Origin of the sequence: Actinorhabdospora filicis (genome assembly GCF_030269765.1) — a bacterium.
Lineage (GTDB): Bacteria > Actinomycetota > Actinomycetes > Mycobacteriales > Micromonosporaceae > Actinorhabdospora > Actinorhabdospora filicis.
Genome location: NZ_BSTX01000004.1, coordinates 368,887 through 592,562 on the forward strand (window position 1 = coordinate 368,887; position 223,676 = coordinate 592,562).

The following is a 223,676-nucleotide window of genomic DNA, read 5'->3' on the forward strand; positions in this document are numbered from 1 at the left end:
AGAGGTGGGTCACGATGGCGAAGGCGGGCGATGAGCGGCGCGCGGTCCTGGCGGACGCGGCCATCGAGGTCCTGGCGGACAAGGGCGCGCGGGGGCTGACCCACCGCGCCGTCGACGAGCGGGCCGGGCTGCCGCAGGGCTCGGCGTCCTATCACTTCCGCACCCGCGAGGCCCTGCTCAAGGCCGCCCTCGACCGCCTCGCCGAGCGCACCCAGGCCGACCTGGCGGTGACCGGCGGCGGCGATCTGGCCACCGACCTGCACACCGTGCTCACCCGCTGGCTGAGCACCGAGCGCAACCGGCACCTGGCCCGCTACGAGCTGACCCTGGAGTCGGCGCGGCGGCCGGAGCTGCGCGAGATCCTGGTCGCCCAGCACCTCGGCTTCGTCGCCGTGCTGACGGCGATGCTGGCGGAGGCGGGCGTGCCGGAGGCCGAGCGGCGGGCGGCGCTACTGGTGGAGTGGATCGACGGCGTCCTGTTCACGCGCCTGGTCGGCGGTCAGACGGTCGCCCCGGCCGACACCGCCGACATGATCGCCGGGGTACTGGGTCTTCAATAAGTGCCGGGTCTTCGATAAGCGCCGGGTCTTCAGTGGTCAGGGCTTGAGCACGTTGTCCGGGAACTGGCCCTCGACGTTGCCGCGCGGCGCGTAGAGCACGATCGCCAGATAACCCCCGTCGGGCTTGGCCGCGTAACCGGCGCCCGCCGAGCCGCTGGCCGCCCACACCACCTGCGTGAACGCGCCGGTCTCGGGGGCGAAGCCGGGCCGGTCGTAGTCGTAGGCGGGCGCCTGCGAGTACCAGGCCTCCACCACCGCGCCGCCGTCGAGGGCGCCGCCGTTGGTCCAGGCGAGGTTGACCCCGAAGTCCCCGGCGGCGTCGCGCACCGCGTCCGGGGTGAGCTCGCCGGACGCCGCCAGCCGCGCCGCGGCGTCGCGCGCCCGCGCCGACAGCGAGCGGTCCTCGCCCAGCGGCGGGGCGTGGTGGTCGGCGCGGTGGGTGTTGTGGCGCTGGATGACCTGGACGGTGAAGTCCCGCTGGCTCACCGTCTCCTCCGCCCGCGCCGGTTCCGCGCCGGCGAACAGCGCCGAGGCCGCCAGTCCGGCGGCGAGGGCCATCGCGATCAGCCGTGTCCGGGCGCACCCGCTCATGTACCGCTCCCTTCTCGCGTCCGTTCCCTCCTTCGTACCGGGCGGACGGGCGATTCGGGGCGATTCGGGATGATCAGGTCACGGTGAGCGTCAGGGCGGCCGGGAGGGCGGCGAAGGCGGCGCGGACGTCCTGAGCGAGGCGGGGGAGTCCGCCGTCCTCGTCGGGCCAGTCGTGGACGGCGGCGTTCCAGGCGGCCAGCATGAGGTCCACCGCCAGCCGCAGCGGCAGGCCGCCGGGGTCGGCGCCGGTGCGCCCGGCCAGGCCCGTCACCACCTCGGCGGTGGCGTCGGCGCAGAAGCGCAGGCTCTTGGCGTTCAGCGCGGGCGTGGCCTCGGCGAGGCGGCGGCTGGCGCGGAACTGGACGGTCCACTCCGGCGGCATGGCCGCGATGTTGGCCAGCAGGACGCCCTCCAGGACGCCCAGCAGCGGCCCGTCCAGCGGCGCCTCGCGCAGCGCGGCGGCGAAGGAGCGCCAGAAGTGCCGCTCGGGGTCGAGGGCGACGTCCTCCTTCGAGGCGAACATCCGGAAGAACGTGCGCTGGGAGACCTCGACCTCCCCCACCAGGCGGTCGAGGGTCACCGCGTCGAAGCCGTGCGCGGTGAACAGCTCGATGGCGGTGTCCACGAGCTGCCGTCGGGTGCGCTGCTTCTTGCGCTCGCGGAGGGTCGTCACGGGCCGAGTCTAGCCCCCCACTGGCGAACGCTGATCATACGCGTTAGCGTGTGACACGCTTTTGCCAGTCACCGGCACTTTGTGAAGGAGCACCCCCATGCGCGCACTCGTCGTCGACGGCACCACCCTCGCCTTCGCCGAGGTCCCCGAGCCCGAGCCCGCCCCCAACGAGGCGCTCATCGAGGTCCGGGCGATCTCGCTGAACCCCGGCGAGCTCGACCACCTCCTGCCCGCCATGCCCGACGGGACCGTCCTGGGCTGGGACGCCGCCGGTGTGGTCGTGCGGGCCGCCGCCGACGGCTCCGGCCCCGCCGTGGGCACGCCGGTGACCTCGCTGAAGTGGACCGGCGGCTGGGCGCGGCTGCGGACGGCCGAGACCCGCTGGATCGGCGCCGCGCCCGAGGGCGCCGACTTCGGCGCGCTGGCCACCGTCCCCGTCGCGGCCGGTTCGGCGCTGCGGGCCCTGCGGCGGATGGGTTCGCTGGTGGGCCGCCGCGTCATGGTCACCGGCGCCACGGGCGCGGTCGGCCGCCACGCCGTGCGGCTGGCCCGGCGCGCGGGCGCGCACGTCATCGCCGTGACCCGCGATCCCTCGGCCGGTCTCGGCGCGCACGAGACGGTGTCCTCGCCGTTGGAGGTGGACGGTTTCGTGCACGGCGTCGTCGACACCGTCGGCGGGCCGGGGCTGGTGGAGGGCTTCGGGCGGCTGGCCACCGGCGGCACGCTGATCGTGCTCGGCGCGGCCTCCGGGGCGCCCGCGCACTTCGAGCACGGCTCGATGATCGCCACCCCCGAGGCCTACGACCGGCGGATCGAGGGCTTCTTCCTGCTCGGCGAGCACGACCTGGCCGCAGACCTCACCTGGCTGGCGCACGAGGTCGCCGCCGGGCGGCTGCCGTCCACGGTGGACGCGCGCGCCGACTGGTCGCGCGCGCCGGAGTTCGCCGCCGCCCACGCGCGCGGCGAGCGGATCGGCAAGGTCGTGCTGGACCTCTAGGGCCCGCCCCGCGCGTCGGCACTCGGGAAACCCGGTGCCCCTCGCGGCCGCGTACGACCGGTACGGGGCGTGCGACCGGCTCGCGAGACGAGCCCTAGCCGGTCAGCTTCACCAGGGCCCGCAGTCCCGCCAGGACCTCCTCGCCGGTGGGCGGGGCGTCCGGGCGGGACAGCGCCTGGATCGCCACGCCCGACATCAGCGCCATCTGGACCATGCCCAGCCCGCGCTCGTCGCCCTCGGCCACCTCGTCCTCGGCGCGGCCCAGCAGGATCGCGGCCAGGCCCCGGCGGCCCTCGCCCATCGCCGCCGCCAGGCCCTCGCGCAGCTCGGGGTTGCGCATGGCCTGCATGAACAGGTCCATCGAGACCAGCCACATGCGCGGGTGCTCGCGGACCTGTTCGAGGTTCTTCTCCCACATGCGCACGTAGGCCCGCTCGGGGGTGAGGTCCTCGCCGTCGGGGATCAGCGCGCGCCCGGAGATGTCGCCCCACTCGTCCAGGATCTCGGTGACCGCCAGCAGGAGCAGCTTCTCCCGCGAGCCGAAGTGGTAGCCGATGGCGGCCATCGAGACCCCCGCCGCGGTGGCGATGTCGCGGACCGACGTGCGGTCGAAGCCCTTGTCCAGCAGGCAGCTCTTCGCGCCCTCGATGAGCGCCTCGCGGTTTCCCATGCGCGGAGGGTAGCACGAACGTGTTATGCGATCGCCTTAGGCGATCGTCTTGCGCGATCGCCCAAAGATGGTCTATGGTCATCCCACACACCCCCACCACCCCGGGAGAACGCGATGCCCACCCCCAAACGGCTCCTGGCCGCCCTCGCCCTCGGCGCCCTCGCGATCGGGCTCGTCCCCGCCGCCGCCGAGGCCCACGACCCGAGCGTCGTGCGCACCTCCAACGGCTACGTCCGCGGCGCCGAGACCGGCGGCCTGCGCACCTTCTCCGCCGTCCCCTACGCTGCCCCGCCGGAGCGGTGGAAGTCGCCGAAGCCCGCCGCGTCCTGGAAGGGCGTCCGGGACGCCACCAAGCCCGCCCCGCCCTGCGCGCAGCCCGGCGGCCTGCCCGTCGCGATCCCCAACACCAACGAGGACTGCCTTTACCTGAACGTCACCGCCCCCGCCGACGCCGACGGCGACACCCCCGTGATCGTGTGGATCCACGGCGGCAGCCTGCGGGTCGGCTCCGGCGACTACTACGGCGCCTCGCGACTGGCGAAGGACGCCGTGGTCGTCTCGGTCAACTACCGCCTCGGTGTCATGTCCTTCCTGAGCGATCCCGCGCTGAACAACTCCGGTTCGCTGGCCATCGAGGACCAGCAGGCCGCGCTGCGCTGGGTCCGCGCCAACATCGGCGCCTTCGGCGGCGACGGCGAAAACGTCACGATCATGGGCCAGAGCGGCGGCGGCTACGCGGTCTGCTCGCACCTGGCCTCACCCGCCTCACGCGGGCTGTTCGACCGCGCGATCATCGAGAGCGCCCCCTGCGCGGGCCCCGAGGCCACCGACACCCGGGCCGAGGCCGACGCCTACGGCCTCGGGGTCGTCAAAGCCGTCGGCTGCGACACCGCCGCCGACCGCGCCGCCTGCCTGCGCTCGCGTCCCGTCGACGCGCTGCTGGCCGCCTTCGGCCAGTACGCCGAACCGCGCCCCATCGCCGGGACGCCCCTGCTGCCCCTGTCGCCCGCCGAGGCCTTCCGCACCGGCCGCTTCAACCGCGTCCCCGTCCTGCTCGGCGTCAACCACGACGAGATGAACGGCCAGTACGCGGGCATGGAACTCGGCGGCGGACCGCTCCCCGCGTCGCAGTACCGCCCCACCCTCGACCAGATCTACGGCGATGACGCCGCCGCCGTCGAGGCCGCCTACCCGCTCTCGGCCCACCAGGGCTCGGCCTACTGGGCTCTCGCCGCCGGGCGCACCGCGAACGAGTGGGTCCGGCCCACCATGGACACCGCCCGCCTGCTGGCCCGCCACACCCGCCTGCACGTCTTCGAGCTCACCGAGACCGACAATCCCTGGTACGCCGGAACCCCCACGGTGAGCTTCCCCGCCGGCGCGCAGCACATGTCCGAGCTGACCTACCTCTTCGACATGCCGATCTTCGCCGCCCGCACCCCGAAGCAGGACGCGCTCGCCGAGCGCATGATCACCGCCTGGACCGGCTTCGCCGCCGAGGGCGACCCGGGCTGGGCGCGGTTCCGGACCGGCCACGAGCGCGTCCAGGCCATCTCCTCGGGCACCTGGGGCCCGATCGACCCGGAGCAGGAGCACCACCTGGGATTCTGGCGCGGCCTGTAGTCAAGCCACGAGGGCCCGGCGTTCGCGCCGGGCCCTCGGCGTGCCCCGGGACATATCGACGCCGGCCGTCCTATCCTCGCCCGATGTTCGACCACTACCTCCTGCCCGTCCGCACCGCCGTGCTGCTGTTCCCCACGGTCGCGCTGGCGATCGTCATCCCCGCCGCGGTGATCGCCTACCGCGGGCGCGGGCGGGCCGGGGGCTGGACGACGGTCGTCTTCTACACCTTCGTCTTCTACCTGCTGGCCGCGTTCATGCAGACGGTCATCCCGCTGCCCGCCGACCCGCAGGAGGTCTGCCGCACCAGCACCTACGCCGCCCACCCCCAGCTGCGGCCCTTCTACTTCCTCGACGACATCGCCGCCCAGGGCACCGCCGCGCTGTGGCCGACCCTGCTGAACGTCGCCCTCCTCTTCCCTCTCGGCGTCTACCTGCGCTACCTGTGGAAACGCGGCCTCGCCGCCACCACCCTCATCGCGCTGGGGACCTCGCTGTTCTTCGAGACCACCCAGCTCACCGGCCTGTGGTTCGTCTACCCCTGCCCCTACCGGCAGTTCAATGTGGACGACCTCATGTGCAACACCGCCGGGGCCGTGCTCGGCTGGCTCATCGCCGGTCCCGTCATCCGGATCCTGCCGCGCATCGACCGGCAGGGGGAGCGCGCCCGCTGGGCCGGGCGGGTCACTTTCACCCGCCGCGCGCTGGCCTACGTCACCGACCTCATCGGCTGGGCGATCGCGGTGACGCTGACCCTGGGCGTCCTGGTCCTGGTACACGTCGCCGTCCCCGACGGGCTGCTCGTGGCCGTCGGCGCGGGCGTCGGCCTGCTCTGGTTCTGGATCGTGCCCGCCCTGACCGGCGCGACCGTGGGCAAGCACCTGGTGCTGCTCACCCTCGTCGGCACCGGCGGACGCCGCGCCGGGGCGGGCGCGCTGCTGCTGCGGTACGCGATCCTGCTGTCGCCGCTGTGGCTGACGTGGCTGGGCTTCCTCGGCGGCGGCGGGGAGACCCTCCAGTGGCTGCTGCTGGCCGCGGTCATCGTGGCGTGGGTGTGGTCGCCGCTGGCCGCGCTCGTCCGCAAGGACCACCTCGCGCCCTACGAGCGCCTCACGGCCACGCGCAACGAGGCCCGGATCACAAGCGCGGGGCCGCTACCGTAGCGGCCATGATGCGGCTGCTGCTCTTCCTCGCGATCGGTTTCGTGACCGGCGGCGTCCTGTTCGTCTCGGTCACCGGCGACGTCGACGAACTCGGCTGGTACCTCGGCCTGGGCATCCCGGTGATCGGCATCCTGGGCTCGCTCCTGCCCATCGCCGCCATGATGCGCAAACTCCCGCAGAGCAGCCGCCTGGACATCCCCGCCGCGCTCGCCGACGGGCGCGGCGCCCTGGCCCGCGTCACGAGCTTCCGCCGCACCGGCACCTCCATCAACGACGTCCCGCTGTGCGAGGTGACCCTCGTCGTCCAGCCGCGCGAACGGGCGGCCTACTCCACCACCTACCGCGAGCTGATGAACTCCGAGCTGCGCGCCCGCCGCCAGCCGGGGCAGGTCGTGGTCGTCGCCCGGCACGCCCTCGACCGGCCCGAGCTGGTCATCGCCGACCAGCCGGACGCGAGCTGGGCGGCCACCCTGGAGGAATCGCACGGCTCGGTGCCGGACGCCGCGCCGGTCTGGAAGGCCCCCGACACGCCCCTGCCCGGCCAGCGCAAGCCCATCATCGGGCGGGGGGAACGCGGCCGGCCCGCGCGCATGGTCGCCTACGTCGCCCTGGCCGCCATCGGCGCCGGGATCACCCTGGTCCCCAACTGGAGCCAGTTCCGCACCGAGGCCGCGGCGGTCTTCACCGAGCACGGCGACGACTTCACCCGCAACGACCGGCAGCGGGAGGCCGTCGAGGCGATCATCGCGGTGATGGGCCACTCCACGGTCACCCACGTCGGCTTCTACGACGGCTACGTCCTGGTCACCGGTCTCTCCGCGCCGGGCGCGGTCACCCTCGACGACTACCAGTTCCGCTACGGCGAGGCCACCCGCGAGGGCCCGACGCTGATCCAGTCCGACGACCTGTCCGGGGATACCTTCGACCTGCGCTCGGTCGACGTCTCCCGCATCCCCGAGTACGTCGCCGCCGCCATCACCGCCACCGGCATCGAGCCCGCCGAGACGCCCTATGTCGGCATCGACCGCTTCAGCGGCCCGCCCGCCATCGACGTCACCGTCCGCGACGAGTACTTCGACGGCACCTACCGCGTCGACATCTCGGGCAAGCTCGTCTACATGGACGGCGGACGCCCCGGCTCGGCCTCCGACAAGTGGGAGAAGGAGCACAAGTAGCGCCGCCGGGCGCACCCGGCGGCGTCATGCGCTCGAAGGGGCTAGTGCCCGCCCGCGTAGGACTCGGTCCGGGTGGGAACCGGCGGCGAGTAGGTCCAGTTCAGGGACTCCACCGGCAGCGGGAACTGCACGTCGTCGCCGAAGGGCGAGCTGGAGGCGGCGAACGGCGAGGCCAGCTCGGTGACCGCCAGGTGCCCGGCCTTGACCGGCTTGACGCGGGACTTCTTCACGACAGAGGACGCCATGGGGTCAGTCTCCCACGGGGGTGCCGCCGGTGACCGCGAAGGTGGCGATCATCCCGTGAACGGCCAGACCACGCCCATCGTGTCCGCCAGCGCGTCCAGGACCACCGCGCGATGCGGCACCCGCGGCACCTCGCCGCCCGCCCCCATCGGCCCCCGGTCCACCGTCACGTAGACGCCCCGCAGGGTCCGCATCGCGTTCGACACCACCGGCATCGGGCGGATCCGCTCCCGCCCGGCGAACAACGCCGCCACCGGCGCCAGCCACGCCGTGGCCTGCGCCTCGGAGAGCTCCGGGCGCACCAGCGCGCGCGTCAGCGCCAGCGAGAGGCGCTCGTCCTCCATGTCACGCCACACGAACTCCGTCGGCGCCACCAGCCGGGCCGCGCCCAGCTCCAGCATCGCCACCGGATCCCCCTCCGGATGCCCGGCGATCGTGCCCAGCAGGTCGGCGCCGTGCGCCACCGCGTGCAGCCAGCCCAGCTCGGGGTCCTTGCCGCGCAGGTCCTCCTCGGCGGCGAACCACGCGGCGAAAGCCGCCGTCCACTCCGGGCGCAGCACCCCCTGGGACACCACGCAGTCCAGGATCAGCGGCGCGAAGGTCCGCGCCTGGATCTCCGGATCAGCGAAGCGGCCCGCCATCTCATCGCCCAGCGCGGCCATCGCGGGCGCGTCCAGCACGCCCCGCCCGATCCACGTCGCCAGGACCGCGTAGGCCTTCCCGTCCCGCAGCCCCGGGTCGGGCGAGCGCAGGTCCGCGCTCATCGCCGCCACCGCGCCCGGCAGGTCATCCGGGACGGCGTAGCCGGCGTTCATGATCGTCTCGTAGTCGTATGTCACCGCCGCACCATAGGTCGCCCGGGTGACTCCCGACAGCGAATAACCGCCCCCGGACGCGTCACTCCCGGTCACCCTCCGCCCCGGCGTACCTTTGACGGGATGTCCGCACCCGTCCAGCCGGGCGACCAGCTCGCGACCCGGTTGCGCCGCATGTCCGACGAAGCGCTCGCCGGCCTGCTCCGCGACCGTCCCGACCTCGCCGTACCCGAGCCCGCCGATTTCACCGCGCTCGCCGCGCGCGCCGCCGCACGCGCCTCGGTCGCCCGTGCCCTCGACGGGCTCGACCGCCACGCGCTGCAGATCCTCGACGGCCTCCGCTACGTCGCCGGAGCGGACGGCACCGCCGACCTCGACGCGCTCCTCAAACTCGCCCCCGGCACCGAGGACGTGCTGGCCGCTGTGGACCGCCTGCGCGGCCTGGCGCTGGTGTGGGGCAACGACGACGCCATCCACATCGCGCCCGCCGTCGCCGACCTCGCCGGGCCCTACGTCGCCGGGCTCGGGCGTCCCGCGCTCGACCTCGGCGAGGACGTCGCCGCCGTGGTCGCCGACCCCGCGACGCTGCGCCGCACCATCCTCACCGCGCCCCCCGCCGCGCGCGCCGTCCTCGAACGCCTCGCCGCCGACGGGCCCATCGGCTCGGTCAGCACCGGATCCCTGCGCGACGAGGCGGGCGACACCCCGCTGCGCTGGCTCGTCCGGCACAAGCTCCTCGCCCTCATCGGCGACGACACCGTCGAACTCCCGCGCGAGATCGGCGTCCTCCTGCGCCGCGACACCGGGCCCCTCGGCGCGCTGCACCCCGCGCCGCCCGCGCCCGAGGTCCCCGTCATCGCCGACCGGGCCGTGGACAACGCCGGGGCCGGGGCGGTCCTGGAGACCGTCCGCCTCGTCGAGGCCCTGCTCACCGAGCTCGCCGACCTGCCCGCGCCCGCCCTCAAGGGCGGCGGCATGGGCGTGCGCGATCTGCGCCGCCTGGGCATGGCCGCCGCCACCGAGCAGGCCGCGCTGCTGCTGGAGATCGCCTACTCCGCCGGGCTCCTCGGTGCCCATGAAGAGGAGTGGCTGCCCTCGCCCGCCTACGACGTGTGGCGCACCCAGCCCCTCGCCAACCGGTGGGTCCGGCTGGCCCGCGCCTGGCTGGCGATGCCCCGCGAGGCGGCCCTGGTCGGCGGCAAGGACGACAAGGGCAAGATCTACAACGCGCTCGCGCCCGAACTGAGCCGCACCATCGTCCCGCGCCGCCGCGCCGAGGCCCTCAAGCTCATCGCCGACCTGCCCGCCGGGAGCGCGCCCGGCACCGAGGACGTCCTCGCGCTCATCGCCTGGCACCACCCGCGCTCCCGCGACCTCGACCGCTCCCGCGCGGTCCTGCGCGAGGCCGCCGCGCTCGGCGTCCTGGCCCGCGGCGCGCTCACCACCTACGGGCGGATGCTGCTGGCGGAGCGCGGACCCGACGACGATCCCCTCGGCATCAGCGCGCCCGAGATCGACCCGGTGGTGGAGAAGCTCGACGAGCTGCTGCCCCCGCCCGTCGACGAGGTCGTCGTGCAGACCGACCTCACCATCGTCGTCCCCGGACCGCCCTCGGCGACCCTGGCCGCCGAGCTCTCGGCCATCGCCGAACGCGAATCGGCGACCGTCTACCGCGTCACCCCCGCCGCGCTGCGCCGCGCGCTGGACGCCGGGTACACCGCCGAGGACCTGCACGCCCTCGTCGCCCGCCGCTCGCGCACCGACGTCCCGCAGGCCCTCACCTACCTCATCGACGACACCTCCCGCCGCCACGGCGGCCTGCGCGTCGGCACCGGCGGCTGCTACCTGCGCGGCGAGGACCCCGCGCTGCTCGCCGAGGTCTACGCCGACCGCCGCCTGGCGCGCTTCGCGTTCCGGCGGCTGGCGCCCACCGTGCTGATCACCCGCGCGCCCATCACCGACGTCCTGGACGCCCTGCGCGAGTACGGCTACGCGCCCGTCCCCGAGGACGCCGCCGGGGCGGCCGTGCTGACCCGCCCCACCGCCCGCCGCGCCGCGCACGCCGCCCGCCTCCCGCACGCCACCGACGCCGTCCCCCGCGTCGACGGCATCCCCTTGATCGCGCTCATCGAGCGCCTGCGCCGCCAGGACGCCCACGCCCGCAGCCGCCCGGCGGTCTCGGTGGTCGGCGACTCCTCGGCGGCCGTGGCGGTCCTCCAGCAGGCCCTGCGCGACAAGCAGCCGGTGTGGGTGGGCTACCTCGACGGGCACGGCGCGCAGGTCACCCGCAGGCTCCTGCCGGTGTCGCTGGGCGCGGGCTACCTGCGCGCCGAGGACCAGCGCACCGACACGCTGCACACGGTGGCGCTGCACCGGATCACGATGGCGACCATGGAGGACCCGGGCGCTTCCTAGGGGCAGCGGGAGAGCGGCCGGCGGCCCTAACCTGACCGCATGAGCACCGGGACGTTCAAGGTCGACCTCGGCGGGATGGGTCTCCTCGCCGCGCGCACGGGCCATTTAGCCAGGCTCACCGACGACATCGCCACGCGCGTGCGCAAGTACGCGCTGCCCGGCATCACCTCCGCCGGGACCGGCTTCTACATCGAGAGCATGAATCCCGGCCTCAAGCACCTGTGGGGCCAGGCGGAGAGCTTCGGGCGGCAGAGCGGGCGGGTGGTCGACATCCTGTCCCAGCTGATCTCCGGTGCCCGCGCCAAGTACGAGCGCAAGGACGCCGACGCCGGGGCGAGCTTCGACGCGCTCATCGACGACCTCGGCGCGCCCAACGCGCAGGCCTTCGGCGGCCGCCCCAAGCCCGCCGGGACCTCCACCGACCTCGGCTGCACCTGGCCCGAGGACCCCTACATCCGCGACGGCGCGCCCGCCGCCAACGACAAGTACAAGTTCGAGTTCAATGTGTCCACAGGGGACCTGTTCAGCGTGTCGGCCTGGGTGAGCCAGCTCTGCGAGGCCGTCTTCGACGGCGATCCCGTGGAACTGTTCATGAAGCCCTTCATCGGCGACTGGGACGCCCTGTGGGCCTCGGGGGTGGAGTTCGAGCGCTACGGGAAGTCCCTGCTGGCCATCGGGCACGACATGCAGTGGCTCTCCGACCAGATCCCCCGGGTCTGGGACGGCAACGCCGCCGCCAACTGCCGCGAGCAGATGCTGGACCTGGGCGGCAAGCTCGCCGCCTGCGCGCCGTCCTTCACCGCCAGCGGCAAGGCCTTCAAGGACGCCGCCGAGGACGCCTGGAACGCCTACGACTTCACCTCCGCCTGGGCCCGCGACGCCATCGACATGCTGATCCCCATCGCCGGCGCGGCCAAGAAGGTCAACTTCGTGGTCGGCAAGCTGCCCGCCGAGGCCCAGATCGGGCTGCGCGAGGTCCGCAAGCTCTACGACCGGATGTCGGGCAAGGCCGACATGATCGACCGGGCCGTCAAGGGCTACAACGCGATCCCGCAGGGCGTGAACGCCCCGGAGCTGAAGATCCCCGGCTACAGCGTCACCCTGGGCGGCTGGTTCCACTCGTCCAAGCAGGGCCCCTACTCGGCCGGGAAGTGACATGACCGAATCCGCCGAGGCGATCGTGGTCCGCGTCGCGCGCGAACGCGTCCTGGACGACCTCATCGAGAACCATCCCGACGAGCTGATCCGCGAGGTCGCCCTTGAGGTGCGCAAGGGCACCCTGACCTGGTTCGACGCGATGAACAGCCCCACCTACGGCGCGGCCGTCGACGCGATGGCCGCCGCCGGGACCGAGGCGATCGCGTCGATCCCCGAACCGCTCGCCGAGGCCGAGGAGACCGCCCGCCGCATGATCGCCGAGGTCTCGGCCCACGGCGAGATCGCGCTCCGGCCCGGCTGGGAGCGGCCCACCTGAGAGCGCCTTCAGGTTCCCAGCCGAATCCCAGGTTCGTCCCAGGACGGTCTCAGAACCCGCGGCCAGTATTCGATGTACGCCTCGCGGCGACACTGAATCGGGGCGGGCGGCAGGTGAGTCGGAGGACTCCCAGCGATGGGAGTGCTTTCGTCAATGATCGACGAGGGGCGATGGGCGAGAGACCGACGACCTCCCTACACCTGCCGTCCGTCCCAACCCATGTGACGGGTCGGCCCTAGCGGTACTTCTCCGGCTCCGGCAGCAGCTCGTTCATCGCGCCCGAGCGGAATCCGCGCTCGTCCACCGTGACCCGCGCCCATCCGTCCACATGCGACAGGATCTCCGGGCTCAGCTCCGCCACCAACTCCGCGTCGATCTCCACCTTCGCGCTCTCGCCCAGGTCCCGGACGCGCAGGTCGCGCACCGGAACCCCCTTCGCCGCCAGCGCCGCCCGCAGCGCGGCCTCGGCCCGCTCCACGCGCGCCAGGCGCGCCGGGGTGATGGCGATGCCGTAGGCGACGCGGCTGGACAGGCACGCGGCGGCGGGCTTGTCCCAGGTGGACAGTCCCCACTCCCGTGACAGCGCGCGGATCTGGCGCTTGGTGAGCCCGGCGTCCTTGAGCGGCGTGGCCGCCCCCCGCTCGTGGGCGGCGCGGATGCCGGGGCGGAAACCGGCGACGGCGTCATCGGCGTTGGTGCCGGTCGCCACCGTCGCGTCCTTCTCGCCCGCGATGGGCCCCAGCACGTCCAGGAGCTCGGCCTTGCAGAAGTAGCAGCGGTCCCCGGCGTTGGCGCGGTAGCCGTCGCGGGCCATCTCGTCGGTGGCGGGGGTGACGTGCTCGACGCCGAGGGACGCGGCGAACTCGCGCGCGCGGTCCAGCTCCGCGGCGGGCAGGCTCGCCGAGACGGCGGTGGCGGCGGTGACGCGGTCCGGGCCGAGGAAGCGCGCGGCGGCGGCCAGCAGGAACGCCGAATCGGCGCCGCCGGAGAAGGCCACCACGAGGTGGTCGTACCGGGCGAGGGCCTCCTCCAGCCGCGCCAGGCGCGTCCGGGTGAGGTGCTCCTCCAGCCACGCGGGGAATCCGCTCAGGTCGGCCATGGTGACCTCGGCCGACAGCTCCTCGGCGGTGTTGTTGCCGGTGAGGACGCCGATCGCGACCGCTCCCGCCGAGCGCCCGGCGGCCACGTCGGCCGGGTGGTCTCCGATGTAGACGGACACGCCGTGCTCGCGCATCGCCTCGGCCTTCTCCTCGGCCCACACCCAGCCGATGACCTCGTCGGCCTCCAGCCCGGCGTGCTTGAGATGCCGCTCGGCGTCCGGGGCGTTCTTGCCGGTGATGACCAGGATCCGCCCGTGGTTGGCGCGGATCGCCGCGAAGGCCTCCCGCACGCCAGGCAGCAGCGGCGAGGCCGGGACTCCGTGGTCGCGGTAGATCTCGCGGTACCGCTTGACGGCGGCGTCGATCTCCTCCGCCGGGACGAACGGGGCGATCAGGTCCTCGATCGGCGGCCCGAGGTGGCCGACGATCCACTCCCCGTCGATGGCGTGTCCGGTCTCTTCGGCGACCACGGCCCACGTGGCGGCGATGCCGGGCCGGGTGTCGAAGAGGGTGAGGTCGAGATCGAAGCCGACGGCGGGTTCCTTCACGGAACCGAGGGTACGTGTAGGCCGGAGCCGGGGGCGGGCGATGTGGTGCGGGCTACTCGTCCCGCTGAGCCGCGGCCTCGTCGTGGGCCTTGACGAGGCGCTTGGGCGCCTTCATTCGCCACGCGTCCTCCAGCAGCTCGCGCATCTCCCCGGCGCCGACGGCGTCCAGGGTCACCCGGACCCAGTGGTAGACGCTGTCGTGGTTGGTCATGGAGAACTTGCCCGGCTCGGCGCTGATCAGGACCGAGCGCTCGTCGCGGTCGACGGCCACCCCGACGGTCTCGGGACGCTCCGGGTCGAAGGAGGTGAAGATCTTGTCCCGGACGCGGTAGCAGGTCATGCCCCAGGCGGGGCGTTCGGTCACTTCGGGCAGGGCTTCGGCGATGGCCGCCCATTCGTCCACGCTCACCATGTCACCGAGCATCGCACCGCCCTGCGACAAGACCCGCTGGAATGGAGCGGGTCCGTTGAAATAGAGCAGGCCCGGACGAAGCGCGCACTCCGTCCGTGCCCGAAACCTACGCTATCGGGCGGGTACGACATACCCGCCCGGGGGCGGCGCCTAGACCTCCAGCTCGCGCGCGACGGCGTGCACGACCTCGGCGATCTTGGCGGTGGCCTTGCGGTCGGGGTGGCGGCCCCGGCGCAGCGAGGGCAGCACCTTCATCTCCAGGACCTTGATCATGTCCTCGATGAGGCTGTTCAGCTCTTCGGGGCTGCGGCGCTGGGCGGCGGCGACCGACGGCGGCGCTTCGAGGATCTTCACGGTCATCGCCTGGACGCCGCGGCGGGTGTCCATGACGCCGAAGTCGAGGCGCTGGCCGGGGGTGAGTGCTTCCACGCCCTCGGGCAGGGCGGCCTTGTGCACGAAGACATCGCCCGTGCCGTCATCGCGGGAGATGAATCCGAAACCTTTTTCGGTGTCGTACCACTTCACTCGACCCGTGGGCACCGCTGACCTCAGCTCGTAGTCGCAACATGTACCCGCCTAGGCTAGCTGCATCTCCGGCAGGTGCTCCACCCGTAGCTTGAGGTCCGGATTGGCCGTGGAGAAGGCGGCCAGCTCGGCGGCGAGGGTCTTGTCGGCGACGATCACCCGCAGCGGTCGCCCGAAGACGCGGATGGCGCCTTCGAGGGTGTTCAGGGAGTCGCGGGAGGCGCCGGTGATGACCCCGTTGGAGTCGAGCGCGGGGCGGCCGAGCCAGTCGAGGACGTTGACCACCTCCATCGGCTCGGTCACGGTGCCGGTGTCGCGGTCGAGGATCCCGGCGAACATGGTGACGTGCCGGTTGAGGTGCCCGTCGTCGGAGTAGATGACCAGGGTCGGCGAGCCGTCCAGGAGCCCCGACTTCAGCAGCGCCCGGGTCGGGACGACGAAGGGCGAGAGGATCTTCTTGGCCGTCCAGCCGCGCGCCCACGTGGTGTTGGGACCGGCGTGGAAGTTCGGGCTGGCGGTGAAGATGACCGGCCCCAGCGGGATGAGCCCGGCGCCGATGACCATGACCATGACCGCCGCGATGGACAGCGCGCCCTCGTCGGCGCGGCGCGAGATCGCCAGCCGCCGCCACGGCTTCAGGAACAGCCCCAGCGCGCCGAACCCAGCCAGCGCGAGCACGTACACGACGTGGACGAGCTTCTCCAGGTAGTAGCGGGTCTCGCCGAAGGTGGCCAGCTGCTGGACGGCGAAGGCCAGCAGGATCGCCAGCCCGACCGCCACGGTCACCGCCGCGATCGGCCACACCGCGATCCGGCGCCCGGTGCGGGTCAGGACGGCGGCCAGCACCAGCAGCGACAGCCCCACCACCGAGGGCCGGTCGAAGGGCACGATCCCGCCGACCTCGTTGGTGTGGGACGGCCCGAGCCCGACCATCAGCTGCTGCCAGAACACGAAGGACGCGGCCAGTCCCGACAGGGCCACCGCGGCCACGGTGAACTTCCAGATCGGCGCGAGCCGTTTGCGGTAGAGCCACACCGCCGCGACCGCTGCGGCGGGCAGGAACAGCACGAACAGGTTGTAGGTGATCACGGTGGCCGCCGCCATCAGCGCCACCAGGGTGATCCACTCCCGGGCCGAGGCGGCCGGGCGCAGCAGGACCGCGAAGGTCACCGCCAGCAGCGCCAGTCCGACGATCTCGGAGTCGTAGCCCTGCCAGAAGAGCGTGGTCAGCGGCCCGGAGACCACCAGCACCGCCACGACCGACATGATCGCCGTCCGGCGCCAGCCGGCCAGCGAGGGACCGGCGACCCAGCGCGCGGCCCACACGATCGCCGCGCACAGGACGCCGAAGCCGATCGCGGTGTAGCCGTAGTAGTGCCACAGCTGCGTCTCGGCGTCCCCCGGCGCGGTGCTGCTGCGCGCGAACACGTCCAGCACGGCGTACAGGAAGTGCGCGCCGGGCGGGTAGACGTCCATGTCGGCGGTCATGCGCTGCACTTCGGGCTCATTGAACAGCGGGTAGCCCCCGAAGTTCACGATCGCGTCGAAGAGCGAGAAGTGCCGGAAGAAGTCCTCGCGGGCCGAGGTGAACACCAGGGACGGCATCAGCGAGGGCTTGCCCAGGACCGGCCAGCGCGCCCACAGCCCGCCCACGACCAGCGCGGCCAGCACCAGGACGTCGGTGCCGAGCAGCCGCGTGGGGATGCTCGGCCGCCGTCCGGTGAGCACCGCGATGACGGTGAGCCCGCTGAACCAGGTACCGGCGATCGCGATCGGGCTGAGCCCCCACGGCCACGCCGAGTAGACCAGCCCGAACACGATGATCCCGGCGGCGGTGACGAAGACCGACACCATGATCCGGTCGAGGAGGGAGCGCCCGGTCCGCAGGACCGACGCCACCGCCAGCACCATCAGCGGCGGCAGCAGCCAGTCCACCCCGATCAGGTGCGTCAGGCAGGGGACCGCCCAGCTCGCCGCCAGCACCCCGGCCGCGGGCAACGAACGTCGTAGCGTGGTCGTCACTGGCCCACCTCTCCTCCAGCCGACCAGGTTACGTGCCCTACCCGGTCCCGGCGAGTCAGGCTCACGCCGCGCGGGTCACCTCGACCGGCGGCACCAGGCCCGCCTCGGCGGCGCGTCCCAGCAGTTCGCGGACGGCGGCGTAGCCTTCGTCCCCGAGCCGCTCGGTGAAGCCGTTCACGTAGAGCCCGATGTGCTGGTCGACGACGTCGTCCGACATCTCCTGGGCGTGCGCGAGCACGTACTCGCGGGACGCCGAAGGGTCCTGCCAGGCGTGCCGGACGGAGGCGCGCACGGTTTCGGCGATCGCGGCGGCGTCCAGGCCCTTGCGGACCAGGATCGCGCCCAGCGGGATCGGGTTCCCGGTCTCGGTCTCCCACCACTCGCCGAGGTCGGCCAGCGCGGTCAGCCCGAAGTTCTGGTAGGTGAAGCGGGCCTCGTGGATGACCAGCCCGGCGTCGAAGCGCCCGTCGCGCACGCCCGGCATGATCTCGTGGAAGGGCACGACCTCGATGCGGCCGGGCTCCACGCCCTGGAGCCACAGCCGGAACAGCAGGTAGGCGGTGGTGCGCTCACCGGGGACGGCGATGGTCGCCCCGTTCAGGTCGGTACGGCCCGCCGAGAGCACCAGCGGCCCGCAGCCGCGCCCGAGGGCGCCCCCGCAGTCCAGCAGCGTGTACCGGTCCAGCAGCCAGGGCAGGGCCGCGTAGGACACCTTCACCACGTCGAACTCGCCGCGCTCGGCGGCGTGGTTGGTGACGTCGACGTCGGCGAAGGTCACGTTCACCTCGGGCCCCTCGACCAGGCCGTGGGCCCAGGCGTGGAAGACGAAGGTGTCGTTGGGGCAGGGGGAGTAGGCCAGCTCAAGCAAGGCCGCCGACCGCCTTGGTCAGGGCCGCGAAGGCTTCCTGGAGCTTCCAGCCGTCCTTGTCGCGGGGGCCGACGATGTTGGAGATGGTGCGGATCTCGGCGAAGGGGATGCCGACCAGCTTCGCGGCGGTCGCCACGCCGAAGCCCTCCATCGCCTCGGCGGTGCCGTCGGGGTAGCGCCCGGCGAGCTCCTCGGCGGTCTCCTTGGTCCCGGTGACCGTGGCGAGGGTCAGGACGGCCCCGCGCTGGCCCTCGACGTCCTTGGTGAGGTTCACGTCGCAGCTGATGGAGCTGACGCCCCCGAAGCCGAGGGAGACCACGGGCAGCCAGCCGCGCGGCGACTGCGCGCCCAGGTCGGCGGCGATGGCCCGGGTGGCGATGACGGTGTCGCCGATCTCGGCGCGGCCGGCGAAGGCTCCGGCGATACCGGCGGAGATGACCCCCGTGTAGTTGCCCTTGGCCAGCAGGAGCGCGGTCGCGGCGGCGGCCTGCGCGGGCCCGAGGCCGATGGTCTGTACGGAGATGTCGGCGTTGTCTTTGAGCCCGGCGCGAACCGCGTCGCGTTCGGCGTCGACCGCCGTGACGATGAGGAGAGTCACGGCACCGACATTAGTCCTGTGCTCTGGACCTCTTCCCGGGTCGGTACAGGTGGTAGCCGGGCGGAGCCCCGTCCTCCCCGGGGGTGTCCGGCGGTTCCTCCGCGTCACCACTCGGCGTACCCGTGAGCGGGTCGGGGACGCGGGCGGCCAGCGCGGTGCGGACGGTCGCGGCCAGCAGCAGGGCGCCGATCCCGGCCAGGCCGAGGGCCCCGGTGACGGGGACGAGGCCGAGCGCGCCACCGGCGACCCAGGCGAGGATGAGCAGGGTCTCGGAGTGAGCGAAGGCGCTGGCGCGGACCTCGGGCGGCACGCGTTCCTGGATGACGGCGTCCACCGCGAGCTTGGCGGCGCCGGAGGCGAAGGCGGCGGTGAAGCACAGGACGGCGACCGTCGCCAGGTTGTACACGGCCACGGTGGCCGCCGCGACGGTGACGGTGGCGGCCAGCGCGGCGGTCTGCACGAGCAGGGGCCGCTTGATGGCGAGCTTGGTGAACACGGCGGTGGCGATGAACGTCCCCAGGCCCAGGCTCGCGGCGACCACGCCCACGGCGGTCTGCGCGGGCAGTTTCGCCGCGAAGGGGAAGTCGCCTTCGCGGGCGCGGAAGATCAGGAAGAGGGCGAGGAAGCCGTAGCAGGCGCGCAGCGCGCCCGAGCCGAGCAGCGTCCCCCACACCAGCCGCCCGGTCAGCACCCGGCGGCCTTTGCCGAACAGGCGCGGGACGGTCTCCGGCGGCTGGGAGTCGGTGCGCGGCGGCAGCCGCAGCGCGACCACCATGCCCGCCACGAACACCACCGCCGCCAGCCGCAGCACCCACTGCGGCCCGGCCAGCGAGGCGAGGATCCCCAGCGGCAGCACGACCGCGCCCGCGACCGTCCCGTACAGCGACGCGCGCGCCCCGGCCTCCACGAGCGAGAGGCTGGACGGCAGGAGCCGCGGCAGCGCCGCCGAGCGCGCCACCCCGTAGGAGCGGCTGAGCAGCAGGATCCCGAACGCGGCCGGGTACAGCGCCAGGGAGCGCAGGTTGTCGGCGGCCACCCACACCAGGAACGCGCGCCCGAGCATGGTGGCGGCCAGCGCGTAGCGGCGGCCGTGCCGGACGCGGTCCAGCACCGGCCCGACCAGCGGCGCCAGCAGCGCGAAGGGCGCCATGGTGACCAGCAGGTACAGGGCGACCTGGCCGCGCGCCTGGTCGGTGGGGACGCTGAAGAAGATCGTCCCGGCCAGGCCCACGGCCACGAGGGTGTCCCCGGCGCAGGAGGCGGCGTGCAGGTCGAGCAGGCGCATCATGCCCTGCTCCCCGCCGCCGCCTTTTTCGCGCGCGGAGCCCACCTGACGGCGGGCGAAACCGCTCAGGGCGCGCAGAGCCCCGAACGCGCCTCGGGCGATGCTCCGGAGGGCGCGGAACAGCGTGACGATGAGTCGGCGCACAGCCCTATCATCCCCGTTCCCGGCGACCACGAACCGTGAGCAACAATAGGCCCGTGACCACTACTACCGTCGCCCGCCGCGCCCGACTTGACCGCACTTGTGCCGATGCGGTCGACGTCGCACGTGAGGCCCTCGCCGACAGTGACGCCGACGGCGTCGGCGAGTACTTGGAGGCGGTCAACGAGGGCGAGCGCCTCGTCACCCACCTGTTCGACTGCGACCTGCCCGGTTACCGGGGCTGGCAGTGGGCCGTGGTCGTGACCCGCGCGCCCCGCGCGCGCAAGGTCACCGTCTGCGAGGTCGCGCTGCTGCCCGGCCACGACGCGATCAGCGCGCCGGTGTGGGTCCCGTGGTCGGAGCGCCTGGCGCCCGGCGACGTCGGCGTCGGCGACCTCCTGCCGACCGCGCCCGACGACGACCGGCTCATGCCCGCCTACGTCCTCTCCGACGACGACGGCGTGGAGGACATCGCCGTCGAGCTCGGCGTGGGCCGCAAGCGCGTGATGAACCGCGAGGGCCGCCTGGAGACCGCCGCCCGCTGGTACGAGGGCGACTCCGGCCCGACCGCCGAGATCTCCACCAGCGCCCCCGCCGACGCCCGCTGCGGCACCTGCGGCTTCTACCTCCAGCTCGCCGGCTCCCTCCGCCAGGCCTTCGGCGTCTGCGGCAACCTCTACGCCGCCGACGACGCCCGCGTGGTCTCCGCCGACCACGGCTGCGGCGCCCACTCCGAGGTCCTCACCGAAGAGGAGACCGCCCTGGAGGCTCTGGAGACCGTCTACGACGACGGCGCCGTCGAGGACCTGGACGACTGACGTGGCCGGTCCCCTCGCCGAACACGTCTTCCTGGAGTCCCTGCGCGGCGACGAGTACTACCCCGCGCACCTGCTGGACAAGGGCCGCGACATCTTCGTGCGCCTCTGCGCCCGCCTCGACGCCGAACCCCCCGCCGACCTGGCCGGGCTCTACGTCCTGACGCACGCCGCCACCGAGGAGTTCAATGAGCTCCAGGAGGAGTTCTGGGACGCCGACAGCGAGATCGAGACGGTCGCCCGCGAGGCCATCGCGGAGGACATGGAGACCGTCGCGACGGCCTACGGCTTCGCCGAGGCCGACCTGGAGGAGCTGGTCGCGCCGCGGGACTGGTGAGTCCGGGCTGGTCGTGATCGCTGCCGTCGGCCCACGGGGCGTGTGCGTGGGTCCCACCACGTCTGCGCGATCCCTCTGATCCCTCGCCTCTGCCGATGCGCCCGGCGGCGGTTGGGCGGAGGCGCGCCGCCGTAGCAGTATTGGGCCCGCGTAGCCGTCCGTGCCCGTGCCCCGTGAGGTCTCGTCGTCCCATGATCCGCGCCGCCGTCCTCGGTCCCGTCCGTCTTCTCGCCGCCGGCACCCCCGTCGAACTGAGCGGCCGCCCCGCCGCCGTGCTCGCCGTGCTCGCGCTGGACGCCGGTCGCCCGGTGGCCCGCGACGCGGTCATCGAGGCCGTGTGGGGCGAAGACGCGCCCAAGACCGTGGCGAACCAGCTTCAGATCGCCGTCCACCGCCTGCGCGCGGCGCTCACCGCCGCCGGAGCCGAGGCGCACGCCGTCCTGCGCCTGGAGCCCGCCGGCTACCTGCTCGACCTGCCCACGGACCTGGCCGAGTTCCGCGAGCTCGCCGAGTCCGCCGCGACCGCCGCCCGCGGCGGCGAATGGGCGAGGGCGCGCGACCTGTTCGGGCGCGCCGAAGGGCTGTGGCGCGGGCCCGTGCCCGAGCTCCCAGGCTTCGCCGCGCTGGACGAGGAACGCCTCACCGTCGCCGAGAACGGGCTGATCGCCGCCCTGCTGGCCGGCGACCACGCCGAGGCCGTCGCCGGCGCACGCGCCCTGCTCGCCCAGGGACCTCCCCGCGAGCGGCCCGCGCACGTGGAGGTCCTCGCGCTGGCGCTCTCCGGGGACCTCCCGGCCGCCCGCGCCGCCCACGCCCGCGCCGCCGAGGCCATCACCACCGCCACCGGCCTCGACCCCGGGCGCGCCTTCGGTGAGCTCGGCGGGCGGCTGGGCGGCGACCTGGGACCCGCGCTCGCGCTGGTCCGGGGCTGGCTGGCCGGGCCGGAACGGCGCACGCGGCCGATGGAGCTGCCCGCCGAGATCCGCGACTTCGTCGGCCGCCGGGCCGAGGAGGAACTGCTGGCCGCCGCGCTGCGCGACGGCGGCGTCGCGACCGTGGTCGGGCTGGGCGGGATCGGCAAGACCGCGCTGGCCGTCCGCGTGGCCCGGGCCGTCGAGGCGCACCACCCAGACGGCTGCCTGTTCATCGACCTCCGCGGCGCCGACCCCGAGCCGCGCGCGGCCGGAGCCGTCCTGGACGTCTTCCTGCGCTCGCTGGGGGTGTCCAGCGACGCGATCCCGGCGGGCGTGCCCGAGCGGGCGGCCCTCTACCGGGCACTGCTGGCCGAGCGGCGGGTCCTGGTGGTCCTGGACAACGCCCTGGACGCCGCCCAGATCCGCGACCTCCTCCCCGGCCCCGGCGGCGCGGCCCTGGTGACCAGCCGCAACGCGCTCCCCGGCCTCGGCACCACCGACGTCCCCCTCGGCGTCCTCACCGACGCCGAGGCCGCCGACCTGGTGACGCGCCTGTCCGGGCACGAGGCCGGTACCGGTGAGGTCGGCGCCCTCGTCGACCTCACCGGGCGGCTGCCCCTGGCCGTCCGCATCGTGGCCGCCCGCATGTCCCGCCGCCGGGACCTGGGCTACGGGCGCATGCTCACCCGCCTGGCCACCGAGGAGCGGCGGCTCGACGAGCTCGCCGACGGGGACCGCCGGGTGCGCTCCTGCATCGACATCGGGTACCGGCGCCTGTCGGAGGCGGCCCGCACGATGCTGGTACTGGCGGCGTGGCTGCCGGTGAGCGAGTTCTCGCTGGGCACGCTGACCGGTTTCACCGGCCTGGACGCGGCCGGGGCGGAGACCGTGGCGAGGGAGCTGGAAGAGGCGCAGTTCCTGTTCCGCTCCACCGACGCCGAAGGCGCGGCGCGCCGGTTCACCCTGCACGACCTGGTGCGCCTCTTCGCCCGCGAGGACGCCGCCGACGGGGCCGACCTGCGCCGGGGATACCGGGCGCTGCTGGCGGCGGCGATCCGGGCCGACGAGGCCCAGCCGTTCCTGCGCTACCTCTCGCCCGACGCCCCGGACGGCCTGCCCGCCCTCGACCCCGCGGTCGCCGCGCTGACGGCCGATGATCCGCGCTCGTGGTTCCAGGCGCAGCGAGAGCTCCTGCTGTCGGCGCCCACGGAGGCCGGGCGCGCCGGGGACCCCGACATCGCCTGGCGGCTGTTCGGGGCGACCTCGACCTTCCTCGTGCACGACTTCCGCGGCGAGGACTACCGGGCGATGCTGGACGGCGCGTGGGCGTACCGCGACCGGCTCGGGGGCGAGGCCCACGCCTATCTCGGCATCGCCCAGGCCGTCCTGCTCCGGCTGGAGTTCGATCTCGCGGGGTCCAGGGCGTACGCGCGGCGGGCCCGCGTCGCGTACCGGCGCAGCGGGGACCTCGTCCGCGCGGTGGCGGTGTGCTTCGACCTCAGCTCGATCCACCGGGCCCTCGGGGACTTCCGGCTGGCCAGGGCCGTCACCGCCTGGGGCGAGAACGCCCTCGAAGGGCTCGGGGACGGTCCGCTGGTGCTGGGGCTGCGCGGCTGGATGAACATCTCGGCGGCCAACAACCGATCCGACCGGACCGAGGAGGCCCTCGCCCACTCGGCCCTGGCCCTGGAGTTGTTCGAGCGGGTCGGGGACGGGGCCGGCATCGCCAACGCGACCGGCATCTGCGGTCAGATGCTGGGGCTACTGGGCCGGCCCGGCGAAGCGGTGGCGAACCTGCACCGATCCGCGGCGCTGTACGCGGCATTCGGGCAGATCAACGCCGGCATCGGCTGCCGGATCTACATCGCCGAAGTGCACGTCGGCGAGGGTGACTTCGATGAGGCCGAGAGGCTGCTCGACACGGTGCTGGCGGATGCGAACGGCCCCGCCCTGCTGGCCTCGCGGGCCGGGGCGCTGCGGGTCCGGGCGCTGCTCGAACTTCGGCGCGGAGATCTCCGGCGCGCCCGGGAATTGGCCGATGAGAGCCTGGAGGCGTGCCGCGCCATCGGCGTGCCGCGCGTGCTCACCAAGTCGCTGCACATCCGTGCCGAGGTCGCGCTGGCGGAGGGCGACCCGGTCACGGCACGCGCCCATGCCGAAGAGGCGCTCACCGCGTTGTCACCGGACAGCCCGCTCACCGCGCCGCTGGAGGAATTGCTGGCCAAGGCGGGCGGGGCCCCGGCCGCGCGGGATTGCTGACCGCCTCCACCCGCCAGCTCCCCCGAAACCCCTGCTCGCCCCCGTCTTCACCCACCCCACCCCGCCCCCATGGGGTAGTGTCCTCAAGCGAACATCCGTTCGAACGAAGGGCCCTCGCATGACCGACTGGCCCGGCGGCCTCGCCGCCGTCACCCTCTTCGTGGAGGACCTCGCCGCGGCGAAGCGCTTCTACGCCGAGGTGTTCGAGGTGCCGGTGCACTTCGAGGACGCCGAATCGACCTGCTTCATGTTCGGCTCGACCATGGTCAACCTCCTCGCGGTGTCCGCCGCCCCCGAGCTCATCGCCCCCGGCGCCGTCGCGGCGGCCGAGTCGGGCAACCGCTTCCAGATCACCCTGTTCGTCGAGGACGTGGACGCGGTCTGCGCGCGGCTGAAGGACAAGGGCGTGGCCTTGCTGAACGGCCCGGTGGACCGGCCGTGGGGGATCCGCACCGCGTCGTTCCGCGACCCGGGCGGCCACATCTGGGAGATCGCCAAGTAGAAAAGGGGCCCGGCGTGAGCCGGGCCCCTTTTCGCTCAGAGCAGTCCGCTCGCGGCCAGTCCGGCCCGCGCGCCGGGCGCCTCGCCCGCCCAGGCGATGTAGGCGTCGGGCCGCACCAGCAGTGCCGGGGTGTCTTCGGTCGCGCGGACCACCAGCGCGCGCCCGGCGTCGGCGGGCGCGGGCGCGTCCGGCCCGAGGACCAGGACGTGCCGTCCCTCGCGCAGGGCCTCGTACAGGCGTCCCTCGGTCAGCGTCAGGTCCGGGGCGCGGGTGCCGGTGAGTTTGTGGGACCCGGCGGGGGCGCCGTAGGCGATCGCGAGGCCGCTGACGCGGCCGGTGGCGCGTGCGGCGACCGGTCGGATGCCGGTGGCCAGGGAGCCGACGGTGTCGCGCAGGGTGCGGGCGCCGCGGGTCTTGAGGGTGGCCATGCGCAGCAGGGCGCCGCTGGTGCGCAGGACGGCCTTGCCGACGGGGTGGCGCTCGGCGTGGTAGGTGTCGAGCAGGCCCTCGGGGGCGTGGCCGTGGACGGCGGCGGCGAGCTTCCAGCCGAGGTTGGCCGCGTCCTGTATCCCGGTGTTCATGCCCTGCCCGCCGGCGGGGGAGTGGACGTGCGCGGCGTCCCCGGCCAGGAACACGCGGCCGACGCGGTAGTCGGTGACCTGCCGCTCGTCGCTGTGGAAGCGGGAGGTCCAGCGCGGGTCGTGCAGGCCCAGGTCGGTGCCCATGACGCGGGTCATGAGGTCCTTGAGCTCGGCGACGTCGACCGGCGCGCTGTCGGGCAGCTGAGTGGCGCGGTCCCAGGCGATGACGCGCCAGTAGCCGTCGCCGAAGGGCGCCATGAAGACCAGGCCCTGGTCGTTGGCGCGGGCGAAGAGCGCCTCGCCGGGGTTCTCGGTGAAGCGCACGTCGGCGAGCATCACGGAGCTGATCGCCGAGCCGCCGGGGAAGTCCAGGCCGAGGGCCTGCCGGACCGAGCTGCGGACGCCGTCGGTGCCGACGACGTAGGACGCGCGGCGGCGGGTGACGCGGTCGCCGGTGACGACCTCCAGGTCGACGCCGTCGGCGTCCTGCCGCAGGCCGATGAGGCGGGCGCCCTTCTCGATGACGGCGCCGTTGGCCAGCGCGTACTTCTCCAGCACACGCTCCACCTCGTACTGCGGGGTGACCTGGAGGTAGGGGAAGCGCGAGTCGAGCCTGGACAGGTCGACGCGGACGCCGCCGAACAGGCGCAGCGCCGACAGGCGCGTGCCGGTGGCGAGCAGCTCGTCGGCGAGGCCGCGCGCGTCCAGCTCCTCCAGGGTGCGGGCGTGGACGGCGAAGGCGCGCGTCAGGTTGGAGTCGGTCTCGCGGCGCTCGATGAGGGTGACGCCCACTCCGGCGCGGGCGAGGTCCCCGGCCAGCATCAACCCGGTCGGCCCGGCTCCGACGACGATGACGTCCGTGGCGGCTGCCCCATTGTGTGCCATGACCCCTCCAAAGGCTTGGTCAACATCTGTTGGCCAACGACTGTTGACTACAGTGAACGCCTCCTCCCCGGTTTTGTCAACACCTGTTGATGTACGTGGTTCTCCTTGTCCCGCAACGGGAACGGCCCGCCCGGTCAGACCGGGCGGGCCGTTACCTCAGGCGTGCGTTACAGGCCGGAGCACTGTCCCGCGAAGACGCCGGTGACGCGGTTGGCCGCGCCGCCGTTGGTGGGCGGCGGGTTGTTGCCCGAGCAGGTCAGCGCGCCGGTGAAGGCGTTGCCGCCGACCGTCACGCCGCCGGTGTTGCCCGACAGCGAGACCGAGCCGGTGATGGTGTTCGGCGCGCAGTTGCCGCCGCCGAGCAGGACCGGGCCGGCCGAGCCGGACACCGAGACCGAACCGGTCACCTTCGAGCCGCAGACCTGGAACCAGGCCGCGCCGGTGGACTTGACCGAGCCGATGAGCTGGCCGCCGTCCACGATCAGGGCTGCGCCGGGCGCGATGGTCAGCGCGCCGATCTGCCGCCCGCCCTTGATGCACAGGACGCCCGAGGTCACCTTGAGGGCGCCGACGTGGTCGCCGGTCAGGGTCTGCGTGCAGTAGGGGGTCTTGTCGGGACGCAGCCGCACGACCTGCGGGTCGTGGTCGCTGGTCTGGAAGGCGAACTCGGCGTTGATGTGCACCACGTCGTACTCGAAGGACGACAGGGGCTTGCTGATCAGGATGTGGTCGAGGACCTGCGACAGGCCGTTGTACACGTAGGAGTAGCGCTCGTTCTCCGGCAGCGTGTTGATCAGGTCGGTCAGGATCTCGCCGTTCGAGGTCAGCGTGGCCAGCGCCGGGCTGTACTGGTAGTCGTTGATGTCGCCGGCCACCACGATGTTGGCGCGGGCGTCGACGGCCAGCACGTCCTTCAGGAACGCGTTCAGCACCGTGGCCTGCTTGACCCGCTGGATCTCCGAGGAGCGGTTCGGCGGCTGGTAGCGGCCGTCGGCGTTCTGGTCGCCGCCCTTGGAGTTGAAGTGGTTGGCGACGACGATGACCTTCTGGCCCTGGAAGCGGAACTCGCCCGCGAGGGGCTTGCGGCTGCTCTGCCAGGCCTCGTTGGCCGGGTCGACGCGGCCGGGGGAGGCCGAGAGGGCGGCGGTGCCGTCGGCGTCGGCGGCCACGCTCACCGCGGTGGTGGAGTCGCCACCGGCGCGGTCCACGAAGGACACCCGGGCCGGGTTGAACAGGAAGGCCACCCGGATGTTGCCGCCGGGCTGGCCGCCGTCCCTGCCGTTCTCGGGGTTGATCTGGCGCCACTCGTAGGCGGGGCCGCCGGCGGCGGTGATGGCCGCGACGAACTTGTCCAGGGTCTGCGAGGCGTCGACGACGCCGTCGTTGGTGCTGCCGTTGTTGTCCTGGATCTCTTCGAGTACCACGACGTCCGGGGACGCCAGGTGCTCCACGACGCCCGCGGCCAGCTCGGTGAACTTCGAGGCCGGGTCCTTCGGGGAGAGGTTCTCCACGTTGTAGGTGGCCACGGCGAGCTGGTCGGCGGCCTGCGGGGTGGCCGACTCGCGCACGAGGTTGCTCGGGGCGGCCGAGCCGACGGTGGTCGCGGCGATGCCGTAACCGCCGAAGAGCGAGTAGTCCACGGGACCGCTGGTGGCGCCGTTGAGGACCGAGCCGACGTCGACGCGCGGGACCGAGCCCGAGACCGGCTGGACGACGATGCGCCCGGTCGGGGTCTTGTCGTAGCCGAGGTTGACGGTGCCGCCGCGCGGGGTGGCGTACTCGCCGGGCTTGGCGGTGATGTAGATCTCGCCGTACTGGTTTCCGGCGCCGATCACGCGGGCGTCGTCGACCTCGACGAGCATGCCCTCGCGGCTCTCCCAGAAGTCGAGGACCGAGCGGGCCGGGTCGACCGTCACCAGGCTCTCGACGTTGCCGGTGGGCGAGGTGGGCGCGTACACGCCCGGCAGGGTCGTGGGCGCGATGACCTCGGCCGCGGGGAGGGCGTTGCCGCTGGAGCAGACCTTCACCGTCGGGTTGGTGATCTCGGTGGTGGACAGGGACGAGACGTTCGGGAAGGTCTCGCCGCTGGGCACCGGGTAGTAGTCGGAGACCTTGCCGGAGACCATGACGGCGTCGCCGGGCTTGACGCTGAGGTCGCCCTGGGAGCCGAGGAAGACCAGGACGGCCTCGCTGGTGGCCGGGTCGGCGTCCGGGGCGGGGTCCTGGATCCAGAAGCCGCGGGTGCCGGAGCCGCGCACGGCGGTGACGATCCCGGGGACGTCGGTGACGGTCTTGCCGTTCTGCGGCGAGATCCACCCGTTGCCCTGGACGTCGCGGATCTTCAGCGCGCCGGGCGTGGCGGGGCAGGCCGGGCCGGGGGTGTCGCCGCCGTTGGACGCCTTGGGCGTCGGGGTGGCGGCGGTGAAGTCGGCGGAGTTGTCGTCGCTGTCGGCGGCGGTGGTGCGCTGCACGGACTGCGTGCTGCTCGCGCCGGGGATCGGCTGGCCCTCGCGGATGGTGGCGGTGCCGTAGCCGAGCAGGTCGACGATCGAGGCCTCGCCGCCGCAGGTGGCGTCGGTGCAGGTCAGCGCGGTGGTCCCGTGGACGAGCGCGACGGTGCCGTCGGTGCCGGACATGGGGATGGTGCCGGTGGCGTCGGGCGTGGGGAGCGGCTGCGTGCCGCCGGTGCCCTTGGCCTCCTGGACGAGGTAGTACGCGCCGGGCGCCAGCGTCCCGGTCAGCTGCGTGAGCTGCCAGGAGCCGGTGCCGCTGCGGGAGTGGTACTGCACCGACCAGCCGCTCAGGTCGATCGGCGCCGTGCTCCGGTTGGCGAGCTCGATGAAGTCGTGGGTGAGGGTCGCGCCGGAGTTGCCCCCGCCGCCGAAGACCTCATTGATGACGAGACCGCCGGACGGGGCGGCCGACGCGGGGGTGGGGAGGGCGGCGGCGAGCAGCGCGAAGGCCGCCGCGGCTCCCACCGCGTGGATCTTGCGGAGGGGCACGTATCGCTCCTGAAGGGAGAAGACGAGAGGGGTGAAGTGTGCCGGGCGAAGTTACCAGTCAGTGGGAAGCGAAGGGAAACTTCAGGTGACGATGCCACCTCTCCGTGAGCGGCTTCTTCGCTTTTCGCACCGGGTTTCCCTCATCGTCTCCCAGGCGGGCGGGGGCCCTTCGCCCTTCGAGACGGGCCGCGAGTGCCCTTTCGGGTGCGCGGAGGGGCCGTGGCGCGGCTCGCCTTGGCCACGTCGTACAAGGCCCCGAAGGCCACGAAACAGCCCGGCAGCCAGAACGCGCCGAAGCACATCAGCCCGAAGCTCGGCCGGGTCAGCGTCAGGGTGAGCAGCAGTGCGAAGACGGCGATCCAGCCGAGGCTGATCAGCACCGTGGTCCGGGGTGTGAACCGGCGGTGCATCCAGGCGCGGAGGGGGCGGGTATCGAACTGCGTCACCACGTGCGGGACGGTAACCGGCCGCTAACCGGATCCGTGTCCGCACCGCTCGTGGGGTGCCTCACCCCACCCCCGCCGCCTCCACGTCCCCCTTCTCCTCCTCGGCCTCCGCCGGGTTCGAGCAAGCCGTCACGCAAGCCCGCACCTCCTCCTCATCCGCGAACAGCCGCACCGGCCCCGACCCCAGTTCCCCGAGGCTGTCGTAGGGGTTCGCGAGCTTGCAGTGCTGCAGTGACAAGCACCCGCACCCGATGCACCCGGCGAGGGTGTCGCGCATCCGCGCCATCTCCGCCATCCGCTGGTCCAGGACGCCGCGCCAGGCCCGCGCCAGCCGCACCCAGTCGCCCTGTGTGGGCGTGCGGCCCTCGGGCAGCATCGCCAGGGCCTCCTTGATGGTGGACAGGGGGATGCCCAGGCGCTGGGAGGCGCGGATGAAGGCGACCCGGCGCAGCACGTCGCGGCGGTAGCGGCGCTGGTTGCCGTTGGTGCGGCGGGACTCCACGAGGCCCTTGCGCTCGTAGAAGTGGAGGGCCGACACCGCCAGTCCGGCGCGTTCGGCGACTTCGCCGACGGTCAGTTCCTGTTGCTCCAGGGGGATGCGCATGGAGCGAACCTTAACTTAAGTTCGGGTGAGCGCCTTGTCGTAGGTACCGGATAATTTCCGGACATGGAGATCTGGAACAACCCGTCCTGCTCGAAGTGCGCCGCCGCCCGGGATCGCCTCGACCTCGCCGGGGTGCCCTACCGGGTCCGTTCCTACCTCACCGACCCGCCGACCGCCGCCGAGTTCGCCGCCGTCCTCGACCGGCTCGGCGCGCAGCCCTGGGACGTGTGCCGCGCCAGCGAATCCGCCGCCGCCGAACTCGGCCTGGACGGCTGGCCCCGGGACGCGGCGAACCGCGAGCGCTGGATCGCCGCCATGGTCGCCCACCCGGCCCTCATCCAGCGCCCGATCCTGCTGTGGGACGACGGCCGCGCCGCCGTCGCGCGCACCCCCGAGGCGCTCGACCAGATCTGATGCCCGCACCCTTCCTGGACGGCGTCCCCGTCCAGCGCGCCCCCGAGGGCACCGGATACGCCGTGGTCGACGTGGAGACCACCGGCCTCACCAACCGCGACCGGATCGTCGAGGTCGCCGTCGTCCACACCGACGCCCACGGCGAGGTCACCGGCGAGTGGCACACCCTCGTCAACCCCCGCCGCGACCTGGGCCGCCAGGACCTGCACGGCGTCCGCGCCGCCGACGCCCGCGAGGCGCCGCTGTTCGCCGAGATCGCCGGAGAGGTCGCCGCCCGCATGCAGGGGCGCATCCCCGTCGCCCACAACATCAACTTCGACCACCGGCTGCTCTCCGGCGAGTTCGCCCGCCTCGGCGTCGCGATCCCGCACCTGCCCGCCATGGGCGTGTGCACCATGACCTGGGCACCCCACTTCCTCCCCGGGCGGGGACGCTCGCTGGCCGCCTGCCGCGAGTTCTTCGGCATCCTCGCCGACCGCCCCCACGAGGCCCTCTCCGACGCCCTCGACACCGCCGGGGTCCTGCGCGCCTACCTCGCGGCCGGCGAACCGCCCTGGCACGCGCTGCCCGCCGAATGGCCCCACCTGCCGCACGAGAACACCCCGGTGCGCCTGCGCAACACCGTGCGGGAGTCCACCGTGGAGGTCTCGCTCCACCCCGGCGACACCATCGTCCTCACCGGCGCCTTCCCCGAGGGCAAGGACCACTGGAGCGACCTCGCCCGCGCCGCCGGGCTGCGCGTCGCCGGGCACGTCGCCAAGAACACCGCCGCCGTCATCGCCGCCGACCCCGACACCATGTCCGGCAAGGCCGAGACCGCCCGCCGCCACGGCGTCCCCGTCACCGGCGCCCACGTCCTCACCGAGGCCGCCCTAGAGGGGCTCCAGGACCCCGCCGCCCAGCCCGTCCTCCAGGGTCCGCCGCAGGGTCCGGCCCGTGGCGGCGACGGCCTCGGCGGCCTCCTCGAACTCCTGTAGCGCCTTGAACGCCCGGCCCAGCTCCCGCTGCCGCGCGCGATCGGCGGCGGGCACCGTCAGCCGCCGCACCACCGCCGCCGTCAGCGCCGGGCCCCGGTCCAGCAGCGCCTGATTCGCCGGGCCCGACAGATAGCCCGCCAGGAACCACGGATCCAGCCGCCCCGCCGCCGGGCGCAGCACGTACCGGGAACCGGCGGCCTCGGCGTTGTCGCCGGTGATCACCGTGGGCACCCGGCGCTCGCCCACGCCGCGCAGGACCACGTCGCCGACCTGCGGGACCTCCGCGCGCAGGATCGCCACGTCCCCAGCGCGCACCAGGTCGTCCACGGTGGACGAGCCGTCCGGCGCGTCGTCGGCGGGCAGGAAGCTCAGCCGCGCGGCCAGCCTGCGGACCGCCTTGAGCCTGAGATCCAGCTCGCCGCGCAGGCCCTCGGTCATCGAGGCGAGCACCCCGGCGTCCAGGTCGCGCGCCGAGACGTGCAGGGACGGCGTCAGGTCGACCTCGCCGTCCAGCAGCGCCGCCGCGGGCACCGCCCGCCGGTGCTCGTCGGGGACGACGGTGCCCAGCTCGCTCACCTCCCGCCAGGCCGACAGGACCAGCCGGGACAGGCGCGGCCAGTCCACCCCGCGCCCGTCGGCGCAGGAGGAGCCGTCGGCGAACAGCACCCGCCGCGGCCCGGGCACCGGCGGGTTGGTCAGCACCCACACGTGCAGCCCGAGGTGCGCGGGCGCGGCCGCGCCCGGCGGCAGGGCGATGACGGCCCGCAGCGCGCCCCGCGCGGCCAGCTCGGCCCGGATCGCCCGGCCCGTGGGCCGCGCCGCCACCGCCGGTGGCAGCAGCAGGACCACCCGGCCGCCGGGCGCGGTCCGGGACAGGCAGTGCTGGAGCCACATCAGCTCCGACTCGGTGCGCGGCGGCGACCCGTACGTCCACCGTGGATCGCCGGGTTCGGGGCGCACGCCCTGTTCCTTGAACGGCGGACGGCACACGACCGCGTCGACCGCCTCACTCTCTTCGGGTGAGCAGATCGCCGGGACGGCCCGGACCTCGCTGATCCCGCCGCCCAGGGCCAGCCGCACCGCCGTCACCGCGGCCAGGGCCGCGTGCTTCTCCTCCCCGTACAGCGCCCGCGCGCCCCGCTCCCGGGCGGCCACGAGCAGCGTCCCGGTGGCGCAGGCGGGGTCCAGCACCGTCCCGCGCGGCCCGAGCAGGCCCGCCATCAGCGCCGCGAGGGGTGCCGGGACCTTGTCGGCGCCCGGCGCGACCGCGGCGACCATGCGCGCGTGCAGGTCCTGGAACAGCCGCACCGGGCCGTGCGCGGCCGCCGCGAGGGTGATCGCCCGGCCGGCCGGGTCGTCCGGCGCGGGCTCGCCGCGGGCCAGCCGCAGCAACGTCTCGGCCAGGCCCGGCACGGCGTGGGCTTCGGGACGCAGCGCCAGCCACAGTGCCTCGGCCTGGCCGCGCGCGGGCAGCCGCCGCTGCGTCCGCAGCCACTCCTCGACCTTCGCGCGCTCGTAGGCGGGGCTGGCCGAGGTGCCCCCGGTCGGCGCGGGGAAGTCGGGATGCCTGCGCCGCCAATGGCTCACCGTCGCCCTGGTGACACCGGCCAGCCGGGCGATGTCGGCGGCGGTCAGCATGGTCGCGTCGGGCATCGAGGCTCCTCTCGCGGTAAGGCGCAGGCCACGGTACAGGCCGTTTCTCGATCTCCCAAAGGGCGATTTGACATCGCTGACACGATGACATCTCCGGCCCCGTGGCCGTTCCCCCGGCGGACGCCCCGTGCTAATTTGTCCGTCCACAAGCGACCGGTGGGGCCTTGTGGAGCCCGCCCGTCACACGAAAGGTCGCCACATGTCCATGTCCACAGGGGAACCCCTCCCCTGGCTGCGCAAGGTGGTCAGCGGTGGAGGTCCCCTGAAGGTCTTCGAGCCCCACGGCCGCGCCTTGCGCCACCGCCTCGCCGGGATCCCCGGCCGCAGAAGGGACCGGGCCCGCCCGGTCGCCGAACGCGTCCGGCGGCAGAGACCGGCCGAGCCCGGTGATCTCGCCTCCCGCCTCGTCGCCAGACTGCGCGGCTGCGGCCCGGAGTTCTTCCTGGACGCCGTGATGCGCCTGCTGGCCCGCGACGGCAACCAGGGCGCGCAGGGACACCGGATGCTCCTGGACGCCGACGGCCACACCGTCGTGCAGGGCGTGATGTGGCGCGACCCGTCCGACCCGGATCCGCTGTTCGTGGTCGCCCGCCGCCTCGGCGAGGACCGCGCGGTCGGCTCGGCGCTGCTGGCCGAGCTGGTCACCGCGATGGCGGCCCAGCCCACCGCGCGCGGCTGCGTGGTCACCACCGGCCGCTTCAGCGATGAGGCCCGCGCCTACGCCGCCGGGGTGTCGGGAGTGGACCTGCGCCTGATCGGGCAGCGCGAACTGGGCGAGCTCATGGTCGCCCACCGCTTCGGCGTCGCGCTGACCCTCGACGTGGACGAGAGCTTCTTCGAAATCGGGTGACCCCTCGGGGGCGAGGGAACGGCCGGTCCCGGCGCCCGCGGGCACGGGACCGGCCGAGACGTCCTACCAGGCCCAGGCCTCGGGGCCGGGGCCGCCGTTGCCGACGGGCGGGAACAGCTCGTCGATGGCGGCCAGGGTCTTCTCGTCGAGGGTGATCTCCAGCGCGCCGAGCGCGCCGTCGAGCTGCTCGATGGTGCGCGGCCCGATGATCGGCGCGGTCACCCCCGGCCGCGACAGCAGCCAGGCGAGGGCGGCGTTGGCCGGGTCGTGGCCGAGTTCGGCGCAGAGGTTCTCCCACGCCTGGATCTGCTCGCGGTGGCTCTCCACGTACTCGCCGCCGCGCCCGTCGGCGGAGCGCTGCGCCGTCCCGTCGGCGATCTTGCGGAGCGCGCCCGACAGCGCGCCGCCGTGCAGCGGCGACCACGGGATGATGCCGATCCCGTAGTGTCGCGCGGCCGGGACGACCTCCAGCTCGACGTGCCGGGTGAAGAGGTTGTAGATGCACTGCTCGCTGACCAGGCCCAGCGAGTTCCGCTTCGCGGCGGCCTCGTTGGCCGCGGCCAGGTGCCAGCCGGCGAAGTTGGAGGAGCCGACGTAGAGCACCTTGCCCTGCGCCACGAGCAGGTCCATCGCCTGCCACAGCTCCTCCCACGGGACGTCCCGGTCCACGTGGTGCATCTGGTACAGGTCGATGTAGTCGGTGTTCATGCGCCTGAGGGAGTCCTCGCAGGCGCGCACGATGTGCCGGGCGGACAGGCCGCGGTCATTGACGCCCTCGCCCATCTTCCCGTAGACCTTGGTGGCCAGCACGACCTGATCGCGCCGGCCGGCGTCCCCGGCGAACCAGGTGCCCAGGATCTTCTCGGTGATGCCCTCGCCGGTCTGCCAGCCGTAGACGTCGGCGGTGTCGAAGAAGTTGAGGCCCACCTCCAGGGCCCGGTCCATGATCGCGTGCGAGTCGGGCTCGGTGGTCTTCGGCCCGAAGTTCATGGTGCCGAGGCAGAGGCGCGAGACTTGCAGGCCGGTGCGGCCGAGGCTGGTGTATTCCATGGGGGGAAGCCTGCCACTTTCCCGGTGCGGTGGCATCCCGTGCGACCGGCCCGCCTCGCGGTGTCGGTGGGTGGGTCTAGCCTCTCCGCATGACCGCCGACCTTCCCCTCGGGCCGCCCGGGCCGATGCGCGACCGGCTGGCCGCCGCCATCGTCTCCGGGGCCAAGACCGCCGGAACCCTGCTGCGCGCCGAGATCGAGGCCGGTACGCCGCGCCCGGTGCCCGGTGAGCGGCTGTTCGTCCGCGACTCCACCGGAGCGGTCCTCGCCGTCGCCGAGACCGTCTCGGTGCGCGAGGCGGCCCTGGCCGATGTGGACCTCGCGCACGCCGTCGCCGAAGGGCTCGGTCACACCGGGCTGGAGAAGTGGACCGAGGACCACATCGCGTATTGGCGGCGGCTGCCGTGCGCGCCCGCCGTCATCGACTCCGCCACGCCGATACTGATGTGGAGATATCGCGTTCACTCTTCCGGGTGAACACGCAGTCGCGTAACCCACTCCCGAGATCGTCTTCCGGGGCGGCACAATGAACCCGGGCCGGTGACCAGCGCCGTCCCGTACGTACACCCGGCGGATACGGCCGACCGTCCATTTCGGTGAGACCGATGTACAGAAGACATTAGTGATCTTCTTGCTATCACGGCGGCGCGGCATGGACCTTTGCCGGTACGGTTGGGCGTACTGTGGGCTGAAGCGATCTGAATGGTGGGAGGAGGAGCGCGATGCGGCCGGTGCGTTTTGTCGCCCTCTCCGAGGACGGGCAGGCCCTCGTCCTCGCCGACGAAGTGGGACGCCTTCTGACCTTGCCGCTCGATGAGCGGATCGCCGTCGCCGTGCGCCATGAACGCGAGTCCGGAAAGGACGGCGAGGAGTCCACCACTCCGGCGCCCGCCCTGATGGCCAGCGTCACCTTGTCCCCGCGCGACATCCAGTCCCGCATCCGCGCCGGTGAGTCCGCCGACGACGTGGCCCGCCACGCCGGCGTCCCCGTGACGCGGGTCCTGCGCTACGCCGGGCCGGTCCTGCAGGAACGCGCGATGCTGGCGCAGCACGCCCGCCGCGCCCGCCTGCGCACCTCCGACCGCGGCGCCCGCCTCGCCGACATCGTCGACGGCAAGCTCGGCCAGCACGGCGTGGACTCCGACAAGGTGTCCTGGGACGCCTACCGCCGCGAGGACGGCACCTGGCGCGTCACCGCGACCTGGCCCTCCGGCAAGGCGACCGCCCAGGCCGTGTGGGAGCTCGACAAGGCCCGCCAGACCGTCGGTCCCGATGACGAGATGGCGCAGTTCCTCTCCACCGAGGGACCCGCCATGTCGCCGACCCTCGGCGGCCCCGCCGCGCAGACCATGACCGCGCCGGTGACCCGGCCGTCCCGCGACCCCCTCCACGGCGCCGGACGCCCCGCCACCCGCGAACCGGCGCGCGACCCGCTGCGCCGCGACGCCCTGCGAGCGGTACTGGAACGCCCCATGGGCGCCCCCAGCCGCCCCGAACCCGCCGCCGGCGGCCTCGGCCTGCCCGGCTCGGAGCCCCTGGACTCCCGCGACACGCCCAGCGTGCCCTCCCTGGCCGTCCTCCGCCCCCGCCGCACCGAGATCGAACCGGACGGCGAGGAGGGCACGAAGCCGCGCAACCGGCTCCCGGCCTGGGACGACGTGCTCTTCGGCAGCGACAGCTCGCCGCGGTCGAGCACGAGATTAGATTCGCGGTTCGACCGGCGGTAGAGGCCGGATGGACGCGGGACCGAGACGACGAAAAGCCCCCGGGAGACCGGGGGCTTTTTCGCGGGTGCGGGACCGCGGCGCATCGGCCGCGGGACCGTTGGGGCGGGGTGAGACGGGCTCTTTCGGAGGGCGCGGCCGGGGTTCGCCGGAGGCGTTGATGAGGCGGACGGTGCCGGGGGCGTGATGTGGACGGGCTGCTCCCGTGGTGGGAGGTTGGCCTGATGGCCCGGTGCTCCGGTGCTCCTGTGGCCGAGGCGGCGAGGAGGGCTCGCGGAGCCGAGGGCGGTGGCCGGGCCGGTGGGCCTGGCCTGGGGAGGGTGGTGACCCGGCTGGTCGGTGTGGCGAGGGCGGTGGCCGGGGCGGTGGGCCTGGCGAGGGCGGTGACCGGGCTGGTCGGCATGGCGAACGGATGATCGGGCTGGTGGGCAGCGTGAAGGCGGTGACCGGGGCGGTGGGCAGGCAGTGCGAAGCCGTAGGCGCCTCGCGCCTCGGCATCGTCTTTCAGGTCGACTACTTCTTTGGTGGGGCCCAGAGCCCGCCCCGCTGGGGCGAACGTAACCGGGGCGTACGCGTGGTCCACCAAACGGCCCATCGCGGAACCTGTGGATAACGACCCCAATGTGGATAACTTAACCCATCGGGGGTATCGCGGACCGGGCCGGGGAGGCCGGGTCGATGCTCGTGTGGCGGTGTGGCGGTGTGGCGGTGTGGCGGTGTGGCGGTGTGGCGGTGTGGCGGTCGATCCCCGCGCCCACCTCACGCCCTGCCGTCACGTCGCCGTCGCCGCCCTGGGCACTCGGCACTCGGCCTGGCGCTGAGCCGGGGCCCGATCGGCGGCCACCTCAGTGCCCGCGTCCGGTCCCCGAGCCCGTGCCGCGCCCGGTCCCGACGCCCGCCCACCCCGGCCCAGGCCGCCCGTCCCCCCGCCCTAAACCTCCTCGATCGCCAGGCTCTCCACGAACCGCCCGATCCGCTTCGCCTCGCCGGGCGTCAGGTCGCCCGGCAGCCGGAACGTCACCCGCAGGTCCGGCCGCAGCTGGAGCGGGTAGTCGATCATCTTGTCGTCTACCTTCACCAGCGGTTCCCCGGCGGCCCAGGCCCGGGCGTCCTTGATGGTGCGGCGGAGGCGGCCGACGTAGGCCTCGGCGGTGGCCGGAGAGATGTCGAGGTCTTCGAGCTGCTCCTTCACCATGTTCACGTCGACGTCGTCGAGGACGGTGTCGATGGTGACGTCGGTGGCGTCGAGGACGCGGCGGAGCGTGGAGCGTGCGAGGTCGATGGAGTTCTTCTTGAGGCGTCCGGTCGCCTTGACCGCCTCAAGGTAGGCGAAGAGATCTTCGAATCGGGGTGCCTTGTCCATGCGCCTGAGGCTATCCCATATTTATCCGGGATAGCCTCAGGATACTCTCAGAAAAGACGCCAAGCTTCGCGGAGCGTGTGCCGGGCGACCTTCTTCCCCAGCACGATGCCCTGCTCGTCGGCCGAGCGGGTGTGGATGCCCGACCACACGCGGGCGTCGACGTTCTCCCGCGAGGGCGTGGCCCAGTCGGTGTAGGTGCGGGTCGTGCCCGAGGACGGGCTCACCACCGTGTAGGGCGCGGTGCGGGCGCCGACCAGGTCGGTCAGGACGCCCTCGGCCGCGCCGGAGTAGATGTTGTGGCCCGACACGTAATCGGGGTGCGACGGCGTCACGTGGAAGGGCTGCCAGCCGGTCCCGGCGAGCGCGGTCACCGGCCGCCACCAGTGGTAGTGGTACTTGGTGTCGGAGGTGGCGATCTGGGTGTCCACGAGCGCGATGTGGAACAGCGCGACGAGGGTGGTGCGCCAGACCAGGGACCGGTGCGATCCGGCCAGCGCGGCCCGCAGGACCGGGTTGTAGAGCACCTGCGACGAGCCGTACCAGAACAGCGCGGTGTCGGCCTGCGCCTGGGTGCGGACGGTGGAGTTCAGCCCGCCGTAGAGGCGCACCTCCTCCAGGTCGGCGATGTTGCGCGCCGAACCCAGCGCGGGCGGGGGACCGGGCCGGAACGCGTCGGCGGTGGGCAGCAGGAACGGGCGCGCGAACCGCGTCCCCGACTGCTGGCCGGGGGTGTAGGACGGCGGGGTGGGCTGCCAGACGCCGGGCGCGGCGGGTCCGGCGTCGTAGGGCGGGTTGACCGAGGCGGGGTCGAGGCCGTCGCCGGCGCGCTCGCCGAGGAGCGCCTGGGCCTCTTCGCGCCCGGCGGTCACGCCCCGGTGCTTGCCGGGACGGTTGCGCAGGCGGCTGAGGGTGGTGGTCAGGGCGGCGTCGAGGACGGTGGCGCGCGCCGGCACCTGCGCGCTGAGGACACTGTGGATGGCCGAGGCCAGCGCGGCCTGCCGGAACTCCGGCGCGGTCTCGCGCTGCTGGGCGCGCGCGGCGGCCAGCCAGGCGATCGCCCAGGTGCGGGAGTTGGTGACCTGCGCGGGCGATCCGGCCTCGGTGATCGTGGTGACGGTGAGGTCGTACCACTCCAGCGCGGTGTCCACTGTGGACGCGCTGGCGCTCTCGGCGGTGAGCGACCCGGCGGCGATGGCCACGGGTGTGAGCGCCGCGGCGGTGAGCAGGTTGCGGCGGGTGGGCTTGATGGACAAGGGGGCTCCTTCATGGTGTCGGGACGGTGCTAGACGCGGTCGAAGAGGTTGGCGGGGCGCGGCAGGCCGTAGTGCTCGCGCAGGGTCGTGCCGGTGTAGCCCTCGCGGTGCAGGCCGCGCGCCCGCAGGATCGGGACGACGTGGTCGACGAAGGCCTCCAGCCCGGAGGGCAGGACGGCGGGCATGATGTTGAAGCCGTCGGCGGCGCCGGCGCTCGCCCATTCCTGGATGGCGTCGGCGACCTGCTCGGGGGTGCCGCTGAAAGTGCGGTGCCCGCGCCCGCCGCCGAGGCGGCCGATGAGCTGCCGGACGGTGAGCCGCTCGCGGCGGGCGAGTTCGACGATGAGCGTGAAGCGGCTCTTGGCGCCCTCGATCTCGTCCTCGGTGGGCAGGTCGGCGGGCAGTTCGGCGTCGAGGGGCAGGTCCTCGGGCCGCAGTTTCAGTTGCTGCGCGAGGGAATCGCGGGCGTACTCGGCGACGATGAGCCGGTCGAGTTCGTCCTCCAGGGCCTTGGCCTCGGCCTCGGTGGAGCCGATGACGGGGACGATGCCCGGCAGGATCTTCACCAGGTCCGGGTCGCGTCCGGCCGCGGCGGCCCGGCGCTTGACGTCGGCGTAGAAGGCCTGCGCGTCGGCGAGGGTCTGCTGGGCGGTGAAGACGGCCTCGGCGTGGCGGGCGGCGAAGTCGCGGCCGTCCTCACTGGACCCGGCCTGCACCAGGACGGGGTATGCCTGCGGGGAGCGGGGGACGTTCAGGGCGCCGCCGACCTTGAAGTGGCGTCCACTGTGCTCGATGCGGCGGACGAGCTTGTTGTCGCCCCACACGCCGCTGTCCTTGTCGGGGCTCGGGGCCTCGTCGTCCCAGCTGTCCCACAACTTCTTGGCGACCTCCACGAACTCCGCGGCCCGCTGGTAGCGCTCGGCGTGGGCGGGCTGGTCGTCGAGGCCGAAGTTGCGCGCGGCCTCCGGTCCGGCGGTGGTGACGATGTTCCAGCCCGCGCGGCCGCCGGAGATGTGGTCGAGGGAGGCGAAGCGGCGCGCCAGGTTGTAGGGGTCGTTATAGGTGGTGGACGCGGTCGCGATGAGTCCGATGTGGGTGGTCACGGCGGCCAGCGCGGTCAGCACCACCGTCGGTTCCAGCGAGCCCGACGGGCGCCGCCCGATGTCGCCCCACAGCGCGGGGGAGTCGGCGAAGAACACCGAGTCCAGCGCGCCCCGCTCGGCGGTGCGGGCCAGGTTCTGGTAGTGGGCGATGGTGGTCGTGGCGTGCGCGTCGCTCTCCGGGAGCCGCCAGGAGGCCTCGTGGTGCCCGGTGCTCATGAGGAAGGCGTTGAAGTGGAGGGGAGTGGTGCTCATGCGGTGTCTCCGTCGAGTGCGGTCAGCAGGCGCGCGCGGATCTCGGCGCGGCGGGCGGGGGTGATGTCGGCGTCGACGGTCTGCTCGACCGCGACGTGTCCCTTGTGGAGGACGAGGATCCGGTCGGCGAGGGTGATGGCCTCGTCCACGTCGTGGGTGACCAGCAGGACGGCCGGGTGGTGCGCCTCGCACAGGTTGCGCAGCAGGACGTGCATCTTGGCGCGCGTGAGGGCGTCCAGCGCGCCGAAGGGCTCGTCGGCCAGCAGCAGCTCGGGTTCGCGGACGAGGGAGCGCGCCAGCGCCACCCGCTGCTGCTCGCCGCCGGAGAGCTCGTTGGGCCAGGCCTTCTCGCGCCCGGCCAGGCCGACCTCGGCCAGCGCCCGCGTGCCGTGCGCACGGGCGTCGCGGAGGCCCAGCACGACGTTGTCCAGCACCCGCAGCCACGGCAGCAGCCGGGCGTCCTGGAACACCACCGAGAGCTTGCCGGGGACCTCGATGCCGCCTTCGCCGGTGACGTCGTGGTCGAGCCCGGCCAGGGCCCGCAGCAGCGTGGACTTGCCCGATCCGCTCTGCCCCAGCAGGGCCACGAACTCGCCGCGCCCGATGGTGAGGTTCAGTCCACTCAGGACGCTCCGCTCGCCGAAGCGGCGGTCCAGGTCCCGGACCCGGACGGCCGGCTCGGTATCGATCAGCCCGGTGTTTACGAGCCCAGTGTGCGGCGCCATGACAGGGCCCTCCTCTGGATCAGGCGGACCAGGCCGTCGGAGAGCAGTCCCAGCAGTCCGTAGAGGACCAGGCCGACGATGATCACGTCGGTCTGCCCGTAGGTGCGGGCCAGCTCCATCATGTAGCCGATGCCGCTGGTGGCGTTGATCTGCTCGACCACGACGAGCGACAGCCACGCGGCGGTCACCGCGAAACGCAGCCCGAGCAGGAATCCCGGCAGCGCGCCGGGCAGGACGACCTTCCGCACGAACCCGGCGTGCCCGAGCCCGACGGTCTCGGCGAGCTCGGCGTAGCGCGAGTCGATGCCGCGCAGGCCGTTGTGGAGGTGGATGTAGACGGGCACGAACACGCCGAGGGCGATGGTGATGACCTTCATCTCCTCGTCGATGCCCAGCCACAGGATGAGCAGCGGAAGCAGCGCCAGCGCGGGGATCGAGCGCTTGATCTGGACGGGCCCGTCCAGCAGCGCCTCGCCCCAGCGGCTGAGCCCGGCGATGAGGGCGAGGACGGTCCCGGCGACCACGCCGAGCACCAGCCCGTAGGCGAAGCGCTCGGTGGAGGTGAGCAGGTTCTCCTGGAGCCGCCCGTTGTCCCACAGGGTCCCGGCGGTGGTGAACACCGTCCAGGGCGCCGACAGGACGCGCGGGTCGAGCGCGCCGGTGGCCGAGCCGATCGTCCAGGCGGCGAGCAGGATGAGCGGGCCGAGCAGCCCGGCGCCGCGGATCTTGCGGCCGGGGCCGAGGCGGCGCCTGCGGCGGGTCCGCGTGATGCCCTCGGGTCGCGGGACCGGTGGCGGCTGGTGGACGGGGTCCTCGGTGCCGATCGGCCCGGCGGGCGCGGTGATGGTCATGCCGTGCTCCCGGCGTACCCCTCGGCGCCGATCTTCTCGAAGCGGCGGTCGAAGAGGTTCTCGGACTTGAAGACGGGGTTGCCGGTGTGCGCGGCGAGCAGGTCGATGGTCTCCTGGTGCCGGGCGATCACGTCCGACCAGTCGGCGGGCACGTCGGGCTGACCGGCGTTCTGCACGAGGTACTCACCGTCCTCTTTGGAGATGTGCTGGTCGGCGACGTAGTAGCCCTGGATCCACTCCTGCGGGTGCTCGTAGACCCACTTGGTGGCCCGGCCCCACGCCTTGACGTACTCGGCGATCGCGGCGGCCTTGCCCGGGTCCTCCAGGGTCTCGGTGCGCACGTACAGGTGGCTGGGGTCGTCGCGCAGGCCGTGGTCGATGGCGGTGGCGCCGTCCTTGCCGTACTTGGCCAGGTAGCGCGGCACCGCCACGCCGCCGATCGGGGCGACGTCGACCTGCTTGGCGGCCAGCGCGTTGGGGTAGACGTCCCCTGTGGAGGGAAGCTCGATGAGCTGCACGTCGTCCTTGGTCAGGCCCGCCTTCTTCAGCACCCGCAGGATCAGCGCGCCCTGCGCCTGCCCCGGGCTGAAGGCGATCTTCTTGCCGCGCAGATCGGCCAGTGTGGACACCGTGACGCCGGGCGCGACGCCCAGGCGGTACACCGGGTGCGCCAGCGGGTCCTGGCGGAACTTGGACGCCACGATCTTCACCGGCAGGTTCGTCCAGGTCGCGTGGATCGCCGGGATCTCGGCGACCGCGCCGATGTCGAGGGCGTCGGCGCGGAACGCCTCCAGGGTCTGCGGGCCGCCGGAGATGTTGGCCCACTCGATCGGGAACGAGAACTTGTCCAGTTCGCCCGACAGCTGGAGCGCGATCTTGGTGGCGGGATCGCCGATGACGAGCTTGGTGCCCTCGGTGACCGAGGCGGGCAGCGGCGCGTCCAGGGCGAGCGTCGGCCCTTCGTTCTTCTGCGCGGCGCAACCGGCGAGGGCGGTGACGGCGAGCGCGAGGCCGAGGAGTCTTCGGAAGCGGGACATGGTTTAGGTGCCTTTCAGGTAATCGACGCGTAGGCGCCGTCGTGGTAGAGCAGCGGCGAGTGCGGCCGCCGCACGTCGGCGCTGGTGAGGCGCGCGACGACGATGTGGTGGTCACCGGCGCGGAAGCGGTGCTCGACGGTTCCGCGCAGCCGGACCGGCGGGTCGTCCAGGACCGGTTCCCCGGTGGACAGCCGCGACCAGGCCACGCCGTCGAAGCGGTCGATGCCGCTGGTGGCGAAGCGGCGGGCGAGTTCGTGCTGCTCCTCGCCGAGCAGGTGCACCGCGAGGCTGGTGGCGACGGCGATCGTCGGCCACGACGAGGCCGAAGTGGACAGTGCGAAGGAGACCAGCGGCGGCGTCAGGGAGACGCTGACCAGGGACGTCGCGGTGAAGCCCGCCGGTCCGCGTCCCGCGTCGGCGGTGATGACCGCGACCGAGGCGGCATGCGCCCGGAACACCTGGCGGTAGGAGCCCGGGTCGAGGTCGGCGCGGACGGCGGTGGCGCTCACGCGACCCTCCCGCCGTGCCGCTTCACCCACGAGGCCGTCACGTCGGCGATCGCGGGCAGCTCCCGCTCCTCGACCAGCAGCGACGGCGCCGGGAGCGCCGCCCCCAGCTCGGCCAGGACGATGCGCAGCTGGAGATCGGCCAGCGCCAGGTGCGCCGGCGCGGCCCCGATCAGGACCGGCACCGCGACGGCGCCGTCGAGCCCGCCGGGCGGGAAGCGGTCCAGGAACAGCTTCAGCAGTCCGGTGAAGGAGGCCTTGTAGACGGGCGTGGCGACCAGCAGCAGCCGTGCCCCGGCGGCGTCCTGGACCGCCTGGGAGACGGCGGGGGTGGCCTCGGTGGCGCCGATCGCGCCCGGTCCCAGCGCGGCCAGGTCGAGGACGCGCGGCGGATCGGCGGACAGGTCGGCGGCCAGCTGTTCGGCGGCGACCCGCGTCCGCGATGCGGTCCGTGGGTTGCCGACGACGATGACGAGGGACATGGGGGTCCTCCGGTGTCGTTCGTGAGGGGAGTCGTGATGAGGGGATGGCGTCAGCGGACGGCGCGCGAGGGCCGTCGGCGGATGTGGTGAAGCGGCCCGAGGGCGGGCGGCGGGAGAGCGGTCGGGCGGGAACGGCGTGAGGGGACGCCCGGGAGGCGCGGCGGGCGCGTGCCGGGGGCTAGTGGGCCGTTGGGACCTTTGCTAACAACAGGTGCCGACGGCGGCGTCGCGCGTCGCGTGCTGTGTCATGGTGCCGACCAAGGTCATGGGAGTGACTATTCCCTAACTCCTATCGGATAACTAGGGATTCCCAAATGATGGGACGGCGGGGGTGGTTTCGGTGCGGGATGATGGATACGTCCATCGGTGCGAGGGGGTCGGGATGAGCCTGCCGGACGTGACCGGCTCGCGCGCGGTACTGATCGGCGTCGGCGACTACCTCGCGTTGGCGAAGCTGCCGACGGTCCCCGCCGGGGTCGCGGCGCTGCGGGACGCGCTCACCGACCCCCGGGTGTGGGGCCTGCGCGCGAAGAACTGCGCGACGGTCACCGGGCCCGCCGAGATGCGCGAGGTGATGCGGCCCGTCCGCGAGGCCGCCGCGGCCGCGACCGACACCCTGCTCATCTACTACGCCGGGCACGGCCTGGTCGGCGCCTCCCACGAGTTCCTCCTGGCGCTGCGGGACAGCTCGCCCGGTGAGCCGGAGACCGCGCTCCCGTACGGCTACCTGCGGCAGGCCGTGGTCGCCTCGCCCGCCGTCCGCAAGATCGTCATCCTGGACTGCTGCTTCTCCGGCCGCGCCATGGTCGGCGGCATGAGCGCCGGTGACGATCTCGCCGACAGCACGCCGATCGAGGGCACCTACCTGCTGACCTCCTCGGCGGAGACGCAGCGGTCGCTGGCGCCGGTCGGCGAGCCGTACACCGCGTTCACCGGCGAGCTCCTGCGCGCCCTGACCGAGGGCGTGCCGGGCAAGGGCGAGCTGCTGGCGATGGAGGACCTCTTCGAGCGGGTCCGGCACGAGCTGCGGGCGAAGTCGCGCCCGGAGCCGCAGCGGCGCAACGGCAATGACGGCGGGCGGATCCACATCGCGCTCAACCGCGCCCACGGCGGCGGGGACGGGGAGGAGGCCCGGCTGCGGCGCCGGGCCGCCAAGGGCGACGCCGATGCGATGAACCGGCTGGGCCTGCTCCTGGAGGAGCGCGGCGACCTCGCCGGAGCCGAGGCGCGCTACCGCGAGTCCATCGGCGCCGGCGGCGACAACGCGGCCACGGCCATGTACAACCTCGCCGACCTGCTGGAGAAGCGCCGGAGGTTCTCCGAGGCCGAGGTCTGGTACCGGAGGTCGGCCGACCTGGGCGACACCGACGCGATGTACGGCCTGGCCGATCTCCTCGAAGACCGGGACGACATCGCCCAGGCCGAGACCTGGTTGCGCAAGGCGGCCGATCTCGGCGACACCGACGCGATGGCCAGACTCGCCGACCTGCTCCGGCGCCGTGACGAGCAGGCCGATGCCGAGGCCCTCTACCTCCGGGTCATCGAAGATCGCGGCGACGAGGATCCCGGCGCCATGGCCGGTCTCGGGCATCTGCTGGAGAAGCGCGGGGACCTCGCCGGGGCCGAAGCCTGGTTCCGCCGCTCCGCCGGGCTCGGCTACATCTACGGCATCATGGGCCTGGCCGACCTGCTGGAGGCCCGCGGCGAGACCGCCGAGGCGGAGTCCTGGTGCCTGCGGGCCGCGACCGGAGGCGACACCGAGGCGATGGGCGGGCTCGCCGAACTGCTGGAGCGGCGCGGCGATCTCGCCGGGGCGGAGTCCTGGTACCGCCGGGCCGCCGCCGGGGACGACACCGGCGCGATGAACAACCTCGGGCTGCTGCTGGAGAACGCGGGCGATCTCGCCGAGGCCGAGGAGTGGTACCGGCGCGCCATCGACGCCGGTGCCGACGACGTCGAGGTCGCCACGACGATGGACAACCTGGGCATGCTGCTGGAGGACCGCGGCGACCTCGCCGGAGCCGAGCACTGGTACCGCCGGGCCGCCGCCGCGGGGGAGACCGACGCCATGTACCACCTGGGCGACCTCCTCGAAAAGCGCGCGGACCTCACCGGGGCGGAGGACTGGTACAAGCGCGCCGCCGCCAAGGGCCACGCCCAGGCGCGGGAGAGCCTGGACGCCCTGCCGAAGCGGGGGTGACCCGGCCCCGGCCGTCCACGCGGGCCGAAACCCGCTTGCGGCCGCAGGTAAGACTGCCCCCATGGAGTTCCTCTGCTACCACCGCGACCGCGTCGGCTCCCTCGGCCTGCGGCAGAAGCTGCTCGAAGCGCACTGGTCCTACATGGACGGTTTCGCCGCCGAGCTCATCGCGCGCGGCCCCACCTTCGCCCCCGACGAGACGCCCTCCGGCAGCGTCCACATCGCCGCGCTGCCCGACGTCGACGCCGCGCGCGCCTTCGCCTTCGAGGAGCCCGGCTACCAGGCCGGTATGTACCGCGACATCCTCATCCGGCGCTACGAGAACCTCCTGGGCCGCACCATGTGGGAGTTCCCCGGCGACCTCGACGGTGAGGACCGCCACTTCGTCCTCGGGCTCGGCGAGGGCGAACCCGCCGACACCGAACTCCCGGTGAACGGCGATGACCTGCTCGCCTACGGCTCCCTGTACTCCGACGACGGGACGCAGTGGCTGGGCACCGCCGCTCTGGTGCGCGCGCCGGACGCCGAGGCCGCCCGCGCGATTCTCACCGCCGAGCGCTACGCGTCCATCGAGGTGCACCCGTGGACGCGCGGGGGACGCCGCTGACCTCGCGGCAACGCCACCGAGCTCGTGCCGCCGTCCGCCCACCCGCCACCACGGTGGGCGGACCGGCCAGTCCGGCCGCCCATTGGACTTCCCCACCGCCGCGAAGATCCCTACCCTGACCCCGAGCGGCCCGAACGCGGCCGCGAGGAGGTCCTCGCATGTCTCCGAACATCGACACCGTCGCCGTCCACGGGGGCGAGGTCCGCCCCGGCCCCGAGGGATCGGTCGTCCACCCGATCTACCAGGGCACGGTCTTCGCCGTCCCGGCCGGCACCGACTACCACGACATCAAGTACCTGCGGCTGTCCTCCACACCCACTCAGAACTACCTGCACGGCAAGCTCGCCGCGCTGGAGGGCGCCGAGGCGGCGCTGGCCACCGCGTCCGGCATGGCCGCCATCAGCGCCACCCTCCTGACGTTCCTCAAGACCGGCGACCACATCATCGTCGGCGACACCCTCTACGGCGGGACGCAGGACTTCCTCGACCACCACGCCCCCGAACTCGGCTGGACCGTCACCGCCGTCGACCCCGCCAAGCCGGAGACCTGGGCCGACGCCCTGACGCCCACCACCCGGGCCTTCTACGTCGAGACCATCACCAACCCGCTCATGCGCGTCGGCCGCATCCCCGAGGTCGCCGCCTTCGCCCGCGAGCACGGCCTGGTGTCCATCGTGGACAACACCTTCGCCAGCCCGGTCAACTTCCGGCCCCTGGAGGCCGGATGCGACATCGTGCTGCACTCGGCGACCAAATACCTCAACGGCCACTCCGACCTGGTCGCCGGGGTCGTCGCCGGATCCGCCGAACTCGTCGCGCGCGTCCGGCACAGCCTCAACCACTACGGAGGCAGCCTCGACGCGCACGCCGCCTACCTGCTGGCGCGCGGCGTCAAGACCCTCGCGCTGCGCGTGGAACGGCAGAACGCCAATGCCGCCGCGCTCGCCGAGTTCCTCGCCGGGCACGAGTCGGTGACCACGGTCAACTACGCCGGGCAGTCCTGGCATCCCGACCACGAGCACGCCCGGACGTTCCTGAGCGGCTTCGGCGGGATGCTGTCGCTGCGGCTGGCCGGTGGCGTCCCCGCCGCCGAGCGGCTCATCGAGGGCCTGGAGCTGCCCTACGGCGCGCCGAGCCTGGGCGGGGTGGAGTCGCTGATCACCCGCCCGGCGCTGACCTCGCACGCGGGCATGACGCGCGAGGCGCGGGAGGCGGTCGGCATCACCGACGACCTGATCCGGGTGAGCTGCGGGATCGAGTCGGCCGAGGACCTGATCGCCGACTTCGCACGGGCCCTGAAGTAACCGCGCACAGAGAAGCCCCGGCCATCGGGCCGGGGCTTTCCTCGGAGCGGACGACGAGACTCGAACTCGCGACCCTCACCTTGGCAAGGTGATGCGCTACCAACTGCGCTACGTCCGCATACCGGTCGGACCGGTGAAGAACACTCTAGCAAGCGTCCGCGCGGCGTTTCCAGCGGGTTATCCGGGCACAGCGGCCAGCAGCGTGTCGGCGGCAGCGGTGCGCAGGTTCAGGACCTTGTGGCCCGCCCGGTGCGGGGTCACCAGACCGGCGTCACGCAGGACTTTCAGATGCTGCGAGACCCCCGCCGCCGAGACGCCGACGCGCTTGGCGAGCTCGGTCGTGGACGCCGGGGCGTCCAGCTCGACGAGCAGTTGCGCGCGCGTGCGTCCCAGGACCGCCGCGAGGGCGTCGGGGGCCTCGTGGGGGGCCTCCCACAGCGTCGCCACCCCGCGCGGCGGATAGGCGATCTGCGGGTTGACGCCCGAGGCGACGGTGCGCACCGCCGGCCACACGAACACCGCCGGCACCAGCAGCACCCCCGAGCCCGCCGCGATGTCGGCCGACAGGCACCACTCGCGGGCCACCGACAGGGTCTCGTCGCGCCAGCCGATCCACTCGTGCAGGCCGTTCAGGAGACCCTCGGCGCCCTCCTCGGTGAAGCGGCGCGCGCGGTGGAAGACCTCGGCGTCCAGGACGGCCTTCATGCGCGGCCACTCCGGGGCGAGGAAGGTGTCCCACAGCAGCGTCATCTCCCGCGCGAAGCGCCGCAGCCCGGCGTCCGGGTCGTCGTACATCGCCTGCACGGCGGGCGTGCGCGGGACGGTCAGCAGCTCGATCTCGGCGCGCACCTGCTCGTGCGGGGTGGCCAGGACGCGGGTGAGCTCCTCGCGGATGTCGGGGTTGAGCGTGAACGACGGCGGCGTCAGGAAGTCCGGGGTGTACCTCGGGCCGGACGGGATCAGCCCCGCCAGCAGGCTGCCCTCGCCCAGCATCGCGCGCATCGCCGGGCCGTTGCGGCGGATCCACGGCAGCAGCGCGGTGTGCCCGTCGGGTCCCTGGACCACGTGGAACGCGCTCATCGCCTCCCACAGGCACGACAGTGCGAAGCGGATGCGGGCGACATCGCCGGCGGAGAACTCGATGGTGAGCACGGCCACCTCCTGTGTCCGCGCGCACACCAGGACGGTGGGGGTGGTGTTCGCGCAGGTCAAGGATGACATTCAGGCAGCGCTTAAACAATGCCGAGATCGTTTCGGTGGCCCGATGCTCTTCTCATGCAGCTCGACACCGCCCCCACCGCCGCTCCCACCCCGAACCCCGCCCGCACCTCCGCCGTCCAGCGCCTCTTCGGCGGACTGCCCCGCCAGTTCTGGATCGTCGCCCTCGGCACCCTCGTCAACCGCATGGGCGGGGTGGTCGTCCCGTTCCTCGTCTTCTTCCTCGGCTCGCGCGGTGTCAGCGAGGACGCCACCGGCTACATCGTCGCCGCCCTCGGCGTCGGCGGCCTGGCCGGATCCGTCGTCGGCGGCTGGCTCGCCGACCGCGTCGGGGCCCGCTCGGCGCTGATCTTCGGGCTGCTGGCCGTGCCCGCCGCCCTCGGCGTCCTGTACGTCATGCCCTCGGCGATCCTGCTGGGCGTGGCGGCGATCCTCGTCGGGCTCGCCGGACGCCTGTTCCCGCCCGCCGCCGGTGCCCTGGTGGCCCGCTCGGTCAGCGGCGAGCGCCGGACCCGCGCGTTCATGCTCGTCCACTGGGCCGTCAACATCGGCGTCGCGCTCGGCGCGGGCTTCGCCGGGTTCTTCGCCGCCCGCGGCTACTGGCTGCTGTTCGTCATCGACGGCGCCAGCAGTGTCGTCTTCGCCGTCATCATCGCGCTGGGCATCAAGCGCGAGACCGTGCGGACCGCCGTCCCCACCGGCAAGACCGGCGGCTACGGCGTCGTCCTGCGCGACAAGCTGATGCTGGCCTACATCGGGCTGGCCTTCGCCGCCGAGACCGTCTACGCCCTCTCCGAGTACGCCCTGCCCCTCGCCATCCGCGTCGACGGCCTCTCGCCCGCCGTCTACGGCGTCACCGCGGTGGTCAACGCCGTCCTGGTCGTGGTCCTCCAGCCGGTCATCTACCCCCTGACCGTCAAGTTCGGCCGCCTGCGCACCCTGGGCCTGTCCTACGTCCTCGTCGGTGTCGGGGTGGCCGCCACCGGCCTGGCCTCCTCGGCCTGGACCTACGCGGCCACCGTCGCCGTCTGGACCGTCGGCGAGGTCTTCGGCGGCATCGTCGCCGGTGGCATCGCCGCCGACATGGCCCCCGCCGAGGCCCAGGGCCGCTACCAGGGCGCGATGCAGTGGGTCAGCTCCCTGACCCGCCTGGCGGCGCCGCTGCTGGCCACCGCCCTCTTCGGCCCGGCGCTGTGGTGGCTGACCGCCGCCGCGGGCATCGGCGGCGCGCTGGTCCTGGCGCGGCTGGGCGGCAAGTTCAAGGCGCGCCTCGCGGCGGCCTGATCCCCCACACGCGCCGCTCCCCTCACCGGGGGCGGCGCGTCGGCGTCCCCGGCACACCGGTCGGCGGACAGTGACGATCTTCGCTGCCCCACCGCTGTACGCTGACTGCGTGCCGGACCCACGACCCACCGACGGCGGCCTCCGCCTCGCGCCCCCGCCCCCCGACATGCCGATGACCCCGATCGCGGTCACCGGCACCGCCCTGTGGGGCATCGCGGGCCTGGTGATGTGGATCTTCCGCGACTCCCTGGAGTCCGCCGGGCACGGCTGGTGGATCGACACCTGCTGGGCCGGGGTCGGGCTGGGGCTGTTCGGGACGTTCTGGATGGTGCTGCACGACCGGCGCAGGCCGAAGGACGCCGAGTAGCGTCCCCCGGCCGCGGCCGTCAAGTCACGGTCCGACGATCACACCGGTGCAGGCGCACTCGATGAACTGCCGGTGCAGCACACAGTCGCCGCCCCGCCAGTAGCGGACGAGGCTTCCCTCCGCGCAGTAGAGCGTGGTGCAGAGCACGTGCTCCTCATACGGGCATCCGGCGCGCGCCCCCACCTTCGGGGCGAATCTGGACAGCATGGCGTCACTGAGCTTCGTGAACAGCTTCACGGGATCCCTCTCATCGGGATTGACAGGCACGCTTCCCCGATGCGGGCGGGGCTATTGATACCCGTCACCGGAAGAGGCCCCGCGATCCTATGTGGAAGATCGCACACCGGTCAACGCGCCTTTTCGAGGCGGCCTAACCCCACACCTCGCGCAGCTCCGCCCGCCCGCGCCGCACCACGTCCACCACCGGCGCCAGGTCCGAGCCCGGCGGCCACGGGGCGTCCCGCAGCTCGTCCTCACCGGGGTCGGGCGCGTCCAGCCACTCCCGCAGCACCTCGCCCGAGGGCGTCTGGCGGTACCGCGTCGCGTCCCCACCCGCCGCGAGCAACCCCGCGTGCCGCACGGCGCACGGCGCGCACGTGCCGCAGTGCCGCGCCTCGCCGTCCCCGGGCACCGCGCACGAAACCGTGTCGGCCAGCTCGACACCCGACTCGCGCGCCAGCTCGCCTTTCGTCAGATACGCCCACGGATTCACCACCCGATGCGGCATGGCCGTATGCCGCAGCATCCGGTTCACCAGCGCCAGCGTCACCGGATTCGCCGGCCGCGGCACCCCACCCGGCGGATGCGCCGCGATCAGGCCGTTCTCCGGGACCCGCAGGTTCCGCACCCGGTGACTGGAGCACACCAGCAACCCCGCCGCCACCGCCAGCAACCCCCACGTCGCGTCACCCCCACGCGTCCCCCGCGTGGTCAGCGCCGCCGTCCGCGTCACCGGCACCCCCAACCGCGCCGCACCCGGCGTCGCCACCCGCCTCCGCCGCCGCTCGACCAGCACCATCGGCCGGTCCCGCAACGTCACCGCGTGCGCGAACGCGTCCAAACCCCCACCGAACATCACCACCGCGTCCGCCCGCCTGCCCCACCCCGGAATCTCCGGCGACCAGTACGACGACGCCTCCCGCAACTCCAGCTCCCACTCACGGCCCGTGAGATGCCGCGTCAGCTTCACCCACAACGGCAGCACCCGCCGCCACCGCTCCGCCTCGACGACCGGAACACTCACCGCGCTCGCCTCGACCTTGTCCGCGGCATGCACCGCCGCCGCGATCAGGAAGAGATCCACCGCCGCCTGCCCCGGCGGCCCGTGCAACGCCCCCGTCAACCGCCGCACCCCGACCCCACCCCGCACCGGCAGCGGAACATGCGTCCAGCCCGGCGGCGCGGAGGTCGGCGCGCCGGCGAAGTGGAGTCTCATCCCGTCACGCTCCTCCGTCTGGTCGCCCCGGGAAAGTCTGCCGGACGGGGGTGAGGATGGCACGGGGAGAGGCGGGGTTTCGGGGGGTGGATGGGACGGTGGCCCCAAGCCGGTGCGTCCAGCCGAGGGCCCCTCGGAGGGTGGCGATCAGCTCGCGGCACGGCCACGTCCGGCCGCGGCACAGGCAGCGTGGGACCAGCACGGGGGGTGGGGAATCCGGCGAAGCGGATGATGCGGAGCCGGCGTCGGCCCGGGCGGTGCCCGGTGAAGGCCCGGGAGGCGAGGAGCTGTGCGCGGAGTTGGGCGTGGAGGGTTCTCATGTCAGGCCCTCCGGGAACTCCGGGTGGGTCGGCTGATCTGGATTGTCAGGTGCGGGCGGGTTCGTGCGCTGGGTCTTCAGCCGGCGCCCGTAGATGATCGCGCCGGAGGCCCAGAGCAGCCCGAGGGGCCCGAAGACGAGGAGCAGGACGAAGTCGCGCAGCTTCATCGAAACCGTTGCGAAGGATCTCGAATGAAACCCCTCATCTGGCGGAAGAGCGGCTACAGCGACAGCAATGCCGGTCAGTGCGTCGAAGTCGCAGCCCACGACGGTGGCATTGTTGTCCGGGACAGCAAGAACCCCGAGGGGCCGGTGCTCGTGCTCCCCCGGGGTGAGTGGCGCGGTTTCCTCGCCGAGCTGCGCTAGTCCTCGTTGGCAAGGTCGTAGACCTCGCGGATGAACTCCTCTTTCGCCGCGTCATCGAGGTTCGCCCGCGTCATCAGGTCGAAGGTCACGAGGTGCGCGGCCGCGAGGGTGTCCTCGTAGGTGAGCGGCTTGAGCAGCTCCTCTTCACCCAGGCCGCCACGGATGATCGCCTCCACGACCTCGGCCTTGAGTTCGCCGCGTGCCTTCGGGAACCGCTCGTACAGCTCCTCGATGTAGCCGCGAATCTGATCGGGCGTGGTCTCGGGGGCGAAGCTCTGCTCGATCGCCGCGAACATGGCCGCGCTCAGGAGGATGTAGGTACGTCGGTTGCCGAGCCGCTCGATCTGATCCAGCGGCGCCTTCGTGCCCTCGGTGATGGTGGCGATTAGCAGAGTTCGCTCGTCTTCGTTCACTGGTTCCTCCATCGGTCGTGGACGCGGGTCGCGATGTCCTTGGCCTTCACTGATGTAACCACGGCGACCGTGGTCAGGATGACGACGGACATCGCGCCCTGGGCGTAATCCGCCTTCGGAGTGTCCGGCGCACGCATGACGGGTCCCCGCGTTCCCGTCTCCGTGATCACGTACGGCGGGGGCGTGGGCAGATCCGGGTGCGAGATCTCTAGGATCTTGCGGCTCGGGGTGATGTTCTTGACGGCATCGTCGACTTGATCGGCCTTCTCGATGAACGAGCGCACCGAGTTGCGTGTGCGTGAGCTGCTCCGTCGCCGCTTGAGCAGCTCCTCCCCGGTCGGTTTGGCGATCGCGGTGCTCTTCGTGCCGCTGCCGGGGCTCAGGACCTCCAGGTAGTCGGCCAGGGCGTCATCGGCCGCAGCCAGCTTCTGGAGGGTGAAACCTCCCTCGGTCTCTCCCCGCCGCCACAGGCTCAGACCCTCCTCGGCCAGCTCGTGCGCCGCCCCCTGAAGCGCGGTTTCCGCCTTCCCGAGCGCCTCCGTCGCCTCAGAACCGGCGTCCGCGAGTAAACCCATCGCGGTCTGGATGGCGCCCCGCACCGCCACGAGCTGCGCGACGACCTCCCCGAGCGCCATCACGTCACCGTCAGGTATTCGTCGAGCTTGGCCGAGCCGTCCCGGAACATCTGGACCATCTCCGTACAAGCCTCCACGGCCTGCCCGAGATCGACTTCCACCGTGGCGGCCTTCGGATGCGTCGCCCCTGTCAGAGCCTCCATGAGAGCGGGACGCACCTGCTCGATCTCCTTCGTGGCCCCCTCCAAGGCCGCGATGGCGGCCTGTGCGGAGTCCTGCGCGTCCCGAATCCCGTCGCGTACGTCATCGATCGCCACGCCCGGACCCTACCGGGCGGGCGCTCGCGGTTCAGCGAACGGATGAGCCGCCTCACATCACGATCGGTCGCATCGGTGGGACGCTTCGAAATGTGGCCAGTTGAGAACTGTCCACAAACGACCAGGTGGGGACTTTCGATCGCGTATCGCCACCATTCTCGAACCGTCAGTGAACAATTTCGCACTGCCGTCGATCTCGCACGGCGACGTTGTGTGAACCCTCCGTGCTGTGGCCCGATCGTTATCCATGCGGCGGTATCCTCGCAGGTCCAGGGGCACTCTTCAGAGTCGTACCGCCTCGGTCCGGGGATGCGCTGAGTATCGGCAAGATCGGTGAACTCATAGCGGATCGGTTGATGCAACATCAACCGGAAGAGGGGCGTGTGGGTCGTGTAGGCCGTTACTCGGCATCGACGAAGTTCGTTACTTGAACATGGTGGGGTTTGTGGACGCGACAGTTCTTCCGCCGCAGCTGCCGGCGGTGTTGGTGCGTATGCAGGGTCGGTCGGCGATGGTCTACGCCGAGATCGAGACGGACGAGGCCCTGCGGCGCGACGGTGGCGGGGGCCTGGACGACTGGGAGCTCCTCGACGTCCTGATGTCGCTGCCGCTGGGGGAGCCGGTGCCGGTGCGGGTGCTGACGCCGGAGCAGCGGCGGGCGCTCGACCGGGCGCCGGAGTGGGCGGTGACGCGGGCTGGGGGCGAGGCGGTGCGGTGGTGCCGGACGCCGGTGAAGCCGGTGCTGGCGGTCTCGTTCAGCAGGCGGTGGGACCCGGGCCTGCGGACCGCGCACGTCTTCTCGTCGGTGTGCGCGCAGGCGGTCGTCCTGCCGTCGGAGCCGGGGGATCCGCTGGTGGCCATCGAGGCCGACCAGTACGGGGTGGGTCTCGGTGTCGGGCAGCCGGGTGGGCCGGTGCGGGTGATCGTGCCGCCGGAGCCGTTCCGGGGGCGGCGGCATTCGCTGGCGCGGTGGTGGTTCGCCGAGCACGTCTACGCTCAGCTGTCGGCCCAGAAGCGCAATGCGGTCGAGGCGGAGAGCGCGGCGGTGGAGCGCCAGCGCCTGAACCAGCGGCTGTAGCCCAGAACGGCGTCGTGGCAGCGGTTGCGCCACCAGTCGGGGCGGCGCGGCGCGTCCACGTAACGCAGTTGGGCGTGCAGAGTGGACAGTCCTTCGAGCATGTGGGCGTCGGCTTCGGAGCGGGATTCGTCGGTGACGAACCGGTCCAGCCGGCGCCCTCGGCATGTCGCGCAATGGCAGGCGGGCGCGGCGGTGTCGGCGAACATGAGGGCCAGATCGCGGCCGTCGCGGCGGGCCAGGAGATCGTCGATCCACACGCCGCCGCGCGCTTCGACCGAGGCGAACGGCGAACCCCTTGCCATGGCGTCGAAGGCGCTCAGATCCGTCCGCATGAGACACAGGCCGGGGAAGCGCTCGACGAGATCGCGCAGGACCGCCGGACCGGCCCGGGTGACCAGCGCGATCGGGATCGGGAAGTCGTGGAGCGCCTGCCTTAAGAGCGCGTCGAAGGGCGGCCGCAGCCAGCCCGGCGCCAGGGGCAGCAGGCAGAGTACGTCCTCACGCCGACATCTCGCGGTGGCCCGCAGGACGGCGACCAGCGATCCGGCGTCACCCGCGCGGATCAGCAGGGTGGGGGTGACGGCGACGGCGGCGCCCGCTTCGCGCTGCCCGTCGAGAAGGTCGTCGAGGGGGACGGGGTGCAGGCCGTCGCCGTGGGTGAAGGGCGTGCGCCAGGTCGCGGCCTGGCGTTCGTAGCCCGCGGGATCGCGCAGGAGGTGCTGCGTTCGTGCCCCACCGCTTCCGGTGAGGACGAGGCCGCCGTTGGGGCCCAGATGCGGTGCGAGGGCCTCGATGCGGCGGGTGTCGCGGGCGCGGACGTGGGTGAGCAGGCGGCCCTCCAGGGCGCGCAGGGGCGAGTCCGCGGCGGGACGCCACCACGGACCGGGGCGGAGGGGACCGGCCACGCGCTCCTCCCTGGTGGGGGAGTTCAAGCTTGCGCTGGTGGGAGGCGGTGCGCCAAGTGGTGTCGGGGATCGGTCACTTAGAGTTCGCCCGGCGGCCCACCGCCAGTAGCAGCGCGCCCACCACGGCGGCGAGGATCCCGGCGATGGAGAGCGCGAAAGCGGTGCCGGGGCCGCCGATCGAGGGCCCGGTGACGTCGATGATGCGGTGCAGCGAGTAGGCCACGCCGAGCCCGCAGCCCACCGCGATCAGCAGCAGCCCGAGCCGGGCGGCGCCGGTGGTGGCGCGACGATGCCGCAGGCAGCCCTCGCCGACGTAGGCCAGGCACAGGCCGAGGAACCCGGTGTAGGCCGCCAGGTAGACGGTGACGCCCGGGACGTCGGCGTGGTCAGGTCCCAGCAGCAGGAGCGGGTCGACGTCGGCGGGACGGACGGCGATCGCGCGCTCCGCCGACCACGTGAGCACCGCGAAGGCGACGGCCAGTCCGGCGGTCCAGGCCGCGATGACGCGGGTGCCGCCGCGGCCGGTGGCGTGGGCGGTGAAGACGGCCATCGCCGCCACGGTCGCCATCGCGGCGGCGTGCTGCGCCAGGCGCAGCCGCACCAGGCCGGGCCCGGCCGCGACGGCGTCCATCAGCGGCGGCCAGCCCAGCAGCAGGGCGAGCCCGGAGAGCCCGATGGCGGTGGTGAGCCACCCGGCCGCGGCGTCGCGGCGGACGCGGAGGAACCGCACGGCGGCGACGGCGAGGGCGAGCGCGGCGACGGTGAGTTGCGCGAGATCCGTTGAAACCAAGGGCTCACGCTAGAGCAGCCGGGGCGCGCGCGTCACGGTCGCATGCCGCGCAGCACCGTCGCGATCGCCTCCTCGGGCGCGAAGAAGCCCTCCGGCGCGGCCATGCGGTTCGTCATCAGTCCATCCAGGACGGCCAGGAGCGTCCAGAGGTCTTCGCGCGGCCGGGCCGAGCCCAGCGCGCTCACCCAGGGCAGCGCCCAGGTCTCCAGTTCCTCGCGGGTGGCGGCGATCTTGCGTTCGCGCCAGGTCCGCGTCTCCAGTTCCAGCAGGCGGTCGAGGACGCCCTCCACCAGTGCGTCCCGGGTGCGGAACACGTTCGAGGCCGAGCCCTGCGGGAGGCCGGCCTGGGCGTCCACCGTGCGGTGGGTCAGGTGCCGGGGTCCCCGGGTGCCCAGGATCGGCGGGCTGGCCGCCGCCGTGGGTTTGCAGGAGCGCGGCTGGGACGTGACGGTGCTGGAGCGGTCGGCGGCGCTGCCGGAGACCGGGACGGCGCTGGGGATCTGGCCGCAGGCGCTGGGCGCGCTGGACGGGCTGGGGCTCGGCGACGCCGTCCGCGCGGCGGGCCGCGCGCAGGAGGACGGCGTGGTGCTGCGGCCGGACGGGTCGCGGATCGGGACGCTGAGGGTGGGCCGGATGCGGGAGCCGGTCCGGCTGATCATGCGGCCGGTGCTGCTGGGCCTGCTGTACGGGCGGCTGGCGCCCGGCACCGTCCGGTTCGGGCACTCGGCCGAGGACGTGCCCGAGGCGGACGTCGTGATCGCCGCCGACGGGATCCGTTCGCGCATCAGGGAACGGCTGCTCGGTGAGCGGTACGCGCTGCGGCCCGCCGGAGGTCACGTGTGGCGGGGGACGTCCTCGGCGTCGATCGCCACCGGCGGTGAGGTGTGGGGCCGGGGACGCAAGTTCGGCTTCACGCCGCAGGCCGACGGCCTGACCAACTTCTACGCGGTGCGATACGCCCCGATGCCCGAGACGGCCGACATCGGCGAGCTGCGGGAGGCCTTCGGGGGCTGGTGCGATCCGGTCACGGCGGTGCTGGACGGCGTCCGGCCCGGCGGGCCGGACGGCTGACCGCGCGGCGGCACACGGGCCTGCGGGACACCGTCGCGCGGGCCCTGCCGGCCCTCGGCTAGATCGACGCGCCCAGCGAGCGGGCCAGGTCCGGGTCGCAGACGTGCAGGTCCTTGTCGGGCGCGCGGTCGCCGAGGCGGTCGGTGAGCATGACGGTCCGCATGGCGGGCAGGACGCCGGAGGCGGTGAGCTTCTCCGCGTCGTACCCGGCGGTGCACAGCACGAGGGCCCGGCGGGCGGTGAGGCGGACGGGTTTGTAGGCGTCGCCGACGGTCCAGACGCGGTCGAACCAGCCCTTGAGGATCGCCGGGCAGTCGGCCCACCAGACGGGGTAGACGAAGGCCCAGACCTCGGCGGCGGCCAGCAGCGCGTGCTCGGCGGCCACGTCTTCGGGGACGGGCGCGCCGGGCGCGCGGCCGCTCTCGCGGGCGAGCTCGGCCGCGCTCAGCTCGGGCCGGAATCCCTTGGCGTACAGGTCGGACAGGGTGTGGGCGTGACCGGCGGCGGTGAGTCCGGCGACGAAGGCGTCGAGGACCGCGCGGGTCTGCCCGGGGCCGCCGGGGTGTGCGTAGACGATGTGGACGAGGCTCATCCGGCGAAGAAGGTCTCGGCGGCGGCGAGGGCCTTGGCGTCCTGTTCCATGTCGCCGGGACGGTTGGCGTAGCCCAGTAGCGCGCCCTTCCAGGTCATGCCCATGTACTCGCCGGAGATGCGCAGGGTCTCCTCCAGCGGCTTGGCGAAGACCGGGTCCTCCTCGCTGATCGCCGAGACGGCCCAGATGTTGCGGCCGGCCATGTTCTGCCGGAAGTCGGCGCCGGGCACGCGCAGCCAGGCCGACCAGTAGTCGAGGTACTTCTTGACCGGCGCCGAGACCGAGTACCAGTACAGCGGGGAGGCGATGACGAGGTCGGTGGCGGCGAGGGTGGCGTCCAGCAGCGTCTTCTCGTTGCCGGTCGGGACGGTGTACTCGCGGGTGCCGTCGTGGCGGATGTCCTCGAAGTCGGGCAGGGAGAGCTCACGGAGGTCGAGCCACGTCTGCGCCACATCCCCCGGGAGCGCGGCGGCGGCGCGGCGGGTGAGGAACTCGGTGTTGCCTCCGGGGCGCGAGCTGCCGAGGATGAAGACGAAATGGCGGGACATGGCCGCTCCAAACTTGATCGAGCAAATGATGTACGCGCATATAATCTGCCGGGGGCGGGTGACATGTCAAGTGCCAAGTGGGTGAGCGGGCTCTCCGCCGGCGAACCGCTCGCTCAGCCGGACGGCGACAGGTAGTAGTGCAGCACCGCAGGACGCCCGTCCGGCGCGATCCACTCCGCCGTCGCGGTGTGCACCCGCGTCCAGCCCTCGCCCTCGTAGAGCGCGATCGCCTTGGCCGCGCCCGATTCCACGTCCAGGACCGCCCGGCGGCCCAGGGCACCGGCGCCCGCCACCGCGTCCCGCAGCAGCGCCCGCGCCAGGCCGCCGCGACGCGCGGACGGCGCGACGAACAGCCGCGACACCCAGGCCACGTCCTCGCGACGCAGGCCCAGCGCGGCGGGCGGCTCGCCGTCGACGAGGCCGACGTGCCCGTCCACGTCACCCGAGACGCGGGCGAGCAGGAGCCCCTGGGGCGTCAGCCATCCGGCCGGATCGGCGGGCCAGGCCGCCGGGTAGCGGTCGGCCTCGAAGACCGCGCGCAGGGCCGACACGCAGCCCGGCAGGTCCACAGTGGAGCGGTCGCGGATCACGATGCCATGACTCCCAGCATGTCGAGGGCGTTCCTGGTCGGCGAGCCCGAGGGCGCGTTGTACAGGATCACCCGCTGGCCCGACTCGTCCGGCAGCAGCATGTTCTCGAAGGACAGCTCCAGGTCCCCCGCGACCGGGTGGGCGAGGCGCTTGACGCCGAAGGTGCAGGTGCGTACCGGGTGCTTCGCCCAGATCGCGGTGAACTCCGGGCTCTTCACCGACAGTTCGCCGATCAGCTCGGCCAGCCGCCGGTCGTCGGGATGCGCGGCGGCGACCATCCGCAGGGAGGCCACCGCCAGCCGGGCCTCCTCGTCCCACTCGGTGTACATGGCGCGGGCGCGCTCGTCCAGGAACAGCAGGCGCAGCAGGTTCGGGCGCTCCTCGAAGGGGACGTGACCGGCGACGACCGCGTGGCCCAGCCGGTTCCAGGCGAGCACGTCGTTGCGGCGGTCCAGGATCACCGCCGGGACGGCGTCCATCGCCTCGATGAGCTGCCGCGCGGCCGGGCGGACGGGCTCGGCGCGCGCCGGGCGGCGGGGCCTGGCCGGGCGGGCCAGGTTGCGCAGGTGCGCGCGCTCGTCCTCGCCCAGGCGCAGGGCGCGGGCGATGGCGTCCAGGACCGCGTCCGAGGCGTTCTGGCTCTGCCCCTGCTCCAGCCGCGTGTAGTAGGCCGCGCTGACGCCCGCCAGCTGCGCCAGCTCCTCCCGGCGCAGGCCCGGGACGCGGCGGCGCGCGCCGTAGGAGGTCAGGCCCACCTCGTCGGGGGACAGCAGGGCGCGGCGGGAGCGCAGGAAATCGCCGAGTTCGCTCATGGCTCCAGTCTGCGCGCAAGATCAGCGCGCGGCCAGCGGTGAGGGTGTCCCTGCCGGGGCTAGGAAAACCAGGTGTCTGGCTGGGGTCTTGGGGCGGCGGCAACCTGATCACGACTCATGGAGACCACATCGGGAGAAGCCATGTTGATGGAGAAGACCCGCCCCGCCGCGATGACCGGGCGGCAGCGCCTCGTCCTCGTCGTCCTGCTCACCGCGCAGTTCATGCTCGCCGTCGACTTCAGCATCCTGGGCGTCGCACTCCCGGTGATCGGTGAGGGACTCGGCTTCGGGCTCGGCGCGCTCCAGTGGATCGCGACCGGGTTCGCGCTGGCGGCGGCGGGGTTCACGCTGCTGTCGGGACGCGTCGCCGACCTGTTCGGGCGGCGCCGGCTGTTCCTGGGCGGCATGGCGGTGCTGGGCCTGTCGTCGCTGGCCGGCGGGCTGGCGCAGACGCCGGAGGTGCTGCTCTCGGCGCGCGTCGTCCAGGGCCTGGCCACCGCCGTGGTCACCCCGGCGGGACTGGCGCTGCTGACCACGGCCTTCCAGGGGCCGCTGCGGGCGAAGGCGCTCGGCCTCAACGGCGCGCTCATGTCGGCCGGGTTCACCGCCGGGTCCATCCTCGGCGGGCTGCTGACCGACCTGCTCAGCTGGCGGTGGGCGTTCTTCATCAACGTGCCGGTGGCGCTGTTCGTGCTGATCGCCGCGCCGATGCTGCTGACGGAGAGCCGCCCGGCGACCCGCGAGAAGCTGGACGTGCCCGGCGCGGTCACCGTCACCGGCGGCCTGCTGGCGCTGGTCTACGCGCTGACCCGGGCCGGTGAGCACGGCTTCGCCGACCCGGTGGCGCTCGGCGGCTTCGCGCTGGGCGCGGTCCTGCTGGCCGCGTTCTGGGCGATCGAGAAGCGCCAGGCGAACCCGCTGGTCCCGGTGCGGATCCTCAAGCGCCGCACGGTGGTGTGGGGCAACCTGGCCGGGCTGATCGCCTTCGCCACCGAGACGTCCCTGGTGTTCCTGCTGACCCTCTACCTCCAGAAGGTCCTGGGCTACTCGGCGCTGGCCACCGGCCTGTCCTTCGGCGTCCTGGGCGCCGGGACGGTCATCGGCGGGGTCTTCGCGCCGAAGGTGATCGCCCGCCTCGGGACGCGGGCCGCGCTGGTGGCGGGACTGGCGGTGCAGGCCGCGTCCACGGTCCCGCTGTTCTTCCTGGGGACGGGATCCGGCTGGCTGCCGGTGCTGCTGGTGGCGACCTTCGCCGGGGGCGTGGGCAACATGGTCGCGATCGTCGGGTTCATGGTGACGGCGACCTCGGGCCTGCCCGACGCCGAGCAGGGCCTGGCGACCGGGCTGGCCACGATGACGCAGCAGGTCGGGATCACCCTGGGGATCCCGGTGATGAGCGCGGTGGTGGCCGCCCACCCGGAGTCGGTCCTCAATGGAGTGACGATCGCGGTGGCGGTGAACGCGGCCCTGGTGGTCCTCGGGCTGGTCACCAGCCGGGCATTCCTCCGGAAGCACGGGTAGAGCCCGCGGAAGGCGGGGACCACGACGGTCCCCGCCTTCTCGCTACTTGTCGCGGGTGAGCGCGAAGCCGGTCATGAACGGCCGCTGCAACGCCAGGAACACCAGGATCGGCGGGACCGAGGCGAGCAGCGCGCCCATCAGCAGCGGCCCGTAGGACTGCCCCTCACCGGCCTGCTGGAGCGTGGCCAGCCCGACCTGGACGACCTGCTGGTCGCGGTCGGACACCGACAGCAGCGGCCACAGGTACATGTTCCAGCCGTAGAGGAACTGGATCACGAACAGCGCGCCGATCACGTTCCACGACATCGGGATCAGCACCCGGACCAGGAACTGGAGCGGGTTGGCGCCGTCCAGCTGCGCCGCCTCCGACAGGTTCGCCGGGAGGTTGGCGAAGTGCTGCCGGAACAGGAACGCCGCCGTGGCCGAGGCCAGGAACGGGACGGTTAGCCCGGCCAGTGAGTCTGACATGCCGAGGTCGTCGACGATGCGGAACAGCGCCAGGATCGACACCTCGGTCGGCATCATCAGCGTCACCAGCACCAGCACGAAGACCACCGAGCGGCCCGGGAACCGGAAGTACACGAAGGCCAGGCCCGCCAGGATGCCGGTGACCGCCTTGCCGGTGGCGATCAGCGCCGACATGACCGTGGAGTTGAGCATGTAGCGCCACAGGTCCCGGTCGTTCCAGACGGTGGAGAAGTTGTCCAGAAAGGACTCGCCCGGGGTGAGCCGGAAGTTGACCAGCTGCGAGTTGTTCTGCGAGGACCCCAGCAGTGCGTACACGACCGGCGCGCACAGCAGCGCACAGATCACGATGAGCGCCAGGTGGGTGAACGGCCGCCGCTTCTTCCTACTGGCCATAGTGGACCCTCCTGCCGGTGACGCGGAACTGCCAGGCGGTCACCGCCAGGACCATCGCGAACAGGATCAGCGAGCGCGCCGCCCCGTCCCCGGTCCATTCCTGCGCCAGGACCACCGAGGTCATCGCGTCCACCGTGGCGCCGGACGGGCCGCCCTTGGTGAGGTAGTCGATGGTCCCGAAGATCTCGAAGAAGGCGTAGGTCACGTTGGTGACGACGAGGAAGAACGTGATGGGGGTGAGCGCCGGGAGGATGAAGTGGCGCAGCCGCTGCCAGGCGTTGGCGCCGTCCAGCCGGGCCGCCTCCAGCATGTTCTTCGAGACGTTCTGCAGACCGGCGATGTAGAAGAGGATGGTGAAGCCGAGGGTCTTCCACACGCTGGCCACGATCACCAGGCCGCGCGCCAGCACCGGATCGGTGCGGTAGTTGGGCATCTGCCAGGGCGTCAGGGCCTCGAACAGGTGCCCGGCGATGCCGGTGAGCGGGTCGAACATGACGAAGAACAGGATCCCGGCGATCGGCGGGCTGATCGCGAAGGGCCAGATCAGCAGCGTCCGGTACACCGCGCGGCCCTTGATGGGCTGCGAGACCAGCAGCGCGATGCCGAGCCCGGCGGCGAGTCCGATGAGGACGGTGCCGCCCGACAGGATCATCGTGGTGGTGAAGACCGAGCGGTAGGTCGCGCCGAACAGCGAGGCCGCCCCGGTGACGAGGACGGCGCCCAGCAGCCAGCCGCGCACCCGCCGCGTCAGCCGCAGCCGGGAGAGGTCGCCGTTGCGCAGCATCCAGGCCACCGCGGCCACCACGACCAGCGCCACCAGCGGGACCACGAACCACCACTCCAGGCTCGGGCCGAGCAGGGCGGTGTAGTTGTCGACGCAGATGAAGCGCTCGATGGGGTTGCCGCGCCGGGTGCGCTGCGCCGACAGCCGCAGCGTCTCGGCGAGCGGCCAGTACAGGAAGACCGCGAGAACCACCAGCGTGGGCAGCAGGAGCAGCAGCGATACCGGGGCGCCGCCGCGGAAGGTGCTGGCGTCGGCCCGGTCGTCGAGGTTGGCCGCGCCGCCGGGCATGGACAGCGCGCGGCCGATCCAGGCCGCCGCGGCGACCAGGACGGCCGAGCCGGCGCAGAAGGCGACCACGCCGACGCCGACGTCCAGGCCGGTGCGGCCGGGCTCGAAGGTGCACGAGCCGAGCGGCACCATCGTCAGCAGCGGGCCCAGGAGGGCGGCCGGGGCGACGACGAACGCGCCGCGCCGGCCGGGCAGTCCGGCGTTGCGCCAGACCGCCCAGCCGACGAGGGCGCCGATGAGGGTGACCGCCGCGAACAGCGGCGGCATCAGCGGATAGATCGGCACGTGTGCGTCAGCCGCCGTACAGCGAGTTGTAGTCGTCGAGGAGCTTCTGGGCGGCCAGTTGCGCCTCGGCGAACCGCTTGTCGGGATCGGCGCCGGAGACCAGGACGTCCTCGATGGCCTGGGTGACCACCGCCCGGATGCTCACGAAGCTGCCGAGCAGGACGCCGGTGGCGGCGGGGGACCCGTTGGTCAGCGCGAGCTGCTCGGTGGCGACCTTGGCGTAGGGGTGGTCCTTGTACCAGCCCTCGGTCTCCAGCTGCGCGCCCGCGGCCTTGGTGATCGGGACGTAGCCGGTGGTCTTGTGCCAGCTGGCGGCGTTGGTGGGGTTGTTCAGGAACTGCATGAACGCCAGGGAGGCGTCCTCCTTGCCCTTCTCCTGACCGGCGGTCAGCCACAGCGTCGCGCCGCCGATGAGGTTCCCGGCGTAGGGGACGTCGCCGTTGTAGGGCATGCGGGCCACGTCGACGCCGAAACCGCCGGTCTGGCCGTCCTTCACGATCGCGGTGGCGTCACCGGCGGAGGTCATCAGGAACGCGACCTCCTGGGCGGCGAAGGCGTTCTTCGGGCCGTCCCAGTCGTTCTGCTTGCCCGAGTAGTAGTAGTCGCCGGAATCGTAGAGGCCCTTTTGGAACTTGACGAAGTTCAGCAGTTCCGGCGAGGTCAGGTTCAGCTTCTTCGCCCGCGCGCTGCGGCCATTGTCATTGTCGGCGATGAGCCCGCCCTGCTCGGCGACCGCCTGCTCGGGGAACCAGCCGTGGTTGGGCCAGCTCACGCAGTGCTTGGGGTGGTCGGCCAGTTTCATGATCTTGCCGCAGGCCTCCTTGATCTCCGCCCAGGTCTGCGGGACCTTGTCGACCTTCGCCTTGGTGGCCAGATTCTTGTTGGCGTAGAACAACGTGGTGGAGGTGTTCCACGGCATCGAGGTGAATTCGCCGTTCACCGTGTAGTAGTTGCGGGCGGCGTCGACGACGTCGTTGAGGACGACGGGCTCGCCGAGCACGTCGGCGCGGCCGTTGATGGCCTTCTCGACGGACACGAAGAGCGGCTGGCCGTCCTTGTCGACCGCGTCACGGGCGTCCTGCGTGGCGGCCTCGAAGTACTGCACGATCGAGGGCGGGCTGCCCTTCTGGACGGCGCCGGTGACGGCGTCGAAGAGCACCTCGTAGGAGTCGTATCCCTGGATGTTGACGGTGTACTTGGGATGCTTCTGGTGGAATTCGTCGGCGCGCTGCTTCGCCCAGTCCAGGCGGTAATCGGTGAAGGCGATCCAGACGTCGATCTGCCCGTCGCCTTTGGCGTCGTCGGACTTCGAACAGGCGACCGACGTGGCGAGAAGGGAAAGTGCGACCGCGGCCGCGGTCACGGTGCGCTTAAGGCGCATGAGGGGTGCTCCAATGATCTTGGTGGGGGCCTTGAATCTGGAGTTTCCGCAGAGCTTTCACACGATGCCGGAATCCGTGCGAAAGGCCATGTTAGGTGAATGTGACTCGCGGGTAAAGCTTCGAATCCGCCCATCTCTCCCGGCACGCCGTCCGCTTCTACGCCCTGTCGAGGACCGGCGTAGGCTGCCCGCGTGAGCTCAGAGCGAATCGTGCGGATCGGTACCCGTTCCTCGCCGATGGCGGTGGCGCAGGCGGAGAAGGTGGCCCGCGCGCTGCGGGCGCAGGGTGTGCGGACCGAGCTGGTGAAGATCTCCACCAGCGGTGACAAGTGGACCGGTTCCCTGGCCGCCCTCGGCGGCAAGGGCGCGTTCACCCGCGAACTGGACGCCATGCAGGTCGAGGGCGAGTTCGAGATCGGCGTGCACTGCCTGAAGGACGTGCCCGGCGACGTGGACCTCCCGGCGGGCCTGGAGATCGGCGCGTACTGCGCGCGCGAGGACGCCCGCGACGCGGTGATCTCGCTGAACGGGCGCGATCTGGACGACCTGCGGGCGGGCTCGGTGATCGGGACCAGCTCGGTGCGGCGCACCGCGCAGCTCTCCCGCTTCTGGCCGGGCTTGAAGGTGACCCCGATCCGGGGCAACGCCAACTCGCGGCTGTCCAAACTGGACGGCGGCGGCTTCGACGCGCTGATCCTGGCCGTGGCCGGGCTGGAGCGCATCGGGCTGGAGCACCGGCTGACCGGCGTCATCGACCCCGGCCGGATGATCCCGGCGGTCGGCGCGGGCGTCATCGTGCTGACCATCCGCACCCACGACGCCGGCTCGCGCGAGCTGATCGCCGGGCTGGACGACGCGGCGACCCGCGCGGCGGCCACCGCCGAGCGCGCGATGCTGCGCGAGCTGGGCGGCCACTGCCACAGCCCGATCGCCGGGCACGCGTCCATGGTGGACGGCGCGATCTCGCTGACCGGTGCGGTGTACAGCCTCGACGGCGCGGAGATGATGACCGCCTCGGCGACGGGCGCGGACGCGGCGCCGGTGGGCCGCGAGGTCGCGGCGGCGCTGCTGGAGCAGGGCGCGGGGAAGGTCATCGCCGACTCGGCGCAGTAGGCGCGGCCTGTTCTTCGGGAAATCGAATCGGGGCCTTCTGTGTCCATTCAGAAGGCCCCGCCGAGTCATCCGGGTCTACGGACGGGATCTCGGTTGATCATCAGTCTGGCAACTAACGGCACCGCACGCCACTCCCGGCCGTCCGTTCGGACGGCCGTTTCCATCGATGCCCGCTGACCTGGGCGGACGCCGCGCCACTCACGTGCTGTCCGGAATCATGGTGCATTGGTGCCGGACGTATTTCACCGGTTCGCTTAATGCGTCGGGAATCGCGCCGTTCGCGGATTGGTCCTGTGTAGACGGTTGGGCATATGCTGATTCGCGCCCCTTCGGCCATTGTCCATCCGGTTCTCCGGCGGCCGGGGCGTTCGCACATCCGGGTCTACGGCCGGGTCCTCGTCAGGGATCCCGCCGAGCCGCATCGAAAGGAATCCCTTTGACCCTCGTCCGGGTGGACACTCCTCCTTCTCCTAAGCCGCCTCCCCCTGAGCCGCTGCCGCCCCGCTGGCGTGGCGTTCTGGCGCTGCTGGCGCTGATCGCGGCCATGATGTTCTTCCTCCAGCTGCTCGATCGCGGCTACGGCATCGCGCTGTCCCTGCGCGTCACCGCGGCCTTCGTCGTCGTGTGGCTGATCTGCGCCGGCATGAGCCCCATGGTGCGGGGCCTGAAACGGGCACTCGGCAGGATCTAGCCGTGTCACGCCGGGAATCCGCCATTCCGGTGGGCTCCGGCGCGGTGGCGCAGTTCGCGCAGTCGCTGCGCGCGCTGCGCCACCGCGCGGGCTCTCCCACCTACCGGGTGATGGCGAAGGCCTGCCACTACAGCCACACGGCGCTCTCCCGCGCGGCCATGGGGAAACGGCTCCCGACCTGGGAGGTGACCTCGGCGTTCGTGGCGGCCTGCGGTGGGGACCCCGCGGGCTGGCGGTCGCGCTACGACCGGGCCGTGCGCATGGTCGCGGCGCATCCCGGGCGGCCCGGCCCGGCGCCGGACGAGGAGGAGGCGGCGCTGCGTCCCGTCTACGCGGGCCTTCAGGTGCTGGCCACCGATCTCATGATGGGCCGGGAACGCTGGAGCGGGCCCGGGCGGCTGGCCATGGAGCTGCGCCGCCTCAAGGAGGCCTCCGGCCTCTCGATCCGCGCCATCGCGCGGCTCACCGGGATCATGTCGCCCGGAAACTCCGTCCCGGTCAGCACCGTGGGGGACCTGCTGGACCACCGGCGCGGCTCCTGGCCGCGCCCGGCGGTCGTCGGCGCGTTCCTGACGGCGCTGGAGGTGCCGACCGAGGTGAAGGACCGCGTGGTCATGGCCGTGCGGATGGTCCACGGCGGTCCGTCGCTGATCCCTTCGGGGCTGTCCGAACGCGTGCGGAAGGTGCTCGGGCAGGCCGAGACGCGCTGCCTGACCGTGCGGGACGTCGACGAGTTCGGCATCGACAAGCTGGTGGTGGAGCTGGAGGCGCTCGTCCAGCCGATCGATCCCAGGCTGGTGAGCGGCCTCATCGTCCAGCTGCGGCGGCTGGCGCGTTACGCGGTCGATCCCCGGGACACCCTCGATGAGCAGCTCGACTGCGCCCACCGCCAGGGCCGCATCGGCGCGCAGCGCGCCATTCTCATCGACCTGCTGGGGCCCCCGCGCCGTTGATCCATCCTATATAGACTCACCGGCATGGCCTGCCGCATCAGTGAACTCATCCTCGACTGCGCCGACCCCGAGCCGCTGGCCCGGTTCTGGGCCGAGGTACTGGGCTATGTGGAACTCCTGCGCGAGGAGGACGGGAGCATCGAGATCGGCCCGCCGGAGGGCTCCGGCCGACGGGATCTGCACATCGTCTTGAGCGTCAGCGCCGATCCGAAGCCCGCGAAGCTGCCGCTGCACATCGACGTCAACCCCACCGACCGCGATCAGGACGCCGAGCTGGAGCGGCTGCTGGCGCTCGGCGCGCGTCCGGCCGACATCGGCCAGGACGGGACCGAGAGCTGGCACGTCCTCCAGGACCCCGAGGGGAACGTGTTCTGCCTGCTGCGCGGCCGGATCCCGGCCTAGGGCGCGGGACGTCAGTACCGCGGCAGCCAGTCCTCGACGGTGGCGACCAGCTCGTCCAGGTCGGTGGTGGTGATGTCGGCGGCGATGGAGTCCCAGTCGGGATCCAGGATCACCGCGCGGAAGGTGTCGCGGTACCAGCCGATGTCGAGCCCGACCTTGCGGTGGGCGGCCTTCTTCTCCCCGGTGAGCCAGGAGGGCGGCAGCCGCTCGGCCCACAGCAGGTCCTCGGAGTCGTTGACCTCGATGAGCCCGGAGGGCAGGCGGCGGACGTGCAGGGTGTTCCACTGCACGGTCCAGCCCGTCGGGATCCGCAGCGGCAGCAGCCGCCACTCGGCGGTGATCGCCGCCGCCAGAGGGGAATCCGGCGGCAGCCTCAGCTCGTCACTGTCCATAAGGGAGCAGGCTAGGCCCCCGGCACCGCGCATCCGTCGTCGCCGCACTCGTCGGCCGCGCCGCCGAGGGTGACCAGCGACGGGCGGGACGCCGCCCACGCCGTCTCCAGGGCCTTGGTGAAGGTCTCGGCGGGCTGCGCGCCGGAGAGCCCGTAGGCGCGGTCGATGACGAAGAACGGGACGCCGGACGCGCCAAGGGACGCCGCCTCGCGCTCGTCGGCGCGCACGTCCTCGGCGTAGGCGTCCGGGTCGGCCAGGACCGCGCGGACCTCGGCCTCGTCCAGACCGGCCTGCACGGCCGCCGCGACGGTGCCCTCGATGTCGTTGACCGGGACGGCCTCGGCGAAGTTGGCGCGGTAGAAGGCGTCGACGGCCTCGGACTGGCGGCCGCGCGCCTTGGCCAGGTGCAGCAGCCGGTGCTGGTCGAAGGTGTTCCCGGTCACCCGGTCGGTGGTGTACTCCAGGCCTTCGCCCCGGGCGGCCTCGGCGACACCGTTCTCGGCCTCGCGGGCGCGGGGGAGCGGCATCCCGTACTTCGCGGAGAGCATCTCGGCGATCGGCACACCGGAGCCCGAGGGCTCGGCGTGTGCGTCCAGCTCGAAGGAACGGTGCACCACTTCGACCTCGTCGCGGTGGGCGAAACCGGACAGGGCCTGCTCGAAGCGGGCCTTGCCGATGTAGCACCAGGGACAGACGATGTCGGACCAGATTTCGACGCGCATGACACTGATCAACGCCCGCGTCCGGGGCACCATTCCGTTACAGGCTGTGACCTAGGCTATGGCCTCGGCGAGGGCCCGGACGGTGGCGGTGATGGCGTCCTCGGTCGAGCCGCCGAAGCCCAGGACGAGCGCGGCGGGCCCCTCGTGGACGAGCCGGTAGTCGCCGCCGCCGTCGACGGGCAGCCCGGCGGCGTGCGCGCGGGCCAGCACGTCGGCCTCATCGCGGCCGGGCAGTTCGACGTAGAGGTGCTGGCCGGCCGAGACGCCGCGCACCCTGGCCTCGGGCAGCCACGCGGCCAGCGCGGTGACGAGCGCGTCGCGCCGGGCCCGGTAGCGCAGCCGCATGGCGCGCACGTGCCGGTCGTACTCGCCGGTCTCGATGAGCCGGGCCAGGGTGAGCTGCTCCAGGACGGGCGAGCCGAGGTCGCTCTCCGAGCGCAGCTCGGCCAGGCGCGCGATGAGCCGCGGCGGCGCGGCCACCCAGCCCAGCCGCAGCGCCGGAGCCAGTGTCTTCGAGACCGAGCCTATGTGGACCGTCCTATCTGGACGAAGGCCCTGGAGGCAGCCGACGGGGTCGCGGTCGTAGCGGAACTCCGCGTCGTAGTCGTCCTCCACGGCCAGCCGGTCGCCGGTGAGCCACTCCTGAAGCAGCGCGCGCCTTTCCGGCGAGAGGACCACGCCCGTCGGGTACTGGTGCGCGGGTGTCAGCAGGGCGGCCTCGGCGTCCGGGAGGCGGCCGGTGTCCATGCCCTCCTCGTCGACGGGCACCGGCAGCAGCGTCGCCCCGGCGCCGCGCAGGAGGGGCAGCTGGCGCGGGCTCGTGGGGTCCTCGATCGCCAGCCGCAATGGCCCCAGGGCGCGGAACACCAGGCTCAAACCGTGCGCGACACCGCCGACGACGGTGATCGAGCCGGGCGTCACCGAGGCCGCGCGGACCCGGTTCAGGTGCGCGGCCAGGGCCTCCCGCAGCGCGGGCGCGCCCAGCGGCTCGGGATAGCCCAGTTCCCGGTGCGGGACGGTGTTCAGCACGTGCCGGGTCGCCGCCAGCCACGCCTTGCGCGGGAACGAGGTGAGATCGGGCGTCCCCAGGCGCATCACACTGCGCTCCACAGTGGACGTGGGCGTGGGCTCGCCCGGCACGACCTTCGCGACCCTGGTTCCCGCGCCCTGCCTGGCGATCAGGAAGCCCTCGGCGGTCAGCTGCGCGTACGCCTCCACGACGACGCCCCGCGAGACGCCCAGGTCGGCGGCCAGTTCCCGGCTGGGCGGCAGGCGCGTCCCCGATTCCAGCCGCCCGGCGCGGATCGCCTCGCGGACCCCGGCGGCCAGCTGCCGCGCCAGCCCGCGCGGCCGCGTCCGGTCAAGCGAGAGGTGCAGCATCGTAAGAGTCGCGGGCGGCCATCAGCTCCGGCAGGTTCGCCGCCGCCCAGTCGCGGCAGGCCTGGATGGGCGCGAGCAGCGTCCGGCCCAGCGGGGTGAGCGCGTACTCGACCCGTGGCGGGACCTCGGCGTAGACGGTGCGGGTGACCATGCCGTCGCGTTCCAGCGCGCGCAGCGTGTCGGTGAGGACCTTCGGGGTGATGCGCCGCATGGGCTTCTTGAGCTGCGAGAACCGCAGCGGCCCGTGCTCCAGCAGCACGATGACCATGCCGCCCCACTTCTCGCCGATGCGGATCGGCATCGCGCTCGACGGGCACGCCGGATCGAAGAAGTTCTCGTCGATGTGGTCCACGACACCCGTCCGTTTCGTCCTTCAGTATGTTTGAAGTAATCAGTATCCCATGGATACCGTCCAGCTCACGAGCCTGATCTGGAGGTACATCCCATGCGAATCGTGGTTTTCGGCGCGGCCGGTCGCGGCGGTGGCGCGGTGGTGGAGGAAGCCGTCTCGCGCGGCCATGACGTCCTCGCCGTCGCCCGGCGTCCCATCGAGGCGAAGGCGCCCTCGGCCGTCGGCGACATCACCGACGCGGCCTCGGTGGCCGCGCTGGTGTCCGGCGCGGACGTGGTGGTGAGCTCGGTCTACGACGGGAACGCCGACGCCACCGCGTTCTACACCGCCGCGGCGGAGTCGCTGGTGGGCGGCGGCGTCCGCACCGTCCACGTGACACTGTCCACATTGCGCGGACCATCGCGGCTGGTGGACGCCCCGGAGTTCCCCGAGGTGTACCGCGGCTTCAACCTCGGCCACGCCGCCGGGCTGGAGCGCCTCGCGGCGTCCGGGCTGGAGTGGACCGCCATCAGCCCCGTCACCGACTTCGACGCCGAGGCCGGACGCAGCGGTGGCTACGAGCTGGACTCGGCGGCGCTGACCGGGATGGAGCAGCTGGGGGAGCGCAAGGTGTCCTTCGCCGACTTCGCCATCGCGGTGGTCGACGAGGCGGAGAAGGGCGCGCACGTGGGCTCGCACATCGGCGTCGGACCGGCGTGAGTGTCGGGGGTGGTGGGTAGGGTGCGGGCGTGCTCACCACCCCGATCCGGCCACCGCGATGAAGCTGTTCCTGCCCGGGCACCTCGCCGAGGCCGAGGCCGCCGCGCCCGGTCTCGTCGCCCACCGGGGTGCCGCGACGCTGCTCAATCCCCGCCGGGGCGATCCATCGGCGGATGACAGCTCGATCGGCGGCCCCCTCCGGTGGCCCGGCGATGAGCCGTGGCCGCACTGCGGGGACGGGCACGAGGCGTGGTCGGCCTACGTGGCGGCCGGGAAGCCGGATCCGATCGCCTACACCGAGGTGTGGCTCGGCCGCCTGGCGTTCCTGGCGCGTGGCCGCGCGGCCCAGGGCGTCCTGGCGGTGGCGGGCCGGGGCGTCACCGCCGAGGAGATCCGCGCGAGCGGGCCGGTGCCGATGATCCCGGTCGCGCAGCTCTACCGCCGCGACGTGCCCGGCTTCATCGGCCCGGACGGCACCGACCTGATGCAGCTCCTGTGGTGCCCGCTCGTGCACGACGACCACTGCCCCGCCCCGGTGGTGGTGTGGCGAGTGGCGGGAGAGGTGACGGCACCTCTCTCCCGCCCGCCGCGCCCCTTGGCCGTCGAGCCCGGTCTCGTGCCCTGGCCGTGCGAGCTGACCCCGCTGCGGGCCGTGGAGTACCCGCTCGACGACGTGCTCCCGCCGGAGCTGACGGGGGTGATTCCCCCGTGGCCGGGCGGGCCGATCGCGCCGGGATGGAAGCTGGGCGGCTTCGCCAAGCACGGCGTGCCGGGCGTTTCCCCGCCGGTCGCGTGTGGGGAGTGCGGCGCGGAGCTGCGCCCGCTGATGTCGATCGGCCGCGGGCCGGGCGATGGTCCCTGGCGGCTGACCGGCGTCCCCGCCGAGCCCGACGCGCCCGAGCTGCGCCTGGGCGGGAGCCACCCGTTCCGGATCTACCACTGCTCCGGCGACCTCGGGCACGGACTCGCATGGTCGCGGTAGCGGTCCGCCGGGGCCCGGGTGATGGGCGTGGGTGAGCCCATGACCCCGCTCGAAACCGCTGTCCCCGAACTCGCCGCCCACCGCGCCACCGCCACCCGCCTGCGTCCCACGCGCGGGACCCCCGGCGTCCGGGACAGTTCCATCGGCGGGCCGCTGCTGTGGCCGGCGTCCGAGCCGTGGCCGCACTGCCACGAGTCGCACGACGACTGGGCGGAGAACGTCATCGGGTGGCAGCACGGGGTGTGGACCCTGGAGCAGGTCGCCACGATGCGCGAGCTGTCGGCGGGGCGGGTGGACGATCTGCCGCCCGCCGATCGGGCGAGGTACGACGCGGCCGAGGCGGGGGTGCCGTTCCTGGTGCTGACCGGTGGGCCGGTGCCGTTGCTGTCGGTGGCGCAGGTGCGCCGGGCCGACGTGCCGGACTTCGTGGGTCCCGATGACGCCGACTTGATGCAGGTGCTGTGGTGCCCGGTCGACCATCCGGACCTGTGGTGCCCGCGGGTCGCGGTGCGCTGGCGGCGGGAGGACGAGGTGGGCGAGATCCTGGCCGCGCCGCCGCGTCCGGTCGTCGGCACCGAGGACTACGTGCCGTGGGCGTGCGTGCTGGCGCCGGAGCGGGTGACCGAGTACGAGTACGCCGAGCTCCTCCCGGCGGAGGTGCGGGAGAAGCTCGACGCGTGGGGCGGCGTCTACGACCCGATCGCGCCCGGCTGGAAGGTCGGGGGTTTCGCGCGGTGGAACCTCACCGGGCCGCTGGAGCAGGCGTGCGAGTGCGGCGCCGGGCTGCGGCTGGTGATGAGCGTCCAGGGCGGCGGTGAGCGGCACGGCTCGCGGGAGGCGTGGGATCCGACCGAGGTCAGCATCGGACGCGGCCACGCCCTGTGGATCTGGTGCTGCTCGCGCGACTTCGGCCACCCGGTGCGCACGACTATGCAGTGACCTCGGCGGGGACGCGGGCCTCGCGGGGTGTGCGCATCCCGTAGAGGATCCCGGCGACCACGAGCGCGCCGCCGAGCAGCTCGCCGGGCTTCGGCGTCCCGATGCCGAGGACGACCATGGTGAGCACCGCGCCGATCGGCATGATCCCGGCGAGCAGGCCCGCCCGGTCGGCGCCCAGCCGGGGCAGCGCGCCGTACCAGAGCAGGAACGCCCCGGCGGTGACGACGAGGCCGAGGTAGCCGAGCGCGAGGCCCTCGGCGGGCGTGGGGAGGCGCAGCTCGCCGCCGGTCGCGACGCCGATCGTCAGCAGCATCGGGACGGCCAGCGCCGCCGAGTACGCCGACACGCGCAGCGCGCCCAGCACCGGCAGCAGCGGCACGGCCAGCAGCGAGAACGACACCTCGCCGATGAGCGCGCCCACCCCGAGCAGGACGCCCAGAGGGCTCGCCCCGCCGAGGCCGGTCGCGACGGCGGTGCCGGCCGCGACGATCGCGGCGGCCAGCAGCAGCCGCGGCGTGGGCCGCTTGCGCGCCAGCAGCGGACCGGCGAGGCCCATCACGACGGGCGAGGCGCCGATGATGGTGCCGATCGTGGCGGGACTCGCGTAGTGGTTGCCGACCACGATGCACACATTGAAGACGACCAGGCCGACCAGCGAGAGCGCGGCGAGCAGCAGCCACTGGCCCGGCCGCAGCCGGACACGCGGCGGACGGCGCACGGCGAGGACGGCGAACAGCGCGAGCGCGCCGAGCGCGTACCGCAGGGCCTGCCCGAGGAAGACCGGGTAGTCGCCGATGCGGGCGGAGACGGCGACCAGGGTGCCGACGGTCAGCATGGCCAGCGCGCCGCGAAGGGCGGCGCGATTCTGCGCGGGACTCATGTACGTCCACGCTAGGGGTGATTGGTACGCCGGAGCGTACCAATGGGGCGCGGGTTAGCCGGGCCAATGCGGGGGAGTCGGAGTGGGAGGACGGAGGGGGTGGGGGCCGGGGTGGAGCCGGAGGGCAGAGGCCGGAGGCGGGGGACGCCGAGGCTCGGGCTAGACCCGGCGGGGCCCGGCTAAGCCCGGCGGGGACGCCGAGGCCCTGGCCGCCCGGAACGGCATGGTGAAGGCTCGTGGGGGCGGATGCGATGGTCACCGCCTGCCCGCCTGCCCGCCTGCCCGCCTGCCCGCCTGCCCGCCTGCCGACCTGCCCGCCGACTCGCCTGCCGACCCGCCGACCAACCCGCCCACCTGCCGACCCACCCGCCCAACTGCCGACTCGCCTGCCTGCCCACCCACCCGCCGACCAACCTGCCCACCTGCCGACTCGCCCGCCGACCCACCGACCTGCCCACCGGCCGACTCGCCTGCCTGCCCGCCTGCCGACCTGCCCGCCCACCTGCCCACCCACCTGCCGACTCGCCTGCTCTGCCCGGCGGTGCGAGGGCGGTGGCGGTGGCGGGGGTGGGCCGACTCTCCTGGCGGGCGTGAGGCCGTCGACGTGTCGCGATCCGGCCGGGAGGTCACCTGCCCGCACAGCCGGCCCGGCCGAGGCGGGTGCGGGCGGGCAGGTGGTGACCGCCTCGGGGCAGCCCGCCGGGGCCATGGCGGATCGGTGCCCGGGGTGATGAGGCCCCGGCCGCCCCGATGTGAGGTCGCCGGGAGGCGTGCCGAGGCCGGGACTGCCGCCGGGGTGATCGCCGCCTCGCGGAGGCGCGTGTGAGCGGTCCGGGTGCCCCGGCGGTCAGTTGGCACTCGCACGGACCGGCGTCAAGTGCCTCGTGCCGCCATCCAGCCGGGAGGCCGCCTGCCCGCACAGCCCGGTGGAGGCGGGTGCGGGTGGGCAGGTGGTGACCGCCTCGGGGCAGCCCGCCGGGGCCATGGCGGATCGGTGCCCGGGGCGATCGCCCGTCACGCGGAACCGCGCCGCCCACCTCGCGGAGGCGCGCATGAGCGGCCCGGGTGTCCCGGGCGGTCATGGGTAACCCGCACGGTCCGGTGTCGGGCACACCGCCCACGCCGATCACCGGTCGCCCGGAACCGCGCTCGTCCGGAACCGCGCTCGCCCGGCCCGCGTGGGTGCGGACCAGCGGCTTCGGTGCGGAGATGGTCCCCCGCCCCGGTGCGGGCCGCACTTCACCGGCGCCGGTGCCCAGCGGCCCGGCGGCACGGCGGCACGGCGAAGGTTCCGGTGACGGCGTGTCTCGCCGTCAGTGGCGTTGCTGCTGGTGGTGGGTGTGCACCCACGCGCGTCCGCGCGGGGTGACGCCCAGGATCATCGGGCCGCCTTCGCAGGCGACGGGGCTGAGGTCGACGTATCCGTGCGCGGCCAGTTCGGTGACCGCTTCGGCCACGGCCGACTCGTCCATTGCGTATGCGGAGGCGAACATCGCGGCCGAAGCCTGCTGTCCCCCGGGCATCTCGGCGATCACGCGGAGAACCCGTCCGGTGTCGATGAGCATGTCTCCATGCTCGCACCATCCGGGCCGGGTGACCAGGGAAGACGCGGTTATGCGACAGCCAGGACGGCCAGCGCGTCGGTGTACTTGGCGGTGAGCCGCTCGCGGGTGGCGGGGTCGAGGACGGCCATGCGCTCCGGGCTCGAATTGTGCTCGATGTCGGCGCGTTTGATCAGGACGGCGTCGGGGACGGACTTGACGCGCTCCAGGTAGTGCGGGCGGGGCTCGCCGGGGCGGTGGGAGAGGGCGTTGACGAGGTCGCGGACGGTGGCGGGGACGCCCAGGTCGGCCAGGTGCGGCAGGGTCGCGGAGGTGTCCTCCACGACGTCGTGGAGGAGGGCGGCCATCTGCTGCTCGGGGGAGCCGCCGCGTTCGGCGACGATCGCCGAGACCGCGCGGGGGTGGTTGATGTACTCGGCGCCGGACTTGTCCTGCTGGCCGCGGTGGGCGGCGGTGGCGAGGGAGTCGGCGAGCTCGACGGTGTCGACGGTGGGGGCGGCGAGGTAGGGGTAGACCTCCTGCCAGGCCTGGAACTTCTCGGCGCCGTCGGGCAGGACCGCGGCCTCGCCCACGAAGTGGAGGGCGGCCGACAGCTGGGCGATGTACGGGTCCTCCTCGCCGGGGGTGTCCTCGGAGAGGACGAAGGCGTGCACCGCGCGCAGCTTTTCCACTATGGACGGCGTTGTGAGCCCGTAAAGGCCGGCCTCGTGAACGGTCCAGTCCTGGCTTGCGAGGTAGGAGTACATGTCACTAAGCGTAGAGGCGCGCGTCCACCGAGCGGGTGAGGCGGACGTCACGTCACTCCGGGTCCACAGTGGACATCCCGAGCAGCACCGAGCGGACGCCGGCCAGCGCGGCGGCGTCGGTGGCGTACCGGCGCAGGAAGGAGATGTGCAGGACGCCCAGGTGGGCGGTGGAGGCGCTGGCCGGGCGGCGGAAGTAGCGGTCCCAGCCCAGGACGGTGGCGCCGTCGGTGGTGCCGAAGAACTCGCGCACCGCGCACAGTCTGTGGTCGTCCCGGTATTCGAGAAGCCGCCGTGTCATCCGCCGCAGCCAGGTCGGGCCGAGGGGGACGTCGAGGGCCGAGGCGGCCCATCCGTCGCCCTCGTTGTCCTCGCGCAGGACGACCGAGTAGTCGTCGGCGGAGACGACGTTGCGGGCGCGGTGGTAGCCGTATAAATGCCGGGTCTCGCCCAGGATGACGACTCCGGACACGTTCGGCACGGCGGTGGTGATCTCTTTGGCGAGCCAGGAGATCGCCTCGGGCGCGTATTCGCTCATGACTCCTCCTCGTTCGTCATCTTTACATCCGTGCTGTGCCGGTCCGGACGCGTGAGGGCAGCCTTTCGGGCAGCGCGGGCCGAGCCCCTCGGGGGCGGAGCGGGCAGCGCGGGAGGTGCCCGGCTAGCGCGCGTACCAGGAGTCGACGGCCGCCTGGCCGGTGTAGTTCGGGCCCGCCGCGGGGTCGGCGCCCAGGTAGCGCCACGCGGGCGGCGCGCCCGGCCCGGTCCGCCGCAGGCGACGGCGGCGCGGGTCGTACTCGTACCCGGCCGCGCGGAAGGCCGCCGTCGGGCGCAGGACGCCGCGCAGCCCGGGGACGTCCATGTTCGCCGCGAACAGCCCGCCGGGCGTCAGCAGCGCGGTGGCCGCCGCGATCGCGGCGAGCTTGTCGCCCACGTAGTGGAGCCCGTGGACGCACGTGACCAGGTCGAAGGGGCCGCCGAGCTCGGGCAGCGCGGGCAGCGCGGCGGTGAGCAGCCGGACGTTGCCGGGCGCGTCCGGCCCGAAGTGGTCCACCAGGTCCACGCCGACGATGGTGGCCGCCGGGTGGGCGCGCCCGGCCTCGATGAGCGCCTTGGCGCTGCCGCAGCACAGGTCCAGCCAGCGGAACCCGGGCGCGTCCAGCATCGCGGGCAGGTCGAGCCCGAGCTCGCGGGCGTAGGACGCCAGGCCGCGCTGGCGGTTCATGGCGTTGTTGGCGACGACGGACGTCGTGTGGAGCTCGTCGTCGGGCACGAGTGAGGGCATGCGGTTGTCTATCACGCGCGGGGACGGCCGGGCCGCCCCGCGCGACGCTCACGCCGGCAGGAGCGAGCGGTCGAAGACCACGAGGGACTCGCTGACGAGGCCGTCGGTGAAGGCCATCCGGTCGATGCCCTCCCACTGGAGTGGCCGCCCGTCGACGGTGGCCGTGGCCCGCCAGCTGATGAAGGCGTATCCGCCCTCGGCGCGGGCGAAGCCGGTCGGTTCCAGGACCAGGTCGGGGAAGCGTTCCAGCACGCCGGCCACGCGGGCGCGCCAGACGTCCACGCCGCGGGCCTCGCCCTCGGCGCCGGGGAAGCGCATGGCGATGTCGGGATGCGAGAGCGCGCCCACCCGCTCGGGAGAGGGGGCGGCCCAGAAGGCGCGCCAGCGGGCCACGAAGGCCTCATCCGAGGCGGGAGCGGTGGCGGTGCCGGTGGGGTGGGTCATCTCGTCTCCAGTGGATAGAACGGTCGATCTACTCATTAGATAGAACGATCGGTCTCCTGTCAAGCCCGTGGCAGACTGAGCCCATGACCAGGCCCGGCCCCCGCGAGCGACTCCTCACCTCCGCCCTGGAGCTCACCTACACGCAGGGCGTGGGCGTCGGCGTGGACGCCATCCTCAAGCACGCCGACGTCGCCCGCCGCTCGCTCTACCAGCACTTCGGCGGCAAGGACGGCCTGATCACCGAGGTCATCGCCGCCGGCGCCGCCGAGGACGAGGCCCGCTACGCCCACGCCCTCGACCAGGGCGGGAACGACCCGCGCGAGCGCGTCCGCACGCTCTTCACGCTGCTCACCGGCCTGGTCGCCGCGCCCGGCTTCACCGGCTGCCGTTACATCGCCGCCCACCTCAACCTGCCGCCCGGGCACCCCGCGACCGCCGGGATCCGCGCCCACAAGGACCGCGTCCGCGCCATGTTCGCCCGCGAGACGCACGCCATGGGCCACCCCGCGCCCGAGGACGCCGCCGCCCGCCTGCTCATGCTCGCCGACGCCGTCCTCGTCGAGGGCGCGCTGCGCCCGGAGGCCGACCTCGCAGTACTGGTCGAGCCGATGGTGGAGGCCGTCCTCGGGTAGACGTGCCGGGGGCGGCCCCCGAAGAGGCCGCCCCCGTCACCTGCGATCGGCTACCCCTGGGGAGCCGGGGCCAGCAGCGAGAAGATCGCGCCGTGCTGGTCGGTCAGCGCCGCCAGCCGGCCGACGTTCTCCATCGACGTCGGCGGCATGAGCACCGTGCCGCCCATGTCACCGGCCTTGGCGACCAGCGAGTCCACGTCGGTGACGGCGAAGTAGATGCCCCAGTAGGCCGCGTGGCCCTCCGGCAGCATCGGGTTGGGCATCAGCGCGCCGAACTCGCGCTCGGCGCCGGGCGCCTTGAGGGTCAGGTACTCGTTCTCGGTGATGTCGGTCTGCTGGACGCCCCAGCCGAACACCGAGGCGTAGAAGTCCCGGGCGTCCTTGACCTCGCGCGCGGAGTACTCGAACCAGCAGGGCGTGTTCAGCTCGTACATGACCTCGGCGCCCGCGTGCAGCTTCGGGCGCGACACCGCGAACTCGCCGCCCGAGGGGTCGGAGAAGCCGGCGATGTCGTTCTGGCCCATCACGTCCATGACGGGGAAGCGGACCGTGCCGCCCGCGCCCGTGACGGCCTTGGTGGTGGCGTCGGCGTCGGGGACCTGGAAATAGGTCGTCCACGCCGCCGACTGGCCCGGCTGGAGCGGGCCGAGGCCGCCCACCTGCTTCCCGCCGGACAGGACGAAGTGGTAGTGCCCGGCCTCGGGTCCCAGGTCGGTGAACTCCCAGCCGAACAGCTGCGCGTAGAACTGCTTGGAGGCCTCCAGGTCGGGGGACCCCAGGTCGACCCAGTTGGGTTCCCCATCGGTATAGGACATGCTTGCGCTCCTTCACGATTCGGGCTTCACCCGCGATCCTCGCGGATCGGGGTGATCCTCGCGGGAGGCTCCGGCAAAATGGCACTTACTCTGTCGCCATGCGCCGCACCCTTCTCATCGGCACCACCCTCGTCCTGCTCGCCGGGTGCTCGGCGAAGACGCCGGACGCCGAGGCAGCGCCTCCCCCCACCACCCCCGGCGGCAGCGCGAGCCAGGCGCCGCCGCCCGTGACCGACGCCGGGGCCGTGGCCCCCGCCGTCCAGCCGCGCACCTGGGTCTACCAGCTCACCGGCTACGGCGACGGGCTGAGCGCGGTGAAGTCCTCACCCGCCGAGGCCGCCGTCATCGACCTCGCCCGCGACGGCTCCACCGGCTACTGGACGCCCGCCGAGATCGGCGCCCTGGCGCCCAAGACCGTCTACTCCTACTTCTCCATCGGCAGCATCGAGAAGTACCGGCCCGAGGCCGGGAGCGTGAAAGACCTCGAACTCAACCAGTGGGGCGACTGGCCCGACGAGCACTTCGTCAAGTACTGGGACGCCACGTGGTGGGACCGGGTCGTGCGCCCCCGCGTCGACCAGGCCATCGCCTCCGGCTTCACCGGCGCCTACCTCGACGTCCCCAACGCCTACGAGGAGATCGACCTGTCCCTCGTCCCCGGCGAGACCCGCGAGAGCCTCGGCCGCAAGATGGCCGAGCTCATCGTCAAGATCAGCAAGTACGCCAAGGAGAAGAAGCCCGGCTTCCGGATCCTCCCGCAGAACTCACCCGAACTGCGCGAATACCCCGGCTACCTCGACGCCGTCGACGGACTGGGCATCGAGGAACTGTTCTACCTCGCCACCGACGAGAAGTGCGAGGAGGACTTCTGCGGCGAGAACCTCGACCACGTCCGCGCCCTCAAGGCCGCCTGGAAGATCATCCTCGCCGTCGACTACGCCGACGACCCCGCGCACCGCTCCGACGCCTGCGCCCGCGCCAAGGCCGAGGGCTTCGCCGGATACGTGGGCGCGGTCGGCCTCGACGGCGTCCGCGCCACCTGCTAACTCACCGACAGCTCCAGCGAGCCGCCGTCCACCGTCACGCTCACCGTGCGCTCGCCGACCTTGAACTCGCACGGGCACTCGCCCGGCTCGCCGAGCCCGGACAACCACGCCGAGACCGCGGCGGGATCGTCCGGGCCGGTCAGCGTCGCCGAGGCCGACCACGGCCAGTCGGTGGACTCGGCGACCCGCCAGCCGGACGGCGCGCCGAGCCCGTCGCGGGCCGCGGCGAGGTTCTCCTGCCTGGTCAGCCCCAGCGCGCCACCCACCAGGCAGGTGCCCAGGCAGCACAGCAGCGTCAGGAAACCGCAGGTGAGCAGCAGGAACACCTTCGGGCCGCCCTTGCGCAGCTCCTGCGGTTCGGCGTCCGGCTCGGGTTCGGTCACGCCGACGACGATAGCCGCCGGGATCAGGAGGCGAAGTCGATCTCGATCCGCTCGCCGAAATAGTCCAGCTGGAGGTCCCAGGCTCCGTCCGGGCCCACACCGAGGGACAGGTGGCAGCCGGAGGAGCAGCTGGTGCCCAGGTCGATCTCGTAGCCGACGGCCGCGCTCAGCCACGCCCTCACCGGCGCCGGGTCGGCCGGGCCGGTCAGCGTCGCGTCGACCCCCAGCGGGTAGGGGGCCCATTTCTGGACCGACCACCCGGCGGGCAGCCCGAGCGAGCGCAATTGCTCCTCGAAGTGAGCGGTCAGGCGAGGCGCGGCCACGGCCGCCGCACCGGCGAGCAGTACCAGGGCGGCTACGGCGATGATGGCGATCCGCAGGGCGCGGGGCCGTCCGCGACCGGCGACAGGGGTGGAGTCGATCACGCGCCCAAAGGTAGCCCGGGGCACGCGTCACACACCCGACACGGCCATCGCGGCCACCCCGGGCGTACCCTCAAGGCCATGAGCCGGGAGATCGACGAGGTTTTGCAGCGGGCCGCCGACGGTGGGCGGATCAGCCCCGAAGAGGCCATGCTGCTGTACACGGACGCCCCCTTCCACGCCCTCGGCCAGGCGGCCGACGCGGTGCGGCGGCGGCGCTACCCGGACGGCATCGTCACCTACCTCATCGACCGGAACATCAACTACACGAACGTCTGCGTGACGGCGTGCAAGTTCTGCGCGTTCTACCGGGCCCCCAAGCACAAAGAGGGCTGGACGCACGACATGGACGAGATCCTGCGCCGCTGCGCCGAGGCCGTCGACCTCGGCGCCACGCAGGTGATGCTCCAGGGCGGCCACCACCCCGACTTCGGCGTGGAGTACTACGAGGAGCTGTTCTCCACCGTCAAGCGCGACTTCCCGCAGCTGGTCATCCACTCCATCGGCCCCTCCGAGATCGGGCACATGGCCAAGGTCTCCGGCGTCTCCATCGAGGACGCCGTGGTGCGCATCAAGGCCGCCGGGCTCGACTCGATCGCGGGCGCGGGCGCCGAGATGCTGCCCGAGCGTCCCCGCAAGGCCCTCGCCCCGCTCAAGGAGTCCGGCGAGCGCTGGCTGGAGATCATGGAGGTCGCGCACACGCACGGCCTGGAGTCGACCGCGACGATGATGATGGGCACCGGCGAGACCAACGCCGAGCGCATCGAGCACCTGCGCATGATCCGCGACGTCCAGGACCGCACCGGCGGGTTCCGCGCGTTCATCCCGTGGACCTACCAGCCGGAGAACAACCACCTGAAGGGCCGCACCCAGGCCACCACCCTGGAGTACCTGCGCCTCATCGCCGTCGCCCGGCTGTTCTTCGACAACGTCAACCACCTCCAGTCGTCGTGGCTGACCACCGGCAAACCCGCCGGTCAGCTGTCGATGCACATGGGCGTGGACGACCTCGGCTCGATCATGCTGGAGGAGAACGTCATCTCCTCCGCCGGCGCCCGCCACCGCTCCCGCCTGGGCGAGCTCATCGAGCTGATCCGCACCGCCGGGCGCATCCCCGCGCAGCGGAACACCGTGTACGAGCACCTCGCGGTGCACTGGACGCCCGAGGACGACCCCACCGACGACCGGGTCCGCTCGCACTTCTCCTCGATCGCCCTGCCGGTCCTCGACCGCGCGTAGCCCCGCACATATAAGAGGTACTCAAGACCATGGCCGTAGCTCACCGCGCCCGGGTCGTCCTGCCGATCGCCGCGCCGCCCATCGTGGACGGCGCGGTCGTCGTCGAGGACGGGCGGGTCACCGCCGTCGGGCCCGCCGACGAGATCCTGCGCTCCTACCCGGTGTCCGAAGTCCGCGAATGGGACGGGACGCTGACCCCGGGCCTGGTCAACGCGCACACCCACCTGTGCTTCAGCGCCTACGCCGACTTCTACGGCAACGGGCTGGCGTTCCCCGAGTGGATCCAGGGCTTCGCCCGCCGCAGCCCCTCGATGTCCGAACAGGACTGGCACGCCTCGACCCGCGACGGCGTCGAGCGGTCCATCGCCGCCGGGGTCACCGCGCTGGCCGACGTCGTCACGCCCGCCGCCTCCTTCGAGGTGCTGCTGGCCTCGCGGTTGCGCGGCACCGCCTACTACGAGGCCGTCGGCGTGGACGCCGCCGGCTGGGAGCGCATCGGGCCCGGCTGGATCGCCGCGCTCGACGCGGCCCTGGCGCGCGTGGACGGGGGGATGACCGTCGGGATCAGCCCGCACACCCTCTACACCCTCAGCACCGGCATCCAGCTGGAACTGCTGGGCCTGGCCCGCGCGCGCGGCCTGCGCCTGCACCCGCACCTGGCCGAGAGCCCCGCCGAGACCGCTTACGTCCGCGACGGCGGCGGGCCCTTCGCCGAGCTGATCACCCGCATCGGCTGGGAGTTCGAGATCATGGCGCGCGGCGGCACCGGGCACAGCCCGACCGTCGAGAACGACGTCCTGGGCGCCCTCGGCGAGGACTGCCACATGGCGCACGGCGTCCACACCGACACCGACGACCGCGCGCTGCTGCGCAAGCGCGGGACGTCGGTCGCGCTGTGCCCGCGCTCCAACGCGCGCCTCGACTGCGGTGAGGCGCCGGTGGCCGCCTACCGGGCCGAGGGCAACCGGATCGGCGTGGGCACCGACTCCCTGGCGTCCTCGCCGGACCTGGACGTGCTCGGCGAACTCCCCGTTCTGCGGGAGCTGGCGCTGCGGCAGGGCTCGCCCGAGGAGGGCCTCGACGCGTGGCTCGTCCACGCGGCGACCGCCGGTGGCGCGACCGCGCTGGGGGCGTCCGACTACGGCACGATCACCCCCGGGAACCGCGCCGACCTGGCCGTCTTCTCCACCGTGGACGAGGCCGCGCCCTACACCGCCCTGGTCCTCGGCGGCGCCGGTACCTGCGCCGCTACCATGATCGACGGCCGTTTCGCGCACACCGCCTGAGCGGTTCGTCTTCCTTTACCACACTTTGCCACGGACACGCGCAAAGCTGGACGTCCTCTGTGTACACGGCTAGGTTCCGCCGCGTCAGCAGTCTCTTCACATGAGGACGGGGGGACCATGCGGTCTTCACGAAACGGGACGGCGCGCGCGGCAGCGGCCGCGTTCGCCGCGGCGGCGCTTATCGGCTTGAGCGCGGCCCCCGCTTACGCCGAGGGAGAGAGCGGGGCGCCCACCCCGTCCCCGGCGGCCCCGAGCCAGGCGCCGAAGTCCGAGGCCCAGACCGGCGCCGACCTCTCCGTCGCGGTCGCGTCCGGCGAGTCCACGCAGGACAGCTGGTCGAAGTACGTGCGGGTGACCGTCAAGAACGACGGGCCCGAGACGGCGAAGGACGTCGTGGTCACCGTGACCGTCGAGGACTTCACCGACCAGGACAACCAGATCCAGCCCGTCGACAAGCGCTGCACCGGCAAGAAGGTGAAGGACGACCTCGTCTTCACCTGCGCCCTGGGCGACCTGCGCTCCGGCGGCACCAACAACGACGTGCTGTTCGACTTCTGGCACGGCGAGGCCGCGCCCGGCTCCGTCGCCGAGGGGCAGGTGTCGGTCACCTCGGCCACCACCGACCCCGCGAAGAAGAACAACACCGCGCCCTTCACCCTCAGCGTCATCGAGGCCGGGGTCGACGTGTCCATCTGGGCCGCCGGTGAGGTCACCGTCAAGCCCGGCGAGACGACGTCCCTCAGCGGCCGCGACTTCCTGCGCATCGACAACGAGAGCGACACCGAGGTCGAGGGTCTCAGCTTCTCGCTGTCCCTGCCCGCCTACGCGAAATTCGAGCCCGACTACAGCTTCTGCAGCTACAGCGAAGACGGGCGCAAGATGAACTGCGAGCTGCCCGACTACGTCCTGGAGCCCGGCAGCGGCCTCGGACGCCTCGTGCCGTTCACCGCCCAGGCGCCGCTGCGGATCACCGTCGCCGCCGACGCGCCCGGCCCGATCAGCCTCGGCCGCGGCACCGCGACCGTCACCCCCGGCGTCCTGCGGGACCTGGGCGTGAACGGCAAGAAGAAGGCCGCCACGTCCCGCGAGAAGGCCGCCCCCGGTAAGGGCGACGACTCCGTGGAGTTCTCGCTGGTCACCACCGACAACCCCGTCGACATGTCCATCAAGGCCACCGGCGCGTCCGGCAGGGTCGGCGCCACCGTGTCGGTGGACGTGACCATCCGCAACGAGGGCAAGGTCATCGCGCCCGGCGTGACCATCACCTTCACCGCGCCCTCCGGCACCACCATCGTCGGCGGCCCCACCGACTGCGCCGAGAAGACCAAGGGCAAGGTCTGGGTCTGCGCCTCCAAGGCGTGGGCCGCGCCCGGAGCCGTCGGCGCCGGTACCTTCAAGCTCCGCCTCGACACCCGTGACGTCAAGGACGGCACCGCCACCGTCGAGTCGGCCGTGAAGGACTCCAAGCCCGCCGACAACACCGCCAAGGTGACCGTCACCGCCACCGGCGGCCTGCCCGTCACCGGCACCTCCCTCACCATCGCCGGCATCGCCGCCGCGGCCCTCCTGGTCGCCGGCGCCGCGCTGATCGTGGTGACCCGCCGCAAGCGCGCGACCGCCGGAGCCCCCGCCGAAACGCCCGCCGCACCCGCCGCCGATGAGACGGACGGTTCCGCCACCGAGGACGAGGGCGAAGCCGAAGAGGGCGACGAGAAGAAGTAGGACCGCGCAACCCCTTGAGACCGGCGCCCCGACGGGGGCGCCGGTTTTTTGCGTGGGGGTGGGCGTTTCGTGAGGTTGCCTCGCAGGGTGGGGCGGATGGGGTGGGGCGCGGGGGTGTGAGGCGGTTTCGGCACGCCCGGAGGCCGTGCGGCCCCACCCGCGGGGGAGCGCGAGGAGAGGTACGGGACCCGGCCCGGTGCGGGGACGGGGCCGCCCAGCCTGCGACGGGCGTGATGCGCCCGGGGGTGGGGCTCATGCCGCCCCGGCGTGACGGCGACGAGCCGCCGCCTGCGGCTACACCTGGGACGCCACGACCTACTGCGACCCCGCCGAACCGCCACGGCTCCGGTCACGGCGGTGACGATCGCGGCGGGCGCGGGCTTGTGCCCGGCGAAGATGCCCGGTGGGGCGCGAGGGCCCGCGATGCCATCGCTCTCGCCGCGTCGGCGGCGGTGGGACCGGGGCATGGCCCGGGCGGAGTGGGCCGCCGTCGCCCGCCTCGCCGAGACCCGCCGCCGCGAGAGTCCCGCCGGGAGGACGGGCCGCAGGATCTCGCGGCCGACGGGTGCCCGCTGCGGGTGGCGCGTGATGCCCTCAGCCCGGTGGCGGTGGCGGTGGTGAGGGTGAGCGTGGCCGCGAGCCCGGGCGCGGGTGAAACCGCCGGTCGCCTCGTCGTGGGAATGCCATGCCGGTGGCGTGTCGTCTGTGGGATGCCCGGCTCGTTCGTGCGGCCGCCCGGTGGGCCGTCGTCTCGTCGTGGCTCGGCTCGGTGTGTGCCGGATGCCGCCGGTGGCGAGGGTGAGCGAGCCCGGGCTCACGGCGAAGCCATCGTCCACCTCGTCGTGGGAATGCCGTGCCGGTGGCGTGCCGTCTGTGGGATGCCCGGCTTGTCCGTGTGACCACCCGGTGAGCCGCCGTCTCGCCGTGGCGCGGGCTAGGCGTGTGCCGGATGGCGCCGGTCGCGGTCGGCATCGGCCCGACACGCGAGCCCCGTTCGTCCCCGCGTTCATCGCGATTCACCACCCCGGCCCGGTTTATGCCGCCTCACCCGCGCGGTGCTCGTCAGGGTGAGTGCGTGCGGAGTGTGCGACGAGTCCGGGGCCGGTGTCTCGTGTGCGAGACCGCGAGGGAAGACGCCGGTTCGGCAAGCCCTGAACCGTGCGGGCTGACGCCCTCCGGTGGCGAGATGAGCGGCGAACCACCTTCACCCCGCGATGACGTGTCCGGGTTTCGCCCGCCCGTGCCGCCGTCCCGGCCGCACGCCGTCGGCGGCTCGCGGCCCTCGCCCCCGGCGAGGCGCCGGTCGCGGCCGCCACCGCCACCGGCCCGGCAAGCGAGCCCCGTTCGCCTCTCCCGCCCGCCATCCCGCCGTCCGCCATCTCCTCCCACCCCCGCCCGCGAGCCCCCCATCACTTCCACCACCCCTCCCGCCCCCCACTGATCGCGCGGTGGCACAGTGGGCCACATGACCCGAGCAACGCTCGCCAAGGACCCGCACGAGGTCGCCGAGATGTTCGACGGCGTGGCCAGGCGCTACGACCTGACCAACACCGTCATCTCGCTCGGCCAGGACCGGCTTTGGCGGCGGGCCACGAAGCGGGCGCTGGATCTGGCACCGGGTGACCGGGTGCTGGATCTGGGCGCGGGGACCGGGGTGTCCACGGTGGAGTTCACCTCCGCCGGGGCGTACGCGGTCGGCGCCGACATCTCGCTGGGCATGTTGCGCGCGGGGCGGCACCGGGGTGTGCCGCTGGTGGGCGCGAACGCGCTGGAGCTGCCGTTCGCCGACGGGTCCTTCGACGCGGTCACCATCTCCTTCGCGCTGCGGAACGTGCCGCACACGAAGGTGGCGCTGGCCGAGATGCTGCGGGTGACGCGGCCGGGCGGGCGGATCGTGATCTGCGAGTTCTCGCGGGCCACGTGGGCGCCGTTCCGGATGGCCTACGAGAACATCGCGCTCAAGACGATCCCGATGGCGGCGCGGGTCATCTCCTCGAACCCCGAGGCGTACCAATACCTGCAAGAGTCCATCCGCGCCTGGCCGGACCAGCCGGGGCTCGCCGGGCTGATGGCCGAAGCCGGATGGCACCGGCCGGCCTGGCGTAATCTCACCGGCGGGGTCGTGGCGCTACACAGGGCGACGAAGCCGGAGACTTCGTTATCGAAGCGGTACTAAGGCGAACCTAACTACAGGCGAGCCTGTGCGGGGGTCCTAGACTCGCGCCGAAAGCTTGTGAAGGCCTTCACAAGAAGACGATCACCTTCAGTAAGAGGACACCGTGAGCGAGCGCCGGGCAGCGCACCGCCCAAGTGAGGCGGGGTCGTGACGACCACCGACACCGCCGACGTCATCGTCGTAGGCGCGGGGCCCGCGGGCTCGGCGTCCGCCTACTACCTGGCCCGTCAGGGACTCGACGTCCTCCTTCTGGAGAAGACCGAGTTCCCGCGCGAGAAGGTGTGCGGCGACGGGCTCACCCCCCGGTCCGTGCGCCAGCTGATCCGCATGGGCATCGACACCTCCGAGAGCGCCGGCTGGGTGCGCAACCGGGGCCTGCGGGTGGTCACCCACAAGACCACCCTGGAGATGGACTGGCCGACCATGGCCGCCTTCCCCAACTACGGCCTCACGCGCACGCGCCTGGACTTCGACGACCTGCTCGCGCAGCGGGCCGTCGGCGCCGGCGCGAGACTGCTGACCGCGACCACCGTCACCGAACCCGTCCTGGACCGCGCCGGACGGGTCGTCGGCGTCAAGGGCACCCACGGCAAGGACCGCACGCCGGTGGAGTACCGCGCGCCGCTGGTCCTGTCCTGCGACGGGGTCTCCGGACGCCTCGCGCTGGCCTTGGGCATCGCCAAGCGCGACGACCGCCCCATCGGCGTGGCCGTCCGCCGCTACTACTACTGCGACGTCAAGCAGCGCGACGACTACCTGGAGTCGTGGCTGGAGCTGCGCAGCGCGGCCAACCCGCAGGTCCTGCTGCCCGGCTACGGCTGGATCTTCGGCCTCGGCGACGGGCGCATCAACGTCGGCCTCGGCGTCCTGAACTCCTCGTCGGGCTTCGGCAAGACCGACTACCGGGCCATGCTCAAGGACTGGCTGAACGCCACGCCCGAGGAGTGGGGCCTGCGCGGCGAGGACAACGCCGACGGCCCGATCCGGGGCGCGGCACTCCCCATGGGGTTCAACCGGACCCCCCACTACACTCGCGGGCTGATGCTCGTCGGGGACTCCGGCGGGATGGTCAATCCCTTCAACGGCGAGGGGATCGCCTACGCGATGGAGAGCGGCGAGATGGCCGCCGAGATCGCCGCCGCGGCCCTCGCCCGCAAGCAGGGCCCGCAGCGTGAGGAAGTCCTTCGCAGGTACCCGAAGGAACTTCAGCAGCGCCTCGGCGGCTACTACCGGCTCGGCGGGATCTTCGTGAAACTCATCGGCGATCCGCGGATCATGCGGCTGTGCACCGAGCACGGCCTCAACCACCCGCAGCTGATGCGATTCGTGCTCAAGTTGCTGGCCAACCTGACCGAAACTCGCGGCGGCGATCTTTACGACCGGGTGATCAACACCCTGAGCAAGGCGGTACCGTCAGCATGATGTGGACAAAGGGGACATAGGGATGTCGCTCACGCCGTACGTGCCGCTGGTCGTGCTCTTCGGGCTGGCCACCGTTTTCGCGGTCTTCTCGGTGACGATCGGTCCGTACATCGGCCCGCGCCGGATCAACAAGGCGAAGCTCGAAGCCTACGAGTGCGGTATCGAGCCGACGCCGACGCCGCCCGGTGGCTCGCGTTTCCCGGTCAAGTTCTACCTGACCGCGATGCTCTTCATCATCTTCGATATCGAGATCGTCTTCCTCTACCCGTGGGCCGTGGCCTTCGACTCGCTCGGCATGTTCGGGTTCGTGGAGATGCTCCTCTTCATCGTCACCGTCTTCGTCGCCTACACCTATGTGTGGCGCCGGGGCGGCCTGGACTGGGACTAGGCAGGTTGAACAACCAATGGGCGTAGAGGAAAAACTCCCCGCCGGGATCCTGTTGACCACCGTCGAGAAGGTGGTCAACTGGTCGCGTAAGGCGTCCTTCTGGCCGGCCACCTTCGGCCTGGCCTGTTGCGCCATCGAGATGATGGCCTCCGGCTCCGCCCGGTACGACCTCGGCCGCTTCGGCATGGAGGTCTTCCGGGCGACACCACGGCAGGCCGACCTGATGATCGTCGCCGGACGCGTGAGCCAGAAGATGGCCCCCGTGCTCCGGCAGATTTATGACCAGATGCCGGAGCCCAAGTGGGTGCTGTCCATGGGCGTCTGCGCGTCCTCGGGCGGCATGTTCAACAACTACGCCATCGTGCAGGGCGTGGACCACATCGTGCCCGTCGACATGTACCTGCCCGGCTGCCCGCCGCGGCCGGAGATGCTGATGGACGCCATCCTCAAGCTCCACGACAAGGTCATGCACGAGGCCCTGGGCGACAAGCGGCGCGAGATCATCGCCGCCGAGGACAAGCCCCTGGTCCCGGTCGGCTCCATGCCGTCCAGCTACAAGTTCAACAAGGCCAAGGCCGCCAAGTGGCGCGACGCCGTCGCCGAGGGCACCGAGGAGCAGCTGCGCATCACGGAGTGGATGGCCGAGCGCGAGGCACTCCGCACCGGCGGCGCCGGGAAGAAGGGCAAGCGGTGAGCGGTACCACTGAAGGCAGGGGCCTCTTCGGCGTCTCCGGCACGGGCGACACCTCCGGCTTCGGCGGGCTCGTGCGGACCAACCCGGCCACCGAGCTGGTCTCCACCCCGCGCCCGTACGGGGAGTACTTCGACGAGGTCGTGGACGTGCTCCAGGAGCACGGCGAGATCTCCGAGGACGTCATCAAGGCCGTCGTCGTCGACCGCGGCGAGCTGACGATCCACATCGCCCCCGACGCGATCCGCACCGTCTGCCAGGTCATGCGCGACGACGAGTCCCTGCGCTTCGAGCTGTGCAACTCCGTCTCCGGTGTGGACTACCCGGACCGGGTGCGCCGCCTGCACGTCGTCTACCACCTCACCTCGATGACCTACCGCCGCCGCGTGCGCCTGGAGGTCTCGGTGACGGTGGAGGACCCGCACGTCCAGAGCGTCACCTCGGTCTACCCCACCGCCGACTGGCAGGAGCGGGAGACCTACGACATGTTCGGCGTCGTCTTCGACGACCACCCGAACCTGACCCGCATCCTCATGCCGGACGACTGGTCGGGTCACCCGCAGCGCAAGGACTACCCGCTCGGCGGGATCCCCGTGGAGTACAAGGGCGCGGAAATCCCTCCGCCGGACCAGCGGAGGGCCTACAAGTGACCACCGGCCGCATCCACCCCATGGGGGAGCGCGAGGGTGGCGAAGCCTCCTCGCAGAGACGACACAGGCCGACGCCGGACCAGCGGAGGGCTTACAAGTGAGCACCGAGACCAACGAGACCTACGCCGAGTCGCGCGACACCACCGAGGGGCGGGTCTTCACCGTCACCGGCGGCGACTGGGAGTCCGTCACCAAGGCGATCGACCCGCTCTCGCAGGAGCGCCTGGTCGTGAACATGGGCCCGCAGCACCCGTCGACGCACGGCGTGCTGCGCCTGGTCCTGGAGCTGGAAGGCGAGACGGTCACCGAGGCCCGCGTCGTCGTCGGCTACCTGCACACCGGCATCGAGAAGAACATCGAGTACCGGACCTGGACGCAGGGCACGACCTTCGTGACGCGCTGCGACTACCTCTCGCCCATCCACAACGAGCTCGGCTTCTGCCTGGCCGTGGAGAAGCTCCTGGGCATCGAGGACCAGATCACCGACCGCACCAACGTCATCCGCGTGATGATGAGCGAGCTCAACCGGATCTCCAGCCACCTCATCTGGCTGGCCACCACCGGTATGGAGCTCGGCGCGCTCACCATGATGATCTTCGGTTTCCGCGAGCGCGAGAAGATCCTGGACATCTTCGAGGCCGTCTCCGGCCTGCGGATGAACATGGCCTACATCCGTCCCGGCGGCCTGTCCAACGACGTCCCGGACCACGCCGTCGCGCTCATCGAGCAGTTCCTCAAGGACATGCCCGGCCACCTGCGCGAGTACGAGGACCTCCTCGGCAACTCCGCCATCTGGCAGGAGCGCACGCAGGGCGTGGCCTACCTGGACGTGTCCGGCTGCCTCGCCCTCGGCGTCACCGGCCCGGTGCTGCGCTCGGCGGGCCTGCCCTGGGACCTGCGCAAGACCATGCCGTACTGCGGTTACGAGACCTACGACTTCGACGTCGCCACGCACAACGGCGCCGACGTGTGGGGCCGCTACATGGTCCGCATGGAGGAGATCCGCCAGTCGCTGCGGATCGTCCGGCAGTGCCTGGACCGGCTGGAGCCGGGCCCGATCATGGTCGCCGACAAGAAGATCGCCTGGCCCGCGCAGCTCGCGCTGGGCACCGACGGTCTCGGCAACTCGCTGAACCACGTGAAGCACATCATGGGCCAGTCCATGGAGTCGCTGATCCACCACTTCAAGCTCGTCACCGAGGGCTTCCGCGTCCCGGCCGGTCAGGCGTACGTCGCCATCGAGGCCCCGCGCGGTGAGTTCGGCGTGCACGCGGTTTCCGAGGGCGGGACCCGTCCGCACCGGATCCACATGCGGGAACCGAGTTTCATCAACCTGCAGGCCATCCCGGCCATGGCCGAAGGCGCGCTCATCGCCGACGTCATCGCCGGCGGGGCCTCTCTCGACCCCGTCATGGGTGGGTGTGACCGCTGATGCTGGACAACGAAGAACTCAAGGCGCAGGCGCGCGAGATCATCGCCCGCTACCCGGACGGGAAGTCCCGTTCGGCGCTGCTGCCGATGCTGCACCTGGTGCAGGCCGAGGACGGCTACGTCAGCCCGCAGGGCATCGCCTTCTGCGCGGAGATGCTCGGCATCTCCAAGGCCGAGGTGAACGGCGTCGCCACGTTTTACACCATGTACAAGCGCAAGCCCACCGGTGACTTCCTGGTCAGCGTCTGCACCAACACCATGTGCGACGTGATGGGCGGGCAGATCGTCTACGACGTCCTCTCCGAGTACCTGGAGGTCGGCCACGACGAGACCACCGCCGACGGCAAGATCACCCTTGAGCACGCCGAGTGCCTGGCGGCCTGCGACAACGCGCCGGTGATGACCGTCAACTACGAGTTCTACGACAAGGTCGAGCCCGACACCGCGCTCGGCGTGGTCCGCGAGCTCCAGGACGGCCGCCTGCCGCAGCCCACGCGCGGCGCGCGCCTGTGCACGCTCAAGCAGATCTCCAAGCAGCTGGCCGGTTGGTCCGAGGACCGCAAGGACGCCCTCGCCGACACCGGCGTCGGCGAGGCCACCCTCGTCGGCCTGCGCCTCGCCGAGAAGCACGGCATCGCCGCGCCCGTCGGCGACATCGACGCCACCAGCCCGATCCGTGTGGAGAAGAAATGACGAGCCCCCGGCCAGAGGTGCTGGCGAAGCTCACCCCGGTTCTCACGAAGCGGTGGCTGTCGCCCGACGCCTGGCGCATCGACACCTACGAGCAGCTGGACGGTTACGTCGCGCTGCGCAAGGCCCTCAAGTCCGACCCGGACGACCTGATCGCGTTCATGAAGGACTCCGGTCACCGCGGTCGCGGCGGCGCGGGCTTCCCCGTCGGCATGAAGTGGGCGTTCATCCCGCAGAACGACGGCAAGCCGCACTACCTCGTGGTCAACGCCGACGAGGGCGAGCCGGGGACCTGCAAGGACCTCCCGCTCATGATGAACGACCCGCACGCGCTCATCGAGGGCATGATCATCGCGACCTACGCGATCCGTGCCAAGCGGGCCTTCATCTACATCCGCGGTGAGGCCATCCACGCCGCGCGGCGGCTGCGCTCGGCGGTCGAGGAGGCCTACGCCAAGGGCTACCTGGGCAAGAACATCCTCGGCTCGGGCCACGACCTCGACATCGTGGTGCACTCCGGCGCCGGCGCCTACATCTGCGGTGAGGAGACCGCGCTCCTGGACTCCCTGGAGGGGTACCGGGGGCAGCCGCGTCTGCGCCCGCCGTTCCCGGCCACGCACGGCGTGTACGGGGCCCCGACGGTCATCAACAACGTGGGCTCCATCGCCTCCGTCCCGCACATCGTGCTGAACGGCGCCGACTGGTGGAAGTCCCTGGGCTCGGAGAACTCCGCCGGGACGATGATCTACTCGCTGTCGGGCCGGGTGCAGAACCCGGGCCAGTACGAGTGCGGCATGGGCATCACCCTGCGCGAGCTCATCGAGCTGGCGGGCGGGATGCTGCCGGGCCACAACCTGAAGTTCTGGACGCCCGGCGGCTCCTCGACGCCGATGCTGACGGCCGAGCACCTGGACGTCCCGCTCGACTTCGACGGCGTCGCCAAGGCCGGCTCGATGCTGGGCACCACGGCGACGATGATCTTCTCCGACCGGGACTGCCCGGTCTACGCCACCTACCGGTGGCTGCAGTTCTACACGCACGAGTCCTGCGGCAAGTGCACGCCGTGCCGCGAGGGGAACTACTGGATGGTGCGCACCTACCGGCGCATCCTGTCCGGCAAGGGGACCCCCGCCGACCTGGACACCCTCCTGGACACCTGTGACAACCTGCTCGGCCGCTCCTTCTGCGGTCTGGGCGACGGCGCCACCTCCTCGGTGACGTCCTCGCTGCAGTACTTCAAGCAGGACTACCTCGACTACATCGAGGGGCACCGGCGTCCGCTGCTCAATGAAGCCGACCTGGTTGGGGCGCACTGATGACCGTCACTCCCGAGAAGACCGACATGGTCACGCTGACCGTCGATGGCATCGAGGTCACCGTCCCCAAGGGGACCCTGGTGATCCGCGCCGCCGAGCAGCTGGGCATCGAGGTCCCCCGCTTCTGCGACCACCCGCTGCTGGAGCCGGTCGGCGCCTGCCGCCAGTGCCTGGTCGACATCGAGGGACAGCGCAAGCCCGCCGCGTCCTGCACCACGACCGTCGCCGACGGCATGGTCGTCAAGACGCAGCACACCTCGGCCGTGGCCGACAAGGCGCAGAAGGGGGTCATGGAGTTCCTGCTCATCAACCACCCCCTCGACTGCCCCGTCTGCGACAAGGGCGGCGAGTGCCCCCTCCAGAACCAGGCGATGTCCACCGGGCGCACCGAGACCCGGTTCGAGGAGCAGAAGCGGACCTACAAGAAGGCCCTGCCGATCTCCTCGCAGGTCCTGCTCGACCGTGAGCGCTGCGTCCTGTGCGCGCGCTGCACCCGCTTCTCCAAGCAGATCGCCGGCGACCCGTTCATCGAGCTGATGGAGCGCTCCTCGCTGGAGCAGGTCGGCATCTACGAGGACGAGCCCTTCGAGTCCTACTTCTCCGGCAACACCGTGCAGATCTGCCCGGTGGGCGCGCTGACCGGCGCGCAGTACCGGTTCCAGGCCCGCCCCTTCGACCTGGTCTCCTCGGAGTCGGTCTGCGAGCACTGCGCCGCCGGTTGCGCGCAGCGCACCGACCACCGCCGCGGCAAGGTCATGCGCCGCCTGTCGGGTGACGACGCGGCGGTCAACGAGGAGTGGAACTGCGACAAGGGCCGGTGGGCGTTCCAGTACGTCCGCGCCAACGACCGCCTCACGTCCCCGCTGATCCGCGACGAGAAGTCCGGTGAGCTGCGCGAGGCGAGCTGGCCGGAGGCCCTGCGCTTCGCCGCCGAGGGCCTGGCCGCCGCGAAGGCGAACAAGGGCGTCGGCGTGCTGGCCGGTGGCCGACTGACCGTCGAGGACGCCTACGCGTACGCGAAGTTCGCGCGCGTGGCCCTCGGCACCAACGACGTGGACTTCCGGGCCCGCCCGGTGTCCGCCGAGGAGACCGACTTCCTCGCCCACTCCGTCGTCGGCGTCAACCCCGGCAACGGTGGCGTGACCTACGACGAGGTCGAGGCCGCCTCCACGGTCCTCCTGATCGGCCTGGAGGCCGAGGAGGAGGTGCCGATCCTGTTCCTGCGCCTGCGCAAGGCGCACCTGGCCGGACGGCAGACCGCCTACGTGGTCGCCCCCTACGCCACGCGCGGCACGGAGAAGTTCGGCGGCACGCTGCTGTCGACGACCCCCGGCGGCGAGGCCGAGCTCCTGGAGTCCTTCGGCGGCACCTCCGCCGTCGGCGACGCGCTGCGCCAGCCCGGCGCGGTGATCCTGGTGGGCGAGCGCCTGGCCGGCGTCCCCGGCGCGCTGAGCGCGGCGGCGAAGCTGGCGGTCACCACCGGCGCGAAGCTGGCCTGGGTGCCGCGTCGCGCGGGTGACCGGGGCGCGGTCGAGGCCGGTGCCCTGCCGAACCTGCTGCCCGGCGGTGGCCTGGTGGACAGCGAGGGCGACCGCGCGCACCTGGCCGCGTACTGGGACGTCGAGTCGCTCCCGGCCCAGCGCGGCCGCGACACCGACGCCATCGTCGCCGCCCTCGGCGCCGGTGAGCTGTCCGGTGTGGTCGTCGCGGGCGTCGAGCTGCGCGACCTGGCCGACCCGAAGGCCGCCGAGGCCGCGGTGATCGCCGCCGAGTTCGTGGTGTCGATCGAGCTGCGCCGCAGCGCGGTCAGCGAGCGCGCCGACGTGGTCTTCCCGATCGCCCCGGCGGTGGAGAAGCCCGGCGCGTACCTGAACTGGGAGGGCCGGCTGCGCGTGTTCGAGGCGGTCCTGGAATCTTCGGCGATGAGCGACGGGCGCGTCCTGGACGCCATCGGCGCGCTCATGGGCCAGAAGCTGGACACCGGCGACGTCCGCGCGGTCCGCGGCCAGCTCGCGGGCCTGCCCAAGGCCGGTACGCGCGCCGCGCGTCCCGAGGTCGCCCCCGGCAAGGCGCAGCCCGCCGGTGAGGGCGAGGCCGTGCTGGCCACCTGGCATCACCTGCTGGACTCCGGCAGCCTGCAGGACGGCGACGAGAACCTGGCCGGGACCTCCCGCACCCCGGTGGTGCGCCTGTCGGCGGCCACCGCCGCGTCCATCGGCGCCGCCGACGGCGCGGGCGTGACCGTCCGCACCGCCCAGGGCGGCATCACCCTGCCCCTGAAGGTCACCGACATGGTGGACGGCGTGGTGTGGCTGCCGACCAACTCGCCGGGCTCGGGCGTCCGCCGGACGCTGGGTGCCGCGGCCGGGTCGGTCGTCCAGATCTCGGTCGTGAATGCAGTCTCGGCTGTGAACGGAGCCGCATAACAATGAGCCTGGACATGTTCGGCCACGACCCGTGGTGGCTGATCCTCATCAAGATCCTCGTGGTCTTCGTCTTCCTGATCGTCTCCACGATCCTGGTGATCTGGTTCGAGCGCCGCGTCGTCGGCCGCATGCAGCACCGGCCCGGCCCCAACCGGCACGGTCCGTTCGGTCTGCTGCAGTCGGTGGCCGACGCCTTGAAGCTGGCGCTCAAGGAAGACATCATGCCGACGCTGGCCGACAAGGCGGTGTACTTCATCGCCCCGATCATCTCGGCGATGTGCGCGATCACGGCCTGGGCGGTGATTCCGTTCGGGCCGGAGGTGAGCATCTTCGGTCACAAGACCGCGCTGCAGATCACCGATCTGCCGGTGGCGGTCCTGGTGGTGCTGGCCTGCTCCGGCCTGGGCGTCTACGGCATCGTGCTGGGCGGCTGGGCCTCGGGCTCGACCTACCCGCTGCTGGGCGCGCTGCGCTCGGCGGCGCAGGTGATCTCCTACGAGGTCGCGCTGGGTCTGTCCATCGTGGCGGTGTTCATGCTGTCGGGGACGATGTCGACCTCCGGGATCGTCGCCTCGCAGGCGGAGAACCCGGCGGTGAACATCTTCGGGCTCGAATTCAACGTGCCCGGCTGGTACGCGATCCTGCTGTTCCCCAGCTTCGTGATCTTCGTGATCTCGATGGTCGGTGAGACCAACCGCGCGCCCTTCGACCTCCCCGAGGCCGAGTCGGAGCTCGTCGGCGGCTTCCACACCGAGTACTCGTCGCTGAAGTTCGCGATGTTCTTCCTGGCCGAGTACATCAACATGTTCACCGTCTCGGCGATGTGCACGACGCTGTTCCTGGGCGGCTGGCGGGCCCCGTGGCCGATCTCGATCTGGGGCGCGGCGAACACCGGCTTCTGGCCGCTGCTGTGGTTCATGGGCAAGCTCGTCCTGCTCATGTTCTTCTTCGTGTGGCTGCGCGGCACCATGCCGCGTCTGCGCTACGACCAGTTCATGCGGCTGGGCTGGAAGGTCCTGATCCCGCTGAACCTGGTGTGGATCCTGGTCGTCGCCGGCATCCGGGTCAGCTCGGAGCAGGAGGCGGGCACCGCCAAGACCCTCATCATCGGCGGCGTGATCCTGCTGGCGGTCGGCGTGATCTTCTTCTACCCCCGCCGCAAGCAGTACCAGGCCCCGGCCGTGGCCGACCTGGGCGTGGGCGGGTTCCCCGTTCCGCCGCTGGACCTGAAGGTCCCGCCGTCCCCCCGGACCAAGAAGATCGCGGCCAGCCGCGAAGCCACGGGCGTCTCCGCGTCCACGACCACCGAAGAGGAGGGCTGATCCGATGGGCATCCTGCCCAAATCCGCCTCGGCCTTCGGCGTCACCTTCTCGCACATGTTCAAGAAGGTCGTCACCGAGGAGTACCCGGAGAAGCCGGTACCGACCGCGCCCCGCTACCACGGCCGCCACATCCTGAACCGTCACCCCGACGGCCTGGAGAAGTGCATCGGCTGCGAGCTGTGCGCCTGGGCGTGCCCGGCCGACGCGATCTACGTGTCCGGTGCCGACAACACCGAGGAGGAGCGCTTCTCCCCGGGTGAGCGCTACGCCGGCGACTACCAGATCAACTACGCGCGCTGCATCTTCTGCGGCCTGTGCATCGAGGCCTGCCCGACGCGTTCGCTGACCATGAGCAACGAGTACGAGCTGGCCCGCGACGACCGCCGGGACCTGATCTTCACCAAGGAGCAGCTGCTCGCGCCGCTGCTGCCCGGCATGGAGCAGCCGCCGCACGCGATGCGGCTGGGTGGTTCGGAGAAGGACTACTACATCAGCGGCCCCGAGAACCCGGGCATGTCGAAGGGCGCCGAAGGGCGTTCGGTCGAGGACGCTCCGGGCGCGGGCAGCGAGCGGCGCAGCGGAGGCCACTCATGAACCCGGCGCTCACCGGCGTCCTCGCCGACGGTGGCGTGACCACCGGCGAGGCGGTCACGTTCTGGATCCTGGCGCCGATCGCGCTGGCCGGGGCCATCGGCATGGTGCTGCTGCGCAACGCCGTCCACTCGGCGCTGTCGCTGGTGCTGACCATGCTCTCGCTGGGCGTGTTCTACGTCCTGCAGGCCGGTCCGTTCATCGGCATGGTGCAGATCATCGTCTACACCGGCGCGATCATGATGCTGTTCCTCTTCGTGATCATGCTGGTCGGCCGCAACACGCGCGACTCGCTCATCGAGGTCCTGCGCGGGCAGCGGGTGGCGGCGATCCTGCTCGGCATCGGCTTCGCGATGCTCCTGGGCACCGGGCTGGCGCGCGGGATCGGCTCGATCCCGGCCGTCGGCCTGGCCGAGGCCAACGTGAACGGCAATGTCGAGGGCATCGCCAAGCTGCTGTTCACCCGCTACATCTTCGCCTTCGAGGTCACCTCGGCGCTGCTGATCACCGCCGCCGTCGGCGCGATGATCCTGGCCCACGTGGAGAAGAAGCCGGGCGAGAAGATGGACCAGAAGGTCCTCTCCCGCGCGCGTTTCGAGAAGGGCAACTACCCCGGTCCCAAGGCGGGCCCGGGCGTGTTCGCCACCTCCGACTCGGTGGCGACCCCCGCGCTGCTCCCGGACGGGACGTTCACCGAGCGCAGTGTCAGCAAGGTCGTGCCCGCGCGCGAGCTCACCATCGCCGAGGCCCGGCCCAAGGCCGTCAACGGCTCGAAGGAATACGGAGCGATCAAGTGACTCCCGAGTACTACCTCGTACTCGCCGCGGTCCTGTTCACCATCGGCGCGGTCGGTGTCCTCATCCGCCGCAACGCCATCGTGGTGTTCATGTGCGTGGAGCTCATGCTCAACGCGGCGAACCTGACCCTGGTCACCTTCGCCCGGATCAACGGGAGCCTCGACGGGCAGATCATGGCGTTCTTCGTCATGGTCGTGGCCGCCGCCGAGGTCGTGGTCGGGCTGGCGATCATCATGTCCATCTTCCGTTCCCGCCGGTCGGCCTCGGTCGATGACGCGAACCTCCTGAAGTACTAAGAGGACACAGTGGATTCGATCACCTACGCCGACGCCACCGGCGCCCTCTCGTCGATGTGGCTCCTGGTGGCCATCCCGGCGGTGAGCGCGGCGGTGCTGCTGTTGCTCGGAAAGCGCGCCGACAAGTGGGGTCACTGGCTGGGCGTCGCCGCGGTCCTGGCGGCCTTCGGTCTCGCGGTGACCTACTTCTTCCAGCTCAAGGGCCTGGACAACCGGTCCGCCGCGCTGAACCTCTTCGAGTTCATCCACATCGGCGGGCTGGAGGTCAACGTCGGCCTCCTGTTCGACCCGCTGACCGCGGTGTTCGTGCTGCTGATCACCGGCGTTGGGTTCCTGATCCACGTGTACGCGGTCGGCTACATGTCCCACGACCCGGGCCGCCGCCGCTTCTTCGCGTACTTCAACCTGTTCGTCGCGGCGATGCTGCTGCTGGTCCTCGGCGACAACTACGTGATGCTCTACGCGGGCTGGGAGGGCGTGGGTCTGGCCTCGTACCTGCTCATCTCCTTCTGGTACGAGCGCCCGGCCGCGGCGACCGCCGGTAAGAAGGCGTTCCTCATCAACCGCGTCGGCGACGTCGGCTTCGCCCTCGCGATCTTCCTGATGTTCGCCACCTTCGGGACGACGGACTACGCGAAGGTGTTCAACGGGGTCCTGGAGTCGGAGGCCGGTCAGACCGTTTCGGCCGGCGTCCTGCTCGCCCTGGGCCTGCTGCTCCTGCTGGGCGCCTGCGGCAAGTCGGGCCAGTTCCCGCTGCAGACCTGGCTCCCGGACGCCATGGAGGGCCCGACCCCGGTGTCGGCGCTCATCCACGCCGCGACCATGGTCACCGCCGGTGTCTACATGATCGCCCGCTCGGCGACCATCTTCAACGCCAACGAGACCGCCCAGACGGTCGTGGTGTCGATCGGCGCGCTGACGCTGCTGATCGGCTGCATCATCGGCTGCGCGAAAGACGGCATCAAGCGCGTCCTGGCCTACTCCACCGTGTCCCAGATCGGCTACATGTTCCTGGCCGTGGGTCTCGGCGGCGGCGCCTACGCGTTGGGCATCATCCACCTGCTGGCGCACGGCTTCTTCAAGGCCGGGCTGTTCCTCGGTGCCGGTTCGGTCATGCACGGCATGAAGGACCAGGAGGACATCCGCCGCTACGGTGGCCTGTGGAAGCACATGAAGATCACCTGGGCCACCTTCGGCCTCGGGTGGCTGGCCATCATCGGGATGTTCCCCTTCTCCGGCTTCTTCACCAAGGACCCGATCATCCTCTCGGCGTTCAACCGCGAGGGCTGGACGGGCTGGCTCTACGGCGGCGCGGCCCTGCTGGGCGCGGGTCTCACCGCGTTCTACATGACCCGCCTGTTCGTGCTCACCTTCCACGGCAAGCCCCGCTGGGAGATGGAGAAGCACGGCGACCACCACGCCGACGGGGATGAGGCGCACCACGCGGGCATCAAGCAGACCGCGGACGGGCGCGACATCCAGCACCCGCACGAGTCGCCGCTGATCATGACGATCCCGCTGATCGTGCTGGCCCTCGGCTCGGTCTTCGCCGGTTACCTGATGTCGACCTCGGTCGTCGACTGGCTCACCCCGGTCCTGGGCGACGCCCCCGAGGAGCACGGCCGCCTCTCGCACGGCACGGTCACCGTCCTCACCCTGGGCGTGGTCGTCATCGGCGCGGCGATCGCGTTCCTGCTGTTCCGCAACGGCACCGAGCTGGTGGAGCGCCCCGCGCGCACCCACATCGTCCGGGCCGCGCGCAACAACCTGTACGCCGACCGGTTCAACGAGCTGGTCTTCGAACTGCCCGGGCGTCTGCTGACCCGGGCCCTGGTGTGGGTCGACAACCGGGGGGTGGACGGGATCGTGAACGGTCTCGCCGCCGCCTTCGGAGGCGGATCCGGGCGGCTGCGGCGGCTCCAGACCGGCTATGTCCGCACCTACGCCCTGTCAATTCTCTCCGGTGCCGTTCTCGTCGTCGCGGCACTCCTGGCGGTGAGGCTCGGATGAGTTCTACGTCGTTCCCGTTCCTTCCGGTGCTCGTCGCCCTCCCCCTGGTGGGCGCGATCGCCACGGCCTTCATCCCGAAGACCAAACCGCAGCTGGCGAAGGTCGTCGCGCTGGCGATCTCCGTGGTCGTCCTCGGCATCACCGTCGCGGCGGTGATCGCCTTCGACACCAACGGCGACCGGCTCCAGCTCGCCGAGTCCTACAAGTGGATCCCGCAGTGGGGTCTGCGCTTCAGCTTCGCCGTCGACGGCATCGCCCTGGTGATGGTGGCGCTGTCGGCGCTGCTGGTGCCGATCGTGATCCTGGCGTCCTGGAAGGACGCCGATGACGACGGCAGCGGCGGGCGCCGCAACGTCCCGACGTTCTTCGCGCTCATGCTGGCCCTCGAAGCCACCATGATCGGCGTGTTCGCCGCCTCGGACGTCCTGCTGTTCTACATCTTCTTCGAGGTCATGCTCGTGCCGATGTACTTCCTGATCGGCTCCTACGGGGGCCCGCGCAGGCAGTACGCGGCGGTCAAGTTCTTCCTGTACTCCCTCGTCGGCGGCATGCTGATGCTGGCGGCCGTGATCGGCCTGTGGGTGACGGCGAAGAACGGCCTGGGCCACGCGACCTTCGACTGGCAGGAGATCGTCAACCTGGCCAAGAACGGCGGCATCCCCGGGGATCTGCAGAAGTGGCTGTTCCTCGGCTTCTTCGCGGCCTTCGCGATCAAGGCGCCGTTCTTCCCGTTCCACACCTGGCTGCCCGACGCCGGTGGCGCCGCGCCCGCCGGTGCGGCCGCGCTGCTGGTCGGCGTCCTCGACAAGGTCGGCACCTACGGCATCCTGCGCTACTGCCTGCCGATCTTCCCCGAGGCCTCGAAGTACTTCGCGACCCTGGCGATCGTGCTGTCGCTGGTCGGCGTCCTGTACGGCGCGCTGCTGGCCGTCGGGCAGACCGACCTCAAGCGCCTGGTGGCCTACACGTCGATCTCCCACTTCGGGTTCATCGGCATCGGCATCTTCGCCTTCAGCTCGCAGGCGGTCACCGGTTCGGTGCTGTACATGGTCAACCACGGTCTGGCCACCGGCCTGCTGTTCATCGTGGTCGGCTTCCTCGTGCGGCGCCGCGGTTCGCAGTCCATCAGCGACTTCGGCGGCGCCGGGAAGCTGATGCCGCTGATGGCGGGCGTGTTCCTCATCGCGGGTCTGGCCTCGCTGGCCCTGCCGGGGACCTCGCCGTTCGTCTCGGAGTTCCTGGTGCTCATCGGGACCTTCTCGGTCAACAAGACCGTGGCGATCCTGGCGGCGCTCGGGATGGTGCTGGCCGCGGCCTACATCCTGTGGATGTTCCAGCGGACCATGCAGGGCACGCTGAACCCGGCCCTGAAGGACGTCGCGCCCATGAAGAAGGACCTGAGCGTCCGGGAGAAGGTCGTCGTCGCGCCCCTGATCGTGCTGATCATCGCGCTCGGCGTCTACCCGAAGCCGGTGCTCGACATGATCGAGCCCGCCGTTAAGGCGACCATTCAGGACGTCGGCAAGTCCGACCCGGTGCCTACCGCTGCCGATGGAGCTCAGAAGTGAACGACATCCAACTGCCGCCGATCGATTACGCGGCCCTGCTCCCGATGCTCATCGTGTTCGGGCTCGCGTGCGTCGGCATCCTCGCCGAGGCCTTCGTCCCGCGCAAGCACCGCTTCGCGGTCCAGGCCACGCTGACCCTGGCGGCGCTGATCGCCGGGCTCGTCACCGTGATCATCAACCGCGACCTCGAAGTCACCACGATCGGCGGCGCGGTCACCATCGACGGCGCCGGGCTGTTCCTGCAGGGCATCATCCTCGTCCTGGGGATCGTCGCCTTCGGGCTCATCGCCGAGCGCCGCCTGGAGCGCGGTGGCGCGTTCGTGGCCAACGCCGCGCACGCCGCCGACTCCGACGGCGACAAGAAGCAGCTGAACGAGGCCGGCGCGACCGAGATCTTCCCGCTCACGCTCTTCGCGATCGCGGGCATGATGCTCTTCTGCGTCTCGGGCGACCTGCTGACGATGTTCGTCGCGCTGGAGGTCTTCTCCCTCCCGCTGTACCTGATGTGCGGCCTCGCCCGCCGCCGCCGCCTCCTGTCCCAGGAGTCGGCGCTCAAGTACTTCCTGCTCGGCGCCTTCGCCTCGGCGTTCTTCCTGTACGGCGTCGCGCTGATCTACGGCTACGCCGGTTCGGTGCAGCTGGTGGCGATCAAGCAGTCCGTCCTCGACTCCGACAAGTCGGGGGTCCTGCTGGCCGCCGGTCTGGCGCTGCTGGCGATCGGCCTGCTCTTCAAGGCCGCCGCCGTCCCGTTCCACGTGTGGACGCCCGACGTCTACCAGGGTGCGCCGACCCCCATCACCGCGCTCATGGCGGCCTGCGTGAAGGCCGCGGCCTTCGGCGGTCTCCTGCGCGTGTTCAACGTGGCCTTCGAGACCACGTCGTGGGACTGGCGCCCCGTCATCACCGCCGTGGCGATGGCGACCATGATCGTCGGCTCGATCCTCGCGGTGACACAGACCGACATCAAGCGCCTGCTGGCCTACTCGTCCATCGCCAACGCCGGCTACCTGCTGGTCGGCGTGGTGTCCCTGGGCGGAGCCGTCGGGTCCAGCATGTTCTACCTGGTCGCCTACGGTTTCTCGGTGCTGGCCGCCTTCGGCATGGTGACGCTGGTCCGCGACGCCGACGGCGAGGCGACCCACCTGTCCCGCTGGGCCGGGCTCGGCAAGGGCTCGCCGCTGTTCTCGGCGATGTTCACCATCATCATGCTCGGCTTCGCCGGCATCCCCCTCACCTCCGGGTTCAGCTCGAAGTTCGCGCTGTTCTCCTCGGCGTGGGACGCCAACCAGAGCGCGCTGGTCATCGTCGGTGTGCTCTCCAGCGTGGTCCTGGCCTTCCCGTACCTGAAGGTCGTCGTCCTCCTGTGGCTCAACCCCCCCGGCGACGAGACCCCCACCGTGTCGGTGCCGGGGTACCTGACCCGCGCGGTGGTCGGCGTCGGCGTCCTGGCGACGATCGTCCTGGGCGTGGCGCCGAGCTGGCTGCTGGACATGGTCAACAGCGCGGGGACGTTCCTGGCGAAGTAGGTTTCGCGGTTCGAGAGAAGCGCCCGGCCCCTTGAGGGGCCGGGCGCTTCGGCATTCATGAAGATCATTTTGTCGGCGACACGACAGATCGTGACGCACACGCTTGAAGTTAAGCGTATTCTAGATTTCTCCCCATGGAGGAGTGGGAAATCTATGCCACCGACGAGTTTCGGGCCTGGTGGAGTGGGCTGGATGAGAAGTCTCAGGAGCAGGTCGTCTGTGCGCTCGACGTGCTCGCCGAGACGGGCCCCAGGCTCGGGCGGCCGTTGGTCGACGTGATCCACGGATCGCGTCTGCACAACCTGAAAGAGCTGAGGCCGGGTTCGTCGGGACGGAGCGAGTTGCGGATCCTGTTCGCCTTCGATCCGTGGCGCGCGGCGGTGATCCTGCTCGGCGGGGACAAGGCCGGTGAGTGGTCGACGTGGTACCGGACGGCGATACCCGAGGCCGAAGCCCGGTATGAGACGTATCTGAGCGACCGTATTGCGGAGGGACTGTGATGGCGAAGTACCACAAGTGGTCCGACATCCGGGCCGAGTACATCGAGCAGGCGGGCGGTGAGGCCGTCGTCAAGGAGAAGACGAAGCGCCTCAAGGCCTGGGCTCACGCGTACCTGCTCGTGGAGAAGCGGAAGAACTTCGGCCTGACCCAGGCCGACGTCGGGCGGCGCATGGGTGTGAGCAAGGCCCGGGTGAGCCAGATCGAGCGCGGGGAGGTCTCGACGGTCGGCGTCCTCTCGCGCTACGTCGCGGCCCTCGGCGGCCGGATCCGCGTCATCGCCGACTTCGAGGGCGAGGAGGTCCCGCTCACGTTCCTCGACATGCTGCTGGCCTGCGATGAGGACGGGGAGAAGCCCGAGCCGCACGCCGCCTGACGGGCTCGCCCGCGACCCCTCATACCAAGATCCCCCATGGCGCCGACACCCTAAGCTGTGCACGACACCTAAACGAGGGGCACCGGGGAGGCGTACGGCTATGTATGGCAGGGTGAGCCCGTGGTCAGCTTGACGCAAACGCCCTCCAGCGCGCCCGTCGACATCGATTTCGACGATCCGGCGCTGACGAACGCCGTCCAGCGCGGTCTCGACGAGGTCGAGGTCCGCCTGCGCGAGGCCGTGGACAGCGCCGACCCGTTCATCGCCGAGGCGGCCGCGCACCTGATGCTGGCCGGCGGGAAGCGGTTCCGGCCGATGCTGGTGCTGCTGTCCAGCCACTTCGGCGACGCCGAGGCCGAGGGCATCATCGACGCCGCCGTCGTCATGGAGCTCACCCACCTCGCCACCCTGTACCACGACGACGTCATGGACGAGGCGCCCGTGCGGCGGGGCGCGCCCAGCGCGAACTCGCGGTGGGGGAACACCTTCGCGATCCTCATCGGCGACTACCTGTTCGCGCGCGCCTCCGACATCACCGCGTCGCTGGGCACCGAGGCGGTGCGCAAGCAGGCGGGCACGTTCGCGCGGCTGGTCGCCGGGCAGATCGCCGAGACCGCCGGTCCGCGGGGGGCCGACCCGGTCGAGTTCTACCTGCACGTCCTCGCCGAGAAGACCGGCAGCCTCATCGCCACCAGCGCCCACTTCGGCGGGTACTTCGCGGGCGCCGGCGAGGACGTCACCGACGCGCTCGCCGAGTTCGGCGAGGTCATCGGGGTGGCCTTCCAGCTGTCCGACGACCTGCTCGACATCGCCTCCGAGTCGCGCACCTCCGGCAAGACGCCCGGCACCGACCTGCTCGAAGGCGTCCCGACGCTCCCGGCGCTCTACGCCCTCGCCGACGACGACCCGGCCGACGCGCGGCTTCGCGAACTGGTCTCGGGCCCCGTCGCCGAGGCGGACCTCCCGGAGGCCCTCACGCTGCTGCGCGCCAGCAAGGCCATGGAGAAGGCGCGCGCGACCCTCGACGCCTACGGCGAGCGCGCGCGGGACATCCTCACGCGCCTGCCGGACGTCCCGGCGCGGCGGGCGCTGGAGGCCGTCTGCGCGTACATGGTGTCGCGCACCTCCTGAACACGTCGCACCCGGCGGTTAGCCTGCCGGGCATGGACCGTGAGTACCCCGCCGCCCTGGCCGCGCTGGCGCAGGCCGAGATCGACTACGCCGAGGGCGAGGGCATCGACCTCGGCGTGCACGCGGAGTTCGTCTCCGCCGCCGAGACCACCGACTGGCTGCGCCTGTGGACGGGCGACCCCGGCATCGACGGGGACGCCTTCCGCGTCTTCGGCGAGGACGGCACCGGCGGCGCCGCCGCGCTGTGGCTGGCCCGCGAGGGCCGCCCGCTCACCGAGCAGCCGGTGGTGTTCCTGGGCTCCGAAGGCGAGATCGGGGTCGTCGCCGCGAACCTCTCGGACCTGCTGTGGCTCCTCGCCGACGGCGTCGGGCCCTGCGAGGTCGTCGCGACCGCCTACGACGAGCCCGCCGCGCAACCGGCGCTGGTGGCCATCGCCGAGCGGTACGCGTCCACGCCCCGCCGTGGCGCCGACGAGATCGTCGCGGCGGCCCGCGCGGAGTTCCCGCACTTCAAGCGGGACGTGGACGCCATGATCCGCTACTAGCCCGCGGGCCGAGGGTGGGCCTTGGCGCCCGCTCGCGCCCGGCGCGAAGGACACCCGGGTCGTGGTCGGCGAGACCGCCGGGCGGCACGCTCGCCGGGGTCCCGTGGGGCATCGACGCCCACGACCGCTCGGCGCACATCGGCCTCGGGCCGCTCCCCGGCACGCGCGGCAAGGGCCACGGACCGGCGTGGTCGCCGTCCTGTGCCACTGCGGCTTCACGCGCGATCAGGTGCTCCCGGGGCTCCCGGCCGGGGAGTGGAGGCGGGACTAGGCGTCCCGCAGCACGTCGGCGCTGGCCTTCTCCGACAGCAGCGCCGTCGCCAGCCACGGGAACAGGCCCGGCGCGCGGATGAACGCCGAGGCGTCCACGACGCGCACGTTGGCCGTGCCGCGCACCTTCAGGCGCCCGTCGACGACGGCGCCGGGGTCGTCGGGGGCACCCATGCGGTTGGTGCCGGACGCGTGGTGGCCGCGGGTCTCGCCCGCCACGTAGGCGGCCAGGTCGGCGTCCGGACCGGGCGTCACCTCGTCGCCGATGGCGGCGGCCTTGGCGATGCGGCGGGCGGCGTCGACGCCCTCGATGAGCGCGGCGTCGTCGGCGGCGTCGGGCGGGCCGTGGTCGACGACGGGTGTGGCGGCCGGGTCGGCCGAGGCGAGCCGGACCGTGCCGCGCCCGCGCGGGTAGCCCTTGAGGACGGTCCAGGTGAAGTCGCGGGCCGAGGGCGTCCCGAACACGAAGAGGTCGGCGCGGCCGTCCTCGGCGGCGCGCGAGCCCCGGCGCAGCCCGAACAGGACGCCGTTGGAGCCGTACACGCTGGACAGGCGCTCGCCGGGCGGGGTCCGGCGCCAGTCGGCCAGGCACGGGTCGCCCTCGTCGCCGAAGGAGCAGCCGTCCAGCAGCGCGAAGCGCTCGTCGGCGCGGGTGACGACGGTGACGAGCCGGTGGTCCTGGAGGTTGGCGCCGACGCCGGGGAGGTCCACGCGCGTCTCGATGCCGTGCTCGGTGAGGTGGTCGCGCGGGCCCAGGCCGGAGAGCATGAGCAGCTGCGGCGCGTTGAACGCGCCCGCGGCGACGATGACCTCCTTGGCGACGCGGACGCTGCGGCTCTCCCCGGCCGCGCCGCCGCCGGCGAAGCCGTTGTAAGGGGAGTCGGCGAAGCCGCCGTAGAGGTGGCGTCCGGCGCGGTAGTCGACGGCGACCGCGCGCCACCCGCCGGCGTCCTCTTCGAGGACGATCCGCTCGGCGAGGGCGTCGGTGAGCACGGTGAGGTTCGCCTGGCGGCGGTCGGCGTCCAGGAGCCGCTCGCGTGGGCCGTAGCGGCGTCCGTCGCGGGTGGCCTGCGGTGGCTGGAAGAAGCCGCGCGCGGCGGGGTCCTCGTTGCAGTCGCGGGACAGGTGGACCGGCTCGCTCGACAGCGACAGCTGCACCAGTCCCCGGTCGGTGTGCGCGCCGGCCTCGGCGAGGACGGCGGCGGCCACCCGCAGCAGCCGCGGGTCGCGCAGGGCGGGACGGGCGTCGGCGAGCTCGGTGGGCTGCCAGGTGGCGTGGACCCGCCGCCACACCTCCCACATCTCGCCCCACCCGGCGTCGCCGGTGAGCTGCTGGAGCTCGTCCCAGTCGGCGGGGTCGGGGTAGACGGTGATCATGCCGTGCTGGGCGGTGCAGCCGCCGAGGGTGGCCGCGCGCGGGTTCGCGCCGGGGTAGGTGAGGGTGATGGCGGGGTCCGTCGCGGCTCGCGGGTGGAGGGCGGGGACGTCGTAGAAGGCCGGGTCGCCGTGCGCGGGCCCGGCTTCCAGGACCAGGACGCGGTAGCCGGCCTCGGCGAGGTTCGCGGCGATGGGGGCGCCGCCCGGGCCGGAGCCGATGACGAGGTAGTCGGTCTCGTCGATCTCCGGCGCGCTGATGAGCGCCGCTCGCGCCCCCGGCGTCGGCAGCCCGGTCGCGGCGGCGACCAGGGCGGCGCCGGTGAGTGCGTTTCGCCTGGTTAGACCCATGTTCCCCCCTAGATCATGACGATCATATGGGCGCGAAGGTCGCCCGTCCGGGTGATCGCGGTTGCCGGGCACGAGGGCGTGGGCGACGGTTGACACGGCCCGCCGGGGAAGCCCAGCCCAAGCGGGCGCCGCGTCCAGCGGGAAGTTCATAGCGGAGAGCAGCGCGAGCCCACCGGCGGTGCGCGGGACGCCACCAGCGTCCCGCAGTCCCCACCTCGTCTAGCCGGTGACCGACCGCTTCGCGCGCACCAGACCCGTGCCGCGGCCATTGTGAGGGTGGCCGTGGCGGTGGTGACACGTGCGCGTGTCGGTTGGGACGGGCTCGGGGTGCTCTTCGCGGGCCCGCGAAAGATGTGGACGACGAGCAGGACCGGGGTGGGCCGGGCCTGCTCGTCGCATTTTCGCGCCCCGCGTGTCAGACCACGGTCGTACGGGTTCCCCCTGTCGGGTCCGCCCTCGCTCCGAGCCGTAGTTCCGGCCGTGCGCCGACGATTTCGCCGCCGAAATCGCCGAAGGTTATCGCATGATCGAGGTACGCGAACTCACCAAGCGGTACGGCCCGAAGACGGCCGTCGACGGCTTGTCGTTCACCGTCGAGCCCGGGCGCGTGACCGGGTTCCTCGGGGCGAACGGGGCCGGTAAGTCCACGACGATGCGGGCGATTCTGGGCCTGGACCGGCCGACGTCGGGGGAGACCCTGGTCAACGGGCGCCCTTATACGTCCATCAAGGATCCGATGTTCGAGGTCGGCGCGCTGCTGGACGCCGGTGCGGTGCACGGCGGGCGCTCGGCGTTCAACCACCTGCGGTGCCTGGCCGTGTCCAACGGGATCGGCGGGAAGCGGGTCACCGAGGTGCTGGAGCGGGTGGGGCTGGCCGGGGTCGCGCGCAAGCGGGTCGGCGGGTTCTCGCTGGGGATGCGGCAGCGGCTGGGGATCGCCGCGGCGCTGCTGGGGGACCCGGGGGTCCTCATGTTCGACGAGCCGGTGAACGGGCTGGACCCGGAGGGGATCCGCTGGATCCGGGAGTTCATGCGGGCGCTGGCCGCCGAGGGCCGCACGGTCCTGGTGTCCAGTCACCTGATGAGCGAGATGGCGCTGACCGCCGACCACATCGTGATCATCGGGCGCGGGAAGCTCATCACCGAGACGTCGATGGCCGATCTCGCGCAGCGGCACAAGCGGGACGTGCTGGTGCGCACCCCGCAGGTCGCCGAGCTGAAGTCGGCGCTGGCCGAGGTCGGCGCGACGGTCTCGGTCACCGAGGACGCGGCCCTGTCGGTGACGGGGCTGGAGGCCGCGAAGATCGGTGAGCTGGCCTTCGCGCGGGGCGTGGTCCTGCACGAGATGACGCCGCGGACGGCCTCGCTGGAAGAGGCCTACATGGAACTGACCGAGGACAGCGTGGAGTACCGCGCGAAGGAATGGAGCGCGGCATGAGCGCGATGACGGTGGCCGTCCCCAGGGGGCGGCGCGGCGGGCTGGGCGGGACGGTCGCCTCGGAGTGGCTGAAGCTGCGCTCGGTGCGTTCGACGTGGGCGTTCGCGGCGGCGCTGGTGGGCGCGCTCGCCCTCGGCGGGATCGCGGCGTTCTTCATGGTCGCCGACTACGACTCCAAGAGCGCCGCCGAGCAGGCGGCGTTCGAGTCGGCCGACCCGTCGGCGCTGATCGTGCCTATCGCGCAGTTCTGCCTGGCGGCGCTGGGCGCGATCGCGGTGACGGGGGAGTACGCCACGGGCATGATCCGCACGAGCCTCACCGCGGTCCCCGGACGGGGGCGGATCTTCGGCGCGAAGGTCGCCGTCGTGGGCCTGACGGCGGCGGTGCTGGGCGTGGCCATGTCCTTCGCGGGCTACCTCCTCGGGATCATGGCGGCGGGGGACCGCACGGGTGCCATCGCGGTACCGGACTTCGCCGAGGCCGGGCCGCGCATCTGGGCCAACGCGCTGTCGATCTTCGTGATGGGGCTGCTCGGGCTGGGCCTGGGCACGGTCCTGCGGTCCACGGCGGGGGCGCTGGTCACGATCAGCGCGCTGATGTTCGTCGCGCCGATCGCCGCGCAGTTCCTGCCGGCCTCGATCGGGCCGAAGGTGATGTCCTCGCTCACGATGCAGCTGCCCGCGCAGATCGCGGGAGAACCGGGGTCCTTCTACGGCCAGGGGGCGGCCGTGCTCGTCCTGGCGCTGTACGCGATCGTCCCGCTCATCGCCGGTGGGCTGCTGCTCAAGCGGCGCGACGCCTGAACCGGGCCCGGCCTGGTCACCGCTCCCGTGCGGTGACCAGGCCGTTTTCGTAGGCGGCGATGACGAGGTGGGCGCGGTCGCGGGCCCGCAGCTTGGCCAGCAGGCGTCCCATGTGGGACTTCACGGTCGCCAGGGTGACGTGCAGGCGCTCGGCGATCTCGGTGTTGGACAGGCCCAGGCCGACCAGGGTCAGCACCTCCCGCTCGCGGCCGGTGACGCCGTCGAGGGAGCCGGCCGGGGGGACGGCGGTGCGGGGCGCGGCGGCGAAGTCGGCGATCAGGCGGCGTGTGACGGCCGGGGCGAGCAGCGCGTCCCCGGCGGCGATGACGTCCACCGCGCGCAGCAGGTCCTCCGGCGGGGTGTCCTTCAGCAGGAACCCGGAGGCCCCGGCGCGCAGGGCGTCGTACACGTAGGAGTCGAGGTGGAACATGGTCAGGATCAGCACGCGCGTCTCGGAGGCGGCGCAGATGCGCCGGGTGGCCTCGATGCCGTCCATGACGGGCATCCGCACGTCCATCAGGACCACGTCGGGCCGCAGCGCCGCCGCCAGCTCCACCGCCTCGGCGCCGTCGGCGGCCTCACCGGCCACCTCCAGGCCCGAGGTCTCCAGCAGGACCCGGAAGCTGCCGCGCAGCAGCGCCTGGTCGTCGGCGATGAGCACGGACGTCACGCGGGGCTCCTCTCGAAGGGCAGGCGGGCCCGCACCCGGAAACCGCCGCCCGGCAGGGGACCGGCGTCGAAGGTACCGCCGTGCGCGGCGGCCCGCTCACGCATCCCGATGAGCCCGTGCCCACCGGCGGGCGGCGGCGGGACGCGGCGGCCGGGCCCGGCGTCGGTGACCTCCACCTGGAGGGACTCGCCGTCCCCGGTCACCCGCACCAGGCAGGACGTGGGGGCGGCGTGCTTGACGGCGTTGGTCACCGCCTCCTGGGCGATCCGGTAGGCGGCCGTGGCCACACCGGCGGGCGGTTCGCCGGGGACGCGCACGTCCAGCGTCACCCGCACCCCCGCCGGTCCGGCGCGGCCGGGGAGCCCGGCCAGCTCGGCCAGGCCCGGCGCGGGTGTGAGGGGGTCTTCGTCGCCGGAGCGCAGGACCCCGAGCATGCTGCGCAGCTCGGTGAGGGCCGCGCGGCTCTCGGCGGCGATGGCCTTCAGGGCCTCCCGTGCCTCCTCGGGGCGCGCGTCGAGGACGTGCGCGGCCACGCCCGCCTTCACCGCGATGACGCCCATGCCGTGGGCGACGACGTCGTGCAGCTCCCGGGCGATGCGCAGGCGCTCCTCGGTGACGGCCTGCGCCGCCGAGCGCGCCACCCACATGCGGCGCTCGCGGACCGCGCGGCCCACCGTCCAGGCCGCGCCGGTGACGGCCGCGCCCACGACGACCAGGCCGATGTCGGGTCCGCCGCCGCCCGCCATCGTCCCGCACACGAGGGTCAGCGCGGAGACCACGGCGATGGCCAGGGTCGGCTCGCGGCGGTGCCGGGGCTGCTGGAGGGCGACGGTGTAGGCGGCCAATGCGGCGGCCAGGAACGGCTCGCGCAGCAGCCCCGCGACGGCGGCGGCGATGGACGCGGCGGCCACCACCGCCAGGACCGTGCGCGGGTACCGGCGGCGCAGCGCCACCGGCAGCGCGATGCCGGCCGCCAGCGCGATCCGCAGCGGCTGCGCGGCCGTCCCGGCGGTCATCGGGAACGTGGCCAGGGCCAGGAAGTACCCGACGGCGAGGGCGCCGTCGATCGCCAGTAGCGCGCCGGGGGCCAGGCGCCGGAAGATCGGCCGTTCGTCCATACCGGCGACGGTAGCCAAGATCGCCCGCGGCGGCCTCGGGCGGCGGGACGTCATACCCGGGTCTAGTGCCGGGGCCGGTACTGCGACCCCGGGCGGGCGCGAGAGTCCCGTCCGCCGCCCGATGCCCCGGAGGGGCCCCTCCGGCGAGGCTGGGCGGCATGATCGAGACACGCTCGCTGACCAAAAGGTACGGCCGGGTGACGGCGGTGGACGAGCTGTCGTTCACCGTCGCGCCCGGCCACGTGACGGGATTCCTCGGCCCCAACGGCGCCGGGAAGTCCACCACCATGCGGATGATCCTGGGCCTGGACCGCCCCGACGGCGGCGAGGCCCTCGTCGACGGCCGCCGCTACACCGCCATCAGGCGCCCGGCGCACGTCCTCGGCGCGCTCCTGGACGCCACCGCGCTCCAGCCCGGCCGCTCCGGCCGCGCCCACCTGCGGGCCGTGGCCGCCGCCAACGGCATCGGCGCGGCCCGCGTCGCCGAGGTCCTCGACCGCGTCGGCCTCACCGGCGCCGCCCGCCGCCCGGCCTCGGCCTACTCCCTGGGCATGAAACAGCGCCTCGGCATCGCCCAGGCCCTCCTGGGCGACCCCGGCGTCCTCATGTTCGACGAACCGGTCAACGGCCTCGACCCCGAAGGCGTGCGCTGGATCCGCGGCCTCCTGCGCGACCTGGCCGCCGAGGGCCGCACCGTCCTGGTGTCCAGCCACCTCATGACCGAGATGGCCCTGACCGCCGAGCGGCTCCTGGTCATCGGGCGCGGGAAGCTCATCGCCGACACCACCGTCGCCGCGCTCACCGCCGGGGGCGAATCCCTTGAGGACGCCTACTTCCGGCTCACCGAGACGTCCGTCGAATACGGGGGCACCCGATGAACGCCGTCCACGCCGAATGGATCAAGTTCCGCACCACCCGCGCCACCTGGATCGGCCTCGCCGCCATCGCCGCCACCGTCGCCGGGACCGGCGCGCTCGCCCTCTACGTGGCGTCCATGTACGACGGCGCCGACGCCACCCGCCGCGCCACGATCGCGGTGGCGCCGCTGGAGGAGATGGCGCTGTTCGTCGCGCAGCTCGTCTTCGCGGTCCTGGGCGCCCTGTCGCTGACCGCCGAATACCGCTCCGGGCTCGTGCGCACCACCTTCACCGCCGTCCCCCGCCGGTGGGCGGTCCTCGCCGCCAAGGCCGCCGTCCTCACCGCGGCCGGGCTCCTCACCGGCGTGGCCGCCATGGCCGCCGCGCGCGGCCTCACCGGCGCGATCATCGGCGACCGGCCCATCCCCGAGTACGACGAACCCGTCCGGCTCGCCGACCTGCTCGTCGGCGGGCCCTCGGTGGCCATGTTCGCCCTCATCGGCCTCGGGCTGGGCGCCCTCACCCGCTCGGCGGTGGCGACCATCGGGACCGTCTTCGCCCTCTGGTACATCGTGCCCATCGTCGCCATGAACCTCCCCGCGCCCTGGGACGACCGGATCAGCTCCATCGTGCTCACCCGCCTGCACACCGAACTCGCCGGCGTCGACCCCGCCGTCAAATACGGCGACCACATGCCCTCGGCGCTGCTGTCGCCGTGGGCGGCCGCCGCTGTGATGACCGGCTACGTCCTCCTCGTCAACCTGCCCGGCTACCTGCGGGCCCGCCGGGACTGACCTACGCGGCCTCACCGCGCACCCGCCGCCGCGCGCGGCCCGCCAGCTCGCGGGCGTCGGCGGGCGAACCGCCCAGGGCCTCGGCGATGTCCTCGAAGGGCAGGCCGAAGACCTCGAAGAGCACGAACGCCAGGCGCTCGCCCGGGTCCATGGTGGCCAGCACGGTCAGCAGCGCCAGCGTCGTGCCGTCGGGGCCGGGACCGTCGGGGTCCGGGCGCAGCAGGCCGCGCCGCTCGCGCAGCATGTCGATGGCCACGCGGGCCACGACGGCGCTCAGCCACGCGTCCACGTCGCGTTCGGGACCGCCGAGGGCGTCGCGGACGCGGTGCAGCGCCTCCTCGGCCTCGGAGTGGGAGCCGAGCATGGTCCGCGCGATCTCGCGGAGGCGTCCGGTGGTCTCGTCGAAACGCCGGATGAGGGGGTCGTCCATGGCTAGATCCTTTCGCTCATCCAGTTGACGCCCACGGCGGGCCGGTTGTGACGCGTGCGCTCACCTGGGCGGCTTGCCCGAACCAGGGACAGGCATCCCTTCTCGTTAACCTCCCGGCAACCAAAGGCCCCCCGGGTCTTCCGCACCGGGCCTTAACGTCGCGCTCATCAAGACCCTTCCTGCGAGGAGCACGAACGTGACCGTCCCTGAGCGACGCCGCCTGCTTCCCTTGTTCACCAAGGACGTGCGGCACGCGAACCGCAGCTCCATGACCTGCCGGTTCCGCTGCGGCAACGCCTGCGACCACCCGGTCCCCAACCAGTCCGGAAACGAGTACCTCGGGGACATCGTGACCGACGCCGTCGCCTCCCGGCGCGGTGTCCTTCGCGCGGGCGCGATCGGCGCCGCCGTCTTCGGAGCCGCCGCCGCCGGCGTCGCCTCCGCCACCCCCGCCTTCGCCGGTGACGGCGGCGACGGCGAGACGCCCCAGTTCGCCACGCCCGAGGGCGTGACGGAGAACGACGGCCGCCTGACCTTCCGGGCCGTGCCGCCCAACACCATCGACGCGGTCATCACCCCCAACGGCTACGACCACGCGGTCGTCATCGAGTGGGGCGACAAGGTCGTCGACGGCGCCCCCGACTTCGACATCGACAACCAGAGCGCGCGCGCCCAGAAGCGCCAGTTCGGTTACAACAACGACTTCGTCGGCGTCCTGCCCTGGGGCTACGACGAGGACCGCGCGCTGCTCGTGGCCAACCACGAGTACACCAACGAGGTCCTGATGTTCCGCGGCTACACCACCGGTGACGTCGCCCCGCTGGACCAGATCGAGATCGCCATGGCCGCCCACGGCATGTCCGTGGTGGGCCTGAGCCGCGTCGAGGACACCGGCCAGTGGAAGCCCTCGCGCAACCGCCGCTACAACCGCCGCATTCACGTCGGCACCAAGTTCGAGTTCACCGGTCCCGCGCGCGGCTCGGCGCTGCTGAAGACCGCCGCCGACACCAAGGGCACCACCCCGGTGGGCACCCTGAACAACTGCTCCGGCGGCGTCACGCCGTGGGGAACGGTGCTGTCCGGCGAGGAGAACTTCAACCAGTACTTCACCGGTGGCGACGGTGTCCCGGCCGACCAGAAGCCGTTCCTGGTCCGCTACGGCATCGACACCGGCAAGCACCACGCGGCCGACAACCGCCGCTTCGACCGGGTCGAGGAGCGCTTCGACCTCACCAAGCACCCGCACGAGGCCAACCGCTTCGGCTGGATCGTGGAGATCGACCCGTACAACCCGGACTCGACCCCGCGCAAGCACACCGCGCTGGGCCGCTTCAAGCACGAGGGCGCCAACGCCATCCTCGCCAAGGACGGCCGCGCGGTCGTCTACATGGGCGACGACGAGCGCTTCGACTACATGTACAAGTTCGTCTCCGAGCGCAAGTTCGCCAAGGGCAACTCGCGCAAGGCGCGCGAGAACAACCTGCGCCTGCTGGAGAGCGGCACCCTGTACGTGGCCAAGCTCGGCTACACCTCGGCCGCCGAGATCGACGGCACCGGCAAGCTCCCCGCCGACGGCCAGTTCAACGGCACCGGCCGCTGGATCCCGCTGGTGCGCGGCACCGAGTCGCTCGTGCCCGGCATGAGCGTCGAGGAGATCCTGGTCCACACCCGCCTCGCCGGTGACGCCGTCGGCGCGACCAAGATGGACCGCCCCGAGGACGTCCAGCCCAACCCCAAGACCGGCAAGATCTACGCCGCGCTCACCAACAACACCGACCGCGGCAAGCCCGGCAAGGCGGCGGCCGACGAGGCCAACCCGCGCAACCTGAACAAGCACGGCCAGATCATCGAGATCACCGAGGACAACGGCGAGCAGACCTCGGAGACCTTCACCTGGGACCTGCCGATCGTCTGCGGCGACCCGAAGGACCCCTCGACGTTCTTCGCCGGTTTCGACAAGACCAAGGTGTCCCCGATCTCGTGCCCGGACAACGTCGCCTTCGACGCCTCGGGCAAGAACCTGTGGATCTCCACCGACGGCAACCAGCTGGGCGCCAACGACGGCCTCTTCGCCGTCCCGCTGACCGGTCCCGAGCGCGGTTTCGTCAAGCAGTTCCTGTCGGTGCCCTTCGGCGCCGAGACCTGCGGCCCGTGGGTCACCGACGACACCAAGTCGGTGTTCGTCGCCGTCCAGCACCCCGGAGAGGTCACCGGGGCCAGTGTGGACAATCCCGCGTCGACCTGGCCGAACGGGGACTACGGCAAGCCCGCCGTGGTTTGCGCCTGGCGGATCGATGGCCGCGACGTAGGTGTTTGATCTACGCTCTTAGGCAGAAACAACCACTGCCATGGTGCCGCCGGCGCCCCGGGTCGTTCCGGGGCGCCGGCGGTTTTTCGCGTCCCGGACGCGGGTTTCGGCTTCGCCAGAACGACTTTCGCGCCTCTTCGGTGATCCGGGGGCAGCTCGGCGGCCGTTTCAAAGCTCCACAGTGGACGATGCGGAAAAACTTTCGGACCGGCTGTCAACCGCCTCCCGGCGGGCGGTCGTCTAGGTGGACGTCAGGTTGAACACGCCCATTGAAGGACGAACCGCCATGAAGACCCTGCCCCGCCTCGCCGCCGTTCTCGGTACCTCCGCCGCCTTCATGCTCGCCGCGCCCGCCATGGCCTCGGCCGCCGACGCGCCCTGCGGGCAGATCCCCGTCCAGTTCAACGCGGGGACCGCCGAGACCATCGAGGTCGCGATGAACGACTGGTGCCACGGCGGCTACGGCCAGCAGTTCGGCGTCTCCAAGATCACCGCGGTGCACGGTCCGGGCACCTTCGAGATCACCTCGAACCGCTCCGCCTTCATCTACCACCCCGACGCCGCCACCGCGCCCGGCACCGAGTTCGAGGCCACCGCCGAGGTCTTCGACTGGAACACCGGCGAGGAACTGGGCACCGCGCAGATCATCGGCTTCGGCTGGGCCGACACCGTCGAGGACGACTCCTACACCGTGGTGGCGGGCCAGAAGCTCACCGGCGACGTCTCGGACAACGACGGCAAGCCCTTCGACAAGTGGTCGATGGTCACCGACCACCCGAAGCACGGCTCGCTGGAGCTGGACCAGTACGGCGACTTCACCTACGTCCCCGACGCCGGTTTCACCGGCACCGACGAGTTCTCCTACGACGGCGCCATCCAGTCGATCATCGGCCAGGTCACCGCGCCCGGCAAGGTGACCATCACCGTCACCGGGAAGGCCGCGCCCTCCTCCTCGGCCCCGGCCAAGCCCGCCGCCGACAAGGGCAAGGACGCGCTCGCCGAGACCGGTTCCCCGGCCCCGATGATCGCCGGTGCCGGTGCGGGCGCCCTGGCCCTGGGCGGCCTCGGTCTGTGGCTGGCCCGCCGCCGCCGCGCCGCGTAACACCGCACGACATCTCCCTTCCGGAAAATCCCGTCCCACCCATCCCGCACGACTGTCCACTGTGGACGGTCGAGCCTTCTTCCCGCAGCTCAGACCACGAAAAGGAAGCGTTCCATGAACAGGTCCCTGATCCGCCTCGCCGCCGTCGCCGGAGCCGCGACCGTCCTCCTCCTCGGCGCGCGCTCCACGGCCGGGGCGGCCGAAGGGATCTGCGGGAGCGCCGCGCCGGTGTTCACCGCCGACGGGAGCGGCGTCCTCAAGGGCGAGCTGGGCGGTAAGGCCGCCAAGGGATGCGAGTACCGGGTGCGGACGGGACCGGAGGGGGAGAGCAGGCTCCACCTCGGCCGTGACGGGGCCTTCGTCCTGGCCTACGACCGGGGTTTCGGCCGGGCCGACTTCGTCTACGAGGTCACCTGGGCGAAAGGGCGGGAGATCCGCACGGCCGTCGTCGTGGAAGAGGCGACGCTCACGGCACCGTCCACCGCCGCGGGCGTCGCACCGTCCGAAAGAGACGACGCGTCCCTGAAACTGGCCGGGCTCACCGGCGCGAGCGCCCTGGCGCTCGGCGGCGGAGCGGTCTGGCTGATGCGGCGACGCGCCGCATAGCACCACCGCGATACGGGGGAGGGCCTTCCCGGCGAGAGCCGGGAAGGCCCTTTTCGCCGTACCGGGGAAACCTTCGGCCGCGGGTGATCACGGTCACCGAGATCCACTGTAAACGGGTTCCACGGGGGTGGCGTCTAGGCCGGTGTAACGAACGAAGTTCCCTCCTCACTTCTTGGACGCCCCTCACATGAAGACCTTCACCCGCATCTCCGCCGTCGCCGGTACCGCCTTCGCCCTCCTGCTCGGCGCCCCCGCCCTGGCTCAGGCCGCCGAAGGCAACACCGGCCCCACTTGTGACGTCGCCGCCTCCAAGCTCGGTGGCACCGAGTTCCACGGCTCGGTCAAGATCGCCGACTTCTGCCGCGACGCCGAGGGCGACACCCTGAAGGCCGTGTCCGTGACCGCCGAGCACGGCGCGATCAAGTCCGCGGTGGCCGCCGACGGCCTGAGCGTCGCCATCGACGTGGACCACATGGACCTGAACCGCGAGTACGTCGCCCGGATCACCGTCACCGACGGGACCGACACCGCCACGCTGACCTGGGCGACCGTCGTGGACCCGCGCGGCACCGAGCCCGCCGTCATCGAGATCCCCGCGACCGGGACCACCTACAAGGGACGCGTCGGCGGCCCCGGCGACAGCCTGGACATCCACACCTTCAGCCTGGAGAAGATCGTCCACGGCAAGGGCGAGCTGAAGATCGCCGCCGACGGCAGCCTGACCTACACCTACCCCGACGGTGTGCCCGGCATGGAGTTCTACTACCGCGTGACCTGGCAGAGCAAGTACAACGGCCCGGTCTTCGAGGTCCGCAAGGCCACCATCATCGCCGACGGCCCCACCGGGCAGCACCCGAGCAAGCCCGCCACCGACAAGGGCAAGGGTGAGAACGCCGCCAACGGCAAGGACAAGCTGGCCCAGACCGGCTCCCCGGTCCCGGCGATCGCCGCCGCCGGCGCGGGCGCGCTGGCCCTCGGCGGCGCCGGCCTGTGGCTGACCCGCCGCCGCAAGGCCGCCTAGTCCCCGCGAGCCGAGAACGCCCCTCCCACCACCCCGGGAGGGGCGTTTTCGCGTCCACTGAGGACCTTCGAGGCGTCCACAGTGGAATCACTGAATGGGTCTTCAGGCAGGTGTCAACCGGCTACGTGTGAACGGCGTCTCGGCTGACACAAGCACCACGCGAACACCATCCAGCCATGGGGGAAAGCCCGAATGAAGACCCTGCTCCGCGTCGCCGCCATCAGCGGCGCCGCTTTAACTCTTCTGCTCGCCGCACCAGCCCTCGCCCAGGCCGGGGACGCCAAGAGCGGCCTCACCTGCGACGTCGCCGGAGCCGTCTACGGCAGCGTCGTCTACCACGGCGAGATCACGCTCGCCGACTTCTGCCACGGAGCCGACGGCGCCCAGATCAAGGCCGTCTCCATCAACTCCATCACCACGGGCGCCACGGCCGTGAAGACCCAGGACCTCCTTGGCATCACCATCGACGTCGAATACATGGACCTCGGTGTGGAGTACATCGTCGAGGCCACCGTCACCGACGGGACCAACGAGGCGGCCTTCGTGTGGTCGAGCCTGGTCAGCCTGCGCGGCACGCCCGACATCGACTTCACCGCCGACAAGGACAACAAGGCCACCGGCGATCTGAGCCGCAACGACTACCGCGACGACTTCGTCTACACCATCGACACCTCGACCAAGCACGGCGACATCACCGTCAACCCCGACGGAACCTTCCTCTACCAGGGCGACAAGGACTTCGGCGCCGACCAGTTCTATTACAAGGTCGCGTGGAAGACCAAGTACCACGGTGTGGAGTACGAGATCCGCAGCGCGAACCTCCACCAGGCCGCCAAGCCCGAGCCCAGCCCGTCCAAGTCCACCACCAAGCCCGCCGCCGGCGGCAAGGACCAGCTCGCCCAGACCGGCGCGCCCGTCCCGCTCGTCGGGCTCACCGGCGCGGGGGCGCTCGCCCTCGGCGGTGGCGCGCTGTGGCTCGCGCGGCGCCGCCGCGCCGCCTGATCCACCCGCCCTTCCACGCCTCCCCGGCACCGCCGGGGAGGCGTTTCGCGTGCCCGGGGTAAACGCCGGGTGGGCCCGCGGGCGTGATGACCATGCCGGGCCGCGTCCGGCGTAACCGACCACCAAGCCATGGGGGCAACCGGAATGAAGACCCTCTCCCGCGCCACCGCCGTCGGCGGCACCGCCTTCGCGCTCCTGCTCGCCGCGCCCGCCCTCGCCCACGCCGAGGACGCCAAGACCGGCCTCACCTGCGAGGTCGACGCCAACCTCACGGGCACCATCGCCTACCACGAGACCTCGAAACTCGCCGAGTTCTGCCACGGCGCCCCCGGGGCCGAGATCAAGGCCGTGGCCCTCGCCCACGCCGACGACGGCGTCAAGGCCCGCATCGCCGAAGACGGGCTGTCCATCGCCATCGACGTCGACTTCATGGACCTCGGTGTCGAGTACACCGCCGAGATCACCGTCACCGACGGCACGAACCGGGCCACGTTCACCTGGGCCGCCGTGGAGGACATGCGCGGCACGCCCCCGATCGCCTACAAGGCCGACAAGGACGGCAAGGCCACCGGCGACCTGAGCCGCAACGACTACCGCGAGGACTTCGAGTACACCGTCCACACCGGACCCAAGCACGGCGACCTGAAGCTCAATGCCGACGGGACCTTCGCCTACACCGGCGACAAGAACTTCGCCGGCGACCGCTTCTACTACAAGGTCGCCTGGAAGACCAAGCACCACGGCACCGTCTACGAGGTCCGCGAGGCGACCGTCACCGCGTCCCCCGCGCCCACGCCGTCCCCGTCGAAGTCCACCGCGAAGCCCTCACCCTCCAAGTCCAGCGCCAAACCCGCCGCCAAGAAGGACAAGCTCCCCGAGACCGGCTCGCCCGCCCCGATGCTCGCGGGCACCGGCCTGGGCGCCCTCGCCCTCGGCGGCGGCGCGATCTGGCTGGCCAGGCGACGCCGGAACTCCTGAACCCCGACGCCGCGCGCCCCCCGCGGCCACCGGGGAGGCGCGCTCCATGAGGCGCGCCGGTGCCGGCGCCCCTGTGCGAGGATGGCGCCGTGCCGACCGACGAGCCGCCCGCACGGGGACGCCTGGCGCGGGCCGTCCGCGCGGCCACACCCCTCGACTGGATCCGCCTCGCCCTGCTCGCCGCCGGGATCGTGTGCGTCCTGACCGGCGCGCTGCCCCGCGCCGAAGCCGAGGCGAACCTGCGCCGCATCGCACCGCTCCTGGCGTTCCTGGCCGCGATCATCGTGCTGGCCAAGCTCACCAAGGAGGCGCGCGTCTTCGACGTCCTCGCCGCCCGCATGGCCATCGCCGGACGCGGCAGCTACCCCGCGCTGTTCGGGCTCTCGGTACTGCTGGCGTCGAGCCTGACGATGTTCCTCAACCTCGACACCACCGCCGTCCTGCTCACCCCCGTCCTGCTGGCGCTGGCCGCGCAGACCGGCATCGCCGCCCCGCCCCTGGCGATGACCACGGTGTGGCTGGCCAACACCGCGTCCCTGCTGCTGCCGGTGTCGAACCTGACCAACCTGCTCGCCGCCGACCGCGTCGCGCTGCCCCCGGCGGCCTTCGCGGCCCGCATGTGGCTGCCGCAACTGGTCGCGGTGGCGGTCACCGCGCTGTTCCTGTGGCTGTTCTTCTGGCGCCGCAAAGCCCGCGGCAAGGACGCCTACGTCCCGCCCGCGCCACCCGCCATCGACTCGCCCAAACGGTTCTGGGCCGCCTCCATCGCCTGCCTCGGCTTCGTCATCGCGCTCTTCGCCGGCGTCGAGATCGCCATCGCCGCCGGAGTCGCCGCCGCCGTGGTCGTGGCCGCCTTCGCCGTCAACGGCGGACGCGCGCACCTGCGCCCCTCCCTGATCCCCTGGCAGCTGCTCATCTTCGTCACCGGGCTGTTCCTGGTCGTCCCGACCCTCGCCCGGCACGGGCTCGCCGACGTCATGGCCGCCCTCATCGGCTCCGACGGCGGCCTCATCGGCGCGTTCCGGGCCGCGTTCACCGGCGCCGGGCTGTCCAACGCGCTGAACAACCTGCCCGCCTACACCGCCGGGGAGACCGTCGTCCCCGCCCAGAACCAGACCCAGCTGCTGGCGCTGCTCATCGGCACCAACGTCGGGCCCGTGGTGACCATGTGGGGATCACTGGCCACCCTCCTCTGGTACGAGTCGTGCCGCATCTACGGAGTCCGTGTCGAAAAGCGCCGATTCGCGCTCACCGGAGCCGTCTGCGCGCTCATCGCCATCGCCGGGTCCGTCCCGGCGCTGCTGGTGACCGGCCAGTAGACCCCGGAACGGAATTCGATAGGTTCCTCGCACGCCGCGATGACAGGAGGACGGGCCATGAACGTGCTGACACGGCCGGAGGCCGGGTTCTACGGGACGCACAGTGCCGCCACCGACCCCGACACCGCCTGGTCCCGCCTCGGGGAACTCGCGGGCGAACCAGCCGAGCTCGCCGCGATGGTCCGCGGCCTGCTCCTGCACCGCCTCGACTGCGCCGGCCACGGCCTCGACCTGACGCCCGAGCGCCTCGAACAGGGCGAGACCCGCTACACCGGCGCCATCATCGCCCACCTCGTCGCCGCGAACGACGCGCGCCTGAGCGAGACCCGCGCACCCGGCGACCGGTTCGTGGGCACCTGCCGCGACTTCGCGCTGCTGTTCACCGCCGCCCTCCGCCACGGCGGCGTCCCCGCCCGGCTGCGCTGCGGCTGGGCCACCTACCTCGAAGAGGGCTTCCACGGCGACCACTGGGTCACCGAGTACTGGCGTCCCGGCAAGGGCTGGACCCTCGCCGACCCCGAATTCGACACCGTCACCCAGGGCTTCGACACCATGGACGTCCCCCGCGACCGGTTCCTCGTCGCCGGGGACGCCTGGCGCGCCTACCGCGCCGGAGACGCCGACCCGCAGACCTTCGGCGTCCGGCTCCCCACCGGCGACCTCCTCGGGCCCGCCATGATCCGCGGCAACGTCGTACGCGACCTGGCCGCGCTGAACAAGGTCGAAGTCCTGCCCTGGGACGTGTGGGGGCACGCCGAACCCGACGGCGAGCAGGGGGACGAGGTCCTGGCGGTGCTGGACCGGGCGGCGGATCTGAGCGCGGAGGGCGGGCCCTTCGAGTCGATTCGGGAGTTGTACGAGGAGACGCCGGGGTTCAAGGTTTCGGCGCCGATCGTGTCTTATGCGCACGATGGGGAGCGGACGGTGGAGTTGCGGGGGTACTGAGGGGTTCTCGGCTTGGGTGGCTCCTGGGGGGTCCCGGCCGGTTGCGGGCTGTCGGTGCGAGAGCGCAGGCGCTTCGCCCTGCACCCGATTAGGCGCTTCGCCCTGGACCAGACCAGGGAACTCCGTCCCCTGGACCCCGGAAGTCAAGACACTTCTCCCGAGCCGGAGGCGTCCTTAGTTTTTCGGCACCCGCTTGGGTCGTGGCCGACCGGGTTGGTTGCGCCGCCGCACGCGCGCGCCCTTCACAGACACACGGTCAAGACACTTCCCTCTCGGCGGTGGTGACGGTGGTCTTTCGGCTTGCGGCTTTTTGCGGCCTACTCGCCCGGGGGCCAGGCCGCTGAGAGTTCGCGCTCAAGCTCGTGTCCCGCCTGGACCCAGTCCAGGATGCGGTCCAGGAGTTCGGGGCGGGCCGCGACGAAGCTGCGGTCCTCGGCGGGGCGGCCGATGCGGGCGTCGAAGGGGTGGCCGCGCAGGTCGCGGACGGCGAGGCCGGCCTCCTGGGCGATGAGCATCCCGGCGGGCAGATCCACCGCCTCGGCGCGGTAGCCGACGAAACCGTCGATGTCGCCGCGCGCAAGCATCAGCCACGACACCAGAGGCGCCCACAGCTGAAGAAGCCGCCGGGAACGGGCCTCCAGGGCCAGCTTCAGCGCGCGGGCGCGCGGGTCGCCGCGAGACACCTCATGGCCCTGCGTCCAGGCCAGCAGCGGCGCGGCGGAGACGCGGGGCGCGGCCGGGACCGCGCGCGCCCCACCGGGACCCTCGGCGCCCACATCGCGGATCGCCGACCAGGTCTGCCCCCGCTCGGGATCGTGGACGACGCCCACCAGCGGCAGCCCGTCCCGGCACAGCGCGATGCCCACGACGTAGACCGGCAGGCCGATGGCGATGTTGTTCGTGCCGTCCAGCGGATCCACCAGCCACGTCCAGCGCGAACCGCCCGCCTCATGGACGCCGGTCTCCTCGGCCACGATCGTGTGATCGGGATAGGCGGCGCGGATCCGCTTGATGATGACGCGCTCGGCGGCCTCGTCCAGATCGGTCACCACATCGCCGTCGAGGCCCTTGCCGCGCACCTCGGGCGCGTGATCGCGGCGACCCGACCACAAGAGACTCCCGGCGGCCTCCGCGGCGGCCACCGCCACCTCGCGCATCGCCGCCGTTCCCGGCTCACGTGGCACCATGGCGCCCTCCCACGTCAGATGATGCCGCGCTCCCGCAGGGTCCGCAGCGTTGCGTTGGCCGCGTCCACCGTGTCCGCCCGGCCGAACAGCGACCGGGTGACGTGGTGCGCGCTCATGTCCACCGGCCCCAGCGAGAGGTCCCGGGCGCCCGGGAGACCACGGCCCAGGACGACGGTGGCGGCGTCGCCGGTACCCGGCAGGGAAGTGGTGTGGAAACGCCCGGTCGGCAGCCGGTAGACCTCGCCCCGGCCGTGCGTGGACGCCTCCGCCCGCACCGGCCGCACCAGCCGCGCGGTCGGCGCGATCTCATCGCCGCCCGGACCCGAGCGGATCTCGAAGACCCGGTGCGTCGGCGCGTCCTCGAAGACCTCGATCAGCTCATTGCGGACCACGCCGTAGAGCACATAGGACGTCAGCTCCCAGCTGTGCGCGTGCATCTGCGAGGTGCTCGGATCGGCCTCCGGACGGCCCGCCGCCCACAGGTGCACGCACACCCCGATCTCCCCGGCCCGCAGCACCGGCAGGCACGCGAAACCCAGGGGATGCCGCACGGCCCGGAATTCCAGCCGGTGCCCGGCCACCCCGGCCAGCGTCCCCGCCACCCACGCCGGGACGGCCTTCTCCGCCGTCCCGTTCCCCATCGCCGCCGCCAGCAGCTCGAAGTCGTTCACGAACATGGAGTCGTTCATCGATACGGATCCCTCGCGTGCCGGGCCTTGGACACGATGTCGGCCACGTCCCGGTCGGTGTACGCCTTCGGCAGCGCGATTCCCAGCGCCGCGAAGGCCTCCCGCGCCTGATCCACCGTCGGCTCGTCATCGAGCAGCACGTGATCGGCGCGCTCCAGGTCCACCGCCCGCGACTGCTTGAAACTCGACACCAGCTCCCGGTGATACGCCCGGTAATGCGGACGGCCCTCCGGGAAGACCAGCGACGGGCTCTTGGAGTCCTCCTGCGTCATGATCACCCGCGAGTGCGACAGGTCCCAGCGGAACGTCGACATCACCTGCGACAACCCGACCTCGATGGTCAGGAAATTGAACTGCTGCCGGTACCAGCACGCGGCCAGGATCGTGGCGTAGGACTCCTTGCGGGTGCGCTCCAGCGTCCAGCGCTCGCCGGTGCCGTCGGGACGCGTGGACAGCGACTGGCGGTAGCGGCTGTACAGCTTGCAGAGCGGCTCGTTGCTGGGGTCGATGATCTCGGCCTGGACGCGCAGGGGCCGCCGCTCGGCGCGCGCCTCGCGCACGCACTCGGGCAGCGTCACCGCCCGCAGGTAGGTGCCGGTGCCGCCCTTGAACAGCCACAGATCCGTGCCGCGCCGGGCTTCGGCGTGGACGGTGGCGACCTCCGAGCCGTTGATCTGCTGGACCGCGCCGGCCTCTTCGAGCGCCTTGGCGGTGGTCTGCCGGTCGCGCAGGATCACCACCGCCAGCAGGGCCAGCACCAGCAGGATGGCCTGGCTGATCGCGTCGGGGGTGAAGATGTTCTGGAACATGCCCAGCAGCGACAGGACGGCCACGGCGCCCGCGATGAGCAGGACGAGGACGCCGTCGGCGTTGCGCCGGAGCCACTTGACCACCCTCGCCATGCCGCCAGTCTGTCACGGCTCCGCAACCGTCCACAGACGACGAACCGGTTCTGTCGGATCCCTGTCACTCGCTTGGTCGTGCGGACGCGGTCGCGCGCAGGTGGCGTCCACAGTGGCCGGAGACCATAATCGATTCCGTGACCACGGGTGATCATCGGAACACGCGCGAGATCGACTTCTTCATCAGCTATTCCGTCGCCGACGAGCGGTGGGCGACCTGGATCGCCTGGCAGCTGCACCAGGCCGGGTTCCGGACGCTGATCCAGGCCTGGCACTTCGGCCCCGGCGTCGACTGGGTGCAGGCCATGGACCGGGGGATCCGCGAATCGAAGGCCGTGCTGGCGCTGCTGTCGGCCAACTACCTCGCCTCGCCCAACTGCGAGCGCGAGTGGCAGGCGACGCTGGCCACCGATCCGGGGAAGCTGATCACGATCCGGATCGCCGACACCCCGCTCAAGGGGCTGCTGGCCGCGATCACCTACCTGGACCTGGTGGGCGCCGACGAGGAGCGGGCCCGGCAGCTGCTGCTGGAGCGGCTGCGGCACCTGCCCTCGGCGCTGCCGCCGGCACCGGTGGCGGCACCGCACTTCCCGACCGGGACGACGGTGGAGCTGCCCGCGTCCTCGCCCCTGCGACCGGCCACGGTGGACGGTGCGGGCCCGGCGCGGATGCCCGCCGCCGCGCCGCACTTCCCGCCCGGCGGGGAGGCCGAGGCCGCCGCGCGGGAGGTCCTGTCGGTCCTGCACGTGCCCGGGCCGCGCTTCGGGCGGGGCGTGGTCGCCCACGGCGAGCCGCTGGACGCCACGGGCTGGCGCGACCGGGTGTGGGCCAACGTCAATGAGCTGGTGGACGCGGGCGCGCCGCCGCCGGACCTGGTCGTGGTCACCGGTGACCTGGCCGAGTCGGGGCGTCCCTCGGAGTTCGCCAAGGGCCTGTCGTTCCTCAGTGGACTGCGGGCGCTGCTGGCGCTGGAGGCCGACCGGGTGATCGTGGTGCCGGGGCGGCACGACGTGTCCAAGGCGGCCTGCCAGGCCTATTTCGCCGACTGCGAGGCCCGTGAGATCGAGCCGCGCGAGCCGTACCATCGCAAGCTGGAGCACTTCGAATGGCTGTTCCGGCAGCTCTACGGCGAGCGGGACGCGCCGACCTTCGACGCGACGCGGCCGTGGGCGCTGTTCCCGGTTCCGGCGCTCAAGGTGGTGGTGGCCGGGCTCAACTCGACCTGGGCGATCACCCACCGCGACGACGATGATCACGGTCTGCTCGGCGAGGCGCAGATCGCCTGGTTCAGCGAGCAGCTGCGCGAGTACGAGCGGCGCGGCTGGCTGCGGATCGGCGCTCTGCGGCACGATCCGGCGCCGGGATCCTCGGCGGAGCCGGGGGATCCGCGGGTGCTGGCGGACGCCGAGACCCTGGTGCGGCGGCTCGGGGGCCGTCTCAACATGGTCCTGCACGGCCCGGGCCCCGGGGGGCTTGAAGTGGAGCGTCTTGGCGAGGACCTCCTTGTCGTTCCTGGGATCCGGGCCGGGCATGAGGAGCTGCTGGCGGTGACCGCCGAGGGCCTGACGCGGTGGGCGATCCACCGTCCCGAGGCCCGCCGGGCGATCACGGTGCCGCAGCGGTGGCGCGACAGCCGGGCCAGTTTCGCCGACGAGCGGCCGGTCCCGGCGGTCCGCGAGGACGCCGACGAGCTGGACGAGGGCCTGCACCCGGCGGCCGATCCGACCAGTCTGCTGCTGGAGCGGATCGCGGAGGTGTGCCGGGTCCGGCACGAGCCGGTGAAGATCCGGCGGGTGCCCGGCGCCGACGTGGCGCATCTGCTGGTGACCCGGATGGAGACGGGTTTCCAGCCGCAGTGGCGGATCGCGGGTTTCGTGGGCGAGCCGACGCCGGAGGTGGTGCGCGATTTCGCCGCGCACCTGCACACCGGCAGCGGCGAGGCCGAGGCGGACCTGGTGTACCAGGCGCCGCGCCGGGCGCCGGAGTCGCTGCGGGACATGGCGTCCCAGTACGGGATCCGGCTGCGCAGCTTCACCGAGTTCCAGGGCCTGCCGGACCTGCGGGAGTACGTCACCCGCCAGACCGTGCGGCTGCGCGAGGATCCGCGCTACCCGCCGGACCTGTACGTCCCGCAGCGCTACCGGGAGCCCCTGCGCACCAACGGGCGCGTCCGCGACGGGCTGATCGAGGAGCTGATCGGGCAGGTCACCGCCGACAGTGGACGGTTCGTGCTGCTGCTGGGCGATTTCGGGCGCGGCAAGACCTACGCGCTGCGGGAGGTGGCGCGGCGGCTGGGGGAGACCCGCAACGACCTGCTGCCGATCTTCATCGAGCTGCGCGGGCTGGACAAGGCGCACTCGGTGGAGGGCCTGCTGGCGGCGCACCTGGCCAACCACCGGGAGAAGCACATCGACCTGACCGGCCTGCGGTACCTGCTGCGGGAGGGCCGCATCGTGCTGCTCTTCGACGGTTTCGACGAGCTGGTCACCCGGGTCACCTACGATCGCGCCACCGAGCACCTGGACACCCTCGTGCAGGCCTTCGAGGGCCGCGCGAAGATCGTGGTGGCCAGCCGGACGCAGTACTTCCGCTCGCAGCGGCAGGTGCTGACCGCCCTCGGCGAGCGCTTCGGGGTCCTGCCGTACACGCGGGTGCTGACCATCGAGCCGTTCACCGAGCGGCAGATCCGCGACTACCTGACCCGCCGCTACCACGGGGACGAGGCCCGGGCGGAGGAGCGTTTCGCGCTGATGCGGGGCGTGGAGGACCTGGTGGGCCTGGCGGCCAATCCGCGGATGCTGTCCTTCATCGCCGAGCTGGAGACCGGGCGGTTGCGGGCGGTGGGCGAGTCGGGCGAGGCGCTGACGGCGGCCGAGCTGTACCGGGAGATCCTGGACTCGTGGCTGTCCTACGAGGCCGAGCGCATCGGCGGGGTGGCGGGTTCCTCGGGCGGGCTGGACGTCCCGGACCTGTGGCACGCGGTCACGACGCTGGCGGTGCGGCTGTCGGACTCCGGTGAGGCGCATCTGCGGGTCGCCGAGCTGGAGGAGGTCGCCGGTGCCCTCACCGACCTGGCGGAGGGGCGGCTGAGCCCGGCGCAGGCCGCGCACGCGGTGGGCGGCGGGAGTCTGCTGATCCGCACCGATGACGGCCTCTTCGGGTTCATCCACGCCTCGGTGACCGAGTGGCTGGTGGCCAACGCGATCTCGGCGGAGTTCTCGCGGGCGGGCCGGGCCGATCCGGCGCGGCTGGGGATGCGCGAGCTGTCGCAGCTGACCATCGACTTCCTGTGCGATCTGGCCGAGCCGGAGCGGCTGCACGAGTGGACCCGCCGCGTCCTGGACGACCCGCTGTCCGGCGACGTGGTGCGCGCCAACGCGCTGAAGGTGTCGGCGCGGCTGCGCACGCCGCCCTCTACGCATCTGGCGGGGGCGAACCTGGCGGGGCAGGACCTGTCCTTCCGCAAGTGGGCTGGGGTGGACCTGACCGGCGCGGACCTGATGGAGGCGCGGCTGGTGGCCGCCGACCTGTCGGGGGCGCGGATGTCGGGCGCGCGGCTCATCGGCGCGCGCCTGGAGCGGGCCTCGCTGGCCGGGACGGACCTGTCGGGGGCCGATCTCACCGACGCGCATCTGGCCGGGGCGGACCTGACGGGCACCAATGTGGACGGTGTGAACTGGCAGCGGGCGGCCCTGCTGGACACCCGTGCCACGCCGGAGATCCTGGCCGCCGCGCAGGCGGGCGGGGCGGCGGTGGCGCGCACGATGCCGGTGCACACCGAGTTCGCGCCCGCCGAGATCGGCGTCCCCTTCGGCTTCCACGCCGAGCGGGGGCGGCTGCCGCGTCCCCTCGATTACGCCCCGGACGGGCGCAGCCTGGCCATCGGCAACAAGGACGGCTCGACGCTGCTGGTGCATCCGCGCACCGGCCGGATGCTGCGGACCCTCACCGGCCATCACGGGCGGGTCTTCTCCGTCCTGTACGCCCGCGACTCCTCGGTGCTGTCCACCGGCGCCGCCGACGGCACGATCCGGTTGTGGGACCCGCTGACCGGCGACCGGATGACGGTCCTGCGCGGGCACGCGCAGTGGCCGTGGCCGATGGAGTACGCGCCGGACTCGGCGCTGCTGTTCGCCGGGGACGCCGAGGGCGTCATGCGCCTGTGGGACATCGCCACCGGCGAGGAGAAGCACCGCTGGACCAGCCCGCACGGCCTGGTGTACACGGTGGACTTCCATCCGGACGGGCGGACCTTCGCCACCGGCCATGCCGACGGCTCCGTGCGGCTGTGGCACACCCACGACGTGAGCGCGGCGGCCGAGCCGGTGGCCACCACCGGCGAATCGGTGTACCGGCTGTCCTTCTCCCCGGACGGGCGCCACCTCGCCGTCGGCGGCCCGGGCGGCGACGTCCGGCTCCTCGACGCGCGGACCCTGGCCGAGGCCGGGCGCCTGAGCAGCGAGGCCAACGCCGTCTACACCCTCGCCTGGCATCCCACCGAGCCGCTGCTGGCCACCGGCGACACCTCCGGCGTGGTCCGGATCTGGGACACCGCGCGCATGACGCCCGAGCACGTGCTGTCGGGGCACCGGACCGTCCTGTACTGGGTCGCGTTCAGTCCCGCCGGCGAGACCCTGGTGACGGGCGACGCCTACGGGCGCATGCGCGTCTGGGACACCGCCACCGGCGCCCTGCGGCACCTGCTCACCGGCCACACCGGCTCGGTGTGGCCCTTCCGGTTCCACCCCTACCGGCCCGAGATCGCCGCCGCCGACGACCAGTTCACCGTCCGCCTGTGGGACACCGACACCGGCCGCCCCAAGTACGTCCTGCGCGGGCACGGCCGCCGCGTCGGCTGGGTCCGCTACAGCGCCGACGGCTCGGCCCTGGCCTCCGGCGGCAACGACGGCGTCATCCACCTGTGGGACCCGCGCGCCGGTCGCCTCACCCGCCGCCTCACCGGCACCGAGGACCGCCTCGTCGTGCTGGAGAACGCCGCCTTCAGCCCCGTCCGGCACCGGCTGGCCACCACCAGCAACGACGGCCGCGTCAACCTGCTGAACCTCGACAGCGGCAACTACGAGCGCTACGTGGACGCCGAGACACCGGCGATCTGGGCGGTGGAGTTCAGCCCCAACGGCGACTGGATCGCCACCGCCAACGACGACGACACCGTCCGCCTGTGGCACCGGCCGACAGGGCGGCCCGGCCCGGTCCTCGCCCAGCACCGCGGCCGCGTCCGCTCGATCGTCTACCACCCCTCGGGCGCGCTGCTGGCCACCGGCTGCGACGACGGCATGGTCCGCCTGTGGCACACCGAGACCGGCGATCTGCTGGACACCCTCAGCGGCCACACCGACCGCGTCTACTCGGTGGTCTTCCACCCCGGCGGCGACCTGCTGGCCTCGGTGTCCTGGGACGGCACCGCGCAGCTGTGGAACCGCGGCGGCCGCCGCATCACCACCCTCACCGGCCACCACGACCGGCTGTGGACGGCGGCGTTCCACCCGACCCGCGACATCCTCGCCACCGCCGGCGACGACGCCCACATCCGCCTCTGGGACCCCACCGACGGCACCCTCACCGCGACCCTGCGGGGCCACCGCCGCCGCGTCTGGTCGGTGGCCTTCAGTCCCCGCGGCGATCAGCTCGCCAGCGGCGGCGACGACGGCACGCTGCGGCTGTGGCGGCTGGCGCCCGAACCCGAAGGGCAGCTGACGCTGATCGGCACCCCCGACGGCTGGGCCGCGATCGCCGTCGACGGGCGCTACAAGGCGTCCGGGGAGGTCGCGGGGCAGTTCTGGCACACCATCGGGCTGCGGCGCTTCGAGCCGGGGGAGCTGGACCCGTACGACGTCGGGACGCGGCCCCTGGACGAGGACGCGGAGTTCTAGGGATCAGCGTTCGTGGCGCAGGACGATGTCGAGGACGGCCTCCAGGAGGCGGCGGTCCTCGGCGTCGCCACCGCTTCGGAATCGCTCGGGGCCGTGTTCGACGAGGGCATCGGTGATCCGCCAGCCGCCTTCGGCGGGTGCGAAGACGGCCGCGAAGATCTCGTACCCGGTCCAGCTGCGGTGCATGTGGACGACCCGGTCCTCGGTGAGGACGTCCCACCTGTCGTCCATGTCCCGGGCCGCGAGGCCGAGCCGGATCCTCGCCCACTCCTCGTCCGACCAGACGCGCTCGGGCGTTAGCGGCATCGGGCGTGGATCGGACATCGGCCGCAGAGAGCGGCGGATCGTCTCACGGGTCACGGGCACATCGGCGGGCATGGCGGAATCCTAGGCGATTCCGGCCGCCCGAACCGCTTCAGCGAACGGGCTAGTCCCTCGGGTCACCGCGGACGTCCCGGCGGCCGTTTCTCACTCGACCGGCTCCTCCGTCATGGCCTTGGCGACCTCGCGCGCGACGGTGTGCAGCCGCGACCGCAGGTGCGGACCGGCCTGCGGGAGGTCGTCCAGCGGCAGGGTCACCGCGACCGCCATCCGCTCGGTGAGCGGCGCGGCCCGGTTGACCAGGGTCGCGGCGCAGGCGATGCCGTCCCGGTACTGGCCGGTCTCGGTGTAGACGCCCTGCGAGCTGAGCCTGCTGAGGTCGATCTCCAGGTCGGAGGGCGTGGTCAGGGTGCGCGCGGTGTAGCGGCGCATGCCCGTCTCGCGCAGGTAGTAGCGGCGCTCCTGCGGCGTCAGCGTCGCCAGCAGCGCCTTCCCGACGGCGGTGGCGTGCGCCCCGTCGTCGAAGCCGATGATGAGGTCCTCGGTGTGCGGCGACAGCCGCGCCTCCTGGACCTCGGTGATCGCCACCCGGCCGTCCACGAACCGCGCCACATAATGGCTGTAGCCCGAATCGGCCGCCTGCCGGCGCAGCGTCTCGGTGACGCCGACCGGGCCGCGCATCGTCTGCGACATGTCCCGGTAGCGGTCGGAGACCTCCAGGCCCACCGTGAACAGCCCGTGCTGGCCCTTGATCAGGTACTTCTCGTACACGAGCGTGCGCACCAGGTGGTACGTCGTGGTCTGCGCCAGCTGCACCCGGCGTGCGATCTGCTTGATCGTCAGCCCGTTCCGCGAGGAACCGACGACTTCGAGAATGCGGAGTGCCCGCGACACGCTCTGAATGAAATCGGAGGGTTTCCCCTCGTTTCGAGCCGTCAGCCCCCCAGTCACGTCACCCACCTCATGACTCCGTGGTCCGCTCTTCACCATATGAAGAATCACGCCTTGCGGAAACTACCAGTTGCAGGCAGTTTCGAAGGTATCCGTCGTAGTGTCCGGAAGCAATAGTCAATACGACGGATACCTGGCCGGTTGCGTCCCCCACCCCGTGGCCGTCCAAAAAGCGCCTCCACCGAGTGACGGTGCCGGGGAGGCGTCCTGCGTGGCTAACCCGCACCCCACCGGCGGGAAGCCACAGCCGCCGCGGCGGCGAGGCACACCCCACCAAGTGCCCGCCGTCGCGGCTCACCCGTTCGTATCGGTTAACCCCCTCACCAGAACCGGGAGATCGCGGACGCGCTCGGCCAGCCGGGGCGTGCGTCCCGTGCGCACCAGCGCCGCCAGCCTCGCCCGCGCCGTGGACCGCAGCCGCGCCGGTTCGTGGGCGTCCAGGACCTCGTGCGCGTAGAGCTCGGCGGCGTCCCAGCGCCCGGCCGCCGCGTGCGCCCGCGCCACCGTCAGCCGCGCCGCCGCCCATGCCGGGCGCCTGCGCGCCACCAGGCCCGCCGAGGCCTCGGCGTGCTCCAGGGCCTCGTCCGGCCGCGCCAGGTCCAGATAGGACTCCGCCAGGTGCAGCAGCAGCGCGGCCCGGTCGAAACCGAAACGGCCGGGCGTGTCGGCCTCGAACAGCTTCTCGGCGTCGTCGCGGGCCTCCTCGGCGGCCACCGTGTCGCGCAGCGCGGCGGCGGCGCGCATCCGCGCCCACGCCGCCATCGCCGAGCGCTGATGCGCGCCCGGCGCGGTGTCGAAGGCCGCCACCGCCAGCGACCGCGCGTCGTAGAAGTCGCCCCGGTCGCGCGCGACCATCGCCGCCGCCCCGAAGGTCCAGGAGATGAGCCGAGAATCGCCGGTCACGTCGGCCAGGTGCCGCGCATCCGACAGATGCGCGCCCGCCGCCTGCGGATCCCCGAGATGGTGGGCGAGGTTGCCCAGCAGCGCGCTGCCCCAGCCGCGCGCATTGTGCAGCCGCCGGGCCGTGACCGCGTCCAGCGGGCGCTCCAGGGCGTCCGTGGCGGCCTTCCTGGTGGCCCGTACGGCCCGGTAGAGGGCCGCGGGAGGGTGCGCGGAGTAGGACAGGGAGAAGGACCGCACCGCCGCGTCCACGACGTCACAGGCGGCACGGACGTTGCCGCGCAGCGCGAGGCGCACGGAGTCGGCGACCGCGTCGAGAGCGTCCATGAAGGTGATGCTGGTGGCTGGAGTGATTCGGGGCAGTCACCGGGACGACAGTCGCGCCTGATGTGGCTTCGGCGCGGAGTCGATACCGGAGCGTGATCGACGCTCCGCCACCGCGGAGGTACGGTCCCGCGCATGACCGGTCGCGCCCGCGTGCTCCTCATCGGACTCGCGCTCCTCATCGCCTCGGGCGGATTACTGCTCGTCGCCCTCAACTCCGCCTCCAGCGCCCCCTCCGCTCGCTACGAGGGCCCGCCCTACTGCGACGGCGAGGAGATGCGCCCGGGCGACCTCTGCCTGCGCTACCCCGGCGACTCCCGCACCTACGAGGAGGAGATCGCCCACGGCGAGGCCCAAGCCGTCCCCTCGGCCTGGCAGGGCGTGGAGTTCTCCGGCGGCCTCGCCGCCCTCCTGCTGATCGCCGGAGCCCCCACCTTCACCCGCGGCCTGCGCCTGCGCGGCGGCGCGGCCGCCGTCACGGCTGGCGTCCTGGTGGCCGCACCACTGGCCGGGGCCGCCTTCCTGCTGGCCGGACGCCAGGACGCGGCGAGCGCCGCCACGAGCGAACCGGTGAGCCAGTTCCCGTGGTTCGGCGGGCACAGCACCATGATCGTCACCCTCATCGCCGCCGGGCTCGGCGCCATCGTGGCCGCCACCGTCGCGGGCACCGACCTGGACAAGGCGCCCGCTGCCTCACCCGATCCCGCCGCCTCACCCGACCGTGCCGCCTCACCCGATCCGGCGGCCCAGCGCGCCCCCTCCGCCCGCGCCCTCGCCCAGAAGGCCTTCGAGGAGGGCACGACCGCCGACCCCTGGGCGCCCTGGCGGGTGGCCGCCGAACGGATCGGCGCCATCGGCGTGCTCGCCTGGATCGCCGGTGTCGTGTTCCTGACCGGCGCCCTGGCGGTGTCCGTACTGTCCATGATGGACAAAGTGCCCGCCGACGGGCTCATGGCGATCGCGCCCGGAGCCCTGAGCCTGGCCGGCGCGGTCGCCGCGTCGGTCCAGTGGCGGCGCACGGCGTCCTGGCACGGGATCCGCTACGGCCTCCCCGCGCTACTGGCCGCAGCCGTCGCGGTGCTCGCCCTCGTCCACCCCGGGCCCATCGGCTGGCCCGAGCTGATCGACACGGCCGCCCCGGCCGCCGCCGCGCTCACCTTCACCCGCCTCGCGGGCGCGGCCCTGCCCCGTCCGGCCCTGTCCGGACGCCTCGTGTTCACCACCCTGTCGCTGGCCTCGATCGCCGTCGCGGTCGACCTCGCCGTCCGCGACACCAGCGTCCTGCCCGCGCTCGCGGGGGTGGAGCTGGCGCTGCTGGTGAACGCCTGGTTCACCGCCGACACCGCCACCAAGTGCGAACGCGAACTCGGCCGCGTGCCGGGATCGATCGGCCGAGTGGCGACCGTGCTGGCGCTGGCGGCGGGCATCGCGCTGCTGCTGTCCGCCGGTCCCGGCTGGCTCGGCTGGACCATGATCGTCCTGTTCGGACTGTCGGGACTGGTGGCGCTGATCCGGGTGTTCGCACCACCGAAGCGGGTGCGGGTGGAGGCGACGGCCTAGCGGGCCATGCGCGAGAGTGACTCGCTTCACCGTGTGACAGCATCTCCGGCATGCGAACCGAGCTCATTCCCGTCGGCGACGTCGAACTCCACGTGGTGCGGCTCGGTGTTCCGCGCGACGGTGTTCCGCCGGTCGTCGTGCTGCACGGCGGGCCCAGCTGGGACCACTCGTATCTGCTGCCGGGGCTGGTGCCGCTGGCCGCGCATCGCGAGGTCATCGTCTACGACCTGCGCGGATGCGGGCGCAGCTCAAGGGATCTGCCGATCGAGGCCTATCAGCCGCAGGCCATTGTGGACGACACGCGGGGGCTGATCGAGAAGCTCGGCTTCGAGCGGGTCGACCTGCTCGGCTTCTCCACCGGCGGGCAGGTCGCGCAGCTGTTCGTGGAGGCGCACCCGGGCCTCGTCCGGCGGCTGGTGCTGGCGTCCACGACCGCCTACGGCGATGTCGGCGAGCACCTGGCCGGCTGGCCGGAGTACCAGCGCCGGGCCGCCGAGGCCGAGCCGGTGCCGGACTTCCTGGAGCCTCTCCAGTGGACGGTGCGGCACGCCCGGTCCGGTGCCACCACGGCGATCTGGAACCTGGACCGGCTGGGAGAGTACCGGCGGCTGCTGGACGCCATCGTGTTCAGCGGGGACTGGCTGGCGCCCTGGCGCGAGGGGCGGCTAGGCCCGTGGCGTCCGGCGGACCCGGCGAAGGTCCTGCGGGAGTGGGGCGGTCCGCTGCTGATCCTGCACGGCGAGCAGGACATGGGCTTCCCGCTGCCGGTGGCCGAGCGGCTGCACGAGGAGGTGCCGGGCAGCGTCCTGGCCGTCGTCCCCGCGGCGGGGCACATGGCGCACTTCGAGAACCCGGCGCTGTGGGCGGGCAACGTCACGCTGTTCCTGGACAAGTAGGCGGAGCGTGAGGGCGTGCCCTGGCGGGCACGCCCGCCGGGGTCAGCGGCGACCCTTCTTCTTCTTGGAGTCGGGGATGATCAGGTTGAGGCCCCAGTTGACGAGGGCGACGATGAGCGCGCCCCACAGGGCCGCCCAGAAGCCCTTGACGTCGAAGGCCAGCTCCAGCTGGTCGGCGATCCAGCCGGTCAGCAGGAACAGCAGCGCGTTCACCACCAGGGCTATCAGCCCCAGGGTCGCCACGTAGAACATGCAGCCGACGGTCTTCACGATCGGCTTGATGACCGCGTTGACCAGGCCGAAGATGATCGCGACGCCCAGGAGCGTGGCGATCTTCTTCACCGTGGTCGTGTCGCCGAGGGTGATGCCCTCCACGAGCAGCGTGGCCACCCAGATCGAGGCCGCCGTGGCGGCGATCTTCAGGATGAGTACGAGGAGTTTCTTCAGCACGCGGCCATCGTGCCAGCAGTGAGTAACATTCGGGATCCCCGATTCGTGACGTTCCCCGGGTTGCGGGCGAGGCCTACTCTCGGATCATGACCCAGCCGCAGCCCGACACCACGGCCGACCCGGTGAAGCTCGCGCAGCTGTCCCAGGACCTCGTGGTCATCTCCGGGGACGTGCGCGACGGCATCAAGGCGGCGCGCGAACCGGCGCTGGTCGACCAGTCCGCGTGGGGCAACTCGCAGGGCTCCACCGACCTGTCGGCGGCCTACCACGAGGCCTTCGAGAAGGGCGGTCTCGCCGTCGACGACCTCGCCGAGGTCCTGGAGGGCGACGTCGACCGGACCTTGCTGATGGCCTTCTCCTACCAGCAGACCGACGAGGACAACGCCGCGAAGGTCCGCCTGCCCAACAACAAGCCGATTCCCTAACCCTCCACAAGGGAGCCACCGTCATGGCCGAGCCCGAGATCAACGTCGACCGCCTGTGGTGGCGGCTCAAGGCCGACCCCGCCAAGATCACCGCCTCGGCGGCGGCCTGGCGCAAGCTCGGCACGGCCGTGGAGAAGGCCGGGGACGACTTCAACGGCAAGGCCAAGGTCGTCTACGACGCCGGCTGGGAGGGCGCCGGGCGGCAGGGCTTCGAGGGCTACCAGCGCAAGATGAGCAAGGAGCTGGTGGACCTCAAGGGCAAGGCGGACAACGTCGCCACCGCGCTGGACAACATCGCCGGGGCCATCACCGCCAAGCAGGGCCTGCTGACCAACGCCGAGCAGGCCATCACCGGCGCGGTGCCGTGCGTGGTCGGCGGGACGAAGATCAACTTCAAGCCGCAGGACCCCAAGCAGTCCCAGCAGGTCCTGGACGCGGTCACCACCGCCAAGGGCATCCGCACCGACCTCGACAAGCAGCTGGGCGCCGAGGCGGGCAAGCTGCGCACCGCCGCGTCCGACTTCGCCACGGTCAGCTCCAACTGGTTCTCCGCGATCAACGGGTCCACGCCCTACGGGCTGCCGCCGGAGGCCACGCGCGTCCCGAGGTACATCACGCTCCCCGACGGGCGCGTCGTGGTGAACACCGGCACCGGCGACGACAAGGTGAAGGTCTACACCGACCCGCAGGGCAACACCGTCGTCGAGGTCAACGGCGTCAAGACCACCTACCCGCCCGGCACCGACATCACCGTGCGCGGCGGGGCCGGTGACGACGACATCTCGGTGGAGACCACCGGCGCCAACGTCAACGTGAACGCCATCGGCGGCGACGGCAACGACAAGATCACCGGCGGCGGCGACGGCCGCCACACCTACCTCGGCGGCGCCGGGGACGACAAGATCGTCACCGGCAACGGCGGCGGCCGCGTGTCCGGCAACACCGGCAAGGACAACATCAAGGGCGGCAAGGGCGACGACAACATCTCCACCGGTTCCGGCGCCGACAACATCGAGGACGACGGCGGCAACAACTACGTCTCCTCCGGCGACGACGGTGACACCGTCAACGTGCACGGCTCGAACAAGATCTACACCGGCGACGGCGACGACACCGTCCACGGCGGTGAGGGCGACGACGTGATCGCCTCCGGCCGTGGCGACGACCGCATGGAGGCCGGTCAGGGCAACGACCGCGTCTACGGCGGCGACGGCAGGGACTACATCGACGGCGGACGCGGCGACGACCACCTCGAAGGCAACACCGGCGGCAGCGTCTACGACGCCGTCAAGGGCCGCAGCGTCGGCCAGGGCGACACCATCTACGGCGGCGACGGCAACGACGACATCATCGGCACCGACACCAACGACTACATCGACGGCGGCGACGGCAACGACACCATGCGCGGCGGCGACGGCGACGACGTGCTGTCCGGCGGCAAGGGCGACGACACCATCGACGCCGGGAGCGCCCTGAACGCCGACGGCAAGGACGTCATCTACAACGGGCACGGCCGCGACACCGTCACCGGCGACGCCTCCGACACCGACTACCGCCAGGGCGACGACAACGTCGACGGCGTCGGCAACCAGAAGGACGTCCAGCCCCTCGACGTGGACAAGATGATCCGCGACGGCGTCATCCAGATCAAGGGCTCCGACGAGTTCAAGGACCGCATCATCGCCGACCTGCAGACCTACGGGTCCTCGCCGACCGGCATCAAGATGCTGAACCTGTACAACGACAACATGACCGACTTCCTCAACGGCGACTCCTTCGTCATCAAGGAGACCCACGACGAGAACGGTTATGCCCGCAACAACGGCATCTTCAGCGACGACATCGAAATCGAGATCAACCCCAAGTTCCACAACGACGACGGGCCCGGCGGCTTCCCCGCCACCGTCCTCTACCACGAGATGGGGCACGGGGCGAGCCACCTGGAGGACGTCTACGACGACGACAAGATCGGCGTGGGCCCCGACGCCGACATCCGCAAGTCCGAGCACCAGGCCACCGGCATCCCCAACAAGAACGGCAGCGTGTACAACCCCAAGGATCCCGGCAAGGACCTCGACATGGGGCTGGAGTACACCGAGAACGGCATCCGCCAGGAGATGGGGCTCGACCCGCGCGAGACGTACTCCTCGGACGGGCGGTAGCGCTTGGAGCAGTACGTCTACTTCGACCTGAGCGGCCAGACGCTCACCGCGCTGCGGCTCGACGCGCTCATCGGCCTCCCCGCCGACGAGTGGCTCGTGCGCGGGGCCCGGCGGACCACGCCGGTCCCGGTCCCGCCGTGCCACTCGTGGCGGATCGTCTGCCGCGACCCGGATCTGCGCGTGGACGAACAGGCCGCGCGCGTCCTGGACCGCCTCCGGCCGTACCGCACCCGCATCGCCTCGCTGGTCGCCGACGGCGAGGTCACGGCCGCGCTGCGGATCGTCCGGCGCTTCGACGGGAATCCCGGTGCACGGCTCGGCTGGACGCTCGGGCGCGAAGCCCTGGACTTCCTCGCCGCGACCGGCGCCACCATCGACGTCGACGAGTACGGCTACGCCTGACCGAGGAGCCCCGCGACCTCACCGACGGCCCCCATCAGGGCCAGTACACCCGTCGCGATCGCCAGCCAGCGCACCCGTCCCAGCCACGCCACCGCCGTCATCGCCACCGCGCCCGCGGTGAAACCCCCTCCCAGCCACAGCGCGGCGGCCCGCTCCCGCGCGGCCTCGTCCGGATGCGGCGTCGTGAACAGCACCGCCACGTCCAGCCACCGCGAGGCCAGCACCGCCACCCCCGCGACCCACACCAGGCCCACCCCGGCCACCGCGAGCCACGTCCACCGCCGGTTCATCCCGTCCGCATTCCCCGCGAAGGCCCCGGCGAAACCCGATGATGCGGCGTCGGGTTCGGCACCGGCCGGTCCGGCGCCAGATCGGCCGAGGCCACCGACAGCACCAGCAGCCCGCACAGCAACGCCACCACCGCGTACGTCAACGCCACGATCGGCAACCGCCCCGCCGCCGAAAGGAGGGCGATCACCAGCGGCCCGCCGACGGTGAACGCCCCCAGCCACACCGTCGCCCCGTCCAGGGCCCGCTCGGTCCCCGGATCGCGCTCCGCGTAGGGATAGGCGAAGTAGTTCCCCGCCACCGCCGCACCCAGCACGCACATCCCACCCAGCCACAAGACGGTCACCGCCGTCACCGCGGCCACGAACCGCGCCCGCCGCGCCTCGGTGGGATGCGGCGGGGACTCAACGGGGAGATCGAGATCAGCCAGCACCACACGCCCCCGGCGAGACGCCCCATAACGCGGTCACGGCGACAAGGCTACGGGCCGGGTGGGCGGCACGCCACCGTCGGTGAGGGGTGGGGTTGGGGGTTGGGGGTGGGGGGTGGGTATCGGCTTGCTGGATGGGGCGGGGCGGGGCGGGGTGGGTCGGGTTGGCCGGCCGCCGCCGCATCCCTCTGGCCGGGCCGCGCACGCTGCGATCGGTGAGGGAGGCGGGCCACCAGCTCGCCGGATAGGTCGGGCCGGGTCGGCGGTGTGATGGGTGCGGGGCGGGTTGGCCAGCCGCCGCATCCCTCTGGCTCGGCCCCATGCCATGCCATGGCGTGGGTGTGAGGGCTTGTCGCTCGGCCCCTCAGTACCCCGCTCGCCGGGTTGCGCAGGCCGCCGTCGGCGCGAGGTGCGAGCTTGCCGGTCGGCGACCCTCGCACCTCTCTGACCCGGGTTCCCCATGCCGCCGTCGGCGAGGGTTTGCCATCTGACCACCCCACCTCGCCGGGCGGGTCCCCAAGCCGCTGGCAGCGTTGAGGGCGGGGGTATGCCGTCCGGCCGCCCACCCCTCTGGCCGGGCCGCGCACGCTGCCTCGGTGAGGGGCGCGAAGGCTTGTCTCTCGCCCCCGCCGTGCTGGCCGCGCCTCTCACGTCGCCGTCGGCGGGGCGGGGGCGAGGCTCCACGGGGAGGCCGAAGGCAGCGGCGGTTCGGCGTGCTCGCCGGGAGGCGCCCGATAACGCGGTGATGACCCAAGGTCGCAGGTCGCACACCTCGTCGGTTGAGGTGAGGGGGTGGTCGGGGCCCGCCGGGTGTCTCGGCTTCCGGGTGGCTCGGCCGTCCCCGCGAGATGCCTCATGACGCGGGCACGGTCAAGGCCACGGCGCGCGCCATCATTGTTGCGGGGTTGCGGGGTTGCGGGGTTGCGGGGTTGCGGGGTTGCGGGGTTGCGGGGTTGCGGGGTTGCGGGGTTGCGGGGTTGCGGGCGTCCCCGCCACCCTTTCCCCGAACCCACCCGCCACCGGCGTCCGCCACCCGCGCGGGTTCGGCCCACCCGCCTCCCGGCGGCGTCCCACCCGCCTCCTGCGCTGCGTCCGCCCACGGTATGACGCCGGGAGTCCGATGCGCACCAACACCCGGGCGGTTACCGTCGGTGCCGTGACCGACCTCCGACACCTGCTGACCCGCTGGCCGCGCGCCTGGCACATGATCGGCCTCGACGTGTGCACGGCGGTCGTCATCACGATCATCTACATCGGCTTCGGGAACATGACCCCGCAGCCCGGCGAGTACACCTACGACGGCCCGATGTGGATCGCCGTCGTCCTCGCCGTCGGCGTCGGCGGGCCCATCGCGGTCCGCCGCAAGTGGCCGCTGCCCGCGCTGGCGTGCGTCGTGGTGTGCACCAGTGTCGCCACCGTCGCCGCGATGACGAAGGAGCCCTACACCGCCACCGTCATCGCGATGTACATGGTGGCCCTCGCCGAGCGGCGGTCGTGGTCGCTCATCGCGCTCGTCGCCACGGCCGTCATCACCGGCGCCGCGCAGTTCATCGGCCTGCACCTCAACATCGGGCAGAACCTCACCGACACCGCCCAGATGGTCGGGTTCCTGTCCCTCGTCCTCACCGTCACCTGGGTCATCGGGCACGGCACCCGCCGGCTGCGGCTGGCCGAGTTCCGCAACGCCGCCGAGTCCACGTCCAAGGCCATCGTGGACGAGCGGCTGCGCATCGCCCGCGAGATGCACGACGTCGTCGCCCACTCCCTGTCGGTCATCGCCGTCAAGGCCGGTATCGCCAACCACGTCGCCGAGGAGCACCCCACCGAGGCGCGTGAGGCCCTCCGCGTCATCGAGACGATCAGCCGGGGCGCGCTGATCGAGATGCGCGGCATGCTCGGTGTCCTGCGCTCCGACACCGAGGACGCCGAACTCACCCCCGCGCCCACCCTCGCCGAGATCCCCGCGCTCGCCGAACGCGCCCGGCAGGCCGGGGTGCGCGTGAAGCTGGAACTGACCGACCTCGACGGGCTGCCCGAGGGCGTGTCCCTGGCGGTGTACCGGATCGTCCAGGAGGCCCTCACCAACGTGGTCAAGCACGCCGCGCCCGCCGACTGCCGCGTGACCGTGGCCGCCGTGTACGGCGAGGTGCGCGTCGACATCGTCGACGACGGGCCGGGCCACCGCGTCCTGCCCGAACGCTTCAGCGAGCCCGGGCACGGCGTCGACGGCATGCGGGAACGGGTGATGATGTTCGCGGGGACCTTCGAGGCCGGGCCGCGTCCCGGCGGCGGCTTCGCCGTGCGCGCCCGCATCCCGTACCGGACAGGAGAGACCAGTTGAGCGAGCCCATCCGCGTCCTGATCGTCGACGACCAGGCCCTGCTGCGCGGCAGCTTCCGGCTCCTGGTGGACACCGCGCCGGACCTGACCGTGGTCGGCGAGGCCGAGAACGGCGCCCAAGCCGTCGCCCTGGCCGCCGCGACGCGGCCCGACGTCGTCCTGATGGACGTGCGCATGCCCGAGATGGACGGCATCGAGGCCACCAGGCGGATCACGGCGGCGCAGGAGACGCGCGTGCTGATGCTGACCACCTTCGACCTGGACGCCTACGTCTACGACGCGCTGAGGGCCGGCGCGTCGGGTTTCCTGCTGAAGGACACGCCCCCCGGTGAGCTGCTCACCGGCATCCGCGTGGTCGCCTCCGGCGAGGGCCTGCTCGCGCCGACGGTGACCCGGAGGCTGATCCACGAGTTCGCGCGCAAGGAGGTCACCCCGTCCTCGGGCGCGGGCGCGGACCTGTCGGGGGTCACCGAACGCGAGAAGGAGGTCCTGACACTGATCGCCAAGGGCCTGTCCAACGCCGACCTCGCCGCCCACCTGCACGTGAGCCTGGCGACGGTGAAGACCCACATCGGCCGGCTCCTGGCGAAACTGCGGGCCAGGGACAGGGCGCAGCTGGTGATCATCGCGTACGAGTCGGGCCTGGTGGGGGTGGGGGAGAAGTGAGTGCGTCGAGCTGTAGTGACATCGCCCAAGGCCGGTCGGTGACGAGCACCCGCCTGTGCTCGCCGGTGAGCCGGTACGAGCGGGTCGCGGTGTCGAGGAGCAGTGTGGACACGTGGGGATCGGCGCCGAGAATCGCCTGCCAGTAGTGGGTGACGCCCGAGGCCGCGTAGAGGGCGGCCCGGAACGGGTCATCGGGGGGGTTCGTCGTACACGTCGATCACGAGCGCGACGTCAATGGCGGTGAACCGGATCGCGCCGTGGATGAGCGCGGCCCATGGAACCACGACGATGCCGGGTGCGAGGTCGGTGCGCTGGTCGAGTCTCAGGCGCACGCCGTGCGTCGCCGTGAGTTCCGAAGGGGCGGAGGCGTCGAGGTGTGTTGTGAGATGTGCCGTCGCGCGTCGCCGAAGGCCGCTCGGGTGGGTGGTCCTGGCGACGGTGCTGTCCAGGTACTCCACCGTCGAGCCCACGCCGGGCAGCAGCCAGGGGTTCGGGTCGTAGAGGTAGGGCCCCAGTTGTAGACCGTACTGGGCCGGTGGGGCGGCAGGTCGATCATGCCCGTATAACCGATCATCTGTGCGAAAGGTTACGCGGCCTGCGGTCACGCGAAAGGCCCCGGCCGAAGCCGGGGCCCACACACGCGAGAAGCCGCTACAGGATCGTCCAGGTGTCCCCGGAATTCAGCAGCCGCGCCAGTTCCTCTTCCTTCGGCGCCGACGTCGCCGCCGTCTCCAGCTGCTCGCGCACGATCGAGTCGTACGTGGGCCGTTTGACGTTGCGGAGGACGCCGATGGGCGTGTTCCGCAGGTCGAGGCCGGGGAGGCGGGACAGGGCGAAGGCGTAGGAGGCGTCTTCCACGGTCTCGTCGTGGACGACGATGTCGGCCGGGTCGACGGATGCCGTCTCGGCGACGCCGAGGCCCCAGCCGGTGCGGACGACGGCCCACTGGCCGTCCTTGCCGAGGGTGATGGGCGAGCCGTGTTCGAGGCGGATGAGGGCCTCGTCGCGGGACTCGGGGTCCTTCAGGACGTCGAAGGCGCCGTCGTTGAAGATGTTGCAGTTCTGGTAGATCTCGACGAAGGCGCTGCCCTCGTGCTCGGCGGCCGCGCGGAGCACCGAGGTGAGGTGCTTGCGGTCGGAGTCGATGGTGCGGGCCACGAAGCTGGCTTCGGCGCCGATGGCCAGGGACAGCGGGTTGAACGGGTAGTCCACCGAGCCCATGGGGGTGGACTTGGTGAGCTTGCCGACCTCGGAGGTGGGCGAGTACTGGCCCTTGGTCAGGCCGTAGATCCGGTTGTTGAACAGCAGGATCTTCAGGTTGACGTTGCGGCGCAGCGCGTGGATGAGGTGGTTGCCGCCGATGGACAGGGCGTCGCCGTCGCCGGTGACGACCCAGACCGACAGGTCGGGGCGGGACGCGGCCAGGCCGGTGGCGATGGCGGGCGCGCGGCCGTGGATGGAGTGCATCCCGTAGGTGTTCAGGTAGTACGGGAAGCGCGAGGAGCAGCCGATGCCGGACACGAAGCAGATGTTCTCGCGGGCCAGGCCGAGCTCGGGCAGGAAGCCCTGCATGGCGGCCAGGATCGCGTAGTCACCGCAACCGGGGCACCAGCGGACCTCCTGGTCGCTTTTGAAGTCCTTGGCGGCCTGGGGGCCGGTGGCCTTGGGGATCAGGTCGAAGGCGGTGCGCGCCGCGACGGTCTCAGACATTCTTGACGACCTCCTCGAAGACCGACTCCAGCTCGGTCGACGTGAACGGCAGTCCGCGGACCTGCTGGTAGCCGATGACGTCGACCAGGAAGCGGGCGCGAAGCACGGTGGACAGTTGGCCGAGGTTCATCTCGGGGACGATGACCTTGTCGTACGAGGCGAGCACCTTGCCGAGGTTGGCGGGCATCGGCGAGAGGTGCCGCAGGTGGGCCTGGGCGATGGACTGCCCGGCGGCGCGCAGCTTGCGGCAGGCCGCGCCGATCGGGCCGTAGGTGGAGCCCCAGCCGAGGGCCAGGACGCGGGCGTCGCCGGTCGGGTCCTCGACTTCAAGGTCGGGGACCTCGATGGCCTCGATGCGGGCCGCGCGGGTGCGGACCATGAGGTCGTGGTTGGCGGGGTCGTAGGAGATGTCGCCGGTGCCGTCGCGCTTCTCCAGGCCGCCGATGCGGTGCTCCAGCCCGGCGGTGCCGGGGACGGCCCAGGGCCGCGCGAGGGTCTGCGGGTCGCGCTTGTAGGGCCAGAACACCTCCTCGCCGTTGTCGAGGGTGTGGTTGGGGCCGTCGGCGAAGGCGACGCGCAGGTCGGGCAGCTCGTCGATCTCGGGCAGCTTCCACGGCTCGGAGCCGTTGGCGAGGTAGCCGTCGGACAGCAGGATCACCGGGGTCCGGTACTGGACGGCGATCCGGCAGGCCTCCAGGGCGGCGTGGAAGCAGTCGGAGGGCGAGCTGGCGGCGACGACCGCGACGGGCGCCTCACCGTGGCGGCCGAACAGGGCGATGTTCAGGTCGGCCTGCTCGGTCTTGGTGGGCAGGCCGGTGGACGGGCCCGCGCGCTGCACGTCGACGACGACCAGCGGCAGCTCCAGGGCGACGGCGAGGCTGATCGCCTCCGACTTCAGGGCCACGCCGGGACCGGAGGTCGAGGTGACGCCCAGGGCGCCGCCGTAGGACGCGCCGATGGCCGCGCCGACCGCGGCGATCTCGTCCTCGGCCTGGAAGGTGGTGACGCCGAACTTCTTGTGGCGGCTCAGCTCGTGGAGGATGTCGCTGGCCGGGGTGATCGGGTAGGCCCCGAGGAACACCGGCAGTTCCGAGCGGACGCCCGCCGCGACGATGCCGTAGGCGAGGGCGGTGTTGCCGGTGATGTTGCGGTAGTTGCCGGCGGGCAGCGTCGCGGGCTTGACCTCGTAGCGGACCGCGAAGCCCTCGGTGGTCTCGCCGTAGGCCCAGCCGGCCTTGATGGCGGCCACGTTGGCGGTGGCGATCTCGGGGCGGGCGGCGAACTTGCGCTCGATGAACGCGATGGTCGACTCGACCGGCCGCGAGTACAGCCAGGAGATCAGGCCCAGGGCGAACATGTTCTTGGCGCGCACGGCGTCCCGCTTGGGGACCTCGTACTCGGCGAGGGACTCCACCGTCATCGAGGTCAGCGGCACCTGGTGCACGGTGAACCCGGACAGCGAGTCGTCCTCGAAGGGGCTGGTCGCGTAGCCGACCTTGGCCATGGCGCGCTTGTTGAACTCGTCGACGTTCACGATGACCGTCGCGCCGCCGGGCAGGTCGCCGACGTTGGCCTTGAGCGCGGCCGGGTTCATCGCCACCAGCACGTCGGGCGCGTCGCCCGGGGTGAGGATGTCGTGGTCGGCGAAGTGCAGCTGGAAGCTGGACACGCCCGGCAGGGTCCCGGCGGGGGCCCGGATCTCGGCGGGGAAGTTCGGGAGCGTCGACAGGTCGTTGCCCAGCTGCGCGGTCTCGCTGGTGAAGCGGTCACCGGTGAGCTGCATGCCGTCACCCGAGTCCCCGGCGAATCTGATGACGACGTGATCGAGTTGCCGGATCGGTTTCGCTTCGGGTGAGCTGACGTCGCTCACGGCGCCCTCCAAATACGGGCCAGCGGGGCCGGTTAGGGCACCCTCGCTTCTGGCGGAAGAACCTGGGTACGACCGATGGAGGCGCGTCGCTGCGCCACTCCACCGCAACACTGTCCTACACCCGCGATGCTACGTCGCGCGCGGAGGCCGTCGCGTAACCTGCGACACTCGCGCGGCGATGTCACGCGCCCGCCTGGGTGCCGTTCAGGCCCTCGGGGACCTGTCCTCCGGTGTCGCCGCCGGGGGCGGCCGGGGACGGTGGCGGGGACGACGGGCTCGACGAGGCCGAGGGGCTGCCGGACGGCGACGTGTTCGGGGCCGGGACCTCGGCGAACGCGCCGCCCGCGAAACGGAAGTGCCTGGTCGTGGCCACCCCGCCGGTCTTCGTCGTGACCGCGATCACGCCATCGTGGACGGCGACCGCGGCGAGGACGTCCTTGGCGTCCACGCCGGAGCTCACGAAGCCGATGGGGGTCTTCTGGTCGCTCAGCACGACCAGGCCCTGGACGGGCGTGGCGCCGCAGCCCACGGGCAGCAGCAGCTCGTCGCCGGGCTTGCCGTCCACATTGGCCCGCACGGCCACCGCGGGGCCGGGCAGGACCCGCCAGGACGAGGCCGCCGGGGGCTGCGCGGCGGTCCCCGAGCTGGGATCGGCCGAGGCCGTGCCGCTGGGCGAGGCGGGCGGCACCGGCGGCAGGGCGACGCCGTCGGCGAAGCGGAAGACCCCGGCCGGGCAGGCGCTCGCGAGGGCGCCGGGCCAGGCGGGCAGGGTCAGTTCGGTGTTACGCAGGTCGGTGACGGGCGCGGGCGAGGGCACCGCCGATTCACTGACCTGAAGACCGTCGGGACCGTCGGGGTCGCCGGGGTTCTTCGTGTCGTCGTTGGTGTCGCCGTGCTGGTTGGCGCTGGGGCCGGGGAAGTACGAGGAGTTGGTGGCGACGGCCACGCCGCCCAGCAGCAGGGTGAAGCAGCCGGTGACGGCCGCGCCGAGGGTGATCGCGCGGCGGCGGGCGTGCTTCTTCGCCTCGCCGAACAGGGCGGGCGAGCCGGTGCGCGCGAAGGCGTCGGCGGCTTCGGTCTTGTAGGACGCGAAGGCGGCCTTCAGCAGGTCGTCGGCGGCGTCGTCGCGATCGAAGTCGTCCTTCTCAGCCACGTCGGCTCGCCTCCTTTCTGCTTCGCTCGGCCTCGATGCCGGGTTCGATCTCGGTCAGGTGCTTGGCCATCTCGGTCCGGCCGCGGTGCAGCCAGGACTTGACGGTGCCCTCCTTCGCCCCGGTCTCGCGGGCGATCTCGGCGATGGGCATGTCGGCCAGGTAGTGCAGGACCAGCGCGCGGCGCTGCTTGTCGGGCAGGCGGCGCAGGGCGGCGACCAGCGCGACGTGGTCGGGCGACATGCCGGGGTGCGCCTCGGGCGGCCCGGAGCGGGCCAGGAAGCGGCGGACGACGGCCAGGCGGCGGTGGCGGCTCATGGCGAGGTTCCACGCGACCCGGCGAACCCACGCGATCGGGTCGTCGTAGGCGCCGATCTTGTCCCAACGCTGCCACGCCCGCAGGAAGGCCTCCTGCACGAGATCCTGCGCCTCGGTCGCGTCGGCGGTGTAGGCGTAGAGCTGTGCGGACAGGTCGGAGAAACGCGCGTCGTAGAGCGCGATGAACTCCGACTGCGAGCGCATCCGTTCCCTTTCCGCGGACAGGCCGACATGACCGGCGCCCGTACGCGGTTCCCCGTCGGCTCCGGCCGTACCCATCCTCCCCCGTCCCGTGCGCGGGCGCTGCGCCAGGGGCGGGATCACGCCCGGTATATACGAAATGGTGCTTTTGTCGAGTCGAATCGACGACCCCGCCGCCAGAGGTTCTGCGAAGGCCATGTCATCTCCTCGTCCAGTGTCCAACGCTTTCGGATGCGAGTAGGACACGCCCTGTTGCCCCTTCGGGTTGCGTCACGGGCACACCCGGCGCGGAACGGTGGATCTTGAGCGTGGCCCGTGTATCGTCCCCCACACCTGCCGTGACGAGAAAGCAAAGGTCATGACCTACCCACCTCAGCAGCCCGGATACGGCCAGCCAGGCTACGGCCAGCAGCCCCCCATCGGTCACACCGATCCCTACCAGCAGCCGCAGGCGGCCCAGGGTCAGCCCGCTTACCCGCCGCAGGGGTACACCGACCCCTACCAGCAGCAGGGGTACCAGCAGCAGCCTCCGCCCGCGCAGGCCGGCGGCGGCTCGCAGGGCTGGATCAACCTCGACGCGAAGTTCTTCCCGCTCGCGTGGATCCTGTACTTCTTCAAGCCGAAGGTCTTCATCAACGGCCAGCAGTACCAGGCCCAGTGGAACCAGAACCAGTTCCCGGTCCCCCCGGGCAACCACCACGTCCACGTCGAGGTCCCCTACTTCCTCCCCCCGAAGCTGGGACCGGCCGACATCCAGGTCCCGGTCGCGCCCGGCCAGCAGGTCTCCATCGAGTACCGCGCCCCCGTGTGGCAGTTCTCTCCCGGTGCCCTCGGCCCGGCGCCGCAGCCGTGGAACGGCACGCCGATCCTCATCGCGATCTACGCGGTGCTGGCCGTGCTGATCATCTGCTCGTGCGCCCTGCCGTTCATCGGCTGAGCGTGACGACGACGTGAAGGCCCCGGACCACCTGGTCCGGGGCCTTCGCCGTGCTCGGGGGCGCTAGCCGTAGGTCGGCGCCATCGGCAGGGCCAGGGCGATGGCCTTGACGTCGTCCACGGTCACCTGCGGGAGGGTCGAGGTGCCGTCGCCGGCGCTCAAGGAGGTGTCGTCGGGGGTGAAGACGAGGGCCTTGACCCGGACCACCGTCCCATCGCCGCGCAGGACGATGGCGACGTTCTTGACCTCGCCGCCGTCATTGGAGTCCACACCGCCGCGCCAGACGATCAGCTCACCGTTGGGGCCGTTCTCCGTGTGGCAGTCCACGGACTCTTCCTCGCACCGGCCGATCTCGCGCAGGTAGTCCTCATCGCCGCCGTCATGCGGGAGCACCGGCTCGACGTTCACCATCAGCCAGGTGGGATCCCCGGTCGGGAAGTGCACGATCACGTCCATCCCGATGCCGTCGCGCCGGGTCGAATCCCCGAATTCGAGCAGCTCCCGGTCGGGAACGTCCCCGGGCGCGGCGATCAGTGGCCGCTTGACCAGGGTCTGGCCGGGGAAACGCGCGGCCAGGACGTCCCTGAGCGCGTTCTGGTAGCGGTGCTCGGGGTCGGGATTCCCCTGCTGGATGTACCAGTCCGAGCCCGAGGTCGCGGGCGAGGACGAGGAACCGGCGGCGGCGTCGTTCACCGGCCTCGCGCCGCCCTGCTGGAGGGCGAAGCCGACCAGCGCGACGACGGCGGTGATGCCCGCCACCGCCCCGGACGTCCGCCACGCCCGGCGGCGGCCGACGACGCGGCGTCCGGCGCTGATGATGTCGTCTGTGTCGTTACGGGGGAGCGGGGGCGTCTCCCCGAGGGCGTCGTGGAAGACGCCCCGGACTTCTTCATGGTTCATGTCGCGGCTCCTCGGCCGAAGGTGAGCTGTGTCTCGTCGAGCAGCCCGCGCAGCGTCTGCAGCCCCCGCGCGGTCTGGCTTTTCACGGTCCCGGCCGAGCAGCGCAGGGCCTGCGCCGTCTCCTCGACCGAGAGGTCCTCCCAGAAACGGAGGACGAGGGTCGCCCGCTGCCTGGCCGGCAGCTTGGCGAGAGCGGAGAGGGCGACGATGCGCCCGGTGGTGTCGGCGGTCACCGACGCCGGTTCGATCGGGGCCGCGGCGTAGGCCCGCTCCCGGCGGAACCAGCCCCGTCGCCCCTCGTCGATGAGCGTGCGCATCACGATCTGGCGCGCGTAGGCCTCGGCGGTGGGGCGGCGGGTCCGCGTCCAGGCCGCGTACAGCTTCACCAGCGAGGTCTGCACGGCGTCCTCGGCGCGATGCCAGTCGCCGCACACCAGATACGCGCTGCGCAGCAGCGCGTCCCGGCGGGCGGCGGCGAACTCGCGGAACTCCGCTTCCTGACGTGGGTTCATATGGGCGGTCCCTCCTCGCCCCTTCTACGCACCCCGTCCGCGCTTCGGTTGCATCGTTTCGCGAAACACGCACTAGGCTTACTCACCGTGGACGGTTACCTCGGTTCATACGCGACACTCGGTATCTTGCTGCTGGTCGCCGGAGCCTTCTTCGCCGTCGCGTACACCGCGAACCGGTTGCTGCGGACGAACGCTCCCTCGGCGGCCAAGTCGACGACGTACGAGTGCGGCCTCGATCCCGCCGGAGGCGACTGGGCACAGGCGCAGATCCGGTACTACGTCTACGCCTTCCTATACGCGTTGTTCGCGGTGGAGAGCGTTTTCCTCTTCCCCTGGGCGACGGTCTTCGACGCCCTCGGCATGATCACCGTGGCCGAGATGGGCGTCTTCGTCGCCGTGCTCGCCCTCGGACTCCTGTACGCCTGGCGCAAGGGCGTCCTGTCCTGGACGACCGCGTGATGACGAGCGAGTGCGTGGTGGCCGCCTGGCGGCGGGCCTTCGGGCTCGACGAGGCGGGCTCACCGCTGGCGCGGCTGATCGCGCCGATCGTCACCCCCGACCTCTACGACGACGGCCTGGACGACGAGCCCGCGCGCACGTGCGTGGCCCTGCGTCCGGTGCCCGCCCGCGTGCGGTTCCCCGTGGTCCGCCGACCCCCGACCCGGAGGTACTGATGGAGCTGCCGCAAGTCCTGGGCGAACCGATTCGGTTCATCCTCAACTGGGGACGCAAGTACTCCCTCTGGGTCTTCAACTTCGGGCTGGCCTGCTGCGCCATCGAGTTCATCGCGGCGTCCATGGGCCGCCACGACTTCATGCGCCTGGGCGTGATCCCCTTCGCGCACGGCCCGCGGCAGGCCGACCTCATGGTGGTGTCCGGCACCGTCACCGACAAGATGGCGCCGGCGATCAAGCGGCTCTACGACCAGATGCCCGAACCGAAGTACGTGATCTCCTTCGGGGCGTGCAGCAACTGCGGCGGCCCGTACTGGGACTCCTACTCGGTGACCAAGGGCGTGGACCAGCTCATCCCGGTCGACGTGTACGTCCCGGGCTGCCCGCCGCGTCCGGAGGCGCTGTTGCACGGCATCCTCACACTCCAGGAGAAGATCGCCGCGGAGCGGTCGGGTTTCGGGGGTGTCCGCAAGACCGCCGCCGAACTGAGCGCGCCACCGGTACCACCCCCGACATAGGAGAGCAATGGACGCTCGTTCCTCGTTCATCGTCGACGTCCTCCGGGCCGAGTTCGGTGAGCTGATGGCCGCCGACCCGTACGCCTTCGAACGCAAGTTCCGCAAGATGGCGGGCAACGCCTTCGCCTTCTACCGGGGCAGCGCGTGCCTGTTCTACGCCGACGTGCACGGGCAGGACGACCCGTACCTGGACGAGCGCACCTCACGCGTGTGGATCCACGGCGACCTGCACGCCGAGAACTTCGGCACGTACATGAACGCCGCCGGTCAGCTCGTGTTCAACGTGAACGACTTCGACGAGGCCTACGTCGGTCCCTTCACCTGGGACCTGAAGCGCTTCGCGGCGTCCATCGCGCTCATCGGCTACGGCAAGGCCCTCTCCGACGAGGACATCTCCGTCCTGGTCCGCCGCTTCGCCGCCGCCTACCTGCGCGAGATCCGCGTCATCGCCGCCAAGGGCGACGACGCCATCGGCGAGCTGACCCTGGCCAACACCGACGGGCCCCTCAAGCGCGTCCTGCAGGAGGCCCGCCTCAACACCCGCACCGCCATGCTCGACCGGCAGACCACCATCGACGACTACGACCGGCGCTTCTCGGTCTTCGAGGGCGTGTACGAAGTGGACGACGCGACGCGCTCCCGCGTCCTCGACGCCTTCTACGACTGCCTGGCCACGATGCCCTCGGACTACGTGCTGCGCCCCACGTCCATCGAGGTCAAGGACGTCGTCCTGCGCAAGGGCGTGGGCATCGGCTCGGCCGGGCTGCCCTCGTACAACCTGCTGCTGGAGGGCAACTCGCAGGCCCTGGAGAACGACGTCGTCCTGTACATGAAGCAGGGACAGGTGCCCGCCGTGTCGCGGGTCGTCACCGACTCGGCCGTCGCCTCCTACTTCGCCCACCAGGGACAGCGCACCGCCGAGTCGCAGCGCGCCCTGCAAGCCCACGCCGACCCGTGGCTCGGCTACGCGACCCTCGACGGGATCGGGCAGGTCGTCGCCGAGGTGTCGCCCTACGCCTCCGACCTGGACTGGACCGAGCTGGACGACATGGGCGACATCGGCCTGGTCGTCGGGTCGCTGGGGGCGGCGGTGGCGCGGATGCACGCGGTGGCCGACGACGAGTCCTCGCACACGCTGGTGGACTACTCCACGGAGGAGGCCATCGCGGCGGCGGTGGGGGAGGACGACAAGGGGTTCGCGGAGATGCTGGTGGAGTTCGCGCACGGGTATGGGGTCAGGGCGCGGACGGATCACCAGTTGTTCGTGGATGTGTTCCGGAATGGGCAGTTGCCGTTGCGGTAGGGTTTCGCCCTCGATCGGTCTTTGGCTGTTCCCTGCGTTGGGGGTGGGTGGCTTCTTGTCTTCCCGCGGATCGTCCCTTGGCTAGTCCCCGTGTTGGCGCTATTTGACGGTCGCCGTCTGGTCAGGGCTTTCAGCCCTGGGACCTGACCAGGGGTGCGGCCCCTGGACGCCGGACCTCTCTCGGGAGGCTCCACCCGCGTTCGGCCTTTGCGACGGTGAACGATGAACCTCGGGGTGTCAAGCCAAAGAACGCGGCTTGACACCCCGAGAACCCTCGTTCGAAGAACCCATCCGGCCGACCGAGGGAGGATCCTCTCCTTTCCCGAGACAGCTTCAGCGGATCTGGTCTCGGGGGCGCGGTTTGTCGGCGGGTTGCGGGCCGTCTCGGTCCGGCTCTAAAACAACAAGCTCCGTCTGTTGCCCGGGTTTTGACCCCGTTGCCTGCCAGTCACTGTGCCCGGGTTAGATCCCTCGGGCTGGTGGTCGGCAATGTGACCGCCGTCTCTCTCGCGCCTGTCACACACTTCCTGCGCCCTCCGTCATAGAGGTGTTCCAACCGGTCCATCCCTTCGATGAGAGGCATCACCGACATGACCCTCAAGTCCCGCTTCGCCAACCCCGCCGCCGACCTGCCGCAGATCGGTGAGGTCGCCGCCGCCGTGAACAAGGTGAACGACGGCGTGCTGCCCAAGACCCTGTGCGACCTGCTCGGCCTGCGCGTCGGGCAGCTGCTGGGCAGCTCCTACTTCACCGCCCGCATCATCCGCGACTCGGAGGACACGCCCGAGCGTCTGGGCGCGGTCGCCACGTGGCGCGACTCGCCGTACTTCACCGACGCGGAGAAGGCCGCGCTCGCGCTCGCCGAGGCGGTGCACACGCCGAGTGCGGGTCCGCGTGTCTCCGATGAGCTGTACGACGAGGCGACCAAGCACTACTCCGAGAAGGAGCTCGTCGTGCTCACCGCCGTGCTCGGGCAGATCGGGTTCTTCATCCCCCTGGCGCTGATCGGGCGGCCGATTCCGGGTGTGGCTCCGCAGGAGCAGTGGAAGAACTGATCCACCCTCGACGGGCCCGCGCATGAGCGCGGGCCCTTTCACATGTCCTGATGGGACGGGGTCCCCATACGGCATCGTCCCGCGAAAGAAACACGCCTCCCGGCCGCCCCTCACCGCCCTCGCGTGACGCTAAGGTGACCCCCATGGACGTCACCCAGCTCGAAGGTGAGACCGCCGACGGCGGGCACCCACGCCCCACGGTGGACGTTCCACCGTCGGCGTGGCGGGACACTCTCCTCAAGGCGCGGGACGTGCTCGGCTGCGACTTCTTCGACTGGCTGTCGGCCGTCGACGAATCGCCGGACGGGTTCCGGCTGGTGGCGCACGTGTGGTCGGTCGCGCAGAAGGAGGGCGTGCTGATCCGCGCGCTCGTCCCGCCGGGTGAGACCGTCGACTCGATCGTGGACGTCTACCCGGGCGCCGACTGGCACGAGCGGGAGACCGCCGAGATGTTCGGGCTCGACTTCGACGGGCACCCGAACCTCATTCCGCTGCTGCTGGCCCCCGAGTTCGAGGGGCATCCGCTGCGCAAGGACTTCGTGCTCGCCTCGCGGGTCGCCAAGCCCTGGCCGGGCGCGAAGGAACCGGGCGAGAGCCACGCCGCGCCCGGGGGACGCAAGAGGGCGCCGATGCGGCCGCCGGGCGTCCCCGAACCGGGGACCTGGGGCCCCAACGAGCGGGAAGGCGACTGACATGCCGGTCTGGCTGGAGATCGCGATCCGCGTCGCCGGAGTCTTCGTCGCCTTCCTCACGCTGCCGCTGATCGTGGGCCAGACCGAGCACAAGGTGATGGCGCACATGCAGGGACGCCTCGGGCCCATGTACGCCGGGCGGTTCCACGGGTGGGCGCAGCTCATCGCCGACGGCGTGAAGTTCGTCCAGAAGGAAGAGGTCGTGCCCGGGGCCGCCGACAAGTCGGTGTTCCGGCTCGCCCCCGCCGTCGCGCTCGTCCCGTACCTGGTGGCGCTGCTGGTGATCCCGCTGGGACCCGGGGACCTCGTCGCGCAGCCCCTCGACATGGGGCTGTTCCTGGTCCTGGCCGTCGTCGGCGTCGGCATCGTCGCCGTCCTCATGGCCGGCTGGGCCAGCGCCAACAAGTACACGCTGCTGGGCGCGCTGCGCGCCGCCGCGCAGCTGCTCGCCTACGAGCTGCCGTTCGTGCTCGCCGCCGCCAGCGTCGCCATGGCCGCCGGGACGCTCTCCCTCACCGGCATCGTCGAGGCGTGGCGGCCGTGGTGGCTGCTGTGGCAGCTCCCGGCGCTGTTCGTGTTCTTCACCGCCGGGCTCGCCGAGATCCGCCGCCCGCCCTTCGACGCCCCGATCGCCGACTCCGAACTCGTCTTCGGCTACCTCACCGAGTACACCGGACTGCGCTTCGCGCTGTTCCTGCTCGCCGAGTACGTCGGCATCGTCGTCATCTCCGCGCTCACCACCGTCCTGTTCCTCGGCGGCTGGAAGGGACCCTTCGCCAGCGACACCCTCGGGTGGCTGTGGACGCTGGTCAAGGTCGGCGCGGTCGCGTTCGTGATCATCTGGCTGCGGGTGGCGTTCCCGAGGTTGCGGGTGGACCAGTTGCAGAAGTTCTGCTGGCTGGGGCTGGTGCCCATCGCACTGCTCCAGCTGATCCTGACCGCCGTGGTGAAGGTGGGTTTCTGACATGGAACTGCCGGGCAAGGGCCTGCTGAAGGGCCTCGGCGTCACGCTCAAGACGATGACGCGCAAGAACGGCGTCCAGCAGTACCCGGACGTCCAGCCCGACCTCCCCGCGCGCTCGCGCGGAGTGATCGCGCTGATGGAGGCCAACTGCACCGTCTGCATGCTGTGCGCGCGCGAATGCCCCGACTGGTGCATCTACATCGACTCCCACAAGGAGACCGTCGAAGTGCCCGGCGCCGCCCGGGCGCGGCAGAAGAACGTCCTCGACCGCTTCGACATCGACTTCTCCCTGTGCATGTACTGCGGCATCTGCATCGAGGTGTGCCCCTTCGACGCCCTGTACTGGGCCCCGGAGTTCGCCTACGCCGAAGGCGACATCCGCAACCTCCTCCACGACCGCGGACGCCTCGGCGAGCACATGGCGCACGTACCCGCGCCCGACGCCCACGACCCCATGGGCGAACCGTCCAAAGAGGAGTCGACCGCCGCCAAGAAGGGCGGTGCCCGGTGACCGTCACCGACGTCCTCGTCTGCGCCCTGGGCGCGGTGAGCCTCGGCGCGGCGATCCGGGTGGTCACCACGAACCAGATCGTGCGGGCCGGACTGTGGCTGGTGGTCGCGCTCGGCGCGCTCGCCGGGGTGTACCTGGTGCTCACCGCCGAACTGCTGGCGTGGGTGCAGGTCCTGATCTACGTGGGCGCGGTGGTCGTGCTCATGCTGTTCGCGGTGATGCTGACCCGCGCGCCCATCGGCCGCAGCGACGACCTGGACCGGCCCCGGCTGCCGGCGATCCTCGTCGGCGGCGGCGCCGGGCTCGGCCTGGCCGCGGTGCTCGCCGACGCCTACCGGTGGAGCTACATCGGACTGTCCGGTGTGGAGCCCGGGAACGCCGAGGCGCTGGGCCGGGAGGTCTTCACCGGCTGGGCGCTGCCCTTCGAGGTCCTGTCGGTGCTGCTGCTGGCCGCCCTGGTCGGCGCGATCGCGATCTCCCGGCCCGAGGTCGGCGAGCGGCGGGAGGAGAGCTGATGCATCCGGTGATCCCGTACGTCCTGGCCGCGCTGCTGTTCGGGACGGGCGTGTACGGCGTGACCGTGCGCCGCAACGCCGTCCTGCTGCTGATGTCGGTGGAGCTGATGCTGGGCGCGGTCAACCTCGTCCTGGTGACCGCCGACGTCACCCTCAAGCAGCACGTCGGGCAGGCTTTCGCGCTGTTCGTGATCGTCATCGCCGCCGCCGAGGTCGGCCTGGGCCTGGCGATCGTGCTCCAGCTGTTCCGGCTGCGCCGGTCGATCGTCACCGACGAGGTGGGCGCCGAGCGCGAGCCCGTCGCCGTGAGCGAGGACGCATGAGCCCCCTGGTCGCCCTCTGGGCCCTCCCGCTGGCCCCGGCCGCCGCCGCGCTGGCCGGGTTCCTGCTGCCGCTGAAGGCGAAGCGGACCGCCTCGCTGCTGGCCGTCGCCGGTGTCGCGGCGGCCGTGCTCGCGCTGGTCCTGGTGTACACCACCGGCGGACTGTCGAGTGTGGACGGCGATGAGACGCGCTTCATCAGCGACGGCCCGGCACTCGTTCGGTTCGGGAGCGTCGCGGTCACCCTGAGCGTGGGGATGAGCCAGCTGACCTGGTGGGTCGGCCTCGTCGTGGTCGTGGTCGCGCTGATGGTGCAGGTCTACTCGATCGGGTACCTGCGCGCCGACGACGAGCGCTACAACCCCTACGCCGCGCAGATCTCGCTGTTCACCGCCGCGATGCTGCTGGTCGTCGTCGCCGACGACCTGGTGCTGCTCATGATCGGCTGGGAGGTCATGGGGGCCTGCTCGTACCTGCTCATCGGGCACGACCGCAAGCTCCCGCAGGCCCCCGCGGCGGCGGTGAAGGCGTTCCTGGTGACCCGGGTCGCCGACGTGGCGTTCCTGATCGGCGTGCTGATGCTGGGCTTCCACATCGGCAGCTTCCGCGTCGACGCGATCGCCGAGTACGCATTGGAGAACGGGCACAGCACGATGCTGACGGTGTCGGCGGTGCTGATCATGATCGGCGCGTTCGGCAAGAGCGCCCAGTTCCCGCTGCACACCTGGCTCCCGGACGCCATGGCCGGCCCCACGCCGATCTCGGCGCTCATCCACGCCGCGACCATGGTCGCCGCCGGAGCCTACGTCCTGGTCCGGCTCTCGCAGCTGCTGTTCACCGCCGGGACCGCCACGTTCCTCCAGATCGTCGCGGTCGTCTCGATGGTCGTGGCCGCGCTGGCGGCGCTGGCCACCGACGACCTGAAGCGCGTGCTGGCCTGGTCCACCGTCAGCCAGGTCGCCTACATGATGGCCGCCGCCGGGATCGGCGCCTGGGACGAGTCGATCTTCTACCTCGTCGGGCACGGCTTCTTCAAGGCCCTGCTGTTCCTGACCGCCGGGGCCGTCATCCACATGACCGGCACCAACTCCATGTCGGCGATGGGCGGGCTGCGCAAGGGCGCGCCGGTGACGTTCTGGACCATGACGATCGGCTTCGCCGCCCTCATCGGCCTGCCGCCGCTGACCGGCTTCTACGCCAAGGAACACGTCCTGTCGCACGCCTACGGGCACGAGCACCTGGTGTTCTACGGCGGCCTGGCCACCGCGCTGCTGACCGCCGCCTACGCCACCCGCGCCTGGCTGCGCACCTTCTTCGGCGCTCCTCGCGGCGAGGCTCACGCACACGACCCGAACCCGTGGATGCTCTGGCCGCTGCTGATCCTGGCCGTCCCCACGGTCGCGCTGGGCGCGGTGATGTCTTTCCTGCCGAGCCCGCCGATCGGCGCCGGAGCGGCCGATCCGACCGCGATGGGCCTGACGATGACCGCGATCGCGGTCGGCATCGGGCTCGCCTGGGGCATCTGGCGCACCGACAAGGCCGCCGATCCCGCCCGCGTCCTCGGCCCGCTCGGGCCCGTCTTCGAGCAGGCCGGTTACGTCAACCAGATCCAGGACGCCCTGATCGTCACGCCCGTGCGGTTCCTCGCCACGGTCGCCCGCCGCTCCGACGAGTCCCTCGTGGACGGAGCCGCCGAGGGCGCCGGGAAGGGCATCGGGCTGCTCGGCCGCGCCGTCGCCCTCACCCACCGCGCCGGGATGCCCCGGCACGTCCTGTCGGTGCTGGCCGGCGCCCTGCTGATCGGCGCGGCCGCCGTCGTCATTGGAGTGTGGGGATGAACGCCCTGCTGATCGCCGTCGTGGCCGTGCCAGCCCTCGGCGCGGGAGCCGCCGCCGTCCTCGGGTACCTCAAGAAGGAGCGGGCCGCCGCGATCGCCGGGACGGCCTTCGCCGCGCTCGGCCTCGTCCTGGCCGCCCTCCTGGCACTGGACCACAGTGGAGCCCCGTGGTCGCGGGTGCGGACCGAGTGGGTCCCGCTGCTGCACCTCGACTTCGACCTCGGCGTCGACGGCGTGTCCTACCCCCTCGTCGTCCTCAGTGGACTGCTGACGCTGCTGTGCTGCGCGTTCACGGTGTGGAAGAAGACCGATCGCCCGCATCTCCTCATCGCGCTGCTGCTGATCGTGGACGCCGGGATGCTCGGGGTGTTCCTCTCCCTCAACCTCGTGCTCTTCTTCGTGTTCTTCGAGGTCGTCCTGCTGCCGATGTTCGCCATCATCGCCGGGTGGGGCGGCGCGAACCGGCGGCACGCGGCCGTCAAGTTCGCCCTCTACACCCTTCTCGGCTCGCTGCTGCTGCTCGTCGGCATCTTCGTCGTGGTCACCGGTGCCGAGACCGGCGACATCATCGCCATCACCGCCTCCGGCGGGGGCGGCCTGAGTCGCAACACGCAGCTCCTCGCCTTCGTGCTCCTCGCCGTCGGGCTGGCCATCAAGGCCCCACTGTGGCCACTGCACTCCTGGCTCCCCGACGCCCACACCGAAGCGCCCACCGTCGGCTCGGTGATCCTGGCCGGCGTCCTGCTCAAGATGGGCACCTACGGCCTCATCCGCGTCGCCGTCGGCGTCGCGCCCGAAGGCGCCTCGCGGGCCGCGCTGGTCCTCGGCGTCCTCGCCGTCGTCGCGATCCTCGTCGCCGGGCTGGTCTGCCTGGCCCAGACCGAGCTCAAACGCCTCATCGCCTACTCCTCGGTGGGCCACATGGGCTTCGTCCTGCTCGGCATCGCCACCCTCACCCCCGCCGGGCTCACCGCCGCGCTCCTGGGCAACATCGCCCACGGGCTCATCACCGGCCTCCTCTTCTTCCTCGCCGGAGCCGTCAAGGACCGCGCCCACACCGGCGAACTCGCCCGGCTCGGCGGCCTGCGCGAAGTCGCGCCCGGCCTCTCCGGCCTCCTCGGCTTCACCGCCCTGGCCTCCCTGGGCCTCCCCGGCCTCGCCGGATTCTGGGGCGAGGCCTTCGCCGTCTACGCCGCCATCCAGCGCCACCAGGCACTGTGGACGGTCCTGGCCGTCCTCGCCGCGATCGGCGCGGCCCTCGCCGCCGCCTACCTGCTGCGGATGCTGCGCCTGGTCACCCACGGCGGCACCGGCGAAGCCGTGGCCGCCATCGCCCGGCCCGGGCTCGCCCGCTACGAATGGGCGTCCTACACCCCGCTCGCCGCCGGAGCACTCGTCCTCGGCCTGGCGCCCTTCCTGGTCCAGGCCCCGATCGCGGAGGCCGTCACCGGCATCCTCCAGGCGGTGGCCCGATGACCCAGGCAATCGACAACGTCGCGCTCCTCCCGGCCTACCTCGCCGCCGGGACGGCCGTCCTCGTCCTCCTCGCCGACCTGCTCCTCCCGCGCCTCACCTACGCCGCCGCGGCCCTCGGCACGATCGGCGTGGGCGCGGCCGCGATCTGGGTGGGCACCCTCGGCACCCGCCAGACCTTCTGCCTGGCCGACGGCTGCTCCTTCGTCGCCGACGACACTGGCGCGCTCATCGCCGTGGTGTTCAGCGCGCTCACCCTCGGCGTCATCGGCCTGTCCGTGCCCGCCCTGCGCGCACCGGACGGCCCGCCGCGCGGCGAGTACCTCTTCCTCCTCGCCTGCTCCCTGGCCGGTGGCGTCGTCCTGGGCTACGCCCGCGACCTCATCACCATCGTCGTCGCCCTGGAGACCCTGACCCTGCCGCTGTACGCGCTCGTCGGGTTCCGCCGCCGCGCGGTCGCCTCCGCCGAGGCCTCCGTCGACTTCCTCGTCGTCTCGGTGGTGTCCAGCGCGGTCACCCTCATGGGCGCCGCCCTCCTGTACGCCCTCACCGGCACCGTCCACCTGACGAAGCTGCGCGAGGCCCTCTCCGGCCCCGCCACCGACGGCGGCCCGCAGGGCGTCGACACGTCCCTGCCACTGGTCTCGGTCGCCGCCGTGCTCGTCCTGGTCGGCATCGCCTTCAAGATCGCCGCCGTGCCCTTCCACGCCTGGGCGCCCGCCACCTACGAAGGCGCGCCCCTGCCCGTCGCCGCCTACCTGTCCACCGCCTCCAAGGTCGGCGGCGTCATCGCCCTCCTCGCCGTCGCCCTCGGCGGCCTGCGGCCCATCCTCGACGGCACCGCCGGTGTCCTGTTCGCCGTGGTCGCGGTGGCCACCATGACCGTCGGCAACCTCGCCGCCCTCCGCCAGACCCGCATGGTCCGGCTCCTGGCCTTCTCCTCGATCGCCCAGGCCGGGTACCTCCTGGCACCCCTCGGCGTCTTCGTCTACGCCACCGGGAACATCGGCGACACCGCGAACACCGTCATGACCGCCGTCCTCGCCTACACCGTCTTCTACGTCCTGCTGGAGATCACCGTCTTCGGCGTCCTGATCGCCGTCCGCGGCGGCGCGCAGGGTGGCCCGATCAGCGAATACGCCGGGCTCGCCCGCCGCTCGCCGATCCTGGCGGGCGTCTTCGTGCTCGCGCTGGCCGGGCTCGCCGGACTGCCGCCCGGCCTGGCCGGGCTCTTCGCGAAGGTCACCGTCGTCGACGCCCTCCTCAAGGGCAACGCCGTGTGGATCGCGGTGGCCGTCGCCGTCAACGCCGTCATCGGCCTCGTCTACTACGTCCGCGTGGCGAGCGTCGTCGTGCGCGGCGGGACGCCGGAACAGGCCGCCCGCGTCCCGTGGCCGGTGGGTCTGGTGCTCGCGGCGGCGACCATCGCCGCGCTCGTGGCCGGCGTCGCCCCACAGTGGGTCCTCGCCGCCGTCGGCTAGCCGAGCCTGGCCGCCAGGAAGTCCTCCCAGGTGCCCGCGCCCGTCCGCACCCGCTCCAGCGACAGGTTGTCGCCCGCGCGGTAGGCCCTCCCGACCTTCCCGGGCATCCGGACCGGCAGCAGCGGGCGCTTCTTGCCCCGCGCCGCCAGGAACCCGCGCAGCAGCTCCCGCATGTCGTACACCCGCGGACCGGCGATGTCGTCGACGAGCCCCTGCGGCTCGCCCACGGTCAGCTCGACGAGGCGCGCGGCGACGTCCTCGCTGGCCACCGGCTGGAAGCGCAGGCCGCCCGGGGCGGGCACCAGCGGCATCTTCGTCATCTTCTCGGCGATGGTGAAGACCAGGTCGTGGAACTGCGCGGCCCGCAGGATCGTGTGCGGGATCTTCGAGTCGCGGATCGCGTCCTCGGCGGCCAGCTTCATCTTGAACCACGAGATCGGCATCGTGTCGGCGCCGATGACCGAGATGTGCACGATGTGCCCGACCCCCGCTTCTTCGGCCGCCCGGACCAGGTTCGCCGCGGCGACGTCGTCGCCCTTCTGCCCGCCCGCCAGGTGCAGGACGGTGTCGATGCCCCGCATCGCCTCCGCCAGGCCCTCGCCGGTGGTCAGATCGCAGGCGACCCGGTCGGCGCCGGGCTTCGCCGTCCGGCTCAGCACCCGGATCTTCGCGCCGGCCGCCGCCAGGCGGGGGAGGACCTGCTTGCCGAGGGTGCCGGTGCCACCGGTGACCAGAACGTACATCGCGCGCTCCTTCGTGGGGGGTTCACCCGGTTGACCGGCGCCGGGCGGCGAAGGTGACCGCCCCGGGGGTGAGCCCGCTCACCAGCCCGCCACCGGCGGGGCGGCGGTCCGGCCGATCAGGGCGGCGTAGCGGGCCGCGACCGGGTCGAGGTCGTCCCCGCGCCACCGGACGTGCCAGAACAGCTCGTGACGGCCAGGGGAGTCGACGCTCAGGGTGATGCCGGTGATGCCGCTGCGCGACTCGGCCCAGTCGCAGTGCCAGGTGAGGTCACCCCGGCCGAGGTGCGCGCGGGCCAGCAGCGCCTCCTCGACCACACCCGGCGGCCGCCGGTCCGGGCTCACCGAGACGGGCAGCGACGGCACCGTCAGCAGCCACGCGACGTGCTCCGGCCGCAGCGGCTCGTAGAAGGCCACCGCGCCCTGCCGGTCCGGGGGCCCCAGCGGCGCCGCGAAGACCGCCCGCGCGGCCTCCGCCAGGTGGCCCGGCACCTCGACGTGCAGCCACACCGGCGCGGGCAGGTCCAGGAACTCGCCCGCGTCGTGCGAACCGATGTACAAGGTGCCGTCGAAGACCGGCTCGTGCCAGCGGGTGTTCGCCGCGGCGAGCAACCGGCGGGCGTCGGCCAGGGCGTCGGCCGCGTCGGTGTAGAACCCGAGGCTGTAGGCGAGGGATGAGGCCACGGCGGTGATCATGCCCGGCCGCGGGCGTCCGCGCACGCTCATTCACGCCACGTGCAGCCGCAGCCCCCGCGTCCCCTCGCGCTCCACGCCCTCCTTGAGCTCGTGGCGCTCGTAGTCGCCGCCGGCCTGCGGGCGGAACGGGATCGGCGCGATGGTGTCCAGCTCCAGCAGCCGCTTCTCCCAGTCGGCGGCGACTTCGGCGAAGCGCTCATCGGTCATCCGGACGGTGTCGTGGACGACGAAGGGCGGCAGCACGTCGAAGCCGGGGAAGTAGAGGATCCCGTGGTGGATGGGGAACAGCAGATCCATCAGCTCGCCGTTGATGCCGCGCTCGGAGTAGTGGTGCGGCCCGCCGCCGACCATCACCGACAGCATCGCGCGCTTGCCCGCGAAGACGCCCGCGCCATAGCGGATGGAGTTGCCCTCGCCGCGCCCGTAGGCGTACTTGAAGGTGAAGACCCGGTCCACCCAGCCCTTCATGATCGCCGGGAGGTGGAACCACCACAGCGGGAAGTTCAGGATCACCGTGTCGGCCCAGTCGAGCTTCGCCTGCTCGGCGGCGATCTCCGGGGCCAGCGTGCCGCCCTCGTAGGCGTCGCCGGAGTCGGTGACGATCGCCAGCGGCGAGTTCGCCGAGGTCCCGAAGTCCTCCGCCTCGATGGCGGCGCGCCAGTCCATGGCGTGCAGGTCGGAGACCCGGACCTCGTGCCCGGCGCGTTCCAGGAACGTGACGGCCAGGTCCTTCAGGGACGAGGTGAGGGAGGCGGGCTCGGGGTGCGCGTTCACGATGAGAACCTTCATGCCCTCGATCCTGGGCGAGATCGCGGGCGGCGTTCAGTGTCGCTTCTTCCTGGCAATGTTCTTCATGGGCATACGAGTACCAGGAAGATCCCATGGACGCGCGCGATACTTGCCGGGTGGAAGATCTCGCCGCATTCCTGCGCGACCGGCGCGCCCGCCTCGAACCCGCCGAGGTCGGCGTCCCGACCCGCTCCTACCGGCGCGTGACCGGCCTGCGCCGCGAGGAGGTGGCACACCTGTCGGGCGTCAGCATCGACTACTACGTGCGCCTCGAACAGGGCCGCGCCAAGCAGCCCTCCGAGCAGGTCCTGGACGCCCTCGCGCGCGCCCTGCGCCTCAACGACGTCGAGCGCGAGCACCTGCACCGCCTCGCCCGGCCCCGCCGGGAGGTACCCGCGTCCAGCCCCGTCGTGCGTCCCGGGCTCAGCGCGGTCCTGGCGGCGATGGGCGAGGTGCCCGCGCTGATCCTCGACCACCGCTCCACCGTCGTCGCCGCCAACCCCGCCGCCGAGGCCGTCTACGACCGGCCCCTGACCGGGTTCAACACCGTCCGGGACGTGTTCGTCGCCGATGACGACCCCTTCTACGCCGACCTGGCGACCTGCTCGCTGGACGCCGTGGGCTACCTGCGCCACTCCGCCGGTCGCTACCCCGACGACGAGCGCCTGGCGGCGCTGGTGGCCGAGCTGTCGGCGTCCAGCGCGCGCTTCGGCGAGCTGTGGGCCCGCGGCGACGTGCGCGTCCGCAACTTCGGCGGGAAGCGGTTCCGGCACGCCGAGGCCGGCGTCCTGGCGTTCAGCATGGAGACCTTCGCGCTGCCGGACGGCTCCGAGCGGGTCATGGTGGTGCTCACACCGGACGACGAGGCGACCCGTGCGGCGATGAAACGCCTGGTGGGAGCGACGGAGGCCGGGCGCGCTTGACGCATTCATCGATCACATGTGCTAATGTGACGAATGTGCGGCTTCGCTATAAGTACCGGCTATATCCGACATCTGAGCAGTGTCGATCACTCGCCCGGGCGTACGGATGCGCGCGGGTGGTCTTCAACGACGGACTTCGTGTTCGCCGCGAAGCCCACGCCGCGGGTCTGCCGTACGTGAAGGACACCGAGCTGCAGAAGCAGGTCATCACCCGGGCCAAGCGCACCGAAGAGCGCGCCTGGCTCTCGGAGGTGTCGTCGGTCGTGCTGGTGCAGTCCCTGCGGGATCTGCATACCGCCTACCGGAACTTCTTCACCTCGCTGACCGGTGAGCGGCGAGGCCCCCGGATCGCCGAGCCTCGGTTCAAGTCGAAGAGGGACGGCCGTCAGGCCATCAGGCTCGTCGGTAAGGGGTTCGCGCTTCGGCGGAACGGCCGGCTTCATGTCGCGAAGGTCGGTGAGCTCGTCGTGCGATGGTCGCGTGACCTTCCTTCGTCCCCGACGAGCGTCACCGTCATGAAAGACGCCGCGAACAGATACCGGGTGTCCTTCGTGGTCGATGTCGAGCCCGCGCCGCTGCCCGCCACGAAGGCGGAGACCGGAATCGATCTCGGATTGGCTCACTTCGCGGTGTTCGCCGATGGCCGTAAGGTCGAATCGCCGAGGTTCCTTCGTCGGGCCGAGAACAAACTGGCGCGTATGCAAAAAGCCTTCGCGCGGAAGGTCAAGGGGAGCCGCAACCGGGCGAAGGCCCGTATCGCCGTCGCGAAGTGGCGTGCCCATGTGGCCGATCAAAGGCGGGACTGGCATCATAAACTCTCCACGACGGTCATCCGCGACAACCAAGCGGTGTTCGTCGAGGATCTCGCGGTTCGGGGTCTCGCGCGTACCCGTCTTGCCAAGTCCGTGCACGACGCGGGCTGGTCGGCCTTCCTCGGCATGTTGCAGTACAAGGCCATGATGCACGGCCGTCGGCTCGGGCGAATCGGTCGCTTCGAACCCACATCCCAGGTTTGCTCGGACTGCGGCGCAAAGGACGGCCCGAAACCTCTATCGGTTCGGCGGTGGGTTTGTGTGAACTGCCGGGCGGTTCATGACCGTGACGTCAATGCCGCCCGCAATATTCTGGCCGCCGGACGGGCGGACAGACTAAACGCCTGCGGAGCGCGGATAAGACCGGGAGTGATCCCGGCGCCGCGTGCGGAAACAGGAACCGTCCCGGCACGCGGACGTGTGGCGGGAATCCCTGGCAATCGTGCGGGGAGGGCGTCAAAATTGGGTCACGACCTCATCGGGAGTGATGCATGCGCTACCTCAACGGACTCAAGACGGCCCTCCTCCTCGGGCTGCTCTCCGGGCTGATCATCGCCGTCGGCTACTGGCTGGGCGGCGGCACCGGTGTGGTCATCGCGGCCATGCTGGCGCTGGTCATGAACGGGGTGAGCTTCTTCTTCTCCGACAAGATCGCCCTGCGCTCCATGCGCGCGCAGCCGGTCAGTGAGGCGCAGTTCCCCGAGCTGTACCGGATGGTCCGCGAGCTGTCGCAGAAGGCGGGGCAGCCGATGCCGGCCCTGTACGTCTCGCCGACGGCGCAGCCGAACGCGTTCGCGACCGGCCGCAGCCCCAAGCACGCGGCGGTGGCGGTGACCGCGGGCATCGTGGACCTGCTCGACTACCGGGAGCTGCGCGGCGTCATCGGGCACGAGCTGTCGCACGTCTACAACCGGGACATCCTCATCGCCTCGGTGGCGGGCGCGCTGGCGAGCATGATCACGATGATCGCGAACCTGGCGCTGTTCCTGCCGATGGGCAACAGCGAGAACGGCCCGAACCCGGTCGTGCTGCTGCTCACCATCATTCTCGGGCCGATCGCGGCGGGGCTGATCCAGATGGCGATCAGCCGCAGCCGCGAGTACCAGGCCGACCAGTCGGGCGCCGAGCTGTCGGGTGACCCGCTGGCGCTGGCGAGCGCGCTGCGCAAGATCGACGCGGGCGCGAGGCGGTTGCCGTTGCGGGCGGAGGGGCCGGTGACGTCGCAGGCGCACCTGATGATCGCCAACCCGTTCAAGGCGGGCGGGCTGGCGAACCTGTTCTCCACGCACCCGCCGATGGACGAGCGGGTGCGCCGGCTGGAGAACATGGCCTCGGCTATTCGCTAGCGAGTGCCTCCATCACGAGGTCGCTGACCACTTCGGGGGCCCGCAGGGGCAGCATGTGGTCGGCGCCGGGGACGGGCACGTACCGGCAGTGGGGGACGCGCTCGGCGATGGCCGCCGAGCTTCCCTCGGCCAGGTGGTGTTCCAGGTCGCCGACGGCGACGACGGCGGGGACGCCGATCTCGCCGAGCCGGTCGTAGACCGGTGGGTCGGTGGACTGGGCGCCCTTCTGCGCCAGGAACGCGCGGGCGGCGCTGTGGAACTGGTCGTCGACGGCCGCGCAGGGCCCGGCCTTGCCCCAGGCCTCGTGGCCGACGGCGACGATGGTCTCCACGTCCCCGGCGAGGTAGGCGGCGCCGAAGTCGCGGAAGAACGGGTCCTGCCAGTCCCAGGGGTAGCCGGGGACGCCGGGGGCGACCAGTACCAGCGCGGCCACCCGCGCCGGGTCGAGGACGGCGAGGCTCAGCGCGATGCCGCCACCGCCGCTGTGGCCGACGAGGACGGCGCGGTCCACGCCGCGTTCGTCGAGGACGGCGCGGAGGTCGCCGACGTTGCTGTAGTCGCCGCCGGGGGCGGGTGAGCGCCCGTAGCCCGGCTGGTCGTAGCGGATGGTGCGGACGTCGTCGGGCAGCAGTTCGAGCACCGGCTCCCACGACGCCGAGTCGCCCCATCCCGCGTGCAGAAAGACCACGGGGGTGCCGTCACCGCCGGTGTCTTCGACCCAGAGTCCCGCCATGCGCCCGATTCTGCCCCTTCAGACCCGATCGGCCAACATTCCGGCGCTGTCGAGGAAGCGACTGCCGTCCCGGCCGAAGCGTTCCAGGTAGAGGCCGGTGGACACCCGTTCGAGGAAGCCCCACTCCCAGATCGCGGCGCGGTCGAGGCCGCTTTCGCGGGCGAGGGCGTCGCAGACGCGGTCGGCGAGTCCGGTGTCGGCCAGCATCAGGTCGGGCCAGTCGCGGAGGATGACGCCCAGGTCGTAGGCGGGTTCGCAGCGGAAGCCGTCGGGGTCGACGAAGACGAACCCGTCGCCGCGGCGCAGTGCGTTGCCGGGGTGGGGGTCGCCGTGGACGACGACGCACGCGCTGGGGTCGAAGGCCGCGGCGCGCCGCCGCGCGTACTCCAGCGCGAGGCCGACGACCCGGCGCGGGCAGGGCCGGTCCTGGGCCTCCCACATCTCGATGACCATCTCGGCGAGCTGCGCGGCCTTGTGGGTTGCGGGGGTGACCTCGGGCGCGATGTCGAGGGGCAGGGTCCACGCCTCGCGCAGGACGCCGGTCAGCGTGACCGCCGCGTCCACCGGCGGCAGGTTCCAGGCGCTGTCCCCGAGGCTCTCCTGGAGCATCGCCAGCCGTCCCGGATCGGCGGCCAGGACGCGGACGTAGCCGCGCCCGCGCGCGGCCAGCAGCGTGCGGATCTCCCCGGCGGCGTTGTCCCAGGGGATCGCCAGTTTCAGGACCGCGTCGCGCCCGGCGGCCCGCACGCGCAGGACCAGCCCGGCGGTGCCGCCGTCCAGCGGCTCGCCGAGCTCCAGGTCCCATTCGCGGGACAGGTCGTCGAGGAGGGCGGGCAGCGCGGCCTGCCAGGCGTCCCCGGCGGGGCCGAGCGCGGCGAGTTTGGCGGCGACGACGGGACTGATCACGCCGCGAGGGTAGTCCGCGCGGTTGCCCGCGCGAACCTGTTTAACGCGGGCATCGGCGGGTTCTCTTGAGTTCCGCCCGGAAGGAGCCACCGATGCGAGAGCACGACCGTCCCGCCCCGCCGCCGCGCGCGGTCGCCCGCTCGGCCGCCGGGCTGCCGCCGTCCCACGCTTTACTGGCGCTGCAACGCTCGGCGGGCAACGCGGCGGTGGCGCGGGCGGTGTCGGTGCAGCGCGACTTCACCGGCGCGCCCTACATCGATTACGACGGGCTGACCAACGGCTGCGGGACGCGGATGCGCGCCGAGCTGCACCCGGGGAAGCTGGAGACGGGTGGGAAGCCGTCGGTGCGGCCGAAGTGGTGGCCGCACAAGGCGGCGGTGAAGGCGGGCACGGCGCACAAGGCCACGGCGGCGTTCTTTCGCAAGTACATGGTCCAGGGGCATCTGCTCAATGAGCACGTCGGCGGGCCGGGCAACACGATGGACAACCTGACGCCGCTGTCCAAGAGCGCCAACAGCGCCCATCACGCCAAGGTGGAGAAGTACGTCAAGGACGAGGCGCTGAACTTGGGGCACGTGGTCGAGTACGACGTGACGGCCAAGTACAAGAAGCACCCGACGGGCAAGGGCCTGGGCGCCAAGGACGGCGTGGCCAAGGACATCGACACCACGTACGGGCCGCTGATGGCGGGGACCCTGCGCGCCGAGTACACCGTGTACCAGACCAACGGCAAGGAGCTCTACGGCGACGCGTGGGAGATCGAGAACGAGGGCGTCACCAAGTGACCGAAGGTGCCCCCGCGACTGCCTCTTTAGGACTGTTCACTGTGGACCTTGGGATATGAGCATGGGGGTGTTGCCGTCGGCTTGGGGAGGCCCGTCATGCACGAGTACGAGATCAGACCGGAGCACGCCGCGCCCGCGCGGGCGAAACCGCGCATGTCCACCAGCGCGCCGATGTCCATCCTGGACCTCCAGAAGGCGGCCGGGAACAAGGCGGTGAGCAACGCGATCGCGGTGCAGCGCAAGTACACCGGGAAGCCCTACATCGAGTACGGCGGCCTGTACAACGGCAGCGGCACCATCATGCACGCCGAACTGCACCCCGGGAAGCTGCCGGAGGGCTCGGTCCCCAGTGTCGTGCCGCCCTGGTGGCCCGACGAGGGCACCGCCGCCCGCAAGTGGACCGCGGCGAAGCTGGTGCAGGGTCACCTGCTCAACCACAACATCGGCGGCCCGGGCAACACCATGAAGAACATGACCCCGATCACCCGCAGCACCAACTCCACCCACTTGCACAAGGTGGAGACCTTCGTCAAGAAGGCCCTGCTGCAGGACAAGAAAGTGGTGGAATACGAGGTGTCGGCCGACTACAGCGGCCACCCCACCTCCGAGCAGCTGGGCAGCCCGACCTCGGCGATCTACAAGGCGGTCGCACCGGGCATGGCCAAGAAGATCGTCGCCGACTACACCCTCTACGAGGGCGGCAAGGACGCCGGCGGCGGCCGCTGGGAGATCGCCAACGAGATCGGCGCGTTCAAGGGAGACCTGTGACATGAGGGACGTCCGGGCACGACTGGAGACCATGCTCGACGACCTGCGCGCCAACCCGCGCGTGGAGATCGTCTCGGCCGAGATCGGCGAGCCCACCCCGTCCGCCGAACTCGACGGCTTCGAGAAGGAGGCCCCTGAGGACCTCCTCGACTTCTACCGCGAGGTCGGCTCCTTCAGCCTGGAGTGGCGGCACACGGTGTCCTCGGTGGCCAAGGGCGACCTGTCCGATTCCGGGTACGTCGAGATCGTGCCGATCGGCGAGGTCTACGGCGACTGGACGGACATGGTGTGGTTCCCCGGCTCCGACGAGCGCTTCCGCGACGTCAAGCCCTTCGACACCTTCATCCCCGAGGCCTGCTCGGCCCTCACCTCCGGGCCCACCGTCGTCTACCACTACTACGGCGAGGACGTCTACGACACCGGCCGCGCCTTCGCCGAGTGGTTCGAGCTGATGCTGGCCTCGCGCGGCTACTGGTACTGGGTCCAGACCCTGTGCGCCGAGAGCGCCGGATCCCGCGAGTCGAACGAGTTCCGGCGGGTCATGCCCGAGGTGTTCCCCGGCATCGACCTGTCGGTCTTCACCCCGCGCGACTGACCTGCGTCAATACCGGCCCGCTCACCGTCAAGGACCCGTCAGGGACCATGGCGCCCGGGACCGCGCGGGCCGATGCTCGGGTGGTGACGACCGAACTCGCCGAACCCCCCGAACGCACGGCCCCACCCCGCGACACCACCGGTGACCGCCACCGGCTCACCGTGACCGGGGGCCTGGCCGCGCTGTCGCTGGACGCCATGGCCTCGGTCGCCTACGGGCCCGAGGCGATCGTCCTCGTGCTCGCCGTCGCGGGCGGGGCCGGACTCGGCTTCACCCTGCCCGTCACCATCGCCATCGCGGTGCTGCTGGTGGTGCTCACCTTCTCGTATCGCCAGGTGATCGCCGCGTTCCCGGAGGGCGGCGGCGCCTACGGCGTGGCCAAGGCGCGGCTCGGCAGGCACGCCGGGCTGGTCGCGGCGGCCTCCCTCGTCCTGGACTACCTGCTGAACGTGGCGGTGTCGGTCGCCGCCGGGGTGGCCGCGCTGACCTCGGCGTTCCCGGAGCTGCTGCCCTACACGGTGTGGCTGTGCCTGGGCGTCCTGGCGCTGATCACCGCGATCAACCTGCGCGGCATCGCCCACAGCGCGCGCTCGTTCATGCCGCCCACCGCCCTCTACGTCGGCGCGATCATGCTGGTCATCGTCGTGGGCATGTTCCGCGACGCGCCCGCCGCCGCGCCCCCGGCCGCGCAGGGGACCGTCCAGACCGTCGGCGTCCTGCTGCTGCTCAAGGCCTTCGCCAACGGCTGCGCCGCGCTGACCGGCGTGGAGGCCATCGCCAACGCGGTCCCGTCGTTCCGCGCGCCCCGCGTCAAGCGCGCCCAGCGCACCGAACTGGCCCTGGGCGGGCTGCTCGGCGTCATGCTCATCGGCATCGCCGTGCTGATCGGGAAGTTCCAGATCCACCCGCAGGATGGGACGACGGTCCTGGCGCAGGTCACGCAGGCGTCCCTGGGCGACGGGATCGGCTTCTACCTCGTCCAGATCACCACGATGGTCCTGCTGGCCCTGGCGGCCAACACCTCCTTCGGCGGCCTGCCCGTCCTGGCGCGGCTGCTGGCCGCCGACAACTACCTCCCGCACGTGTTCGCGCTGCGCGCCGACCGGCAGGTCCACCGCTACGGCGTCCTCGTGCTGGCGGTGCTGTCGGCGGCGATCCTGGTGATCTCCGGCGGGCGGATGAACGCGCTGGTGCCGCTGTTCGCCATCGGCGTCTTCGTCGGCTTCACCCTCGCCCAGGCCGGGATGGTCGTGCACTGGTGGACCCGCGGGCGCGGCCGGCGGCTGTACCTCAACGGCTTCGGCGCGCTGCTGACCGCGATCGCCACCGTCGTCACCACCGCCACCAAGTTCACCGAGGGCGGCTGGCTCATCGTCGTCGCCCTGCCGCTGCTGGTGTGGTGCTTCCTGCGCGTCCGCCGCGCCTACGAGGGCATGGGCCGCGAACTCGGCCTCGGCGCGGTCCCGCAGGCCCCCGCCGCCGGCGACAAGCCCGTCGTGGTGGTGCCCGTCCAGACGGTGTCCACCATGAGCCGCGAGGCGATCTCGGCGGCCATGTCCATGGGCTCGGAGGTCATGGCCGTCCGCGTCGTCTACGGCGACGAGGAAGGCGCGGAGTTCTACCGGGAGTGGGACGCCTGGCACCCCGACGTCGCCCTCACCATGATCTATTCACCGCACCGCGACCTCGGCGGCCCCATCGCCGAGTTCATCGAAGAGCGCTACCCCGGACGCCGCGTCGTCGTCCTCATCGGCGAGGTCGAACCCGGCCCGGCCTGGCAGCGCGTCCTTCGCAACAACCGCGGCACGGTCATCGACCGCGCCGTCCGGCGGCGGACCTCGGCCGTGGTCTGCCGCCTCTCCTACCGCCTGGGACGCCCGGTGGCCTCCACTCCGGCGTGACAGGAGCGGGGCGGGACTCCGCCCCACGCGAATGGCCCGATCACCACTCTTGCGGTGATCGGCCCATTCGCCGTTCCGTCCCCGCGTCGGACATCCGACACCCGCCCGATGTCCTGAAAATCCCCTGCCGTCCCATCCCCCGTCCGCTGAACCGCCCATCCCGTCGCCCGAACGCATGACGTCGCACACCGTGTCCCAAACCCCGCACCGGATCCGTTCTACATTGCCATTCCCGCACTCCGTTCCACTGTGGAGGATCCCGATGCCCGCGATGACGCGGACGCGGCCGGTGCACGCCGGCGACCCGAGACTGACCGCACTCGCCGACCAGTGGCGGCAGGTCGCACGGCACGCCGACTGCGTCGCCGACGGCTACCAGACCGCCACGCTCACCTCGATCGAGCTCACCGCGCTCAAGACGGCCATCACCGGCGCGGCGAGACTCCAGGCGGCGCTGCGCGAACGGCCCGGCGCCCCCGTACCCACCATCCAGCCGCTGACGCGCCGCCAGAAAGAGGTCCTCACCGGCCTCGCCTCGGGCTCGGCGCTCACCGACATCGCCGTCGAACTGGGCCTCACCACCGAAACCGTCCGCAGCCACGCCACCCACCTCTACCGCAGACTCGGCGCCCGCAACCGCGCGCACGCCGTCATCATCGCGGTCCGGGCCGGCATCATCACCTAAACTGGCGGGCCCCGAACCGAGGAGACCCCGCATGCCCCCGTCGCCGCTGACGAACGTCTCCTGGCACGACGGGCGGGCCGCCCTGCGCTTCGCCGACGGCACCGAGTCCCCCTTGGCGCTCGGCGAGACCGTCAGCTGGCGGCTCCCCGGCGTCCGCCAATGCGTCGGCGTCTGGGTACCCGCCAAAGGACGCGTCGACTGCCCCAGCACCGCCATCATCCCCACCCAGCGGACCTCCGGCCAGTGCGAACCCTGCGAACGCACCGACCCCGGCAAGGCCCTCGCCCGCGGCCAGGCCCTGGACGACCCGCGCCCGTTCCGCCTGTACCTGGCCCACTTCGGGCCCGGACTGGTCAAGGTCGGGCTCACCGCCGTCGACCGGGGCCGCGACCGGCTCACCGAGCAGGCCGCGCTCGCCTTCACCTGGCTCGCCGAAGGCCCCCTGCGGCCCATCCGCCGCGCCGAACTGGCCGCCTCGGCGTCCCGCGTCGCCACCGAACGACTCCGCCACCGCACCAAGACCCGCGGACGATGGAGCCCCGCGCCGGACGCCGAGGCCGAGCTCGGCGCCGCCCACGCCCGCCTCGCCGCGCTCATCGACGCCACCGACCTCACCGTCGCGCCCTGCGAGATCACCGACCTGCGCGACGCCTACGGGCTCACCGGCACCCCGCGACCCGACCACGAGGTCACCGACATCGAATACGACGCCACCCTCACCGGCGTCCTGCGCTGCCTCGCCGGGCGCGACGCCGTCCTCGACACCGACGCCGGATCGCTGCTGCTGGACCTGCGGCTCCTCACCGGCCGCCCCGTCGTCGACGGCGGGGGCGCACCCGTCGAAGGACTCGACGTCACCCTCCTCGACCTGGGCCGCCGCAAGGCGCCCGAACAGGACACACTGTTCTAAAAGCGCGCGCCGCCACCGGTGGCCCGGCTTGGGATCGATACCATCGACGTCCCGGTTTTGTGGAGAAGAAAGTTCGATGATCGAGCTGCGCGTGCTCGGGTCCCCCGAGGTGGCCGTCGACGACGACGTCCGCCCCATCAAGGGCGCCCGCACCCGGGCCCTGTACGCCGCGCTCGTCCTGAACGCGGGCAAGGTCCTGCCCGCCGCCGACCTCATCGCCACCGTGTGGGGCGCCGACGCCCCCAAGACCGCCGCCAACCAGCTCCAGATCGCCGTCCACCGCCTCCGCGGCGTCCTCACCGAAGCCGGACTCGACGGCGCGCTCATCACCCGCGAACCCGGCTACATCCTCCTCCCACCCGAGGGCACCGTCATCGACCTCGCGGTCTTCCGCGAACTCGCCTCCCGCGCCCGCGCCCGCGCCGCCGCCGGGGACTGGACCGGCGCCCGCGACGAGGGACGCCGCGCCCTGGCCCGCTGGCGCGGCCCCGTCGCCGACGGCGTCGACGCCGACCGGCTCCGCCGCATCGCCGACACCATGTCCGGCGAGCACCTCGACGTCGTCGAACTCGTCCACGCCGCCGAGACCCTCACCGGCGACCACACCGCCACCGTCGCCGAACTCAAACGCCTCGCGCTCACCGCGCCCCACCGGCCCCGCCTCACCTACCTCCTCGTCCTCGGCCTCGCCCTGCGCGGACGCGCCGCCGAGGCCCTGGAGACCTACCAGGCCGTGCGCGGCACCGCCGGACGCGAACTCACCGCCCTCGAACGCGACATCCTCCGCGACGACCTCGAACCCTCCCGCGCGACCCTGCGCTCCTGGTACGCCGCCGAGCCCGCCACACCCGGCGGCGGCCCCCACCGCCTCCCCGAGGACCTGCGCGACTTCGTCGGCCGCGGCGACGAGCGCGACCGCGTCCGCCGCGTCCTCGCCGACAACGTCACCGACCCGCACCCCGCCACCATCACCGTCACCGGGCTCGGCGGCGTCGGCAAGACCACCCTCGCGGTCCGCGCGGCCACCGAGAACGCCAAACTCTTCCCCGACGGCATCCTCTACGTCGACCTGCGCGGCGCCGACGACGAACCCCGCTCCTCCCACGACGTCCTCGGCGAACTCCTGCACACCCTCGGCGTGCACGGCGAGACCGTCCCCGACGACCACGACGCCCGCCTCGGCCTCTACCGCTCCGTCCTCACCGGCCTGACCCTCCTCATCGTGCTCGACAACGCCTCCGGCGAGGCCCAGGTCCGCGACCTCCTCCCCATCCACCCCGCCAGCGCCGCCATCGTCACCAGCCGCCGCCTCCTCGCCCTCGACGGCGCCCACACCCTCGAACTCGACGTCCTCGCCCGCGAAGACGCCGTCCGCCTCGCCCAGGGCGTCGACCGCCGCATCGACCGGCCCACCGCCGAACGCCTCGTCGACCTCTCCGGCGGGCACCCCCTCGCCCTGCGGATCCTCGCCTCCCGCACCGGACGCCGCGGCGTCACCGACGAAGAAGTCTTCGACGAACTCATCGAAGGCGACCTCTGGCGCGTCTTCGAAGCCTCCTACCGCGACCTCCCGCCCCGCCCCGCGCGCCTCCTGCGCCTCGCCGGGCTCCTCCCGCACGCGCCCTTCGGCCCCGAACTCGCCGCCGCCCTCCTCGACACCACCGTCGCCGACGCCGAACGCGTCCTCGACGAACTCGTCGACGCCCAGCTCCTGCGCATCGTCGAACTCGGCCGCGGCTTCCGCTACACCCTCCACGACCTCGTCCGCCGCTACGGCCGCCGCCTCGCCGAAGACGACGACGCCCACGAACGCCACGCCGCCCTCCGCCGCGCCTACCGCACCCTCCTCGCCCTCGCCTGGCACGCCGACGACGCCCTCGGCTACCGCTACCACCCCACACCGCCCCTCCCGCCCTGGGCGCCCACCGTCGACGACGCCGAAGTCCGCGACGCCCCCGCCGAATGGTTCGCCGACGACCACGACCTCCTCGTCCGCGCCGTCGTCCACGCCATCGACATCGGCGAGACCGAAACCGCCTGGCGCCTGGCGGCCTGCCTGGTCAACGTCTTCGACCTGCACGCCCACCTGCCCGAGGCCATCGCCCTCTTCGAACGCGTCGCCACCGTCCACCACGACGCCGCCGTCACCATGCGCCTGGCCCTGTCCCGCGCCTACGGCGCCCTCGGCCGCCACACCGAGCAACTCCGCGCCGCCGGATGGGTCCGCCGCACCGCCACCGACCCCCTCCTCACCGCCGCGGCCGCCGTCCAGATCGCCTACGCCGCCCGCATGCTCGGCCGCCCCACCGCCGCGACCCTCGCCTACGACTGGGCCCACGCCCGCCTCGGCGGACTCGACGCCGCCGACGTCCGCGGACGCGCGCAACTCGGCTGGCTCCTGCGCGAACGCGCGCTCACCGCCTACGTCCAAGGCGACGCCGAAGTCGCCCACGCCCACTTCAGCCGCGCGCTCGCCGAGATCACCGCCGTCGGCGACGTCCCCGGGCAGGGCCGCGTCCTGGGCGGGCTGGCCGCGTCCCGCAACCTCGCCGGATTCCACAGCGGCGCCGTCGCGCCCGCCGAGAACGCGGTGTCGCTGCTGGCCGCCGTCGGCGACCGCGTCGAGATCGGCGCCTGCCGCGTGGTCCTCGCCGAGGCCTACCTGGGCAGCGGCCGCATGGAGGACGCCACGGCGCAGATCGGCACCGCGCTCACCGAGATCCGCGCGCTGCGCCGTCCCCTCCACACCGTGTACGCCCTGCGCGGCCTCGGGCGGATCCTGCTGGCCGCCGGCCGCGTCGACGAGGCCGTCGCCGCGCTGCGAGAGGCGCTCCAGCTCAGCCGCGAGAAGGCCTACTCGACATTCGCGGCCTGGATCGAGGCCGACCTGGCGTCCGTACCACCCGGGGAGTAGGCCCGGGGTGTCCCCCACGGTGGGACGACTTTCCTCTCCGCCCGGCTCACCCTTAGAGCGTCATCCACGCCGTGAGGGGAGACCCGCATGTACCTCATCACCGGAGCCACCGGGAACGTCGGCCGCCACCTGGTGTCCACGCTCGTCGCACAGGGCGCGAAGGTACGGGCGGTGACCCGCGACCCCGCCGCCCGCTTCGACCCCTCGGTCGACGTCTGCGTCGCCGACCCCTCCGACCCGTCCACCGTGGACTTCGGCGGCGTCACGGCGGCCTTCCTGAACTCCGCCGCGATCGGGGAGAGCTGCGCCGAGTTCGCCGCGACCGCCCGCGCGGCGGGCGTCCGGCGCCTGGTCGCCCTGGCCGCGTACAACATCGAGCACCCCCTGGCACTCCAGCCCTCACGCGTCCTCGGGCACCGCAACCGCGAATGTGAAGAAGCGGTCGTGGACAGCGGGCTGGAATGGGTGTCCCTGCGGCCCGGGGTGTACACGAGCATGGCCCTGCCGCTGTGGGGGCCCTCGGTCCGCTCGGGGATCGTGCCCTGGCCGTACCCGGACTTCGCCGAACCCGTGGTGGACCCGCGCGACGTGGCCGAGGTCGCGGCGCACGCGCTGCGGCGAGATGACCTGCTGTACCGGCGTCCCCTCCTGGCGTCGTACGCGGTGACGCACCGGGAGATGGCCGCGGCGGTGGGGGACGCGCTCGGGGTGCACGTGGAGGTGCGGGAGGTGTCGGCCTTCGGGTTCGCGGCGGGGTTTCCGGGGGCGGCGGGGGCGGCCGCGGGAGCGGCGGCGGGGCTGGTGGCTTCGCTCGTGGCGCGGTGGGCGGCGCTGGAGGACGTGGAGGCGCCGGTGACGGAGGAGGTGGAGCTGGTGCTGGGGCGGCCGGCGCGGGGGTATGGGGATTGGGCGAGGGATCACGCGGGGTTGTTCTAGGAGGATTGCGGGCTGTCTGGCTTCTTGTCTGGCGCCCCGCGGATCGGCCCTCTGCTATTCGCCACGTTGGCGCTAGTCGTTCCTCGCCGTCTGGTCAGGGGTTTCACCCCTGGGACCCGACCAGGGGTGCGGCCCCTGGACGCCGGACCTCTCTCGGGAGGCTCCACCCGCGTTCGGCCTTTGCGACGGTGAACGATGAACCCCGGGGTGTCAAGACGGAAGTGCTGTCTTGACACCCCGAGAACCCTCGTTCGAAGAACCATCCGGCCGACCGAGGGAGGATCCTCTCCTATCCCGAGCGAGCTTCAGCGGATCTGGTCACGGGGGCGCGGTTTGTTCGCGGGTTGCGGGCCGTCTCGGGCCGGCTCTACTACAACGAGCTTCGTTTGGTGCCCGGGTTTTGACCCCGTAGCGAGCCAGTCACTGTGCCCGGGTCTAAAACAACAAGCTTGTCTCTTGCCCGGGTTTTGACCCCGTAGCAGGCCAGTCACCGTGCCCGGTTTTAGAACAACAAGCTCTCGACCCCACCAGGCTTTTGACCCCGTTGCCCGCCAGTCACTGTGCCCAGCTCTAAAACAACAAGCTCCGTCTGGTGCCCGGGTCTTGACCCCGTAGCCCGCCAGTCACCTTGCCCGGGTTAGTTCCTTCGCGTCGTGCTGCGCATCGCACCCGGCTCGGTTTTGCGGCTCGTTCCTGTCTTCGGGCGGGCCTCATGCCACGGGCTTGCGTGCCCTGCCCGGGTCTTGCCTTCGTTGTCCGCCAGTCCTCGGGCGAGTTTCTCTCCGCGAGCCGGTCGTGTCCCGGCCGCGATCGTGCGGCCCGTCGGCTCTCACGGGGCCCTGGGAGGCCGTCGTCGGTTAGACCCTCGCCCACCTGCTCGCGCGTCCGGCGGCGCGCGCCTTGTCGTCGGCGACCGGCGCTTCGAACAGCGCTTCGGCGAGTCTCGTGCGCTCCTGGCACCTGCCGATGGGCTCGTCCGTGAGGCCGTCATGTCCGGTGATGGCCGCCATGGTGCGCTCGTCATCGCACCCGCCGACCGCTCGCGCGCCTGCCGGTCGTGCGCTCGCCGTGGCTGCGCGAGATCTACGACCGGCAGCCCGGTGGTTAGGCCACCGATTCCCAGTACGCCGCGCCGCCAACGATGAGGATCGGCCAGGGCCAGCACGCCCACAGCCACCACAGGCGGAAGCGTTTGACCATGGCCAGGGCGCCGAGGGCTCCCGAGAGTTGCGCCGGGTCGACTCCCGGGATTCCGCGGATGCCCGCGACGGCGGTGCCGAGGGCCTGGTAGCCGACGATCAGCTCGGCGGTGATCCCGGCCGTGGCCAGCCACCAGGGGACCGGGGTCGTCGCCAGGAGCACGCCGCAGCCCGCCGCGACCGCGACGGCCAGGCCCACCAGGACCATGCCCTCGCGGAAGAGGCGGCGGATGCGCCGCTCGTGCTGCGCTAAGGGGGTCGTCACCGGTAGTTCGTGAACTGGAGGGGGACCTCGATCGTGTCGTCGCCCTTCAGGAGTGCGATGACGGCCTGGAGGTCGTCCAGCTTCTTGCCGCTGACGCGGATCTGGTCGCCCTGGATCTGCGCCTGGACGCCCTTGGGGCCCTCGTCGCGGATCTTCTTGCCGATCTTCTTCGCCACGTCCTGGGCGATGCCCACGGTGAACGAGCAGTCGATCTTGTAGGTCTTGCCGGAGGCGCGGGGCTCCTCGGGCTTGAGGGCCTTCAAGGAGATGTCGCGCTTGATCAGCTTCTCCTTGAACACGTCCAGCGCGGCCTTCACGCGGTCCTCGGTCTCGGCGGTCAGCACGGCCGCCTCTTCGCCGGTGCGCTCGACGGAGGCGTTGGTCCCCCGGAAGTCGAAGCGGGTGGACAGCTCCTTCGCGGTCTGGTTGATCGCGTTGTCCAGCTCCTGCATGTCGAGCTTGCTGACGATGTCGAAGGACGGGTTGGCCACGTCTGCTCCCAGGTCGATGGATTGCCGAAGTCAGGTTACAGCTCGCCGATGGGGGTTTCCGGCTCGGCGCACAGCTGGGCCAGGACCGTCGCGTACGTGTCGAGCCACGCCGTCGCCGTCTCCGGGCGCAGTTGCGCCGGCGAATGCGACAGGCCCAGGTGCCAGGCGTCGGTGCCGGGCACGCACACGAACACCGTCCCGGGCAGGCCCGGCGTCACCGGGGGGTTCTCCAGCGACGCCCGGACGCCCGACAGCGGCAGGGTGCCCACGAACGCGCCGGGGAACAGGAACTGCGGCAGCTCGCCAGGAGCGGCCGAGCCGCGCTCGGCCAGCACGTCCAGGAGCCGGTGCAGCGCTACGTGATTGGCCAGGCCCTCGGTGTGGTCGTGCTCGACGGCGGTGACCAGGTCGGCGAAACCCAGCCCGGGGGCGATGTCCAGGTCCAGGACGGCCGCGGTGGCCAGGGACGCCATCAGGCGCGCCGAACGCGGGTCGTCGCGGTCGGGGTACTGGGTGCGGAGCACGATGCGTCCCGCCCCCGTCATCTTCGACAGGAACACCCCCAGCGCCGCCGCGAACACCGAGTACGGCGCGCACGCCGTCTCACGCGCCAGCGTCAGCGCGCCCTCCACGACCTCGGCGGGCAACGGCACTTCGGTGAACACCCGTCCACCCGAGGCGTCGGGCGTGTCATAGGGCAGCGGCAGGCTCAGCCGGACCCCGTCCAGCCGCCGTGTCCAGTAGTCCATGCGCGCGTCCTCGTCCGGACGCCGCTCGGCCAGCGCGTACGCGATCGCCTGCGAGGGCTCCGGCAGGCGTGGCTGCCGCCCCTCGGCGAGGGCGTTGTACAGCTCCGCCAGTTCGGTGAGGAACAGGTGCCGCGCCCAGTCGTCGGTGAGGAGGTGGTGGAACACCAGGACCAGCCGCCACTCGTGCTCGCCGAGGCGGATGAGGACCGCGCGCCAGGCGTGCCCGTCGCCGAGGTCGAAGAGCTCCGCGCGGGCCTCGTCGGCGCGCTGACCGGCGCGTTCGCCGCGCTGCTGCTCGGGCAGGGCGGTCAGGTCGAGGGACTTCAGGCGTCCCTCGGGATCGTCGAGGACCTCCTGGACCCACGCGCCGTCGCGCTCGAAGAAGCGGCTGCGCAGCGAATGGTGCCGCACCGCCAGGCGCGTCAGCGCCTCCTTGAGGAGCGCGGTGTCCAGGTCACCGGACAGGTCCACGGGGACGGCGATGTTCAGCGCCGCGCCGAGGCGCTCGCTGAACCCGGCCATGCGGCTCTGCACCGAGGCGAGGGGCCCGGAACGGCGGTCCTCGGGCGGGGTGAGCGCCGTCAGCAGCGCGTCCCGGTCGAGGCGCCCGCCCAGGTCGTAGGGCAGCGCGTCCATGGTGACCCAGCGCGCGGGCACCAGGTACGGGGGCAGGCCCACCGAGAGGTCACTCGGGTCGCCGTCGGGGACGACGAAGGCCGCCAGGTACGGGGAGCCGTCGGCGGCGCGCATCGCCAGGACGGCCGCGTCGGCCACGCCCGGGCGGGTGCGCAGGCGCCCGGCGACCTCGCCGGGGTCGACGCGGTGCCCGCCGAGGGGGACCTGCTCGTTGATGCGGCCCTTGAACTCAAGGACGCCGCCGTTGGTCCAGCGCGCCAGGTCGCCGGTGCGGTAGTAGCGCTGCCCGGCGCCGTCCACGGGGAACCGGCGGGCGGTGAGGTCGTCGGCGTGCAGGTAGCCCGAGGCGAGGCAGTCGCCGGCGACGTACAGCTCACCGGGGACGCCGACGGGGACGGGACGTCCCGCGCCGTCGAGGACGTAGAGCCTGGTGTTGTCGATGGGCGAGCCCAGCAGGACGCCGCCCTCGCCGTCACTGGTGGCGGTGTGGCTGGCGACCATCACGGTGGCCTCGGTGGGGCCGTAGGCGTTCACCACCTCGAAGGGGAGGTCCCCGCGCGGGCGCCGGTACAGCGGGTCGCCGCTGACGATCAGCGACCGCAGCGCGCCCGCGTGCCGCACGGCGTCCGGGAGCGCCAGCAGTGCCTCCCCGAGGCCGGTGGGCAGCACCGCGATCGTCGCCGCCGACATCGCGAACCAGCGCGCCACGTCCGGAGCGGTCATCGGCACGTCATCGGTGGCGACCACGATCGCCGCGCCGGCGGTGAGCGCGGGCCAGATCTCCAGCACCGAGGCGTCCCCGCCCGGGCGGCACAGCACCGACGCGCGGTCCTCGGCGGTGACCCGGAAGCGGCGGTGGTACCAGCCGCACAGGTTCGTGACACTGCGGTGGCTCACAACAACGCCATGACTTGCCAAAGAACCATGACCGGCGGGCGAGGACTGACCCGAGGAGTCGCGGCGGGAGTCGTACACGACGTAACACGCGTCGTCGGGGCCCGCGACGCGTTCCAGCGGCGTACCGGGGTATTCGGCCAGCTCACCCGGGTTCGGGCTCATGCGCGGCGCGTCCTCGGGCAGCAGGCCCGCCAGGCCCGTCTCGGCGACGGTCAGCTTCGCGCGGCTGTCGGCGAGGACGTGGGCGATGGCCTCCGGGTCCTGGAACGGGTCGAGTGACAGGTACGCCGCCCCTGTCTTCACCACCGCCAGGAGCGAGACGATCAGCCGCAGATCGCGCGGCATCAGTACGCCGACCACGTCGGAGGGCCCGACGCCCAGCCCGCGCAGCTGATGCGCGACCTGGTTGGCGAGCACGTCGAGGGTCTCGTAGGTCAGGGAGTCCTGCCCGCAGACCGCCGCGACCGCGTCGGGCGTCCGCGCGGCGTGCGCGGCGACCAGCTCGTCGACCGGAGCGTCCGGCAGGTCGGCGTGCGAACCCCGGTGCCAGTGGTCGAGGGCGCCCATGTCGTCATCGGACAGGTCGTCGAGCTGCGAGAGCCGCTGCTGCGGGTCCTCGCTGGCGGCGGTGAGGAAGTCCCGCAGGTAATGCCCCAGCCGCCGCGCGGTGTGCGGCTCGAACAGGTCGGCCGCGTAACCGACCTGCACCGTCGCCCCACCCGCGTGCGGAAGCAGGCTCCAGCTGATCTCGGCGGCCCGCGCGCCCACGGCCGTGGCCACCGGTACCTCCGGCGCCGGACCGTCGAAGCCCGCCGCCTCCGCCAGGCTCGTCCGCACCCGGTGCATCACCTCGGCGAAGGACGGGTCACCACCCAGATCGACCCGCACCGGAGGCCCATCGGCCCGCCCGATGATCAGGTCGTCCTGCCCGCTGAAGCGCCGCAACGTGATCGCGACACCCGCCAGCACCGGCGCGTCGGGCCCCTGCGGCTCCCCGAGGCGCGTGAGCGCCCCGGTGAGCTTCAGGCCCAGCTCGCACTCCTCGACCCCGAAACGCTCCGGGGGAGCACCGGTCCGCATCCGGTCCGCCGGAAGCGACAGCACCGGAACCGGCGCCGACAGCAGCCGCGTGAGATAGGGGTGCGTTGGGGGAGCCGGTGCTGGAGCCGGCGGCACCGTGAAGGAACGCGTGTCGGGCTCGGCCACCGCCGCCGCGTCCGGCGCACCGGCCGGAGCCTCCGGCACCGGAGCGTGCTGAGCCGCGCCCTCGACGGGCGCCGGAACCGGTGCCGGGACCTGCGCGCGGCCGGAGACCCCGGCGGGCGCGGGAGGCGCGGTAGGTGCGAACGAGACACCCGGAACCGCGCGCGCGACATCGGCGGGCGTGGACGGCGGCCCGCTCACCGGCCCACGAGGAGCCTCCGCCACCGGAGCGGGCCCATCGATGGGCCCATGGACGGGCACGGCTGCGGGTTCAGTGGTGGCGCCGGTGGCCGGCTCGGGGACGGGAGGACGCGGCTGCGCCGGAGCCTGCGGAGGCATCTGGAGCCCCGAGGTCACCGGAGCGGGCACGAACGACCGGGGACCGGCCGGTTCGGCCGCGTGACCGGGGAAGCGGTTCACCGGACCGGCGGCCGGAGCCGCCCCGCCGGGCACGGGAGCACCGGGAACCGAACCGATCTCGCCGAAACGAGCCCCGGCCGTGTCGCCCTGCGCTGCACCACCCTGGGCTGAACCACTCTGCGCCGCATCGCCCTGTGCTGCTTCACTCCGCATCGGACGGTCCTGCGAGGGACCGCCCTCCGCCGGAGCGGCGGGCGCGAAGCCGGTCTGTGGGAGAGACCCGGCCGGACGCTGATCCTGCGCGGGCGCGCTCCCGGCGGCCGGTGCCCCGAAGAACTCGGCCTCGGGAGACGCCGCCCCAGACGGGCGAGCCTCAAATGGCTCCGCTTCAAATGGCTCTGTCTCAATTAGCCCTGTCTCCAAGGGCTCTGTGCCGAAGGACTGGGCCCCAGTGGGCTCAGTCCCGGAAGGCTCCGCCCCGAAGCCCTCGGGCGCACGGTGGCCACCCCGCGCCGGACGCTCGGGCTCGTGAGCCGGGGCGGGTACGGGACCCGCCGTCTCGGGCGCACGGTCGTCCGGCGCGTGGGACGGAGCCTCGCGCTCGCCCGGAGCGACCTGCGCGGCCGCGTGGGAGGGCTCACCCGCTGTCACGGCGGTGTACCGATCCACGGGACTGCGGCCCGCAGCGGGCCCTTCGGCCCCGGGAGCCACCGCGAAGCCGTTCTCCGCGCGCGATCCCGGACGTTCGGCCGAGTCGTCGGCGACCGGAGCCTCCCGGCCGTCCGCGAACCCGCCGGACGCCTCGGGCGCACCCGGAGTACGCGCCGCCTGCTCGGCCGTGGCCGCACGCGGCCCGAAGGGCGTGCCGGGAACTGGGCCGTCGGCACGGGCACCAGGTCCGTACACGGTGGACTCACCCCGGGCCGGAGCCTCGGCAGCACGCCGATGCCCCTCTTCGGAGCCCTGTCCTCGCCCGGCCTCCGCCGGAGCGGAGGGAATGGTCTCGCCCGGACCTCCCGACTGCTGTCGCGGAGGCACGAAGGACACCGCCGACCGCCGCAGCGGCCGCTGCTCGGACCCGGCATCGCGCGCCTCGGCGTACGCCCCGGGACCGGCCGTCTCCGGGCCGACATGGGACTCCGGCCCAGAGTGCGTCTCCGGCCCGGTGTGCGTTCCAGGGCCGGGATGGGCCCCGGGACCGGCCTGCGCCCCGGAAACCGGACCGGTGCGCGGATCGGCCTCCGGCCCACCGGGCCGCCGGGTGTCATCCCAGCCGCCTCGGCCGCCCTGTCCGCCCTGGCTGAACGGGCCGCCCCGGCTGATCTGACCGCCGTGTCCGCCCTGGCCGAGGCCGGGGTCGGTCGTGTGGCTGCCCGGCATGTCGCCGTCACGGCCGCCGTGGTCACCATGGCCGCCCGAGGAGGCTGCCGGCCGCGTGTCCCGCTCATGCGCGGGAGCGACCACCGGCTCGGCACCCTGATGGCGCGCGGGTGCCTCGGCCGGGCGCGTGTCCCGCTCGCCGACGGGAGTGTCGGCGCGCGCTGCGCCCTCGTGGCTCGCCCGGTCCTCCGCCGCGTCCGCGAGTGGATGGGCGGCCCACCGCCCGGCCGGATCGCCGGACTGCCGACGCGGACCCTGCGGTCCCTCCTGGCTCCCCTGGCCGTGCTGCCCGTACTGCTCGTGCTCTCCCCGCTGTTCCGGGTGCCCGCCCGGCGCGTCGCCACCGGATCGTGGCGCGCGCGAGCGCTCGTCCGGGACACCACCGGTGTCGCCGGAACCACGGGCCTCGGTGTGGCCGATCTGGCCGATCTGGTCGCCGTGGCCGATGGCGGGCTCGTCGTAGCCGCCGGGCCGCACGCGGCCGCGAGGCCTGTCCATATCGGACCGGCCCGTCCGCTGGTGCGCGGATGCGCCGTCCGGCACGGACCGCTCGTCCGCCCCGGGCTGCTCGTCGGGTGCCGTCTGCTCGGCCGGAAGGGCCTGTGCGCCGGTCGTGCCGGTCGCCGCTTCCCGGTCCGCGCGGTCCGCCTCGGCGAGGGCGGCGTCGAGGGCGGCGCGGGCGAAGCTGTGCGTGTCGTGATCGGGCTCGGTCGCGCTCCCTTCTGCCGTCGTGTCGCGGTCGCCGGGTTCGGTGGAACCCGCCGTGCCGCGCGCCGTTTCCGCTGCCGTGCCCGGTGCCGCGAACAGGGACGGACCGGTGGGGGACGTGCGCTCGCCGCCCGTGTCGCCGCCCCTGCGGCGTCCACCGAAGGCATTGCCCAGCTCGGACAGACCCCGTTCGGACAGGCCTCGTTCGGACAGGCCCGGCCCGGACGGACCCGCCGCGCGGGGACCGTCCTGCTCGGCGGTGACCGCCCCGGGACCGGAAGGACCGGATGGGGAGGACGCAGGACGATCCCCGGCGGGGGAGGCGGCCGGTCCCGCGGAACCGGTGTCCGTCTCCATCGCCGTGGCCGCATCCGCGTCGGGTGCCTGGACACCACGCGTCTCGGCCGCGTGCCGGGTGGATGCGGGTCGTGGACTCTCGTGCGAGCGCGCCTCCGCCGGTCGGTCCGCCGCCGTCGGCCTACCGTCCTGGATGCGTGCGCTCTCCGCTTCACGTTCGATGACCCGTTGGCCCCGATCGGGGCCGGACGCGGCTCGATCGTCAGCCGCGTGACCGGTCGCGCGCTCATCCGCTGCCGCCGTGTCGACTGAGGCGGCGCTCTTCATGGGCGTGACCGTCTCGTCACCGTACACGATGGATTCGCCCGATTCAACCCCCCCGGTTTCGGGGCTCTTCCGGGGCGCCGGGAGGGCGGGGCGGGCGGGCGCGAACCGCGCGCGCAGCTCCGCCAGGGGCGTCCAGCCCTCGCGCATGGCGGTGGGCGGCACTCCGAAGTCGACGATCGCGGCGAGTTCGTCCACGCCCATGTCGCGCAGGGATTCCACGAGGGTCCCGGCCGAGGCGGGGGTGCCGATCAGCGTGCGCGTCCCGCAGAAGCGGTCGTAGGCGCGGCGGAACTCCTCTTCTCGGTCGCCGGAGGCGTCCGCGCCGAGGCTCGCCAGCAGCCGGGCGTCGGTGGCGAGGGTGCGGGACAGCGGCCCGAACGCCTCGCGCCGGGCCGCCGCGAGGTCGGCGGCGAGGTGTGTGTACAGCTCCACCACCACGCGTCCGCCACCGGCGGCGCGGTAGGCCTCGACGCCCGCGCGCAGCTCCGCCGGGCCGAAGGTCACCAGGTCGGCGAGCACGTCGACGCCGAGGCGGCCGGCGCGCTCGAAGTCCGCGTGGGTCTCCGCGCGCAGGGACAGGGGCGCGTCGTGCTGGACCGGCGCGGGGTGCAGGCGCACGTCGTCCAGTGGGGAGCCCAGCCAGAACGCGTCGAAGGCGGCGACGTCGGCGTCGGGGGCGTCGAGCAGCGTCAGCGCCACCCGGCCGCCCGAGAGGTTGTCCACCATCGCCCATTCCTCGGCGGTGCGGACCACGTCGGGCACCGGTACCGCCGCGTGCAGGCGGACGGCCGAGGTGTCGGCGGCCAGGGCTGTGGCCAGAACCGCCGCCGAGGGGAAGGGGCCGGCGTGGCCGAGCGGCGCGCGTCCCGGCAGCCACAGGGTCCGCAGGCCGTGCTCCTCGCTGAACCTGGCCGCCTCGCGCAGCAGCGAGTACCCGCCGCCCACGGCGTCGACGAAGCACAGGCCGATGTCGGGGCTGCTGGCCGAGGCCGTCGCCGCGGGCGCCACCGGCCGGTCGGACGCCAGGTGCTCCGCCGCGCGCGCCGCCGTCGCGGCGGCCTCGGCGGCGAGGCGGATCGCCTCGGCCAGCGCGTCGCGGCCTCCCGTCGCCACGGGGACGGGTGTCGAGGCGGGGCGTGGCATCTGCTGGTCTCCTGTGGACGGCGCTGGGGGGATGGTCTCTTGACGGAACGGGTAGAGTGGCAGGTCAGTACGTCGACCGTCGCTCTCGGCGGTCAGGGCTCCCCAGTCGACGGGGACGCCCGCGCAGTGCAGTTCCCCGATCGCGCGGTGGAAGGCGTCCACTTCGGCGTCTTCCCGGCCGCTGGGGATCGCGGGAACACCCGGCGCCGCCGCGCGTGCCAGCCGGGTCAGCATCGGCTGCGTCCCCACCTCCAGCAGCACCGCGTCGGGGGTGTCGGCCAGCTCTTCCAGCAGCGCGTCGAAACGGACCGTCTGCCGTGACTGCGCCACGACGTACGCCGCCCCGGGCGTCCATCCCGCCGGCCGGACGCTCCCGTCGAGCCCCGACAAGAAGGGAGTCTGTATAGCCCGCCACGTCACCGACTCGGCCAGTGCGCGCAGCGCGCCGCGGATCTCGTCCAGCGGTGCCGCGTGGTAGGCGCGCGTGACCGGTACGCGCTGCCAGCGCAGGTCCAGGGCCTTCGCCAGGCGGCACGCCTTGTCCACGGTGCCCGCCGCGCCCGCCAGGACGTGGTTCTCGGGCCCGTTCACGATGGCCAGGGTCAGGCCCGGGCAGGCCGCCAGGACGGTGTCGACCGTCCCCCGGTCGGCCAGCACGGTGACCATCCCGCCGGGGGGCGTGTCCTGCTCGACCAGCGCGGAGAACCCGGTGACCAGGCGCATCCCGTCGGCCAGGGACAGCCCACCGGCGGCGTGCAGCGCCGCCAGCTCGCCGAAGCCGTGCCCGAGGACGACGTGCGGGCGCACGCCCAGGTGCCGCCACAGCGCGGTCATCCCGGCCTGGACGGCGAACTGCGCGGGCAGCGCGGTGCCCGGCTCGGGTGCGGCGTCGCCGAGGGCGATGGGGACCAGCGGTCTGCCCGCCAGGCGGGCGAAGCGTGCCCCGGCCTCGTCGAGCACGTCCCGGAAGTGCCCGCACCTCTCGTAGAGGGCCTTGGCGGTCTTGTGGCCGGGCTCGGTGAGGCCGGTGTAGGCGAAGACGGGCCGGACGCGGTCGCTGGCGGTGTAGGCGGAGTAGTGCTCCGAGCGCGTCCCGGACAGGTAGGCGTCCAGGCCCTCGGCGAATTCGCCGTCGGTGGCGCCGTAGACCACGAGGCGGTGCCGCGCGTGGCGGCGGCCGAGGGCGGCGGTGGTGACCACGTCGGCGGCGCGCGGGGCCTGGTCCAGCCGCGCGCGGTAGGCGGCGGCCAGCTCGCGGAGGGTGTCGGCGTGCCCGGCGGACACCGGCAGCAGCGCGGGCACCGGCGGCAGGGCGTCGGAGCGGCGGGCGCCGTGCGGCATGCCGTGGTGCTGCGCGACGACGGCGTGCGCGTCGTCGACGGCCACGGACGCCAGGCGCGGCCCGACGGTGTTCTCCTCGCCGTCGCGCACCGCGCGAACGGCCGCGACCAGGTCGGCCGCGGACAGGGTGACGTCCTCGGCGCTCACCCCGGCGGCGTTGAGCGCGTCGGTCTCGGCGTCGGCGGAGACCGCCACGCCCAGGATGACCGCGTGCACGCGGTCGCCGTCGGCGAGGGCGCGGTCGAGGTGCTTCAGCGCCAGCACCGAGGCGCCGGAGGCGTCGTCCCAGTGCCCGGCGAGGGCCAGGTCGGCCTCGCCGTCCAGCAACGCGCGCGCGGCCAGCTGCACCGCGACCAGCGCGGTGGACGCGCCGGTCCACACGCCCACGGCGGGGCCGGGCAGGCGCAGCCGCGCGGCCGTTTCGTCGTCCACAGTGGACTCTGGAGGACCCGCCCACAGGCCCGCGCGCACCCCGCCGCCGGCGTATCCGGCGTCCTCCAGGGCGTGGTGGGCCGTCATGAGGAAGACGCGACGGGAAGGGGGTGTCGACACGGGGTCGGCCACGGCGAAGAAACCCGGGTCGAACGTGTCGCCGGGCACGCCTTCGGCCATGCCAATGACGGCGATGCGGCGGTCATTCATCGGCGTCCTCCGCTGCCTCGCCCGCGATGCCCTGGTGCGCCTGGTCCGTACCCGGACAGGGCGCGAGTCTAACAACTCCCATCTATGTCCGGTACGGTGCGCACGGGCGTTCGGGGCGTGCTTTTCTTGTAGCCGTGAGCACCGTTTCGGGAGATCGCGTCGTCACAGAGCCATCGGTCCTGCGCGCCCTGGCGCACCCGGCCAGGCTGGCGGTGATCGACCTGCTCACCTCCACCGGCAAGACCGCCACGGCCACCGAGTGCGCCGAGGTCGCGGGCCTGTCGCCGTCGGCGATGAGCTATCACCTGCGGACCCTCGCCAAGGCCGGGCTCATCGAGGAGGCCCCCGGGCGCGGCGACGGCCGCGAGCGCCTGTGGCGCGCGCCGATGACGGGCCTGACCCTGCGCACCGAGCAGGACGCCCCGGACGAGGACAAGCGGGCCTTCAGCGAGGTCGTCGACCTGCACCTGGACCGCCTGGTCCAGCGGGTCCGGCACTGGATCGCCACCAGCCATGAGGAGTCGCCGGAGTGGTACGAGGCGGTGACCCTGGCCGAGAGCCGCGTGGTGGTCACGGCCGAGGAGATGGCGATGCTGCGGACGCAGATCCGCGAGCTGCTGGAGCCCTATCAGCGTCCCGCCCGTCCCGAACCCCCCGAGGGCGCCCGTGAGGCCACGATGGCCCTCATCGCCGTGCCCTTGCAGGGCCCGGAGGTCCATCGCAAGGACATGGAGCGCAAAGGGATTGACGGCCCGGGGTGATCGGGCGAACCTCGCCCCATGACGTTATTCGTGCAGAACATCGCCTTCGACTGCGATGACGCCTACACCGTCGGCTCGTTCTGGAGCGCGGTCTTCGGCCTGCCCCTGATGGACGACGACAAGCCGGGCGATCCGGTCGCGGTGATCCGCCGCGAAGGCGGGAACCTCTACTTCGAGCGCGTCCCGGAGGCCAAGACCGTCAAGAACCGGGTGCACCTGTGCCTGCAGGCCGGGAAGAACCGTGACGCCGAGTGCGAGCGGATGCTCGCACTCGGCGCCACGATCGTCGACGACCGCCGTCACCTGAAGGAGGACGGGGGCTGGTGCGTTTTCGCCGACCCGGAGGGGAACGAGTTCTGCGTGCTGGGCCGGGCGGCTACTTCTTAGCGCCGCGCCACATGGCCACCGCGACCCAGGCCGCCCCGATGGCGATGATGGCGCCGTGCGCGATCCGGACGGGCATCGGCGTGAAGTACTGGGGGATGTAGAGGGCCAGGCCGATCGCGAAGACCACGCCGGTCCAGGCGCCGGTCAGCTTGGACCGGCCGATCGCGATCGCGGTGAGGACGCCGCCGGCGCCCAGGAGGGCCAGGCCGATCGCGAAGGTCGTCACCGCCGCCGGGTGGTAACGGAAGGAGTCGACCATGTCCAGCAGCGCCGGGTTGTTGTCGGCGATGGCGCGCGAGGCCATCTCGTGGACGCCGAAGATCTCCGCGCCGTAGTAGGGGAGCGTCATCCCGGCGCCGATCCAGGTGGTGATCATCGCCCAGCGGCCCGCTTCGGCGCCGCGTGTCTCGCGGACCCGGTCGCGGACGGCGGCCACGCCCAGTCCGGCCAGGATGAAGGCGAAGACGCCGAGCAGGTGGGCCAGGATCCACTGGTTCGAGGCCATCGCGGTGGCCGGGTCCATTTTGGTCTCGTCGGGGCGCAGGGCGGGGTAGGCGAGGAACAGCAGGCCGGACGCGGCGAGGGTGATCGCGCCGAGGCGGGGGCGGGTCTGCATCGGGGACTCCTAGATAATGGTGAGCGGTGCTCTCTTCTGAGAGCAGTTAACACGAGACGGGCGCTCACTGTCAAGAGCGGTGCTCTCGAATGTTTCGAAGCGAGTATCTGTGCAGGTCAGAATAGATCTGAAAGAGGCGCTTGACATCCGAAGATGTGAAGCCTATATTTCGAAACATGTCTTTCATAGTTTCCCGCTGGCGCGACGTCTACCTCTCCACCGCCGCTCGCGGCCTCGCCGGAACCGGCACCATGGCCGTCACCGCGACCCTCCTGCTGTCGATCCAGGCCAAGGGCTTCGGCGGATTCGCCGCCGGCGCGCTCATCACCGTCTTCGCCCTCCCCGTCGTCCTGCTCGCCCCGCTCACCGGACGCCTCGTCGACCGCGTGGACAGCCGGGTCCTGCTCATCGCCGCAGGTGTCCTGGAGTCCATCGCCTGCTTCGCGCTCTCCCGCACCGACGCGCTGTGGATGATGTACGCCGGCGCCGCCCTGGTGGCCACCGCCGGAGCCGTCATCCAGCCCACCTTCGGCGCCCTGCTCCCCGCGATGGTCGTCCCCGGCGACCTGCCCCGGGCCGCCGCGCTCAGCCAGACCTCGGCGACCGTCGGCTCCCTCGCCGGTCCCGCCGCCGCGGGCGTCCTGGTCGGCGCCTTCGACGCCCGGATCGCCTTCACCGTCAGCGCCGTCCTGGTGCTGTTCACCGCCGTCGCCGGGCTGCTCCTGCGCACCCGCCGCGGCTCCGCCGAGCAGGCCGCCTCGCCCGCCGGGGCCTGGAAGCTCGGCGACGACCACGCCGTCCGCATCTCCGTGCTCGCGCTGAGCCTGGTCGTCGCCGTCGTGTCCGGCATCAACGTCGCCGAGGTCTTCTTCGTCCGCGGCGACCTGGGCGCCACCGAGACCATGTACGGCTTCGTCGTCGGCGCCTGGCCGATCGGCATGACCGTCGGCGCGTGGATCCTGTCGGGCTGGCTGCGCAAGGCCGGTGACGCGCAGGTGGTGCGGATGCTGTTCCTGGCGATGGCCGTGGCCTGCCTGGCCCTGGGCTCCTCGGGCCTGATCTTCGGCTCCGCCTGGCTGCTGCTGCCCTTCTGGTTCATCGGCGGCTTCGGCAACGGCGCCATCAACGTCGCCATGGGCGTCCTCGTCGCCCGCCGCGTCGCCCCCGAGGCACGCGGCCGCGCCCAGGCCGTCATCCAGGGCATGGTGCAGGGCAGCTCGCTGGCCGGCTACCTCGGCATCGGCGCGATCATGGAGCTCGTGGACGCCCGCTGGATCGTGATCGGCGTCGGCACCGGGGGCGTCGTGATGGTCCTGGCCGCCCTGCCCCTCCTGCGCCGGATCAAGGCCCCTTCGCCCGCGATCGCCGAAACCGTCCCAGCCTGAGACTAGGGTCGCGGGAGAAGCAGGCGAACCGACAGGAGACGGACATGCGCATCACGGCCAACGAGTTCATCAGCCTCGACGGGGTCGTCCAGGCCCCCGGCGGCCCGGAGGAGGACACCGACGGCGGTTTCGCCAACGGCGGCTGGTCCCACCCCTACTTCGACGTCGACATCATGGGCCCGTTCATCGACGGGACCCTGACGCAGGCCAGTGACCTCCTCTTCGGCCGCCGCACCTGGCGGGTCATGGCCGACGCCTGGCCCGGCCGCGCCGGAGACCCCTTCGCCGACAAGATGAACGCGATCCACAAGTACGTCGTCTCCGCCACCCTCGCCCCCGACGACACCGAGTGGAACAGCACGGTGATCCCCGGCGCGAACGCCCTGGACGACCTGCGCAAGCTCAAGGAGAGCGGCGAGGGCGAGGCGCTCGTCATGGGCAGCCCCACCCTCGTCCGCGCGCTCATCGCCGAAGGCCTCCTCGACGAGCTGCGCCTCATGGTCATGCCGGTGCTCCTCGGCGGCGGCAAGGGCGTCTTCCCCGCCGACGGGAAGATGCGGGGCCTCGAACTGGTGTCGTCGGTGACCGGCGACATCGGCACCACCGTCGCGATCTACCGTCCGACGGGACAGTGAAAGACAGACGGGCGGGCGTTCGGGAAAGCGCCCGCCCGTCACCCGCGTGACAGGTAACCGGCCATCTCCTCGCGCGTGCGGGGGAGGCCGGTCTCGCGCATCAGGATCCCGAAGTTCCCGAAGGACGACGTCCCGATCAGCCACGGCCCGCGCGCGTGGGCGAGCGCGCGCACGACCCGCCGCTGCCGCTCCGGCAGCGCGCCGAAGGCGACGCCCGCGGCGACCGGCTCCGGGAACGCCATGGCCAGGACGCGGTAGGCCACGGTCAGCGCCTCGGTGCCGGTGAGCCGGGTCAGCCCGTCGAGGAGCACGTCGAAGACATCGCCCCCGGCGCGTTCGAGCGCCAGCGCGGCCAGCGCGCGCACGTTCCCTTCAAGGAAGGGGACGTCGAGGGGCTCGCCGCCCTCGGACAGCCACGACGTCAGCTCGGCGATCGCCCGCGCGTCGCCGGTCCCGGCGAGCGCGACGGACGCCGCCCAGCGCACCGGGCGCCGCTCGTCGTCCAGCAGCGCGGGCGGGACCTCGCCGCCGATGAGCGAGGCGGCCACGATCGCGGTGGCGGCCACGGCGTCCACGGGGTCGGACGCCAGGCCCAGCAGCGCGGGGACGTGCCCGGGCCGGTCGGGGAACCACGCCAGCACGTAGGCCGCCGAACAGCGCACCCCCGCGTCGGCGTCGGACAGCAGGCCCGCCGCGATGTGCGTGCCCTTGGACACCGCCCGGTGGATGGAGTAGAGCAGCTTCGCCCACGAGCGCGAGCCGTAGACGGCGAGGGCCTCGCCGCCCCGGGCCGCGTCCCGCAGTTCGTCGAGGTCGAAGCCCCCGGGCAGGTGCTGCTCATCGAAGCCGACGGTGACCAGGGCCAGCAGCCGGAGGATCGCGTCCCGGTCGCCGATCCCGGGGTCGGCGGCCAGCTCCCACAGGAACGGCACGGCCTTGGGGGTGGCCTTGTAGCGGGTGCCCTGGTGGTAGATGTTGGCGAAGAGCTCACCGAGGGCACCGTGCCGGGTCTCCTCGTCGGGGGAGGCCAGTTCGCGCAGCTGGCGGGGTACGTCCCCGGCGGAGCCGTAGGCGTGGGAGAGCTTGGCCCAGTCGATGTCGTCGAGTCCGTCGAGCACGGTCACCTGTCCACGAAGAAGGGGCCCTCATCATGGCAGCGGGGTACGTCAGTCCGGGACGGCGACGCCGGAGCGGTAGGCGAACACGACCAGCTGCGCGCGGTCGCGGGCGCCGAGTTTGAGCATCGCGCGCCCGACGTGGGTGCGGACGGTCGCCGGGCTCACCGCCAGCGCGGCGGCGATCTCCTCATTGGACCGTCCACTGGCGACCCATCCGACGATCTCGCGTTCCCGCGCGGTGAGGCGGGACAGGTCCGGGTGCGGCGAGGCGGCGCGCGTGCCGAGGTAGTGGCCGATGACCTTGCGGGTCACCGAGGGTGAGAGCAGCGCGTCCCCGGCGGCCACGACGCGGACTGCGTGCAGCAGCTCGCCGGGATCGGCGTCCTTGGTGATGAAACCGGCCGCGCCCGCCGCGAGCGCGTCGAAGATGTAACTGTCGACGTCGAAGGTGGTCATCATGACCACGCGGGTGCCGGACAGCGCCGGGTCGCCGCAGATGCGGCGCAGGACCTCCAGTCCGTCGAGTCCGGGCATGCGGATGTCCAGTAAGGCCACATCGGGCCGTTCCAGTTGGACGAGGTGGAGGGCCTCGTGGCCGTGCGCGGCCTCGCCGGTCAGGGTGATGTCGGGTTCCTCGGCGACGAGGACGCGCAGGGCGAGGCGGATGAGGCTCTGGTCGTCGGCGACTACGAGCCGGATGGGGGTCACGGTTCCAGGCTGCCGTACGGGAGCCTGGCGCGTACGGCGAATCCGCCACCCGGTTCGGATCCGGACGTCAGGGTGCCGCCCAGGAGTTCGGCGCGCTCGCGCATCCCGGCGCGCCCGGCGCCTTCGGGGCCGGGCGGGGCGGTGCCGTCGTCCACGATGGACAGTGTCAGGACGCCGTCGGCGGCGCCGATCGCGACGTGCGCGCGGGTGGCGCGGGCGTGCCGGATGACGTTGGTGAGGGCCTCCTGGGCAATTCGGTAGGCCACCCGGTCGACTGTGGACGGTGGCTCGCCGGGCGCGGCCTCAAGGCTCACCGGGATGGGCATCCGTGCCAGCAGCGCGGGAAGCGCCGACAGGCCGGGCGGGCTCCCGGTGAGCGGGGCGATGGCGGAGGTGAGCTCGGCGAGCCCCGCGCGTCCGCTGTCGCGGATGGCGCGCAGGCTCTCGGCGACCTCGGTGGGGGTCGCCGCGCCCCGGCGTTCGATGACGTGCAGGGCGACCCCGGCGTGCATGGTGATGACGGCGAGCCCGTGGCCGACGGCGTCGTGGACCTCGCGGGCGATGCGCAGCCGCTCGCGCGCCAGGTGCAGCTCCCGGTCGCGGTCGGCGGCGCGGCGGCGGGTGTCGCGGACGGTGGCCAGGGCGAGTCCGGTGGCGGCGGGCGGGATCAGCCAGATCGCCGGCGCGAGAGGTTCGAAGGTCGAGAGCGCACCGACCGCGTAGCTCGCGGCGGCGACGACGGCGGTGTGGCGCCAGGGCCGCAGGAAGGCGAAGGTGCCCAGGGCGACCATGGCCGGGACGAGCGCCGGGCCGTACGGGAATCCGGCGAGCAGGTAGGCGTGCGTCCCGGCGAGGACCGCGATGACGCAGGCCATGGGATGCGTGCGGCGGACGGTCAGGCACAGCGCGGTGGCCGCGATGAGCGCGTAGCCGCGGGGGTCGTCGAAGCGGAGGCCCTGGTTGGCCGCCGCCGGTGCCTGGGCGAGGCACGAGGCGGCGGCGATGACCGCGGCGATCGCGGCGTCGGCGCGCAGGGTCCGGCTCATCCCCGAAGGCTAGGCGCGCCCGCGCTCCGGCGTCGTCCACAAGGGAACGTAGGCGGCCTGCGTCAGTTGAGGTATAGGGGGATAAGCGTGACGGCGTTGGTGGCGGCGTGCACCGCGATGATCGCGGTCTTGGAGCGGAAGCGCGTCCACAATGTACCGACGAACAGGCCCATCAGGCCCTGGAAGGCGATCGCGGCGGCCACGTCGGGCAGCGGCGAACCGAAAGGGTGGTGGGAGGGCAGGTGCATGCCCGCGAACAGCATGGACGCCATCAGCAGGCCCGGCAGGCGGCCGAAACGGGCCTCCAGGCGGGTTTGCAGCGCCACCCGGTAGAACAGTTCCTCCAGGATCGAGGCGGTGACCAGGGTGATGAGCGCGATGACGGTGAGGGTGACCAGGTCGGGGTAGTCGGCCGGGTCGAGCGGCGGCTGCCGCAGCGGGCTCACGTACTCCAGCAGCGCCCAGACCGCGATCGCGGGGACCGGCCACAGCGCGGCCCACCCGCGCGGGCGCTCCAGTGGCGCGAACGGCGTCCGGCGGCGGCCGATGAGGGCCACCAGCAGCGCGCCGCCGCCGAAGAGGGCGAGCTTGACCAGCGGGTAGCCGTAGCCGATCGGGAACACCGCGATGAGGACGGGGAAGGCCACGGCCAGCGCGACGAGCGTCCACGTCTCGCCGTCGGGCCGCCTCGCCGGAACCGGAGCGGGTGTCCGGACAGGGATCAGCCACGCGATGAGGAGCCCGGCGAGCAACGGCAGGACGGCCGCGGCGAGGCTCTGCGGGATGGCGCCCTCGTCGCTGGAGGTGCGGATCGAGGTCCGGCCGGTGGCCAGCAGGTAGAGGGGCCCGGCGGCGGCGAGGGCGATGAGCGCCCAGGTGAGGGGTCGGTTGCGCATGAGTCGATCTTCGCGGCGGGACGGGCCGTCCGCCTCGGCTGCGGGCAGGAAAGGCGTGTACCACGAAAGTCGTACCCGTCCACCATGGATGGCCGGTCTTCGTAGCCTTTCTTCCGATCTTGATGCGAAGGTAGGAATTTTCCACCTTTCCCATTGACGGCGGTAGTTTTCCGCCGACACACTGTTCACCAGCGTCGATGGCCATCACGCCGCGTTCCACAACCGGCACGTCGACCCCGCCGCGGCACCGGCGGGGCGACATCCCCAATCCCCCCTGAAGGGAGGATCCATGGCGGCCCTCTACGGCGAGGTCTCCTGGTTCTGCTGCGGGAACTCGTGGGGTCCGTGCGGCTCCACCGGGCACGGCTCCTGCGGAACCTGCAACAGCGGCAGCAGACAGCACGCGTGGCCCAACGCGTCCGACGCGTGCTTCGCCATCACCAGACCCGACCGCTGCGGCGAGAATCTCCTCCGCCGCACCTGCGGTCACGTCCACACGACCACCAACCGCTGCAACGGCAAGGCGGTGGCCACCTCGATCGCCGACTGCGGCCCGCAGACGGACCTGTTCTGCGGCGAGCGCACCTGCTGCGGGACGGTGTGCGGCAGCAACCGCGTCATCGACCTCACCCCGTCCGCCTACAGCGCCATCGCCAGCCTGTCCTCCGGGCTGACACCGGCGATGGTCTCGTAGGGAGCGTCGAGAATGGACAGACGCAGACTGCTCACCACCGCCGTGCTCGGCGGCGCCGCCGGACTCGTCGGGGCCACCGCCCTGGGCTCGCTGTCCCCCGAGGACGTGTGGGCCGCCGAAGGCGCCAACGCCAAGATCAACCCCGGCGATCCCGACCCGAACTTCGTCGAGGGCCGCGTCACCGCGGTCAGCGACGCCGTCGTCTTCGTGACGAGCTCGGACGGGACCTACCACAGCATCCGGGTCACCACCGGCACCTCGATCTGGAAGCTGAACCCGTCCACACTGGACGAGGTCAAGGTCGGCGACGGGCTCTACGCGCGCGGCGTGCGCATGCCCGACAACACCCTCGCCGCCGATTCCCTGTGGGTCAACATCGTCAACCTGAACGCCCACGTGGACTCCATCGGGCGCGGCCACCTCAACCTCGACCACCACGGCCAGCGCGTCGTGGCCCACGTCGAGCAGGGGCGGTCGGCCGCGGTGTACAACAACACGCCCGCCGTCTCGGACATGTCGATGCTCCAGGCCGGCAAGCACGTCAAGGTGATCGGCGCCTGGCACCCCGACACCAACGAGATCACCATCTCCACGGTCTACGCGGCCGTCTGACCCAGGGCCGGGTGGGCGACCACCCGGCCTCCACAGTGGAGTGATCGTGATGCCCTACACCGTTCAGGCCCTCGTGCTGGGGGCCGTCCTCGCCTGGTCGGGCGCCCTCAAGCTGTTCTCCCGGTACGCGCCCGCCGAAGCCCGGCGCACCGCCCTGGCCGGGCTGCTGGGGGAGAAGGCCGTGCCCGCCCACCGCGTCCTCGGCGGCGCCGAACTCGCGCTGGCCGCGCTGTTCCTGGCGCCACCGGCGCTCACCGCCGAGGCCGTCGCAGGGATCGCCCTGACCACCGGCTTCCTCGCCTACCTGACCTACGCGGCCGTCGCCGCGCCCGACGCGTCCTGCGGCTGCCTGGGCTCCCGGCCCGCCCGGGTGACCTGGCGGGCCTTCGCCCGCGCCGGGACGCTGCTGGCCGCCGCCGTCCTCGCCCTGTTCGCCACCGGCGCCTGGTACACGTCCATTTTGGACGGACGCGCGATCGCCCTGGTGATCGGCGAACTGGCACTGGTGGCGGCCCTCTCACCCGAACTCGACCACCACTGGCTGACGCCGCTGCGGCGGCTGCGCGTCCGCCTCACCCACCCGCTCGCCAGCGGCGTCCCCGTCATCCCGCTCGACGCCACCGTCACGCAACTGGTGCGCTCGGGCGCCTGGCGGGCCACCTCGGCCCTGGTGACCTCCGACGTCACCGACCACTGGGACGAGGGCGAGTGGCGGTTCCTGGCCTACACCGCCCGCTACGACGGCGAAGCGGCCACGGCCGTATACGCCGTCCCGCGCCTGCGCTACGACCCCGGCGCGGTGCGGGCCGCGCTCGTCGCCGAGGACGGCGCGACCCTGTACGCGGTGGACGGGCCGCCGCCCGGCGAGGTCCCGTCCTGGGCCCTCACCGTGCAGACGCCCGAACACGTCCGGACGTGAGGAACCGGGGCGATCACGCGATCGCCCCGGCCCGTCCTACCGCGCCTCGGCCGTCACCGGCTGCTGAGTCACAGCGTCGCCGGAAGCCTGCGGCATGGTGCTACCAGAAGCCTGCACCACGGTGTTACCGGAAGCCTGCGGCTTCTTGGGCGGCGCGAGCATCATGATGATGTTGCGGCCGTCCCGGCTGGGCGCGGACTCCACCACGGCCAGCTCGCCCAGCTCACCGGCGAGCGCGTTCAGCAGGTTCACGCCCTGCTCCGGGCGGCTCTGACCGCGGCCGCGCAGCCACACCGACGCCTTGACCTTGAAACCGGAACTCAGGAAGCGCGTGATGTGCCCGCGCTTGGTCTCGTAGTCGTGGGAGTCGATGCCCACGCGGAAGTTGATCTGCTTCACCACGACCTGCTGCTGATTGCGGCGGGCCTCGCGGGCCTTCTGGCTCGCCTCGTACTTGAAGCGGCCGTAGTCCATCAGGCGGCAGACCGGCGGGGTGGCGTTCGCGGCGACCTCGACCAGGTCGAGGCCGACCTCGGCGGCCAGATCGAGGGCGCGCTGGAGCGGGACGATGCCCACCTGCTCGCCCTCGGGGCCCACGAGACGGATCTCCCGGGCGCGGATTTCTTTGTTGATGCGATTGTCGAACGTCGGCAAAGGCGTTCCTCTCAAAAGGAGACGGGGAAGTGTCGTGCGGATTTGATGCGCGCCCCCGACGGGGGCGCGGTGCGGGAAAGCCGCCTCTAGCAGGCGAAGCGGGTGACACCCGCGGTGCGGCGAAGGCTCATCACGGCGTCACCTCGCTTTCCTCTCTCGGGCCGGAGGCGTGGATGCCTCTACGGCGCGGCGGCTGAAGTATATCGCCGATTCCGGGATCCTGGCAGGGTCGCGGTACAACTTGTTGATGGCCCGTCACAGCTCGTCGCGGTACAGCAGGTTGAGGCTCGGACTCGTCCTCCACATCGCCTTGATGGTCGGCGCCGCGGTGCTCGCCGCCGGGGTCTCGGGCTGGGGCATCTGGTGGCTGTTCGGGTCGCCGGACCTGTCCGGGCCGACCGATCAGGCCTCCCGCTTCGAAGTGGTGAAGCTGATCCTCACCGTCGCCGGGAGCTTCACCGCCGGACTCGGCGCGGTCATCGCACTCGTGGTGCAGTACCGCAAGCAGCACCTCAGCGAAGCGGGCGAGCGGCGCGAGGACACGAAGCTGTTCCTGGAGCGCTACGCCAAGGCCGCCGAGCAGCTGGGCTCGGACAAGGCGGCGGTGCGGCTGGCCGGGGTGTACTCGATGGTGTCCCTCGCCGACGACTGGGCCGAGGAGCGGCAGACCTGCGTGGACGTGCTGTGCGCCTACATCCGGATGCCGTACGAGCCGCCCTCCGACGCCGACCCGGAGGGGATGGGGGAGCGGCAGGTGCGGCACGCGCTGCTCAAGGCCCTCTCGCAGCGGGTCTACGACGGGTACGACCGGGCCTGGCCGCGCTTCCGCTTCGACTTCACCGGCGCGGTCATCGACGGCGGAGTGATGGCGCGCATGGCCGTACCGGCCCACAGCGAGGTGCTCTTCGACCGCGCGCGCTTCACCGGCGCCGAGCTGAACCTGTGGGGCGCGCACGTCGCGGGAGGCGTGCTCTCCTTCGACGGGGCGGTCATCGAGGAGGGCGCGCGGGTCGACCTGTCCTCGATGAACGTGACCCACGGCGTGTTCCGGGCGGACGGGATCCAGGTGCGCGAGGGCGTGCTGGACCTGGCGTCGGGCAGGTTCCCCGGCGGCGGGCTCCTGCTGCGGGAGATCTCGCTCGAAGCCGGCGGCGAGGTGCGCCTGACCGGGGCGCGCTTCGGTGACACCATCGGCATCGGAGGGGTCGTCGACGGCGGCCTCCTCGACTTCACCCGGGCCGAGTTCGGCCTCCGGCCGGGCACCGGCCACGCCCTCCCGCAGAAGATCGGGCCCCTCGACATGCGCGCCGGGCGGCTCGACTTCACCGGGACCCTCGCCGAGCGCCCGATCGAACTGGGCGAGGTGACCTTCGGCGGTGGCACCGTCGACCTGCGCGAGCTCGGCGCCGACACCGTCGTCCGGTACCCGGAGGGCGCCCTGGGCCTCAGCCTTCCGCAGCCCCGCCGCCCGGAATCGTGATCTACTCGCCCCATGCTCACCCTCGGCTTCCGGGTCGGCCACTGGACCGACCATGACGCCCGCACCGGCTGCACCGTCATCCTCTGCCCGGAGGGCACCACCGCCTCCGCCGAGGTGCGCGGCGGCGCGCCGGCCACGCGTGAACTCGCGCTGCTCGAACCGCACCGCACCGTCCAGACCATCCACGCCGTGCTGCTCACCGGCGGCTCGGCCTTCGGGCTGGCCGCCGCCGACGGGGTGATGCGCTTCCTCGAAGAACAGGGCCGGGGAGTCCCGACACCGGCCGGGAACGTGCCGATCGTGCCGTCCCTCGCCCTGTTCGACCTCGCCGTCGGCGCCGCCGACGTGCGCCCCACCGCCGCGTCCGGGTACGCCGCGTGCCGGGACGCCGAGACCAACACCGTCCTGCACGGACGCGTCGGCGCCGGAACGGGCGCGCGCGTGGGCCAGTGGCGCGGACCCGAGCACGCCCGCGACGGCGGCCTGGTCACCGCCGCCATCCGCGACGGCGACCTCGAAGCCGTCGCCCTCATCGCCGTCAACGCCGCCGGGGACGTCGACCACCACCGGCGGCCCCTCGAAGAGCACGCCCGCCACTCCACGGCGATCCAGGGCACGCCGATGACCAACACCACCATCGGCCTGGTCGCCACCAACGCCCGCCTCGACAAGACCGGCTGCCTCCTCGTGGCCCAGGGCGCGCACGACGGACTGGCCCGCGCGATTGTGCCGCCGCACACACGCTGGGACGGCGACGCGTTCGTCGCCGCAGCGACCGGCCGGGTCGAGGCCGACGTCGACGCCGTCCGGCTGCTCGCCGCGGCCGCCGTCGAGAAGGCGATCTTGAGCCTGTAACCGCACCCGCCTACGGTGAAGCGCATGAGTTTGCCGCGCTTCCACCACGCCATCCCCGTCGACGACCTCGACGCCGCCCGCGCCTTCTACGGCGGCGTCCTGAACTGCCCGCAGGGCCGCGAGTCCGACAGCTGGATCGACTGGGACTTCTACGGACACCAGCTCGTCACCCACCACGCCCCCGGCGCGCGCAGCGAACACAGCAACGCCGTCGACGGCCACGGCGTGCCCGTGCCCCACTTCGGCCTGCTGCTCACGATCCCCGGCTTCCACGCCCTCGCCGACCGCCTCCGCGCCGCCGGAACCCCCTTCGTCATCGAGCCCTACCTGCGCTTCGAGGGACAGCCCGGCGAGCAGTGGACGATGTTCTTCCGCGACCCGGCCGGAAACGCCATCGAGATCAAGGCCTTCGCCGACGACACCCAGGTCTTCGCCCGGTGAGCCGCGTCCTGATCACCGGCGCCGGAGGCGGCATCGGACGCGCCATCGCCCACGCCTTCGCCACCGCCGGGCACACCGTCGCCGTCCACTACTCGGGCAACGCGCAGGGAGCCGAGGAGACCCTGCGGTCGCTGCCCGGCGAAGGGCACGGCATCGTCACCGGCGACATCTCGGACCCCGAGACCCCGCCCGCGCTCATCGCCACCGCCGCCGAAACCCTCGGCGGACTCGACGTCCTGGTCAACAACGCGGCCGTCATGGTGGCCCACCCGATCGCCACCACCTCGTACAACGACTGGCGCGCCGCCTGGTCACGCACCCTCGCGGTCAACGTCACCGGCACCGCCGACGTCTCCTACTGCGCCGCCCGGCACATGATCGGCAACGGCGTCCAGGGCCGCATCATCAGCATCGGCTCGCGCGGCGCCTTCCGCGGCGAACCCGATCACCCCGCCTACGGCGCCTCCAAGGCCGCCGTGCACGCCATGAGCCAGTCCCTGGCCGTCGCGCTCGCCCCGCACGGCATCGGCGTGGCCGCCGTCGCCCCCGGCTTCACCGCCACCGACCGCGTCGCCGCGCGCCTCACCGGCGCCGAAGGCGAGGCGATCCGCGCGCAGAGCCCCTTCGGGCGCGTCGGGACGCCCGAGGAGGTCGCCTCCGCCGTCCTGTGGCTCGCCTCGCCCGGGGCGATCTGGGCCAGCGGCACCGTCATCGACCTCAACGGCGCCTCCTACCTGCGGACCTGACCCGCCGGCGGGCCACGGGCCGGAGCACCCCGCGACGGCGGTGCTCCGGACCGTGGCCGCCGCCCGGCACAATCGACGCCATGACGCACTCCTCCTTCTGGCGGGCCGTGCTGCTCGGGGGCGCGGTGGGCGACGCCCTCGGAGCCCCCGTCGAGTTCCACCGCCGTGACCAGATCCGGGACATGTACGGCGAACTCGACGGCCTCGTCCACCACCCGCACCGCTTCGGCGCCATCACCGACGACACCCAGATGACCCTCTTCACCGCCGAGGCCGTCATCGCCAGCCGCCGCCACGACGGCGAAGCCTTCCCGGCGGCGCTGTTCTACTCCTACCTGCGCTGGCTCGCCACCCAGGGCCGCCGCGCCCGCCTCCCCGAAGGCGAGCGCCGCCTTGAGCTGCGCGGGCTGCTGTGGGACGACGACGACCTCCACCACGTCCGCGCGCCCGGCACCACGTGCCTCAACGCGCTCGAAGGCGGCTGGTACGGGACCCGCGAACGCCGCCGCAACAACTCCAAGGGCTGCGGCGGCGTCATGCGCGCCGCGCCCGGCGGGTCCTACGAGGCGGGCGTCGCCATCGGCGCCATCACCCACGGCCACCCCACCGGGTACCTGACGGCGGGCGCGCTCGCGGGCATCATCGCCGTCCTGCGCGACGGCGGCAGCCTCGACGAGGGCGTCCTGGACGTCCTGGCGCGGCTGCGGTCCGAACCGCACGGCGGCGAGACGGCCGCCGCGCTGGAGGCCGCCGTGGCCTACCGGGGGGACGACATCGAGGAGCTGGGCGCGGGCTGGATCGCCGAGGAGGCCCTCGCGATGGGCGTGTGGGCGGCCCGCCGCGCCGACGGCGACGTCCGCCGGGCGCTGCTGGCGTCCGTCGACCACTCCGGCGACTCCGATTCCACCGGTTCGATCGCCGGGAACCTGCTCGGCGCGATGCACGGCGAGGCCGCGCTGCCTGTGGAGTGGATCACGGAACTGGAGGCGCGTGACCTGATCGCGCGCGTTGGGGCGGATCTGGGCGCCCCGGAACCGGCCCCAGATGACGTCTACCCCTACATCTGAGTGGCGGATTCGGCGGCCAAGGGGCAGTCTGGGTCCGTCGACGACATGTAAGGAGCGAAACCACCGTGACCGATAACCCGCTGCTCGTACCGAGCGATCTGCCGTACGAGTTGCCGCCTTTCGCCCGCATCCGCGACGAGCACTACCGTCCGGCCTTCGAGACGGGGATGGCGGAGCACGCGGCCGAGGTCGAGGCGATCGCGTCGCGACAGGACGCGCCGACCTTCGACAACACGATCGTCGCGCTGGAGCGCGCCGGCTGGACCCTCGGCCGGGTCCAGACGGCCTTCTGGACGAAGATCGCCTCCGACTCCACGCCCGCGCTGCGCGAGCTGGAGTCCGAGCTCTCGCCGAAGCTGGCCGCCCACACCGACTCGATCCTGCTCAACCCGCGCCTGTTCGCCCGCGTCCAGGCCGTCCACGAGCAGCGCGACCAGCTGGCCGACCCCGAGCAGCGCCGCCTGCTCGACCGCTTCCACACCGACTTCGTGCGCGCCGGTGCCGCGCTCCCGGCCGAGGCGGCCGAGGAGCTCAAGGCCCTCAACGCCGAACTGGCCGCCCTGTCGGTGGCCTTCGACCAGAACCTCCAGGCCGACACCAACGACGCACTCGTGGTCGTGGACGACGCCGCCGAGCTGGACGGCCTCACCGCCGACGCGATCGCCGCCGCGGCCAACACCGCCAAGGAACGCGGCCACGACGGCAAGTACGCCATCAGCCTCATCCTCCCCACCGCGCAGCCGGCGCTGGCCTCGCTGACCGACCGGAACGTGCGGCGGCGGCTGTACGAGGCGTCCGTCAACCGCGGGCTCACCTCGAACATCGACCTGGTCGTCAAGGTCGCGAAGCTGCGGGCCCGCCGCGCCAAGCTGCTCGGCTACGACACCCACGCCGACTACATCATCGCCGACCAGACCGCGCGCGAGGTCCCGGCCGTCGTCGAGCGCCTGGAGGCCATGGCCCCCATCGCCCGCCGCAACGCCGTCGCCGAGGCCGCCGCGCTCCAGGAGGCCATGCCCGAGGGCGAGACCCTGGAGGCCTGGGACTGGCCCTTCTACGCCGAGAAGGTCCGCCAGGAGCGCTACGCCGTCGACGCCGCCGAGATGCGTCCCTACTTCGAGCTGAACCGGGTCCTCAAGGACGGCGTGTTCTACGCCGCGTCCAAGCTCTACGGACTGTCCTTCGTGGAGCGCGGCGACCTGGTGGGCTACCTGCCCGAGGTCGGCGTGTACGAGGTGTTCAACGAGGACGGCTCGCCGCTCGGGCTGTTCCTCGCCGACTACTACACCCGCGCCAGCAAGCGCGGCGGCGCGTGGATGAACAGCCTCGTGCTCCAGTCGCGGCTGCGCGGGCGCAAGCCCGTCGTCCTGAACAACCTGAACATCCCCCGCCCGCCCGACGGTGAGCCCACCCTGCTCACCTTCGACGAGGTCAAGACGATGTTCCACGAGTTCGGGCACGCCCTCCACGGGCTGTTCTCCGACGTCACCTACAACCGGTTCTCCGGCACCACCGTCCCCCGCGACTTCGTGGAGTACCCCTCCCAGGTCAACGAGATGTGGCAGACCTGGCCGGAGATCCTGTCCAACTACGCCAAGCACCACGTCACCGGCGAGCCGCTCCCGCAGTCCTACGTGGACGGTCTGGCGGCCGCCGAGAAGTTCGGCGCCGGATTCGCCGGCCTGGAGTACCTGGCCGCCGCCCTGCTCGACCTGGCCTGGCACCGGATCAGCGACGGCGACGAGCCCGGCGACCCCATCGCCTTCGAAGCCGCCGCCCTCGAAGCGGCCGGCGCGGCCCACCCCGCCATCCCGCCGCGCTACAAGACGATGTACTTCCAGCACATCTTCTCCAGCGGCTACAGCGCCGGGTACTACTCCTACATCTGGAGCGAGATCCTCGACGCCGACACGGTGGAGTGGTTCAAGGAGAACGGCGGCCTCCAGCGCGCCAACGGCGACGCGTTCCGCGCGAAGCTGCTCTCCCGGGGAGGCAGCGTGGACCCGCTCGCCGCGTTCGCCGACCTCCGCGGCCGCGAGCCGGACATCCGGCCGCTGCTGGAACGCCGGGGACTGGCGGGCTGACCCGCCCGGTCTTCTGAGGTGAGTGTGAGAACGGCGGCCCGATGGGCCGCCGTTCTTCGTTCGGGGTTTCAGGGCCAGGGCTCAGGCCGGCGTGACCCGTGCGGCCGAGGCGACGAGTGGACGTGAGGGAAGGGGCGAGAGCGGCGCCTGCGGTCTTCGCGGCGGTGCGGGCCCGGGCGGCCGAGGTCGGGTGGGCCCGATGCGCCGTCCACACGGTGTGGCCGGTCGCGGCGGCCGGTCCAGGTGAGGCCGAAGTGGCGTGGACGATGCGCTGCCCATGTCGACCGGGGATCCCACGCTCGCCTTCCGCCCGGGCCACCAGGTGTGAGTGTGCGGGCGGCTGCATGGTCCGCGGTGAGCCGAGAGGGCATGCCGCGGCATCGCGACGATCGCGGGCGGGGCGGGGCGGGGCGTGGCCGCTCGGCCGCTCGGGCGCGGTGAGGCCGCGCGATGGCGGGCTCGTGTTCCGGCGGGCGTCGTGACCACCGGCGCTGACGTGAGCCGGTGCGGCCGAGGTGGCGAGGCGGGGGCGGCGAGGCCGCGCGATGACGGGCTCAGGCCCCGGCGGGCGCCGTGACCGGTGGGCCGGGGCGGCGAGCGGGTCCTCCCGGGCGTGATCTCACCGTGGCCGATGCGGTGCGCGCGACGGGATACCCGGGGTGGGAGAGTCCCGCCGTATCGCGGCTGATCGTGGGCAGGTGGCCGGGCCTCGACGCGGCCGTGAGGCGCGGCGGTGTGGACCTCACCACCGCGCCTCACGTCCCGTACCCCGCGTCCTCGTTCCGCGTTCTTCCCCGTGCCGCGCTCGCCCATCCCGCGACCGGTGCGGGCGGTGGCCGGTCGCCTGTCCCGGGGCGGGCGGGCGCGGTCAGGCCGCGACGGCCTGTTCGCGGAGGGGGCGCAGGGCGCCGGTCCAGGCGAGGAGCTCGCCGAGCATGGTGTGCACCAGCGGGGTGAGGCGCCCGGGGGCGTCGATGGTGAAGGCGCTGGTGGGGTCGGCGGGGTTCTCCCACTGGAAGTCGGTGAAGATCGTCAGCGGGACGTGGGTGCGCACGTGCGCGACGCGCAGCTCGCTCAGGACGCCGCGCAGGTGCTCGGCGGCGCGGATGCCGCCGCTGGGGCCGAAGCTGACGATCCCGGCGGCCTTGTCGTTCCACTCGGGGTACAGGAAGTCGATGGCGTTCTTGAGCGCGCCGGGGATCGAGTGGTTGTACTCGGCGGTGACGAAGACGAAACCGTCGAAGGAGGCGATCTTCTCCGACCACACGCGGGTGTGCTCGTGGGTGTAGGGCGCGCCGAAGGCCGCCGGGACGGGCTCGTCCAGCACGGGGAGGCCGAAGTCGGCGATGTCGACGACCTCGTACTCGGCGTCGCCCTCGTGGGTGGCGGCGACTCCCTCGACCCAACGGGCGACCTGTTCGGTCCGGCGGCCCGGTCGGGTGCTTCCGGCGATGATGGCGATGCGGGTCATGCTCTGCTCCTGGGGAGAGAATCGGTGAGCTGTCGGCACGGCTAAGGTACAACGGCCGTTGTAAAACTTGCAACGAGCGTTGTAAGTGAGGGAGGACACGTGGCCCAACCGGGTAAGAGGCGCGCGCTGCTCGATGGCGCCCTCACCGTTTTCGGGCGGGAGGGGTACACCGGCGCGTCCATCGACGCCATCGCCGCCGAGGCCGCGGTCTCCTCCCGCACCATCTACAACCACTTCGGGGACAAGGCGGGCCTCTTCCAGGCCGTCATCGAGGACAGCACACAGCGCGTCGCCGACGCGCAGGTCGGGATCATCGAGGGCTACCTGCGCAAGGTCACCGACATCGAGGCCGACCTCATCGACTTCGGCGTCGCCCTCATCCGCCACGGCTGGGGCGACTTCGCCGACCACGCCGCCCTCATCCGCCGCGTGGACGCCGAGTCGCAGCACGTCCCGCCCGCCGCCATCGACGCCTGGCGCGAGAACGGGCCCCGCCGCGTCGTCCGCGCCCTCGCCGCGGCGCTGACCCGCCTCACCGAAGAGGGCCTCCTCGACATCGAGGACGCCGACCTCGCCGCCAGCCACCTGATGGTGTTGGTCTCGGGAGCCGTCCCGTTCCGCCACGGCATCGTCGCGATCGGCACGACCGACCTGGAGAAGGGCGTGCGGACGGGGGTGCGCGTGTTCCTGTACGGGTACTCGACGAAGGCGCGCGGCGAGCGGGACTGAGGACGCCCCGGGGGGAGGCGACGCCGTAGTCCGGCGCGCCTAGACGCGAGGCCCGCAAGCGGGCGGGGCCGTCCGCCGTGGGGAGATCCGCTCACCCGTCGCCCCGCGTGACCTGATCGGGGGTGCCGGGATACCCGTCGCACCAACGGTTCCCTCTAGGCGTGTGCCCGTACTCGGTGAGGCGTCGAAGCGGACCCTCGTTTCACGTCGGCAGGCAGGGTGACCGTGTGTCATCCCCGCCGGTCGCCTCCGGTGCGCGCACACTGGAAGTGGAGCTGGGCCGCCCCGTGGAGGTCCCATGCCATGAACGCGCACGACACCGCTCCCGCGCACGAGTCACCGGCGGAGCGCCAACACCAGGCGGACCCGCCCGAGCCACCGTGCGCGCTGGAACCCGCCGGCCCGCCGGACGGGTCCCTTGCGGCCGAGCCGGTGTCGGTGCCCGAGCTGGTGCCGATGCCGGTGTCAGAGCCGGGGGATACGGCTTTTCTCCCGGTGCCGCCACCCGGAAACGGGCAGGCGGAAACCGCGCTGGAGCCCACGGCCCCACCGCCGGACGACGCCGTGGCGCTCGCCCCGGCGATGACAGTCACCCCTCCGCCGGTGGCTCCGGTGGAGGACGATCCGGTGGACCTCACGCCCCCACCGGACGCGCCAGGCACGCCTCAGCCGGATGTGACGGCCCCGCCCGGGCCGGAGGCCGCCACGCCGGTCGCGGTGACCTCGACTCCCGAGACGGTCGCTCCCGAGGCGGCCGCTCCCGAGAGCACGGCCCCCGAGACGGCCCCCGAGACCAGTGCGGACACCGGGCATCCCGAGGCCACCACCGGCACCGCGCCCTCTGACACCGCGCCCCCTGACACCGGGCTCCCAGAGACCCGGATCCCTGGCGCTCGGCCTCCGGGCGCCGCCCCTGACGGCACGACCTCCGGCGGTGCGGCCACCACTCCCGGGCCGGTGACGGCGGCCGGCCCGCCGCCGGTGCCCGGCGCGCCGCCCACTCCGGTGCCGCTCCCGTCCCCGGTCATGGCACCGCCCGGACGGCCCGGCGGTGCCGTGACCGGCGAGCCCGTCCCGGCACCGTCCGCCACCGCCACCCCCACGACCACGACCACGACGACCACCGTCCCCACAGCCCCCGCCCCCACCACCCCGCGCCGCTCCTGGTGGGAGCGGTGCGCGGGGTGGCAGTCGCGGGTCCTCGGGAACCTCGTCGAGTGGAGCGTCGTGCGCACCGGTGGTCAATGCGCCAGCGTGGGCCAATACAGCGGTGCGGGCCAATACAGCGGCGTGGGCCAGTACGTCACCGGCGGGGAGCACGCCACCGCCGGCGGCCTGCGAGTGTGCCGCGAAGGACGTCTGCGGCTGCACTCGAAGGGCGGCACCACGTTCGGCGACGTGTTCGTGTGGGACCGGGCTCCCGCGGACGCGCGCAAGGGCCTGATCGCGCACGAGACTCATCACCGCGACGCGCAGTGGCGGCGCTACGGGTGGGTCTTCGGGTTCATGTACCTATGGGCTCACCTCCTCGACGTCGTCGTGCGCCGCAAGTGCTGCAACCGCTATGAACTCGCCGCCGAGCGGGCCTCGAACGGCGGTGGCGGGTACGGCTGTCTGGGGAAGGACTAGGACGATGTCCGCTCGCGCAGCCCGCGCGCCGCCTCGCGGGCCAGCCACGGGTAGGCCGCGCCGATGGCCTCGGCCACGCGGCGGCGCAGCAGGCCCAGGGCCTCGCGCTTGCCGGGACGCCCGTCCAGCACGGCGAGCAGCTCCTCCGGCCTCGGCAGCCGGGACCGCAGGTAGTCGACCTGCCAGCGGTGCAGGCGCGCCTCGTCCAGGGGACGGGACCGCTCGTGCTCGACGGCCAGGGCGGTCAGGCGTTCCGGCGGATGCTCCGGCAGGTCCAGGACGGCCTCGCGCGCCAGCGCCAGGGCCGCCTCGCGCCCGCGCGCCAGCCGCGCGGCGCTGCGCGCGCGTTGCTCGGCCGCCGCCTCGCCGCGCGTCCGGAACGCCTCGCCCTTCTCCACCGCGGCCACTCTGGACAGCCGGTACATGCGCATGGGCGCGCGGGTTCTGATCACCGGGTTGGGCCGGACCTGGTCCGGTGGGTCCAACAGGTCCCTGATCATGGACGGCGCCCAGCCCCGCCGCGCCAGCTCCGAGCGGGTCACGAAGGCCTCGGTGCTCTCCGGTGTCGCCTCGATGAGCAACATGGTCGGTCCTTTCTCCACGGAGTCGCAGCTCTCTGAAATCACTGCGACACGGAGCGTAGAGATCGGGTACGACATTCCTCAAAGGGCAGTGCTCGTCGGGGCACACCACCCCGGCGGCGCGGGCAGTACCACGGCGGCGGGGGCGTCCGTACACCTTCGGTGACCACTATGGATAACTGAATCGGGAGGTCAGAAAGTGGCCGAATACGCTCCTGAAGCGATCCGCTGGCTGGCCCAGCAGATCCAGGCGAAGATCCCCAAGGCGAAACTGTCGGGCATCGTCGGTGACAGTGCGCACACGTACGGCTATCACCGCGCCCGCTCCAAACTGCCCAAGTCCGACTACTCCGTCCAGCTCGACGAGGACCGCGCCGGCGACGCCGACGCCGCGAGCGCGCTGGACATCTCCTTCACCGCCTCCGACATGAAGACGGTGACCGGCCGGCTCCTCAAGTCCGCCAAGGACCAGAACGACCCGCGCCTCAACTACTGCCGCGAGTTCTACGGGACCCTCGACGGCAAGACGGTCTCCGGATGGGACACCCATTTCGGCAATCCGGCGACCAGCGACGACAGCCACTTGTGGCACGTCCACATCTCATTCCTGCGCAAGTACGCCACCGACAAGACCGCCATGGCCGCGGTCCTGTCGGTCGTGGTGGGAGAGAACGACCCGGGAGACGACGACGTGAGCGCCAAAGACATCTGGACATACGATCCCAATGACCTCGGCCAGGGCGGCATCGCCAATGTCCCCGGCCGGGAGGATTTCCCCGCGAACAAGACCGTGCAACCCGCCTACGCCCTCAGCGACACCTGGAACAACACGCGCCAGATCATGGCCGAGCAGGCCGTCGCCAAGGAGCGCGAGACGCAGATCCTGGCCGCCCTCGGCGAGCTGAAGACCACGCTGGGCGACCTGTCGGCCACCCTCGCCAAGCAGCTCGGGCCGAAGCTCGTCACGGCCGTCCGCAGCGGCATCGGCGACAACCTGGACGACGCGCAGCTCACCCAGGCCATCGAGGCCGCCGTGCGGTCCGTCCTGGGCGGACTGGACGGAAAGTGACCATCGGGCCGGTGCCGCCGGGCGGCACCGGCCCGTGACGGATCTAGGTCGCCCCGCCGATCGGCTTGAGCGCGTAGGGCTCCGGCGACAGCTCGCCGCCGAGCTGGAAGAGCGAGAACACCGGGTCGAGCTGCCCGAGGTCCACGTCGGCGAACACGGCTCGCTCGCTGCGGACGTAGGACAGGCACACCTCGTCGGTCATCGCGAAGACGCGGACGCGGTCGACGACCTTCTCCGGCGAACCCAGGAACGCGTCCCGCATGCACCGCAGCGTCAGCCGCACCACGAGCGACTCGAACCACTCGGCGCGCTCGTCCTCGTCCCCGTCGGGCAGCGACTCGCGCGGCGGCACCTCGACGCGGACGGTCAGCTCGCGCGCCGAGGGCCGGTAGGTGAAGGACCGCTCGACGGCCAGCCACTCGGGGAACCTCGACGCCTCCAGCGACATCGTCACGAACCGCAGGAGGGTCGCGGTGTCACCGGCGCGGAGGGCGGCCATGAGGCGGTCGGCGCGGATGTCGTGGGACTCGATGCGCGCGCGCATCTGGTCGTCGTACTTGGCCTTGGCGGCATTGAGCTCGGCGATGCGCTCGCGCTCGCGTTTGCGCCAGTCGGTCAGCGCCAGCCGGTACTTCAGCACCGAGGTCTGGTGCGCCTTCTTGTAGGCGGGCAGGGACGAGCCGAAGCGCCCGCTCGCGCCGGGTTTGAAGTCGGCCCATTCCGGTTCGGCGTAGGGGATCGCCAATCGGCCCGGGTCGAAGGGCTTGACGCGTAGGGGGTCGACGTGCCGGAAGAGTTTGGGGACCTCGACACTCGTCGGTCCCGCCGTGAGGATCGCGGCGATGTCGGCGATCGGGTCGCCGGGGGAACCTGTCTGCGCGGGCCGTTCCAGACTGCGCGTCATCTCGGACACCTTCTTCAGGGCCTCGGGGTTCGATGGCGGTCTTTCCACATCAGCAAAGTGGGCGCTGTCACTGCAAGTGCTCTGTCGGGTACCGGTCGCAAGAATGTCCTCAGTGGACCCTGAGCGATGGTAGGCGATGTCGCGCGTCACAGCGAGCGACCCCTTCCGTGCGGGCGGCGATCGGGACGGACTCAGATGCAACCGTTCGGTTGCGCGTCCTGGTCATACGTGCAACCATCGAGTTGCAGGTACGGACAAGGAGGCACTTCATGGTCCCGGACCAGATCAGCAGAGAGATACACGTCGAGGCACCCGTCACCCGTGTGTGGGACGTCCTCACCAAGGCCGAGCACGTCGCCGAGTGGTTCGGCGACGCCGCGCGCGTCGACCTCCGAGAGGGCGGCGAGCTCGTCCTGGGCTGGACGGCGCACGGCTCGTTCCACGCCGAGATCACCCGCGTGGACCCGCCCACGCGCTTCTCGTACCGTTGGCACAAGGACGCCGAGGTCACCACACCCCCCATCGAGGCCGACTCGACCCTCGTCGAGTTCACCCTCACCCCCGACGGCGACGGCACGCTGCTGCGCGTGGTCGAGTCCGGGTTCGCGGGACTGGCCGTCCCCGCCGAGGAGCAGGCCCACGTGGCGGCCGAGAACACCAAGGGGTGGGGCGAGGAACTCGGGCAGCTGAAGGTGTACGCCGAGAAGTGAGGGCGAGCGGATGAGCGACGGGACGGTGGCGGAGGTCCTGGCGGCGATGGCCGACCCGACCCGCCGCGCCCTCCTCGACTCGCTCGCCGCGGGGGGCGAGGCCAGCGCGACCGCCCTGTCCACGGGACTTCCGGTGACCAGGCAGGCGGTCGTGAAGCACCTGGCGGTGCTGGAGCGGGCGGGCCTGGTCACCCCGCGCCGCGAAGGGCGCGAGGTGCGGTACGCGCTGCGCCCGGCGCCACTGGCGGACGCCGCGAGCTGGCTCGGCGGGCTCGCGGCGGAGTGGGACGCGCGGACGCGGGACGGGGACGGGGTGGGATCGGCGGGGCGTTAGGGCGGTGGGGTGGATCGGGGCGGGTGGGGTTCGCCGGGGCTGGCACCACGGCCACACGGTTACACGACCACCGCTGTCACCGCTGTCACCGCCACGACGATGCGGCTCGCGAGAACCACAGAGGGCGACGGGCCCGATTGCCGCCGGTCTGGCGTTTCGGCGCTCGCGAGAATCAGTGAACCGCACAGGTGCGGCGTGCCCTTGGGGTTTGGGGACGCACCATTCGCAGGCCCGTGCCGCCGCCGTGCCGACGTGGTGCGCGGGGGCGACTGAAGCGCGAACCGGCTCGCGGCCGGGGAAGACGGTGTCGGACGGGCCGGGTCTCAAGGACCGGCGTGGGGCCCACGCTCGGTGGTGGTTCAGCGTCGCCGCCATGCCGCCGCGATGCGCAGGGACCACCGAAGCCCCGCTGCCGGACGCCGCGAGCCGACACGGCGGATTCCGGGGGCTGCGACGCGCCGATGCGCGAGGGAACGGCGTCGGGCTGGTGCGGGATCACGCCGGGTGCTGTTTCAGCCTCGCCACCACACCGGCGCGGTGCGCGGGCCACTGCGCCCCGCGCGCGGCGAACTCCACCGGTGCGCGCCTCGGCGTCCGAAGCCGGAGCCACCGGCTCCGTGCGGCCCCCACTTCGCATGACGCCCCCGAAAACCGGCGCCCCCGAAAACCAGCTCCCCTAGAACACGTGGAAGTCCGTCACCACCGACACCACCCGCCCGTCGGCGGCCCGCCCGACCCAGGTCGGGTAGACGCCGTTGCCCCAGCCGGACGGGAACGCGGCCACGTTCAGGCCGGACTCGGTGTCGCCGACCAGCGCGCCCAGGTCGCCCTCGCGGGCGGTGGCGAGCGCGCCGTCCAGCTCGTCGGCGTCGTTGATGCGGTCGAGGGCCTTGGCGGCCTCGGCGTCCAGGAACGCGCCGATACCGGCGTCCACGCCGTAGCCGAAGTACAGGTCGCCGCTCAGCGAGGCGGTGTCCTGCCCGGCCACCACGGCCATCTCCCAGGACGCGGCGGCCTCGGCGGCGATGACGACGCGGGCGGCGGCGACCTTGCGGGCCTGCTGCGGGACGCCGTTGACGGTGGCGACGTCGGCCACCGCCAGCTCGACGGGGTGGTCGCCCGGCGGGAGCTCGGCCGTGAAGGGCTCCAGCTCCCACACCACGGACGGATCGCAGGCGGCCAGCCGCCCGGAGGGCAGTGCGAGGCGCCCCAGCTCGACCACCTCGATCACGGCGTCCAGCGTGGGTGTTTCGATGCGTCGTCCGGCGGCGAAGAAGGCGTCGAAACCGCCGGTGCGCAGGGTGCGGGGAGTTTCCGACATAGCGGCATCCTAGGACGCAGATGTGACAAGTGGGGGATCCCCGCGCGGTGCGGCGCGGACGGGGCGCAGAGGTGTCCAATGTGGACGGATGGGATCGGGGGGCGGAAGGCTTGGTGCGGAGGGGATCGGGGTGCCCGATTCACGGCGGTGACCGGTTCCGGACAGGACGGGACGGCCGCGTGTGGTAGCACCGAACTCACCCGGGTGGGTGAGGCGGCCCGCCGTGCTCGGCGGGCCGCCCGCCGTCTCGGGCCGGGTCACGCTCGGCCGAGTCGGCTAGCCCCAGGTGAACCCGTCGGCGAGCGTCGACACGGAGGAGTCGTCCGCGGACGGCGCGCCCCAGGCGAAGCCGTCGGCGGAGGCCGCGCTGGCGGTCAGCACGGCCACGGCGGTGGCCACGAGCGTCGCCGAGACGACGACGATCTTCCGGATTGTTCATCAATGTGGATCTTGGGATCCGCATGGATGACGCGGGACGATGAAGATCAGCTGACGGCCGATGAGGCGTATTCGTGTGTTCCGGCTCGCACCCGCCCGGCACGGTGGAGCATGGGGGCGAGCGCCGGAATGCGCGCGGCCGTCCCGGCGTTGCACGCTCGGCGCGGCGGGTGCGGAGGATGTGCCGTCCGTCAAATGGGAATGCGCGCTCGGATCATTTGCCAGGCCCCGACGGGCTTGCTATCTTTGGCATTCAAAAGCGCATAGAAATAAGGCGGCACAATTGCCGACCGGGCAATAATATCCATCGGGAGGCCCTTTGTCAAGTTCGGAACTCGACCGTGAGCAAGCGTACGTCTCCTCCCTCTACGCGCGTCTCGACCAGATGCGCGAGCAGGCGGGGGCGCAGCTGGGCAGGGTCCTCGCCCAGTCCGGCGGCACCCATCAGGACCGCAGTCAGCGGGACGCCTTCGCCGCCGCGGGTTACGGCCAGATCGCCGAATACGACGCGATGGAAAACGGCCTGGTCTTCGGCCGGCTGCAATTCGGCGAGGATGAGGTTCATTACATCGGCCGCCGTGGATTGTTCGAGGACTCCGCCGAGCGGCGGCAGCTGCTGATGGACTGGCGCGCGCCCGCCGCCCGTCCCTTCTACCTCGCGACGGCCGCCGCGCCCGAGGGCGTGCGCGTGCGCCGCCACATCCGCACCACCGGGCGCACGGTCACCGGCTTCGACGACGAGATCCTCGACCTCGCGGCCGTCGACACCACCGGCCACGACACCGTGACCGGTGAGTCGGTGCTGCTGGCCTCGCTGAACGCGTCCCGCACCGGCCGCATGGGCGACATCGTGGAGACCATCCAGGCCGAGCAGGACCGCATCATCCGCCACGACGTGCGCGGCGTCCTGGTCGTCCAGGGCGGACCCGGGACCGGCAAGACCGCCGTCGCCCTGCACCGCGCCGCCTACCTGCTCTACACCCACCGCCGCGAGCTCACCACCCGCGGCGTGCTCGTCGTCGGCCCCAACCCGACCTTCCTCGGCTACATCGGGCGCGTCCTGCCCTCCCTGGGCGAGACCAGCGCGCTGCTGGCCACCGTCGGCGACCTGTTCCCCGGTGTCACCGCCACCCGCGACGAGACGCCCGAGGCCGCCGCCGTGAAGGGCTCCCTCGCGATGGCCGAGGTCATCGCCGACGCGGTCCGTGACCGCCAGTGGGTGCCCGAGGAGAGCCTGGAGGTGACGATCGAGCGCGACACCTACCACCTCGACGCCGCCTTCTGCGAGCGCGTGCGCGAGCAGGCCCGGCGCAGCCTGCGCCCGCACAACCGGGCGCGGCCGATCGTCGCCGACATGGTCGTCGACGAGCTGGCCCGCCAGATCGCCGAGCGCATCGGCGGCAACTTCTTCGCCGACGAACCCAACCTCCTCGAAGAGGGCGACCGGGCCGTCATCCGCGGCGAGCTCCGCGAGGACCCCGGCGTCACCGCCGCCCTCGACGAGCTGTGGCCGGTGCTGACCCCGCAGGGCCTTCTGGAGGACCTGTACCAGTGGGAGGACCTTCTGGAGTCGGCCGCGCCCGGGCTCACCGGCGAGCAGCGCGCGGCGCTCAAGCGCGCCCCCGGCGGCGGCTGGAGCGCCGCCGACGTCCCCCTGCTGGACGAGGCCGCCGAGCTCATCGGCGAGGACGAGGCGGTGCTCGCCGAGCGGGCGCGCAAGCGCCGCGAGCAGCAGGCCCGGGTCGCCTACGCGCAGGGCGTCCTCGACATCGCCGCCGGTTCGGAGTCCTACGAGTTCGAGGACATCGAGTCGGAGGTCCTGCAGGCCTTCAACCTGATCGACGCCGACGAGCTGGCCGGCCGCTTCGAGGAGGAGGAGAGCCTCACCGTCGCCGAGCGCGCCGCCCGCGACCGCACCTGGCTGTTCGGGCACATCATCGTCGACGAGGCGCAGGAGCTGTCGGCGATGACGTGGCGGCTGCTCATGCGGCGCTGCCCGGGCCGGTCGATGACCGTGGTCGGGGACGTCGCGCAGACCGGCGACGCGGCGGGCACCACGTCGTGGGCGGAGGTCTTCGAGCCCTACGTCCAGGACCGCTGGCACCTGGAGCACCTCACCGTCAACTACCGCACGCCCGCCGAGATCATGGCCGTGGCCGGCGACGTCCTGTCCACACTGGACCCCGACCTGGCTCCGCCGGCCTCGGTGCGCGAGAACGGCGTGCTGCCCTGGGCGTCCCGTGTGGACGATCTGGGCGAGCTGCCCGGCCTGGTCGCCGCCGAGCGCGCCGAGACCGGGGACGGCCGCCTGGCGGTCATCGCGCCCACCGCGCTGCTGGCGCGGGTGGCCGAGCTGCTGCCGGACGCCGCCGTCGACGGCGACCTGGAGTCGCCCGTGGTGGTGCTGGACGTCAAGCGCGCCAAGGGACTGGAGTTCGACACCGTCGTCCTCGTCGAACCCGAGGACGTGGTGGCGGAGTCCCCGCGCGGCCTGTCCGACCTCTACGTCGCGCTCACCCGCGCCACGCAGCGCCTCGGCGTCGTCCACACTGGACCGCTCCCGGAAGTGCTGGCGCGCCTGAAGTAGGTGGGTATCGGCCGTGTGACCCTACGTATCGTCGCTGTATCAGGGGTCACACGGCCGACGCCTCGCGCGCGTCCACCACGCCGCGCTACCGTGCGGTCCATGATCGAAGCGCGACGGGCGACTCTCGACGACGTGGCCGAGCTCGTGCGACTGCGGGCGGTGATGCAGTCGGCGATCAACGGCGAACCCGCCCCGCCCGGCCCCTGGATGGACACCTCCGCCAGCGTCCTGTGCGCCCGGTTCGCCGAACCCGAGCCCACCCTGGCCGCGTTCGTGGTGGAA

218 protein-coding genes, 1 tRNA gene and 2 pseudogenes (1 of these 221 running past the window's edge) are annotated in these 223,676 nt (G+C 72.2%); 123 read left to right on the forward strand and 98 right to left on the reverse strand.

The annotated features are described in order from the left end of the window. Positions 1–14: 14 nt before the first annotated feature. A complete protein-coding gene (locus tag QSK10_RS26685) occupies positions 15–560 on the forward strand; it encodes a TetR/AcrR family transcriptional regulator (RefSeq protein WP_285665852.1) in 546 nt (181 codons plus the stop codon). A gap of 36 nt (positions 561–596) precedes the next feature. Here QSK10_RS26685 and QSK10_RS26690 read toward each other — a convergent pair whose 3' ends face one another. Together QSK10_RS26690 and QSK10_RS26695 are read right to left on the reverse strand one after the other, a co-directional pair. Continuing rightward, positions 597–1,151, reverse strand: a complete 555-nt coding sequence (locus QSK10_RS26690; RefSeq protein WP_285665853.1) for a CAP domain-containing protein — start codon at positions 1,149–1,151, stop codon at positions 597–599. A gap of 73 nt (positions 1,152–1,224) precedes the next feature. Continuing rightward, positions 1,225–1,824, reverse strand: a complete 600-nt coding sequence (locus QSK10_RS26695) for a TetR family transcriptional regulator (RefSeq protein ID WP_285665854.1) — start codon at positions 1,822–1,824, stop codon at positions 1,225–1,227. A 97-nt stretch (positions 1,825–1,921) separates the two neighbouring features. Between QSK10_RS26695 and QSK10_RS26700 the strand changes: the two genes are divergently transcribed. Continuing rightward, positions 1,922–2,821 (forward strand): zinc-binding dehydrogenase, encoded by a 900-nt coding sequence (locus tag QSK10_RS26700; RefSeq protein WP_285665855.1) that lies wholly within the window; start codon positions 1,922–1,924, stop codon positions 2,819–2,821. A 94-nt stretch (positions 2,822–2,915) separates the two neighbouring features. Here the strand turns inward: QSK10_RS26700 and QSK10_RS26705 are convergent, their stop codons facing one another. Further along, on the reverse strand, positions 2,916–3,491 hold the full coding sequence (locus QSK10_RS26705) for a TetR/AcrR family transcriptional regulator (RefSeq protein WP_285665858.1): 576 nt from the start codon (positions 3,489–3,491) through the stop codon (positions 2,916–2,918). 114 nt (positions 3,492–3,605) lie between these two features. Here QSK10_RS26705 and QSK10_RS26710 point away from each other — a divergent pair, with 114 nt between their 5' ends. From QSK10_RS26710 to QSK10_RS26720, 3 genes are all read left to right on the forward strand, one after another. Continuing rightward, positions 3,606–5,114 carry a carboxylesterase/lipase family protein gene (locus QSK10_RS26710; RefSeq protein WP_285665859.1) on the forward strand — a complete coding sequence of 503 codons (1,509 nt, stop codon included), beginning with the start codon at positions 3,606–3,608 and terminating at the stop codon, positions 5,112–5,114. 83 nt (positions 5,115–5,197) lie between these two features. Further along, positions 5,198–6,274 (forward strand): VanZ family protein, encoded by a 1,077-nt coding sequence (locus QSK10_RS26715; protein WP_285665860.1) that lies wholly within the window; start codon positions 5,198–5,200, stop codon positions 6,272–6,274. A 5-nt stretch (positions 6,275–6,279) separates the two neighbouring features. After that, a complete protein-coding gene (locus QSK10_RS26720; RefSeq protein ID WP_285665861.1) occupies positions 6,280–7,449 on the forward strand; it encodes a hypothetical protein in 1,170 nt (389 codons plus the stop codon). A 41-nt stretch (positions 7,450–7,490) separates the two neighbouring features. Here the strand turns inward: QSK10_RS26720 and QSK10_RS26725 are convergent, their stop codons facing one another. Both QSK10_RS26725 and QSK10_RS26730 read right to left on the reverse strand, forming a co-directional pair. Next, positions 7,491–7,694 carry a hypothetical protein gene (locus QSK10_RS26725; protein ID WP_285665862.1) on the reverse strand — a complete coding sequence of 68 codons (204 nt, stop codon included), beginning with the start codon at positions 7,692–7,694 and terminating at the stop codon, positions 7,491–7,493. A 48-nt stretch (positions 7,695–7,742) separates the two neighbouring features. Beyond that, positions 7,743–8,531 carry a DUF2785 domain-containing protein gene (locus QSK10_RS26730; protein ID WP_285665863.1) on the reverse strand — a complete coding sequence of 263 codons (789 nt, stop codon included), beginning with the start codon at positions 8,529–8,531 and terminating at the stop codon, positions 7,743–7,745. A 99-nt stretch (positions 8,532–8,630) separates the two neighbouring features. Here QSK10_RS26730 and QSK10_RS26735 point away from each other — a divergent pair, with 99 nt between their 5' ends. From QSK10_RS26735 to QSK10_RS26745, 3 genes are read left to right on the forward strand one after another with little or no spacing between them, the layout of a single operon-like run. Further along, on the forward strand, positions 8,631–10,922 hold the full coding sequence (locus QSK10_RS26735; protein WP_285665864.1) for a helicase-associated domain-containing protein: 2,292 nt from the start codon (positions 8,631–8,633) through the stop codon (positions 10,920–10,922). Between the two features lie 39 nt (positions 10,923–10,961). Beyond that, a complete protein-coding gene (locus QSK10_RS26740) occupies positions 10,962–12,077 on the forward strand; it encodes a hypothetical protein (protein ID WP_285665865.1) in 1,116 nt (371 codons plus the stop codon). Between the two features lies 1 nt (position 12,078). Next, positions 12,079–12,396, forward strand: coding sequence for a hypothetical protein (locus QSK10_RS26745; protein ID WP_285665866.1), 318 nt, complete (start codon positions 12,079–12,081; stop codon positions 12,394–12,396). Positions 12,397–12,631: 235 nt separating this feature from the next. Here the strand turns inward: QSK10_RS26745 and larE are convergent, their stop codons facing one another. The 7 genes from larE to QSK10_RS26780 all read right to left on the reverse strand — a co-directional run bounded on the left by larE (position 12,632) and on the right by QSK10_RS26780 (position 19,898). Then, positions 12,632–14,044, reverse strand: coding sequence for an ATP-dependent sacrificial sulfur transferase LarE (gene larE / locus QSK10_RS26750; protein ID WP_285665867.1), 1,413 nt, complete (start codon positions 14,042–14,044; stop codon positions 12,632–12,634). Between the two features lie 52 nt (positions 14,045–14,096). Next, positions 14,097–14,468, reverse strand: a complete 372-nt coding sequence (locus QSK10_RS26755; RefSeq protein ID WP_285665868.1) for an MmcQ/YjbR family DNA-binding protein — start codon at positions 14,466–14,468, stop codon at positions 14,097–14,099. Between the two features lie 138 nt (positions 14,469–14,606). Further along, complete coding sequence (locus QSK10_RS26760; RefSeq protein WP_349497707.1) at positions 14,607–14,996, reverse strand: cold-shock protein; 390 nt, start codon at positions 14,994–14,996, stop codon at positions 14,607–14,609. Between the two features lie 36 nt (positions 14,997–15,032). Then, positions 15,033–17,003: a hypothetical protein gene (locus QSK10_RS26765; RefSeq protein WP_285665870.1), complete on the reverse strand. Its 1,971-nt coding sequence runs from the start codon at positions 17,001–17,003 to the stop codon at positions 15,033–15,035. A 61-nt stretch (positions 17,004–17,064) separates the two neighbouring features. Continuing rightward, positions 17,065–17,871: a 1,4-dihydroxy-6-naphtoate synthase gene (locus QSK10_RS26770; RefSeq protein WP_285665871.1), complete on the reverse strand. Its 807-nt coding sequence runs from the start codon at positions 17,869–17,871 to the stop codon at positions 17,065–17,067. Then, positions 17,864–18,469: a futalosine hydrolase gene (locus QSK10_RS26775; protein ID WP_285665872.1), complete on the reverse strand. Its 606-nt coding sequence runs from the start codon at positions 18,467–18,469 to the stop codon at positions 17,864–17,866. Before QSK10_RS26775 ends, QSK10_RS26770 begins: the two co-directional genes overlap by 8 nt. A gap of 10 nt (positions 18,470–18,479) precedes the next feature. Next, positions 18,480–19,898, reverse strand: coding sequence for an MFS transporter (locus QSK10_RS26780; protein ID WP_285665873.1), 1,419 nt, complete (start codon positions 19,896–19,898; stop codon positions 18,480–18,482). 35 nt (positions 19,899–19,933) lie between these two features. Between QSK10_RS26780 and QSK10_RS26785 the strand changes: the two genes are divergently transcribed. The 4 genes from QSK10_RS26785 (at position 19,934) to QSK10_RS26800 (ending at position 24,722) form a co-directional block, all read left to right on the forward strand. Beyond that, positions 19,934–20,713 (forward strand): DUF3027 domain-containing protein, encoded by a 780-nt coding sequence (locus tag QSK10_RS26785; RefSeq protein WP_285665875.1) that lies wholly within the window; start codon positions 19,934–19,936, stop codon positions 20,711–20,713. 1 nt (position 20,714) lies between these two features. Further along, positions 20,715–21,047: a DUF5713 family protein gene (locus QSK10_RS26790; protein WP_285665877.1), complete on the forward strand. Its 333-nt coding sequence runs from the start codon at positions 20,715–20,717 to the stop codon at positions 21,045–21,047. A 191-nt stretch (positions 21,048–21,238) separates the two neighbouring features. Then, entirely contained in the window at positions 21,239–24,220 is a 2,982-nt protein-coding gene (locus QSK10_RS26795; RefSeq protein WP_285665878.1) for an AfsR/SARP family transcriptional regulator, read from the forward strand. Positions 24,221–24,338: 118 nt separating this feature from the next. Then, positions 24,339–24,722 carry a VOC family protein gene (locus QSK10_RS26800; RefSeq protein ID WP_285665880.1) on the forward strand — a complete coding sequence of 128 codons (384 nt, stop codon included), beginning with the start codon at positions 24,339–24,341 and terminating at the stop codon, positions 24,720–24,722. Between the two features lie 35 nt (positions 24,723–24,757). Here QSK10_RS26800 and QSK10_RS26805 read toward each other — a convergent pair whose 3' ends face one another. The 4 genes from QSK10_RS26805 to soxR form a co-directional block, all read right to left on the reverse strand. Then, positions 24,758–26,188: an FAD-dependent monooxygenase gene (locus tag QSK10_RS26805; RefSeq protein WP_285665881.1), complete on the reverse strand. Its 1,431-nt coding sequence runs from the start codon at positions 26,186–26,188 to the stop codon at positions 24,758–24,760. Between the two features lie 167 nt (positions 26,189–26,355). Continuing rightward, entirely contained in the window at positions 26,356–29,190 is a 2,835-nt protein-coding gene (locus QSK10_RS26810; protein WP_285665882.1) for a DUF8508 domain-containing protein, read from the reverse strand. Positions 29,191–29,330: 140 nt separating this feature from the next. Beyond that, positions 29,331–29,636, reverse strand: coding sequence for a hypothetical protein (locus QSK10_RS26815; RefSeq protein WP_285665884.1), 306 nt, complete (start codon positions 29,634–29,636; stop codon positions 29,331–29,333). A gap of 61 nt (positions 29,637–29,697) precedes the next feature. Further along, on the reverse strand, positions 29,698–30,240 hold the full coding sequence (soxR, locus tag QSK10_RS26820; protein ID WP_285665885.1) for a redox-sensitive transcriptional activator SoxR: 543 nt from the start codon (positions 30,238–30,240) through the stop codon (positions 29,698–29,700). Between the two features lie 63 nt (positions 30,241–30,303). Here soxR and QSK10_RS26825 point away from each other — a divergent pair, with 63 nt between their 5' ends. Together QSK10_RS26825 and QSK10_RS26830 are read left to right on the forward strand one after the other, a co-directional pair. Further along, on the forward strand, positions 30,304–30,654 hold the full coding sequence (locus QSK10_RS26825; protein ID WP_285665887.1) for an ArsC/Spx/MgsR family protein: 351 nt from the start codon (positions 30,304–30,306) through the stop codon (positions 30,652–30,654). Then, positions 30,654–31,631: a 3'-5' exonuclease gene (locus tag QSK10_RS26830; protein WP_285665889.1), complete on the forward strand. Its 978-nt coding sequence runs from the start codon at positions 30,654–30,656 to the stop codon at positions 31,629–31,631. Before QSK10_RS26825 ends, QSK10_RS26830 begins: the two co-directional genes overlap by 1 nt. Here QSK10_RS26830 and QSK10_RS26835 read toward each other — a convergent pair. After that, positions 31,527–33,284 carry an N-6 DNA methylase gene (locus QSK10_RS26835; protein ID WP_285665890.1) on the reverse strand — a complete coding sequence of 586 codons (1,758 nt, stop codon included), beginning with the start codon at positions 33,282–33,284 and terminating at the stop codon, positions 31,527–31,529. The genes QSK10_RS26830 and QSK10_RS26835 overlap by 105 nt on opposite strands. Before the next feature lie 199 nt (positions 33,285–33,483). Here QSK10_RS26835 and QSK10_RS26840 point away from each other — a divergent pair, with 199 nt between their 5' ends. Then, a complete protein-coding gene (locus QSK10_RS26840; protein WP_285665891.1) occupies positions 33,484–34,134 on the forward strand; it encodes a restriction endonuclease in 651 nt (216 codons plus the stop codon). A 63-nt stretch (positions 34,135–34,197) separates the two neighbouring features. Here QSK10_RS26840 and QSK10_RS26845 read toward each other — a convergent pair whose 3' ends face one another. After that, a complete protein-coding gene (locus QSK10_RS26845; protein WP_285665892.1) occupies positions 34,198–35,184 on the reverse strand; it encodes an aldo/keto reductase in 987 nt (328 codons plus the stop codon). 89 nt (positions 35,185–35,273) lie between these two features. Between QSK10_RS26845 and QSK10_RS26850 the strand changes: the two genes are divergently transcribed. Together QSK10_RS26850 and sepH are read left to right on the forward strand one after the other, a co-directional pair. Continuing rightward, the gene (locus tag QSK10_RS26850) at positions 35,274–35,660 is read left to right on the forward strand and encodes an ASCH domain-containing protein (protein WP_285665893.1); all 387 of its coding nucleotides are present in this window, start codon (positions 35,274–35,276) and stop codon (positions 35,658–35,660) included. Between the two features lie 245 nt (positions 35,661–35,905). Further along, on the forward strand, positions 35,906–36,910 hold the full coding sequence (sepH, locus tag QSK10_RS26855; protein ID WP_285665895.1) for a septation protein SepH: 1,005 nt from the start codon (positions 35,906–35,908) through the stop codon (positions 36,908–36,910). A gap of 928 nt (positions 36,911–37,838) precedes the next feature. On the opposite strand, the gene QSK10_RS26860 is transcribed toward sepH, so the two are convergent. Genes QSK10_RS26860 through QSK10_RS26895 form a run of 8 tightly spaced genes read right to left on the reverse strand, consistent with a single transcriptional unit; the run spans position 37,839 to position 44,479 of the window. Further along, positions 37,839–38,270 (reverse strand): hypothetical protein, encoded by a 432-nt coding sequence (locus tag QSK10_RS26860; RefSeq protein ID WP_285665896.1) that lies wholly within the window; start codon positions 38,268–38,270, stop codon positions 37,839–37,841. Positions 38,271–38,317: 47 nt separating this feature from the next. Beyond that, positions 38,318–39,523, reverse strand: a complete 1,206-nt coding sequence (locus QSK10_RS26865; protein ID WP_285665897.1) for a vanadium-dependent haloperoxidase — start codon at positions 39,521–39,523, stop codon at positions 38,318–38,320. Positions 39,524–39,552: 29 nt separating this feature from the next. After that, positions 39,553–40,878 (reverse strand): LLM class flavin-dependent oxidoreductase, encoded by a 1,326-nt coding sequence (locus QSK10_RS26870; protein WP_285665898.1) that lies wholly within the window; start codon positions 40,876–40,878, stop codon positions 39,553–39,555. After that, positions 40,875–41,603: an ABC transporter ATP-binding protein gene (locus tag QSK10_RS26875; protein ID WP_285665899.1), complete on the reverse strand. Its 729-nt coding sequence runs from the start codon at positions 41,601–41,603 to the stop codon at positions 40,875–40,877. Before QSK10_RS26875 ends, QSK10_RS26870 begins: the two co-directional genes overlap by 4 nt. Continuing rightward, positions 41,579–42,454, reverse strand: a complete 876-nt coding sequence (locus QSK10_RS26880) for an ABC transporter permease (protein WP_285665900.1) — start codon at positions 42,452–42,454, stop codon at positions 41,579–41,581. The genes QSK10_RS26875 and QSK10_RS26880 overlap by 25 nt, the downstream gene beginning before the upstream one ends. After that, complete coding sequence (locus QSK10_RS26885; RefSeq protein WP_285665901.1) at positions 42,451–43,491, reverse strand: ABC transporter substrate-binding protein; 1,041 nt, start codon at positions 43,489–43,491, stop codon at positions 42,451–42,453. The genes QSK10_RS26880 and QSK10_RS26885 overlap by 4 nt, the downstream gene beginning before the upstream one ends. A 14-nt stretch (positions 43,492–43,505) precedes the next feature. Continuing rightward, positions 43,506–44,000, reverse strand: a complete 495-nt coding sequence (locus QSK10_RS26890) for a flavin reductase family protein (RefSeq protein WP_285665902.1) — start codon at positions 43,998–44,000, stop codon at positions 43,506–43,508. After that, positions 43,997–44,479 carry an NADPH-dependent FMN reductase gene (locus tag QSK10_RS26895; protein ID WP_285665903.1) on the reverse strand — a complete coding sequence of 161 codons (483 nt, stop codon included), beginning with the start codon at positions 44,477–44,479 and terminating at the stop codon, positions 43,997–43,999. Before QSK10_RS26895 ends, QSK10_RS26890 begins: the two co-directional genes overlap by 4 nt. 382 nt (positions 44,480–44,861) lie before the next feature. Between QSK10_RS26895 and QSK10_RS26900 the strand changes: the two genes are divergently transcribed. The 3 genes from QSK10_RS26900 to QSK10_RS26910 all read left to right on the forward strand — a co-directional run bounded on the left by QSK10_RS26900 (position 44,862) and on the right by QSK10_RS26910 (position 48,590). Continuing rightward, positions 44,862–46,679, forward strand: coding sequence for a caspase, EACC1-associated type (locus tag QSK10_RS26900; protein WP_285665904.1), 1,818 nt, complete (start codon positions 44,862–44,864; stop codon positions 46,677–46,679). A 61-nt stretch (positions 46,680–46,740) separates the two neighbouring features. Beyond that, complete coding sequence (locus QSK10_RS26905) at positions 46,741–47,286, forward strand: YciI family protein (RefSeq protein ID WP_285665906.1); 546 nt, start codon at positions 46,741–46,743, stop codon at positions 47,284–47,286. A gap of 158 nt (positions 47,287–47,444) precedes the next feature. Then, positions 47,445–48,590 (forward strand): trans-sulfuration enzyme family protein, encoded by a 1,146-nt coding sequence (locus QSK10_RS26910; RefSeq protein WP_285665907.1) that lies wholly within the window; start codon positions 47,445–47,447, stop codon positions 48,588–48,590. Positions 48,591–48,635: 45 nt separating this feature from the next. Here the strand turns inward: QSK10_RS26910 and QSK10_RS26915 are convergent. Beyond that, a tRNA-Gly gene (locus tag QSK10_RS26915) sits at positions 48,636–48,708 on the reverse strand. 59 nt (positions 48,709–48,767) lie between these two features. Continuing rightward, positions 48,768–49,802 (reverse strand): DUF5937 family protein, encoded by a 1,035-nt coding sequence (locus QSK10_RS26920; protein WP_285665908.1) that lies wholly within the window; start codon positions 49,800–49,802, stop codon positions 48,768–48,770. A 63-nt stretch (positions 49,803–49,865) separates the two neighbouring features. Here QSK10_RS26920 and QSK10_RS26925 point away from each other — a divergent pair, with 63 nt between their 5' ends. Continuing rightward, entirely contained in the window at positions 49,866–51,092 is a 1,227-nt protein-coding gene (locus tag QSK10_RS26925) for an MFS transporter (RefSeq protein ID WP_285665909.1), read from the forward strand. Positions 51,093–51,201: 109 nt separating this feature from the next. After that, positions 51,202–51,459 carry a DUF2530 domain-containing protein gene (locus QSK10_RS26930; protein WP_285665910.1) on the forward strand — a complete coding sequence of 86 codons (258 nt, stop codon included), beginning with the start codon at positions 51,202–51,204 and terminating at the stop codon, positions 51,457–51,459. A gap of 24 nt (positions 51,460–51,483) precedes the next feature. On the opposite strand, the gene QSK10_RS26935 is transcribed toward QSK10_RS26930, so the two are convergent. The 3 genes from QSK10_RS26935 to QSK10_RS26945 form a co-directional block, all read right to left on the reverse strand. Continuing rightward, positions 51,484–51,696: a hypothetical protein gene (locus tag QSK10_RS26935; RefSeq protein WP_285665911.1), complete on the reverse strand. Its 213-nt coding sequence runs from the start codon at positions 51,694–51,696 to the stop codon at positions 51,484–51,486. Positions 51,697–51,829: 133 nt separating this feature from the next. After that, complete coding sequence (locus QSK10_RS26940; RefSeq protein WP_285665912.1) at positions 51,830–52,894, reverse strand: 7-cyano-7-deazaguanine synthase; 1,065 nt, start codon at positions 52,892–52,894, stop codon at positions 51,830–51,832. Between the two features lie 316 nt (positions 52,895–53,210). After that, positions 53,211–53,381 carry a hypothetical protein gene (locus QSK10_RS26945; RefSeq protein ID WP_285665913.1) on the reverse strand — a complete coding sequence of 57 codons (171 nt, stop codon included), beginning with the start codon at positions 53,379–53,381 and terminating at the stop codon, positions 53,211–53,213. A gap of 24 nt (positions 53,382–53,405) precedes the next feature. Here QSK10_RS26945 and QSK10_RS26950 point away from each other — a divergent pair, with 24 nt between their 5' ends. Continuing rightward, positions 53,406–53,579, forward strand: a complete 174-nt coding sequence (locus QSK10_RS26950) for a DUF397 domain-containing protein (RefSeq protein ID WP_285665914.1) — start codon at positions 53,406–53,408, stop codon at positions 53,577–53,579. Here QSK10_RS26950 and QSK10_RS26955 read toward each other — a convergent pair. The 3 genes from QSK10_RS26955 to QSK10_RS26965 are packed head-to-tail and all read right to left on the reverse strand — an operon-like array spanning position 53,576 to position 54,884. Beyond that, positions 53,576–53,992, reverse strand: coding sequence for a hypothetical protein (locus QSK10_RS26955; RefSeq protein WP_285665915.1), 417 nt, complete (start codon positions 53,990–53,992; stop codon positions 53,576–53,578). The two genes, QSK10_RS26950 and QSK10_RS26955, sit on opposite strands and share 4 nt — an antisense overlap. Further along, positions 53,989–54,627, reverse strand: coding sequence for a hypothetical protein (locus tag QSK10_RS26960; RefSeq protein WP_285665916.1), 639 nt, complete (start codon positions 54,625–54,627; stop codon positions 53,989–53,991). The genes QSK10_RS26955 and QSK10_RS26960 overlap by 4 nt, the downstream gene beginning before the upstream one ends. Then, positions 54,627–54,884 (reverse strand): hypothetical protein, encoded by a 258-nt coding sequence (locus tag QSK10_RS26965; protein ID WP_285665918.1) that lies wholly within the window; start codon positions 54,882–54,884, stop codon positions 54,627–54,629. The genes QSK10_RS26960 and QSK10_RS26965 overlap by 1 nt, the downstream gene beginning before the upstream one ends. A gap of 493 nt (positions 54,885–55,377) precedes the next feature. Here QSK10_RS26965 and QSK10_RS26970 point away from each other — a divergent pair, with 493 nt between their 5' ends. After that, positions 55,378–55,962, forward strand: coding sequence for a hypothetical protein (locus QSK10_RS26970; protein ID WP_285665919.1), 585 nt, complete (start codon positions 55,378–55,380; stop codon positions 55,960–55,962). On the opposite strand, the gene QSK10_RS26975 is transcribed toward QSK10_RS26970, so the two are convergent. The 3 genes from QSK10_RS26975 to QSK10_RS26985 form a co-directional block, all read right to left on the reverse strand. Next, a complete protein-coding gene (locus tag QSK10_RS26975; protein ID WP_285665920.1) occupies positions 55,881–56,867 on the reverse strand; it encodes a hypothetical protein in 987 nt (328 codons plus the stop codon). The two genes, QSK10_RS26970 and QSK10_RS26975, sit on opposite strands and share 82 nt — an antisense overlap. Positions 56,868–56,940: 73 nt before the next feature. Next, the gene (locus QSK10_RS26980; RefSeq protein ID WP_285665921.1) at positions 56,941–57,657 is read right to left on the reverse strand and encodes a hypothetical protein; all 717 of its coding nucleotides are present in this window, start codon (positions 57,655–57,657) and stop codon (positions 56,941–56,943) included. 32 nt (positions 57,658–57,689) lie between these two features. Beyond that, positions 57,690–58,013, reverse strand: a complete 324-nt coding sequence (locus tag QSK10_RS26985) for a TetR/AcrR family transcriptional regulator (protein ID WP_285665922.1) — start codon at positions 58,011–58,013, stop codon at positions 57,690–57,692. Between the two features lie 31 nt (positions 58,014–58,044). Here QSK10_RS26985 and QSK10_RS26990 point away from each other — a divergent pair, with 31 nt between their 5' ends. Next, positions 58,045–58,728, forward strand: a complete 684-nt coding sequence (locus tag QSK10_RS26990) for an FAD-dependent oxidoreductase (protein WP_285665924.1) — start codon at positions 58,045–58,047, stop codon at positions 58,726–58,728. A 58-nt stretch (positions 58,729–58,786) separates the two neighbouring features. Here the strand turns inward: QSK10_RS26990 and QSK10_RS26995 are convergent, their stop codons facing one another. The 4 genes from QSK10_RS26995 to QSK10_RS27010 all read right to left on the reverse strand — a co-directional run bounded on the left by QSK10_RS26995 (position 58,787) and on the right by QSK10_RS27010 (position 61,270). Beyond that, entirely contained in the window at positions 58,787–59,320 is a 534-nt protein-coding gene (locus QSK10_RS26995; protein ID WP_285665925.1) for an NAD(P)H-dependent oxidoreductase, read from the reverse strand. Further along, on the reverse strand, positions 59,317–59,868 hold the full coding sequence (locus QSK10_RS27000) for a flavodoxin family protein (protein ID WP_285665926.1): 552 nt from the start codon (positions 59,866–59,868) through the stop codon (positions 59,317–59,319). Before QSK10_RS27000 ends, QSK10_RS26995 begins: the two co-directional genes overlap by 4 nt. A gap of 113 nt (positions 59,869–59,981) precedes the next feature. Further along, positions 59,982–60,458: a GNAT family N-acetyltransferase gene (locus tag QSK10_RS27005; protein ID WP_285665927.1), complete on the reverse strand. Its 477-nt coding sequence runs from the start codon at positions 60,456–60,458 to the stop codon at positions 59,982–59,984. Continuing rightward, complete coding sequence (locus QSK10_RS27010) at positions 60,455–61,270, reverse strand: helix-turn-helix transcriptional regulator (protein WP_285665928.1); 816 nt, start codon at positions 61,268–61,270, stop codon at positions 60,455–60,457. The genes QSK10_RS27005 and QSK10_RS27010 overlap by 4 nt, the downstream gene beginning before the upstream one ends. A gap of 147 nt (positions 61,271–61,417) precedes the next feature. Here QSK10_RS27010 and QSK10_RS27015 point away from each other — a divergent pair, with 147 nt between their 5' ends. After that, on the forward strand, positions 61,418–62,791 hold the full coding sequence (locus QSK10_RS27015; RefSeq protein WP_285665929.1) for an MFS transporter: 1,374 nt from the start codon (positions 61,418–61,420) through the stop codon (positions 62,789–62,791). A gap of 42 nt (positions 62,792–62,833) precedes the next feature. Here the strand turns inward: QSK10_RS27015 and QSK10_RS27020 are convergent, their stop codons facing one another. Genes QSK10_RS27020 through QSK10_RS27030 form a run of 3 tightly spaced genes read right to left on the reverse strand, consistent with a single transcriptional unit; the run spans position 62,834 to position 66,390 of the window. Beyond that, a complete protein-coding gene (locus tag QSK10_RS27020; protein ID WP_285665930.1) occupies positions 62,834–63,652 on the reverse strand; it encodes a carbohydrate ABC transporter permease in 819 nt (272 codons plus the stop codon). Beyond that, positions 63,642–65,009: a carbohydrate ABC transporter permease gene (locus QSK10_RS27025; protein ID WP_285665931.1), complete on the reverse strand. Its 1,368-nt coding sequence runs from the start codon at positions 65,007–65,009 to the stop codon at positions 63,642–63,644. The genes QSK10_RS27020 and QSK10_RS27025 overlap by 11 nt, the downstream gene beginning before the upstream one ends. 7 nt (positions 65,010–65,016) lie before the next feature. Further along, positions 65,017–66,390 (reverse strand): extracellular solute-binding protein, encoded by a 1,374-nt coding sequence (locus tag QSK10_RS27030; protein WP_285665932.1) that lies wholly within the window; start codon positions 66,388–66,390, stop codon positions 65,017–65,019. A gap of 192 nt (positions 66,391–66,582) precedes the next feature. Here QSK10_RS27030 and hemC point away from each other — a divergent pair, with 192 nt between their 5' ends. The 4 genes from hemC to QSK10_RS27050 all read left to right on the forward strand — a co-directional run bounded on the left by hemC (position 66,583) and on the right by QSK10_RS27050 (position 69,549). Next, positions 66,583–67,503 carry a hydroxymethylbilane synthase gene (gene hemC, locus QSK10_RS27035; protein ID WP_285665933.1) on the forward strand — a complete coding sequence of 307 codons (921 nt, stop codon included), beginning with the start codon at positions 66,583–66,585 and terminating at the stop codon, positions 67,501–67,503. A gap of 436 nt (positions 67,504–67,939) precedes the next feature. Beyond that, entirely contained in the window at positions 67,940–68,194 is a 255-nt protein-coding gene (locus QSK10_RS27040; RefSeq protein ID WP_285665934.1) for a hypothetical protein, read from the forward strand. A 2-nt stretch (positions 68,195–68,196) separates the two neighbouring features. Then, positions 68,197–69,147 carry a helix-turn-helix domain-containing protein gene (locus QSK10_RS27045; RefSeq protein ID WP_285665935.1) on the forward strand — a complete coding sequence of 317 codons (951 nt, stop codon included), beginning with the start codon at positions 68,197–68,199 and terminating at the stop codon, positions 69,145–69,147. 24 nt (positions 69,148–69,171) lie between these two features. Then, complete coding sequence (locus tag QSK10_RS27050; protein ID WP_285665936.1) at positions 69,172–69,549, forward strand: VOC family protein; 378 nt, start codon at positions 69,172–69,174, stop codon at positions 69,547–69,549. 11 nt (positions 69,550–69,560) lie between these two features. On the opposite strand, the gene QSK10_RS27055 is transcribed toward QSK10_RS27050, so the two are convergent. The 4 genes from QSK10_RS27055 to QSK10_RS27070 are packed head-to-tail and all read right to left on the reverse strand — an operon-like array spanning position 69,561 to position 72,395. Further along, the gene (locus tag QSK10_RS27055; protein ID WP_285665937.1) at positions 69,561–69,941 is read right to left on the reverse strand and encodes a hypothetical protein; all 381 of its coding nucleotides are present in this window, start codon (positions 69,939–69,941) and stop codon (positions 69,561–69,563) included. 11 nt (positions 69,942–69,952) lie between these two features. After that, positions 69,953–70,663 carry a DsbA family oxidoreductase gene (locus QSK10_RS27060; RefSeq protein WP_285665939.1) on the reverse strand — a complete coding sequence of 237 codons (711 nt, stop codon included), beginning with the start codon at positions 70,661–70,663 and terminating at the stop codon, positions 69,953–69,955. Positions 70,664–70,714: 51 nt separating this feature from the next. Then, a complete protein-coding gene (gene pdxR / locus QSK10_RS27065) occupies positions 70,715–72,043 on the reverse strand; it encodes a MocR-like pyridoxine biosynthesis transcription factor PdxR (RefSeq protein ID WP_285665940.1) in 1,329 nt (442 codons plus the stop codon). Beyond that, positions 72,024–72,395, reverse strand: a complete 372-nt coding sequence (locus tag QSK10_RS27070) for a winged helix-turn-helix transcriptional regulator (protein WP_285665941.1) — start codon at positions 72,393–72,395, stop codon at positions 72,024–72,026. Before QSK10_RS27070 ends, pdxR begins: the two co-directional genes overlap by 20 nt. A gap of 93 nt (positions 72,396–72,488) precedes the next feature. Here QSK10_RS27070 and QSK10_RS27075 point away from each other — a divergent pair, with 93 nt between their 5' ends. From QSK10_RS27075 to QSK10_RS27085, 3 genes are read left to right on the forward strand one after another with little or no spacing between them, the layout of a single operon-like run. Next, complete coding sequence (locus tag QSK10_RS27075) at positions 72,489–73,094, forward strand: NAD(P)-dependent oxidoreductase (RefSeq protein ID WP_285665942.1); 606 nt, start codon at positions 72,489–72,491, stop codon at positions 73,092–73,094. 58 nt (positions 73,095–73,152) lie between these two features. Then, positions 73,153–74,076: a hypothetical protein gene (locus QSK10_RS27080; RefSeq protein WP_285665943.1), complete on the forward strand. Its 924-nt coding sequence runs from the start codon at positions 73,153–73,155 to the stop codon at positions 74,074–74,076. A gap of 39 nt (positions 74,077–74,115) precedes the next feature. After that, entirely contained in the window at positions 74,116–75,015 is a 900-nt protein-coding gene (locus QSK10_RS27085; protein ID WP_285665944.1) for a hypothetical protein, read from the forward strand. Here the strand turns inward: QSK10_RS27085 and QSK10_RS27090 are convergent. The 6 genes from QSK10_RS27090 to QSK10_RS27115 form a co-directional block, all read right to left on the reverse strand. After that, positions 75,005–75,895 (reverse strand): DMT family transporter, encoded by an 891-nt coding sequence (locus tag QSK10_RS27090; protein WP_285665945.1) that lies wholly within the window; start codon positions 75,893–75,895, stop codon positions 75,005–75,007. The genes QSK10_RS27085 and QSK10_RS27090 overlap by 11 nt on opposite strands. 1,313 nt (positions 75,896–77,208) lie before the next feature. Next, positions 77,209–77,460 (reverse strand): hypothetical protein, encoded by a 252-nt coding sequence (locus QSK10_RS27095; RefSeq protein ID WP_285665946.1) that lies wholly within the window; start codon positions 77,458–77,460, stop codon positions 77,209–77,211. Positions 77,461–77,507: 47 nt separating this feature from the next. Beyond that, complete coding sequence (locus QSK10_RS27100) at positions 77,508–78,203, reverse strand: HD domain-containing protein (RefSeq protein ID WP_285665947.1); 696 nt, start codon at positions 78,201–78,203, stop codon at positions 77,508–77,510. A gap of 52 nt (positions 78,204–78,255) precedes the next feature. Further along, complete coding sequence (locus tag QSK10_RS27105) at positions 78,256–78,738, reverse strand: hypothetical protein (protein WP_285665948.1); 483 nt, start codon at positions 78,736–78,738, stop codon at positions 78,256–78,258. A 123-nt stretch (positions 78,739–78,861) separates the two neighbouring features. Further along, positions 78,862–79,485, reverse strand: a complete 624-nt coding sequence (locus tag QSK10_RS27110) for a class I SAM-dependent methyltransferase (protein WP_285665949.1) — start codon at positions 79,483–79,485, stop codon at positions 78,862–78,864. A 48-nt stretch (positions 79,486–79,533) separates the two neighbouring features. Further along, a complete protein-coding gene (locus QSK10_RS27115; RefSeq protein ID WP_285665950.1) occupies positions 79,534–79,929 on the reverse strand; it encodes a nuclear transport factor 2 family protein in 396 nt (131 codons plus the stop codon). A gap of 83 nt (positions 79,930–80,012) precedes the next feature. On the opposite strand from QSK10_RS27115, the gene QSK10_RS27120 reads away from it, so the two are divergent. Further along, entirely contained in the window at positions 80,013–80,561 is a 549-nt protein-coding gene (locus QSK10_RS27120) for a TetR/AcrR family transcriptional regulator (protein ID WP_285665952.1), read from the forward strand. 50 nt (positions 80,562–80,611) lie between these two features. Here QSK10_RS27120 and QSK10_RS27125 read toward each other — a convergent pair whose 3' ends face one another. Continuing rightward, positions 80,612–81,376 carry a VOC family protein gene (locus QSK10_RS27125; protein WP_285665953.1) on the reverse strand — a complete coding sequence of 255 codons (765 nt, stop codon included), beginning with the start codon at positions 81,374–81,376 and terminating at the stop codon, positions 80,612–80,614. 98 nt (positions 81,377–81,474) lie between these two features. On the opposite strand from QSK10_RS27125, the gene QSK10_RS27130 reads away from it, so the two are divergent. Beyond that, entirely contained in the window at positions 81,475–82,422 is a 948-nt protein-coding gene (locus tag QSK10_RS27130) for a glycoside hydrolase family 191 protein (RefSeq protein ID WP_285665954.1), read from the forward strand. On the opposite strand, the gene QSK10_RS27135 is transcribed toward QSK10_RS27130, so the two are convergent. Both QSK10_RS27135 and QSK10_RS27140 read right to left on the reverse strand, forming a co-directional pair. Further along, positions 82,419–82,805, reverse strand: a complete 387-nt coding sequence (locus QSK10_RS27135) for a hypothetical protein (protein WP_285665955.1) — start codon at positions 82,803–82,805, stop codon at positions 82,419–82,421. The genes QSK10_RS27130 and QSK10_RS27135 overlap by 4 nt on opposite strands. A 23-nt stretch (positions 82,806–82,828) precedes the next feature. Next, on the reverse strand, positions 82,829–83,230 hold the full coding sequence (locus tag QSK10_RS27140; RefSeq protein ID WP_285665956.1) for a hypothetical protein: 402 nt from the start codon (positions 83,228–83,230) through the stop codon (positions 82,829–82,831). Positions 83,231–83,308: 78 nt separating this feature from the next. On the opposite strand from QSK10_RS27140, the gene mqnC reads away from it, so the two are divergent. The 23 genes and pseudogenes from mqnC to QSK10_RS27255 all read left to right on the forward strand — a co-directional run bounded on the left by mqnC (position 83,309) and on the right by QSK10_RS27255 (position 109,325). Further along, on the forward strand, positions 83,309–84,466 hold the full coding sequence (gene mqnC / locus QSK10_RS27145; RefSeq protein WP_285665957.1) for a cyclic dehypoxanthinyl futalosine synthase: 1,158 nt from the start codon (positions 83,309–83,311) through the stop codon (positions 84,464–84,466). A gap of 29 nt (positions 84,467–84,495) precedes the next feature. Beyond that, positions 84,496–85,752 (forward strand): amidohydrolase family protein, encoded by a 1,257-nt coding sequence (locus tag QSK10_RS27150; protein ID WP_285665958.1) that lies wholly within the window; start codon positions 84,496–84,498, stop codon positions 85,750–85,752. A 117-nt stretch (positions 85,753–85,869) separates the two neighbouring features. Further along, positions 85,870–87,474: an LPXTG cell wall anchor domain-containing protein gene (locus QSK10_RS27155; protein WP_285665959.1), complete on the forward strand. Its 1,605-nt coding sequence runs from the start codon at positions 85,870–85,872 to the stop codon at positions 87,472–87,474. Between the two features lie 1,465 nt (positions 87,475–88,939). After that, positions 88,940–89,650: a demethylmenaquinone methyltransferase gene (locus QSK10_RS27160; RefSeq protein ID WP_285665960.1), complete on the forward strand. Its 711-nt coding sequence runs from the start codon at positions 88,940–88,942 to the stop codon at positions 89,648–89,650. 147 nt (positions 89,651–89,797) lie between these two features. Beyond that, positions 89,798–91,072 carry a geranylgeranyl reductase family protein gene (locus QSK10_RS27165; RefSeq protein ID WP_285665961.1) on the forward strand — a complete coding sequence of 425 codons (1,275 nt, stop codon included), beginning with the start codon at positions 89,798–89,800 and terminating at the stop codon, positions 91,070–91,072. 22 nt (positions 91,073–91,094) lie between these two features. Beyond that, on the forward strand, positions 91,095–91,460 hold the full coding sequence (locus QSK10_RS27170; protein ID WP_285665962.1) for an NADH-quinone oxidoreductase subunit A: 366 nt from the start codon (positions 91,095–91,097) through the stop codon (positions 91,458–91,460). Between the two features lie 16 nt (positions 91,461–91,476). Further along, positions 91,477–92,154 carry a NuoB/complex I 20 kDa subunit family protein gene (locus QSK10_RS27175; RefSeq protein WP_285665963.1) on the forward strand — a complete coding sequence of 226 codons (678 nt, stop codon included), beginning with the start codon at positions 91,477–91,479 and terminating at the stop codon, positions 92,152–92,154. Continuing rightward, positions 92,151–92,801 carry an NADH-quinone oxidoreductase subunit C gene (locus QSK10_RS27180; RefSeq protein ID WP_285665964.1) on the forward strand — a complete coding sequence of 217 codons (651 nt, stop codon included), beginning with the start codon at positions 92,151–92,153 and terminating at the stop codon, positions 92,799–92,801. The genes QSK10_RS27175 and QSK10_RS27180 overlap by 4 nt, the downstream gene beginning before the upstream one ends. A gap of 97 nt (positions 92,802–92,898) precedes the next feature. After that, the gene (locus QSK10_RS27185; RefSeq protein WP_285665965.1) at positions 92,899–94,233 is read left to right on the forward strand and encodes an NADH-quinone oxidoreductase subunit D; all 1,335 of its coding nucleotides are present in this window, start codon (positions 92,899–92,901) and stop codon (positions 94,231–94,233) included. Further along, positions 94,230–94,910: pseudogene (gene nuoE / locus QSK10_RS27190) on the forward strand (NADH-quinone oxidoreductase subunit NuoE); the annotation flags it as partial. The gene QSK10_RS27185 and the pseudogene nuoE, both read left to right, overlap by 4 nt. Before the next feature lie 11 nt (positions 94,911–94,921). Next, complete coding sequence (gene nuoF, locus QSK10_RS27195; RefSeq protein ID WP_285665966.1) at positions 94,922–96,238, forward strand: NADH-quinone oxidoreductase subunit NuoF; 1,317 nt, start codon at positions 94,922–94,924, stop codon at positions 96,236–96,238. Beyond that, complete coding sequence (locus QSK10_RS27200; RefSeq protein ID WP_285665967.1) at positions 96,238–98,664, forward strand: NADH-quinone oxidoreductase subunit G; 2,427 nt, start codon at positions 96,238–96,240, stop codon at positions 98,662–98,664. Before nuoF ends, QSK10_RS27200 begins: the two co-directional genes overlap by 1 nt. 2 nt (positions 98,665–98,666) lie before the next feature. Continuing rightward, positions 98,667–99,986: an NADH-quinone oxidoreductase subunit NuoH gene (gene nuoH / locus QSK10_RS27205; protein WP_285665968.1), complete on the forward strand. Its 1,320-nt coding sequence runs from the start codon at positions 98,667–98,669 to the stop codon at positions 99,984–99,986. 4 nt (positions 99,987–99,990) lie between these two features. Then, positions 99,991–100,581 carry an NADH-quinone oxidoreductase subunit NuoI gene (nuoI, locus tag QSK10_RS27210; RefSeq protein WP_349497708.1) on the forward strand — a complete coding sequence of 197 codons (591 nt, stop codon included), beginning with the start codon at positions 99,991–99,993 and terminating at the stop codon, positions 100,579–100,581. Beyond that, entirely contained in the window at positions 100,578–101,375 is a 798-nt protein-coding gene (locus tag QSK10_RS27215) for an NADH-quinone oxidoreductase subunit J (RefSeq protein ID WP_285665969.1), read from the forward strand. The genes nuoI and QSK10_RS27215 overlap by 4 nt, the downstream gene beginning before the upstream one ends. Next, a complete protein-coding gene (gene nuoK / locus QSK10_RS27220) occupies positions 101,372–101,671 on the forward strand; it encodes an NADH-quinone oxidoreductase subunit NuoK (RefSeq protein ID WP_285665970.1) in 300 nt (99 codons plus the stop codon). Before QSK10_RS27215 ends, nuoK (QSK10_RS27220) begins: the two co-directional genes overlap by 4 nt. Positions 101,672–101,725: 54 nt before the next feature. Continuing rightward, entirely contained in the window at positions 101,726–103,681 is a 1,956-nt protein-coding gene (nuoL, locus tag QSK10_RS27225; protein WP_285666442.1) for an NADH-quinone oxidoreductase subunit L, read from the forward strand. Beyond that, a complete protein-coding gene (locus QSK10_RS27230) occupies positions 103,678–105,249 on the forward strand; it encodes an NADH-quinone oxidoreductase subunit M (protein WP_285665971.1) in 1,572 nt (523 codons plus the stop codon). The genes nuoL and QSK10_RS27230 overlap by 4 nt, the downstream gene beginning before the upstream one ends. Next, complete coding sequence (nuoN, locus tag QSK10_RS27235; RefSeq protein WP_285665972.1) at positions 105,246–106,775, forward strand: NADH-quinone oxidoreductase subunit NuoN; 1,530 nt, start codon at positions 105,246–105,248, stop codon at positions 106,773–106,775. Before QSK10_RS27230 ends, nuoN begins: the two co-directional genes overlap by 4 nt. A gap of 134 nt (positions 106,776–106,909) precedes the next feature. Next, a complete protein-coding gene (locus QSK10_RS27240) occupies positions 106,910–107,275 on the forward strand; it encodes a type II toxin-antitoxin system RelE/ParE family toxin (RefSeq protein ID WP_285665973.1) in 366 nt (121 codons plus the stop codon). Next, positions 107,275–107,649: a helix-turn-helix domain-containing protein gene (locus QSK10_RS27245; protein ID WP_285665974.1), complete on the forward strand. Its 375-nt coding sequence runs from the start codon at positions 107,275–107,277 to the stop codon at positions 107,647–107,649. The genes QSK10_RS27240 and QSK10_RS27245 overlap by 1 nt, the downstream gene beginning before the upstream one ends. Positions 107,650–107,769: 120 nt before the next feature. Next, positions 107,770–108,780: a polyprenyl synthetase family protein gene (locus tag QSK10_RS27250; RefSeq protein ID WP_432705369.1), complete on the forward strand. Its 1,011-nt coding sequence runs from the start codon at positions 107,770–107,772 to the stop codon at positions 108,778–108,780. A 32-nt stretch (positions 108,781–108,812) separates the two neighbouring features. Continuing rightward, positions 108,813–109,325 carry an SMI1/KNR4 family protein gene (locus QSK10_RS27255; RefSeq protein ID WP_285665975.1) on the forward strand — a complete coding sequence of 171 codons (513 nt, stop codon included), beginning with the start codon at positions 108,813–108,815 and terminating at the stop codon, positions 109,323–109,325. A gap of 267 nt (positions 109,326–109,592) precedes the next feature. Here the strand turns inward: QSK10_RS27255 and QSK10_RS27260 are convergent, their stop codons facing one another. Next, a complete protein-coding gene (locus QSK10_RS27260) occupies positions 109,593–111,320 on the reverse strand; it encodes a GMC family oxidoreductase (protein ID WP_285665976.1) in 1,728 nt (575 codons plus the stop codon). Between the two features lie 523 nt (positions 111,321–111,843). On the opposite strand from QSK10_RS27260, the gene QSK10_RS27265 reads away from it, so the two are divergent. Then, on the forward strand, positions 111,844–112,758 hold the full coding sequence (locus QSK10_RS27265; RefSeq protein WP_285665977.1) for an ABC transporter ATP-binding protein: 915 nt from the start codon (positions 111,844–111,846) through the stop codon (positions 112,756–112,758). After that, a complete protein-coding gene (locus QSK10_RS27270) occupies positions 112,755–113,561 on the forward strand; it encodes an ABC transporter permease (RefSeq protein ID WP_285665978.1) in 807 nt (268 codons plus the stop codon). The genes QSK10_RS27265 and QSK10_RS27270 overlap by 4 nt, the downstream gene beginning before the upstream one ends. Before the next feature lie 16 nt (positions 113,562–113,577). Here QSK10_RS27270 and QSK10_RS27275 read toward each other — a convergent pair whose 3' ends face one another. Both QSK10_RS27275 and QSK10_RS27280 read right to left on the reverse strand, forming a co-directional pair. After that, the gene (locus QSK10_RS27275) at positions 113,578–114,231 is read right to left on the reverse strand and encodes a response regulator (protein WP_285665979.1); all 654 of its coding nucleotides are present in this window, start codon (positions 114,229–114,231) and stop codon (positions 113,578–113,580) included. Next, positions 114,228–115,349 (reverse strand): sensor histidine kinase, encoded by a 1,122-nt coding sequence (locus QSK10_RS27280; RefSeq protein WP_285665980.1) that lies wholly within the window; start codon positions 115,347–115,349, stop codon positions 114,228–114,230. Before QSK10_RS27280 ends, QSK10_RS27275 begins: the two co-directional genes overlap by 4 nt. A gap of 158 nt (positions 115,350–115,507) precedes the next feature. Between QSK10_RS27280 and QSK10_RS27285 the strand changes: the two genes are divergently transcribed. Together QSK10_RS27285 and QSK10_RS27290 are read left to right on the forward strand one after the other, a co-directional pair. After that, positions 115,508–116,227: an ABC transporter ATP-binding protein gene (locus tag QSK10_RS27285; protein ID WP_285665981.1), complete on the forward strand. Its 720-nt coding sequence runs from the start codon at positions 115,508–115,510 to the stop codon at positions 116,225–116,227. Continuing rightward, positions 116,224–117,000, forward strand: a complete 777-nt coding sequence (locus tag QSK10_RS27290) for a hypothetical protein (RefSeq protein ID WP_285665982.1) — start codon at positions 116,224–116,226, stop codon at positions 116,998–117,000. Before QSK10_RS27285 ends, QSK10_RS27290 begins: the two co-directional genes overlap by 4 nt. Before the next feature lies 1 nt (position 117,001). On the opposite strand, the gene QSK10_RS27295 is transcribed toward QSK10_RS27290, so the two are convergent. Next, a complete protein-coding gene (locus QSK10_RS27295) occupies positions 117,002–117,430 on the reverse strand; it encodes a sigma factor-like helix-turn-helix DNA-binding protein (RefSeq protein WP_285665983.1) in 429 nt (142 codons plus the stop codon). A gap of 196 nt (positions 117,431–117,626) precedes the next feature. Here QSK10_RS27295 and QSK10_RS27300 point away from each other — a divergent pair, with 196 nt between their 5' ends. The 8 genes from QSK10_RS27300 to QSK10_RS27335 all read left to right on the forward strand — a co-directional run bounded on the left by QSK10_RS27300 (position 117,627) and on the right by QSK10_RS27335 (position 126,711). Further along, entirely contained in the window at positions 117,627–119,747 is a 2,121-nt protein-coding gene (locus QSK10_RS27300; protein ID WP_285665984.1) for a PhoX family protein, read from the forward strand. Positions 119,748–120,024: 277 nt separating this feature from the next. Then, on the forward strand, positions 120,025–120,840 hold the full coding sequence (locus QSK10_RS27305; RefSeq protein WP_285665985.1) for an Ig-like domain-containing protein: 816 nt from the start codon (positions 120,025–120,027) through the stop codon (positions 120,838–120,840). A 114-nt stretch (positions 120,841–120,954) separates the two neighbouring features. Continuing rightward, on the forward strand, positions 120,955–121,446 hold the full coding sequence (locus tag QSK10_RS27310) for a hypothetical protein (RefSeq protein WP_285665986.1): 492 nt from the start codon (positions 120,955–120,957) through the stop codon (positions 121,444–121,446). 187 nt (positions 121,447–121,633) lie between these two features. Beyond that, positions 121,634–122,467 carry an LPXTG cell wall anchor domain-containing protein gene (locus QSK10_RS27315; RefSeq protein ID WP_285665987.1) on the forward strand — a complete coding sequence of 278 codons (834 nt, stop codon included), beginning with the start codon at positions 121,634–121,636 and terminating at the stop codon, positions 122,465–122,467. A gap of 192 nt (positions 122,468–122,659) precedes the next feature. Further along, on the forward strand, positions 122,660–123,469 hold the full coding sequence (locus QSK10_RS27320; RefSeq protein ID WP_285665988.1) for an Ig-like domain-containing protein: 810 nt from the start codon (positions 122,660–122,662) through the stop codon (positions 123,467–123,469). A 144-nt stretch (positions 123,470–123,613) separates the two neighbouring features. Continuing rightward, positions 123,614–124,447, forward strand: coding sequence for an Ig-like domain-containing protein (locus tag QSK10_RS27325; protein ID WP_285665989.1), 834 nt, complete (start codon positions 123,614–123,616; stop codon positions 124,445–124,447). 89 nt (positions 124,448–124,536) lie between these two features. Further along, complete coding sequence (locus tag QSK10_RS27330; RefSeq protein ID WP_285665990.1) at positions 124,537–125,766, forward strand: ArsB/NhaD family transporter; 1,230 nt, start codon at positions 124,537–124,539, stop codon at positions 125,764–125,766. A gap of 57 nt (positions 125,767–125,823) precedes the next feature. Continuing rightward, positions 125,824–126,711: a transglutaminase-like domain-containing protein gene (locus QSK10_RS27335; protein ID WP_285665991.1), complete on the forward strand. Its 888-nt coding sequence runs from the start codon at positions 125,824–125,826 to the stop codon at positions 126,709–126,711. A 317-nt stretch (positions 126,712–127,028) separates the two neighbouring features. On the opposite strand, the gene QSK10_RS27340 is transcribed toward QSK10_RS27335, so the two are convergent. From QSK10_RS27340 to QSK10_RS27350, 3 genes are read right to left on the reverse strand one after another with little or no spacing between them, the layout of a single operon-like run. After that, positions 127,029–127,898, reverse strand: coding sequence for an inositol monophosphatase family protein (locus QSK10_RS27340; protein ID WP_285665992.1), 870 nt, complete (start codon positions 127,896–127,898; stop codon positions 127,029–127,031). A gap of 14 nt (positions 127,899–127,912) precedes the next feature. Further along, positions 127,913–128,587: a hypothetical protein gene (locus tag QSK10_RS27345; RefSeq protein WP_285665993.1), complete on the reverse strand. Its 675-nt coding sequence runs from the start codon at positions 128,585–128,587 to the stop codon at positions 127,913–127,915. After that, complete coding sequence (locus QSK10_RS27350; protein ID WP_285665994.1) at positions 128,584–129,489, reverse strand: hypothetical protein; 906 nt, start codon at positions 129,487–129,489, stop codon at positions 128,584–128,586. Before QSK10_RS27350 ends, QSK10_RS27345 begins: the two co-directional genes overlap by 4 nt. Before the next feature lie 137 nt (positions 129,490–129,626). Here QSK10_RS27350 and QSK10_RS27355 point away from each other — a divergent pair, with 137 nt between their 5' ends. Further along, complete coding sequence (locus tag QSK10_RS27355; protein ID WP_285665995.1) at positions 129,627–135,383, forward strand: WD40 domain-containing protein; 5,757 nt, start codon at positions 129,627–129,629, stop codon at positions 135,381–135,383. 3 nt (positions 135,384–135,386) lie between these two features. Here QSK10_RS27355 and QSK10_RS27360 read toward each other — a convergent pair whose 3' ends face one another. The 3 genes from QSK10_RS27360 to QSK10_RS27370 all read right to left on the reverse strand — a co-directional run bounded on the left by QSK10_RS27360 (position 135,387) and on the right by QSK10_RS27370 (position 137,882). Further along, entirely contained in the window at positions 135,387–135,761 is a 375-nt protein-coding gene (locus QSK10_RS27360) for a hypothetical protein (protein WP_285665996.1), read from the reverse strand. Positions 135,762–135,851: 90 nt separating this feature from the next. After that, positions 135,852–136,598, reverse strand: coding sequence for an IclR family transcriptional regulator (locus QSK10_RS27365; RefSeq protein WP_285665997.1), 747 nt, complete (start codon positions 136,596–136,598; stop codon positions 135,852–135,854). A gap of 351 nt (positions 136,599–136,949) precedes the next feature. Then, positions 136,950–137,882, reverse strand: a complete 933-nt coding sequence (locus tag QSK10_RS27370) for an ATP-binding protein (RefSeq protein ID WP_285665998.1) — start codon at positions 137,880–137,882, stop codon at positions 136,950–136,952. Positions 137,883–138,014: 132 nt separating this feature from the next. On the opposite strand from QSK10_RS27370, the gene QSK10_RS27375 reads away from it, so the two are divergent. Both QSK10_RS27375 and QSK10_RS27380 read left to right on the forward strand, forming a co-directional pair. After that, the gene (locus tag QSK10_RS27375; protein ID WP_285665999.1) at positions 138,015–139,439 is read left to right on the forward strand and encodes a hypothetical protein; all 1,425 of its coding nucleotides are present in this window, start codon (positions 138,015–138,017) and stop codon (positions 139,437–139,439) included. A gap of 50 nt (positions 139,440–139,489) precedes the next feature. After that, a complete protein-coding gene (locus tag QSK10_RS27380; RefSeq protein WP_285666001.1) occupies positions 139,490–140,335 on the forward strand; it encodes an alpha/beta fold hydrolase in 846 nt (281 codons plus the stop codon). 42 nt (positions 140,336–140,377) lie between these two features. Here QSK10_RS27380 and QSK10_RS27385 read toward each other — a convergent pair whose 3' ends face one another. Next, positions 140,378–140,785, reverse strand: coding sequence for a phage holin family protein (locus QSK10_RS27385; RefSeq protein WP_285666002.1), 408 nt, complete (start codon positions 140,783–140,785; stop codon positions 140,378–140,380). A gap of 86 nt (positions 140,786–140,871) precedes the next feature. On the opposite strand from QSK10_RS27385, the gene QSK10_RS27390 reads away from it, so the two are divergent. The 3 genes from QSK10_RS27390 to QSK10_RS27400 are packed head-to-tail and all read left to right on the forward strand — an operon-like array spanning position 140,872 to position 143,774. Further along, complete coding sequence (locus QSK10_RS27390) at positions 140,872–141,210, forward strand: hypothetical protein (RefSeq protein WP_285666003.1); 339 nt, start codon at positions 140,872–140,874, stop codon at positions 141,208–141,210. 23 nt (positions 141,211–141,233) lie between these two features. After that, positions 141,234–143,372 (forward strand): M91 family zinc metallopeptidase, encoded by a 2,139-nt coding sequence (locus QSK10_RS27395; protein WP_285666005.1) that lies wholly within the window; start codon positions 141,234–141,236, stop codon positions 143,370–143,372. 3 nt (positions 143,373–143,375) lie between these two features. Beyond that, entirely contained in the window at positions 143,376–143,774 is a 399-nt protein-coding gene (locus QSK10_RS27400; RefSeq protein ID WP_285666007.1) for a DUF4279 domain-containing protein, read from the forward strand. Here the strand turns inward: QSK10_RS27400 and QSK10_RS27405 are convergent. Next, positions 143,765–144,064: a hypothetical protein gene (locus tag QSK10_RS27405; RefSeq protein ID WP_285666008.1), complete on the reverse strand. Its 300-nt coding sequence runs from the start codon at positions 144,062–144,064 to the stop codon at positions 143,765–143,767. The genes QSK10_RS27400 and QSK10_RS27405 overlap by 10 nt on opposite strands. Continuing rightward, complete coding sequence (locus QSK10_RS27410; protein ID WP_285666012.1) at positions 144,061–144,495, reverse strand: DUF6234 family protein; 435 nt, start codon at positions 144,493–144,495, stop codon at positions 144,061–144,063. Before QSK10_RS27410 ends, QSK10_RS27405 begins: the two co-directional genes overlap by 4 nt. A gap of 1,153 nt (positions 144,496–145,648) precedes the next feature. Between QSK10_RS27410 and QSK10_RS27415 the strand changes: the two genes are divergently transcribed. Both QSK10_RS27415 and QSK10_RS27420 read left to right on the forward strand, forming a co-directional pair. Next, positions 145,649–146,833, forward strand: a complete 1,185-nt coding sequence (locus QSK10_RS27415; protein ID WP_285666014.1) for a sensor histidine kinase — start codon at positions 145,649–145,651, stop codon at positions 146,831–146,833. After that, positions 146,830–147,498, forward strand: a complete 669-nt coding sequence (locus tag QSK10_RS27420) for a response regulator (RefSeq protein ID WP_285666017.1) — start codon at positions 146,830–146,832, stop codon at positions 147,496–147,498. Before QSK10_RS27415 ends, QSK10_RS27420 begins: the two co-directional genes overlap by 4 nt. 188 nt (positions 147,499–147,686) lie before the next feature. Here QSK10_RS27420 and QSK10_RS27425 read toward each other — a convergent pair whose 3' ends face one another. The 5 genes from QSK10_RS27425 to QSK10_RS27445 form a co-directional block, all read right to left on the reverse strand. Continuing rightward, positions 147,687–147,956: a hypothetical protein gene (locus QSK10_RS27425; protein ID WP_285666019.1), complete on the reverse strand. Its 270-nt coding sequence runs from the start codon at positions 147,954–147,956 to the stop codon at positions 147,687–147,689. A 193-nt stretch (positions 147,957–148,149) separates the two neighbouring features. Next, positions 148,150–149,208 (reverse strand): 2-oxoacid:ferredoxin oxidoreductase subunit beta, encoded by a 1,059-nt coding sequence (locus QSK10_RS27430; RefSeq protein ID WP_285666021.1) that lies wholly within the window; start codon positions 149,206–149,208, stop codon positions 148,150–148,152. After that, positions 149,201–151,078: a 2-oxoacid:acceptor oxidoreductase subunit alpha gene (locus QSK10_RS27435; RefSeq protein ID WP_285666023.1), complete on the reverse strand. Its 1,878-nt coding sequence runs from the start codon at positions 151,076–151,078 to the stop codon at positions 149,201–149,203. The genes QSK10_RS27430 and QSK10_RS27435 overlap by 8 nt, the downstream gene beginning before the upstream one ends. A 181-nt stretch (positions 151,079–151,259) precedes the next feature. Continuing rightward, positions 151,260–152,231, reverse strand: a complete 972-nt coding sequence (locus QSK10_RS27440; protein ID WP_285666024.1) for a hypothetical protein — start codon at positions 152,229–152,231, stop codon at positions 151,260–151,262. Then, the gene (locus tag QSK10_RS27445) at positions 152,224–152,751 is read right to left on the reverse strand and encodes an RNA polymerase sigma factor (protein WP_285666026.1); all 528 of its coding nucleotides are present in this window, start codon (positions 152,749–152,751) and stop codon (positions 152,224–152,226) included. Before QSK10_RS27445 ends, QSK10_RS27440 begins: the two co-directional genes overlap by 8 nt. 355 nt (positions 152,752–153,106) lie before the next feature. Here QSK10_RS27445 and QSK10_RS27450 point away from each other — a divergent pair, with 355 nt between their 5' ends. Then, positions 153,107–153,685 (forward strand): hypothetical protein, encoded by a 579-nt coding sequence (locus tag QSK10_RS27450; protein ID WP_285666027.1) that lies wholly within the window; start codon positions 153,107–153,109, stop codon positions 153,683–153,685. 63 nt (positions 153,686–153,748) lie between these two features. Here the strand turns inward: QSK10_RS27450 and QSK10_RS27455 are convergent, their stop codons facing one another. Together QSK10_RS27455 and QSK10_RS27460 are read right to left on the reverse strand one after the other, a co-directional pair. Then, positions 153,749–154,585, reverse strand: coding sequence for a hypothetical protein (locus tag QSK10_RS27455; protein WP_285666028.1), 837 nt, complete (start codon positions 154,583–154,585; stop codon positions 153,749–153,751). Next, positions 154,582–155,097, reverse strand: coding sequence for a SigE family RNA polymerase sigma factor (locus QSK10_RS27460; RefSeq protein ID WP_285666029.1), 516 nt, complete (start codon positions 155,095–155,097; stop codon positions 154,582–154,584). The genes QSK10_RS27455 and QSK10_RS27460 overlap by 4 nt, the downstream gene beginning before the upstream one ends. A gap of 87 nt (positions 155,098–155,184) precedes the next feature. Here QSK10_RS27460 and QSK10_RS27465 point away from each other — a divergent pair, with 87 nt between their 5' ends. The 13 genes and pseudogenes from QSK10_RS27465 (at position 155,185) to QSK10_RS27525 (ending at position 166,440) form a co-directional block, all read left to right on the forward strand. Next, positions 155,185–155,556, forward strand: coding sequence for an NADH-quinone oxidoreductase subunit A (locus tag QSK10_RS27465; protein WP_285666030.1), 372 nt, complete (start codon positions 155,185–155,187; stop codon positions 155,554–155,556). Then, a complete protein-coding gene (locus tag QSK10_RS27470) occupies positions 155,556–155,771 on the forward strand; it encodes a hypothetical protein (protein WP_285666031.1) in 216 nt (71 codons plus the stop codon). Before QSK10_RS27465 ends, QSK10_RS27470 begins: the two co-directional genes overlap by 1 nt. Then, positions 155,771–156,289 carry an NADH-quinone oxidoreductase subunit B gene (locus QSK10_RS27475; protein WP_285666032.1) on the forward strand — a complete coding sequence of 173 codons (519 nt, stop codon included), beginning with the start codon at positions 155,771–155,773 and terminating at the stop codon, positions 156,287–156,289. The genes QSK10_RS27470 and QSK10_RS27475 overlap by 1 nt, the downstream gene beginning before the upstream one ends. A gap of 7 nt (positions 156,290–156,296) precedes the next feature. Then, positions 156,297–157,592: a DUF2252 domain-containing protein gene (locus tag QSK10_RS27480; protein WP_285666033.1), complete on the forward strand. Its 1,296-nt coding sequence runs from the start codon at positions 156,297–156,299 to the stop codon at positions 157,590–157,592. A 572-nt stretch (positions 157,593–158,164) separates the two neighbouring features. Next, positions 158,165–158,647, forward strand: coding sequence for a carboxymuconolactone decarboxylase family protein (locus QSK10_RS27485; RefSeq protein ID WP_285666034.1), 483 nt, complete (start codon positions 158,165–158,167; stop codon positions 158,645–158,647). 143 nt (positions 158,648–158,790) lie between these two features. Continuing rightward, positions 158,791–159,339: an NADH-quinone oxidoreductase subunit C gene (locus QSK10_RS27490; RefSeq protein WP_285666035.1), complete on the forward strand. Its 549-nt coding sequence runs from the start codon at positions 158,791–158,793 to the stop codon at positions 159,337–159,339. A 1-nt stretch (position 159,340) separates the two neighbouring features. Continuing rightward, positions 159,341–160,303, forward strand: a complete 963-nt coding sequence (locus QSK10_RS27495) for a complex I subunit 1/NuoH family protein (RefSeq protein ID WP_285666036.1) — start codon at positions 159,341–159,343, stop codon at positions 160,301–160,303. Position 160,304: 1 nt separating this feature from the next. Beyond that, positions 160,305–160,926: pseudogene (locus QSK10_RS27500) on the forward strand (4Fe-4S binding protein); the annotation flags it as partial. Then, entirely contained in the window at positions 160,811–161,329 is a 519-nt protein-coding gene (locus QSK10_RS27505; RefSeq protein ID WP_285666038.1) for an NADH-quinone oxidoreductase subunit J family protein, read from the forward strand. The pseudogene QSK10_RS27500 and the gene QSK10_RS27505, both read left to right, overlap by 116 nt. Continuing rightward, on the forward strand, positions 161,329–161,652 hold the full coding sequence (gene nuoK / locus QSK10_RS27510) for an NADH-quinone oxidoreductase subunit NuoK (RefSeq protein ID WP_285666039.1): 324 nt from the start codon (positions 161,329–161,331) through the stop codon (positions 161,650–161,652). The genes QSK10_RS27505 and nuoK (QSK10_RS27510) overlap by 1 nt, the downstream gene beginning before the upstream one ends. Then, positions 161,649–163,487, forward strand: coding sequence for an NADH-quinone oxidoreductase subunit 5 family protein (locus QSK10_RS27515; protein ID WP_285666040.1), 1,839 nt, complete (start codon positions 161,649–161,651; stop codon positions 163,485–163,487). The genes nuoK (QSK10_RS27510) and QSK10_RS27515 overlap by 4 nt, the downstream gene beginning before the upstream one ends. Beyond that, on the forward strand, positions 163,484–164,962 hold the full coding sequence (locus QSK10_RS27520) for a complex I subunit 4 family protein (protein WP_285666041.1): 1,479 nt from the start codon (positions 163,484–163,486) through the stop codon (positions 164,960–164,962). The genes QSK10_RS27515 and QSK10_RS27520 overlap by 4 nt, the downstream gene beginning before the upstream one ends. Further along, positions 164,959–166,440: an NADH-quinone oxidoreductase subunit N gene (locus QSK10_RS27525; protein WP_285666042.1), complete on the forward strand. Its 1,482-nt coding sequence runs from the start codon at positions 164,959–164,961 to the stop codon at positions 166,438–166,440. The genes QSK10_RS27520 and QSK10_RS27525 overlap by 4 nt, the downstream gene beginning before the upstream one ends. On the opposite strand, the gene QSK10_RS27530 is transcribed toward QSK10_RS27525, so the two are convergent. The 3 genes from QSK10_RS27530 to QSK10_RS27540 all read right to left on the reverse strand — a co-directional run bounded on the left by QSK10_RS27530 (position 166,437) and on the right by QSK10_RS27540 (position 168,665). Beyond that, positions 166,437–167,183 (reverse strand): SDR family oxidoreductase, encoded by a 747-nt coding sequence (locus tag QSK10_RS27530; protein WP_285666043.1) that lies wholly within the window; start codon positions 167,181–167,183, stop codon positions 166,437–166,439. The genes QSK10_RS27525 and QSK10_RS27530 overlap by 4 nt on opposite strands. A 78-nt stretch (positions 167,184–167,261) precedes the next feature. Further along, the gene (locus QSK10_RS27535) at positions 167,262–167,864 is read right to left on the reverse strand and encodes a hypothetical protein (RefSeq protein ID WP_285666044.1); all 603 of its coding nucleotides are present in this window, start codon (positions 167,862–167,864) and stop codon (positions 167,262–167,264) included. Between the two features lie 42 nt (positions 167,865–167,906). Further along, a complete protein-coding gene (locus QSK10_RS27540; protein WP_285666045.1) occupies positions 167,907–168,665 on the reverse strand; it encodes an NAD(P)H-dependent oxidoreductase in 759 nt (252 codons plus the stop codon). Positions 168,666–168,781: 116 nt separating this feature from the next. Between QSK10_RS27540 and QSK10_RS27545 the strand changes: the two genes are divergently transcribed. From QSK10_RS27545 to htpX, 3 genes are read left to right on the forward strand one after another with little or no spacing between them, the layout of a single operon-like run. Then, positions 168,782–169,588, forward strand: a complete 807-nt coding sequence (locus QSK10_RS27545) for a helix-turn-helix transcriptional regulator (RefSeq protein ID WP_285666046.1) — start codon at positions 168,782–168,784, stop codon at positions 169,586–169,588. Between the two features lie 35 nt (positions 169,589–169,623). Continuing rightward, entirely contained in the window at positions 169,624–170,949 is a 1,326-nt protein-coding gene (locus QSK10_RS27550; RefSeq protein ID WP_285666047.1) for an RNA-guided endonuclease InsQ/TnpB family protein, read from the forward strand. Further along, positions 170,892–171,746: a zinc metalloprotease HtpX gene (gene htpX, locus QSK10_RS27555; protein WP_285666048.1), complete on the forward strand. Its 855-nt coding sequence runs from the start codon at positions 170,892–170,894 to the stop codon at positions 171,744–171,746. The genes QSK10_RS27550 and htpX overlap by 58 nt, the downstream gene beginning before the upstream one ends. On the opposite strand, the gene QSK10_RS27560 is transcribed toward htpX, so the two are convergent. Together QSK10_RS27560 and QSK10_RS27565 are read right to left on the reverse strand one after the other, a co-directional pair. Further along, a complete protein-coding gene (locus tag QSK10_RS27560) occupies positions 171,736–172,479 on the reverse strand; it encodes an alpha/beta fold hydrolase (RefSeq protein ID WP_285666049.1) in 744 nt (247 codons plus the stop codon). The genes htpX and QSK10_RS27560 overlap by 11 nt on opposite strands. Before the next feature lie 18 nt (positions 172,480–172,497). Further along, complete coding sequence (locus QSK10_RS27565) at positions 172,498–173,385, reverse strand: aminoglycoside phosphotransferase family protein (protein ID WP_285666050.1); 888 nt, start codon at positions 173,383–173,385, stop codon at positions 172,498–172,500. A gap of 92 nt (positions 173,386–173,477) precedes the next feature. On the opposite strand from QSK10_RS27565, the gene QSK10_RS27570 reads away from it, so the two are divergent. The 8 genes from QSK10_RS27570 to QSK10_RS27605 all read left to right on the forward strand — a co-directional run bounded on the left by QSK10_RS27570 (position 173,478) and on the right by QSK10_RS27605 (position 182,879). After that, positions 173,478–174,170: a DNA/RNA non-specific endonuclease gene (locus QSK10_RS27570; RefSeq protein WP_285666051.1), complete on the forward strand. Its 693-nt coding sequence runs from the start codon at positions 173,478–173,480 to the stop codon at positions 174,168–174,170. A 96-nt stretch (positions 174,171–174,266) separates the two neighbouring features. After that, the gene (locus tag QSK10_RS27575; protein ID WP_285666052.1) at positions 174,267–174,938 is read left to right on the forward strand and encodes a DNA/RNA non-specific endonuclease; all 672 of its coding nucleotides are present in this window, start codon (positions 174,267–174,269) and stop codon (positions 174,936–174,938) included. 1 nt (position 174,939) lies between these two features. Continuing rightward, positions 174,940–175,533 carry a hypothetical protein gene (locus tag QSK10_RS27580; RefSeq protein WP_285666053.1) on the forward strand — a complete coding sequence of 198 codons (594 nt, stop codon included), beginning with the start codon at positions 174,940–174,942 and terminating at the stop codon, positions 175,531–175,533. Between the two features lie 83 nt (positions 175,534–175,616). Next, on the forward strand, positions 175,617–177,434 hold the full coding sequence (locus QSK10_RS27585; protein ID WP_285666054.1) for an APC family permease: 1,818 nt from the start codon (positions 175,617–175,619) through the stop codon (positions 177,432–177,434). A gap of 262 nt (positions 177,435–177,696) precedes the next feature. Further along, entirely contained in the window at positions 177,697–178,119 is a 423-nt protein-coding gene (locus tag QSK10_RS27590; RefSeq protein ID WP_285666057.1) for a helix-turn-helix transcriptional regulator, read from the forward strand. 31 nt (positions 178,120–178,150) lie between these two features. Then, positions 178,151–179,029 carry a DUF2797 domain-containing protein gene (locus QSK10_RS27595; RefSeq protein WP_285666058.1) on the forward strand — a complete coding sequence of 293 codons (879 nt, stop codon included), beginning with the start codon at positions 178,151–178,153 and terminating at the stop codon, positions 179,027–179,029. 76 nt (positions 179,030–179,105) lie between these two features. After that, positions 179,106–181,943, forward strand: coding sequence for an AfsR/SARP family transcriptional regulator (locus tag QSK10_RS27600; RefSeq protein ID WP_285666059.1), 2,838 nt, complete (start codon positions 179,106–179,108; stop codon positions 181,941–181,943). 87 nt (positions 181,944–182,030) lie between these two features. After that, positions 182,031–182,879 carry an SDR family oxidoreductase gene (locus QSK10_RS27605; RefSeq protein WP_285666060.1) on the forward strand — a complete coding sequence of 283 codons (849 nt, stop codon included), beginning with the start codon at positions 182,031–182,033 and terminating at the stop codon, positions 182,877–182,879. 857 nt (positions 182,880–183,736) lie between these two features. Here the strand turns inward: QSK10_RS27605 and QSK10_RS27610 are convergent. From QSK10_RS27610 to QSK10_RS27625, 4 genes are all read right to left on the reverse strand, one after another. Next, entirely contained in the window at positions 183,737–183,889 is a 153-nt protein-coding gene (locus tag QSK10_RS27610; RefSeq protein WP_285666061.1) for a hypothetical protein, read from the reverse strand. Positions 183,890–183,983: 94 nt separating this feature from the next. Further along, positions 183,984–184,343 (reverse strand): hypothetical protein, encoded by a 360-nt coding sequence (locus QSK10_RS27615; protein WP_285666063.1) that lies wholly within the window; start codon positions 184,341–184,343, stop codon positions 183,984–183,986. Further along, positions 184,340–184,795, reverse strand: coding sequence for a YajQ family cyclic di-GMP-binding protein (locus QSK10_RS27620; protein ID WP_285666445.1), 456 nt, complete (start codon positions 184,793–184,795; stop codon positions 184,340–184,342). Before QSK10_RS27620 ends, QSK10_RS27615 begins: the two co-directional genes overlap by 4 nt. Before the next feature lie 74 nt (positions 184,796–184,869). After that, on the reverse strand, positions 184,870–194,517 hold the full coding sequence (locus tag QSK10_RS27625) for an AMP-binding protein (RefSeq protein ID WP_285666064.1): 9,648 nt from the start codon (positions 194,515–194,517) through the stop codon (positions 184,870–184,872). 134 nt (positions 194,518–194,651) lie between these two features. On the opposite strand from QSK10_RS27625, the gene QSK10_RS27630 reads away from it, so the two are divergent. After that, entirely contained in the window at positions 194,652–195,278 is a 627-nt protein-coding gene (locus tag QSK10_RS27630; protein WP_285666065.1) for an ArsR/SmtB family transcription factor, read from the forward strand. Between the two features lie 18 nt (positions 195,279–195,296). Beyond that, positions 195,297–195,665: a VOC family protein gene (locus QSK10_RS27635; RefSeq protein WP_285666066.1), complete on the forward strand. Its 369-nt coding sequence runs from the start codon at positions 195,297–195,299 to the stop codon at positions 195,663–195,665. Here QSK10_RS27635 and QSK10_RS27640 read toward each other — a convergent pair. After that, the gene (locus QSK10_RS27640) at positions 195,655–196,281 is read right to left on the reverse strand and encodes a hypothetical protein (RefSeq protein ID WP_285666067.1); all 627 of its coding nucleotides are present in this window, start codon (positions 196,279–196,281) and stop codon (positions 195,655–195,657) included. The genes QSK10_RS27635 and QSK10_RS27640 overlap by 11 nt on opposite strands. A 176-nt stretch (positions 196,282–196,457) precedes the next feature. Between QSK10_RS27640 and QSK10_RS27645 the strand changes: the two genes are divergently transcribed. Together QSK10_RS27645 and QSK10_RS27650 are read left to right on the forward strand one after the other, a co-directional pair. Further along, a complete protein-coding gene (locus QSK10_RS27645) occupies positions 196,458–197,666 on the forward strand; it encodes an MFS transporter (RefSeq protein ID WP_285666068.1) in 1,209 nt (402 codons plus the stop codon). Between the two features lie 44 nt (positions 197,667–197,710). Continuing rightward, the gene (locus tag QSK10_RS27650) at positions 197,711–198,301 is read left to right on the forward strand and encodes a dihydrofolate reductase family protein (RefSeq protein ID WP_285666071.1); all 591 of its coding nucleotides are present in this window, start codon (positions 197,711–197,713) and stop codon (positions 198,299–198,301) included. Positions 198,302–198,339: 38 nt separating this feature from the next. On the opposite strand, the gene QSK10_RS27655 is transcribed toward QSK10_RS27650, so the two are convergent. From QSK10_RS27655 to QSK10_RS27670, 4 genes are all read right to left on the reverse strand, one after another. Further along, positions 198,340–199,425 carry a HEAT repeat domain-containing protein gene (locus QSK10_RS27655; protein WP_285666072.1) on the reverse strand — a complete coding sequence of 362 codons (1,086 nt, stop codon included), beginning with the start codon at positions 199,423–199,425 and terminating at the stop codon, positions 198,340–198,342. A 42-nt stretch (positions 199,426–199,467) separates the two neighbouring features. Beyond that, the gene (locus tag QSK10_RS27660) at positions 199,468–200,127 is read right to left on the reverse strand and encodes a response regulator (RefSeq protein WP_285666073.1); all 660 of its coding nucleotides are present in this window, start codon (positions 200,125–200,127) and stop codon (positions 199,468–199,470) included. Next, positions 200,124–201,173, reverse strand: coding sequence for a sensor histidine kinase (locus QSK10_RS27665; protein WP_285666075.1), 1,050 nt, complete (start codon positions 201,171–201,173; stop codon positions 200,124–200,126). The genes QSK10_RS27660 and QSK10_RS27665 overlap by 4 nt, the downstream gene beginning before the upstream one ends. Before the next feature lie 62 nt (positions 201,174–201,235). Continuing rightward, entirely contained in the window at positions 201,236–202,069 is an 834-nt protein-coding gene (locus QSK10_RS27670; RefSeq protein WP_285666077.1) for a CPBP family intramembrane glutamic endopeptidase, read from the reverse strand. A gap of 289 nt (positions 202,070–202,358) precedes the next feature. On the opposite strand from QSK10_RS27670, the gene QSK10_RS27675 reads away from it, so the two are divergent. The 3 genes from QSK10_RS27675 to QSK10_RS27685 are packed head-to-tail and all read left to right on the forward strand — an operon-like array spanning position 202,359 to position 204,294. Further along, a complete protein-coding gene (locus QSK10_RS27675) occupies positions 202,359–202,763 on the forward strand; it encodes an RlpA-like double-psi beta-barrel domain-containing protein (RefSeq protein ID WP_285666079.1) in 405 nt (134 codons plus the stop codon). 12 nt (positions 202,764–202,775) lie between these two features. Continuing rightward, a complete protein-coding gene (locus QSK10_RS27680; RefSeq protein ID WP_285666081.1) occupies positions 202,776–203,375 on the forward strand; it encodes a cell wall protein in 600 nt (199 codons plus the stop codon). 49 nt (positions 203,376–203,424) lie between these two features. Further along, complete coding sequence (locus QSK10_RS27685) at positions 203,425–204,294, forward strand: MauE/DoxX family redox-associated membrane protein (RefSeq protein ID WP_285666083.1); 870 nt, start codon at positions 203,425–203,427, stop codon at positions 204,292–204,294. Positions 204,295–204,330: 36 nt separating this feature from the next. Here the strand turns inward: QSK10_RS27685 and infC are convergent, their stop codons facing one another. Continuing rightward, complete coding sequence (gene infC / locus QSK10_RS27690) at positions 204,331–204,948, reverse strand: translation initiation factor IF-3 (protein ID WP_432705370.1); 618 nt, start codon at positions 204,946–204,948, stop codon at positions 204,331–204,333. A 247-nt stretch (positions 204,949–205,195) separates the two neighbouring features. On the opposite strand from infC, the gene QSK10_RS27695 reads away from it, so the two are divergent. The 6 genes from QSK10_RS27695 to QSK10_RS27720 all read left to right on the forward strand — a co-directional run bounded on the left by QSK10_RS27695 (position 205,196) and on the right by QSK10_RS27720 (position 211,621). After that, positions 205,196–206,428 carry a hypothetical protein gene (locus QSK10_RS27695; protein WP_285666084.1) on the forward strand — a complete coding sequence of 411 codons (1,233 nt, stop codon included), beginning with the start codon at positions 205,196–205,198 and terminating at the stop codon, positions 206,426–206,428. A 12-nt stretch (positions 206,429–206,440) separates the two neighbouring features. After that, positions 206,441–207,283, forward strand: coding sequence for a P1 family peptidase (locus QSK10_RS27700; protein WP_285666085.1), 843 nt, complete (start codon positions 206,441–206,443; stop codon positions 207,281–207,283). Between the two features lie 24 nt (positions 207,284–207,307). Then, positions 207,308–207,724 (forward strand): VOC family protein, encoded by a 417-nt coding sequence (locus tag QSK10_RS27705; protein WP_285666087.1) that lies wholly within the window; start codon positions 207,308–207,310, stop codon positions 207,722–207,724. Continuing rightward, positions 207,721–208,470, forward strand: coding sequence for an SDR family NAD(P)-dependent oxidoreductase (locus tag QSK10_RS27710; RefSeq protein ID WP_285666088.1), 750 nt, complete (start codon positions 207,721–207,723; stop codon positions 208,468–208,470). Before QSK10_RS27705 ends, QSK10_RS27710 begins: the two co-directional genes overlap by 4 nt. A gap of 80 nt (positions 208,471–208,550) precedes the next feature. Further along, positions 208,551–209,537: an ADP-ribosylglycohydrolase family protein gene (locus QSK10_RS27715; RefSeq protein ID WP_285666089.1), complete on the forward strand. Its 987-nt coding sequence runs from the start codon at positions 208,551–208,553 to the stop codon at positions 209,535–209,537. 65 nt (positions 209,538–209,602) lie between these two features. Further along, entirely contained in the window at positions 209,603–211,621 is a 2,019-nt protein-coding gene (locus tag QSK10_RS27720; RefSeq protein WP_285666091.1) for a M3 family metallopeptidase, read from the forward strand. Between the two features lie 868 nt (positions 211,622–212,489). Here the strand turns inward: QSK10_RS27720 and QSK10_RS27725 are convergent. Continuing rightward, positions 212,490–213,092 (reverse strand): NADPH-dependent FMN reductase, encoded by a 603-nt coding sequence (locus QSK10_RS27725; protein ID WP_285666092.1) that lies wholly within the window; start codon positions 213,090–213,092, stop codon positions 212,490–212,492. A gap of 99 nt (positions 213,093–213,191) precedes the next feature. Here QSK10_RS27725 and QSK10_RS27730 point away from each other — a divergent pair, with 99 nt between their 5' ends. Then, on the forward strand, positions 213,192–213,821 hold the full coding sequence (locus tag QSK10_RS27730; protein ID WP_285666094.1) for a TetR/AcrR family transcriptional regulator: 630 nt from the start codon (positions 213,192–213,194) through the stop codon (positions 213,819–213,821). Positions 213,822–214,486: 665 nt separating this feature from the next. Here QSK10_RS27730 and QSK10_RS27735 read toward each other — a convergent pair. Continuing rightward, positions 214,487–214,627 (reverse strand): hypothetical protein, encoded by a 141-nt coding sequence (locus tag QSK10_RS27735; protein WP_285666095.1) that lies wholly within the window; start codon positions 214,625–214,627, stop codon positions 214,487–214,489. Between the two features lie 220 nt (positions 214,628–214,847). Between QSK10_RS27735 and QSK10_RS27740 the strand changes: the two genes are divergently transcribed. After that, positions 214,848–215,450, forward strand: a complete 603-nt coding sequence (locus QSK10_RS27740) for a hypothetical protein (protein WP_285666096.1) — start codon at positions 214,848–214,850, stop codon at positions 215,448–215,450. On the opposite strand, the gene QSK10_RS27745 is transcribed toward QSK10_RS27740, so the two are convergent. Beyond that, positions 215,447–216,034 (reverse strand): hypothetical protein, encoded by a 588-nt coding sequence (locus tag QSK10_RS27745; RefSeq protein ID WP_285666097.1) that lies wholly within the window; start codon positions 216,032–216,034, stop codon positions 215,447–215,449. The genes QSK10_RS27740 and QSK10_RS27745 overlap by 4 nt on opposite strands. A gap of 196 nt (positions 216,035–216,230) precedes the next feature. On the opposite strand from QSK10_RS27745, the gene QSK10_RS27750 reads away from it, so the two are divergent. Next, complete coding sequence (locus tag QSK10_RS27750) at positions 216,231–217,100, forward strand: hypothetical protein (RefSeq protein WP_285666098.1); 870 nt, start codon at positions 216,231–216,233, stop codon at positions 217,098–217,100. 43 nt (positions 217,101–217,143) lie between these two features. Here QSK10_RS27750 and QSK10_RS27755 read toward each other — a convergent pair whose 3' ends face one another. After that, positions 217,144–218,004, reverse strand: a complete 861-nt coding sequence (locus QSK10_RS27755; protein WP_285666099.1) for a hypothetical protein — start codon at positions 218,002–218,004, stop codon at positions 217,144–217,146. A gap of 269 nt (positions 218,005–218,273) precedes the next feature. On the opposite strand from QSK10_RS27755, the gene QSK10_RS27760 reads away from it, so the two are divergent. Continuing rightward, a complete protein-coding gene (locus QSK10_RS27760; protein WP_285666100.1) occupies positions 218,274–218,714 on the forward strand; it encodes an SRPBCC family protein in 441 nt (146 codons plus the stop codon). A 10-nt stretch (positions 218,715–218,724) separates the two neighbouring features. Continuing rightward, the gene (locus QSK10_RS27765; RefSeq protein ID WP_285666101.1) at positions 218,725–219,048 is read left to right on the forward strand and encodes an ArsR/SmtB family transcription factor; all 324 of its coding nucleotides are present in this window, start codon (positions 218,725–218,727) and stop codon (positions 219,046–219,048) included. 676 nt (positions 219,049–219,724) lie between these two features. Here QSK10_RS27765 and QSK10_RS27770 read toward each other — a convergent pair. Then, on the reverse strand, positions 219,725–220,369 hold the full coding sequence (locus tag QSK10_RS27770) for a DUF4241 domain-containing protein (RefSeq protein ID WP_285666102.1): 645 nt from the start codon (positions 220,367–220,369) through the stop codon (positions 219,725–219,727). Between the two features lie 276 nt (positions 220,370–220,645). Next, entirely contained in the window at positions 220,646–220,768 is a 123-nt protein-coding gene (locus QSK10_RS27775; RefSeq protein ID WP_285666103.1) for a hypothetical protein, read from the reverse strand. Positions 220,769–221,126: 358 nt separating this feature from the next. On the opposite strand from QSK10_RS27775, the gene QSK10_RS27780 reads away from it, so the two are divergent. Then, on the forward strand, positions 221,127–223,394 hold the full coding sequence (locus QSK10_RS27780) for a HelD family protein (protein ID WP_285666104.1): 2,268 nt from the start codon (positions 221,127–221,129) through the stop codon (positions 223,392–223,394). 99 nt (positions 223,395–223,493) lie between these two features. Next, a protein-coding gene (locus QSK10_RS27785) for a GNAT family N-acetyltransferase (protein ID WP_285666105.1) crosses the window boundary here: on the forward strand, positions 223,494–223,676 show its 5' end (the start). It continues 291 nt past the right edge of the window; only the first 183 of its 474 coding nucleotides appear in the window; it begins with the start codon at positions 223,494–223,496; its stop codon lies off the right edge, out of view.

Excerpts from the sequence above, each read along its gene's own strand:
- QSK10_RS26685 (WP_285665852.1), top strand. The coding sequence starts at position 15 with ATGGCGAAGGCGGGCGATGAGCGGCGCGCGGTCCTGGCGGACGCGGCC.
- QSK10_RS26690 (WP_285665853.1), bottom strand. The coding sequence starts at position 1,151 with ATGAGCGGGTGCGCCCGGACACGGCTGATCGCGATGGCCCTCGCCGCC.
- QSK10_RS26700 (WP_285665855.1), top strand. The coding sequence starts at position 1,922 with ATGCGCGCACTCGTCGTCGACGGCACCACCCTCGCCTTCGCCGAGGTC.
- QSK10_RS26705 (WP_285665858.1), bottom strand. The coding sequence starts at position 3,491 with ATGGGAAACCGCGAGGCGCTCATCGAGGGCGCGAAGAGCTGCCTGCTG.
- QSK10_RS26710 (WP_285665859.1), top strand. The coding sequence starts at position 3,606 with ATGCCCACCCCCAAACGGCTCCTGGCCGCCCTCGCCCTCGGCGCCCTC.
- QSK10_RS26715 (WP_285665860.1), top strand. The coding sequence starts at position 5,198 with ATGTTCGACCACTACCTCCTGCCCGTCCGCACCGCCGTGCTGCTGTTC.
- QSK10_RS26720 (WP_285665861.1), top strand. The coding sequence starts at position 6,280 with ATGATGCGGCTGCTGCTCTTCCTCGCGATCGGTTTCGTGACCGGCGGC.
- QSK10_RS26725 (WP_285665862.1), bottom strand. The coding sequence starts at position 7,694 with ATGGCGTCCTCTGTCGTGAAGAAGTCCCGCGTCAAGCCGGTCAAGGCC.
- QSK10_RS26735 (WP_285665864.1), top strand. The coding sequence starts at position 8,631 with ATGTCCGCACCCGTCCAGCCGGGCGACCAGCTCGCGACCCGGTTGCGC.
- QSK10_RS26740 (WP_285665865.1), top strand. The coding sequence starts at position 10,962 with ATGAGCACCGGGACGTTCAAGGTCGACCTCGGCGGGATGGGTCTCCTC.
- QSK10_RS26745 (WP_285665866.1), top strand. The coding sequence starts at position 12,079 with ATGACCGAATCCGCCGAGGCGATCGTGGTCCGCGTCGCGCGCGAACGC.
- QSK10_RS26755 (WP_285665868.1), bottom strand. The coding sequence starts at position 14,468 with ATGCTCGGTGACATGGTGAGCGTGGACGAATGGGCGGCCATCGCCGAA.
- QSK10_RS26795 (WP_285665878.1), top strand. The coding sequence starts at position 21,239 with ATGATCCGCGCCGCCGTCCTCGGTCCCGTCCGTCTTCTCGCCGCCGGC.
- QSK10_RS26800 (WP_285665880.1), top strand. The coding sequence starts at position 24,339 with ATGACCGACTGGCCCGGCGGCCTCGCCGCCGTCACCCTCTTCGTGGAG.
- QSK10_RS26805 (WP_285665881.1), bottom strand. The coding sequence starts at position 26,188 with ATGGCACACAATGGGGCAGCCGCCACGGACGTCATCGTCGTCGGAGCC.
- soxR (WP_285665885.1), bottom strand. The coding sequence starts at position 30,240 with ATGCGCATCCCCCTGGAGCAACAGGAACTGACCGTCGGCGAAGTCGCC.
- QSK10_RS26825 (WP_285665887.1), top strand. The coding sequence starts at position 30,304 with ATGGAGATCTGGAACAACCCGTCCTGCTCGAAGTGCGCCGCCGCCCGG.
- QSK10_RS26830 (WP_285665889.1), top strand. The coding sequence starts at position 30,654 with ATGCCCGCACCCTTCCTGGACGGCGTCCCCGTCCAGCGCGCCCCCGAG.
- QSK10_RS26835 (WP_285665890.1), bottom strand. The coding sequence starts at position 33,284 with ATGCCCGACGCGACCATGCTGACCGCCGCCGACATCGCCCGGCTGGCC.
- QSK10_RS26840 (WP_285665891.1), top strand. The coding sequence starts at position 33,484 with ATGTCCATGTCCACAGGGGAACCCCTCCCCTGGCTGCGCAAGGTGGTC.
- QSK10_RS26845 (WP_285665892.1), bottom strand. The coding sequence starts at position 35,184 with ATGGAATACACCAGCCTCGGCCGCACCGGCCTGCAAGTCTCGCGCCTC.
- QSK10_RS26850 (WP_285665893.1), top strand. The coding sequence starts at position 35,274 with ATGACCGCCGACCTTCCCCTCGGGCCGCCCGGGCCGATGCGCGACCGG.
- sepH (WP_285665895.1), top strand. The coding sequence starts at position 35,906 with ATGCGGCCGGTGCGTTTTGTCGCCCTCTCCGAGGACGGGCAGGCCCTC.
- QSK10_RS26860 (WP_285665896.1), bottom strand. The coding sequence starts at position 38,270 with ATGGACAAGGCACCCCGATTCGAAGATCTCTTCGCCTACCTTGAGGCG.
- QSK10_RS26870 (WP_285665898.1), bottom strand. The coding sequence starts at position 40,878 with ATGAGCACCACTCCCCTCCACTTCAACGCCTTCCTCATGAGCACCGGG.
- QSK10_RS26875 (WP_285665899.1), bottom strand. The coding sequence starts at position 41,603 with ATGGCGCCGCACACTGGGCTCGTAAACACCGGGCTGATCGATACCGAG.
- QSK10_RS26880 (WP_285665900.1), bottom strand. The coding sequence starts at position 42,454 with ATGACCATCACCGCGCCCGCCGGGCCGATCGGCACCGAGGACCCCGTC.
- QSK10_RS26885 (WP_285665901.1), bottom strand. The coding sequence starts at position 43,491 with ATGTCCCGCTTCCGAAGACTCCTCGGCCTCGCGCTCGCCGTCACCGCC.
- QSK10_RS26895 (WP_285665903.1), bottom strand. The coding sequence starts at position 44,479 with ATGTCCCTCGTCATCGTCGTCGGCAACCCACGGACCGCATCGCGGACG.
- QSK10_RS26900 (WP_285665904.1), top strand. The coding sequence starts at position 44,862 with ATGAGCCTGCCGGACGTGACCGGCTCGCGCGCGGTACTGATCGGCGTC.
- QSK10_RS26905 (WP_285665906.1), top strand. The coding sequence starts at position 46,741 with ATGGAGTTCCTCTGCTACCACCGCGACCGCGTCGGCTCCCTCGGCCTG.
- QSK10_RS26910 (WP_285665907.1), top strand. The coding sequence starts at position 47,445 with ATGTCTCCGAACATCGACACCGTCGCCGTCCACGGGGGCGAGGTCCGC.
- QSK10_RS26925 (WP_285665909.1), top strand. The coding sequence starts at position 49,866 with ATGCAGCTCGACACCGCCCCCACCGCCGCTCCCACCCCGAACCCCGCC.
- QSK10_RS26940 (WP_285665912.1), bottom strand. The coding sequence starts at position 52,894 with ATGAGACTCCACTTCGCCGGCGCGCCGACCTCCGCGCCGCCGGGCTGG.
- QSK10_RS26945 (WP_285665913.1), bottom strand. The coding sequence starts at position 53,381 with ATGAAGCTGCGCGACTTCGTCCTGCTCCTCGTCTTCGGGCCCCTCGGG.
- QSK10_RS26950 (WP_285665914.1), top strand. The coding sequence starts at position 53,406 with ATGAAACCCCTCATCTGGCGGAAGAGCGGCTACAGCGACAGCAATGCC.
- QSK10_RS26960 (WP_285665916.1), bottom strand. The coding sequence starts at position 54,627 with ATGGCGCTCGGGGAGGTCGTCGCGCAGCTCGTGGCGGTGCGGGGCGCC.
- QSK10_RS26970 (WP_285665919.1), top strand. The coding sequence starts at position 55,378 with ATGCAGGGTCGGTCGGCGATGGTCTACGCCGAGATCGAGACGGACGAG.
- QSK10_RS26995 (WP_285665925.1), bottom strand. The coding sequence starts at position 59,320 with ATGAGCCTCGTCCACATCGTCTACGCACACCCCGGCGGCCCCGGGCAG.
- QSK10_RS27000 (WP_285665926.1), bottom strand. The coding sequence starts at position 59,868 with ATGTCCCGCCATTTCGTCTTCATCCTCGGCAGCTCGCGCCCCGGAGGC.
- QSK10_RS27010 (WP_285665928.1), bottom strand. The coding sequence starts at position 61,270 with ATGAGCGAACTCGGCGATTTCCTGCGCTCCCGCCGCGCCCTGCTGTCC.
- QSK10_RS27015 (WP_285665929.1), top strand. The coding sequence starts at position 61,418 with ATGGAGAAGACCCGCCCCGCCGCGATGACCGGGCGGCAGCGCCTCGTC.
- QSK10_RS27020 (WP_285665930.1), bottom strand. The coding sequence starts at position 63,652 with ATGGCCAGTAGGAAGAAGCGGCGGCCGTTCACCCACCTGGCGCTCATC.
- QSK10_RS27030 (WP_285665932.1), bottom strand. The coding sequence starts at position 66,390 with ATGCGCCTTAAGCGCACCGTGACCGCGGCCGCGGTCGCACTTTCCCTT.
- QSK10_RS27050 (WP_285665936.1), top strand. The coding sequence starts at position 69,172 with ATGGCCTGCCGCATCAGTGAACTCATCCTCGACTGCGCCGACCCCGAG.
- QSK10_RS27055 (WP_285665937.1), bottom strand. The coding sequence starts at position 69,941 with ATGGACAGTGACGAGCTGAGGCTGCCGCCGGATTCCCCTCTGGCGGCG.
- QSK10_RS27060 (WP_285665939.1), bottom strand. The coding sequence starts at position 70,663 with ATGCGCGTCGAAATCTGGTCCGACATCGTCTGTCCCTGGTGCTACATC.
- pdxR (WP_285665940.1), bottom strand. The coding sequence starts at position 72,043 with ATGCTGCACCTCTCGCTTGACCGGACGCGGCCGCGCGGGCTGGCGCGG.
- QSK10_RS27075 (WP_285665942.1), top strand. The coding sequence starts at position 72,489 with ATGCGAATCGTGGTTTTCGGCGCGGCCGGTCGCGGCGGTGGCGCGGTG.
- QSK10_RS27080 (WP_285665943.1), top strand. The coding sequence starts at position 73,153 with ATGAAGCTGTTCCTGCCCGGGCACCTCGCCGAGGCCGAGGCCGCCGCG.
- QSK10_RS27085 (WP_285665944.1), top strand. The coding sequence starts at position 74,116 with ATGACCCCGCTCGAAACCGCTGTCCCCGAACTCGCCGCCCACCGCGCC.
- QSK10_RS27090 (WP_285665945.1), bottom strand. The coding sequence starts at position 75,895 with ATGAGTCCCGCGCAGAATCGCGCCGCCCTTCGCGGCGCGCTGGCCATG.
- QSK10_RS27095 (WP_285665946.1), bottom strand. The coding sequence starts at position 77,460 with ATGCTCATCGACACCGGACGGGTTCTCCGCGTGATCGCCGAGATGCCC.
- QSK10_RS27100 (WP_285665947.1), bottom strand. The coding sequence starts at position 78,203 with ATGTACTCCTACCTCGCAAGCCAGGACTGGACCGTTCACGAGGCCGGC.
- QSK10_RS27105 (WP_285665948.1), bottom strand. The coding sequence starts at position 78,738 with ATGAGCGAATACGCGCCCGAGGCGATCTCCTGGCTCGCCAAAGAGATC.
- QSK10_RS27110 (WP_285665949.1), bottom strand. The coding sequence starts at position 79,485 with ATGCCCTCACTCGTGCCCGACGACGAGCTCCACACGACGTCCGTCGTC.
- QSK10_RS27115 (WP_285665950.1), bottom strand. The coding sequence starts at position 79,929 with ATGACCCACCCCACCGGCACCGCCACCGCTCCCGCCTCGGATGAGGCC.
- QSK10_RS27120 (WP_285665952.1), top strand. The coding sequence starts at position 80,013 with ATGACCAGGCCCGGCCCCCGCGAGCGACTCCTCACCTCCGCCCTGGAG.
- QSK10_RS27125 (WP_285665953.1), bottom strand. The coding sequence starts at position 81,376 with ATGTCCTATACCGATGGGGAACCCAACTGGGTCGACCTGGGGTCCCCC.
- QSK10_RS27130 (WP_285665954.1), top strand. The coding sequence starts at position 81,475 with ATGCGCCGCACCCTTCTCATCGGCACCACCCTCGTCCTGCTCGCCGGG.
- mqnC (WP_285665957.1), top strand. The coding sequence starts at position 83,309 with ATGAGCCGGGAGATCGACGAGGTTTTGCAGCGGGCCGCCGACGGTGGG.
- QSK10_RS27150 (WP_285665958.1), top strand. The coding sequence starts at position 84,496 with ATGGCCGTAGCTCACCGCGCCCGGGTCGTCCTGCCGATCGCCGCGCCG.
- QSK10_RS27155 (WP_285665959.1), top strand. The coding sequence starts at position 85,870 with ATGCGGTCTTCACGAAACGGGACGGCGCGCGCGGCAGCGGCCGCGTTC.
- QSK10_RS27160 (WP_285665960.1), top strand. The coding sequence starts at position 88,940 with ATGACCCGAGCAACGCTCGCCAAGGACCCGCACGAGGTCGCCGAGATG.
- QSK10_RS27170 (WP_285665962.1), top strand. The coding sequence starts at position 91,095 with ATGTCGCTCACGCCGTACGTGCCGCTGGTCGTGCTCTTCGGGCTGGCC.
- QSK10_RS27175 (WP_285665963.1), top strand. The coding sequence starts at position 91,477 with ATGGGCGTAGAGGAAAAACTCCCCGCCGGGATCCTGTTGACCACCGTC.
- nuoF (WP_285665966.1), top strand. The coding sequence starts at position 94,922 with ATGACGAGCCCCCGGCCAGAGGTGCTGGCGAAGCTCACCCCGGTTCTC.
- QSK10_RS27200 (WP_285665967.1), top strand. The coding sequence starts at position 96,238 with ATGACCGTCACTCCCGAGAAGACCGACATGGTCACGCTGACCGTCGAT.
- nuoH (WP_285665968.1), top strand. The coding sequence starts at position 98,667 with ATGAGCCTGGACATGTTCGGCCACGACCCGTGGTGGCTGATCCTCATC.
- nuoI (WP_349497708.1), top strand. The coding sequence starts at position 99,991 with ATGGGCATCCTGCCCAAATCCGCCTCGGCCTTCGGCGTCACCTTCTCG.
- QSK10_RS27215 (WP_285665969.1), top strand. The coding sequence starts at position 100,578 with ATGAACCCGGCGCTCACCGGCGTCCTCGCCGACGGTGGCGTGACCACC.
- nuoL (WP_285666442.1), top strand. The coding sequence starts at position 101,726 with ATGTGGCTCCTGGTGGCCATCCCGGCGGTGAGCGCGGCGGTGCTGCTG.
- QSK10_RS27230 (WP_285665971.1), top strand. The coding sequence starts at position 103,678 with ATGAGTTCTACGTCGTTCCCGTTCCTTCCGGTGCTCGTCGCCCTCCCC.
- QSK10_RS27240 (WP_285665973.1), top strand. The coding sequence starts at position 106,910 with ATGGAGGAGTGGGAAATCTATGCCACCGACGAGTTTCGGGCCTGGTGG.
- QSK10_RS27245 (WP_285665974.1), top strand. The coding sequence starts at position 107,275 with ATGGCGAAGTACCACAAGTGGTCCGACATCCGGGCCGAGTACATCGAG.
- QSK10_RS27255 (WP_285665975.1), top strand. The coding sequence starts at position 108,813 with ATGGACCGTGAGTACCCCGCCGCCCTGGCCGCGCTGGCGCAGGCCGAG.
- QSK10_RS27260 (WP_285665976.1), bottom strand. The coding sequence starts at position 111,320 with ATGGGTCTAACCAGGCGAAACGCACTCACCGGCGCCGCCCTGGTCGCC.
- QSK10_RS27265 (WP_285665977.1), top strand. The coding sequence starts at position 111,844 with ATGATCGAGGTACGCGAACTCACCAAGCGGTACGGCCCGAAGACGGCC.
- QSK10_RS27270 (WP_285665978.1), top strand. The coding sequence starts at position 112,755 with ATGAGCGCGATGACGGTGGCCGTCCCCAGGGGGCGGCGCGGCGGGCTG.
- QSK10_RS27280 (WP_285665980.1), bottom strand. The coding sequence starts at position 115,349 with ATGGACGAACGGCCGATCTTCCGGCGCCTGGCCCCCGGCGCGCTACTG.
- QSK10_RS27285 (WP_285665981.1), top strand. The coding sequence starts at position 115,508 with ATGATCGAGACACGCTCGCTGACCAAAAGGTACGGCCGGGTGACGGCG.
- QSK10_RS27290 (WP_285665982.1), top strand. The coding sequence starts at position 116,224 with ATGAACGCCGTCCACGCCGAATGGATCAAGTTCCGCACCACCCGCGCC.
- QSK10_RS27295 (WP_285665983.1), bottom strand. The coding sequence starts at position 117,430 with ATGGACGACCCCCTCATCCGGCGTTTCGACGAGACCACCGGACGCCTC.
- QSK10_RS27305 (WP_285665985.1), top strand. The coding sequence starts at position 120,025 with ATGAAGACCCTGCCCCGCCTCGCCGCCGTTCTCGGTACCTCCGCCGCC.
- QSK10_RS27310 (WP_285665986.1), top strand. The coding sequence starts at position 120,955 with ATGAACAGGTCCCTGATCCGCCTCGCCGCCGTCGCCGGAGCCGCGACC.
- QSK10_RS27315 (WP_285665987.1), top strand. The coding sequence starts at position 121,634 with ATGAAGACCTTCACCCGCATCTCCGCCGTCGCCGGTACCGCCTTCGCC.
- QSK10_RS27320 (WP_285665988.1), top strand. The coding sequence starts at position 122,660 with ATGAAGACCCTGCTCCGCGTCGCCGCCATCAGCGGCGCCGCTTTAACT.
- QSK10_RS27325 (WP_285665989.1), top strand. The coding sequence starts at position 123,614 with ATGAAGACCCTCTCCCGCGCCACCGCCGTCGGCGGCACCGCCTTCGCG.
- QSK10_RS27335 (WP_285665991.1), top strand. The coding sequence starts at position 125,824 with ATGAACGTGCTGACACGGCCGGAGGCCGGGTTCTACGGGACGCACAGT.
- QSK10_RS27340 (WP_285665992.1), bottom strand. The coding sequence starts at position 127,898 with ATGGTGCCACGTGAGCCGGGAACGGCGGCGATGCGCGAGGTGGCGGTG.
- QSK10_RS27345 (WP_285665993.1), bottom strand. The coding sequence starts at position 128,587 with ATGAACGACTCCATGTTCGTGAACGACTTCGAGCTGCTGGCGGCGGCG.
- QSK10_RS27350 (WP_285665994.1), bottom strand. The coding sequence starts at position 129,489 with ATGGCGAGGGTGGTCAAGTGGCTCCGGCGCAACGCCGACGGCGTCCTC.
- QSK10_RS27360 (WP_285665996.1), bottom strand. The coding sequence starts at position 135,761 with ATGCCCGCCGATGTGCCCGTGACCCGTGAGACGATCCGCCGCTCTCTG.
- QSK10_RS27370 (WP_285665998.1), bottom strand. The coding sequence starts at position 137,882 with ATGGACGCTCTCGACGCGGTCGCCGACTCCGTGCGCCTCGCGCTGCGC.
- QSK10_RS27375 (WP_285665999.1), top strand. The coding sequence starts at position 138,015 with ATGACCGGTCGCGCCCGCGTGCTCCTCATCGGACTCGCGCTCCTCATC.
- QSK10_RS27380 (WP_285666001.1), top strand. The coding sequence starts at position 139,490 with ATGCGAACCGAGCTCATTCCCGTCGGCGACGTCGAACTCCACGTGGTG.
- QSK10_RS27390 (WP_285666003.1), top strand. The coding sequence starts at position 140,872 with ATGACCCAGCCGCAGCCCGACACCACGGCCGACCCGGTGAAGCTCGCG.
- QSK10_RS27395 (WP_285666005.1), top strand. The coding sequence starts at position 141,234 with ATGGCCGAGCCCGAGATCAACGTCGACCGCCTGTGGTGGCGGCTCAAG.
- QSK10_RS27405 (WP_285666008.1), bottom strand. The coding sequence starts at position 144,064 with ATGAACCGGCGGTGGACGTGGCTCGCGGTGGCCGGGGTGGGCCTGGTG.
- QSK10_RS27430 (WP_285666021.1), bottom strand. The coding sequence starts at position 149,208 with ATGTCTGAGACCGTCGCGGCGCGCACCGCCTTCGACCTGATCCCCAAG.
- QSK10_RS27445 (WP_285666026.1), bottom strand. The coding sequence starts at position 152,751 with ATGCGCTCGCAGTCGGAGTTCATCGCGCTCTACGACGCGCGTTTCTCC.
- QSK10_RS27450 (WP_285666027.1), top strand. The coding sequence starts at position 153,107 with ATGACCTACCCACCTCAGCAGCCCGGATACGGCCAGCCAGGCTACGGC.
- QSK10_RS27455 (WP_285666028.1), bottom strand. The coding sequence starts at position 154,585 with ATGAACCATGAAGAAGTCCGGGGCGTCTTCCACGACGCCCTCGGGGAG.
- QSK10_RS27460 (WP_285666029.1), bottom strand. The coding sequence starts at position 155,097 with ATGAACCCACGTCAGGAAGCGGAGTTCCGCGAGTTCGCCGCCGCCCGC.
- QSK10_RS27470 (WP_285666031.1), top strand. The coding sequence starts at position 155,556 with ATGACGAGCGAGTGCGTGGTGGCCGCCTGGCGGCGGGCCTTCGGGCTC.
- QSK10_RS27475 (WP_285666032.1), top strand. The coding sequence starts at position 155,771 with ATGGAGCTGCCGCAAGTCCTGGGCGAACCGATTCGGTTCATCCTCAAC.
- QSK10_RS27480 (WP_285666033.1), top strand. The coding sequence starts at position 156,297 with ATGGACGCTCGTTCCTCGTTCATCGTCGACGTCCTCCGGGCCGAGTTC.
- QSK10_RS27485 (WP_285666034.1), top strand. The coding sequence starts at position 158,165 with ATGAGAGGCATCACCGACATGACCCTCAAGTCCCGCTTCGCCAACCCC.
- QSK10_RS27490 (WP_285666035.1), top strand. The coding sequence starts at position 158,791 with ATGGACGTCACCCAGCTCGAAGGTGAGACCGCCGACGGCGGGCACCCA.
- QSK10_RS27495 (WP_285666036.1), top strand. The coding sequence starts at position 159,341 with ATGCCGGTCTGGCTGGAGATCGCGATCCGCGTCGCCGGAGTCTTCGTC.
- nuoK (WP_285666039.1), top strand. The coding sequence starts at position 161,329 with ATGCATCCGGTGATCCCGTACGTCCTGGCCGCGCTGCTGTTCGGGACG.
- QSK10_RS27515 (WP_285666040.1), top strand. The coding sequence starts at position 161,649 with ATGAGCCCCCTGGTCGCCCTCTGGGCCCTCCCGCTGGCCCCGGCCGCC.
- QSK10_RS27520 (WP_285666041.1), top strand. The coding sequence starts at position 163,484 with ATGAACGCCCTGCTGATCGCCGTCGTGGCCGTGCCAGCCCTCGGCGCG.
- QSK10_RS27525 (WP_285666042.1), top strand. The coding sequence starts at position 164,959 with ATGACCCAGGCAATCGACAACGTCGCGCTCCTCCCGGCCTACCTCGCC.
- QSK10_RS27530 (WP_285666043.1), bottom strand. The coding sequence starts at position 167,183 with ATGTACGTTCTGGTCACCGGTGGCACCGGCACCCTCGGCAAGCAGGTC.
- QSK10_RS27540 (WP_285666045.1), bottom strand. The coding sequence starts at position 168,665 with ATGAAGGTTCTCATCGTGAACGCGCACCCCGAGCCCGCCTCCCTCACC.
- htpX (WP_285666048.1), top strand. The coding sequence starts at position 170,892 with ATGCGCTACCTCAACGGACTCAAGACGGCCCTCCTCCTCGGGCTGCTC.
- QSK10_RS27560 (WP_285666049.1), bottom strand. The coding sequence starts at position 172,479 with ATGGCGGGACTCTGGGTCGAAGACACCGGCGGTGACGGCACCCCCGTG.
- QSK10_RS27570 (WP_285666051.1), top strand. The coding sequence starts at position 173,478 with ATGCGAGAGCACGACCGTCCCGCCCCGCCGCCGCGCGCGGTCGCCCGC.
- QSK10_RS27575 (WP_285666052.1), top strand. The coding sequence starts at position 174,267 with ATGCACGAGTACGAGATCAGACCGGAGCACGCCGCGCCCGCGCGGGCG.
- QSK10_RS27580 (WP_285666053.1), top strand. The coding sequence starts at position 174,940 with ATGAGGGACGTCCGGGCACGACTGGAGACCATGCTCGACGACCTGCGC.
- QSK10_RS27590 (WP_285666057.1), top strand. The coding sequence starts at position 177,697 with ATGCCCGCGATGACGCGGACGCGGCCGGTGCACGCCGGCGACCCGAGA.
- QSK10_RS27595 (WP_285666058.1), top strand. The coding sequence starts at position 178,151 with ATGCCCCCGTCGCCGCTGACGAACGTCTCCTGGCACGACGGGCGGGCC.
- QSK10_RS27600 (WP_285666059.1), top strand. The coding sequence starts at position 179,106 with ATGATCGAGCTGCGCGTGCTCGGGTCCCCCGAGGTGGCCGTCGACGAC.
- QSK10_RS27605 (WP_285666060.1), top strand. The coding sequence starts at position 182,031 with ATGTACCTCATCACCGGAGCCACCGGGAACGTCGGCCGCCACCTGGTG.
- QSK10_RS27610 (WP_285666061.1), bottom strand. The coding sequence starts at position 183,889 with ATGGCGGCCATCACCGGACATGACGGCCTCACGGACGAGCCCATCGGC.
- QSK10_RS27620 (WP_285666445.1), bottom strand. The coding sequence starts at position 184,795 with ATGCAGGAGCTGGACAACGCGATCAACCAGACCGCGAAGGAGCTGTCC.
- QSK10_RS27625 (WP_285666064.1), bottom strand. The coding sequence starts at position 194,517 with ATGAATGACCGCCGCATCGCCGTCATTGGCATGGCCGAAGGCGTGCCC.
- QSK10_RS27635 (WP_285666066.1), top strand. The coding sequence starts at position 195,297 with ATGACGTTATTCGTGCAGAACATCGCCTTCGACTGCGATGACGCCTAC.
- QSK10_RS27640 (WP_285666067.1), bottom strand. The coding sequence starts at position 196,281 with ATGCAGACCCGCCCCCGCCTCGGCGCGATCACCCTCGCCGCGTCCGGC.
- QSK10_RS27645 (WP_285666068.1), top strand. The coding sequence starts at position 196,458 with ATGTCTTTCATAGTTTCCCGCTGGCGCGACGTCTACCTCTCCACCGCC.
- QSK10_RS27650 (WP_285666071.1), top strand. The coding sequence starts at position 197,711 with ATGCGCATCACGGCCAACGAGTTCATCAGCCTCGACGGGGTCGTCCAG.
- QSK10_RS27665 (WP_285666075.1), bottom strand. The coding sequence starts at position 201,173 with ATGAGCCGGACCCTGCGCGCCGACGCCGCGATCGCCGCGGTCATCGCC.
- QSK10_RS27670 (WP_285666077.1), bottom strand. The coding sequence starts at position 202,069 with ATGCGCAACCGACCCCTCACCTGGGCGCTCATCGCCCTCGCCGCCGCC.
- QSK10_RS27675 (WP_285666079.1), top strand. The coding sequence starts at position 202,359 with ATGGCGGCCCTCTACGGCGAGGTCTCCTGGTTCTGCTGCGGGAACTCG.
- QSK10_RS27680 (WP_285666081.1), top strand. The coding sequence starts at position 202,776 with ATGGACAGACGCAGACTGCTCACCACCGCCGTGCTCGGCGGCGCCGCC.
- QSK10_RS27685 (WP_285666083.1), top strand. The coding sequence starts at position 203,425 with ATGCCCTACACCGTTCAGGCCCTCGTGCTGGGGGCCGTCCTCGCCTGG.
- QSK10_RS27695 (WP_285666084.1), top strand. The coding sequence starts at position 205,196 with ATGGCCCGTCACAGCTCGTCGCGGTACAGCAGGTTGAGGCTCGGACTC.
- QSK10_RS27700 (WP_285666085.1), top strand. The coding sequence starts at position 206,441 with ATGCTCACCCTCGGCTTCCGGGTCGGCCACTGGACCGACCATGACGCC.
- QSK10_RS27705 (WP_285666087.1), top strand. The coding sequence starts at position 207,308 with ATGAGTTTGCCGCGCTTCCACCACGCCATCCCCGTCGACGACCTCGAC.
- QSK10_RS27715 (WP_285666089.1), top strand. The coding sequence starts at position 208,551 with ATGACGCACTCCTCCTTCTGGCGGGCCGTGCTGCTCGGGGGCGCGGTG.
- QSK10_RS27725 (WP_285666092.1), bottom strand. The coding sequence starts at position 213,092 with ATGACCCGCATCGCCATCATCGCCGGAAGCACCCGACCGGGCCGCCGG.
- QSK10_RS27740 (WP_285666096.1), top strand. The coding sequence starts at position 214,848 with ATGGCACCGCCCGGACGGCCCGGCGGTGCCGTGACCGGCGAGCCCGTC.
- QSK10_RS27745 (WP_285666097.1), bottom strand. The coding sequence starts at position 216,034 with ATGTTGCTCATCGAGGCGACACCGGAGAGCACCGAGGCCTTCGTGACC.
- QSK10_RS27755 (WP_285666099.1), bottom strand. The coding sequence starts at position 218,004 with ATGACGCGCAGTCTGGAACGGCCCGCGCAGACAGGTTCCCCCGGCGAC.
- QSK10_RS27760 (WP_285666100.1), top strand. The coding sequence starts at position 218,274 with ATGGTCCCGGACCAGATCAGCAGAGAGATACACGTCGAGGCACCCGTC.
- QSK10_RS27765 (WP_285666101.1), top strand. The coding sequence starts at position 218,725 with ATGAGCGACGGGACGGTGGCGGAGGTCCTGGCGGCGATGGCCGACCCG.
- QSK10_RS27770 (WP_285666102.1), bottom strand. The coding sequence starts at position 220,369 with ATGTCGGAAACTCCCCGCACCCTGCGCACCGGCGGTTTCGACGCCTTC.